The 223,735-nt window shown below is 66.1% G+C and carries 222 protein-coding genes, 2 tRNA genes and 2 pseudogenes (2 of these 226 running past the window's edge); 75 read left to right on the top strand and 151 right to left on the bottom strand.

The features are described from left to right. Positions 1-1,516, top strand: partial view of a bifunctional aminoglycoside phosphotransferase/ATP-binding protein gene (locus DD542_RS06310; RefSeq protein WP_127804499.1) — the 3' portion only. It extends 29 nt beyond the left edge of the window; only the last 1,516 of its 1,545 coding nucleotides appear in the window; the start codon falls outside the window, past its left edge; it ends in the stop codon at positions 1,514-1,516. Positions 1,517-1,556: 40 nt separating this feature from the next. Here the strand turns inward: DD542_RS06310 and DD542_RS06305 are convergent, their stop codons facing one another. Continuing rightward, positions 1,557-2,867 carry a hypothetical protein gene (locus tag DD542_RS06305; protein ID WP_127804497.1) on the bottom strand — a complete coding sequence of 437 codons (1,311 nt, stop codon included), beginning with the start codon at positions 2,865-2,867 and terminating at the stop codon, positions 1,557-1,559. A gap of 211 nt (positions 2,868-3,078) precedes the next feature. On the opposite strand from DD542_RS06305, the gene DD542_RS06300 reads away from it, so the two are divergent. From DD542_RS06300 to DD542_RS06280, 5 genes are all read left to right on the top strand, one after another. Then, positions 3,079-4,260 carry an AI-2E family transporter gene (locus DD542_RS06300; RefSeq protein ID WP_164868357.1) on the top strand — a complete coding sequence of 394 codons (1,182 nt, stop codon included), beginning with the start codon at positions 3,079-3,081 and terminating at the stop codon, positions 4,258-4,260. Between the two features lie 86 nt (positions 4,261-4,346). After that, entirely contained in the window at positions 4,347-4,508 is a 162-nt protein-coding gene (locus DD542_RS06295) for a DUF1328 domain-containing protein (protein ID WP_084397135.1), read from the top strand. A 55-nt stretch (positions 4,509-4,563) separates the two neighbouring features. Then, on the top strand, positions 4,564-4,986 hold the full coding sequence (locus tag DD542_RS06290; protein WP_066153099.1) for a hypothetical protein: 423 nt from the start codon (positions 4,564-4,566) through the stop codon (positions 4,984-4,986). A gap of 38 nt (positions 4,987-5,024) precedes the next feature. Next, on the top strand, positions 5,025-5,390 hold the full coding sequence (locus DD542_RS06285) for a phage holin family protein (RefSeq protein ID WP_127804493.1): 366 nt from the start codon (positions 5,025-5,027) through the stop codon (positions 5,388-5,390). Beyond that, complete coding sequence (locus DD542_RS06280; RefSeq protein ID WP_127804491.1) at positions 5,387-5,995, top strand: hypothetical protein; 609 nt, start codon at positions 5,387-5,389, stop codon at positions 5,993-5,995. The genes DD542_RS06285 and DD542_RS06280 overlap by 4 nt, the downstream gene beginning before the upstream one ends. A 21-nt stretch (positions 5,996-6,016) precedes the next feature. Here the strand turns inward: DD542_RS06280 and DD542_RS06275 are convergent, their stop codons facing one another. Next, positions 6,017-6,649, bottom strand: coding sequence for a response regulator transcription factor (locus DD542_RS06275; RefSeq protein ID WP_127804489.1), 633 nt, complete (start codon positions 6,647-6,649; stop codon positions 6,017-6,019). Between the two features lie 276 nt (positions 6,650-6,925). Here DD542_RS06275 and DD542_RS06270 point away from each other — a divergent pair, with 276 nt between their 5' ends. The 5 genes from DD542_RS06270 (at position 6,926) to DD542_RS06250 (ending at position 10,829) form a co-directional block, all read left to right on the top strand. Beyond that, positions 6,926-7,357 carry a BON domain-containing protein gene (locus DD542_RS06270; RefSeq protein ID WP_127804487.1) on the top strand — a complete coding sequence of 144 codons (432 nt, stop codon included), beginning with the start codon at positions 6,926-6,928 and terminating at the stop codon, positions 7,355-7,357. A gap of 53 nt (positions 7,358-7,410) precedes the next feature. Then, positions 7,411-7,719 (top strand): BON domain-containing protein, encoded by a 309-nt coding sequence (locus tag DD542_RS06265; protein ID WP_066153086.1) that lies wholly within the window; start codon positions 7,411-7,413, stop codon positions 7,717-7,719. A 75-nt stretch (positions 7,720-7,794) separates the two neighbouring features. After that, the gene (locus DD542_RS06260; RefSeq protein ID WP_079366808.1) at positions 7,795-8,172 is read left to right on the top strand and encodes a response regulator; all 378 of its coding nucleotides are present in this window, start codon (positions 7,795-7,797) and stop codon (positions 8,170-8,172) included. 9 nt (positions 8,173-8,181) lie between these two features. Next, entirely contained in the window at positions 8,182-9,564 is a 1,383-nt protein-coding gene (locus tag DD542_RS06255; protein ID WP_127804485.1) for a sensor histidine kinase, read from the top strand. Between the two features lie 110 nt (positions 9,565-9,674). Next, positions 9,675-10,829, top strand: coding sequence for an alpha-hydroxy acid oxidase (locus DD542_RS06250; RefSeq protein WP_127804483.1), 1,155 nt, complete (start codon positions 9,675-9,677; stop codon positions 10,827-10,829). A gap of 1 nt (position 10,830) precedes the next feature. Here the strand turns inward: DD542_RS06250 and DD542_RS06245 are convergent, their stop codons facing one another. Together DD542_RS06245 and DD542_RS06240 are read right to left on the bottom strand one after the other, a co-directional pair. Continuing rightward, the gene (locus tag DD542_RS06245; protein WP_127804481.1) at positions 10,831-11,844 is read right to left on the bottom strand and encodes a BLUF domain-containing protein; all 1,014 of its coding nucleotides are present in this window, start codon (positions 11,842-11,844) and stop codon (positions 10,831-10,833) included. 102 nt (positions 11,845-11,946) lie between these two features. Beyond that, a complete protein-coding gene (locus tag DD542_RS06240) occupies positions 11,947-13,188 on the bottom strand; it encodes a hypothetical protein (RefSeq protein ID WP_164868356.1) in 1,242 nt (413 codons plus the stop codon). A gap of 167 nt (positions 13,189-13,355) precedes the next feature. Here DD542_RS06240 and DD542_RS06235 point away from each other — a divergent pair, with 167 nt between their 5' ends. The 3 genes from DD542_RS06235 (at position 13,356) to DD542_RS06225 (ending at position 16,038) form a co-directional block, all read left to right on the top strand. After that, positions 13,356-13,892, top strand: coding sequence for an anti-sigma factor (locus tag DD542_RS06235; RefSeq protein ID WP_164868355.1), 537 nt, complete (start codon positions 13,356-13,358; stop codon positions 13,890-13,892). Positions 13,893-13,991: 99 nt separating this feature from the next. Then, on the top strand, positions 13,992-15,230 hold the full coding sequence (locus tag DD542_RS06230; RefSeq protein ID WP_127807301.1) for a DNA polymerase IV: 1,239 nt from the start codon (positions 13,992-13,994) through the stop codon (positions 15,228-15,230). After that, on the top strand, positions 15,193-16,038 hold the full coding sequence (locus DD542_RS06225) for an enoyl-CoA hydratase-related protein (protein ID WP_127804475.1): 846 nt from the start codon (positions 15,193-15,195) through the stop codon (positions 16,036-16,038). Before DD542_RS06230 ends, DD542_RS06225 begins: the two co-directional genes overlap by 38 nt. Positions 16,039-16,056: 18 nt before the next feature. Here DD542_RS06225 and DD542_RS06220 read toward each other — a convergent pair whose 3' ends face one another. The 19 genes and pseudogenes from DD542_RS06220 to DD542_RS06135 form a co-directional block, all read right to left on the bottom strand. Next, entirely contained in the window at positions 16,057-16,410 is a 354-nt protein-coding gene (locus tag DD542_RS06220) for a DUF1161 domain-containing protein (RefSeq protein WP_127804473.1), read from the bottom strand. Between the two features lie 11 nt (positions 16,411-16,421). Then, positions 16,422-16,922 (bottom strand): 6,7-dimethyl-8-ribityllumazine synthase, encoded by a 501-nt coding sequence (locus DD542_RS06215; RefSeq protein WP_127804471.1) that lies wholly within the window; start codon positions 16,920-16,922, stop codon positions 16,422-16,424. A gap of 23 nt (positions 16,923-16,945) precedes the next feature. Beyond that, positions 16,946-17,794 carry a DUF429 domain-containing protein gene (locus DD542_RS06210; RefSeq protein WP_127804469.1) on the bottom strand — a complete coding sequence of 283 codons (849 nt, stop codon included), beginning with the start codon at positions 17,792-17,794 and terminating at the stop codon, positions 16,946-16,948. 5 nt (positions 17,795-17,799) lie between these two features. Next, entirely contained in the window at positions 17,800-18,681 is an 882-nt protein-coding gene (locus DD542_RS06205; protein ID WP_079366851.1) for an EamA family transporter, read from the bottom strand. A 62-nt stretch (positions 18,682-18,743) separates the two neighbouring features. Beyond that, positions 18,744-19,169 carry a BLUF domain-containing protein gene (locus DD542_RS06200; protein ID WP_066153054.1) on the bottom strand — a complete coding sequence of 142 codons (426 nt, stop codon included), beginning with the start codon at positions 19,167-19,169 and terminating at the stop codon, positions 18,744-18,746. Positions 19,170-19,179: 10 nt separating this feature from the next. Next, entirely contained in the window at positions 19,180-19,890 is a 711-nt protein-coding gene (gene folE, locus DD542_RS06195; RefSeq protein ID WP_306292805.1) for a GTP cyclohydrolase I, read from the bottom strand. A 70-nt stretch (positions 19,891-19,960) separates the two neighbouring features. Further along, positions 19,961-21,244 (bottom strand): cardiolipin synthase ClsB, encoded by a 1,284-nt coding sequence (gene clsB / locus DD542_RS06190; RefSeq protein ID WP_079366850.1) that lies wholly within the window; start codon positions 21,242-21,244, stop codon positions 19,961-19,963. A gap of 44 nt (positions 21,245-21,288) precedes the next feature. Then, positions 21,289-22,017, bottom strand: a complete 729-nt coding sequence (locus tag DD542_RS06185) for an endonuclease/exonuclease/phosphatase family protein (protein ID WP_079366801.1) — start codon at positions 22,015-22,017, stop codon at positions 21,289-21,291. Positions 22,018-22,068: 51 nt separating this feature from the next. After that, a complete protein-coding gene (locus DD542_RS23540) occupies positions 22,069-22,212 on the bottom strand; it encodes a hypothetical protein (RefSeq protein ID WP_157576127.1) in 144 nt (47 codons plus the stop codon). Between the two features lie 166 nt (positions 22,213-22,378). Continuing rightward, positions 22,379-22,849: a dihydroneopterin triphosphate diphosphatase gene (gene nudB / locus DD542_RS06180; protein WP_079366800.1), complete on the bottom strand. Its 471-nt coding sequence runs from the start codon at positions 22,847-22,849 to the stop codon at positions 22,379-22,381. Positions 22,850-22,916: 67 nt separating this feature from the next. Continuing rightward, entirely contained in the window at positions 22,917-24,719 is a 1,803-nt protein-coding gene (gene aspS / locus DD542_RS06175) for an aspartate--tRNA ligase (protein WP_079366799.1), read from the bottom strand. 48 nt (positions 24,720-24,767) lie between these two features. Next, entirely contained in the window at positions 24,768-25,433 is a 666-nt protein-coding gene (locus DD542_RS06170; RefSeq protein WP_066153040.1) for a DUF502 domain-containing protein, read from the bottom strand. A gap of 22 nt (positions 25,434-25,455) precedes the next feature. After that, positions 25,456-25,761: an FmdB family zinc ribbon protein gene (locus DD542_RS06165; protein ID WP_127804467.1), complete on the bottom strand. Its 306-nt coding sequence runs from the start codon at positions 25,759-25,761 to the stop codon at positions 25,456-25,458. Between the two features lie 159 nt (positions 25,762-25,920). After that, a complete protein-coding gene (ubiB, locus tag DD542_RS06160) occupies positions 25,921-27,486 on the bottom strand; it encodes a ubiquinone biosynthesis regulatory protein kinase UbiB (protein WP_127804465.1) in 1,566 nt (521 codons plus the stop codon). Next, positions 27,483-28,004 (bottom strand): hypothetical protein, encoded by a 522-nt coding sequence (locus tag DD542_RS06155; RefSeq protein WP_127804463.1) that lies wholly within the window; start codon positions 28,002-28,004, stop codon positions 27,483-27,485. The genes ubiB and DD542_RS06155 overlap by 4 nt, the downstream gene beginning before the upstream one ends. Positions 28,005-28,090: 86 nt before the next feature. Further along, a pseudogene (locus DD542_RS06150) lies at positions 28,091-28,573 on the bottom strand (Tim44-like domain-containing protein); the annotation flags it as partial. Positions 28,574-28,732: 159 nt separating this feature from the next. Beyond that, positions 28,733-29,464 (bottom strand): bifunctional demethylmenaquinone methyltransferase/2-methoxy-6-polyprenyl-1,4-benzoquinol methylase UbiE, encoded by a 732-nt coding sequence (ubiE, locus tag DD542_RS06145; RefSeq protein ID WP_066153025.1) that lies wholly within the window; start codon positions 29,462-29,464, stop codon positions 28,733-28,735. Positions 29,465-29,484: 20 nt separating this feature from the next. Then, a complete protein-coding gene (locus DD542_RS06140; RefSeq protein ID WP_066153022.1) occupies positions 29,485-29,898 on the bottom strand; it encodes a DUF971 domain-containing protein in 414 nt (137 codons plus the stop codon). Between the two features lie 17 nt (positions 29,899-29,915). After that, positions 29,916-33,806: an FAD/FMN-binding oxidoreductase gene (locus DD542_RS06135; RefSeq protein ID WP_127804461.1), complete on the bottom strand. Its 3,891-nt coding sequence runs from the start codon at positions 33,804-33,806 to the stop codon at positions 29,916-29,918. A gap of 196 nt (positions 33,807-34,002) precedes the next feature. Here DD542_RS06135 and ugpB point away from each other — a divergent pair, with 196 nt between their 5' ends. The 5 genes from ugpB (at position 34,003) to ugpQ (ending at position 38,912) form a co-directional block, all read left to right on the top strand. Next, positions 34,003-35,313, top strand: a complete 1,311-nt coding sequence (gene ugpB, locus DD542_RS06130) for a sn-glycerol-3-phosphate ABC transporter substrate-binding protein UgpB (protein ID WP_241559773.1) — start codon at positions 34,003-34,005, stop codon at positions 35,311-35,313. A gap of 102 nt (positions 35,314-35,415) precedes the next feature. Then, positions 35,416-36,303 (top strand): sn-glycerol-3-phosphate ABC transporter permease UgpA, encoded by an 888-nt coding sequence (ugpA, locus tag DD542_RS06125; protein ID WP_066153014.1) that lies wholly within the window; start codon positions 35,416-35,418, stop codon positions 36,301-36,303. Between the two features lies 1 nt (position 36,304). Further along, positions 36,305-37,156, top strand: a complete 852-nt coding sequence (gene ugpE, locus DD542_RS06120) for a sn-glycerol-3-phosphate ABC transporter permease UgpE (RefSeq protein ID WP_066153011.1) — start codon at positions 36,305-36,307, stop codon at positions 37,154-37,156. A gap of 8 nt (positions 37,157-37,164) precedes the next feature. Further along, positions 37,165-38,169 (top strand): sn-glycerol-3-phosphate import ATP-binding protein UgpC, encoded by a 1,005-nt coding sequence (locus tag DD542_RS06115; protein ID WP_066153008.1) that lies wholly within the window; start codon positions 37,165-37,167, stop codon positions 38,167-38,169. Continuing rightward, positions 38,166-38,912, top strand: coding sequence for a glycerophosphodiester phosphodiesterase (gene ugpQ / locus DD542_RS06110; RefSeq protein WP_066153005.1), 747 nt, complete (start codon positions 38,166-38,168; stop codon positions 38,910-38,912). The genes DD542_RS06115 and ugpQ overlap by 4 nt, the downstream gene beginning before the upstream one ends. A gap of 15 nt (positions 38,913-38,927) precedes the next feature. On the opposite strand, the gene DD542_RS06105 is transcribed toward ugpQ, so the two are convergent. Then, entirely contained in the window at positions 38,928-39,197 is a 270-nt protein-coding gene (locus DD542_RS06105) for a hypothetical protein (protein WP_066153002.1), read from the bottom strand. A gap of 50 nt (positions 39,198-39,247) precedes the next feature. Between DD542_RS06105 and hemA the strand changes: the two genes are divergently transcribed. From hemA to DD542_RS06080, 5 genes are all read left to right on the top strand, one after another. Continuing rightward, on the top strand, positions 39,248-40,522 hold the full coding sequence (hemA, locus tag DD542_RS06100; protein ID WP_127804457.1) for a glutamyl-tRNA reductase: 1,275 nt from the start codon (positions 39,248-39,250) through the stop codon (positions 40,520-40,522). 86 nt (positions 40,523-40,608) lie between these two features. Next, positions 40,609-41,709, top strand: coding sequence for a peptide chain release factor 1 (gene prfA / locus DD542_RS06095; RefSeq protein ID WP_127804455.1), 1,101 nt, complete (start codon positions 40,609-40,611; stop codon positions 41,707-41,709). Then, complete coding sequence (gene prmC / locus DD542_RS06090; RefSeq protein WP_127804453.1) at positions 41,706-42,548, top strand: peptide chain release factor N(5)-glutamine methyltransferase; 843 nt, start codon at positions 41,706-41,708, stop codon at positions 42,546-42,548. Before prfA ends, prmC begins: the two co-directional genes overlap by 4 nt. Before the next feature lie 56 nt (positions 42,549-42,604). Beyond that, positions 42,605-42,928, top strand: coding sequence for a Grx4 family monothiol glutaredoxin (grxD, locus tag DD542_RS06085; protein ID WP_066152991.1), 324 nt, complete (start codon positions 42,605-42,607; stop codon positions 42,926-42,928). A gap of 157 nt (positions 42,929-43,085) precedes the next feature. Continuing rightward, positions 43,086-44,090, top strand: coding sequence for an AAA family ATPase (locus DD542_RS06080; RefSeq protein WP_066152988.1), 1,005 nt, complete (start codon positions 43,086-43,088; stop codon positions 44,088-44,090). A 12-nt stretch (positions 44,091-44,102) separates the two neighbouring features. Here DD542_RS06080 and DD542_RS06075 read toward each other — a convergent pair whose 3' ends face one another. Together DD542_RS06075 and DD542_RS06070 are read right to left on the bottom strand one after the other, a co-directional pair. Next, complete coding sequence (locus DD542_RS06075) at positions 44,103-44,732, bottom strand: lytic transglycosylase domain-containing protein (protein ID WP_306292804.1); 630 nt, start codon at positions 44,730-44,732, stop codon at positions 44,103-44,105. Positions 44,733-44,805: 73 nt separating this feature from the next. Beyond that, entirely contained in the window at positions 44,806-46,551 is a 1,746-nt protein-coding gene (locus DD542_RS06070) for a proline--tRNA ligase (RefSeq protein WP_079366789.1), read from the bottom strand. A gap of 175 nt (positions 46,552-46,726) precedes the next feature. Here DD542_RS06070 and DD542_RS06065 point away from each other — a divergent pair, with 175 nt between their 5' ends. Further along, positions 46,727-47,365: an RNA pyrophosphohydrolase gene (locus DD542_RS06065; RefSeq protein WP_079366788.1), complete on the top strand. Its 639-nt coding sequence runs from the start codon at positions 46,727-46,729 to the stop codon at positions 47,363-47,365. Between the two features lie 27 nt (positions 47,366-47,392). Here the strand turns inward: DD542_RS06065 and proB are convergent, their stop codons facing one another. The 4 genes from proB to rplU all read right to left on the bottom strand — a co-directional run bounded on the left by proB (position 47,393) and on the right by rplU (position 50,345). Continuing rightward, a complete protein-coding gene (gene proB, locus DD542_RS06060; protein WP_127804451.1) occupies positions 47,393-48,568 on the bottom strand; it encodes a glutamate 5-kinase in 1,176 nt (391 codons plus the stop codon). 18 nt (positions 48,569-48,586) lie between these two features. Next, on the bottom strand, positions 48,587-49,663 hold the full coding sequence (gene cgtA, locus DD542_RS06055) for an Obg family GTPase CgtA (RefSeq protein WP_079366848.1): 1,077 nt from the start codon (positions 49,661-49,663) through the stop codon (positions 48,587-48,589). Between the two features lie 99 nt (positions 49,664-49,762). Further along, positions 49,763-50,020 carry a 50S ribosomal protein L27 gene (gene rpmA / locus DD542_RS06050; protein WP_066152967.1) on the bottom strand — a complete coding sequence of 86 codons (258 nt, stop codon included), beginning with the start codon at positions 50,018-50,020 and terminating at the stop codon, positions 49,763-49,765. A gap of 13 nt (positions 50,021-50,033) precedes the next feature. Next, positions 50,034-50,345, bottom strand: coding sequence for a 50S ribosomal protein L21 (gene rplU, locus DD542_RS06045; RefSeq protein ID WP_066152961.1), 312 nt, complete (start codon positions 50,343-50,345; stop codon positions 50,034-50,036). 282 nt (positions 50,346-50,627) lie between these two features. Here rplU and DD542_RS06040 point away from each other — a divergent pair, with 282 nt between their 5' ends. From DD542_RS06040 to DD542_RS06025, 3 genes and pseudogenes are all read left to right on the top strand, one after another. Further along, positions 50,628-51,557 carry a polyprenyl synthetase family protein gene (locus DD542_RS06040; protein ID WP_079366786.1) on the top strand — a complete coding sequence of 310 codons (930 nt, stop codon included), beginning with the start codon at positions 50,628-50,630 and terminating at the stop codon, positions 51,555-51,557. 47 nt (positions 51,558-51,604) lie between these two features. After that, a tRNA-Pro gene (locus DD542_RS06035) sits at positions 51,605-51,681 on the top strand. Positions 51,682-53,166: 1,485 nt separating this feature from the next. Next, positions 53,167-54,606, top strand: a pseudogene (locus DD542_RS06025) (type III restriction endonuclease subunit R); the annotation flags it as partial. A gap of 642 nt (positions 54,607-55,248) precedes the next feature. On the opposite strand, the gene DD542_RS23700 reads toward DD542_RS06025, so the two are convergent. Next, complete coding sequence (locus DD542_RS23700) at positions 55,249-55,596, bottom strand: hypothetical protein (protein ID WP_206610775.1); 348 nt, start codon at positions 55,594-55,596, stop codon at positions 55,249-55,251. A 290-nt stretch (positions 55,597-55,886) separates the two neighbouring features. On the opposite strand from DD542_RS23700, the gene pilB reads away from it, so the two are divergent. From pilB to DD542_RS05990, 6 genes are read left to right on the top strand one after another with little or no spacing between them, the layout of a single operon-like run. Next, positions 55,887-57,623 (top strand): type IV-A pilus assembly ATPase PilB, encoded by a 1,737-nt coding sequence (gene pilB, locus DD542_RS06015; protein WP_066152957.1) that lies wholly within the window; start codon positions 55,887-55,889, stop codon positions 57,621-57,623. Between the two features lie 30 nt (positions 57,624-57,653). Continuing rightward, positions 57,654-58,871, top strand: coding sequence for a type II secretion system F family protein (locus DD542_RS06010; RefSeq protein ID WP_066152952.1), 1,218 nt, complete (start codon positions 57,654-57,656; stop codon positions 58,869-58,871). A gap of 5 nt (positions 58,872-58,876) precedes the next feature. Then, complete coding sequence (locus DD542_RS06005; protein ID WP_079366785.1) at positions 58,877-59,719, top strand: A24 family peptidase; 843 nt, start codon at positions 58,877-58,879, stop codon at positions 59,717-59,719. Positions 59,720-59,733: 14 nt separating this feature from the next. Next, positions 59,734-60,324, top strand: coding sequence for a dephospho-CoA kinase (gene coaE, locus DD542_RS06000; protein ID WP_079366784.1), 591 nt, complete (start codon positions 59,734-59,736; stop codon positions 60,322-60,324). 40 nt (positions 60,325-60,364) lie between these two features. Beyond that, positions 60,365-61,120 carry a cell division protein ZapD gene (gene zapD / locus DD542_RS05995; RefSeq protein ID WP_066152938.1) on the top strand — a complete coding sequence of 252 codons (756 nt, stop codon included), beginning with the start codon at positions 60,365-60,367 and terminating at the stop codon, positions 61,118-61,120. Between the two features lie 8 nt (positions 61,121-61,128). Next, positions 61,129-61,317: a DNA gyrase inhibitor YacG gene (locus DD542_RS05990; RefSeq protein WP_079366783.1), complete on the top strand. Its 189-nt coding sequence runs from the start codon at positions 61,129-61,131 to the stop codon at positions 61,315-61,317. 6 nt (positions 61,318-61,323) lie between these two features. On the opposite strand, the gene DD542_RS05985 is transcribed toward DD542_RS05990, so the two are convergent. From DD542_RS05985 to DD542_RS05965, 5 genes are all read right to left on the bottom strand, one after another. Beyond that, positions 61,324-61,794 carry an NUDIX domain-containing protein gene (locus DD542_RS05985; RefSeq protein WP_079366782.1) on the bottom strand — a complete coding sequence of 157 codons (471 nt, stop codon included), beginning with the start codon at positions 61,792-61,794 and terminating at the stop codon, positions 61,324-61,326. Continuing rightward, positions 61,791-62,669 (bottom strand): ATP-binding protein, encoded by an 879-nt coding sequence (locus tag DD542_RS05980; protein ID WP_079366781.1) that lies wholly within the window; start codon positions 62,667-62,669, stop codon positions 61,791-61,793. Before DD542_RS05980 ends, DD542_RS05985 begins: the two co-directional genes overlap by 4 nt. A gap of 16 nt (positions 62,670-62,685) precedes the next feature. Further along, entirely contained in the window at positions 62,686-63,933 is a 1,248-nt protein-coding gene (gene argJ / locus DD542_RS05975; protein ID WP_066152924.1) for a bifunctional glutamate N-acetyltransferase/amino-acid acetyltransferase ArgJ, read from the bottom strand. A gap of 26 nt (positions 63,934-63,959) precedes the next feature. Beyond that, the gene (gene secA, locus DD542_RS05970) at positions 63,960-66,704 is read right to left on the bottom strand and encodes a preprotein translocase subunit SecA (protein WP_127804449.1); all 2,745 of its coding nucleotides are present in this window, start codon (positions 66,702-66,704) and stop codon (positions 63,960-63,962) included. Between the two features lie 159 nt (positions 66,705-66,863). Continuing rightward, on the bottom strand, positions 66,864-67,814 hold the full coding sequence (locus tag DD542_RS05965) for a M23 family metallopeptidase (protein ID WP_079366779.1): 951 nt from the start codon (positions 67,812-67,814) through the stop codon (positions 66,864-66,866). A 51-nt stretch (positions 67,815-67,865) separates the two neighbouring features. Here DD542_RS05965 and DD542_RS05960 point away from each other — a divergent pair, with 51 nt between their 5' ends. Then, positions 67,866-68,186, top strand: a complete 321-nt coding sequence (locus DD542_RS05960; protein WP_084397131.1) for a DciA family protein — start codon at positions 67,866-67,868, stop codon at positions 68,184-68,186. A 10-nt stretch (positions 68,187-68,196) separates the two neighbouring features. Here the strand turns inward: DD542_RS05960 and DD542_RS05955 are convergent. From DD542_RS05955 to petA, 6 genes are all read right to left on the bottom strand, one after another. Continuing rightward, positions 68,197-68,272, bottom strand: a tRNA-Thr gene (locus tag DD542_RS05955). 15 nt (positions 68,273-68,287) lie between these two features. After that, a complete protein-coding gene (locus tag DD542_RS05950) occupies positions 68,288-68,803 on the bottom strand; it encodes a ClpXP protease specificity-enhancing factor (protein WP_206610774.1) in 516 nt (171 codons plus the stop codon). Positions 68,804-68,838: 35 nt separating this feature from the next. Next, a complete protein-coding gene (locus DD542_RS05945) occupies positions 68,839-69,450 on the bottom strand; it encodes a glutathione S-transferase N-terminal domain-containing protein (protein WP_066152914.1) in 612 nt (203 codons plus the stop codon). A 117-nt stretch (positions 69,451-69,567) separates the two neighbouring features. Continuing rightward, positions 69,568-70,323: a cytochrome c1 gene (locus DD542_RS05940; RefSeq protein ID WP_066152911.1), complete on the bottom strand. Its 756-nt coding sequence runs from the start codon at positions 70,321-70,323 to the stop codon at positions 69,568-69,570. Between the two features lie 23 nt (positions 70,324-70,346). Further along, the gene (locus tag DD542_RS05935; RefSeq protein WP_127804448.1) at positions 70,347-71,783 is read right to left on the bottom strand and encodes a cytochrome bc complex cytochrome b subunit; all 1,437 of its coding nucleotides are present in this window, start codon (positions 71,781-71,783) and stop codon (positions 70,347-70,349) included. A gap of 39 nt (positions 71,784-71,822) precedes the next feature. Continuing rightward, entirely contained in the window at positions 71,823-72,431 is a 609-nt protein-coding gene (gene petA, locus DD542_RS05930) for a ubiquinol-cytochrome c reductase iron-sulfur subunit (protein WP_066152901.1), read from the bottom strand. A gap of 236 nt (positions 72,432-72,667) precedes the next feature. On the opposite strand from petA, the gene mscL reads away from it, so the two are divergent. Beyond that, entirely contained in the window at positions 72,668-73,081 is a 414-nt protein-coding gene (gene mscL, locus DD542_RS05925) for a large conductance mechanosensitive channel protein MscL (protein ID WP_127804446.1), read from the top strand. A 67-nt stretch (positions 73,082-73,148) separates the two neighbouring features. Here mscL and pdxA read toward each other — a convergent pair whose 3' ends face one another. The 3 genes from pdxA to DD542_RS05910 form a co-directional block, all read right to left on the bottom strand. Continuing rightward, complete coding sequence (pdxA, locus tag DD542_RS05920) at positions 73,149-74,198, bottom strand: 4-hydroxythreonine-4-phosphate dehydrogenase PdxA (RefSeq protein ID WP_277750670.1); 1,050 nt, start codon at positions 74,196-74,198, stop codon at positions 73,149-73,151. A gap of 4 nt (positions 74,199-74,202) precedes the next feature. Continuing rightward, positions 74,203-74,988, bottom strand: coding sequence for a Nif3-like dinuclear metal center hexameric protein (locus tag DD542_RS05915; RefSeq protein ID WP_127804442.1), 786 nt, complete (start codon positions 74,986-74,988; stop codon positions 74,203-74,205). Between the two features lie 98 nt (positions 74,989-75,086). Further along, entirely contained in the window at positions 75,087-75,236 is a 150-nt protein-coding gene (locus tag DD542_RS05910; protein WP_079366775.1) for a DUF3149 domain-containing protein, read from the bottom strand. A gap of 176 nt (positions 75,237-75,412) precedes the next feature. On the opposite strand from DD542_RS05910, the gene DD542_RS05905 reads away from it, so the two are divergent. Further along, a complete protein-coding gene (locus DD542_RS05905; RefSeq protein ID WP_079366774.1) occupies positions 75,413-76,558 on the top strand; it encodes a trypsin-like peptidase domain-containing protein in 1,146 nt (381 codons plus the stop codon). On the opposite strand, the gene tatC is transcribed toward DD542_RS05905, so the two are convergent. The 38 genes from tatC to DD542_RS05715 all read right to left on the bottom strand — a co-directional run bounded on the left by tatC (position 76,559) and on the right by DD542_RS05715 (position 110,849). Beyond that, positions 76,559-77,353, bottom strand: a complete 795-nt coding sequence (tatC, locus tag DD542_RS05900) for a twin-arginine translocase subunit TatC (RefSeq protein ID WP_066152889.1) — start codon at positions 77,351-77,353, stop codon at positions 76,559-76,561. After that, a complete protein-coding gene (tatB, locus tag DD542_RS05895; RefSeq protein ID WP_066152886.1) occupies positions 77,353-77,853 on the bottom strand; it encodes a Sec-independent protein translocase protein TatB in 501 nt (166 codons plus the stop codon). Before tatB ends, tatC begins: the two co-directional genes overlap by 1 nt. A 63-nt stretch (positions 77,854-77,916) precedes the next feature. Continuing rightward, on the bottom strand, positions 77,917-78,150 hold the full coding sequence (gene tatA, locus DD542_RS05890) for a Sec-independent protein translocase subunit TatA (RefSeq protein WP_066152883.1): 234 nt from the start codon (positions 78,148-78,150) through the stop codon (positions 77,917-77,919). Between the two features lie 71 nt (positions 78,151-78,221). Further along, positions 78,222-78,584 carry a histidine triad nucleotide-binding protein gene (locus tag DD542_RS05885; RefSeq protein ID WP_066152878.1) on the bottom strand — a complete coding sequence of 121 codons (363 nt, stop codon included), beginning with the start codon at positions 78,582-78,584 and terminating at the stop codon, positions 78,222-78,224. Between the two features lie 16 nt (positions 78,585-78,600). After that, on the bottom strand, positions 78,601-78,990 hold the full coding sequence (locus tag DD542_RS05880; RefSeq protein WP_066152873.1) for a hypothetical protein: 390 nt from the start codon (positions 78,988-78,990) through the stop codon (positions 78,601-78,603). A gap of 11 nt (positions 78,991-79,001) precedes the next feature. Beyond that, complete coding sequence (locus DD542_RS05875) at positions 79,002-79,373, bottom strand: phosphoribosyl-ATP diphosphatase (protein ID WP_066152870.1); 372 nt, start codon at positions 79,371-79,373, stop codon at positions 79,002-79,004. Between the two features lie 5 nt (positions 79,374-79,378). After that, on the bottom strand, positions 79,379-79,768 hold the full coding sequence (gene hisI, locus DD542_RS05870) for a phosphoribosyl-AMP cyclohydrolase (RefSeq protein ID WP_066152866.1): 390 nt from the start codon (positions 79,766-79,768) through the stop codon (positions 79,379-79,381). Continuing rightward, positions 79,768-80,547, bottom strand: a complete 780-nt coding sequence (gene hisF / locus DD542_RS05865; RefSeq protein ID WP_127804440.1) for an imidazole glycerol phosphate synthase subunit HisF — start codon at positions 80,545-80,547, stop codon at positions 79,768-79,770. The genes hisI and hisF overlap by 1 nt, the downstream gene beginning before the upstream one ends. 6 nt (positions 80,548-80,553) lie before the next feature. Beyond that, positions 80,554-81,294: a 1-(5-phosphoribosyl)-5-[(5-phosphoribosylamino)methylideneamino]imidazole-4-carboxamide isomerase gene (gene hisA, locus DD542_RS05860; RefSeq protein WP_127804438.1), complete on the bottom strand. Its 741-nt coding sequence runs from the start codon at positions 81,292-81,294 to the stop codon at positions 80,554-80,556. A 23-nt stretch (positions 81,295-81,317) separates the two neighbouring features. Then, entirely contained in the window at positions 81,318-81,980 is a 663-nt protein-coding gene (hisH, locus tag DD542_RS05855) for an imidazole glycerol phosphate synthase subunit HisH (RefSeq protein ID WP_066152857.1), read from the bottom strand. 22 nt (positions 81,981-82,002) lie between these two features. After that, on the bottom strand, positions 82,003-82,617 hold the full coding sequence (gene hisB, locus DD542_RS05850; protein WP_066152854.1) for an imidazoleglycerol-phosphate dehydratase HisB: 615 nt from the start codon (positions 82,615-82,617) through the stop codon (positions 82,003-82,005). After that, positions 82,614-83,705, bottom strand: coding sequence for a histidinol-phosphate transaminase (hisC, locus tag DD542_RS05845; protein WP_127804436.1), 1,092 nt, complete (start codon positions 83,703-83,705; stop codon positions 82,614-82,616). Before hisC ends, hisB begins: the two co-directional genes overlap by 4 nt. Before the next feature lie 5 nt (positions 83,706-83,710). Continuing rightward, the gene (hisD, locus tag DD542_RS05840; RefSeq protein WP_127804434.1) at positions 83,711-85,102 is read right to left on the bottom strand and encodes a histidinol dehydrogenase; all 1,392 of its coding nucleotides are present in this window, start codon (positions 85,100-85,102) and stop codon (positions 83,711-83,713) included. Further along, a complete protein-coding gene (gene hisG, locus DD542_RS05835; protein ID WP_066152846.1) occupies positions 85,099-85,752 on the bottom strand; it encodes an ATP phosphoribosyltransferase in 654 nt (217 codons plus the stop codon). The genes hisD and hisG overlap by 4 nt, the downstream gene beginning before the upstream one ends. Further along, entirely contained in the window at positions 85,749-87,017 is a 1,269-nt protein-coding gene (gene murA / locus DD542_RS05830) for a UDP-N-acetylglucosamine 1-carboxyvinyltransferase (RefSeq protein ID WP_127804432.1), read from the bottom strand. The genes hisG and murA overlap by 4 nt, the downstream gene beginning before the upstream one ends. 13 nt (positions 87,018-87,030) lie before the next feature. Further along, on the bottom strand, positions 87,031-87,270 hold the full coding sequence (locus DD542_RS05825; protein WP_066152840.1) for a BolA family protein: 240 nt from the start codon (positions 87,268-87,270) through the stop codon (positions 87,031-87,033). A 12-nt stretch (positions 87,271-87,282) separates the two neighbouring features. Continuing rightward, a complete protein-coding gene (locus DD542_RS05820; RefSeq protein ID WP_066152837.1) occupies positions 87,283-88,038 on the bottom strand; it encodes an ABC transporter permease in 756 nt (251 codons plus the stop codon). After that, positions 88,035-88,964: an ABC transporter ATP-binding protein gene (locus DD542_RS05815; protein WP_127804430.1), complete on the bottom strand. Its 930-nt coding sequence runs from the start codon at positions 88,962-88,964 to the stop codon at positions 88,035-88,037. The genes DD542_RS05820 and DD542_RS05815 overlap by 4 nt, the downstream gene beginning before the upstream one ends. Before the next feature lie 101 nt (positions 88,965-89,065). Next, positions 89,066-89,353, bottom strand: coding sequence for an STAS domain-containing protein (locus tag DD542_RS05810; RefSeq protein WP_241559692.1), 288 nt, complete (start codon positions 89,351-89,353; stop codon positions 89,066-89,068). Positions 89,354-89,359: 6 nt separating this feature from the next. Next, positions 89,360-89,983, bottom strand: coding sequence for an ABC transporter substrate-binding protein (locus DD542_RS05805; RefSeq protein ID WP_066152828.1), 624 nt, complete (start codon positions 89,981-89,983; stop codon positions 89,360-89,362). Positions 89,984-90,117: 134 nt separating this feature from the next. Beyond that, the gene (locus tag DD542_RS05800; RefSeq protein ID WP_066152825.1) at positions 90,118-90,846 is read right to left on the bottom strand and encodes a VacJ family lipoprotein; all 729 of its coding nucleotides are present in this window, start codon (positions 90,844-90,846) and stop codon (positions 90,118-90,120) included. A gap of 31 nt (positions 90,847-90,877) precedes the next feature. After that, positions 90,878-91,357 (bottom strand): outer membrane lipid asymmetry maintenance protein MlaD, encoded by a 480-nt coding sequence (mlaD, locus tag DD542_RS05795; protein ID WP_066152822.1) that lies wholly within the window; start codon positions 91,355-91,357, stop codon positions 90,878-90,880. 13 nt (positions 91,358-91,370) lie between these two features. After that, positions 91,371-92,150, bottom strand: a complete 780-nt coding sequence (gene mlaE / locus DD542_RS05790; protein WP_127804428.1) for a lipid asymmetry maintenance ABC transporter permease subunit MlaE — start codon at positions 92,148-92,150, stop codon at positions 91,371-91,373. Next, on the bottom strand, positions 92,147-92,962 hold the full coding sequence (locus tag DD542_RS05785; RefSeq protein WP_127804426.1) for an ATP-binding cassette domain-containing protein: 816 nt from the start codon (positions 92,960-92,962) through the stop codon (positions 92,147-92,149). Before DD542_RS05785 ends, mlaE begins: the two co-directional genes overlap by 4 nt. Before the next feature lie 76 nt (positions 92,963-93,038). Beyond that, positions 93,039-94,520, bottom strand: coding sequence for a glutamate synthase subunit beta (locus DD542_RS05780; protein ID WP_127804424.1), 1,482 nt, complete (start codon positions 94,518-94,520; stop codon positions 93,039-93,041). A 30-nt stretch (positions 94,521-94,550) separates the two neighbouring features. Further along, a complete protein-coding gene (locus DD542_RS05775; protein WP_066152808.1) occupies positions 94,551-99,326 on the bottom strand; it encodes a glutamate synthase-related protein in 4,776 nt (1,591 codons plus the stop codon). A 196-nt stretch (positions 99,327-99,522) separates the two neighbouring features. Next, positions 99,523-100,215 (bottom strand): transposase, encoded by a 693-nt coding sequence (locus DD542_RS05770; RefSeq protein ID WP_127804422.1) that lies wholly within the window; start codon positions 100,213-100,215, stop codon positions 99,523-99,525. 54 nt (positions 100,216-100,269) lie between these two features. Continuing rightward, positions 100,270-100,917, bottom strand: coding sequence for a hypothetical protein (locus tag DD542_RS05765; RefSeq protein ID WP_127804420.1), 648 nt, complete (start codon positions 100,915-100,917; stop codon positions 100,270-100,272). Between the two features lie 76 nt (positions 100,918-100,993). Next, positions 100,994-102,223 (bottom strand): MFS transporter, encoded by a 1,230-nt coding sequence (locus tag DD542_RS05760; RefSeq protein ID WP_127804418.1) that lies wholly within the window; start codon positions 102,221-102,223, stop codon positions 100,994-100,996. A gap of 6 nt (positions 102,224-102,229) precedes the next feature. Then, positions 102,230-103,396 (bottom strand): deoxyguanosinetriphosphate triphosphohydrolase, encoded by a 1,167-nt coding sequence (locus DD542_RS05755; RefSeq protein ID WP_127807297.1) that lies wholly within the window; start codon positions 103,394-103,396, stop codon positions 102,230-102,232. A 55-nt stretch (positions 103,397-103,451) separates the two neighbouring features. Then, positions 103,452-104,573 carry a 3-dehydroquinate synthase gene (aroB, locus tag DD542_RS05750; RefSeq protein ID WP_127804416.1) on the bottom strand — a complete coding sequence of 374 codons (1,122 nt, stop codon included), beginning with the start codon at positions 104,571-104,573 and terminating at the stop codon, positions 103,452-103,454. A 48-nt stretch (positions 104,574-104,621) separates the two neighbouring features. Then, a complete protein-coding gene (locus DD542_RS05745) occupies positions 104,622-105,167 on the bottom strand; it encodes a shikimate kinase (protein WP_164868354.1) in 546 nt (181 codons plus the stop codon). A gap of 89 nt (positions 105,168-105,256) precedes the next feature. Continuing rightward, entirely contained in the window at positions 105,257-105,676 is a 420-nt protein-coding gene (locus tag DD542_RS05740) for a hypothetical protein (protein ID WP_127804414.1), read from the bottom strand. 24 nt (positions 105,677-105,700) lie between these two features. Continuing rightward, positions 105,701-107,857 (bottom strand): type IV pilus secretin PilQ, encoded by a 2,157-nt coding sequence (locus tag DD542_RS05735; protein WP_127807295.1) that lies wholly within the window; start codon positions 107,855-107,857, stop codon positions 105,701-105,703. Positions 107,858-107,862: 5 nt separating this feature from the next. After that, positions 107,863-108,417, bottom strand: a complete 555-nt coding sequence (locus tag DD542_RS05730; RefSeq protein WP_066152784.1) for a pilus assembly protein PilP — start codon at positions 108,415-108,417, stop codon at positions 107,863-107,865. Continuing rightward, positions 108,414-109,118 carry a type 4a pilus biogenesis protein PilO gene (locus tag DD542_RS05725; RefSeq protein ID WP_066152781.1) on the bottom strand — a complete coding sequence of 235 codons (705 nt, stop codon included), beginning with the start codon at positions 109,116-109,118 and terminating at the stop codon, positions 108,414-108,416. Before DD542_RS05725 ends, DD542_RS05730 begins: the two co-directional genes overlap by 4 nt. A 13-nt stretch (positions 109,119-109,131) precedes the next feature. After that, a complete protein-coding gene (locus tag DD542_RS05720) occupies positions 109,132-109,773 on the bottom strand; it encodes a PilN domain-containing protein (protein WP_079366760.1) in 642 nt (213 codons plus the stop codon). Continuing rightward, entirely contained in the window at positions 109,770-110,849 is a 1,080-nt protein-coding gene (locus DD542_RS05715) for a pilus assembly protein PilM (RefSeq protein ID WP_066152775.1), read from the bottom strand. The genes DD542_RS05720 and DD542_RS05715 overlap by 4 nt, the downstream gene beginning before the upstream one ends. Before the next feature lie 397 nt (positions 110,850-111,246). On the opposite strand from DD542_RS05715, the gene DD542_RS05710 reads away from it, so the two are divergent. Further along, a complete protein-coding gene (locus DD542_RS05710; protein ID WP_241559772.1) occupies positions 111,247-113,541 on the top strand; it encodes a penicillin-binding protein 1A in 2,295 nt (764 codons plus the stop codon). Here the strand turns inward: DD542_RS05710 and cyaY are convergent. Further along, positions 113,531-113,860, bottom strand: a complete 330-nt coding sequence (cyaY, locus tag DD542_RS05705; protein ID WP_127804410.1) for an iron donor protein CyaY — start codon at positions 113,858-113,860, stop codon at positions 113,531-113,533. The genes DD542_RS05710 and cyaY overlap by 11 nt on opposite strands. A gap of 15 nt (positions 113,861-113,875) precedes the next feature. On the opposite strand from cyaY, the gene DD542_RS05700 reads away from it, so the two are divergent. Beyond that, positions 113,876-114,106 carry a lipoprotein gene (locus DD542_RS05700; RefSeq protein WP_084397130.1) on the top strand — a complete coding sequence of 77 codons (231 nt, stop codon included), beginning with the start codon at positions 113,876-113,878 and terminating at the stop codon, positions 114,104-114,106. On the opposite strand, the gene DD542_RS05695 is transcribed toward DD542_RS05700, so the two are convergent. From DD542_RS05695 to DD542_RS05675, 5 genes are all read right to left on the bottom strand, one after another. Then, a complete protein-coding gene (locus DD542_RS05695; protein WP_066152767.1) occupies positions 114,087-114,725 on the bottom strand; it encodes a protein-methionine-sulfoxide reductase heme-binding subunit MsrQ in 639 nt (212 codons plus the stop codon). The genes DD542_RS05700 and DD542_RS05695 overlap by 20 nt on opposite strands. Further along, entirely contained in the window at positions 114,725-115,729 is a 1,005-nt protein-coding gene (msrP, locus tag DD542_RS05690; protein WP_079366756.1) for a protein-methionine-sulfoxide reductase catalytic subunit MsrP, read from the bottom strand. Before msrP ends, DD542_RS05695 begins: the two co-directional genes overlap by 1 nt. Positions 115,730-115,790: 61 nt before the next feature. Next, complete coding sequence (ccsB, locus tag DD542_RS05685) at positions 115,791-117,155, bottom strand: c-type cytochrome biogenesis protein CcsB (protein WP_079366755.1); 1,365 nt, start codon at positions 117,153-117,155, stop codon at positions 115,791-115,793. Further along, entirely contained in the window at positions 117,152-119,293 is a 2,142-nt protein-coding gene (locus tag DD542_RS05680; RefSeq protein WP_127804408.1) for a cytochrome c biogenesis protein ResB, read from the bottom strand. Before DD542_RS05680 ends, ccsB begins: the two co-directional genes overlap by 4 nt. Before the next feature lie 166 nt (positions 119,294-119,459). Further along, positions 119,460-120,074 (bottom strand): c-type cytochrome, encoded by a 615-nt coding sequence (locus tag DD542_RS05675; RefSeq protein ID WP_066152759.1) that lies wholly within the window; start codon positions 120,072-120,074, stop codon positions 119,460-119,462. A gap of 103 nt (positions 120,075-120,177) precedes the next feature. Here DD542_RS05675 and yihA point away from each other — a divergent pair, with 103 nt between their 5' ends. Next, positions 120,178-120,906: a ribosome biogenesis GTP-binding protein YihA/YsxC gene (gene yihA, locus DD542_RS05670; protein WP_127804406.1), complete on the top strand. Its 729-nt coding sequence runs from the start codon at positions 120,178-120,180 to the stop codon at positions 120,904-120,906. Here the strand turns inward: yihA and DD542_RS05665 are convergent. Further along, positions 120,897-121,811, bottom strand: a complete 915-nt coding sequence (locus DD542_RS05665; protein WP_084397128.1) for a lipid A biosynthesis acyltransferase — start codon at positions 121,809-121,811, stop codon at positions 120,897-120,899. The genes yihA and DD542_RS05665 overlap by 10 nt on opposite strands. After that, positions 121,808-122,683, bottom strand: coding sequence for a lysophospholipid acyltransferase family protein (locus tag DD542_RS05660; RefSeq protein ID WP_079366752.1), 876 nt, complete (start codon positions 122,681-122,683; stop codon positions 121,808-121,810). The genes DD542_RS05665 and DD542_RS05660 overlap by 4 nt, the downstream gene beginning before the upstream one ends. A 139-nt stretch (positions 122,684-122,822) precedes the next feature. Between DD542_RS05660 and metK the strand changes: the two genes are divergently transcribed. Then, entirely contained in the window at positions 122,823-124,001 is a 1,179-nt protein-coding gene (gene metK, locus DD542_RS05655) for a methionine adenosyltransferase (RefSeq protein WP_066257905.1), read from the top strand. Between the two features lie 165 nt (positions 124,002-124,166). After that, the gene (locus tag DD542_RS05650; RefSeq protein WP_127804404.1) at positions 124,167-126,245 is read left to right on the top strand and encodes a PAS domain S-box protein; all 2,079 of its coding nucleotides are present in this window, start codon (positions 124,167-124,169) and stop codon (positions 126,243-126,245) included. A gap of 21 nt (positions 126,246-126,266) precedes the next feature. Here DD542_RS05650 and DD542_RS05645 read toward each other — a convergent pair whose 3' ends face one another. The 3 genes from DD542_RS05645 to ccoG all read right to left on the bottom strand — a co-directional run bounded on the left by DD542_RS05645 (position 126,267) and on the right by ccoG (position 131,858). Then, positions 126,267-128,021 carry a 7TM diverse intracellular signaling domain-containing protein gene (locus DD542_RS05645; RefSeq protein WP_164868353.1) on the bottom strand — a complete coding sequence of 585 codons (1,755 nt, stop codon included), beginning with the start codon at positions 128,019-128,021 and terminating at the stop codon, positions 126,267-126,269. A gap of 50 nt (positions 128,022-128,071) precedes the next feature. After that, complete coding sequence (locus DD542_RS05640) at positions 128,072-130,273, bottom strand: carotenoid biosynthesis protein (protein ID WP_127804400.1); 2,202 nt, start codon at positions 130,271-130,273, stop codon at positions 128,072-128,074. Positions 130,274-130,427: 154 nt separating this feature from the next. Continuing rightward, the gene (gene ccoG / locus DD542_RS05635) at positions 130,428-131,858 is read right to left on the bottom strand and encodes a cytochrome c oxidase accessory protein CcoG (RefSeq protein WP_127804398.1); all 1,431 of its coding nucleotides are present in this window, start codon (positions 131,856-131,858) and stop codon (positions 130,428-130,430) included. A 324-nt stretch (positions 131,859-132,182) separates the two neighbouring features. On the opposite strand from ccoG, the gene groES reads away from it, so the two are divergent. After that, on the top strand, positions 132,183-132,473 hold the full coding sequence (gene groES / locus DD542_RS05630; RefSeq protein ID WP_066152738.1) for a co-chaperone GroES: 291 nt from the start codon (positions 132,183-132,185) through the stop codon (positions 132,471-132,473). Between the two features lie 44 nt (positions 132,474-132,517). Then, complete coding sequence (gene groL, locus DD542_RS05625) at positions 132,518-134,161, top strand: chaperonin GroEL (RefSeq protein ID WP_066152735.1); 1,644 nt, start codon at positions 132,518-132,520, stop codon at positions 134,159-134,161. A gap of 103 nt (positions 134,162-134,264) precedes the next feature. On the opposite strand, the gene DD542_RS05620 is transcribed toward groL, so the two are convergent. From DD542_RS05620 to xylF, 8 genes are all read right to left on the bottom strand, one after another. Next, positions 134,265-135,482 (bottom strand): MFS transporter, encoded by a 1,218-nt coding sequence (locus DD542_RS05620; protein ID WP_127804396.1) that lies wholly within the window; start codon positions 135,480-135,482, stop codon positions 134,265-134,267. 48 nt (positions 135,483-135,530) lie between these two features. Beyond that, positions 135,531-136,541: a Gfo/Idh/MocA family oxidoreductase gene (locus tag DD542_RS05615; RefSeq protein ID WP_127804394.1), complete on the bottom strand. Its 1,011-nt coding sequence runs from the start codon at positions 136,539-136,541 to the stop codon at positions 135,531-135,533. A 25-nt stretch (positions 136,542-136,566) separates the two neighbouring features. Next, the gene (xylA, locus tag DD542_RS05610; protein ID WP_127804392.1) at positions 136,567-137,883 is read right to left on the bottom strand and encodes a xylose isomerase; all 1,317 of its coding nucleotides are present in this window, start codon (positions 137,881-137,883) and stop codon (positions 136,567-136,569) included. Positions 137,884-137,923: 40 nt separating this feature from the next. After that, positions 137,924-139,372, bottom strand: a complete 1,449-nt coding sequence (gene xylB / locus DD542_RS05605; protein WP_127804390.1) for a xylulokinase — start codon at positions 139,370-139,372, stop codon at positions 137,924-137,926. Between the two features lie 9 nt (positions 139,373-139,381). After that, complete coding sequence (locus DD542_RS05600) at positions 139,382-140,503, bottom strand: ROK family transcriptional regulator (RefSeq protein WP_127804388.1); 1,122 nt, start codon at positions 140,501-140,503, stop codon at positions 139,382-139,384. Between the two features lie 24 nt (positions 140,504-140,527). Next, entirely contained in the window at positions 140,528-141,292 is a 765-nt protein-coding gene (locus tag DD542_RS05595) for an ATP-binding cassette domain-containing protein (RefSeq protein ID WP_079366745.1), read from the bottom strand. Beyond that, on the bottom strand, positions 141,289-142,422 hold the full coding sequence (locus DD542_RS05590; RefSeq protein WP_079366839.1) for an ABC transporter permease: 1,134 nt from the start codon (positions 142,420-142,422) through the stop codon (positions 141,289-141,291). Before DD542_RS05590 ends, DD542_RS05595 begins: the two co-directional genes overlap by 4 nt. A 153-nt stretch (positions 142,423-142,575) precedes the next feature. Further along, complete coding sequence (xylF, locus tag DD542_RS05585; protein ID WP_127804386.1) at positions 142,576-143,595, bottom strand: D-xylose ABC transporter substrate-binding protein; 1,020 nt, start codon at positions 143,593-143,595, stop codon at positions 142,576-142,578. A gap of 191 nt (positions 143,596-143,786) precedes the next feature. Between xylF and DD542_RS05580 the strand changes: the two genes are divergently transcribed. Then, positions 143,787-144,752: an aldose 1-epimerase gene (locus DD542_RS05580; RefSeq protein ID WP_241559690.1), complete on the top strand. Its 966-nt coding sequence runs from the start codon at positions 143,787-143,789 to the stop codon at positions 144,750-144,752. On the opposite strand, the gene tal is transcribed toward DD542_RS05580, so the two are convergent. After that, positions 144,727-145,668, bottom strand: a complete 942-nt coding sequence (gene tal, locus DD542_RS05575) for a transaldolase (RefSeq protein WP_127804384.1) — start codon at positions 145,666-145,668, stop codon at positions 144,727-144,729. The genes DD542_RS05580 and tal overlap by 26 nt on opposite strands. A 60-nt stretch (positions 145,669-145,728) precedes the next feature. On the opposite strand from tal, the gene DD542_RS05570 reads away from it, so the two are divergent. Then, positions 145,729-146,577: an SIS domain-containing protein gene (locus DD542_RS05570; RefSeq protein WP_066152707.1), complete on the top strand. Its 849-nt coding sequence runs from the start codon at positions 145,729-145,731 to the stop codon at positions 146,575-146,577. Positions 146,578-146,587: 10 nt separating this feature from the next. On the opposite strand, the gene DD542_RS05565 is transcribed toward DD542_RS05570, so the two are convergent. From DD542_RS05565 to DD542_RS05530, 8 genes are all read right to left on the bottom strand, one after another. Next, positions 146,588-147,223, bottom strand: a complete 636-nt coding sequence (locus DD542_RS05565) for a hypothetical protein (protein ID WP_127804382.1) — start codon at positions 147,221-147,223, stop codon at positions 146,588-146,590. Positions 147,224-147,284: 61 nt separating this feature from the next. Beyond that, the gene (locus DD542_RS05560; RefSeq protein ID WP_127804380.1) at positions 147,285-148,301 is read right to left on the bottom strand and encodes a dipeptide ABC transporter ATP-binding protein; all 1,017 of its coding nucleotides are present in this window, start codon (positions 148,299-148,301) and stop codon (positions 147,285-147,287) included. Continuing rightward, positions 148,298-149,275, bottom strand: a complete 978-nt coding sequence (locus tag DD542_RS05555; protein ID WP_127804378.1) for an ABC transporter ATP-binding protein — start codon at positions 149,273-149,275, stop codon at positions 148,298-148,300. The genes DD542_RS05560 and DD542_RS05555 overlap by 4 nt, the downstream gene beginning before the upstream one ends. Next, on the bottom strand, positions 149,272-150,183 hold the full coding sequence (locus DD542_RS05550; RefSeq protein WP_127804376.1) for an ABC transporter permease: 912 nt from the start codon (positions 150,181-150,183) through the stop codon (positions 149,272-149,274). The genes DD542_RS05555 and DD542_RS05550 overlap by 4 nt, the downstream gene beginning before the upstream one ends. Positions 150,184-150,194: 11 nt before the next feature. Next, positions 150,195-151,766 (bottom strand): ABC transporter substrate-binding protein, encoded by a 1,572-nt coding sequence (locus DD542_RS05545; RefSeq protein WP_066152691.1) that lies wholly within the window; start codon positions 151,764-151,766, stop codon positions 150,195-150,197. A 28-nt stretch (positions 151,767-151,794) separates the two neighbouring features. After that, on the bottom strand, positions 151,795-153,021 hold the full coding sequence (locus tag DD542_RS05540) for a M20 aminoacylase family protein (protein ID WP_066152687.1): 1,227 nt from the start codon (positions 153,019-153,021) through the stop codon (positions 151,795-151,797). Then, on the bottom strand, positions 153,021-154,001 hold the full coding sequence (locus DD542_RS05535) for an ABC transporter permease (RefSeq protein ID WP_127804374.1): 981 nt from the start codon (positions 153,999-154,001) through the stop codon (positions 153,021-153,023). Before DD542_RS05535 ends, DD542_RS05540 begins: the two co-directional genes overlap by 1 nt. Before the next feature lie 143 nt (positions 154,002-154,144). Further along, positions 154,145-154,933 (bottom strand): DUF3047 domain-containing protein, encoded by a 789-nt coding sequence (locus tag DD542_RS05530; protein WP_127807292.1) that lies wholly within the window; start codon positions 154,931-154,933, stop codon positions 154,145-154,147. Between the two features lie 203 nt (positions 154,934-155,136). Between DD542_RS05530 and DD542_RS05525 the strand changes: the two genes are divergently transcribed. Next, the gene (locus DD542_RS05525; protein WP_127804372.1) at positions 155,137-155,484 is read left to right on the top strand and encodes a helix-hairpin-helix domain-containing protein; all 348 of its coding nucleotides are present in this window, start codon (positions 155,137-155,139) and stop codon (positions 155,482-155,484) included. An 80-nt stretch (positions 155,485-155,564) separates the two neighbouring features. Here the strand turns inward: DD542_RS05525 and DD542_RS05520 are convergent, their stop codons facing one another. Next, the gene (locus DD542_RS05520) at positions 155,565-156,482 is read right to left on the bottom strand and encodes a porin (protein WP_164868352.1); all 918 of its coding nucleotides are present in this window, start codon (positions 156,480-156,482) and stop codon (positions 155,565-155,567) included. A 282-nt stretch (positions 156,483-156,764) separates the two neighbouring features. Then, complete coding sequence (locus DD542_RS05515) at positions 156,765-157,778, bottom strand: porin (protein ID WP_127804368.1); 1,014 nt, start codon at positions 157,776-157,778, stop codon at positions 156,765-156,767. 242 nt (positions 157,779-158,020) lie between these two features. Here DD542_RS05515 and coq7 point away from each other — a divergent pair, with 242 nt between their 5' ends. Further along, entirely contained in the window at positions 158,021-158,659 is a 639-nt protein-coding gene (gene coq7 / locus DD542_RS05510; protein WP_127804366.1) for a 2-polyprenyl-3-methyl-6-methoxy-1,4-benzoquinone monooxygenase, read from the top strand. 17 nt (positions 158,660-158,676) lie between these two features. Here the strand turns inward: coq7 and DD542_RS05505 are convergent, their stop codons facing one another. Continuing rightward, on the bottom strand, positions 158,677-159,126 hold the full coding sequence (locus tag DD542_RS05505; RefSeq protein ID WP_066152668.1) for an OsmC family protein: 450 nt from the start codon (positions 159,124-159,126) through the stop codon (positions 158,677-158,679). A gap of 228 nt (positions 159,127-159,354) precedes the next feature. Between DD542_RS05505 and ilvA the strand changes: the two genes are divergently transcribed. Together ilvA and DD542_RS05495 are read left to right on the top strand one after the other, a co-directional pair. After that, a complete protein-coding gene (ilvA, locus tag DD542_RS05500; RefSeq protein WP_127804364.1) occupies positions 159,355-160,959 on the top strand; it encodes a threonine ammonia-lyase, biosynthetic in 1,605 nt (534 codons plus the stop codon). Positions 160,960-161,042: 83 nt separating this feature from the next. Further along, positions 161,043-162,053: a nicotinate-nucleotide--dimethylbenzimidazole phosphoribosyltransferase gene (locus tag DD542_RS05495; protein ID WP_164868351.1), complete on the top strand. Its 1,011-nt coding sequence runs from the start codon at positions 161,043-161,045 to the stop codon at positions 162,051-162,053. A gap of 19 nt (positions 162,054-162,072) precedes the next feature. On the opposite strand, the gene DD542_RS05490 is transcribed toward DD542_RS05495, so the two are convergent. From DD542_RS05490 to DD542_RS05480, 3 genes are read right to left on the bottom strand one after another with little or no spacing between them, the layout of a single operon-like run. After that, entirely contained in the window at positions 162,073-162,741 is a 669-nt protein-coding gene (locus DD542_RS05490) for a 3'-5' exonuclease (RefSeq protein ID WP_127804360.1), read from the bottom strand. Next, positions 162,738-164,639, bottom strand: coding sequence for a DUF294 nucleotidyltransferase-like domain-containing protein (locus tag DD542_RS05485; RefSeq protein ID WP_241559689.1), 1,902 nt, complete (start codon positions 164,637-164,639; stop codon positions 162,738-162,740). Before DD542_RS05485 ends, DD542_RS05490 begins: the two co-directional genes overlap by 4 nt. After that, positions 164,636-165,082, bottom strand: a complete 447-nt coding sequence (locus tag DD542_RS05480; RefSeq protein WP_127804358.1) for a general secretion pathway protein C — start codon at positions 165,080-165,082, stop codon at positions 164,636-164,638. The genes DD542_RS05485 and DD542_RS05480 overlap by 4 nt, the downstream gene beginning before the upstream one ends. An 83-nt stretch (positions 165,083-165,165) precedes the next feature. Here DD542_RS05480 and gspG point away from each other — a divergent pair, with 83 nt between their 5' ends. The 14 genes from gspG to DD542_RS05410 all read left to right on the top strand — a co-directional run bounded on the left by gspG (position 165,166) and on the right by DD542_RS05410 (position 179,158). Beyond that, positions 165,166-165,609, top strand: coding sequence for a type II secretion system major pseudopilin GspG (gspG, locus tag DD542_RS05475; RefSeq protein WP_066152656.1), 444 nt, complete (start codon positions 165,166-165,168; stop codon positions 165,607-165,609). Beyond that, a complete protein-coding gene (locus DD542_RS05470) occupies positions 165,606-166,067 on the top strand; it encodes a prepilin-type N-terminal cleavage/methylation domain-containing protein (RefSeq protein WP_241559688.1) in 462 nt (153 codons plus the stop codon). The genes gspG and DD542_RS05470 overlap by 4 nt, the downstream gene beginning before the upstream one ends. Next, a complete protein-coding gene (gene gspI, locus DD542_RS05465; RefSeq protein ID WP_127804356.1) occupies positions 166,064-166,435 on the top strand; it encodes a type II secretion system minor pseudopilin GspI in 372 nt (123 codons plus the stop codon). The genes DD542_RS05470 and gspI overlap by 4 nt, the downstream gene beginning before the upstream one ends. Then, complete coding sequence (locus DD542_RS05460; RefSeq protein ID WP_127804353.1) at positions 166,435-167,136, top strand: prepilin-type N-terminal cleavage/methylation domain-containing protein; 702 nt, start codon at positions 166,435-166,437, stop codon at positions 167,134-167,136. Before gspI ends, DD542_RS05460 begins: the two co-directional genes overlap by 1 nt. An 8-nt stretch (positions 167,137-167,144) precedes the next feature. Continuing rightward, on the top strand, positions 167,145-168,122 hold the full coding sequence (gene gspK, locus DD542_RS05455; protein WP_066153381.1) for a type II secretion system minor pseudopilin GspK: 978 nt from the start codon (positions 167,145-167,147) through the stop codon (positions 168,120-168,122). Positions 168,123-168,207: 85 nt separating this feature from the next. After that, positions 168,208-169,533 carry a type II secretion system protein GspL gene (gspL, locus tag DD542_RS05450; RefSeq protein WP_127804351.1) on the top strand — a complete coding sequence of 442 codons (1,326 nt, stop codon included), beginning with the start codon at positions 168,208-168,210 and terminating at the stop codon, positions 169,531-169,533. Beyond that, positions 169,533-170,072 carry a type II secretion system protein GspM gene (gspM, locus tag DD542_RS05445; protein ID WP_127804349.1) on the top strand — a complete coding sequence of 180 codons (540 nt, stop codon included), beginning with the start codon at positions 169,533-169,535 and terminating at the stop codon, positions 170,070-170,072. Before gspL ends, gspM begins: the two co-directional genes overlap by 1 nt. Beyond that, the gene (gspN, locus tag DD542_RS05440; RefSeq protein WP_127804347.1) at positions 170,069-170,863 is read left to right on the top strand and encodes a type II secretion system protein N; all 795 of its coding nucleotides are present in this window, start codon (positions 170,069-170,071) and stop codon (positions 170,861-170,863) included. Before gspM ends, gspN begins: the two co-directional genes overlap by 4 nt. A 34-nt stretch (positions 170,864-170,897) precedes the next feature. Further along, entirely contained in the window at positions 170,898-173,048 is a 2,151-nt protein-coding gene (gene gspD / locus DD542_RS05435) for a type II secretion system secretin GspD (protein ID WP_127804345.1), read from the top strand. A 10-nt stretch (positions 173,049-173,058) separates the two neighbouring features. Further along, entirely contained in the window at positions 173,059-174,501 is a 1,443-nt protein-coding gene (gene gspE, locus DD542_RS05430; RefSeq protein WP_079366729.1) for a type II secretion system ATPase GspE, read from the top strand. Between the two features lie 8 nt (positions 174,502-174,509). Then, positions 174,510-175,739, top strand: coding sequence for a type II secretion system inner membrane protein GspF (gene gspF / locus DD542_RS05425; protein ID WP_079366728.1), 1,230 nt, complete (start codon positions 174,510-174,512; stop codon positions 175,737-175,739). Positions 175,740-175,741: 2 nt separating this feature from the next. Continuing rightward, positions 175,742-176,638: a 5'-nucleotidase gene (locus tag DD542_RS05420; RefSeq protein WP_127804343.1), complete on the top strand. Its 897-nt coding sequence runs from the start codon at positions 175,742-175,744 to the stop codon at positions 176,636-176,638. 2 nt (positions 176,639-176,640) lie between these two features. Then, the gene (locus DD542_RS05415) at positions 176,641-178,401 is read left to right on the top strand and encodes an ABC transporter ATP-binding protein/permease (RefSeq protein ID WP_127804341.1); all 1,761 of its coding nucleotides are present in this window, start codon (positions 176,641-176,643) and stop codon (positions 178,399-178,401) included. Between the two features lie 91 nt (positions 178,402-178,492). Next, entirely contained in the window at positions 178,493-179,158 is a 666-nt protein-coding gene (locus tag DD542_RS05410) for a class I SAM-dependent methyltransferase (protein ID WP_241559687.1), read from the top strand. 27 nt (positions 179,159-179,185) lie between these two features. On the opposite strand, the gene DD542_RS05405 is transcribed toward DD542_RS05410, so the two are convergent. The 18 genes from DD542_RS05405 to flgB all read right to left on the bottom strand — a co-directional run bounded on the left by DD542_RS05405 (position 179,186) and on the right by flgB (position 195,672). After that, complete coding sequence (locus tag DD542_RS05405; RefSeq protein WP_127804338.1) at positions 179,186-179,584, bottom strand: VOC family protein; 399 nt, start codon at positions 179,582-179,584, stop codon at positions 179,186-179,188. Between the two features lie 26 nt (positions 179,585-179,610). After that, positions 179,611-180,243 (bottom strand): LysE family transporter, encoded by a 633-nt coding sequence (locus tag DD542_RS05400; RefSeq protein WP_127804336.1) that lies wholly within the window; start codon positions 180,241-180,243, stop codon positions 179,611-179,613. A gap of 17 nt (positions 180,244-180,260) precedes the next feature. Next, the gene (locus DD542_RS05395; RefSeq protein WP_164868350.1) at positions 180,261-180,662 is read right to left on the bottom strand and encodes a hypothetical protein; all 402 of its coding nucleotides are present in this window, start codon (positions 180,660-180,662) and stop codon (positions 180,261-180,263) included. Next, positions 180,659-181,213: an isochorismatase family protein gene (locus DD542_RS05390; RefSeq protein WP_127804332.1), complete on the bottom strand. Its 555-nt coding sequence runs from the start codon at positions 181,211-181,213 to the stop codon at positions 180,659-180,661. The genes DD542_RS05395 and DD542_RS05390 overlap by 4 nt, the downstream gene beginning before the upstream one ends. A gap of 65 nt (positions 181,214-181,278) precedes the next feature. Then, positions 181,279-182,799 carry a heme peroxidase family protein gene (locus DD542_RS05385; RefSeq protein ID WP_164868349.1) on the bottom strand — a complete coding sequence of 507 codons (1,521 nt, stop codon included), beginning with the start codon at positions 182,797-182,799 and terminating at the stop codon, positions 181,279-181,281. Between the two features lie 357 nt (positions 182,800-183,156). Next, positions 183,157-183,900 (bottom strand): 7-cyano-7-deazaguanine synthase QueC, encoded by a 744-nt coding sequence (queC, locus tag DD542_RS05380; protein ID WP_127804328.1) that lies wholly within the window; start codon positions 183,898-183,900, stop codon positions 183,157-183,159. 48 nt (positions 183,901-183,948) lie between these two features. Next, entirely contained in the window at positions 183,949-185,202 is a 1,254-nt protein-coding gene (locus DD542_RS05375) for an HDOD domain-containing protein (protein ID WP_127804326.1), read from the bottom strand. A gap of 19 nt (positions 185,203-185,221) precedes the next feature. After that, positions 185,222-186,442: a flagellar hook-associated protein FlgL gene (gene flgL, locus DD542_RS05370; protein WP_079366719.1), complete on the bottom strand. Its 1,221-nt coding sequence runs from the start codon at positions 186,440-186,442 to the stop codon at positions 185,222-185,224. Positions 186,443-186,459: 17 nt separating this feature from the next. After that, a complete protein-coding gene (gene flgK, locus DD542_RS05365) occupies positions 186,460-188,370 on the bottom strand; it encodes a flagellar hook-associated protein FlgK (protein WP_127804324.1) in 1,911 nt (636 codons plus the stop codon). A gap of 16 nt (positions 188,371-188,386) precedes the next feature. After that, positions 188,387-189,418, bottom strand: coding sequence for a flagellar assembly peptidoglycan hydrolase FlgJ (gene flgJ / locus DD542_RS05360; RefSeq protein ID WP_127804322.1), 1,032 nt, complete (start codon positions 189,416-189,418; stop codon positions 188,387-188,389). A 4-nt stretch (positions 189,419-189,422) separates the two neighbouring features. After that, positions 189,423-190,577 (bottom strand): flagellar basal body P-ring protein FlgI, encoded by a 1,155-nt coding sequence (locus DD542_RS05355; protein ID WP_127804320.1) that lies wholly within the window; start codon positions 190,575-190,577, stop codon positions 189,423-189,425. A 20-nt stretch (positions 190,578-190,597) separates the two neighbouring features. Then, positions 190,598-191,215: a flagellar basal body L-ring protein FlgH gene (locus DD542_RS05350; protein ID WP_241559686.1), complete on the bottom strand. Its 618-nt coding sequence runs from the start codon at positions 191,213-191,215 to the stop codon at positions 190,598-190,600. A 134-nt stretch (positions 191,216-191,349) separates the two neighbouring features. Beyond that, on the bottom strand, positions 191,350-192,132 hold the full coding sequence (gene flgG / locus DD542_RS05345) for a flagellar basal-body rod protein FlgG (RefSeq protein ID WP_127804316.1): 783 nt from the start codon (positions 192,130-192,132) through the stop codon (positions 191,350-191,352). A gap of 12 nt (positions 192,133-192,144) precedes the next feature. Further along, positions 192,145-192,885, bottom strand: coding sequence for a flagellar basal-body rod protein FlgF (gene flgF / locus DD542_RS05340; protein WP_127804314.1), 741 nt, complete (start codon positions 192,883-192,885; stop codon positions 192,145-192,147). Between the two features lie 31 nt (positions 192,886-192,916). Next, complete coding sequence (gene flgE, locus DD542_RS05335) at positions 192,917-194,131, bottom strand: flagellar hook protein FlgE (protein WP_066154796.1); 1,215 nt, start codon at positions 194,129-194,131, stop codon at positions 192,917-192,919. A gap of 42 nt (positions 194,132-194,173) precedes the next feature. Continuing rightward, on the bottom strand, positions 194,174-194,839 hold the full coding sequence (locus DD542_RS05330; RefSeq protein WP_241559685.1) for a flagellar hook capping FlgD N-terminal domain-containing protein: 666 nt from the start codon (positions 194,837-194,839) through the stop codon (positions 194,174-194,176). A 16-nt stretch (positions 194,840-194,855) separates the two neighbouring features. After that, a complete protein-coding gene (gene flgC, locus DD542_RS05325) occupies positions 194,856-195,260 on the bottom strand; it encodes a flagellar basal body rod protein FlgC (protein ID WP_066154802.1) in 405 nt (134 codons plus the stop codon). A gap of 10 nt (positions 195,261-195,270) precedes the next feature. Then, positions 195,271-195,672 (bottom strand): flagellar basal body rod protein FlgB, encoded by a 402-nt coding sequence (gene flgB / locus DD542_RS05320; protein ID WP_066154805.1) that lies wholly within the window; start codon positions 195,670-195,672, stop codon positions 195,271-195,273. 162 nt (positions 195,673-195,834) lie between these two features. On the opposite strand from flgB, the gene flgA reads away from it, so the two are divergent. From flgA to DD542_RS05305, 3 genes are all read left to right on the top strand, one after another. Further along, positions 195,835-196,578: a flagellar basal body P-ring formation chaperone FlgA gene (flgA, locus tag DD542_RS05315; protein ID WP_066154809.1), complete on the top strand. Its 744-nt coding sequence runs from the start codon at positions 195,835-195,837 to the stop codon at positions 196,576-196,578. A 124-nt stretch (positions 196,579-196,702) separates the two neighbouring features. Next, on the top strand, positions 196,703-197,047 hold the full coding sequence (gene flgM / locus DD542_RS05310; protein WP_127804310.1) for a flagellar biosynthesis anti-sigma factor FlgM: 345 nt from the start codon (positions 196,703-196,705) through the stop codon (positions 197,045-197,047). 23 nt (positions 197,048-197,070) lie between these two features. Beyond that, complete coding sequence (locus DD542_RS05305) at positions 197,071-197,436, top strand: hypothetical protein (protein WP_066154815.1); 366 nt, start codon at positions 197,071-197,073, stop codon at positions 197,434-197,436. 101 nt (positions 197,437-197,537) lie between these two features. Here the strand turns inward: DD542_RS05305 and DD542_RS05300 are convergent, their stop codons facing one another. From DD542_RS05300 to flhD, 15 genes are all read right to left on the bottom strand, one after another. After that, the gene (locus DD542_RS05300) at positions 197,538-198,395 is read right to left on the bottom strand and encodes an FkbM family methyltransferase (RefSeq protein WP_127804308.1); all 858 of its coding nucleotides are present in this window, start codon (positions 198,393-198,395) and stop codon (positions 197,538-197,540) included. Further along, positions 198,389-199,084 (bottom strand): hypothetical protein, encoded by a 696-nt coding sequence (locus DD542_RS05295; protein WP_127804306.1) that lies wholly within the window; start codon positions 199,082-199,084, stop codon positions 198,389-198,391. The genes DD542_RS05300 and DD542_RS05295 overlap by 7 nt, the downstream gene beginning before the upstream one ends. A 36-nt stretch (positions 199,085-199,120) precedes the next feature. Then, positions 199,121-201,745, bottom strand: a complete 2,625-nt coding sequence (locus DD542_RS05290) for a class I SAM-dependent methyltransferase (RefSeq protein WP_127804304.1) — start codon at positions 201,743-201,745, stop codon at positions 199,121-199,123. A 37-nt stretch (positions 201,746-201,782) separates the two neighbouring features. Continuing rightward, entirely contained in the window at positions 201,783-204,233 is a 2,451-nt protein-coding gene (locus DD542_RS05285) for an HAD family hydrolase (RefSeq protein ID WP_127804302.1), read from the bottom strand. Positions 204,234-204,236: 3 nt separating this feature from the next. Then, positions 204,237-204,953 carry an RNA polymerase sigma factor FliA gene (locus tag DD542_RS05280; RefSeq protein WP_079366706.1) on the bottom strand — a complete coding sequence of 239 codons (717 nt, stop codon included), beginning with the start codon at positions 204,951-204,953 and terminating at the stop codon, positions 204,237-204,239. Between the two features lie 5 nt (positions 204,954-204,958). After that, positions 204,959-205,765 carry a hypothetical protein gene (locus tag DD542_RS05275; RefSeq protein WP_127804300.1) on the bottom strand — a complete coding sequence of 269 codons (807 nt, stop codon included), beginning with the start codon at positions 205,763-205,765 and terminating at the stop codon, positions 204,959-204,961. Beyond that, positions 205,758-207,272 (bottom strand): flagellar biosynthesis protein FlhF, encoded by a 1,515-nt coding sequence (gene flhF / locus DD542_RS05270; protein ID WP_066154832.1) that lies wholly within the window; start codon positions 207,270-207,272, stop codon positions 205,758-205,760. The genes DD542_RS05275 and flhF overlap by 8 nt, the downstream gene beginning before the upstream one ends. Next, a complete protein-coding gene (gene flhA, locus DD542_RS05265) occupies positions 207,269-209,353 on the bottom strand; it encodes a flagellar biosynthesis protein FlhA (RefSeq protein WP_066154835.1) in 2,085 nt (694 codons plus the stop codon). Before flhA ends, flhF begins: the two co-directional genes overlap by 4 nt. Next, on the bottom strand, positions 209,350-210,507 hold the full coding sequence (locus DD542_RS05260; RefSeq protein WP_127804298.1) for an EscU/YscU/HrcU family type III secretion system export apparatus switch protein: 1,158 nt from the start codon (positions 210,505-210,507) through the stop codon (positions 209,350-209,352). Before DD542_RS05260 ends, flhA begins: the two co-directional genes overlap by 4 nt. A 110-nt stretch (positions 210,508-210,617) precedes the next feature. Continuing rightward, positions 210,618-211,232 carry a protein phosphatase CheZ gene (locus DD542_RS05255; protein ID WP_127804296.1) on the bottom strand — a complete coding sequence of 205 codons (615 nt, stop codon included), beginning with the start codon at positions 211,230-211,232 and terminating at the stop codon, positions 210,618-210,620. Positions 211,233-211,249: 17 nt separating this feature from the next. Continuing rightward, the gene (cheY, locus tag DD542_RS05250; RefSeq protein WP_066154845.1) at positions 211,250-211,636 is read right to left on the bottom strand and encodes a chemotaxis response regulator CheY; all 387 of its coding nucleotides are present in this window, start codon (positions 211,634-211,636) and stop codon (positions 211,250-211,252) included. 31 nt (positions 211,637-211,667) lie between these two features. Continuing rightward, entirely contained in the window at positions 211,668-212,750 is a 1,083-nt protein-coding gene (gene motB, locus DD542_RS05245; RefSeq protein ID WP_127804294.1) for a flagellar motor protein MotB, read from the bottom strand. Further along, the gene (gene motA, locus DD542_RS05240; protein ID WP_127804292.1) at positions 212,750-213,610 is read right to left on the bottom strand and encodes a flagellar motor stator protein MotA; all 861 of its coding nucleotides are present in this window, start codon (positions 213,608-213,610) and stop codon (positions 212,750-212,752) included. The genes motB and motA overlap by 1 nt, the downstream gene beginning before the upstream one ends. A 152-nt stretch (positions 213,611-213,762) precedes the next feature. Then, positions 213,763-214,302, bottom strand: coding sequence for a flagellar transcriptional regulator FlhC (flhC, locus tag DD542_RS05235; protein WP_066154851.1), 540 nt, complete (start codon positions 214,300-214,302; stop codon positions 213,763-213,765). A gap of 23 nt (positions 214,303-214,325) precedes the next feature. Then, a complete protein-coding gene (gene flhD / locus DD542_RS05230; protein ID WP_066154856.1) occupies positions 214,326-214,667 on the bottom strand; it encodes a flagellar transcriptional regulator FlhD in 342 nt (113 codons plus the stop codon). Positions 214,668-215,165: 498 nt separating this feature from the next. Here flhD and DD542_RS05225 point away from each other — a divergent pair, with 498 nt between their 5' ends. From DD542_RS05225 to DD542_RS05210, 4 genes are all read left to right on the top strand, one after another. After that, positions 215,166-216,350, top strand: a complete 1,185-nt coding sequence (locus DD542_RS05225) for a flagellin (RefSeq protein ID WP_127804290.1) — start codon at positions 215,166-215,168, stop codon at positions 216,348-216,350. A 146-nt stretch (positions 216,351-216,496) separates the two neighbouring features. Further along, complete coding sequence (fliD, locus tag DD542_RS05220) at positions 216,497-217,879, top strand: flagellar filament capping protein FliD (RefSeq protein WP_127804288.1); 1,383 nt, start codon at positions 216,497-216,499, stop codon at positions 217,877-217,879. Positions 217,880-218,069: 190 nt separating this feature from the next. Next, entirely contained in the window at positions 218,070-218,504 is a 435-nt protein-coding gene (gene fliS / locus DD542_RS05215) for a flagellar export chaperone FliS (protein WP_127804286.1), read from the top strand. A 2-nt stretch (positions 218,505-218,506) separates the two neighbouring features. Further along, entirely contained in the window at positions 218,507-218,800 is a 294-nt protein-coding gene (locus tag DD542_RS05210) for a flagellar protein FliT (RefSeq protein ID WP_066154869.1), read from the top strand. Positions 218,801-218,825: 25 nt separating this feature from the next. On the opposite strand, the gene fliE is transcribed toward DD542_RS05210, so the two are convergent. Further along, entirely contained in the window at positions 218,826-219,149 is a 324-nt protein-coding gene (gene fliE, locus DD542_RS05205; RefSeq protein ID WP_066154872.1) for a flagellar hook-basal body complex protein FliE, read from the bottom strand. A gap of 183 nt (positions 219,150-219,332) precedes the next feature. Here fliE and fliF point away from each other — a divergent pair, with 183 nt between their 5' ends. The 4 genes in view from fliF to fliI are tightly spaced (at most 25 nt apart) and all read left to right on the top strand, a layout consistent with a single transcriptional unit that may run on beyond the window. After that, on the top strand, positions 219,333-221,003 hold the full coding sequence (gene fliF / locus DD542_RS05200) for a flagellar basal-body MS-ring/collar protein FliF (RefSeq protein WP_066155387.1): 1,671 nt from the start codon (positions 219,333-219,335) through the stop codon (positions 221,001-221,003). A gap of 21 nt (positions 221,004-221,024) precedes the next feature. After that, on the top strand, positions 221,025-222,020 hold the full coding sequence (fliG, locus tag DD542_RS05195) for a flagellar motor switch protein FliG (protein WP_079366698.1): 996 nt from the start codon (positions 221,025-221,027) through the stop codon (positions 222,018-222,020). After that, positions 222,004-222,714 (top strand): FliH/SctL family protein, encoded by a 711-nt coding sequence (locus DD542_RS05190; protein WP_066154878.1) that lies wholly within the window; start codon positions 222,004-222,006, stop codon positions 222,712-222,714. The genes fliG and DD542_RS05190 overlap by 17 nt, the downstream gene beginning before the upstream one ends. Positions 222,715-222,739: 25 nt before the next feature. After that, a protein-coding gene (gene fliI / locus DD542_RS05185; RefSeq protein ID WP_241559770.1) for a flagellar protein export ATPase FliI crosses the window boundary here: on the top strand, positions 222,740-223,735 show its 5' portion. Its footprint extends 441 nt past the window's final position; the window shows 996 of its 1,437 coding nt (coding positions 1-996); its start codon is at positions 222,740-222,742; the stop codon falls past the right edge of the window.

Genomic DNA, 223,735 nt, shown 5'->3' with positions numbered 1-223,735 from the left:
AGCGCTGCTGGACCCCGCGCGCTACCCGCACCCGGTCGACCGCGTCGAGCTGGTGCAGACGCACGGCGCCTGGGTGCTGCTGGCGGGCGAGTTCGCCTACAAGGTCAAGAAGCCGGTGCGCTTCGCGTTCATGGACTTCGGCACCCTGGGCGCGCGGCGCCACGCCTGCGAGACCGAGATCCGGGTGAACCGGCGCTTCCAGCAACACGACCGCCCGGCCACCCACCTGTACCTGGGCGTTCTGCCCATCGTCGGCACGCCGGACACCCCGCGCTGGGGCGCGGCGGGCGACGGGCTGCCGACCATTGAATACGCGGTGCAGATGCGGCGCTTCGACGAAGCGGCGCGGCTGGACCATGTGTGCCGGCGTGGCGAACTGACGGCGGAGCATGTGGCGGGGCTGGCGCGGCGCATGGCGGCGTTCCAGGCGCGCGCGGCCGTGGCCGGCAAGACCCAGCCCTGGGGCCACGCGACGGCGGCCATGCGCTGGCCGCGCGACAACTTCTCCACCCTGCGCGCGATGCTGAAAGCCCCGGCCGACGCCGCGCTGGTGCAGGCGCTGAGCGACTGGACGGAGCAGCGCTTCGTGGCCATCGAGCCCCTGCTCTCGCGGCGGCGGCAGAAGGAGCGGGTGCGCGAAGGCCACGGCGACCTGCACCTGGCCAACCTCGTCCTCATCGACGGCGAGGTGCTGCCCTTCGACGCCATCGAGTTCAACGACGAGCTGCGCTGGATCGACGTGGCCAGCGACATGTCCTTCTGCTGGATGGACCTGCTGGACCACGGCCAGCCGGGGCTGGCGAACGTGCTGCTGAGCGAGTGGACCGACGCCAGCGGCGACGTGTCGGCGCACACCGTCTGGGGCTTTTTTGCCAGCTACCGGGCGGGCGTGCGCGCCAAGGTGGCGGCGATCCGCGCGGGGCAGCTGGCCGGCACGCCGGAAGCGGACGAACACCTGGCCGAGGCCCGGCGCTACCTGGCGCTGGCGCAGGACATCGCCCACCCGCCCGCGCCGCAGCTGGTCATCACCCACGGCCTGTCGGGCAGCGGCAAGACCTGGGCTTCGGGCCGCTGGCTGCAGGTCGAGGCGAGTGGCCGCGCGATCCGCCTGCGCTCGGACGTGGAGCGCAAGCGCCTGCACGGCGTGAGCCCGCTGGCGGCCAGCGGCTCGGGCCTGAACACGGGCCTGTACCGTCCGCAGGCGCATGAGGAAACCTACGCCTCGCTGCGCGCGCGCGCGCGCATGCTGCTGCAGGACGGCTGGTCGGTGGTGGTGGACGCGGCCTTTCTGCGCGAAGCCGAGCGGCGCTCGTTCGCCGAGCTGGCCGAGGCCGAGGGCTGCCCCTTCCACATCCTGGCCTGCGAGGCGCCGGCCGACGAGCTGCGGCGGCGCATCAGCGCGCGCCATGCCAGTGGCAAGGACGCCTCGGAGGCGACGCTGGCGGTGCTGGAGCAGCAGTTCGGCTGGCTGGAGCCGCTGACCGAGGCCGAGCGGGTGCTGGCGCTGCCGGCCTGAGGCCGGCAGACGCCGCGCAAGCGCCCGCCTTCGCGAACGCTCAGCGCCCGAAGATGCCGCGCAGGATGCTGCCGGCCGCGCCGGGCAGGCCGCCCGAGGGCTTTTCTTCCGGTGCCGGCGCGCTGTCGCGGCCACTGGCCATGCCCGCCATGTCCATGCCGAGCATCGCCATGGTCTGGCTCTTGGCGCGCACGCGCACCGCCCACTCGGGCTGCCAGTTGTTCGGGGCCTTGGGCGGGCGCACCGGGTGGCTGAAGTGGCTCTCGGGGCCGTAAGCGATCATGCGCAGCATCGCGCCGCCGGCCTCGGCCCGGCCACCGCCGCCCTGCCCACCCGCGAAGATGCCCTGGGGCACGGCGCACTGCGTGGTCTCGGGCGAGAGCAGCACCTTGTCCTTCACCCACTTGGTGGCCGTGGCCTCGGTGAGGTAGTCGAACAGGCCCAGGCCGGCGTCGCCGTTGTCGGCGCTGGACCAGAGCACCATGTCGTCGCCCGCCATGCCCATGGCGTGCAGGTGGTAGGCGGCGGCGCGCGGCACCGGCTGCCAGGACAGGCGGATGCTCTGCGAGAGGTCGCCCTGCTGCTGCAGCTGGATGGCGGGCATCAGGTCCTGCCGCTCGGCCAGGGTGAACTGCATCGAATCGGGCACGCCCTCACCGCGCACCTGGTGCACGCCCTGCAGCGAGGTGTCGGCCTTCGGGTTCACCGTGTTCTTCTCGTTCGGGTAGAGCGCGTGCTGCGCGCCCACGCGGGCGGCGCGCTCGGGCGCCATGCGGCCGGCCAGCGCACCGGCCCAGGCCGCGGGGTTGTTGGAGAGGTTGATGACCTTGGGCTGGCCGGCGCGCACCGCCTCGCCGCAGCCCCAGTAGATCAGGATGCGGCCCTTGATCTCGGGCACCTCGGTCGGGCCGCCCTCGCCCGCCTCCTTGAAGCTGGGGCTGGGTGGCACCAGCGGCAGCGACTCGCCCATGCCCATGGTCAGCGGCACGAAGAGCGCGGCCTCGGTGCCGGGCTTGCGCGGGTTGTACAGCGCCACGTCGATCACGCGGCTGGGCGGGAAGGCGCCTGTGAGCCCCGGCTGGCTGCCCTGCTGGATGAAGCGGCCGCTGGCGTGGCCGTAGACGTGCGAGCCGCCGCCGCCCTTGTTGCCACCGAACAGCCCGCCGATGACGCCACCCACGCCGCCCTGCATGAATTCGGGCATGCCGGTCATGGTGGAGGTGGACAGGTCGATCCAGAGCTGGGTGGGCGCGGTCTGGGCCTGCGCCGCCAGCGGTGTGCACGCCAGCGCGGCGACCGCCGCCAGGGGTTGAAGGGATTGCACGAGCTGCTTCGAAAAACGCTGCACCATGGGGTTCCTCCGTTGCAGGCGACGGCCTGCAAAAACCATGATACGCCGCGCCCCTGGCGCTTCCAAGACGGCGCGCAGCGCCGCGTTCCCCCGGGCAAGGCATGCGGCCGGCGTGTCGGCTCTGTCCGACACGCCGGCGCGGGCGCGGCCGACAGGCCGTCGCGGCCGGCGGCCGGAACATCCGGTCACCTGCGACCTCCGGACCTCCGCCATGAACATCCCCCACACGGTCATTTCCACCACACCCGCCCAGCCGGTGATGCCCGGCGTGCAGCGCTTCGTGCTCTGCGGCGCTGCGCTGGCGCTCGGCATCCTGGGCCTGCACTTCGGCAAGGCGCTGCTGATTCCGCTGGCGCTGGCGGCGCTGCTGGCGTTTGCGCTCGACCCGGCCGTGAACTGGCTGCAGCGCCGGCGGCTGCCGCGGGGTCTGGCCGTGGGACTGGTGATGACATTCGCCATGACCGGACTGCTCGGTGCCGCCGCCGTGGCGACGGTGCAGGTGGGCGAACTCGGGCAGGAGCTGCCCACCCACCGCCAGAACATCCAGAAGAAGCTGCGCGAGCTGCGCCCGGCGCTGACGCCCTCGGGCACCACGCGGGAGGTGACGCGCCTGATGGACATGGTGGCGCGGGAAGTCGAAACCACCACGCGCGCGTTCGAGCCCCCGGGCACCGCGGTCCCCAAGGTGCAGCAGGTGGCGGTGGAAACCCGCAGCGGCAGCGCCCGCACCATCGACCTGGTGATGACGTTGGGCGTGCAGCTGGCCACGGTGGCACTGGTGCTGATCCTGGCGGTGATCATGCTGCTGCAGCGCGCCGAGCTGCGCGACCGCCTGCTGCGGCTGCTGGGCGGGGACACGCCGCGCATGGCCGAGGCGCTGACGGAGTCGGGCCGGCGGGTGAGCCGCTACCTCACCGCGCAGCTGATGGTGAACCTGGGCTACGGCCTGCCGATGGCCCTGGGGCTGTGGTGCATCGGGGTGCCGGGCGCCTGGCTGTGGGGCGGGCTGGCCACGGTGCTGCGCTTCGTGCCCTACCTGGGGCCGGCGCTGGGCGCGGTGTTCCCGCTGGTGCTGGCGTTCGCGGTCGACCCCGGCTGGTCGATGGTGCTGTGGACGCTGGGTCTGATCGCCACGCTGGAGCTGGTCAGCAACAACGTGGTGGAGCCCCTGGCCTACGGCGGCTCCACCGGCGTCTCGCCGCTGGCGGTGCTGCTCTCGGCGGCGTTCTGGGCGCTGCTGTGGGGGCCAGTGGGACTGGTGCTGGCCACGCCGCTGACGGTGTGTCTGGTGGTGATGGGCCGGCACCTCGCGCCCCTGCGCTTCCTGGACGTGCTGTTCAGCAGCGCACCGCCGCGCCAGGCGGTGTCGGCTGCGTCCTACACGCCGCGCTGACCTTGGCCGACACCGGCGGGTGCCACCCGCGCGCACACTGAATCCATCGCAGCCGTTGCGCTGCGGTAACCCACCAGGAGATTGCCATGCTGCATTACGCCGTTGTGTTCTTCGTGATCGCGCTGATCGCCGCCGTGCTGGGCTTTGGAGGCATTGCCGCCAGCGCCGCCGGCATCGCGAAGATTCTGTTCTTCGTGTTCCTGATCATGGCCGCGGCCACCTTCGTCTTCGGACTTTTCAAGCGCTGACGGGTGTTCACACCGCCCGGTTTCATTCCCTTCCTTTCAACCTCAGGAGATTCGCATGAGCACCAAAGTCAAGACCACCATGGACAACGCCCAGGACATGATCGACACCGGCGTGGACACCGCACAGCAGGCCGTGGCCCGCACCGCCGACCGGGCCGATGAGCTGCTGAGCGAGTCGCGCCGCGCCGCGGCCGAGGCGGAAGCCAGCATCCAGGCCGGCCTGCGCCAGGTGCGCGACGCCGTGCCGGTGCACCTGAACCGCGCCGCCCACCGCGCCGAAGACCTGGCCCGTGCGGGCATCGACAAGGCCCGCGCCGCGGGCACGGTCGTGGCCAACAAGGCCCACGAGGTGGGCGAGCGCACCACCGACTACGTGCGCCAGGAGCCGGCCAAGGCCCTGCTGATGGCGGCCGCCGCCGGCGCCGCGGCCACGCTGCTGGTGACCTGGGCCGCCCGCCGCCGCGCGGAGCGCTACTGACCGCCGCCAGGGCCCGCACGGTGATACACCCCGCCTTCATGGCCCTGGCGCGGCAGCCCGGCCTGGTGCTGGAACATGCCGACGCCTACGTGGACCTCGCCTCGGCCGAACTGGACGAGTGGGGCACGCAGTGGAAGCACCGTGCCGGGCTGAACAGCGCCGCCGCCCTGCTGGCGGTGCTGGCCCTGGGGCTCGCGGGTGTGGCGGGGATAGCAGTGGCCGTGGTGCCGCTGGCGTCCATGCCCATGCCCTGGCTGCTGGTGGTCATCCCCGCGGTGCCGCTGCTGCTGGCGGCCCTGCTCGCCTGGCGCGCACACCGCCTGGAAAAGTCGCCACCCTTCGCCGCCCTGCGCCAGCAGATGGCGCAGGACCTGGCGACGCTGCGCATCCTGGACGAAGAATGAGCCCGCAACCTTCTTCGCCCGATCGACCGCCGACAGCCGCCCAGCGCAAGGCGCTGGCGCTCGCGCGCCTGGACGCCTCGCGCACGCTGCTGATCCAGCGGCTCTACCCGGCGCCGTCGGAGCGCAGCGCTCATGCCGCATCCGGTGATGCGGGCGTCGTGGGCCTGGTGGCCTCGCTGATGAATTCACTCATGGCCCGCGCCCAGCGCGACGGCCTGCCCCGGGCCGCGTGGCGCATCGCGCGCGCGCTGGCGCGCCGCTGGTGGATCCGCCAGCCCTGGCACGCGTCGGTGGAGCTGGTGGCGGGCACCCTGGCCGACGAGGTGAAGCCGGTCGTGCGACGGCATCCGTGGGCCAGCCTGGCGGTCGCGGCCGCCGTGGGCGGCGCCTTGATGATGGCCCGGCCCTGGGTGGCGCACACGCTGCGCCGCCAGACCCGCGACCTGCCCCACCGTGTGGGCCGCATGCTGTGGCAGCAGCTGGCGCAGGCGCCGGTGCAGCTGGCCCTGATCGGTGCGCTCACGGCCTGGCTCAAAGGCAGGGGCCAGCCACCGCCCCCTGCACCTACACCAACACCTGCCCCTCCTCCCACCGACGGCCCCTGAGGCCGCCCGGCGCCCGCGGGCTCACTGGATCAGCCCGTTGGTCATCGCGTAGTAGGTGAGTTCGCTGTTGCTGGAGAGCTTGAGCTTTTCCAGCACGCGGGTGCGGTAGGTGCTCACCGTCTTCACGCTCAGGAACATCGCCTCGGCCATGGCGCCGATGGTCTCGCCCTTGGCCAGCCGCAGGAACACCTGCAGCTCGCGCTCGGACAGCAGCTCGTGCGGCGGCCGGTCCAAGCCGCCGGCCACACCTTCGGCCAGAAGCGTGGCCACCGCCTGGCTGATGTACTTGCGCCCCATGGACACGGTGCGGATGGCCAGCACGATCTCGTCCGGCTCGCACTCCTTGTTGAGGTAGCCGCTGGCGCCCAGGCGCAGCAGGTTGGTGGCGTAGTGCGCCTCGGGGAAGCCGCTGAGGATGAGCACCGCCAGGTCGGGGAAGCGGGCCTTGATGGCCTTGAGCGCGTCCACGCCGCTCTGGTCGGGCATGGAGATGTCCAGCAGCAGCACGTCCACCTCGCCCCCCCGGGCCAGCTCCAGGGCTTCGGCGCCGTTGGTGGCTTCCCCCGTGACGCGCAGGTCCACATGGTCGGCCAGGTACTGCCGCAGCCCGGCCCTCACCACCGCGTGGTCGTCGACGATGCCAATCCGGATCATGCGTTCTCCTTGTGTCTGGTTCTCTCGTGCGTGCCGCCCGCAGGCGGCTCAACCAATGTAGCGCGGGGTAGCCGCGCTGTCCGTCAGACAGTTCCTACACCCCTCCGACAGCCGGGCGGGGCGCTGTCCTACAGGGGCACAGGGGCCCGACCGACAGCCCGCGGGCGCTGCGTTTTCTACAGTGACCACACAGCGCGGCGAGTCCTTCGCCCTGGCTGTTCCGGGTCGGTCCACGCACCGGCCCGGCCTTCCGCCAACCCATCCAAGGAGCACGAGATGAAACTTTCCAACCGAGCACAAGTGGTCATTGCCACCACCGCCGTTCTGCTGTCGCTGACCGCCTGCGGACAGAAGGAAGAGGCCACGGTCGGCCAGAAGATCGACGGCGCCATGACCAGCACCGAGCAGGCCGCCTTGCAGGCCCGCCAGGACATGGAGAGCACTGCCGCCGACATCAAGCGCGAAGGTGAGCAGGCCGTCCAGTCCGTGACCACCGCGGCCACGGACATGGCCATCACCACCAAGGTCAAGGCCGCACTGGCCGCCGACGACCAGCTCAGCGCCCTCAAGATCGAGGTCGACACCGTGCAGGGCGTGGTGTCGCTGACCGGCCCGGCGCCCAGCGCCGAAGCCGCCGAACGGGCCACCACACTGGCCAAGGCCGTCGAAGGCGTGACCGAGGTCCAGAACAAGCTGGTGGTGGGCTGACAGGGCCGACCCTGAACCGACCACCGATCCCCCCCCCAACACAGGAGATCCACATGCTCAAGACCATCGCCCTCGCCTCGGCCCTCGCCCTCGGCGCTGTCACCATCACCGGCTGCGCCGTGGCGCGCGACCAGCAGACCGTGGGGTCCTACATCGACGACACCACCATCACCACCCAGGTCAAGGCCCGCTTCGCCGAAGACCCGATCGTCAGCGCCATGTCCATCAAGGTGGAAACGCTCAAGGGTGTGGTGCAGCTCTCGGGCTTTGCCAAGAACAGCGCCGAACGCGATCAGGCCGCCACCATCGCGGCCAACGTGAAAGGCGTCACACGTGTGACCAACGACATCATCGTGAAATAAAGTGTGTCAGACATGTCCTACAGCGGTGGCCACGCACAGTGGCTATCGTTGCAGGACTCTCCAGGCCCGTGTTCCATGCCAACCCTCAGCGCATTCATCGTCGAAGACAACCCCACCATCCTCAGCAACCTGGTCGCCACCCTGGAGGAGCTGACCAGCGTCCGGATCGTGGGGTCTGCGCCTTCCGAGGAGGCCGCGGTGCGCGGGTTGCACGAACATGCCACCGACCTGGATCTGGTGATCGTCGACATCTTCCTGGCCGCCGGCAGCGGCCTGGGCGTGCTGGAAGCGGCGCAGGGCATGCAGATGCGCGCCCAGCGCGTGGTGCTCTCCAACTTCGCGACCCCGGAGGTGCGGCGGCGCTGCCTGGCGCTGGGGGCGGCCGAGGTGTTCGACAAGTCCCGCGACCTCGACGCCCTGATCGACTATTGCGACAAGCTGGCCGAGGCCTGAGACTGCCGCATGCCTCCGCCGCCCAGCCTCACGCCCGACGCCGAACGCGTCCAGCGGTTCCGCCACCGCTTTGAACTGGCCGCCCGCGGCCGCTACACCATGCCCATCGTGATCGCCCTGGGGGTGGTGGGCATGGTGGTCAACGAGAGCGCCTACCAGCACTCCGGGGCCACGCTGGACAACGACATCGCACTCACCGACGCCCGCGTGAAATCGGCCGAGACGTTGCAGCGGCTCACAGAAGTGGGCCTGTACGCCCGCTCCTACATCCTCACCGCCAGCCCCGAGGAGGCCATTCGCTACCGCGCCGCGGTGGAGGAGCTGCAAGCGGTCAAGGACAGCGCCTTCGCCCTGCTCACCCGGGAAGTTCCGGAGGAGACGGTGTCGGTGGAACCGATCGAGCGCCTGATCGACGAACACATCCGCACCACCGAGTCCTGGATCGCCATGGTGGCGCGCGGCGAGCGCGCCCCGGCGATCGCCGCCGCCGCCAGCAGCGCCAGCCTGGAGCGCCGCAACGCCCTGCGCCAGGCCTTTGCCGAGGTGCTGGAACAGACGGCCGCGGTGCAGCAGAAGTCGCGGGTCAACCTCTACGACGCGCTGATGATCAACCGCATGGCCGTGCACCTGCTGGCGCTGGCCACCATGCTCGGCCTGTTCCTGTTCCAGCGCCAGCTGCACCGGGGCGACCAGCAGATGCTCGAGGAAGGACAGCGCCTGGCGGCCCGGGTGAAGGAACGCACCGCCGAGCTGAGCGAGATGGCCACCCACCTGGTCAACGTGCGCGAAGACGAACGCGCCCACATCGCCCGCGAACTGCACGACGAGATGGGCGGGCTGCTGACGTCGATGAAGCTGGACTTCGCCCGGCTGCGCCGCCAGCCCGACCTGCCCGCAAAGGCGGTCGAGCGCATCCTGGCGATCGAGGCCCGCCTGGGCGAGGGCATCGCCCTCAAGCGCCGCATCATCGAAGACCTGCACCCATCCGCGCTGACGCAGCTGGGTCTGGTGCAGGCGCTGGAGATCCTGTGCCGCGAGATGGCCGAGCGGCTGGACAGGCCGGTGCACGCCGAGCTGCAGGACGTGGCCCTGGACAAACCGGCGCAGCTCGCGCTCTACCGCATCGCACAGGAATCGCTGACCAACATCGGCAAGTACGCCGGCTGCACCGAGGCCCGGGTGCGCCTGCAGGCCGAGGGCGCCACGGTGCGCCTGAGCGTTCACGACAACGGCAAGGGTTTCGACCCGCAGCGCGTGCCGCACGGTCGCCACGGTCTGCTGGGCATGCGCGTGCGGGTGGAGTCGCACGGCGGCACGCTGCGGGTGGACAGTGCGCCCGGTGCCGGCACCACCATCGTCGCGACGCTGCCGTCCCGGCCGGTGCCGGCCTGAGCCGGGCCGCCCCCGCAGCAAATTTCAAAGCCGAAAAGCGGTTTTCAATGGGCGCGCGCCACCGCCGCCGCTACGATCCGGTGCATTCAAGCCCACCCCGGAGACAACCCATGCCCGTGATCACCAACATCGAAGACCTGCGCGTCCTGGCCGAGAAGCGCGTGCCGCGCATGTTCTACGACTACGCCGATTCCGGCTCGTGGACCGAGGGCACCTACCGCGCCAACAGCGAGGACTTCCAGAAGATCAAGCTGCGCCAGCGCGTGGCGGTGAACATGGAAAACCGCACCACCGCCACCAAGATGGTGGGGCAGGACGTGAAGATGCCGGTGTGCATCGCGCCCGTGGGCCTGACCGGCATGCAGAGCGCCGACGGCGAGATCAAGGCGGCCAGGGCGGCCGAGCGCTTCGGCATCCCGTTCACGCTCTCGACCATGAGCATCTGCTCGATCGAGGACATCGCGCAGAACACCACGGCGCCGTTCTGGTTCCAGCTCTACATGATGCGCGACCGCGAGGCCATGGCCCGCATGATCGAGCGCGCCCGCGCGGCCCGCTGCAGCGCGCTGGTGCTGACGCTGGACCTGCAGGTGATCGGCCAGCGCCACAAGGACCTGAAGAACGGCCTGACCGCGCCGCCCAGCCCCACCATCGCCAACATCATCAACCTCATGACCAAGCCGCGCTGGTGCCTGGGCATGGCGGGCACCAAGCGCCACAGCTTCGGCAACCTGGTGGGCCACGTGAAGGCGGTGACCAACATGAAGTCGCTGGCCTCCTGGACCAACGAGCAGTTCGACCCCACGCTGTCGTGGGAAGACGTGGCCTGGGTCAAGGCGCAGTGGGGCGGCAAGCTGATCCTCAAGGGCATCATGGACGTGGAGGACGCGAAACTGGCCGTGGCCAGCGGCGCCGACGCCATCGTGGTGAGCAACCACGGCGGCCGCCAGCTCGACGGCGCGCCCAGCAGCATCGAGGCCCTGCCAGCCATCGTGGCCGCGGTGGGGGAGCAGATCGAGGTCTGGATGGACGGCGGCATCCGCAGCGGGCAGGACGTGCTCAAGGCCTGGGCCCTGGGCGCGCGCGGCACCATGATCGGCCGCGCCATGGTCTACGGCCTGGGCGCGATGGGCGAAGAAGGCGTGTTCAAGGCGCTGCAGATCATCCACAAGGAACTGGACATCACCATGGCCTTCTGCGGCCACACCAACATCCAGAACGTGGACACCGGCATCCTGCTGCCGGGCACCTACCCGACCGCCTGAATCAGCTCAGCGCGTCGAGGATTCGTTTGAGGGCCCACCACAGCGTGGCCATGTCGGACGACGGTCCGACCGCGCGGGCCTCGTGCCAGCGCAGGCCACGGGCCTCGGTCGCGCTGCGCAGCGAGTCGCTGAACCAGCTGTCGGCCCCCAGCCCGACGATCACCGGCTGGTGGTGCACGTGCTGGCAGGCCGTCAGCAGCCGGTCCAGCAGGTGTTCGTTGCGTTCGGCGTCGGCATCCAGCAGGATCACCACCGCTGCGTAGTCGGGCAGAAAGGCGTGGGTCATGCCCATCGCCAGGCCCTTGCGGGCATTGACGATCAGCCGCCGGCCGGCCGCGGCCTGCTGCGGCAGGTCGAGGTAGTCGCTTTCCACGTCCAGCGCATCGCGCGCCGCACCAGCAAAGCGCCGGTGCACCACGGCCCGCTGTTCGTGGGCGGACAGCCAGCGCAGCAGATCGAAGGCGTCGGTGCGGGCGGCCGACATCATCATCACCCGCTGGTAGCTGCCGTCGTTCGCAGCGGCCACCTCGACGTGTCCCGGCAGCGGTGAACACAGGCTGCGCCAGACGCTGGCCGGCTCGTAGCCCCTGCCCTTCTGGTGGCGCTCCTGCAACGCCATCACGCGGCGCGCGAACTCGCCGGTGGTCTCGGTGGTTTGGGCGATGGAGCCGATCCAGGGCTTGAACAGGCGCGGCTTGCCCACGCTCTCGTGCACCACCCGCAGGCTGCGATGGCGCGGGTCAAGCGCGACCCGTTCCAGCAGTGCCCTGATGCCGTCGGGCGGCCCCTCGATCCACTCGACGAACCAGCCGCTGCGGTGCATCAGCGCGACACGGAGGTTGTGGGCCTGGTTGTTGACCACCGCGTGGTCGCGGATGCGGCGCATCTCGTCGAGCACAGGCCCATCGACCTGGCAAATGCTGGCATAGATCAGGCGGCCGAGCTCCTGGCGCGACAGTTCGCTGCCGCTGTCGGGCCATAGGGTGTTGTCGGGGTCCTGCAGTACGGAACTCATGCGAAATTGTCCCCCTGCAACGGCCGTGCGAGCATGCACAGGCTGTGCAGGATGTCATGCCTGCAGGGGTTTTGAAGCCACGGCGAGGGGCGCCAGCCGGGTTCAGAGACTGGCCGGCTGGGTCTCGGCCAGCCAGGGCGACAGCGCCACCGGAGCCTGCGGCCGCAGCACCCAGGTGCGCCGCAGCACCCGCTCGGGCTCGTCGTGTGCATGCAGGGCCAGTTGTTCGGCCAGGTTGATGATGCGGACTGCGGCGGATTCGTCGGTGCCGGCCGGCACGTCGACCACACCGATGGCCACTTCCGGCTGGAACGGCAGCGAGAGCGGATCGGGACCGACGCTGACCGACATGCGCAGTTCGCGCAGCACCCGCTCGGTCACCAGCTCGGCGCGCGTCGGGTCCTGAACGGCCGAGAGGGCCAGCACGAAGCAGCGCTGGTGGTACAGGCCCACGACGTTGCGGAACCCCACCAGTTGCCGGATGCGCGCCGACAGCGCCACGAGGATGTCCCCTTCCGGGTTCATGACCGGCGACTCGCGGTAGGCGTACAGGTTGGACACCGACACCGCGGCCACGAGGCAGGAGCGGCCCATGCGCTGGCTGCGCCAGAGCGCATCCTCCACCCGTGCCACCAGATGGGCGCCGACGGGGAGGCTGGCCGAGGCCATCGCCGGCACCTGGCCCGCAGCCTGGCGCCGCAGGTGCCGGAAGTGGCGGCTGCGCTGGCGCACCAGCACGACCACGGTGATGAAGTAGCCGACGGTGGCACAGGCGGTGAGCGTCCAGTAGGCGTTGCCCATGTCCATGCCCAGGCCCTTGGCGTACAGCCCGGCGGTCATCTGGGCCAGGCAGAGACAGGCCAGCACCATCCAGCGCGAGAGCTGGTCGCCCAGTGTCACGCTGCGCACGGCGATCAGAACGCCCATCAGCACCGCCAGACTGTTGACCGCGCCGGTCAGCAGGAGCACGGTGTCGGCCGGCAGGCCGGCGACCACCAGGCCCAGCAGTAGGAAGGTGCCGCCCACCAGAAACGACGCACCCGGTCCCATCACGCGCCGCACCAGCAGGTCTTCGCTGCGCAGGCCCGACCACAGCCCGAGGTAGGTCATCGCCAGCGCGCCGCACAGGGGGCCGATCGTGGCCTTCAGCGGCAGCCAGTTGATCTCGTTCCAGGAGGGCCACAGCGCCTCCGGCAGGCCCGACATCAGGATGCAGGCGCCACCGGTGAGCACCAGGCTCAGCCACGAGCGGGCCGACGACAGGCTGGGGCGGGTGGCCACGTCGAACGTCGCCGCCACGGTCAGGGTCACCAGGACACCCGCCATGGCAGACCAGATCGCCATTTCTAGAACTTGCATGTCTGGCCGTGAGTGAAAAAGGACCTCCGCTTCTGTGGCATCGGATGCCGGCGCCGCAGGCGGTGGACGGCGTTCAGTATGCGGCGCAGTGTACCGCCGCTGGTGTCAGACAGCGCCCCGCCCCCCCCGCCCCTCGCGGGCATACTTCCGGCATGAACGATCCGCACACCGTCCCGACCGACCCCCCCCGCACCCCCACCAGCCGCCGCGTCTCGCCGTGGTGGCGCGCACTGGCCATCGTCCTGCTGCTGGCGCTGATGCTGGGCTGGGCCGCCAGCGCCAGCCTCTACGAACAGCTCAAGGCGCAGATCGGCCACCTGCAGGCCAAGGTGGCCAACGTGCCGCAGATCCGCCACATCGCGGTGCTGCTGGACGACCAGGGGGCTGCGGCCATGCTGGTGACCATGGACCCGCAGGCCGGTGTGCTGCAGCTGCAGCGCCTGAACGAGGTCAAGGAAGGCCGCGAGGACAGCATGCAGCTGTGGGCGGTGAAGGACGGCCAGGCGCCGCGCTCGCTGGGCGTGATCGAGAGCAAGTTCAAGACCCTGCAGCTGCCGGCGCAGGAGGCGGCGCTGGCGGGCGTGGCCGAGCTGGCGATCAGCGTCGAAGACAAGGGCGGTGTGCCGGAAGCCCAGGGCCCGCGCCTGCCCTGGCTGTTCAAGGGCGCCCTGGTGCACAAGGCCATATAAGGGCCGCTCCGGGGCGGGCTCGGCCGGGCGCTGCGGCGCTATGCTCGCGGCACCGTGACCGAGTCCGCGCCCCGACCCCGCCGCATCGCCCACCTCGACATGGACGCGTTCTACGCGTCGGTCGAGCTGCTGCGCTACCCGCAGCTCAAGGGCCTGCCCATGGTCATCGGCGGCGGGCGCCGGCGCGAGGCCGAGATGTTCGAGCGACTGCGCCAGGCCTACCCGGAACGCGAATGGGGACCGGCCACGCTGGACCGCATCCCGGCGGACTTCTTTCCGCGCCTGAAGGACTACGTGGGCCGCGGCGTGGCCACCACCGCCACCTACGCAGCGCGGCAGTTCGGCGTCGGCTCGGCCATGGGGCTGATGAAAGCGGCGAAGCTCTGCCCCGACGCCATCCTGCTGCCGGTGGACTTCGAGGAGGTCAAACGCCTCTCGCGCCTGTTCAAGCAGACCATCCTGGAGATCGCGCCGGTGATGCAGGACCGCGGCGTGGACGAGGTCTACATCGACTTCACCGACGTGCCCGGCGGCCAGCGCGAGGGCGGGCGCGTGCTGGCGCGGCTGATCCAGAAATCCATCTTCCAGGCCACCGGCCTGACCTGCTCCATCGGCGTGGCGCCCAACAAGCTGCTGGCCAAGATGGCGAGCGAGTTCAACAAGCCCAACGGCATCAGCATCGTGCGGCCTGACGACCTGGAAAGCATGATCTGGCCCCTGCCCTGCCGCAAGATCAATGGCGTCGGACCCAAGGCGGACGCGAAGCTGCAAAGCCACGGCATCCACACCATCGGCGAGCTGGCGGCGCGTGACAAGACCTGGCTGGTCGAAACCTTCGGCAAGAGCTATGGCGCCTGGCTGCACGAGTCCGCCTGGGGCCGGGACGACCGGCCGGTGGAGACCGAGAGCGAGCCGGTCAGCATGAGCCGCGAGACCACCTTCGACCGCGACCTGCACGCGGTGCGCGACCGGGCCGAGGCCGGCGCCATCCTCACACAGCTGTGCGAGCAGGTGGCCGCAGACCTGCAGCGCAAGGGCTACACCGGCCGCACCATCGGCATCAAGATCACCTTCGACAACTTCGAGAAGGTCACGCGCGACACCACCATAGCCGTGGCCACCGCCGATGCGGCCGTCATCCGCCGGCACGCGGGCCTGTGCCTCAAGCGGGTGGACCTGTCCCGGCGCTTCCGCCTGCTGGGCGTGCGCGTGGGCAAGCTGGTCAAACCCGGGACAGAAGGTGCCGAGGCGGCGCACTACAGTGGCGCGACCCCTCCCCCCCGACACCCGAAAGCCGACCATGAGCGCACCGACCTGCTTTTCCCTGAACTGGATTGACGGGCACATTGCCCATCTGGTGCTCAGCCGCCCCGAGGCGATGAACACCATGCACCCGACCTTCTGGCGCGAGCTGGACGAGATCGTCACGCAGCTGCACAGAGACGGCACGGCGCGCGCGCTGGTCATCAGCTCCACCGGCAAACATTTCAGTGCCGGCATGGCACTGGAGACCTTCGCCGGTGCCATCCAGATGGACGACCAGAGCCCGGAAGGCCGCGCCGCCATCTTCGACCTGCTGACCGACATGCAGGCCACGTTCACGAAGATTGAGGCGCTGCGCTGCCCGGTGATCTTCGCCATCCAGGGCGGCTGCATCGGCGGCGCGGTGGACATGGTCACCACCGGCTGCATCCGCTACGCCACGCAGGATGCCTTCTTCTGCATCCAGGAAATCAACATCGGCATGGTGGCCGACGTCGGCACGCTGCAGCGGCTGCCGAAGCTGGTGCCCTTCGCCGTGGTCAAGGAGCTCGCCTACACCGGCCGCCGCCTGCCGGCCGCCAAGGCGCTGGCCTACGGCCTGATCAACGAGGTGTTCGACACGCCCGAGGCCCTGCTGGCCGCCGCGCTGCAGTGCGCGAAAGAAATTGCCAGCAAGCCGCCCATCGCCATCTGGGGCACCAAGCAGGCCGTGACCTACGCGCGCGACCACAGCGTGGAGGACAGCCTGCGCCAGATGGGCTGGCTGCAGGGCGCGATCTGGAGCAACGCACACGTGCGCGAGTCGATCGCCGCGATGAAGGACAAGCGCACGGGCTCGTTCACGCCGCTGTCGGCGCTGCAATCCTTCAAGGAACTGGGCTGAGCGCGCGGTGGGCGCCGCTCAGGGCTTGCAGCTGGCGTTGCCGCGCACCACGGTGCCGTCGCGGCACTCGGTGATGATGTCCTCGTCCTCCGTGCGCGAGGCCACGGTGGCGGCCGGCCGGGCCGGGCGTCCCGCTGCCGGTGGCGTGCTGGCTCGCACGTAGACCAGCTTGCGCGCGCCGCGGGCGCAGGTGCCGACCACCTTGCCCGCCACCTCGGCGTCCGCGTCCACCACGATCACCGCAAAGCCGGTGGCACCGGTGCTGGCGATCTGGAACTCGATGTGCTCGCGCAGCGGTTCGCAGATGTCGGCGGCAAAAGCACCGCTGCTCACCAGGCCCAGGGCCAGCGCGGCCCAGCGTGTGGATCTCATCGCACGCCCTCTCAGGACGCCAGCAAGCCGTCGAGCCGCCGCAAACCGGCCACGGTCTGCAGGCAGGCGTCGGCCGCCTCGGTGCCCTTGACCGCAAAGTGGCGCAGGAAGTACTTGCGATGCTCGGCGTGTTCGCGGAAGTGGTGCGGCGTGTGTACGGCCAGGATGGTCGGCACACCGGTGTCCAGCTGCACGTTCATCATGGCCTGGACCACGGTCTGCATCAGCGCGTCGAAACGGTAGATGCCGTCGTCCACCACCAGCGCGCTGCCGACCACGGCGGCGTAGCGGCCCGAACGGGCCAGGCGCTGGGCGTGCAGCGGAATCTCGAACGCACCGGGCACATCGAACAGGTCGATGCGCTCCGGGCCGATGCCGGCTTCGGCCATGCGGGCGAGGAAGGCGTCGCGCGCCTGCTGGACGATGTCGGCGTGCCAGACGGCCTCGACGAAGGCAAAGCGCAGACCGGCAGGCAGACCGGTGGGAAAGGTGGCGGGGGTGGTGGTGCTCATGGATGCCGGTATTGTCCGGGATGTCAGGCCCCGGTGATCCAGCCTTCGAGCGGGTCGAACGGTGGCAGACCGTAACAGGGGTGACCCGAGGTGTGCTGCTGCAGCGCCCAGGCCGCCTGCAGCAGGCAGAGCACCGCGTCGAGGGTGTCGCCGCTGGCGTCGTCGGCTAGGGCGTCGCGCTGGGCGTGGCTGAGCTTGAGGCGCAGGCCGGTGCCGCGCAGCAGCGGCGCGTCGCCCAGCTCCAGCGCGTGGATCAGGGTCTTGCGCGCGATCAGTCGCTCGGGCGTCTGCTTCGCCCGGTCGTCGCTCTTGTACGAGGTGCTGCCGAGCACACTGCGCGCCAGCAGGCCGGGGTAGGCCTCCAGCGCCACGCGCCGCGGGTCACCCTCGTGCAGGCCGGGCAGGCTCGCACCGGCGGCGATCAGGCGCGGCACGCCCGCGTGCAGCATGAAGGCCACCGGCGGGTTGACCCACTTCATGCTCGGGCTCGACCCGGCCGGGCCGTCGGTGGCGCGGTGGGCGAACTTGCCACCGGCGGGGCGCGCATCGCAGAAGGCCGCGAAGGTATCGCGGATCTGTTCGCGCGAGAGCGCCGCATAGTGCGCCATGCAGTCGCACCAGGCGGTGGGCCAGCCCAGGGTTTCGACCAGCTCGCGCGGCAGGCCGAACGGCAGGTCGAAACCGCCGACCCAGCCGCCGCCGGGCGACTCGGCCAGCCGGGCCTGCCAGGCGTCCAGGGTCTCGAAGGTCTCGATGCGCTCCAGCAGCACGCGCCCGCGGTCGCTGCGGCCCACGGCCAGTGTGACCGGCTTGCGCTTCGAGGGCGCGCTGGTGAAGTCGCAGCCCAGCAGGGTGACGGGGTGCCTGTCCATCGCCGTCACCCGAGTCCCAGCGCCGCCACGCCCGCCGCGATGCAGCAGGCCCCCAGGATGCGCAGACCGCGTTCACCCTCACCCAGCAGCTGGCCGCCGATCAGCGCCGCGAACAGCATCGACACCTCGCGTGCGGGGGCCACGTGCGAGAGCGGCGCCTGCTGCATCGCGTAGAGCACCAGCACGTAGGCGATGGGGCTGACCGCCGCGACGGCCAGGGCGTAGCGCCACTGCTTCTGCCACAGCACCCAGGCGGTGGCGCGGTCGCGCAGCACGGCCGGCGCCAGCAAGGCCACGCGGACGAAGTTGCCCATGTAGTCCACCAGGATGGGCGACATCAGCAGCCAGCGCACCGCATAGCCGTCGACCAGGGTGTAGGACGCGATGAAGGCGCCGGTGAGCACGCCGTAGAACATGCCCTTGCGCACCCGCTTGCGCGCCACCGGGTCGTGCGCCGCGCGCCACAGGCCCGGACCGCCCGCGATCAGGAACACGCCCAGCACCACGCCCGCGATGCCCGCCGCGCCCAGGGCCGAGATGCGCTCGCCCAGGAACACGATGGCGACCAGCGACGACAGCAGCGGGCCGCTGCCGCGCGCCAGCGGGTAGACCACCGTAAGGTCGGCCTTGCGGTAGCCGCGCAACAGGATCACGTAATAGAAGACATGCAACACGCCGCTGGCCACCACCAGCGCCCACTCGGTGCGGCCCCAGGTCGGCACCACGTCGCGCCCCAGCCACCAGCCCAGCGGTGCCCAGAGCAGCATCATGATGAAGGCGGTGAAGAAGGCGAAGCGCGCATCGCCCGCGGCCTTCTTGGCCACGATGTTCCAGCCCGCGTGGATCAGGCCGGCGAGCACGATGAGCGCGAAGGCGGTGGGGGTCACTCGAAACCAAAAGAAAGACCGCAGGCCCGTCAGCGGGGCACTGCGGCCTCAGAGGGAAGGGGTCAGGCCCGACCAATGATGCTGGCAGTCGCCATCAGCTCTTCGAGCAAGGCCAGCGACACCTTGCCCGAGACCTGGTACGGGTCGAACTCGGGACGCTCGGAGTATTTGAGAACGATGGAGGTGTTGAGCTTGGCCAGGTTGACCGTGCCCATGGTCCAGCCGCCGAAGCGGCGCTCGCTGATTTCCTCGTAGTGCAGCAGCGCCACGTCGGTGTGGCGCTTGTCGAGCACGATGTGGTTGTAGAGCGTGTTGACCGCGTCGCGCCCGCCCTCGATGGCTTGCAGGAAGATGCCGCCGCCGTAACACAGCACGCCGGTGATGCCGTGGTGGAGGTTGTGGGCGCGGGAGGTTTCGAGGATCGACTCCATGGACTTGGCGCAGTCCTTGTCGATCGCACGGCTGACGTAGAGCAGGCGTACCAGCATGGTGGTTTCCTCAGGATTTGCGGGGAATGAGGGAGAGGAATTCGCGGCGCAGGTTGGGGTCCTTGAGGAACACGCCGCGCATGACCGAGTTGATCATCTTGCTGTCCATGTCCTTCACGCCGCGCCAGGCCATGCAGTAGTGGCTGGCCTCCATGACGATGGCCAGGCCGTCGGGCTGGGTCTTCTCCTGGATCAGGTCGGCCAGCTGCACCACGGCCTCTTCCTGGATCTGCGGACGGCCCATGATCCACTCGGCCAGCCGCGCGTACTTCGAGAGGCCGATCACGTTGGTGTGTTCGTTGGGCATGACGCCGATCCAGATCTTGCCGATGACCGGGCAGAAGTGGTGGCTGCAGGCACTGCGCACCGTGATCGGGCCGACGATCATCAGCTCGTTGAGGTGCTCGGCGTTGGGGAATTCGGTGACGCTCGGACCCTTGACGTAACGACCGTTGAAGACCTCCTTGAGGTACATCTTGGCCACGCGGCGCGCGGTGTCGCCGGTGTTGTGGTCGTTCTCGGTGTCGATCACCATGGCGTCGAGCACACCCTGCATCTTGACCGTCACCTCGTCCAGCAGCTTCTCCAGCTCGCCGGGTTCGATGAATTCGGCGATGTTGTCGTTGGAGTGGAAGCGGTGGCGCGCGGCCTTCAGGCGCTCGCGGATCTTGACCGAGACGGGGGTGCCTTCACCGTCGTCCAGCTGTTCTGAATTGCTCATGGGTGTTCCGGATTTCATCAGCATCGGGCCATGCTAACACCGCACCCCCGGCCCACGGCCCCCAGGGGTTTCAGTACCGGTGGCCGGTCAGGAACAGCAGGGTCCGCATGGCCATGAAGGCGATCCGGTCCAGCAGGCGCTGGTGCCAGGGGCGGCTGTCCAGGGCCCGGGCGTCCAGTTTCTGTCCGGCGTGTTCCAGCAGCATGTCCAGTCGCTGGTGCAGCAGTTCGGCGAACCGCCGGTCGGTGGTCATGACGTTGGCCTCGCGCGCCAGCAGCAGGGACAGCGGGTCCAGATTGGTCGAACCGACCGTGGCCCAGGCGCGGTCCACCACCGCCACCTTGGCGTGCAGGGCGCTGGGCGCGTACTCGCGGATGTCGATGCCGGCGTCCACCAGCCGCTGGTAGACCGGGCGGGCCGCGCGGTACTGGAAGAAGTTCTCGTAGCGGCCCTGCATCATCAGCCGCACCCGCACCCCGCGGGCCGCCGCCATGGTCAGGGCCTTGCGCAGCTTGCGGCCGGGGATGAAATAGGCATTGGCGATCACGATGTCGTGTCGGGCCGTGCCCAGGGCCTTGAGGTAGGCCCTTTCGATGTCGTGCCGGTGGCCCACGTTGTCGCGCAGCAGCAGGGTGGCCCGCGCGTCGTTGACACCCATCGGACCGTCGCTGACCAGCACCGAACTTCCGCTTTCGGCGTCGGTGTTGACCCGCGACCCGAAGCCGGTGTAGAGCTCGACCTTGCGCAGCAAGCGCGTGAAGTCGCCCACCGGCTGGGCTTCCTTGAACGCCTCCCAGGCGGCCCGGAACTCGCGCTCGCGCGCCTTGCGCACGGCCTGCAGCCGCCACCACAGCGTCTCCATGGTGTCCACCATGTCCTCCACCAGCGGCCCGGCCACGCGCAGCGCGAAATCGAGCCGCGGCACCTCCAGCCGGCCCAGCGACACGTCGTCGCGGTCGTCGATGATGTTGATGCCGCCACAGAATCCGACCAGCCCGTCGACCACACACAGCTTGCGGTGCAGGCGCCGCCAGCTGCTGGGAATCAGCAGACCCAGCCCGCCCAGCGGCGCATACACCCGCCAGCGCACGCCGGCCGCGGCAAAGCGGCGCTGCCACTCCTCTGGCACCCTGGGCGTGCCCACGCCATCGACCACCAGGCGCACCAGCACGCCGCGGCGGGCGGCGCGTTCCATCGCCTCGGCCACACTGAGCGCGGAGCCGGCGAATTCGAAGATGTAGGTTTCCAGGTGCACCACGCGCCGGGCAGCGTCCATCGCCTCGACCAGCGCGGGGAACAGCGCGTCGCCACCTTCGAGCAGCAGCAGCTGGTGGCCAGGTCTGGGCGGCGCCAAGGGCCTGTCGTCGGCCAAAGGGGGGTCGACAGGTCCGTCGGCTTTCACAGTTCCAGCTCGGCGATCAGCGGCAGGTGGTCGGACATGCGCGTCCAGGCCCGGCCGTGCGGCACATGCGCGCTCACCGGCCTGAGCCCGCGCATGTAGATGCGGTCCAGGTGCAGCATCGGCAGGCGCGCCGGGTAGGTTGGCAGCCGGATGCCGTCGAAGGTGCGCAGGTCCAGCGCCGCCATCGGCTTGAGCAGCTGGGCGCCCCAGTCGTTGAAGTCGCCAGCCACGATGAGCGGCGCGTCGGCCGGCACCTCATTGGCCACGTAGCGCCCCAGTCGCTGGACCTGGCGCTCGCGGCTGGCGTGGATGAGGCCGAAGTGAACCACCACCACATGCACCTCGCGCCCGTCGATCAGCAGGTGCACGTGCAGCAGGCCGCGCTGCTCGAAGCGGTGGTCGGACACATCCGAATGGCGGGTGTCCAGCACCGGCCAGCGCGACAGCAGCGCGTTGCCGTGTTCGCCGTGGCGCGTCACGGCATTGGTGCGGTAGACCGACTCATAACCCTCGGGCGAGAGGTAGTCGGCCTGCTCCAGGTCGGGCCAGCGGGTGAAGTGCTTTTCCAGCTTGCGGTGGTGGCGCCGCACCTCCTGCAGGCAGACGATGTCGGCGTCGAACTGCTCCACCGCATGCGCCAGGTTGTGGATTTCCAGCCGGCGCACTGGCCCCAGGCCCTGAACGCCCTTGTGGATGTTGTAGGTCGCGACTCGCAGGATGCTCATATACGAATGATCGCACGCCAGCAACCCGCGCAAGCAGCGGAGCTTGGGGGCTTAGAAGCCGCCTTCCCGCACCAGCACAGATGCCACCTTGCGGAACACCCCCGCGGCCAGCGACTCGGCCTCGCCCTCGATGCGCACCCGGAACAGCGCGCCGCGCACCACGTGGCCCCGCCTGCGCCTCTTCGATGCAGGCATCCACCACCCAGCTGCGCCAGCGGCTCGCGCGGCTTGACCCAGACGCCGGGCGCCGCCGACAGGTATTCCTCCAGCCGCAGCAGGTTCAGCGGGGGCGCTGTGACGGCCGTCCCGAAGATTTGGCAAAACAACACTAGATCAGGCCTAGCCGAAGGTTGCAGAAAGCCTATCTTTCTGCTTGAAAGATGCGTGGCAGCTGCAAGATGGCCTCCGCGTTAGAGAACGAAAAGCACCGGTCCGCCGCCTCCAGCCGGGGCAGCCAGACCTGCGCCCGGTGCTCCCGTGGGTTGAGCACCACCGGCCGAGCCTCGGGCACGCACAGGCCGAACACCCGCTCGGTGTTCAGGACCACCCCGGGCGCATACCGGTGGCGCCACTGCGGATAGATCTCGTAGATGTTCTGCAGGCCCCAGTCGCTGAGCCGGTGACCTGGCGCGGACACATCCAGCCCGGTTTCTTCGGCCACCTCGCGCGCGGCCGTGACGTCAAACGGCTCGTCCCACGCATCCTTGGACCCGGTCACCGACTGCCAGAAACCCGGCGACTCGGCCCGCTCGATCAGCAACACCTCCAGCGCCGGGGTGTGGATCACCACCAGCACCGACTCGGGGATTTTGTAGGGGGGAGAGGACGGCACGGTGGTTCGGTAGGCGGCACAAAAAAAGGCGCCCGCAGGCGCCCTTTCATCCTAGCCGAAGCCCTGTTCAGGCCGGCTTGACCGCGTCCGGGTTGCGCAGCCGGATGTGCAGCTCGCGCAGCTGCTTCTCGTCCACCGGGCTGGGCGCCTGGGTCAGCAGACATTGGGCGCGCTGGGTCTTGGGGAAGGCGATCACGTCGCGGATCGACTCGGCGCCGGTCATCAGCGTGACGATGCGGTCCAGGCCGAAGGCCAGGCCGCCGTGCGGGGGGGCGCCGTACTGCAGCGCGTCCAGCAGGAAGCCGAACTTGAGCTGCGCCTCTTCGGGCGTGATCTTCAGCGCGTCGAACACCTTCTGCTGCACATCGGCACGGTGGATGCGGACCGAGCCGCCACCGATTTCCCAGCCGTTGAGCACCATGTCGTAGCCCTTGGCGATGCACTTCTCGGGCGCGGTGACCATCCAGTCCTCGTGGCCGTCTTTGGGTGCCGTGAAGGGGTGGTGCACGGCCGTCCAGCGGTCTTCTTCCTCGTCGTGTTCGAACATCGGGAAGTCCACCACCCACATCGGCGCCCAGCGGTCCTCGAACAGGCCGTTCTTCTTGCCCAGTTCGCTGTGGCCGATCTTCAGGCGCAGCGCGCCGATGGCGTCGTTGACGATCTTGGCCTTGTCAGCGCCGAAGAAGATGATGTCGCCGTCCTGCGCACCAGTGCGCGAGAGGATCTCGGCAATCGCCTTGTCGTGCAGGTTCTTGACGATGGGCGACTGCAGGCCGTCCTTGCCCTTGGCCACTTCGTTGACCTTGATCCAGGCCAGGCCCTTGGCGCCGTAGATCTTGACGAACTCGGTGTAGGCGTCGATCTCGCTGCGGCTCATCTCGGCGCCGCCGCGCACGCACAGGGCGACCACGCGGCCGTTCTTCATGGTGGCGGGCGCGCTGAAGACCTTGAAGTCCACGTCGGCCATCACGTCGGTGAGCTCGGTGAACTCCATCTTCACGCGCAGGTCGGGCTTGTCGGAACCGTAGCGGTGCATGGCTTCGCCGTAGGCCATGACCGGGAACTCGCCCAGGTCCACGTTCAGCACGTTCTGGAACACCGTCTTGATCATGCCCTGGAACATGTCGCGGATGTCCTGCTCGGTCAGGAACGAGGTCTCGATATCGATCTGGGTGAACTCGGGCTGGCGGTCGGCGCGCAGGTCCTCGTCGCGGAAGCACTTGGTGATCTGGTAGTAGCGGTCGAATCCGGCCACCATCAGCAGCTGCTTGAACAGCTGAGGGCTTTGCGGCAGCGCAAAGAAGTGGCCGTCGTGCACGCGACTGGGCACCAGGTAGTCGCGCGCGCCTTCGGGCGTGCTCTTGGTCAGCATCGGGGTTTCGATGTCGATGAAGCCGTTGGCGTCCAGGAACTTGCGCACTTCCATGGCCACGCGGTAACGCAGCATCAGGTTGTTCTGCATGTACGGGCGGCGCAGGTCGAGCACGCGGTGCGTGAGGCGCGTGGTCTCGCTCAGGTTGTCGTCGTCCAGCTGGAACGGCGGCGTGACCGAGGGGTTGAGCACCTTCAGCTCGTGACAGAGCACCTCGATCTGGCCGCTCTTGAGCTTGTCGTTGGTGGTGCCGGCGGGGCGGGCGCGCACCAGACCGGTGACCTGCACGCAGAATTCGTTGCGCACGTCTTCGGCGGTCTTGAACATGTCCGGGCGGTCCGGATCGCAGACCACCTGCACGTAGCCTTCGCGGTCGCGCAGGTCGATGAAGATCACACCGCCATGGTCGCGGCGGCGGTTCACCCAGCCGCAGAGTTGCACGGTTTGCCCCAGCAGGGCTTCGGTCACCAGACCGCAATAGTGGGAACGCATGGCCATATCGGTTCTTCTTTCAGCAGGCGGGCTGCACAGCGGCAGCCCCGGGTATCAGGCGGTCGCGGAAGCGGTCGCCTTGAGGTTGGGGTTCTTGGGTCCACCGGGCACGATCACACCCATGGAGACGATGTAGGTCAGCGCTTCATCCACCGACATCTGCAGCTCCACGCAGTCGCGCGCGCGCACCATGACGAAGTAGCCGCCCGTGGGGTTGGGGGTGGTGGGCACGTAGACGCTGACGAAGTCTTCGTCGGCGGCACTGCCCGGCTTGGTACGCAGCTGCTGCAGCACCTCGCCCTGGGGCGTGCCCGTCAGAAACGCGATGGTCCACATGCCCTCCTGCGGCCACTGCACCAGCAGGGCCTTGCGGAAGGCATTGCCCTTCTCGGAGAACAGGGTGTCGGAGACCTGCTTGACGCCCGAGTAGATGGAGCGCACCACCGGAATGCGGTGCAGCAGGGCGTGCCACCAGTTCACCAACTGGTGGCCGATGATGTTGGACGCCAGGGCGCCGATGGAAAGCACCACCACCAGCGCAAAGATCACGCCCAGGCCGGGCACATGAAAGCCGAACAGCTGGTCCGGCTGCCAGGCACCGGGCAGGATGCGCAAGGTCTGGTCGAGCGTGGACACCACCCAGTCCAGCACCCAGAGGGTGATGATCAGGGGCACCAGGACCAGCAGGCCCGAGAACAGCCACTTGCGCAGGTTGGCCACAGGGAAGGTCTTTCCGTTTCGATCAGTGGCAGGCGCAGGAGCCGCCACAGGGGGTGGCCGGTGCGGCGCTGGCCGTTTCGGCCGGCTTGGACTCGGTCGAGGACGCGGCTGCCGTGCCAGTGGCCGCGGCGGCCGTGCCACCTGAGCCGCCCTTGAAGTCGGTCGCGTACCAGCCCGAACCCTTGAGCTGGAAACCGGCGGCGGTCAGCTGCTTGCTGAATGTGGCGGCGCCGCAGGCCGGGCATTCCGTCAGCGGCGCGTCGGAGATTTTCTGCAGGACGTCCTTGGCATGGCCGCAGGACTCGCACTTGTAGGCATAGATCGGCATGGCGTGAACGGTGGAATGGCCCGGCGACCACAGCCCAAAGGGCCCGAAATGCACCTCGGCGGTGCAAACACGGCGGGGCGCCGGGAAGTTGAACAAAACCCGTCATTATAGGTGGGGCACCCCACCCGCGCCTTCAAGGGCAGCCCGCCGGTCGACCCCTCACCAAAGGCGGATGCGCAGCATCACCTGGGTGACGATCAGCCCCAGCACGAAGCCGATCCCGCCGTAGATGATGTACTGCAGCAGGCGGTTGGTCCGCCGCTGCTCCGCCATGAGTTCGTCCAGTTCGGCCCTCAGCTGGTGCGGCCGGTGCTGCAGGTAGTCCTGCAGCAGGCGCGGCAGCGCCGGCAGCAGCTTGGCGTACTGCGGCGCCTCGGCCTTGAGCTGCTGCAGCAGTTTCTGCGGGCCGACCTGCTCCAGCATCCACTTCTCCAGGAAGGGCTTGGCGGTGTTCCACAGGTCCAGCTCCGGGTCCAGATCGCGGCCCAGACCTTCGATGTTGAGCAGGGTTTTCTGCAGCAGCACCAGCTGGGGCTGGATTTCCACATGGAAGCGGCGCGAGGTCTGGAACAGGCGCATCAGCACCATGCCGAGCGAGATTTCCTTGAGCGGGCGGTCGAAGTACGGTTCGCACACCGCGCGGATGGCCGATTCCAGCTCGTCCACCCGGGTCTCGGGCGGCACCCAGCCGCTTTCGATGTGCAGCTCGGCCACGCGCTTGTAGTCGCGCCGGAAGAAGGCAGTGAAGTTCTGCGCCAGGTATTCCTTGTCGAACTCGGTCAGCGTGCCGACGATGCCGAAATCGAGCGAGATGTAACGACCGAAGGTGGCCGGATCGACACTGACCTGGATGTTGCCCGGGTGCATGTCAGCGTGGAAAAACCCGTCGCGGAACACCTGGGTGAAGAAGATGGTCACACCATCGCGCGCCAGCTTGGGTATGTCCACGCCTTTCTGGCGCAGCTCGTCCACCCGGTTGATGGGCACCCCATGCATGCGCTCCATCACCATCACCTCGGTGTGGCAGTAGTCCCAGAACATCTCCGGAATCAGCACCAGATTGAGGCCCGCCATGTTGCGGCGCAGCTGGGCCGCGTTGGCGGCTTCCCGCAGCAGGTCCAGCTCGTCGTGCAGGTACTTGTCGAACTCTGCGACCACCTCCAGCGGCTTGAGCCGCTTGCCATCGGCCGAGAGCTTTTCGACCCAGCCGGCCATCATGCGCATCAGGCTCAGGTCTTTCTCGATCACCGGCAGCATGTTGGGCCGCAGCACCTTCACCGCCACCTCGCGCCCGCCGTGGCGTCCGTCCCGCAAGATGGCGAAGTGCACCTGGGCGATCGAGGCGCTGGCCACCGGTGTGTGGTCGAAATGGCTGAACACCGCATCCAGCGGCTTGCCAAAGGCGCGTTCGATGGTGGCCACGGCGATGGCACTGTCGAACGGCGGCACCCGGTCCTGCAGTCGGGCCAGTTCGTCGGCGATGTCGGGCGGCAGCAGGTCGCGCCGGGTCGAGAGCACCTGACCAAATTTGACGAAGATGGGACCCAGGCGCTCCAGCGCCTCGCGCAGGCGCTGGCCCCGTGGCGCATCCAGGTTGCGACCGACCGAAACGATGCGCGTCAGCAGCCGGATGCCCGGCCGCTGGAAGCTGGACAACACCAGCTCGTCCAGCCCGTGGCGCAGCACCACCCAGACGATGAACAGTCCGCGGAGCAACCGCGTCATGCCGAGGGTCCGTCGCTGTGACCCGGTTCGGTCGGTGAACGGCGACCGACAAATGCCTTGAGACCGGCCGCAGCCGACTTGGCGCCACCCACCAGGGTGTGCGCAGCAGCGTCACCGACCAGCCGCGACAGGTCTTCCTCGACATCCCAGCGCACGTTGTCCACCAGCCAGGCCACCTCGGCCGCCAGCTGCACATCGCCCTGGATGTCGACATTCGGCCGCTCGCCGCCCAGCACCTGCTGGGCCAGGGCGAAGGGCGAGGTCTGGGTCACGGTCACGTGCAGATCGGGCTGCCGGTCACCGGCCGGCCGCTCCAGCAGGCCGGCGGCGGTGGGAGCGAGCGTGAGGTGGAAGTCGCCCCAGGCCACGCGCACCGGCTTGCCCAACTGGCGGCGCAGACGCTGCTGCGCCTGGGGTTCCTGCATCAGGACGTGGTTGAGGAACAGCACCACCCGGTTCTGGACCTCGTCCACCACCCATTCGGGCGGCCGGACACTGCCCAGCAGGGACTGGAGCATGCCCAAAGGAGAACGGGAACTGGTCGAATGGTTGGGGGATTCACTGTTCATGATCCCCCGATTCTGACGGATAACCGTGCCGCCTTTTACCGCAGCGCCTGCACCCCGGCCACCAGCCAGCCAGCATCCCCGGACTTGGGGCGGGTGATGTTCCAGATCTCCCGGAACGGGTTCGGGCCAGCCGACGGGTCCTCGCGGATCAGACCGGAGAACTCGACGCTCGCCAGGTAGGCTTCGTCCTGCTCCTCCAGACCGAGCAACTGCGCTTCCAGCATGACCACCTCGGTCTTGTTCGGGGCGGCACCGGCGCGCTCGCGCTCGGCCAGCTGGGTCTGGATCTCGGCCAGCATGCCGCCGGTCATCATGGCGCGCAGGCTGGCAATGTCGGAGCGGTCCCAGGCGTCCTGGAGATTCACGAAGTTCGTCTTGGACGCCCGCAGGAAGCTTTCGGCATCAAACCCTCCGGCATTCTGGCCAGCCGGTTCGGGCGGACGCGGAGCATCCGCCAGAGATTCCCAGGGCCGCGCCGACGCGTCGTTGCCCACGTTCTTGGGGCTGTATCCCCGGGGCGCCGACACCGCGCCGTCCGGCCCCACCCCTGCCAGCAGGCCGGGCGCTCCGGTCGTGGACTCGTTGCGGCGCAGCGTCTTGCGCTGCGCACGGCGCCCCCCAAGCAAATCCGACCACCACCGAGCTTCCATGACGCTGTCCTCCTCTTGTCCCCGTCATCAACACTTGATACCGACGTGGAGTGCCACCACCCCCGCGCTGAGGTTGTGCACGTCCACATGACCAAAGCCCACCGACTTCATCAGCTGGCGCAGTTCCTCCTGCCCGGGATGCATGCGGATCGACTCCGCCAGGTACTGGTAGCTGTGGGCATCGCCCGCCACCATCTGACCCAGCTTCGGCAACACGTTGAACGAATACCAGTCATAAGCCTTTTCCAACGGCTTGGCGACGCGGGAAAACTCCAACACCAGCAATCTGCCCCCCGGCTTGAGGACGCGGCGCATCTCCGACAGGGCCTGGTCTTTGTGCGTCATGTTGCGCAAACCGAAGGCGACCGAAACGAAATCGAAGCTGTTGTCGGCAAATGGCAGCTTCTCGGCGTCGCAGACCATGGTCGGCAGCACCAGGCCTTCATCAAGCAGGCGATTGCGGCCTTCGCGCAACATGGCCTCGTTGATGTCGGTGTGCACCACCCGGCCGGTCGGGCCCACGCGCCGGGCAAATGCACGCGAGAGGTCGCCGGTGCCGCCCGCGATGTCCAGCACCTGCTGGCCCGGTTGCGGGTTGGCCACGGTGATGGTGTAGCGCTTCCAGATGCGGTGCAGGCCGGCCGACATGAGGTCGTTCATCACGTCGTACTTGGGCGCGACCGAATCGAACACGCTGCGCACGTGTTTCGCCTTCTCCTGTTCGTCGACGGTCTGGAAGCCGAAATGGGTCGTGGCCATGGAATGGGTCTCCGTCGGGGTCAGTGGCTGCCGCAGGCGTGTCCGCCCTTTTCCGGCATCGGTGCATCGCGGTCCACCCCTGCGGCCTGAAGCCGCTGGTGGTAATCGTTCCAGAGTTGTTCCTGTTGCGATCCCAGGAAATACAGGTAATCCCAGGCGTAGATGCCGGAATCATGGCCATCCGAGAAGGTGGGCTGCACCGCGTAGTTGCCCACCGGCTCCAGCGCCACCAGGGTCACATCGCGCTTGCCGGTCTGCAGCGTTTCCTGTCCAGGCCCGTGGCCCTGCACCTCGGCCGAAGGCGAGTAGACGCGCATCAACTCGAACGGGATGCGGAAGTGCGCACCGTCGGAAAACGCCACCTCCAGCACGCGCGAGGCGCTGTGCACGGTGATGTCCTGCGGCGTCGGGGTGTCCTTGTTGAGTCCAGCCATGGGGGCCTCCAATGTGTTCAGACCAGCACGCGCTCGATACCGCCCTGGTTCGCTTTCTCGACGTATTCGGGCAACCAGTTCTCGCCCAGGATCTGGCGCGCCATTTCGACCACGATGTAGTCGGCCTCCAGCAGGCCGTTCTGCAGGTCGTCGGTGTAGCGGGACAGCCCCTGGAGGCAGCTGGGGCAGGACGTGAGCATCTTGACGTTGGTTTTTTCGCCCACCGTACCCGCCGCGCGCAGAGCCGCTTCACCCTTTCGGATTTCCTCTTCTTTTCGGAAGCGCACCTGGGTCGAGATGTCGGGGCGGCTCACGCCCAGCGTGCCGCTCTCACCGCAGCAGCGCTCGCTCTTGATCACGCCATCGCCCACCAGTGCCTTGACGGTCTTCAGGGAATCCTGGAGCTTCATCGGGTTGTGGCAGGGCTCGTGGTACAGGTAGCCCCCCTGCCCGGCCGGCAAGGTAATGCCCTTCTCCAGCAGGTACTCGTGGATGTCGATGATGCGGCAGCCGGGGAAAATTTCCTCAAACTTGTAGCCCTGCAGCTGGTCGTAGCACGTGCCGCAGGAGACCACCACCGTCTTGATGTCCAGGTAATTCAGCGTGTTGGCCACACGGTGGAACAGCACCCGGTTGTCGGTGATCATCTTCTCGGCCTTGTCGTACTGGCCCGAGCCGCGCTGCGGGTAGCCGCAGCACAGATAACCCGGCGGCAGCACGGTCTGCACGCCCGCATGCCACAGCATGGCCTGGGTCGCCAGACCGACCTGGCTGAACAGGCGTTCCGAACCACAACCCGGAAAGTAAAACACCGCCTCGGTCTCGCTGGTCGTGCCTTGCGGGTTGCGAATGATCGGAACGTAGTCCTTGTCCTCGATGTCCAGCAGCGCGCGCGCCGTCTTCTTGGGCAGGCCACCCGGCATCTTCTTGTTGATGAAGTGGATCACCTGCTCCTTGACCGGCGCTGGCCCCAGACTGGCCGGCGGCGCATTGGTCTGCGCCCGTGCGGCGGGCTTGAGCAGGTTGTTGGCCAGGCGCTGGGCCTTGAAACCCACGTCCACCATGGCCGAGCGCATGAACTTGATGGTCTCGGGGTTGGTGGCGTTGAGGAAGAACATGGCCGCCGCGTTGCCCGGCCTCCAGCTCTTCTGGCCCATCTTGCGCAGCAGGTTGCGCATGTTCATCGACACGTCGCCGAAGTCGATCTTCACCGGACAGGGCGTGTAGCACTTGTGGCACACCGTGCAGTGGTCGGCCACGTCTTCGAACTCTTCCCAGTGCTTGATGCTGATGCCGCGGCGCGTCTGCTCTTCATACAGGAAAGCCTCGATCAGCAGCGAGGTCGCCAGGATCTTGTTGCGCGGGCTGTAGAGCAGGTTGGCGCGCGGCACGTGGGTGGCGCAGACCGGCTTGCACTTGCCGCAGCGCAGGCAGTCCTTGACCGAATCGGCGATCGCGCCGATGTCGCTCTGCTGCATGATCAGCGACTCGTGGCCCATCAGGCCGAACGAGGGTGTGTAGGCATTGGCCAGATCGGCCTGGCGCACGCTGGCATCGCGCGCCACCAGCGCCTGGTGCGCCGGGCCGCGCAGCAGCTTGCCCTTGTTGAAACGCCCCTCGGGGTCGACCTTGGCCTTGTATTCGGCGAACGGGTTCAGCTCGTCGTCGCTGAGGAACTCCAGCTTGGTGATGCCGATACCGTGCTCACCCGAGATCACGCCGTCCAGACTGCGCGCCAGCACCATGATGCGGGCCACCGCCTCGTGCGCGGTCTGCAGCATCTCGTAGTCGTCGCTGTTGACCGGGATGTTGGTGTGCACGTTGCCGTCGCCGGCGTGCATGTGCAGCGCCACCCAGACGCGGCCCTTGAGCACGCGCTTGTGGATCGCATTGCACTCGGCCAGGATGGGGCCGAAGGCCGCACCGCTGAAGATCTGCTGCAGCGGGCTGCGGATCTGGGTCTTCCAGCTCGCGCGCAGGGTATGGTCCTGCAGTTGCGGGAACAGGGTTTCCACGTCGCGCAGCCAGCCGGCCCACAGGGCTCGCACCTCGCGCACCAGCGCCAACGCCTGCTGCACGCGGTCTTCCAGCAGTTCAGCGTTGGGCAGGTCGTTGGCGTCGTCGGTCTTGCCCAACGGCAGGCTGCCCCGGGCAAAGAAGGCCTCCAGCGCATCGCACAGCTTGAGTTTGTTGCGCAGCGACAGCTCGATGTTGATGCGCTCGATACCCAGGGTGTACTCACCCATGCGCGGCAGCGGAATCACCACATCTTCGTTGATCTTGAAGGCGTTGGTGTGTTTGGAGATCGCTGCCGTGCGCTTGCGATCGAGCCAGAATTTCTTGCGCGCCTCGTAGCTGATGGCCACAAAGCCCTCGCCGCTGCGGCCGTTGGCCAGGCGGATCACCTCGCTGGTCGCGCGGGCCACGGCGTCGGCGTCGTCACCGACGATGTCGCCGATCAGCACCATCTTGGGCAGGGTGCCGCGCTTACTCTTGGTGGCGTACCCCACGGCCTTGAGGTAGCGGTCGTCCAGGTGCTCCAGGCCAGCCAGCAGGGTGCCGCTGCGCTTCTGCTCGGCGAACATGAAGTCCTTGATCTCAACGATCGAGGGCACGCCATCCTTGGGGTTGCCAAAGAACTCCAGGCACACAGTGCGTGTGTGCTCGGGCATGCGGTGCACCACCCAGCGGCCACTGGTGATCAGACCGTCGCAACCCTCTTTCTGGATGCCCGGCAGGCCGCTCAGGAACTTGTCGGTCACATCCTTGCCCAGGCCTTCCTTGCGGAAGGTCTTGCCCGGGATGGCCAGCTGCTCGGTGCGCAGGTGGGTCTTGCCGTCGGCGGCGAAGTACTTGAGCTCGAAGGTGGCGACCTCGGCGTCGTGGATCTTGCCCAGGTTGTGGTCGAGGCGAGTCACCTCGAGCCACTCGGCCTGCGGCGTCACCATGCGCCAGCTCACCAGATTGTCCAGTGCCGTGCCCCACAGCACCGCCTTCTTGCCGCCCGCATTCATGGCGATGTTGCCGCCCACGCAGGAGGCCTCGGCCGAGGTCGGGTCCACCGCAAACACATAGCCGGCGCGTTCGGCCGCATCGGCCACACGCTGGGTGACCACACCGGCCTCGGTCCACACCGTGGCCACGGGTTGCACATGACCCGGAATCGAGACATGCTCGACCTCGGTCATGGCTTCGAGCTTCTCGGTGTTGATGACCACGCTCTTCCAGGTCAGCGGGATGGCGCCCCCGGTGTAGCCGGTGCCGCCCCCGCGCGGGATGATGGTCAGGCCCAGCTCGACACAGCCCTTGACCAGGTGCGCCATCTCGGCCTCTGTGTCGGGCGTGAGCACGACGAAGGGGTACTCCACGCGCCAGTCGGTCGCGTCGGTAACGTGCGACACGCGCGAGAGGCCGTCAAACTTGATGTTGTCCTTGGCGGTCAGCTTGCGCAGCACCTTGTTCGTGCGCTGGCGCAGTTCGGCCATCTCTTCAAAAGAGCGGGCAAACGACTCGACTGCGGCCCTGGCTGCGGCCAGCAGCTGACCCACCGACTCGTCGCGCCCCGGGTCGTCCTGCGGCGTGCGGCGCTTCTGCACCTCGCCCAGACGGTGGTGCAGGGCATCAACGAGCGCCGAGCGGCGCTTGGGGTTGTCGAGCAGGTCGTCCTGCAGGTAGGGGTTGCGCTGCACGACCCAGATGTCGCCCAGCACCTCGTACAGCATGCGGGCAGAGCGGCCGGTGCGCCGCTCGCCGCGCAGTTCGTCCAGCAGCGCCCAGGCCCGGGAGCCCAACAACCGCATCACGATTTCACGATCCGAGAACGACGTGTAGTTGTAGGGGATCTCGCGCAAACGGGGTGATTCGTCTGCAGCGGTTTCCAGAAGCGGAAGCGGCGTGGGGGCGTTCATGAGGGAAATGGGCCAGCAAACGGAGCTGAGCCAAGGATGGTACCGCAGCGCAACATGCGCGACACCGTCTCATGGAAAGCCCTTGTTGTCACCTTTCGGAAAGAAAGCTGCAATGCCTTGGTCACATTCGTTGCCTAGGCTGGCTTTTTTTGTGTCATCGAAACCGTTCCCAACCTACAGGAGACCCACCATGCCCATGCGCCAACATCTCTCCACACTCACCGCCGCGCTGCTTGTGTTCGGCTTCAGCAGCAACGCCCAGGCACAGACTGAAATCCAGTGGTGGCATTCGATGACCGGCGGCCTGAACGACTGGGTCACGGACCTGGCCAATGGTTTCAATGCCAGCCAGAAAGACTACAAGGTGATCCCCACCTACAAGGGGACCTACGACGAAACCATGCCGGCCGCCGTGGCCGCCTTCCGGGCCGGCAATGCGCCCCACATCCTGCAGGTCTATGAAGTGGGCACGGCCACGATGATGGCAGCCAAGAGCGCGATCGTGCCCGTGGGCAAGGTGCTGGCCGACGCGGGCTACAAGTTCAACCCCCAGGCCTACATCCCGGCCGTCGTCGGCTACTACACCGCGCCCAACGGCCAAATGCTCAGCTTTCCGCTGAACAGTTCCACGACGGTCTTCAACTACAATAAGGATGCCTTCCGCAAGGCCGGCCTCGACCCGGAGAAGCCGCCTCAGACCTGGCCCGAAGTGGTGCTGGCCGCAGCCAAGCTCAAAGCCGCCGGCGTCAGCTGCCCGTTCACCACCAGCTGGCAGGGCTGGACGCAGCTGGAAAGCTTCTCGACCTGGCACAACACCGAGTTCGCCACCAAGGGCAACGGATTCGGTGGCACCAGCGCACGCCTGAACTTCAACAGTCCGCTGCATGTGCGCCACATCGAGAACCTGGCCAACATGGCCAAACAGGGCCTGTTCGTCTACCGCGGCCGCGGCAATGCGGCGGATGCGCCGTTCTATTCGGGTGAATGCGCGATGGCCACAGCGTCTTCATCGACCTACGCCACCATCAAGAAGAACGCCAAGTTCGATTTCGGCATTGCCCCTCTGCCTTACTACCCGGACGTCGCGGGTGCCCCGCAGAACACCGTGATCGGCGGCGCTTCGCTGTGGGTGATGGCGGGCAAGAAGCCGGACGAGTACAAAGGCGTGGCCGCCTTCTTCAACTACCTGACGAACGCCGAGATCCAGGCCAAGAGCCACCAGCGCACCGGCTATCTGCCCATCACCATGGCCTCCTTCGAAGCCACCGAGAAGTCCGGTTTCTACAAGCAGAACCCCGGAACCGACGTGGCGGTGAACCAGATGATCCGCAAAACCACCGACAAGTCGCGCGGCATCCGACTGGGCAACTTCGTGCAGATCCGCGCGATCGAGGACGAGGAACTCGAGCAGGTGTGGGCGGGCAAGAAGACCGCCAAGGAAGCCCTGGACAGCGCCGTCAAGCGCGGCAACGAACTGCTGGTGCGCTTCGAGGCCGCCAACAAATAAGCGCAAGCTCGGCGAGCCCGCGGACGGCATGGCAGTGCCGCCGCTGGCCGCCGTTGTGCGGCATCGCCTGCCCGATCCAGTCCACCTCGTCCGACAACCCGAATGGCCTCAGAAAAACGCGTCGTTTTCCGCTCCCGCTGGCTGCCGTGGGTACTGCTCGCGCCCCAGGTCTCGGTCATTCTGGTGTTCTTCTTCTGGCCGGCCGGCCAGGCCTTGCTGCAATCGTTCCAGCAATCCGATGCCTTCGGGACTTCGACGGAGTGGGTCGGCCTGCAGAACTTCGCCAACCTGCTCGAGGACGACACCTACCTGGCATCGTTCAAGACCACGGCCATCTTTTCGGTGCTGGTGGCCGGGCTGGGCATCGGCATCTCGCTTGTGCTGGCCGTGTTTGCCGACCGGGTTGTCAAGGCCACGCTGATCTACCGAACCCTGCTGATCTGGCCCTACGCGGTGGCTCCCGCCGTGGCCGGTGTGCTCTGGCTGTTCATGCTCGCACCCTCCATCGGTGTCGTGTCCCACGCGCTGCGCGCCCTCGGCATCGAGTGGAACAGCCTGCTCAACAGCAACCACGCCATGATCCTGATCGTGCTGGCGGCCGTCTGGAAGCAGATCTCCTACAACTTCCTGTTCTTCCTCGCAGGTCTGCAGAGCATTCCCAAATCGCTCATCGAGGCCGCCGCCATCGACGGTGCGCACCCCTGGCGGCGCTTCTGGACCATCCAGTTCCCGCTGCTCTCGCCCACCACCTTCTTCCTGTTCGTGATCAACGTGGTGTATGCCTTCTTCGACACCTTCGCCATCGTGGACGCGGCGACCCAGGGCGGTCCCGGCAAGGACACCGCGATCCTGGTCTACAAGGTGTACTACGACGGCTTCAAGGCCCTGGACCTGGGCGGCTCGGCCGCCCAGTCGGTCGTGCTGATGGCGATCGTGATCGCCCTGACGGTGATCCAGTTCCGCTTCGTCGAAAAGAAAGTGCAGTACTGACATGATCGAACGCCGCCCTGGCCTGACCTTTCTGTCGCACGCCGTTCTGATCCTCGGCATCTCGGTGGTCTGCTTTCCGCTCTACCTCACCTTCGTGGCATCGACCCAGACCGCTCAGGAGATCATCCACGCCCCCATGTCCCTGCTGCCAGGCAGTCACCTGATCGAAAACTACGTTGCGGCGCTGCAAGGGTCGGGCATGGGAGCGGCCTCCAACGCCCCGGTGGGCCGGATGATGATGGTGAGCCTGATCACCGCCCTGGTGATCGCCGTGGGCAAGATCGCGATCTCGCTGCTCTCGGCCTTCGCCATTGTCTACTTCCGGTTCCCGTTCCGCATGCTGTTCTTCTGGTGCATCTTCGTCACCTTGATGCTGCCGGTGGAGGTCCGCATCGGCCCGACTTACGCGGTCGTCGCCAACCTGGGCATGCTCAATTCCTACGCAGGCCTGACCGTGCCGCTGATTGCGTCGGCCACCGCCACCTTCCTGTTCCGCCAGTTCTTTCTGACCGTGCCCGACGAGCTGGTCGAGGCCGCGCGCATAGACGGCGCTGGCCCGATGCGCTTTTTCAAGGACGTGCTGATGCCGCTGTCGGCGACCTCGATCGCGGCCCTGTTCGTCATCCAGTTCATCTACGGCTGGAACCAGTATCTGTGGCCCCTGCTGGTGACAACCGAGGAAAACATGTACCCGGTCGTCATCGGGATCAAACGCATGATCAGCGGTGGGGACGCGGCCACCGACTGGAATATCGTGATGGCCACCGCCGTGCTGGCCATGATTCCGCCGGCACTGGTCGTCATCCTCATGCAGAAATGGTTCGTCAAGGGCCTGGTCGACACCGAAAAATAAGCACCCTCATGGCTTCCCTCTCCTTCCGAAACGTCGTCAAGCAATACCACCAGGGAAAACAGTCGCTGCAGGTGATCCACGGTGTCAACGCCGAGATCACCGACGGTGAATTCATCGTCATCGTCGGCCCCTCGGGCTGCGGCAAGTCCACGCTGCTGCGCATGGTGGCCGGGCTCGAAGAAATCAGCGGTGGCGAGATCCGCATCGGCGAGCGCGTGGTCAACCAGCTCGAACCCGCCGACCGTGACATCGCCATGGTGTTCCAGAACTACGCGCTCTACCCGCACATGAGCGTGTTCGAGAACATGGCCTACGGGTTGAAGATCAAGAAGCTGCCAGCCGCCGAGATCCGCCAGCGCGTGGACAAGGCCGCGGCCATCCTGGAGCTGGGCCACCTGCTGGACCGCAAACCGCGCCAGCTCTCGGGCGGGCAGCGCCAGCGCGTCGCCATGGGCCGCGCCATCGTACGCCAGCCCCAGGTGTTCCTGTTCGACGAACCGCTGTCCAACCTCGACGCCAAGCTGCGCGCCCAGACCCGGCTGGAGATCCAGAAGCTGCACCGCGAGCTGGGCATCACCTCGCTGTTCGTCACCCACGACCAGGTCGAGGCGATGACGCTGGCCCAGCGCATGATCGTGATGAACGCCGGCCGCATGGAGCAGTTCGGCACGCCCGAAGAAGTCTACTCCCGCCCCGCCACCACCTTCGTCGCCAGCTTCATGGGATCGCCCCCAATGAACCTGCTGAACAACGCGCCTGGGGGGCGGCCGGGCTGCACCATGGGCATCCGCCCCGAACACATCGATCTCGCGCAGGAAGGCTGGAGCCTGCAGGTGGAGACGGTGGAATTGCTCGGTGCCGAGCGACTGATCCACGCCCGCCTGGGCGACGAGGCGCTGATCATCCGCACCCACGAGGACCAGGGCGCCCCCGAAGTCGGCAGCACGGTGGTGGCGCGCCCGCGCGAGGACCGGCTGCACTGGTTCGACCAGCAGACTGGAGCACGCCTGTGAAGGACACCCCCACACACTGGCCCTACCCGCGCTGGATCGCCCACCGCGGCGCCGGCAAGCTGGCCCCGGAAAACACCTTGGCCGCGTTCCGCCTGGGCGCGCAGCATGGCTACCGCATGGCCGAGTGCGACGCCAAGCTCAGCGCCGATGGCCAGGTCTTTCTGCTGCACGACGACACGCTGGACCGGACCACCGACGGCCAAGGGATCGCCGGCCACCAGCCCTGGGCGGAACTGAGCCTGCTCGATGCAGGCAGCTGGCACTCGCGCCAGTACGCGGGCGAGCGCCTGCCCACGCTGGAGGGCGTGGCGCGGTTCTGCCGCGCCAATGCCTTCCTGCTCAACATAGAAATCAAGCCCACACCGGGGCTGGAGGAAGAAACCGGGCGGGTCGTCGCGCGGGAAGCAGCCCGTCTATGGGCGGACGCCCCCATCCCGCCGCTGCTGACCTCGTTCCAGCCGCAGGCGCTGGCTGGCGCCGTCGAAAGCGCACCCGAGCTGCCCAGAGGACTGCTGCTGGAGACCCTGTGGGACGGCTGGCTGGAGATGGCGCAGCGGATGGGCTGCGTGGCCGTCGTCTGCGACCAGGTGCTCTGGACTTCCGAGGTGATGGCCACCGTGCACGGCCGCCAGATGCGCGCCCTGGCCTACACGGTGAACGAGCCGCAGGAAGCCGAACGGCTCTGGGGACTGGGCATCGACGGCCTGATCACCGACCGGGTCGACCTGTTCGCGCCCGACTGACCGGGTGGCGCCTGGTCAGCGCCTGCGCAGCCACCAGCCCAGCGAACCCTGGGCCAGCACCAGCGCGGTGTAGCTGAGCATCTTGCCGTCCCTGCCGAAGAGGACCAGCCCGGCCAGCAACACCGCCACCCCCAGCGCGCAGAGCGCCATCAGTTCGTGGCGGGCGCCCCACCGCCCCGCCCGCGCCTTCGGCCAGATCCGGGGCATGCCCCACAGCAACAAGGCCACCCCGATGGCCGGGGCGATGAAGTTGGCAAGGTGCCCGATCAGGGCCAGAAACGACATGGGTGGTGAAATCCGTCCGGGCAGAGGCGGCGAATTTTATAATCGCGGCCATGTCTGTCTGGGCGCTCGGCATCAACCACCACACGGCTCCGCTTGATTTGCGGGGCCGTTTCGCGTTCGCGCTCGACCAGATCCAGCCCACGCTGCACGGCTACCGCAGCAGTCTGGCGCGTCAGCCCGAGGCCACGCTGCTGTCCACCTGCAACCGCACCGAGCTGTACGCCGCGGGCGAACAGTCGGCCGTGGAGCCCACGCTGGAATGGCTCGCACAGACCGGTGGTGTCAGCACCCATGTGCTGAAAGACCACGCCTACATCCTGCGCGAAGGCGAGGCCGCGCGCCACGCCTTCCGCGTCGCCAGCGGCCTGGACAGCATGGTGCTGGGCGAGGCCCAGATCCTGGGACAGATGAAGGACGCGGTGCGTGCCGCCGACGAGGCCGGAGCCCTGGGCACCACGTTGCACCAGCTGTTCCAGCGCTCCTTCGCAGTGGCCAAGCAGGTGCGCACCTCCACCGAGATCGGTGCCCACTCGATCAGCATGACCGCCGCCGCCGTGCGCCTGGCCAGCCAGCTGTTCGAAGACCTGAAGGACATCAAGGTGCTGTTCGTCGGCGCCGGCGAGATGGTCGAACTGGCCGCCACGCACTTCGCGGCCAAGACACCCAAGAGCATGGCCATCGCCAACCGCACGCTCGAACGCGGCGAGACCTTGGCCAGCCGCTTCGGCGCCCAGGTCATGCGCCTGGCCGACATTCCCGAGCGCCTGCACGAGTTCGACGCCGTGGTCAGCTGCACTGCCAGCACCCTGCCCATCATCGGCCTGGGCGCGGTCGAACGCGCGCTGAAGAAGCGCAAGCACCGCCCCATGTTCATGGTCGATCTGGCCGTGCCGCGCGACATCGAGATCGAGGTCAAGGGCCTGTCCGACGTGTACCTCTACACCGTGGACGATCTGGCCAGCGTGGTGCAGACCGGCAAGGAAAACCGCCAGGCGGCCGTGGCCCAAGCCGAGGCCATCATCGACGCAGGCGTGCTCAGCTTCATGCACTGGCTCGACCAGCGCGACCCGGCCAAGGGTGGCGTGGTGCCGCTGATCCAGCAGATCAACGCCCAGGCCGACGCCTGGCGCGCCGCCGAACTGGCCCGTGCGAAGAAGCTGCTGGCCAAGGGCGAGCCGGTCGAGAACGTGCTCGAAGCCCTGTCCAAGGGACTGACGCAGAAGATGCTGCACGGCACCCTGGCCGAGCTGCACGCCGGCGATGCCGAAACCCGCGCCGCCACTGCACAGACCGTCTCGCGCCTGTTCCTGCGCGAAAAGTCCTAGCGACGCCGCCCGGCGCCCTCGGGCGCCCTGCACGGTCCGCCGGCCCCGTGCGCCCCTTGCCGCCGTCGCTTCTTGTCCGCTCCCGCATGAAACCCTTCGTCCGCGACACCCTGCTGCGCCAGAAAGCCCGCCTGCACGAGCTGGACGCCCTGCTCTCCGCTCCCGACGTGGTGAGCGACCTCGAGCGCTTCCGCACCCTCAGCCGCGAACACGCCGACGCCTCCGTCATCGTCGAGGCCTTCGACCGCCACCAGCAGCGCGAGGCCGATCTGGCTGCGGCGCAGGAGATGCTGGCCGACCCCGACATGGCCGAGATGGCACAGGAAGAGATTGAGGCGGCCCAAGCCGACCTCGAACGCCTGGACCAGGAGTTGCAGCACCTGCTGCTGCCCAGGGACCCGGACGATGAACGCCCGGCCTTCGTGGAAATCCGTGCCGGCACCGGCGGCGACGAGTCGGCCCTGTTCGCGGGCGACCTGGCCCGCATGTACACCCGCTACGCCGACAGCCAGGGCTGGACCACCGAGATCGTGAGCGAGTCGCCCAGCGAACTCGGCGGCTACAAGGAGGTGGTGCTGCGCATCGCCGGACGCGGCCCAGGCGCCAGCGTCTACGGCCAGCTGCGCTTCGAGTCCGGCGGCCACCGCGTGCAGCGCGTGCCCGCGACCGAAACCCAGGGCCGTATCCACACCAGCGCCGCCACCGTGGCCGTGATGCCCGAGCCCGACGAGGCCGAGGCCATCAAGCTCAACCCGGCTGATCTGCGCATCGACACCTTCCGCGCCAGCGGTGCGGGCGGTCAGCACATCAACAAGACCGACTCCGCCGTGCGCGTGGTGCACCTGCCCACCGGCATCGTGGCGGAGTGCCAGGACGGCCGCAGCCAGCACAGCAACAAGGCCAAGGCGCTGCAGGTGCTGCAGGCGCGCATCCAGGAAAAGGAACGCAGCGAGCGCGCCGCCAAAGAGGCCGCCACCCGCAAGGGCCTGGTCGGCAGCGGCGACCGCAGCGACCGCATCCGCACCTACAACTTCCCGCAGGGTCGGCTGACCGACCACCGCATCAACCTCACGCTCTACAAGCTGCTGCAGGTGATGGAGGGCGACCTGGGCGACGTGATCCACGCGCTGCAGGTGGCGCGTGGTGCCGAGCTGCTGGCCGACCTGGAACAGCAGAACAGCCGATGAACACGCTGCAAGACGCCCTGCGGCAGGCCGCCACCGCCAGCCTGGACCGGCTGGATGCCCAGATGCTGCTGCTGCACGCCCTGGGCCGTTCGCCGCACGACAGGGCCTGGCTGATCGCGCACGACAGCGACCCGCTGCCACCGGAAGCGGCGGCTCGCTGGCAGGCGCTGCAGCAGCGCCGCCGGGCGGGCGAGCCGGTGGCCTATCTGCTGGGTGAAAAGGAATTTGGCGGACTCACGCTGAAGGTCGATGCTCGCGTGCTGGTGCCGCGCCCGGACACCGAGGTGCTGGTGGACTGGGCCCTGGACGCACTGCCAAAGCCCGGTGGTGCCGAACCTCCCCGCCTGCTGGACCTGGGCACCGGCAGCGGCGCCATCGCGCTGACGGTCGCCGCCCGCCGCCCGGACGCACAGATCAGCGCCACCGACGCCAGCGCCGACGCCCTGGCGGTCGCGCAGGCCAATGCCCAACGGCTGAACCTGCCGGTGCGCTTCGCCCAAGGCGCCTGGCTGGCGGCGGCGCCGGGCGAGCGCTTTGATGTGATCGCCAGCAACCCTCCCTATATCGCCGAAGGCGACCACCACCTGGTCGCCCTCAGCCACGAACCCATCACTGCCCTGACCGCCGGCCCCGACGGACTGGCCGACCTCCGCCAGATCGTGACGCAGGCCCCCGGCGCGCTGCGCCCCGGTGGCTGGCTGCTGCTGGAGCATGGCCACGACCAGGCCACCGCCGTGCGGGAACTGCTGGGCACCCAGGGGTTCAAAGAAGTCTGCAGCCGGACCGATCTGGCGGGCATTGAACGCTGCAGCGGCGGCCGCTGGCCCGGCTTGCGATAATCCACCATCGGCCGGCAGCTTCCGGCGCCCTCAACGAACCGACACAGGACAAGCCCATGAGCGACGTGCAAACCCAGATCGACCAACTGGTCAAATCCAACGACATCGTGCTGTTCATGAAGGGCAGCGCCAGTTTCCCCATGTGCGGCTTCTCCGGCCGCGCGATCCAGATCCTCAAGGCCTGCGGCGTGGACACCAAGGCGCTCAAGACCGTCAACGTGCTGGAAGACGACGGCATCCGCCAGGGCATCAAGGAATACAGCAACTGGCCCACCATCCCCCAGCTCTACGTCAAGGGCGAATTCATCGGTGGCTCGGACATCATGATGGAGATGTACGAGTCGGGCGAACTGCAGAAAACCATCTCCGGCCAGGCCTGACCTGCCAAGCCCCTCGCAAAGCCACCTTCGGGTGGCTTTGTGCTTTGCGGGGTGCGATCCTTCACGGTGAGTGGCAACCACAGGGCTTTTCCGACGTTGAGCAGTGGCACGTCTTGTGCTTGAATGAAGCTGTCCTTCGAACCTCCAGGAGAACCGAATGAGCTCTAGCAGCCTGGTCGCTTCCCCCACCCTCGGACTGCCCATCGCCCGGATGCGCAGCGTGTTCAGTGCCGATGCGGTCGAACGCAAGCTCGAACAGCTTCAGGCGAGCGGCAACGAGCGCGAACACGAAGGCCTGCGCAACACCTACCAGCGCATGCTCGAACGGGGTCCCCAGCGTTTTGCCGTCAAGCCTTCGGGCGTGCCCGACATGGCGCCGCTGTACGACCTGCTGCCCAACTTCACCGAGGTGCTCGACGACGTCAAGCGCCATGTGGCCCTGAGCCAGGACAGCCACGACAGCCTGGAAGTCACCCCCATCCTGCTGCTCGGCCCGCCGGGCGTCGGCAAGACCCACTTCGCCAGGCAGATCGCCGACCTGCTGGGCACCGGCATGAGCCTGGTGCCCATGAGCAGCATGACCGCCGGCTGGCTGCTGTCGGGTTCGTCCTCGCAATGGAAGGGCGCCAAGCCCGGCAAGGTGTTCGAAGCGCTGGTGGATGGCCAATACGCCAACCCGGTGATCGTGGTCGACGAGATCGACAAGGCGGCGGCCGACGCGCAGTACGACCCGCTCGGTGCGCTCTACGGCCTGCTGGAGCACGACACGGCGCAGAACTTCATCGACGAGTTCGCGGAGGTGCCGATCGACGCCAGCCAGGTGATCTGGGTCACCACCGCCAACGACGAGCGCAGCATCCCCGACCCCATCCTCAACCGGATGAACGTGTTTGAGATCCAGCCGCCCTCACCCGATGCGGCTCGCCGCATCGCCGCCCACCTCTACGACAGCATCCGGGGCGAACACGACTGGGGCAAGCGCTTCGACCCGGAGCCGGCCGACGATGTGCTGGACTTGCTCGCCACCCTGGCGCCGCGGGAGATGCGTCGGGCGCTGGTCACGGCCTTTGGCAACGCCCGCCTGGCGGACCGGTTCAGCGTGGAAGCAGGGGACCTGCCCAAGGTGGGCAGCGGCAAGACAAGGATCGGTTTCCTGCAGTGAGCGCTCTGGCCCTCAGGCGGCCGGAGGCACCCAGTTTCGGGCCGCCGCGTACACCGCGTTGGGGTACTCGGCGCGGCCACGGCTGCCGTTGTAGCGCCCCAGCGCCATGAAGGTGTCGCCACGCTCGCGGTCCAGGTAGTGGCGCAGGATCACGCAGCCGAAGCGGATGTTGGTCTGCATGTGAAACAGCTTGCCCGGGTCGCCGTCGCCGATCAGGCGCGACCAGAACGGCATGATCTGCATGTAGCCCCGGGCGCCCACGCGGGAGATGGCAAATTTGCGGAACGCGCTCTCGACCTGGATCAGCCCCATCACCATGGTCGTGTCCAGCCCGGCGCGACGGGTCTCGTACCAGACGGTCTGCAGGAACTCGATGCGGGTCTGGAAATCCGGCTTGCGCTTCTTGAGGCGCTCGCTCATCGCGCCCATCCAGCGCAAATAGGCCAGCCGCTTCTCGGTGTCGGTGAACTCGGGCACCGGCGGCGCGCTGTTGGCGATGGCCGAACTGAGCGCCGTGCGCACCGAATCGGCCAGCGGCTCTTCCACCTGACCGCCCGCGTGCACCAGACCTGCGCCGAGCCATCCGGCCGAGCCCAGTGCTGCCGCACGCAGCAGGCACTGGCGGCGATCCAACGAGGACATGGCTGCGGTCATCGAGCAACCTTCCGTGCTGCGCACTGCAGGGCTGAACGCCTTCGGAGCGGCCGTTCGGCGTTCACGCGCCCAGTCGACCCTTGACGAAGGCCAGGGCTTCGGCGGCCGGCACCTTGGTCGCAGCGGCATCGCGGCGGTGCTGGTACTCGACCATGCCCTCCTTGAGACCCCGATCGCCGATGGTCACGCGGTGCGGCACGCCGATCAGCTCCCAGTCCGCGAACATCGCGCCAGGTCGCTCGCCGCGGTCGTCCAGGATCACGTCCACGCCCGCGGCCAGCAGGCCTGCGTAGAGCTCGTCCGCCGCGGCTTTCACAGCTTCGCTGCGGTCGGCACCGACCGGGCAGACGACCACCGTGAACGGTGCGATGGCGTCGGGCCAGACGATGCCGCGCTCATCGTGGTTCTGCTCGATGGCCGCCGCCGGCAGGCGCGTGATGCCGATGCCGTAGCACCCCATCTCGAAATGCTTGGGCTTGCCATCGGTGTCCAGGAAGGTCGCGTTCATGGCCTTGCTGTACTTGGTGCCCAGATAGAACACGTGGCCCACCTCAATGCCGCGCTCGATCGCCAGCGCCCCCTTGCCGTCAGGCGACGGATCGCCTTCAACGACGTTGCGCAGATCCGCCACCAGGTCGGGCTCGGGCAGATCGCGGCCCCAGTTCACGCCCGTGGTGTGGAAATCCGGCTCGTTGGAACCGCAGATCCAGTCGGCCATCACCGCCACCTCGCGGTCGGCCACGATCTTCAGCGGCTGCTTCAGACCGACCGGCCCCAGGTACCCGGGCTTGCAGCCGAAGTGCGCGTCGATCTCGGGGATGCTTGCGAAGCGGAAGCCCTTGTCCAGACCCGGCACCTTGCTCACCTTGACCTCGTTCATGTCGTGGTCGCCGCGCAGCAGCAGCAGCCAGACCTGGCTCCTGACGATTTCCCCGGCCTCATTGAGCTCGTCGGTCGCCAGCACCAGCGACTTGACCGTGGTGGCCAGCGGCACACCCAGGTACTCGGCCACATCGGCGCAGGTGCTCTTGCCCGGCGTGGGCATCTTCACCATCGGGTTGGCCGGTGCCGGGCGCGGACCCGCGGGCGCCAGCGCCTCGGCCTTCTCCATGTTGGCCGCGTAGTCGCTGGCCGGGCAGTACACGATGGCGTCTTCGCCTGTGGCCGCGATCACCTGGAATTCTTCGCTCAGATCCCCGCCGATGGCACCGCTGTCGGCCGCCACTGCGCGGTACTTCAGGCCGAATCGGTCGAAGATGCGGCGATAGGCCGCCGCCATGACCTGGTAGCTGGCCTTGGCGCCGGCCTCGTCACGATCAAAGGAATAGGCGTCCTTCATGATGAACTCGCGCCCGCGCATCAGGCCAAAACGCGGCCGGCGCTCGTCGCGGAACTTGGTCTGGATCTGGTACAGGTTCTTGGGCAGCTGCTTGTAGCTGCGCAGCTCTTGGCGCGCCACGTCGGTCACCACCTCTTCGCTGGTCGGCTGAATGATGTAGTCGCGCTCATGCCGGTCCTTGATGCGCAGCAGCTCCGGCCCCATCTTCTCGAACCGGCCGGTCTCCTGCCAGAGCTCGGCCGGCTGCACGACCGGCATGGTCATTTCGACCGCGCCGGCGCGGTTCATCTCCTCGCGCACGATGGCTTCCACCTTCTGGATCACGCGCAACCCCATGGGCATGTAGTTGTAGATGCCGGCGCCGAGCTTGCGGATCATGCCGGCACGGGTCATGAGCTGGTGGCTCACCACCTCGGCATCGGCGGGGGCTTCTTTCAGGGTGGTGATGAGGAACTGGGAAGCTTTCATGGGCGAACCACCACAAAGGTGGAAAAGGCATGGGGACAGGTCGGAATGGGGCTGGAGAGCAGCGGCTCCGTCGGTCGGTGTTTACCCGGCGTTGGGCCGATGCCGCATCGCGTTTGGTACGCAATTTGTCATGCGCGATGCATAATCCAGACAGTTCAAAAATTTGGGGTTGATTATGCTTGACAGAGAAGGCTTCAGGCCCAATGTCGGCATCATTCTGCTCAACCAGCGAAACCAGGTGTTCTGGGGCAAGCGCATCCGATCCCACTCTTGGCAGTTTCCACAAGGCGGCATCGACCGGGGTGAAACCCCCGAACAGGCCATGTACCGGGAGCTGCATGAAGAGGTTGGGCTCAAGCCCGAACATGTCTGCATCGTCGCCCGCACGCGGGACTGGTTGCGCTACGAAGTGCCAGACCGGTTCATCCGCAGAGATGCCCGCGGTCACTACAAAGGTCAGAAACAGATCTGGTACCTGTTGCGCCTCGTCGCGCAGGACTGGAACCTGAACCTGCGTGCCACCGACCATCCCGAGTTCGATGCCTGGCGCTGGCACGACTACTGGGTGCCACTCGATGTGGTGGTCGAGTTCAAGCGTGGTGTGTACGAAATGGCGCTGACCGAACTGGCGCGTTACCTGCCCAAAAACGACCACCGCAACCGCTACCTGCGCTCGGGTGGTCGACCGCAACGATCCGGCGCGGAACAGATCCCGCACGCGCTGCCCCGCCTGTGCCCCGGCGGAATGGAACTGCCGCCGGGCGCCAGTTTCGACCCCGACCCCCAGGCCCAGCCTCGTCCCGGCCTGGACTGAACCGACCCCCTGGGCCGAATCCCCTGCTCAGGTGCGCGTGAGCACCAAGTTGTCCCGGTGGATCATCTCGGGCTCGGCGGCGTAGCCCAGCAGGCGTTCAAAATCTGCCGACGATCTGCGGCAGATCAGGCGCGCCTCCGGGCTGGCGTAGTTCGCAAGACCCCGCGCGATCTCCAGCCCGTCCGCCCCCCGCACCGCGATCACGTCGCCGCGCGAGAACTCCCCCTCGACGCCGGTCATGCCGATGGGCAGCAGGCTCTTGCCTTCTCCCACGATCTTTTCGACCGCCCCGGCATCGACCACCACCGCACCCCGCATCTGCAAGTGGTCGGCCATCCACTGCTTGCGCGCCTGCTGCTTCGCGGTCTGGGCCACCAGACAGGTGCCGATGGCCTCACCATCACAAAGGCGCTGCAGCACGCGCGGCTCACGCCCCCACGCGATCACGGTGGACGCACCCGACCCGGCGGCACGTTTGGCCGCCAGGATCTTGGTGATCATGCCGCCTTTGCCAATGCCAGAACCCGCGCCACCGGCCATCGCCTCCAGCTGTGGGTCGCCAGCACGCGCCACATGCACAAAGGTTGCTGAGGGATCACGGCGCGGATCGGCGGTGTACAGCCCTTTCTGGTCCGTCAGGATGATCAATACATCTGCCTCGACCAGATTGGCCACCAGGGCGCCCAACGTGTCGTTGTCACCGAACTTGATCTCGTCGTTGACGACGGTGTCGTTTTCGTTGATCACCGGAACCACGCCGAGCTGCAGCAAGGTCAGCAGCGTGGAACGTGCGTTGAGATAACGCTCGCGGTCGGCCAGATCGGCGTGCGTCAGCAACACCTGCGCACTGCCGACGCCACACTCACGCAGCTTGGTCTCGTACATCTGGACCAGCCCCATTTGCCCGACGGCCGCCGCAGCCTGCAGCTCATTGATTTCTTTCGGACGATTCGCCCAGCCCAAGCGCTTCATGCCCTCGGCCACCGCACCGCTGCTGACCATGATCAGCTCACGCCCATCTTGAACAAGGGCTGCCAGTTGCTGACTCCAGTGGCCGATGGCAGCCTCGTCCAGTCCCCGCCCTTCATTGGTGACCAGACTGGAACCCACTTTGACCACGATGCGCCGCGCGGATCTCACCACCGGTGGAACACCGCTCAGGTCGTTGATCGGAGCGGTCGCGAGGCTTCCCACATCTGCCATGTTCTTAGCGAAGTTTCGTCAATCGGTTTGTTGATCACTGCCTGCGAAGCGCGGGTCCACCACAGCGGGTGCCTGCGCGTCTTCATGAACCTTGGCAATGTGAGCATAGATCTTCTGCACCAGCAGTTCGCAGCCTTCGCGGGTGAGCGCTGAAATCTCGAACACCGGCCCCTTGTGCTTGAGTCTCTTGACGATGTCTTTCACCCGTGATTCCCGCTCTTCGGCCGGGACCATATCCAGCTTGTTGAGAACCAGCCATCTAGGCTTGGCGTACAACGCCGGATCGAACTTCTTGAGCTCGGCCGCAATGGCCTTGGCCTGCTGCACGGGATCCACGGTGTCGTCGAACGGCGCCACGTCCACAAGATGCAGCAACAGCCGGGTGCGCTGCAGGTGACGAAGGAACTGATGCCCCAGACCAGCTCCTTCCGAGGCTCCCTCGATCAGGCCAGGCACATCGGCCACCACAAAGCTCTTCTCCGGCCCCACGCGCACCACACCCAAGTTGGGGTGCAGCGTGGTGAAAGGGTAGTCCGCGATCTTCGGGCGCGCGTTGGAAATGGCCGCAATCAGTGTCGACTTGCCCGCGTTGGGCATGCCCAGCAGACCGACATCCGCCAGAACCTTGAGCTCCAGCTTGAGCGTGCGGCGCTCCCCAGGCCACCCGGGCGTCTTTTGCCGGGGCGCCCGGTTGGTGGAACTCTTGTAATGCATGTTGCCAAAGCCGCCATCACCTCCTTTGGCAATGGTGATCTGCTCGCCCGGCTGGAGCAACTCGAACAGCACTTCACCCGTCTCGGCGTCGGAAATGATAGTTCCCACTGGCATCTTGAGGACGATGTCATCCCCCTTGACGCCAAACATGTCGGACCCCTTGCCGTGCTCGCCTCGCTGTGCCTCAAAACGGCGCGTGTAACGGAAATCCACCAGCGTGTTCAGACTGGCATCTGCAAGAGCGTAGACATGGCCGCCACGGCCGCCGTCCCCACCGTCCGGACCACCGAACTCCTTGTACTTCTCATGCCGGAACGACGCGCAGCCGTTGCCGCCATCGCCTGCAGCAACATCGATCGTGGCTTCGTCCACAAACTTCATGATCAGCGCTTCCGAAAAATCAAACAAAAAAGGCCCGCGAACGGCGGGCCTTTCCACGGGATGCTGCCATCCAGCCAGTGGCCCGAGAGGGCCACCGCATCACACCGGCGTGATGCTCACGGTATGGCGGTTCAGTGCACCCTTGGTGGCGAAGGTCACATGCCCGTCCACAGTCGCAAACAGAGTATGGTCCTTGCCCACACCGACGTTGGTACCGGGATGGAACTTGGTACCGCGCTGGCGCACGATGATGGAACCAGCCGACACCAACTCACCACCGAATGCCTTCACGCCAAGCATCTTTGGCTTGGAATCGCGCCCGTTTCGCGTAGAGCCGCCGCCTTTTTTCTGTGCCATTTCAAACTACTCCTCAGGCAGCGATCGCAGCGATCTGCAGCTCGGTGAAATTTTGACGATGACCCTGGCGCTTCTGGTAGTGCTTACGACGACGCATCTTGAAAATGCGCACTTTGTCGTGCCGACCATGAGCCACCACGGTGGCCTTGACTGTCGCGCCAGAGACCAGGGGAGTGCCAACCTTGAGTTCGCTGCCATTGCCGACAGCAAGAACCTGGTCGATCACGATTTCCTGGCCCACTTCCGCAGCAATCTGTTCTACTTTAATTTTTTCGCCGGCAGCAACGCGATATTGCTTGCCACCGGTTTTTATGACCGCGTACATAGGAACCTCATAAAGTTGTTGCCAGCAGGGATTTGCCTGGCACTCGGCAGACGAACCTCCGCCGAACCGCGAATTATAGCACCCTCGCACCTTCTGACAGGAAGAAGTACGATCCCCTCAAACGAGCACCCTGAAGATCGCAACACGGACACGGCATGCCGATCAGGCACACCTTGCTCGGTTCCTATAATCCGCGCACTTCATTCAGCCGAACCGCGGTAGCCGATCTTGACACCAGCCAGCCCTTCCAACGACTCGCCTCTCGACCTGATACGGCTGGACATGCGGGCCGTTGATCTGGTGATCAATGAACGCCTCACCTCCGAGGTCCCCCTGGTCAAGGAAGTATCCCAGTACATCATCTCTGCGGGCGGCAAGCGGCTGCGCCCCGCCCTGCTTCTGCTCGTCAGCGGGGCATTGGGGAGCGACCATCCACACCGTCACACGCTTGCCGCTGTGGTTGAGTTCATCCACACTGCAACCCTTTTGCATGACGATGTGGTTGACGAGTCCACGCTGCGAAGAGGTCGCGCCACTGCCAATGAACGGTTCGGAAATGCGCCCAGCGTACTTGTGGGAGACTTCTTGTACTCCCGCGCATTCCAGATGATGGTAGACGTGAACAACATGCGGGTCATGCAAGTGCTGTCCGATGCAACCAACGTCATTGCCGAAGGGGAAGTACAGCAACTGGTCAACATGCACGACCCCTCCCTCGACGAGGCAGCCTACCTGCGCGTCATCCGGTCAAAGACCGCGAAGCTGTTTGAAGCAAGCGCCCGACTGGCTCCGATCCTTGCAGGAGCACCTACCGAGGTGGAAAGCGCATGCGCCGTTTACGGCCAGGCACTGGGGACCGCGTTCCAGGTGATCGACGATGTCCTGGATTACGAAGGAGACGCCCAAGAGCTGGGCAAGAACCTGGGCGATGACCTGCGCGAAGGAAAAGTGACGCTGCCCATCATTTGTGCACTCAAAAAGGCGTCGCCCGAACAGCAACAACTCCTGCAAGCCGCCATCATTGAAGGCGACGTGGAGCATATGGACGCCATCCAGAACATCATTCGCGAAACAGGCGCCCTTGAGGCAGCCCGATTGAGCGCCATGAAAGAGGCCCGTCGAGCCATGGAGGCCGCCCGAACGCTTCCTGACAATCCGTACCGCTCGGCTTTGCTACAATTGGCGGCTGACTTGTTGGAGCGACGCTCCTAAAGACAAAAAACAGCGCAGATCGGTTCGCACCAGATCGCGCGCTTCGGCGGGGTGTAGCTTAGCCTGGTAGAGCGCTACGTTCGGGACGTAGAGGCCGGAGGTTCGAATCCTCTCACCCCGACCAGACAAAAAGACCAAAAAGCCCAAGTGAATCAAGCACTTGGGCTTTTTTGCTTTTGGTCGTCATGAATGCCGATTCAGAGTAAATCTTGGCCCTCGATGGCCCAAGAATGGCCCAACAAGTCGATGTGGTTTTGACTGGGTCGCGCGCCGTGGGTTGGCGAGGCCCAGGCTTACCGCTTGACGGTGCTGTGAATTTCCCCATACTGTCATGCATGGGTGGACGCAACAGCGCTCCTGCCTAGCGCCCTACAAGAACGCTGTGTAGCCCAAGGCGCGAGAGGCAGGGAGATCAGGCCAACTGAGAGATAACCTGGTCGAGAGAGCAACTCAACGCTCGGCGTGTACCCGCCAGGGTGTAGATGCAGGTGCGCAAGCGCAACCGACACCTGTCATCAAGCCCAAGTGATCAAGGCCCCGTGAGGTGCGGCGAAGAACGTCAAGTTTCTGAACTTGATGCGCCGCAACCAACAGCACCGGCTCTCGCAAGCGCGCTTGCTTGTGAGACTCCTATGCCGAGATCATCTCCGGTCGCCCGTACTGGCGACTCAACGCGTCCCGCACGGTCAAAAAGCGCACCCAAGCCGGTCGCGCAAGCTGTAGCAGAGGGATTCGCCCCCGTTTGCATCGCTCCTTCGTTGCCGCCCGTGGCCCCGCCTGCCGATCTGCCACGGATTCTGTTCATCGAGCAACTTGCCGCCCTTATTGGCAAGACAGAAACGACCATCAGGACGTGCGCGACCAACGCCAAGTACGCGCACCTGATCCCCCGGCCATTTAAGCTTCCGAATAGCCGCCGTTTGTGCTGGTACGAGCGCGATGTTCTTGAGTGGATCGAGTCCACTCGCCCCGCCGAACCACCACCACCGCGCCGCCCCCGTGGCCGCCCAACGAAAGCCGAGCAGCTGTCGCGGGCTCGATGGGCGCAAAACAACACAGCGCAGCCGTCAGCCAAGGGAGGTGAGCAATGAGCTCCCTTGACGACTCCCCTATCGACGGCGACGCGGCCCTCCGTGCCGAGTATGCCGCTGCGTTGATCGCACGCGGCGTCTCCAGAGAAGATGCTCAGGCGCTTGCGGCTAGAACGCAGTACTTGCCGCAAGCGGCTCGGGCGGCAAAGTCCTCGCCGCGAGCAGATGGCCTTCTGTTACCAGATACGCCACCAAAGGCGCTCAGCGCTCGTGACGCCAAGCTGCTTGCAGCAGGGGCCGCCATCGCGCAAGACCCACCAGATTGGAATGAGTTGATCTTCCATCACTCCATCCTTTGTCAGACCGGCCTGCCGCGTCGGAAAGTGAAGGAGCGGGAGTTTCAGCGTCGTGTCGGTTCGGCATGGCTGCACGTGCAGGCAGGCATCCTCAGCATTGGCGGCGTCCCGGTTCCACAGCCCATCACCCTGCAGCAAAGGCAGTTGGAATTGCTGGGCAGCATCATCGAACCCGTTTCGGATGAGCAGGCACAAAGACACATCGCTGCGTTCGACGAACAAATCGCGTGCGTGCAGGACCGCTTGAACATCGTGGCCCACGACAAGTTCCAAGAGATCATCGACGAGGCGAACCGAGGCGACTCACCGATCCGCCTGAAGCAGGTGATCCTGGAGGCACCAAGCGCTGACGACAAGAAGGTGAGCGTGCAGGTCAGCTCAGGCGCCATGGCCCGCCTGGGTCTTGCGGAGCCCCCGCCCGTGGCCACCAGTGCTGTCAGCACGGGGGCGGCACCGGCCGCCGCGCCTGCGCCCGTGTTCACCACAGAGCGCGAGCGCCAAGCCGCTCGCGTGGTGATGGATGTGATCGGCAAGTACGAGGTGAAGCGTGACCTCGTGCCGACAAGCAATGCGCTGCTCACCCCCGAGGTGCAATCGGCCATCCTGGCTGAAGTGACAGAGCGACTGAAGCCTGCCCAGGGGGAATTGCTGGCTGAAGTGGACGATGCCGCACCGGCTCTTGATTTGTCGGCTGTCGTGTCCAAGACCACGGAGATCGTGGTTCAGCAAACCATCGACATTCCGCGAATAGCAGTGGTGCCTACCGGGGAGGTCACCACCGGCTTCCACCCGTTCAAGCTGGGTTCACTGCCCAACTTTCAGCCGGGGCAACGGGAGATCGTCGGCCAAGAGCTGCGCACGAACCATCAGTTCACCATGAGCCGTGAAGCGGGCATCAGGGAGCAGCGCTTCGAGGACTACATCGTCAAGAAGCTGATCGACTACGACGACATCGACTACTTCACACAGGCCGAGTTGCTCTACGACTTGGCCGGTCAGGCGGTAGCCCACTACCAGGCGCAGAACTACTCGGAAAACGAGCTGCATGAAGTGTTCGACACCTATGGTGCAGAGCTCGCCCGCCTGATCCGGGCCGAAATGATGGCCCACTTCTGGGAAGAGGCCACGGACTACGAGGTGCAGGTCAGCCGAGGTTTCACAGAACTCAAGCCGTGCAACTACACGGCGGTCGCCGGGCAGACGGCACATAACTACCGTGAAACGGTGACCGATCTGAGCAAGATCAAGCAGATGTTGTTCGGCGGTTTCTCGCGCTGCCTCTACCCACTGCAGAAGTTTGACTCGGACACCGAGCGGCGCTTCGCGGTCATCCTGGAACGCGATGCTTTGAAGTGGTTCAAGCCCGCCAAAGGGCAGTTCCAGATTTACTACAAGCTGGGCAGTGAGCAGCCGGAATACATCCCCGACTTCGTGGCGGAGACCGACTCGATGATCCTCATGGTGGAGACCAAGAAGCGGGACGACTTGAGCTCGGACGAGGTGAAGTCAAAGGCCGCCGCCGCTGTTCGCTGGTGCTCGCACGCGTCAGCTCATGCGGCCACGGTCGGCAGCAAGCCGTGGCGCTACCTGCTGGCGCCGCACGATGAAATCAAGGAGTCGGACCGACTGACCGCCTTCCTGCGATTCGAGCAAAAGGCTTGAGGGAGATACAGAACCTACGAGCAGGCGCCGCGAAAAAAGAACCCCTCAGCGGCGCACTCGCTCGAAAGCGAGAACACCGAGAGGGGCCGTGTTGCGTGCGATTGTGAGGCGCCGACAGCGCAGGGTCAACGTAGGCCGTGATGCGGTAGTGCCGTGAATCGGCATCGCAATCGTCCAAGCAATCGCTTTGACGCATCGGGATGACGAAGGGAGAAAAATGACAGAACAAATCAGCAGCCAGGCTCATGCTCACTTCGCGAAACACTTCGAGGTGCCGCGCTGATGCGCTCTTGGGCGCTCCCTTCCCAGAGTCGCCACACTGCAGGGCGACATGACGCCACACTGCGCGGCGGGGTGTCAGCACGCTGCTGGCACATTGGGCGGAGACCTCTTCGCACAGAGTTCACACATGGCACCCACCTGCTTCGCACAAAGCAGGCACCGGTCTTCGCGCAAGGGTTGGCACCGTCTGTCGCACATTCATGTTGGACGCACGGTCGCAGGGCGGCTGTCCCCACCGCATTCGACACATTCTTTGAGTTCGCTTCTTCGAGCTCAAAGAATGTGGCCGCTGGGCGCCAAGCCGACAGGTTTGGTGGGCAGCGGCAGCTGGGGACAGTGCAGGAGAGAGATGCGTCCAGATCAGGTATCAGGTTGAATCCTTGCTGCGGCCATGGGCCGGTGTGCCGCCATGCGCGGCTGTGGGCGACACCAAATGGTCTGGAATCGTGCACCGAGCACGATGCTCGCCATGGCGGGAGGTTGAGCTGACATGACCTCGCGTTGATAGCGCTGAAGGACTGCGGCAAGCGTGGTTTTGTCTGCTTCCCGCCTGTCGATGAAGCCTGTGGTCTCCTGTTCGCTCTCGACCATGCGAACCCACTTCTCCGCGTCCTCCCGGTAGGTGAAGGTGCGCGACTGCTCCGGGAAGCCCTTGCGCCTGACCTTGGCCCGCCACTGGTACTCCCCACGCTTTGTGATCTGCCCCATACGTCTCCCTGATGGCCCAATGGCCCAAGAATGGCCCAAATAATCAGGAAGCACCTTAAACCACCAGTAAAAACGGCACAAGGGCTAAGCGTTCGGGACGTAGAGGCCGGAGGTTCGAATCCTCTCACCCCGACCATCGTTTTTTTGTCTGCCCGCCCCGGTTTCCACCGGCTTCGTGGGCATCAATCGACACCTCCATACAACGTACGGCCTGTGCGCAGGTACGATTTCGACACAGTTTGGGTGAATTGTGTCTTCCAAGTCATTGATTTACGATAGATTACGCGGTTATGGCATCTGTCGAAACAGCCCCTCAAGATACACCGTCCATGGCTCTGCCCGGCTTGGGTAGGGCGCTGGTGAGCGCAGGAAAGCTGGGACAAAAGGCCGCCGAAGACCTGTACAAGAAGGCTCAAAGCGGGCGCACCAGTTTCATCGCAGAACTGACCGGTTCCGGGGCCGTTTCTGCTTCCGATCTCGCTCATACGATGTCCACGGCGTTCGCAGCACCCCTGCTGGATCTTGATGCGATCGACCTACAGAGACTACCCAAAGGCCTGCTCGACCCCAAGATCTGCAGCGACTACCGCATTGTTGTCCTGAGCAAACGCAACAACAGGTTGATGGTCGCTACGGCCGATCCGGCCGATCAACAAGCAGCAGAGAAGATCAAGTTTGCGACCCAACTGGGTGTGGACTGGGTCATCGCCGAGTACGACAAGCTCAGCAAACTCATTGAAGCGCAATCCACCACAGCCAATGAGGCGATGGACCAGATTGTCGGTGGAGAGTTCGAGTTCGACGAATTTGCAGCCGAAGCTGTCACGACGGAAGCCGACAAGACCACATCCTCGGAAGTTGATGACGCGCCAGTGGTCAAGTTCTTGCACAAGATGCTGCTGGACGCATTCAATATGCGGGCGTCTGACCTCCACTTCGAGCCGTACGAGCACAACTACCGGGTGCGTTTTCGCATCGACGGTGAGTTGCGCGAAATCGCCTCACCGCCCGTTGCGATCAAGGACAAGCTCGCTTCCCGTATCAAGGTGATCTCCAGAATGGACATCTCCGAGAAGCGAGTTCCGCAGGATGGCCGCATGAAGCTCAAGGTGGGGCCTGAGCGGGTGATCGACTTCCGTGTCAGCACGTTGCCGACGCTGTTCGGTGAAAAGATCGTGATACGTATTCTCGACCCCAGCAGTGCCAAGGTAGGCATTGATGCCCTTGGGTACGAGCCGGAGGAGAAGGAGCGTCTGCTCAGCGCGATTTCACGCCCATACGGCATGGTGCTCGTCACTGGTCCGACGGGCTCGGGCAAGACAGTTTCGCTTTACACCTGCCTGAATTTGTTGAACAAGCCTGGCATCAATATTTCCACGGCGGAAGACCCGTCGGAAATCAACCTACCAGGAGTCAACCAGGTCAACGTCAATGAAAAGGCGGGGCTGACGTTTGCCGCCGCGCTCAAGGCGTTCCTGCGACAAGATCCGGACGTCATCATGGTCGGCGAAATCCGCGATCTCGAAACGGCGGACATCTCGATCAAGGCTGCCCAGACAGGCCACATGGTCCTGTCGACACTACACACCAACGACGCCCCCACCACCCTCACGCGGATGATGAACATGGGCATTCCCACGTTCAACATTGCTTCCAGCGTGATTCTCATCACCGCCCAGCGACTTGCAAGACGCTTGTGCCCCAATTGCAAGGCGCCGCTGGACGTTCCCCGCAAAGCCTTGCTGGACGCCGGGTACAAGGCGGAAGAACTGGACGGGAGTTGGACTCCGTACAAGCCGGTGGGCTGCTCGTCCTGCAACAATGGCTACAAAGGCCGTGTCGGCATCTATCAGGTGATGCCCATTTCGGAGGAAATCCAGCGAATCATCCTCAAGGGTGGCAGCGCTCTGGACATTGCCCAACAGGCGTCGCGTGAAGGGGTCAGAACCTTGCGTGAGTCCGGGCTCCTCAAGGTCAAGCAGGGTGTGACATCGCTGGACGAAGTGCTCAGCGTCACAAACGAGTAATCGCCATCCGGACCGGGAAACGAGGAACACATGGCTACCGCAGCATCAAAAGGCACCCAGGATTTCGTGTTCGAGTGGGAGGGAAAGGATCGGAACGGAAAGGCGGTTCGGGGCGAGACACGGGCGATTGGAGAAAACCAAGTGCTGGCTGCCATGCGACGCCAAGGCATCGTGGTCACCAAGGTCAAGAAGCGCCGGATGCGTTCGGGCAAGCGAATCAAGCCCAAGGACATCGCCATCTTCACGCGCCAGTTGGCAACCATGATGAAAGCAGGCGTCCCCCTCCTGCAGGCTTTCGACATCGTCGGACGTGGCAACCCCAATCCGAGCCTCTCCAAGCTGCTCAACGACATCCGGTCCGACGTCGAAACCGGTACATCCCTCAGCGCAGCCTTCCGCAAGTATCCTCTGTACTTTGACAGCCTGTACTGCAATCTCGTCGAAGCGGGGGAAGCGGCCGGCATCTTGGAAGAGTTGCTGGACCGCCTGGCGACCTACATGGAGAAAACGGAGGCACTGAAGTCGAAGATCAAGTCGGCCCTCATGTACCCGGTCGCGGTGATCATCGTGGCGTTCGTGGTGGTGGCGGTGATCATGATCTTCGTGATTCCGTCCTTCAAACAGGTGTTCACCTCGTTCGGTGCCGATCTGCCTGGCCCCACACTGTTCGTGATTGCGATGAGCGAGTTCTTCACCGAATACTGGTGGTTGATCTTCGGCGGCATCTTCGGCGTCTCGTACTTCTTCATGCAGGCTTGGAAGCGCAATGAAAAAGTGCAAATGTTCATGGACCGACTACTGTTGAAAATACCCATCTTTGGGGCATTGGTGGAGAAGTCGGTAATCGCACGATGGACCCGCACACTGGCCACCATGTTTGCGGCTGGCGTACCGTTGGTCGAGGCACTGGACTCTGTCGGTGGCGCATCGGGCAACTCGGTTTTCTCCAAAGCCACCGAGCGCATCCAGCAGGAGGTATCGACCGGCACCAGCCTGACCAATGCCATGACCAATGCCAACATCTTCCCTTCCATGGTGCTGCAGATGTGTGCCATCGGTGAAGAATCCGGCTCCATCGACCACATGCTGGGCAAGGCCGCGGACTTCTACGAGGCCGAAGTGGACGACATGGTCGCTGGGCTGTCCAGCCTGATGGAACCCATCATCATCGTGGTGCTCGGTACGGTGATCGGTGGCATTGTGGTGTCGATGTACCTGCCAATCTTCAAGCTGGGCCAGGTCGTTTGATCAGCATGGTCAACCTGCTGGACGCTGCACTTCTGGGCGTTCTGGGGCTGCTGGTCGGCAGCTTCCTCAATGTGGTCATCCACCGACTGCCCAAGATGATGGAGTTGCGGTGGGCCGCCGAATGTGCAGAACTGCAAGGCACAGCAACAGACACTGATGCTGCGGCCCCCTACAACCTCATGGTGCCTCGCTCTGCCTGCCCGCATTGCGGACACCAGATCCGGTGGTTTGAAAATGTTCCGGTGGTCAGCTATCTTGCCCTTGGAGGTAAATGCGCCGGCTGCAATGCGCCCATCAGTCTCCGCTACCCGACAGTGGAGCTCGTTGCGAGCGCTCTGTTCGCCTGGTGCGGCTGGACATGGGGGCTGGGTTGGGAGGCGTTGGTCTGGAGCGGGTTCGCCGCAAGCCTCGTGACACTGACCTGCATCGACTGGGACACCACACTGCTGCCCGACGACATTACCTTGCCGCTGCTTTGGGCTGGCTTGTGCGCTTCAGCGCTTGGCTTCACCGGCGTGTCGCTGGCCGAAGCGCTGTGGGGAGCTGTCGGGGGCTATCTGTCACTTTGGCTGGTGTATTGGGGATTCAAGCTGGCGACGGGCAAGGAAGGCATGGGCTACGGCGATTTCAAGCTCTTCGCCGCGCTGGGAGCATGGTTCGGCTGGCAGGCACTCGTGCCAATCATCCTCATGGCATCGGTCATCGGTGCCATCGTTGGCATTGGCATCAAGATGTTTTCCCAACTGCGCGAAGGAGGCTATGTTCCGTTTGGCCCCTTCCTGGCCCTGGCCGGACTCACTTCGCTGTTCTTCGGGCCCCGCGCCATTCTGGCCGCGATTGGCCTCTGAACTGCCCGCCAGCCATGCGTCGCGTGGGCCTGACAGGAGGCATCGGCAGCGGAAAGAGCACCGTGGCCAAGATCCTGCAAACGTGCGGAGCCACCGTTCTGGACGCTGACCACATTGCGCGCATGTGCACCCAAGCCGGCGGTGCAGCCATAGCGGACATACGGCACCATTTCGGCGAGACGTTCGTCTCCGCCGACGGCGCTATGGACCGCGACAGGATGAGGACACACGTGTTCGCAAACCCGCAAGCCAAACAGCTGCTGGAGTCGATCATCCATCCACGGGTCCATGAGGAGCTGGAGCGGCTGTTGCAAACAAGCCCTGCTGATTGCGTGGTGTTTGATGTGCCCCTGCTCGTCGAATCGGACCGCTGGCGCCCTCAACTGGATACAGTGCTCGTGGTGGACTGTGAGTACGAAACCCAGATCGCCCGGGTCATGGCTCGCAACGGTTGGCCTCGCCAGCAGGTCGAGAGCGTCATCGCCCAGCAAAGCCAGCGCGCCAAACGACTGGCCAGCGCTGACGGCGTGCTCTGGAACGATGGAATCGATCTACCGGCGCTGCAAGCCTTGGTCCTGGGAATGGCTCGCCGGTTGGGACTATGATGAACAAGCCCATGACTGAACCTCTGCGCCCTTTGACGCTGTGATCCTGTACGAATACCCCTTCAACGAGCGCGTCCGGACTTACCTCCGACTGGAGCATCTGTTCACACGGCTGTCCGAGCTTGTGACGCGCTCTGACGCGCTGGATCACCACTTCGCCATTCAGACCATCTTCGAGATCATGGATGTGGCCGCCCGTGCGGACATGAAGTCAGATGTCCTCAAAGACATTGACCGGCACCGCATCCAGCTCAACGGCTACCGCGGCAACCCTGCCATCTCCGAACGGGTGCTTGACGAAGTCATTGGCCAGCTGGACGCCAGTTTTTCGGAACTCAGCGGTGCAACCGGCAAAACCGGCCAGTCCCTGACCGACAACGACTGGCTGATGGCCATTCGGAGCCGCATCGGCATTCCGGGCGGTACCTGCGAGTTTGACTTGCCCGGTTACTTCCACTGGCAGCACCAGTCAGCGTCGCTGCGCCAAGCAGACCTTCAGCGCTGGGTACAGCCCCTGGCACCGCTGGCTGAAGCCATCATGTTGCTGCTGAAGATGATGCGGGACTCCGGGTCCCCTCACAAAGTGGTGGCTCCCGGCGGCCAGTTCCAGCAAAACCTTCCCCAAGGCCGTACCTACCAGTTGCTGCGCCTTGCCATAGATCCGCGCCTTGGGCTGATCCCAGAGATCAGTGGCAACCGCCTGATGCTGTCGGTCCGATTGCTGCGCTTGGGAGTGGATGAACGCCTGCATCCCGCCGGGGAGGATGCGTCATTCGAGCTCACGCTCTGCTCCTGAACGCCTTCATGAGCCAGGTACCCAAACAGGTGACATGCCCGACCTGCGGAAGTGCAAGCTTGTACGCCGCCACCAACCCCTACCGACCTTTCTGCAGCGAACGCTGCAAGCAGATGGATCTGGGCGCCTGGGCGAGCGAACAGTTCAAAGTGCCCGAGCAGGCGTCCGGCCGCGAGCCAGGCTTCGAAGAACACTGAGTCGGTTCAGCAGGCAGACGGGGCAGCCCCCGCTTCTTCTTCGGCCAGCCAGGCGAGCACCGGAACCGTCCCCGGCAGCACAGGCTCGCAGCTCACTGGCAACCGCTCCCAGCGATGGCTCTGACCCTCATGCATGTGCAGGTCCCCGGACCACTCGTAGACCTTGCAGAAGTTCAGGCGGACCAGCGCGTGGGGATAGTCGACCAGTGATCGCCGCCAGGCCATGGCCGGGCCAATGGTGACGCCGATCTCCTCCTGCAGCTCCCGTCGCAAGGCCTGCTCCACGCTTTCACCAACCTCCAGCTTGCCGCCCGGGAACTCCCAATACCCAGCGTAGACCTTGCCAGGTGGTCGGGATGTCAGGAGATAGCGGCCCTCTGCATCGACGAGGATGCCGACCGCAACCTCCGTGACCGGGCGCTGCGCGCCCTCGGTGGTGCCGCCGCCATCGACCACCAGCACCGCGGTCTGCCTCATGGCTGCGAACGATGAGAGCCCGCGTAGTCGCGGGCAAACTGGTAGGCCACGCGTCCGCTGCGCGAACCGCGTTCGAGCGCCCAGACCAGGGCCTGCGGTCGCGCCGCTTCGATCTCGGCTGCAGGCACATCAAACGACGCCAGCCACTGGGCCACGATACTCAAGTACTCGTCCTGGCTGAACGGGTAGAAGCTGACCCATAGCCCGAAGCGCTCAGACAGAGAGATCTTTTCCTCCACCACCTCGCCGGGATGCACCTCGCCATCGGCGGTATGGGTGTACGTGAGGTTCTCCTTCATGTACTCCGGCAGGAGGTGCCGTCGGTTACTGGTCGCGCAGATCAGGACGTTCTGCCCTGCCGCCGACACCGAACCATCGAGGATGGATTTGAGGGCCTTGTACCCCGCCTCGCCGTCCTCGAAACTCAGGTCATCGCAGAAGACCAGGAAGCGCTCGGGTCTGTCGGCCACCACATCCACGATGTCCGGGAGGTCCACCAGATCGGCCTTGTCCACCTCGATCAGCCTCAAACCCTTCGGCGCATACTCGTTCAGGCAAGCCTTGATCAGAGACGATTTGCCGGTACCACGCGCGCCCGTCAACAACACGTTGTTGGCGGGCAAACCTTGCACGAACTGCTCGGTGTTGCGCTGGATCTTTTCCTTCTGCCCGTCGATTTCCTGCAGGTCGGACAGACGCATCTGGGCCACCTGGCGCACCGGCTCGAGGACGCCATGACCGCTGCTGCGTTTGCGGTAGCGAAATGCGATGGAGGCGTTCCAGTCGGGAGCACCCAACGGCTGGGGCAGCACCGACTCGATGCGGGAGATCAGCTGTTCGGCTCTTTGCAGGAGCCGTTCGAATTGCTCGTTCATGCCCAGCGACCTTGGGTCAGGACCGGTAGTCGGCGTTGATGGTCACGTAGTCGTGGCTGAAGTCGCAGGTCCAGACCGTCTCGGTGGCGCTTCCGCGCCCCAGCCCGATGCGCACCAGGATCTCGGCTGCCTTCATGACGCGCTGCCCGTCTTCTTCGCGGTAGTCGGGGTTGCGACCACCCGCCTTGACGACATGCACATCCCCCAGATGCAATTCAATCTTGGACGCATCTAGGTCGGCGATGCCGGCGTAACCGACGGCGGCAAGAATCCGGCCCAGGTTGGGGTCGCTGGCAAAAAAAGCTGTCTTGACCAGCGGCGAGTGGGCCACGGCGTAGGCCGCCTTCAGGCATTCGTCGCTGCTGGCCCCGCCTTCCACCCGCACCGTGATGAACTTGGTGGCGCCTTCGCCGTCGCGCACGATAGCGTGGGCCAGGAACTGGGCCACTTCTGTCATGGCCGCCAGCAGGGCCCGGCCGTCGGCGCTGGCCAGGTCGGTCACGACCGGATTGCCAGCCTTGCCCGTGGCCACCACAACAAAGGAGTCGTTGGTCGATGTGTCACCGTCCACTGTGACGCGGTTGAAGGAACCGTCGGCCAGCCGTTTGGCCAGGGCCGGCATCAAGGCGGGCGCCACCGCCGCATCGGTGGCCACATAACCCAGCATGGTCGCCATGTTCGGGCGGATCATGCCCGCCCCTTTGGCGATGCCACTCACGGTCACGGTCTGGCCCCCCACCGTCGCCTGGCGGCTGATCGCCTTGGGAAGCGTGTCGGTGGTCATGATCCCCTCGGCCGCCTTGAGCCATTGCGCACCTGTGGCACCGGCGGCACTGCCGGCATCTGACAGAGCGGCAGGCAGTCCGACGAGCAGCCGCTCCAGTGGCAGGGGCTCCATGATCACGCCGGTCGAAAAAGGCAGCACCTGCTCGTGCTGCACACCCAGGGCCAGCGCCAGTGCATTCGTGGTCTGACGGGCGTTCTGCAAACCCGGCTCACCCGTACCGGCATTGGCGTTGCCCGTGTTGATCACCATGGCCCGGATACCCAGGCCCGCAGCGAGATGGTCCCGGCACACCTGCACGGGCGCAGCCGCGTAGCGGTTCTGCGTGAACACAGCCCCGACGACACTGCCCTCATCCAGCAGAAAAACGGTCAGGTCCTTGCGGTTCGCTTTGCGAATGCCAGCTTCGGCCACGCCGATGCGAACACCCGCGACGGGCAGCAGGTCCTGGGCTTGGGGGGCAATGTAGTTCACAGCCATGGCATCAGATTCCGGTCAAAAGGGCATCAAGTCAGTGCGCCGTGGCAGTGCTTGTACTTCTTGCCGCTGCCGCAGGGGCAGGGGTCGTTGCGCCCCACACGCGGCACCTCGGCCACCGCAGTCGCGGGGTCGACAACGCTCTCGGCTTCGCCGGTTTCGGTCGGCGCGGTGTAGGTCACGTTGGCAATCTGTTCGGCGCTGGCCTCCATCTGCTCGGTGGCTTCAGAGATCTGCTCGGCCGACTGCACGCGCACGTTCATCAGGATGCGGGTCACGTCGTTCTTCACACTGTCGAGCAACTGGCCAAACAGCTGGAAGGCCTCCCTCTTGTACTCCTGCTTGGGCTGCTTCTGGGCGTAGCCCCGTAGGTGGATGCCCTGCCGCAAGTAGTCGAGTGCGGACAGGTGGTCCCGCCACTGGCTGTCGATGGTCTGCAGGAGCACCATGCGCTCGAACTGGGTGAAATTTTCATCGCCGACCAGTGCCACCTTGTCTTCGAACACTTGCTTGGCAGCCTTCTGAACACGCTCGACGATGTCGTCGACCTCGACCGACTCAGACTCTGACACCCAGCTGGCAACCGGCAGATCCACCGACCACTCTTCGCGCAGCACACGCTCGAGGCCGGGCAGATCCCATTGCTCCTCCACGCTGCCTTCGGGCACGAACTGGTGCACCAGATCCGTCATGCAACCCTCGCGCAATGCGTCGATCTGGGCCCGCAGGCTCTGTGCGTCCAGGATGTCGTTGCGCTGCTGGTAGATCACCTTGCGCTGGTCGTTCGACACATCGTCGTATTCCAGCAACTGCTTGCGGATATCGAAGTTGCGGGCCTCGACCTTGCGCTGGGCACTTTCGATGCTGCGTGTGACGATGCCGGCCTCAATGGCCTCGCCCTCTGGCATCTTCAGCCGGTCCATGATCGCCCGTACCTTCTCGCCTGCAAAGATCCGCATCAGCGAGTCGTCCAGGCTCAGGTAGAAACGGGATGAACCCGGGTCGCCCTGACGGCCCGAGCGGCCCCGCAGCTGGTTGTCGATGCGGCGGCTTTCATGGCGTTCGGTCGCGATGATGCGCAGGCCGCCGAGTGACTTCACCTTCTCGTGGTCCGACTGCCACTGATCACGAAGCGCCTGCACGCGCTGCGCCTTGCTGGCGTCGTCCAGCGACTCGTCGGCCTCAACCGCAGCGACCATCTTTTCCAGGTTGCCACCGAGCACGATGTCGGTGCCGCGGCCAGCCATGTTGGTGGCAATGGTGATGGCGCCAGGGCGCCCCGCCTGGACGATGATGTCCGCTTCTCGGGCGTGCTGCTTGGCGTTGAGCACCTCGTGCGGCAGCTTTTCGGCAGTCAGCAGACCGGAGATGATTTCCGAGTTCTCGATCGAGGACGTGCCCACCAGCACCGGCTGGCCACGCTCGTGGCACTCGCGGATGTCCTGAATCGCCGCAACGTACTTTTCCTTGGTGGTCTTGTACACGCGGTCGAGCTGATCGACGCGCTGGCTGGGGCGGTTCGGCGGGATCACCACGGTCTCCAGACCGTAAATTTCCTGGAATTCGTAGGCCTCCGTGTCGGCGGTACCGGTCATGCCCGACAGCTTGCCGTACAGACGGAAGTAGTTCTGAAAGGTGATCGAAGCCAGCGTCTGGTTCTCGGGCTGGATCGCGACGCCTTCCTTGGCCTCCACCGCCTGGTGCAGGCCGTCGCTCCAGCGGCGACCGGACATCAGCCGGCCGGTGAACTCGTCCACGATGACGATCTCGCCGTTCTGCACCACATAGTGCTGGTCACGGTGGTAGAGGTGATGAGCCTTGAGCGACGTCACCAGGTGGTGCATCAAAGCGATGTTCGCAGGGTCGTACAGCGAAGCGCCCTCTGGCAACAGACCCGCCTGGCTGAGCAGGCGCTCGGCATTTTCGTGCCCCTGTTCGGTCATGTGGATGGAGTGTGCTTTCTCGTCCACCGTGAAGTCGCCCGGCTTGATCACGCCTTCGCCGGTGCGGGGATCGGCCTCGCCTTCCTGGCGGGTCAGGTGCGGCACCAATTGCTTGATGGCGGTATAGACCGGCGTCTGATCCTCGGCCTGGCCACTGATGATCAGCGGCGTACGGGCTTCGTCGATCAGGATCGAGTCCACCTCGTCGACGATCGCAAAATTCAGTCCCCGCTGCACGCGGTCCTTGGCCTCGTGCACCATGTTGTCGCGCAAGTAGTCAAAGCCGTACTCATTGTTGGTGCCGTAGGTGATGTCGGCGCCGTACGCGGCTTGCTTTTCCTCACGCGGTGCCTGGGGCAGGTTGATGCCGACCGACAGCCCGAGAAAGTTGTAAAGCCGCCCCATCCACTGGGCATCGCGGCTCGCCAGGTAATCGTTCACGGTCACGACGTGAACGCCTTTGCCCGACAGCGCATTGAGGTAGACCGGCAGCGTGGCGGTCAGTGTCTTGCCTTCACCGGTTCGCATCTCGGCGATTTTCCCGGAGTGCAGCGCAATACCACCAACCAGTTGCACATCGAAGTGACGCATCTTCATCACGCGCTTGCTTGCCTCGCGCACCACAGCGAATGCCTCGGGAAGGATCGCATCGAGGGTGGCGCCGTCGGCCAGGCGGCGCTTGAACACCTCCGTCTGCGCTGTCAACTCGTCGTCGCTGAGCTTCTCGAATTGAGGCTCCAGACCGTTGATGCGTTCCACCGTTTTGCGGTAGGTCTTGAGCAGACGGTCGTTGCGGCTACCGAACAGTTTGGTGAGGAAATTTGTGGCCATAAGTGCGGACCGGCAGCAGGCATGGAAATGCCAGGCAGGCGAAATGATCGAACAACTCCTGCCAGCCGTATCGGCTTGCACGGGCACGCGGAAGGTGCCGGCAAACGCTGCTGTTTCAAGAGCAAAGCCGCAATTTTACCCGGCGGTTTCGGAGGCTGATCAGGGCCTTCGCGGGTTGCCTGGAACCAGTTGAGCCGCCGCGAGTGTCTCTCCTGCAGCCAGGAACCGGGATGGGTCCTGTGGTACGCCCGACACCCACACCTCGAAGTGCAGATGCGGACCCGTCGATCGCCCCGTGGAGCCCACCGCGGCGATGACCTGACCACGCTTGACGATATCCCCCTTCTTGACGAGCACCCGAGACGCATGGGCGTAGCGGGTGATCAGGTCATTGCCATGATCCACTTCTACCATGTTGCCGTAGGCAGGGTGCATGTCCTGAACCACCACCACGCCTCCTGCGGCAGCCAAGATGGGTGTTCCGGTGTCTGCGGGGAAATCCAGTCCCGTGTGCAGGGCTGAGCGCCCGGTGATGGGGTCAATTCGGAACCCAAATGGCGAGCCAATGCGGCCACCCGCTACCGGCTCTTCGGTAGGGACAAGCGTGCGCTGTATCTTCTGGTCGAACAGTCGCGACTCGATCACCGTCAGCCAATCCACGCCCGCGCCACTGACTCTGTCCAGTTGGTTCATCGCAGACATCAGCTCAGGCAGCGTGATATCCCGCCCGGACACCAGGGCTCCGCCGGATCCCGGTTGTACCTTGAGTTCTTCGGGCTTCAGCCCAGCGAGTCCGGCCACACGCTCCCCCAGCGACTCGATCTGGAGCATGCGTGCCTGCATTTCGCCGAGCTTGCGCGCCATGGCGTCCAGGTTCTCTCGCATGTACAGCTCTTTGGAGTCGACATCTCCCTGAGTCACCAGACGGGCAACCGAGTTGAAGCCGGGCCACTCCTGACGCACCCCATGCAGGAACACCCAGTGGTATGCGGCCACAGAGCCCAGCATGACCAGTATCGACAAGAGAATGCCAGAAAAGGCCAGCTTGAGGCCGCTCAAATGGAGCGCTTGGCTTTTGGCCAGCCAGGCATCCGTGATAATGATGTGCACTGTCAGACCACCTCTTTCAACGGCAGCGAAGTGTTGCCAAACCTGCCAAGCATGAGCACCGCCTACCGGTACAACAGACGCGTGTTCAGCCTCGAACAGGCTGTTGGCGAAGAACCCACATTGGCACTTCTGCAGGAGCGCATTCGCGCGTCCCGGAACTGCTTGGAAGCGGTTACGGCATTGATACCAGCACCGCTGCGTTCACAGGTTCAACCTGGCCCGCTGGCGGACGGTGAGTGGTGTTTGCTGGTCAGCAGCGCCGCCGCATCAACCAAACTTCGCCAACTCCTGCCATCCATGCGGCAGCGTCTGGCCCAAAACGGAATGGAGATTACCTCCATTCGTTTGAAAATCCAAACACCAAGACACTGAAGTCCCCGGATGGTGCCGCTTGTCTGACTCGAACAGACGACCTATCGCTTACAAGGCGAGTGCTCTACCAACTGAGCTAAAGCGGCTTCTGGATGAAAATTCTACTTGACGCGCTTGAGTTGAGGCCGACCACCACTGCGACCCGCTCCATCTGGTGGAAGCTCCGTTCCGCCGTCTTCGGATCCAACAGGCATCGGAACCGACCGGAGTAAAGACACGCGATCAGCCGCCGCCTGCTCACCAGACTCCGGCGTCATCTGCACGGGTTCCTCGGTGGCCGTTTGCAGTTCATCCGGCGGAGGAAAAGCCATGCCCTCCCCGTTCTCTCGCGCGTAAATCGCGATCACATGGGTCGTCGGCACCACCACGTCTCGTGGAACGCCACCAAACCGCGCCTTGAACTCGATGAACTCATTGCCCAGGCGCAAACCATTGGTCGCGTCAAAGCTCACGTTGAGCACGATCTCGCGGTTGCGAACGTACTCCATCGGAACATTCACCGACCCATCCACACGCACGGCGATATGGGGCGAATACCCGTTGTCAGTGCACCACTCGTGCAAGGCACGTATGAGGTAGGGACGGGTCGAGGTTGATTCCATGTCGTCACGAATCATCGCTGAAGGCTCGCCTCAAGCGAGGCAGAACCTCATCACTTGCGCATCACCTTCTCGGACGGCGTCAGTGCCTCGATATAAGCAGGACGGGAAAAAATCCGCTCGGCGTATTTCAGCAGCGGCGCAGCGTTCTTGCTCAGCTCAATGCCATAGAAATCAAGGCGCCAAAGCAAGGGAGCAATTGCCACATCCAGCATGGAGAAGTTGTCTCCCAGCATGAACTTATTCTTGAGGAACACCGGCGCGAGTTGGGTCAAGCGGTCGCGAATGTGGGCACGTGCCTTTTCGAGCGCCTTTTCGTTGCCCTTGCTGCTCCGAGACTCGAGCACGGACACGTGGGTGAACAGCTCCTTTTCGAAGTTCAGGAGGAACAGGCGAACCCGGGCGCGATCCACAGGGTCACCAGGCATCAGTTGGGGATGCGGAAACCGCTCATCGATGTACTCATTGATGATGTTCGACTCATACAGAATCAGGTCCCGCTCCACCAGGATCGGCACCTGACCGTACGGATTCATGACACTGATGTCTTCTGGCTTGTTATAGAGGTCCACGTCGCGGATCTCGAAGTCCATGCCCTTTTCGAACAGGACAAAGCGGCAACGGTGGGAATAGGGGCAGGTGGTGCCCGAGTACAAGACCATCATGTGGGAGTCTCCTAAGACAAAACAGTGGTTTGCTAGCCCGCGAACCCGCGGAACCGCAAACCACTGCAAATTTCATGGGTGACCCCGATACAGCTTCGGGGCCCCTGCATGCTCGATTTACTTGACGTCTTTCCAGAACGAAGCGTTCAGTCGCCAAGCCACGATGGTAAATGCCGCCAGGAAAAGAAGCACCCAGACGCCAATGCGCACCCGGCTGTTCTGTGCCGGCTCAGCCATCCACTGCAGGTAGGCCACCAGGTCACCAACGTTTTGATCGTACTGCTCTTGTGACATGGTGCCGGCCTTGCCGGGCTCCCAACTCTTGAACAGTTCGACTTGCTGACCGTGGCTCTCGTGTTTTTCGAAGACAGGCTTGCGTTCGCCCTGCAGTTCCCACAGCGGGTGTGGCATGCCGATGTTCGGGAACACCAGGTTGTTCCAGCCCGTGGGCTTGGTTTCGTCGCGGTAATAGCTGCGCAGCAGGGTGTAGATGTAGTCGGCACCAGTGCCGGCGCCGCTGGAGCGCGAGCGCGCCACCAGGGTCAGGTCGGGTGGATTGGCGCCGAACCAAGCCTTCGCCTGCTTGGGATCGATGGCCGCCTTCATCGTGTCACCGATCTTGTCGGTCGTGAAGGTCAGATTTTCGGCAATCTGCTTGTCGGTCAGGCCGATATCGCGCAGACGGTTGTAACGCATGAACGAGGCCGAATGGCAGCTCAGGCAGTAGTTGACGAACAGCTTGGCACCGTTTTGCAGCGCCGCCATGTCGTTCGTACGGGCTGGCGCCTTGTCCAGCGGAAAGCCAGAGCCAGCGGCCATGGCGACCCCACTCAGACCGAAGGCCAGCATCAGGCCCAGAAACATCTTTTTCATGTTGGTGATTCTCCGGATCGCACTCAGTGGGGCTTGAAGGTGACGCGGCTGGGCACTTGCTTGAACTCGCCCAGGCGACTCCACCACGGCATCAGAAGGAAGAAGCCGAAGTAGAACAGCGTGCCAACCTGAGAAACACGCTCACCCACGGGGGACGGAGGCTGCACACCCAGATATCCCAGAATGAGGAAGTTGATCACGAAGACGGTGTAGAGCCACTTGTTCCAGCTCGGGCGGTAACGGATCGACTTGACCGGGCTGTTGTCCAGCCACGGCAGGAAGAACAGGATGATCACAGCGCCGCCCATGGTCACGACGCCCCAGAATTTGGCATCGATGGCCAGCATCAGCACCACGGTGACCGCAGCGGCACCCAGCACCACCACCTTGAACATCGCCGCAAGCTTGGACTTGAGCACGGCGAACAGGGCGGCAGCCAGCACGCAGGCGATCAGCGCATACATCATCTCGCTGGTGATGGCGCGCAGCATCGAGTAGAAGGGCGTGAAATACCAGACCGGCGCAATGTGCAGCGGCGTGACCAGCGGGTCCGCGGGGATGAAGTTGTTGAACTCCAGAAAGTAGCCGCCAAACTCCGGCGCGAAGAACACAATGGCCGAGAACACCATCAGGAACATCGACACACCGAAGATGTCGTGCACCGTGTAGTACGGATGGAACGGAACACCATCGGCCGGAGCGGACACCGACCAGCGATTGCCCTTGGGGCCCGCCTTGATTTCCACACCGTCGGGATTGTTGGAACCCACATCGTGGAGCGCCATCAAGTGGGCGACCACAAGGCCCAGCAGCACCAGCGGCACGGCGATCACATGGAAGCTGAAGAAGCGGTTGAGCGTGGCGTCACCGACCACATAGTCTCCACGGATCAGCAGCGCCAGATCGGGGCCCACAAACGGAATGGCAGAGAACAGGTTCACGATCACCTGCGCACCCCAGTAAGACATCTGACCCCACGGCAGCAGGTAGCCCATGAAAGCCTCAGCCATCAGCACCAGGAAGATGCCGCAGCCGAACAGCCACACCAGCTCGCGCGGCTTGCGGTAGGACCCGTAGATCAGGCCTCGGAACATGTGCAGGTACACGACCACAAAGAAGGCGGAAGCCCCCGTGGAGTGCATGTAACGGATCAGCCAGCCCCATGGCACGTCGCGCATGATGTATTCGACCGAGGCGAACGCCACCGGCACACCAGCCGCATTGAGGTTGGCGTCGGGCTTGTAGTGCATCACCAGGAAGATGCCCGTGACGATCTGGATCACCAGCACAAGCATTGCCAGCGAGCCGAAGATGTACCACCAGTTGAAGTTCTTCGGCGCGTAGTACTCGGCCATGTCGCGCTTGTAGATGTAGAAGGCGGACGGAATCCGGTTCTCGAACCAGTTCGTGACCTTCTGGACAACGGGCGCGTCGGGGGAAATTTCTTTGAATTCAGCCATGGATGCCTCTGTGGGGTCGTGTTGCCTGCTGAGCGCAGGTCAGGCCTTTTTCTCTTCGCCGATCAACAGCGTGGTGTCGGACGTGTAGTAGTGCGGAGGCACTTCAAGGTTGTCCGGCGCTGGCTTGTTCTTGAACACGCGGCCAGCAAGGTCGAACGTCGAGCCATGGCAGGCACAGAGGAAACCACCCACCCAGTCATCGGGCAGCGAGGGCTGGGGACCGGGCGTGAACTTGTCGCCAGGCGAACATCCCAGGTGCGTGCAGATACCCACACCGACGAAGACCTCCGGCTTGATTGAACGGTGGCGGTTCTTGGCGTATTCAGGCGTCGGGTAGGCCTTGCGTTCAGAAGTCGGGTCGGCCAGCTGAGGCTCAACCTTCTCGAGAGCCGCCAGCTGCTCGGGGCTGCGACGCATGATCCACACAGGCTTGCCGCGCCATTCGACCACGCGCTTCTCACCTGGCTGCAAGGTGGAGATGTCCACTTCGACCGCAGCACCCGCTGCCTTTGCACGCTCGGACGGCTGAAAACTGCTGACAAAGGGGACGGCGACGGCGGCTGCTCCCACGCCACCCATGGCGGCGGAGGTGATCAGCCAAGTACGGCGGCTGTTGTCCACAGACGCAGCGACGGTTGCTTCACTCATGGGGATCTTTCAAGGAAGTTCAAGACGGGGCCCACTAGGGTCAACCCTGCATTGTACCGGAGCGTTACAAGCCGATTTTTCACTGATCCAGGCACGACAGGCCAACCACCTTGCGGGCAACTAGCCTCATTGGCAGCATCAGAAACAGGTAATACAAATGTGCTCTGTGCGAAAATGTTTTTTCTTGGTCCGAGGGGCCATTGTTTTGTAGAACGACCATTGAAGGAGCTCATCGAATGGCCATGTTGCAAGAGTTCAAAGAATTCGCCCTCAAAGGCAACGTCATGGATCTGGCTGTAGGCGTGATCATTGGCGGCGCCTTCGGAAAGATCGTGGACTCGATCGTGGGCGATCTGATCATGCCCGTTGTCAGCAAGGTTTTCGGAGGCCTTGACTTCTCCAACTACTACATCGCCTTGGCGGGCCAAGCCGCTGGCCTTCCGCTGGCAGAGGCAAAAAAAGCTGGTGCGGTGCTGGCCTATGGCAACTTCATCACCATCGCCCTGAACTTTGTGATTCTGGCGTTCATCATTTTCATGATGGTCAAGCAAATGAACCGCATGCGCAAAGAGGCGCCCCCGGCGCCACCAGCCCCGACACCGGAGGAAGTGGTTCTGCTGAGGGAAATCAGGGACAGCCTGCGCAAGTGAGCCAGCAACCCAAGCCCGGGGCAGCCGACAACCTCGATCCAAGGCATTCGCAGCCGTCAGGACTGGCTCAACGGCTCATCCCGATGGCCGCATCCACCGCTGCCAGCAAGCTTGCAGCGCTCGCCTGTCCTGTCCCGGCCAGATCGAAGGCGGTGCCATGGTCGGGGCTGGTGCGAACCATGGGCAAGCCCAGCGTGGTGTTGACGCCATGCTCTAGGCCGAGAAGCTTGACCGGAATCAGCCCCTGGTCGTGGTACATGGCAACCACCACATCGAACTCACCCTGGCGGGCCCGCATGAACACGGTGTCGGGCGCGTGTGGGCCGCTGACGTTCAATCCATCGGCACGGGCCCGATCCACAACCGGCTGCAGGATCTCGATTTCTTCCCGACCAAACAGACCACCCTCGCCAGCATGAGGATTCAACCCAGCGACGGCGATGCGAACGTCAGGCATGCCGCAGCGGTGATAGTGCGCCGCGGTGATACGGATAGTGTCCATCACGCGTTCGGTGGTGACAGCCTCAAGTGCCTGCCGCAACGACACATGGATGCTCACCAGCACGGTGGCCAGCCCAGGCGCACTGAGCATCATGCGCACCGGCATCTCGCTCACAGGCACACCCAGGTGTTCAGCCGCCAGGGCTTGAAGGAACTCTGTGTGCCCCGGGTGCGGCAACCCCGCGACGGCCAGAGACTCCTTGTGCACAGGTGCAGTGACCAATGCCCTCGCCTGACCTGTCAATACCCACCGTGCGGCAGCAGCAATGCTGTCAGCTGCGGCTCGGCCGGCTTCGGCACTGATTCGGCCCCATGGCACCAATAGGCCCGGCGCACAGGTCTGTATCAATGCGAGCCCTTGGCGAGCTGCATGAGCCCATTCCCCCGGCCCATCGAGCACCACCACGTCAAGCGGAACACCACCGCGCTGCAGCCGGACCACTTCCGCGGCGCGCCGCAGGGTGGCCGCATCACCGGCCACCACCACCTGCTCCTGCAGATCGGGGCGTTCCAGCAAAGCACGGACCACGATCTCGGGTCCGATCCCAGCGGGGTCTCCCATGGTGATCACAAGCGGGCGGTGACGACCGGGACTCTCGAAAACAGGAGTGGTCACAGTGTTACGCGGGGTTGGGAATGTCGATGAACTGATGCTCAATGCCGAGCAGCTCCGCCACGTGACCAGCCACCGCTGGCGCGCCGTAGCGCTCCGACGCGTGGTGACCACAGGCGATATAGGCCACACCAGCCTCCCGCGCGTAGTGCGTCTGGGGCTCGGATATCTCCCCCGTGACAAACACGTCGGCGCCAGCAGCGATGGCCGCCTCGAAATAGCCTTGGGCACCGCCCGTGCAGATCGCCACGCGCTCCACACGGCGCCCCGGATCGCCGACCAGCAGCGCGGCGCGTCCCAAAGAACACTCGATGTCCTTGAGCAGTTCGGCAGCCGGCGCTGGCGGACGCAAACCCAGGAAACCCAGCGACTGGTCGCCAAAGCGCCCTTCCCCTGCATCCAGCACGCGCACACCGATTCGGCGTGCCAGCTGCGCGTTGTTGCCCAGCTCGGCATGTGCATCCAGCGGCAGGTGATACGCCAGCAGGTTGATGTCGTGCGACAGCAGGCGCGCCAGACGCTGCTTCATCCAGCCCGTCACCCGCCCGTCCTGACCACGCCAGAACAGTCCATGGTGCACGAACAGGGCATCTGCACTGGCGTCGATGGCTGCATCGATGAACGCCAGGCTGGCGGTCACCCCGCTGACCAGCTTGCGCACCCGCACCCGGCCCTCCACCTGAAGACCGTTGGGTCCGTAGTCCTTGAAAAGCGCAGGTTGCAGGAGGCGGTCGCAGGCTGCGAGCAGTTCGTCGCGCGAGACGCCTTGACCGGGAGATGTATCGGGTGGCATGGAGGCAGTGATATCAGAACCGGCCGCCAGGGACATCCTGGCGACCGTGTCCTATTCTGTCATCGCCCACCCGGGGACGCTGCCGCGACAGGCGCTGCTCAGCCGCGCTTGCGCTCGGCCCGCTCGGACTCCACCATCTTGCGGTTGAAGAACCGGTAGAACCAGATCGCCATGCCGATCATGAAAGCGATGCCTGCGATACTGAAAAGACCATAGTCGGTGGAAAAAAGATCTGCAATGGCTTTCATCGTGTGCTCCAGTCCTCTGTGACAACAGACGGCCATTGCATCCCCAAGCCACGCCATACGCATTGATCTGCATCAATCGGCTTGAACCGGCGAGCCACGTGGTCATATACGTGACAATGTCAGCAGGGATGCCGCGAAACGCTCCCGAGCGCCCGTTCCTTTTGCACCCGTTCACCATGAAACGCATCTGGCTCCTCTTTGCCCAAACCGTCACTGTTGCGGTGGCTGTCCTTTTTGTCGTGGGCACGCTCAAACCCCACTGGCTGGACCGACGCAATGTGCTGCCTGCGGTGGTGCCGGTGATTGAATCGCCCGGAACTCTCTCTGGCGAACCGTCGCCCAACAGCTTCAGGGAAGCGGCCAAGCGGGCCTCCCCTGCGGTCGTGAGCATCAACACCAGCAAGGCCCCCGATCAGGCGCAGATGGCCGACCCCTGGTTCCGATTCTTCTTTGGAGAGCAGGGACAGGGACAACCTCAGGCCGGACTGGGCTCCGGCGTGATCGTGAGCGAAGCGGGTTACATCCTCACCAACAACCACGTGATCGAAGAAGCAGACCAGATTGAGGTGGTGCTCAACGATGGCCGGCGAAGCACCGCCCAGGTCATCGGCACCGACCCGGAAACCGATCTGGCCATCCTGAAGATCAATCTCGGTGGCCTGCCCGTGATCACCCTGGGCAATTCCGAGGCGCTGTTCATCGGCGACCAGGTGCTGGCCATCGGCAACCCCTTCGGGGTCGGTCAGACCGTGACGAGCGGCATCGTCAGTGCCCTGGGACGCACCCAGCTGGGCATCAACACGTTCGAGAACTTCATCCAGACCGATGCAGCCATCAACCCGGGCAATTCGGGCGGTGCGCTGGTGGATATCCACGGACACCTGATGGGCATCAATACCGCGATCTATTCGCGTTCGGGCGGGTCGATGGGCATCGGTTTTGCCATCCCCACCTCCACCGCGCGCAGCGTGATGGACGCCATCGTGCGCGATGGCAAGGTCACCCGGGGCTGGATCGGTGTGGAGCCGCAGGATTTGACCCCTGAGCTGGCCGAGAGCTTCTCGATCCCCTCGGGCACGGGTGTCATCATCACTGGCGTGCTGCAGAACGGGCCGGCCGCCCAGGCTGGCATCCGTCCTGGCGATGTGGTGACCCAAGTGGGAGACAAACCGGTCAGCAACGTGTCCCAGTTGCTGTCTGCCGTGGCGGCTCTCGCGCCGGGCGAACCCTCCAGCCTGGAGATCGTGAGGAAGGACGGAAAACAGCGCATCCAGATCACGCCGGGCAAGCGCAACCTGCCCAGGCCCCAGCCCAACCGCTGATCAGGACGCCGCGCTGTCCTTCACGGATTCCTCGGGGGCCTTGGTATTGCGCACAAACCACTGCGAGCCCCAGATGCCCAGCTCGTACAGCAGGCACATGGGCACCGCCAGTGCGAGCTGTGAAATCACGTCCGGCGGGGTCACGACGGCGGCGATCACGAACGCCACCACGATGAAGTAACCCCGGAACTCCTTCAGCTGCTTGACGCTGACCATGTTCATCTTCACCAGCAGCACCACCACGATCGGCACCTGGAACGCCAGGCCAAAAGCAAGATAGAGCGACAGGATGGCTTCCACATACGAGGCGATGTCGGGGGTCGCTGCCACGCTTTGAGGGGTGAACTGCTGGATGAAGCCAAACATCTTGTCCAGCACGAAGAACTGGACAAAAGCGATGCCCACGTACGCCAGCAAGCTGCCCAGGATGATCAGCGGAACCGCAAAACGCTTTTCATGGCTGTAAAGCCCCGGCGCCACAAACGCCCAGATCTGGTACATCCACCAGGGCAGCGAGAGCAGCAATGCTCCCATGGCCAACACCTTGAGCGGCACAAAGAACGGCGAAAACACCCCCACGGCGATCAGCTTGGCATCGGGAGGCATGTGCGCCCGGATGGGCACCGCAATCAGATCAATCAGTCCGCTGGGCCCGGGCCAGATGGCCAGCAGCGCCATGCAGACCCCCAGACCAGCGATGCCATAGAGCAGCCGGTCGCGCAGCTCCATGAGGTGCTGGACAAACGGCTGCTCTGAACCGGCGAGCTCGTCGGTGGATTTGTCAGGATCGGACATCAGCGAGAAGCGGAAGAGGGGCGCGGGCGGAATCGGGCCACGCGGGCCGCACCGGACTGGGCACGCGTGCGCACGCCCGTGCGGGCCTTGTACCACTGGGGCATCGCTTTCTGCTTGATGCGCCAGTTCTTCCGGGGGTGTTTGTAAGACGGGAAACCATCGGTCCCGAGCCGAGAAAGCGCCTCCGAGGTGTCGGAGGAAAACGCCGATCCATCCAGACCCGAGGTGGCTTCGGACCACGACTTCTCGAAATCGCTGGCACCGGAGGCGACCGACGACTCCACGTCGCGCGCCGCCGTCTCCACCGACTCTTTCATTTTCTTGAGCTCTTCAAGCTCCATGGAGCGGCTGACCTCAGCCTTCACGTCGGCCACGTAGCGCTGGGCCTTGCCCAACAGGGTCCCGACCGTGCGAGCCACGCGCGGAAGCTTCTCGGGGCCGATGACAACGAGCGCCACAGCGCCAATCAGCGCAAGCTTGGAGATACCGAGATCAATCATGGACCGGTGTGCGGCAGGACGTCATAAGTGGTTGGCGCCGCAGTGAGCATGCGCCACCTTGAGTCAGCTTTTTTGCTTGGCTTCAACGTCGATGGTGGTCTTTTCGCTCCGAGCGTCCTGGCCCACCTGAGCGGCCGGTGTTGCATCGGCGGCCTGGCCACCGTCCTTCATACCGTCCTTGAAACCTTTGACGGCGCCACCGAGGTCGGAGCCGATGTTCTTCAGTTTTTTGGTGCCGAACACCATCACCACGATCAGCAGCACGATCAGCCAATGCCAAATCGAGAATGAGCCCATGAGTATCTCCAAAACGTTGTGTGAAAGCGCGACCGGCGCCAATACTGGGATTCTACGACCGCGGATTTGGTTCAGCCGCGCGCCCAGGGACGAGGACCGCCCATCACGTGCCAGTGCAGGTGCTGAACCTCCTGACCACCTTCGATGCCGGTGTTGCACACCATGCGAAAGCCACCTTCGGGATACGGATTGCAGCCCTGTTCCAGTGCCAGCTTCGGCGCCAGCACCATCAAACGCCCCATCCAGCCCTCGTCGGCGGGCGCCAACTGCGCCATGGAGGCAATGTGCCGCTTGGGAATCAGCAGGAAATGCACCGGCGCCCAGGGATGGATGTCGTGAAACGCGTACAGCTCCTCATCCTCATACACCTTCCGGGACGGGATCTGGCCAGCAACGATCTTGCAGAAAATGCAATTGGGGTCTTGATGACTCATGGAGTTTCGGGCGGTTTCAGGAAGGCATGGCCTGGCTGGCATTCATGCGCACCATGCCCCGGACAATGCGGTAGAGGAACCAGATGGAAATGATGGCCCAGGCGATCATGCCCGGCAGCAACAACAGCAGCCACAGAGGCCAGGTGACGACATACAGGATGCCGGCCCAGATCACGGAGCGGATGCGCCAGGAGAAATGACTGGCCTGCCAGGTGCCTTCGGCGTCGCCCTTTTTCACCAGATCGATGATGAGCGCCACCAGCAGGATGCCGACGCCCACCTGCGCGCCCGGCAACACCGCCGCTACCGCCACGATCAGGTGCAGCAGATAGCTGATCCAGCCGACTGTCTTGAGGGATTCTGCCTTTTCGCTGTCCACCGCCTTGACGTCGATGATGTCGCTCATGTCGGCTCCTTTCAGGATTTGGGTTCCGCCTCGCGCGCCACCGCCTTGCGCAGGGCTTTTTCTTCCAGACCACTCAACCCCTCGCGGCGCGCCAGCTCGGCCACCACGTCGGCCGGTGTCTTGCCGTAGTGGGCCAGCGCGATCATGCTGTGGAACCAGAGATCGGCCACCTCGTTGACCAGCTTCTGCACGTCGCCGCCATGGTCACAGTCCTTGGCGGCCATCACCGCCTCGGTGGCTTCTTCACCGATCTTCTTGAGGAAGGCGTCCGGCCCCTTGTGCAGCAGTCGCGCGACATAGCTCTTCTCGGGATCGCCGCCGTTGGCTGGCTTGCGGCTTTCGATGACCGCGGCCAGGCGCGCGAGCGAATCGGTGTCGGACATGGCACTCACTTGTAAATCGATTCCGGGTCCTTGAGCACCGGATCGACCGGCACCCACTGTCCATTCTGGTGGCTCTGGAAGAAGCAGCTGTGACGCCCGGTATGGCAAGCGATACCGGGCTCGTGGCCCAGTTGCGTCACCTTGAGCAGCACCACGTCGTTGTCGCAGTCCAGCCGGATGTCGTGCACCGTCTGCACGTGGCCGGACTCCTCGCCCTTGAACCAGAGCTTGTTGCGCGAACGGCTGAAATACACCGCACGCCCCAGCTCGGCCGTCTTCCGCAGCGCTTCCCGGTTCATCCAGGCGAACATCAGCACGTCGCCGGTGGCCGCTTCCTGCGCGATCACGGGAACCAAGCCCTGCGCATCCCACTTGATGGCGTCGAGCCAGTCCATCACAACCTCACCGGAATGCCGCGTTCGGCCATCCGCTGCTTGGCCTGGGCCACGGTGTACTCGCCGTAGTGGAAGATGCTGGCAGCCAGCACCGCATCCGCCCCGCCCTGCTGCACACCGTCGGCCAGGTGGTCGAGATTGCCCACGCCGCCGGACGCGATGACGGGCACGCTGACCGCGTCGGCGACAGCGCGCGTGAGCTCCAGGTCGAAGCCGCTTTTGGTACCGTCGCGGTCCATGCTGGTCAGCAGGATCTCGCCGGCGCCGTATTCGGCCATCTGCCGCGCCCAGGCCACCGCATCCAGCCCGGTGTTCTTGCGGCCGCCGTGGCTGTAGACATCCCAGCCTTCGCCGCGCGCAGCGGCGTCGTCCCCGTGGCGGCGCTTGGCGTCGATGGCGACCACGATGCACTGCGAGCCGTATTTGTCGGACGCGTCGCGGATCACCTGCGGATTGGCGATGGCCGCCGAATTGAAGCTGGTTTTGTCAGCACCGGCATTGAGCAGTCGGCGCACGTCTTCGACCGTGCGCACGCCGCCACCAACCGTGAGCGGGATGAATACCTGCGAAGCCACCGCCTCGATGATGTGCAGGATCAGGTCGCGCCCGTCGCTGGTGGCGGTGATGTCCAGGAACGTCAACTCGTCGGCACCCTGCTCGTTGTAGCGGGCTGCGATCTCCACCGGGTCACCGGCGTCGCGCAGTTCCACGAAGTTGACGCCCTTGACCACGCGACCACCGGTCACGTCCAGGCAGGGGATGATGCGTTTAGCCAGCATCGGTCTTCATCCGTTCAACTCGTCGGCCAGCGCCTGCGCCGCCTCGAAGTCCAGGTCACCGCTGTAGATCGAGCGGCCACAGATCACACCTTCGACGCCCTCATCCTCCACCGCGCAGAGCTTGCGGATGTCTTCCAGGTTAGACAGGCCGCCCGAGGCGATCACCGGAATCGACAGCGACTGCGCCAGCTTGACCGTCGCCTCAATGTTGATGCCGCTGAGCATGCCGTCGCGGCCGATGTCGGTGTAGATGATGGATTCGACGCCGTAGTCCTCGAACTTCTTCCCCAGGTCCACCACTTCGTGACCGGTGAGCTTGCTCCAGCCATCCGTGGCCACCTTGCCGTCCTTGGCGTCGAGGCCGACGATGATGTGGCCACCAAACGCGGTGCAGGCGTCCTGCAGAAAGCCGGGGTTCTTGACCGCAGCGGTACCGATGATCACGTAGCGCAGGCCGGCGTCCAGGTAGCGCTCGATGGTGTCCAGGTCGCGGATGCCACCACCAAGCTGCACATCGACTTCAGAGCCGACCTCCTTGAGCACGGCGCGGATGGCCTGTTCGTTCTTGGGCTTGCCCGCAAAGGCGCCATTGAGATCGACCAGGTGGATGCGGCGCGCACCCTTGTCGACCCAGCTGCGGGCCATGGCCGCCGGGTCTTCGCCGAACACCGTGGTCTGGTCCATGTCCCCCTGCTTGAGGCGAACGCACTGGCCGTCTTTCATGTCAATGGCGGGAATCAGCAGCATGATGGTGGATGAAGTGAGGGCACTCAGGGTTTCCAGGACAGGAAGTTCCGGTACAGCGCCAGGCCCTGGTCGGCGCTTTTTTCCGGATGAAACTGGGTTGCAAAAATGTTATCGCGCGCGATCGCCGACGCAAAGCGGCCGCCAAAGTCGGTCTCACCCACCACATGCGCCGGATCGGCAGGACGCGCGAAGTAGCTGTGCACAAAGTAGAAATAGGCGCCATCGGCGATGCCGGACCACATCGGGTGCTCTGGCCGGCCAGCCAGGCGGTGGAACACCTGGTTCCAGCCCATCTGGGGCACCTTGAACCGGCTGCCGTCTTCCTGCAGCCGGTTCTGCAACTGGAACCGGACGACCTCGCCGGGCATGAGGCCCAGCCCATCGGTCGGTCCCTCCTCGCTGCGCTCCAGAAGCATCTGCATGCCCACGCAGACACCAAACAGCGGCTTGTGAGCCGCAGCGTGCAACACGGCCTCTTTCAGACCCGAAGAGGCGAGTTCGTTCATGCAATCGGCCATGTGACCCTGCCCGGGCAGCACCACACGGTCGGCATCGAACACGGCCTGCGCATCGGAGGTGACGATCACGTCCACCCCCGAACCGATGGCGGCGTGCATCACCGCCTGCGAGACGGAACGCAGGTTGCCGCTGCCGTAGTCCACCACGGCGACTGTCTTGGATTTCATCAGGACCCTGAAGAGGAAAGACTCAGAGCGAACCTTTGGTCGAGGGGATCACATCGCCCAGGCGTTCGTCACGCTCCAGCGCCATGCGCAGCGCACGGGCGAAGGCCTTGAACACGGTCTCGGCCTGGTGATGGGCATTTTCGCCGTGCAGGTTGTCGATGTGCAGCGTCACACCGGCATGGTTGACAAAGCCCTGGAAGAACTCGAAGGCCAGTTGGGTGTCGAACGCGCCGACCATGCCGGCCTTGAAGGGCACACGCATATGCAGGCCGGGACGGCCGGAGAAGTCGATCACGACGCGCGAGAGCGCCTCGTCCAGCGGCACGTAGGCGTGGCCGTAGCGGCGGATGCCTTTCTTGTCGCCCACGGCCTTGGCAAAGGCCTGGCCCAGAGTGATGCCCACGTCTTCCACTGTGTGGTGGCCATCGATGTGCAGGTCGCCCTTGGCCTCGATCTCCAGGTCGATCAGCCCGTGGCGGGCGATCTGGTCGAGCATGTGGTCGAAAAAGCCGATGCCGGTGGACAGCTGGGCCTTGCCCGAGCCGTCGAGGTTGATACGCACGCGGATCTGCGTCTCGGACGTGTTGCGCTGGACGTCGGCCACGCGGGGGCTGGCGGCAAAAGAAGGGGTGGTCATAGGCTGGCTTGCAGGGCAGCGATCATCTGCGTGTTCTCGTCGGGGGTGCCGACCGTCAGGCGCAGGCAGTTGCCGAGCAATGAGTGCATTTTAGAAACATTCTTGACCAGCACGCCGCGCGCCTTCAGGCCTTCGAAGGCCTTCTGCGCATCGGGGACCCTCACCAGCACCATGTTGGCCTGGCTCGGGAAGGGCTGCACGCCCGGCATGGCCGCCAGCGCGGCGATCAGGCGCTCGCGCTCGGCGCGGATGGTGGCCGCCTGTTGCGCGAACACGTCGGCATGTTCCAGCGCGAACAGCGCGCATTCGGCATTGAGCACGCTCACGTTGTAGGGTGGGCGCAGCTTGTCGATCTCATGCACCAGCGCCTGCGGGCCGAGCATGTACCCGAGCCGCACGCCCGCCAGGCCGAACTTGGACAGGGTGCGCATGAGCAGCACATTGGCGTTGGCCGCCGGGTGGGCGCGTATCTCGTCCAGCCAGTTGCGGCTTGAAAACGGCTGGTAGGCCTCGTCCATCACCACCAGGCCGCCGAAACTGCCGGCCTCGGCGATCAGGCGCCGGATCACGCCCGCATCCCACAGGTTGGCGGTGGGGTTGTTCGGGTAGGCGATGTAGGTGATGGTGGGCTGGTGCTGGCGCAGCGCGGCCAGCATGGCGTCTTCGTCGAGCTCGAAATCGGCCGTGAGCTGGACGCCGTGGTAGGCCAGACCCTGCAGCTGGGCGCTCATGGCGTACATCACGAAGCCCGGCAGCGGCGCGAGGATGGAGGCACCGGGCACGTCGCAGCCCATGGCCAGCAGCGAGATCAACTCGTCCGAGCCGTTGCCCAGCATCAGGGCGCAGCCCTCAGGCAGATTCACGTAGCGCGCCAGCGCCTGCTTCAAGTCCTCGATGCGCGCGCCAGGGTAGCGGTTGACGGCCACGGCCCCCAGGCGCTCGCCCAGGGCGGCCTGCAGTTCGGGCGGCAGCGCAAACGGGTTTTCCATCGCATCCAGCTTGACCATGCCGGTCGAGTCCTGGATGGCATAGGCGTGCATGGACTGGATGTCCTGCCGGATGTTCTGCAACGGGTTCGGGGTGGTCATCGCGTTCACTTCGTGCCCCGCATCGGTGGCACGGTGGACAGGCGCAGCTCGGCGGCGCGGGCGTGGGCTTGCAGGCCTTCGCCGTAGGCCAGCTCGGCGGCGATGGCACCCAGCGGCTGGGCTCCGGCCTGGCTGACCTCGATCAGGCTGCTGCGCTTCTGGAAGTCGTACACGCCGAGCGGCGACGAGAAGCGGGCCGTGCCGCTGGTGGGCAGCACGTGGTTGGGGCCGGCGCAGTAGTCGCCCAGGCTTTCACTGGTGTAGGCGCCAAGGAAGATGGCCCCCGCGTGCTTGAGCAGCGGCTCCCAGCGGTGCGGGTCGCTGCTGCTCACTTCAAGGTGCTCGGGTGCGATGCGGTTGCTGATGGCGCAGGCCTCCTCCATGTCGCGCGTGAGGATCAGCGCGCCGCGGTCGTTCAGGCTCTTGGCGATGATGGCCGCGCGCGGCATGGTGGGCAACAGGCGGTCGATCTCGCGCTGCACCGCGTCGAGGTAGGCGGCGTCGGGGCACAGCAGGATGCTCTGGGCCAGTTCGTCGTGCTCGGCCTGGCTGAACAGGTCCATCGCCACCCACTCGGCCGGCGTGCTGCCGTCGGCGAGCACCAGGATTTCGCTTGGGCCGGCGATCATGTCGATGCCCACGGCGCCGAACACGCGGCGTTTGGCGCTGGCCACGTAGGCGTTGCCGGGGCCGGTGATCTTGTCGACCTTGGGCACGGTGGCGGTGCCATAGGCCAGCGCGGCCACCGCCTGGGCGCCGCCAATGGTGAAGGCGCGCGTGACGCCGGCCACATAGGCGGCGGCCAGCACCAGCTCGTTGCGCTCGCCACGCGCGGCGGTGGCCGCGCCCGTGCCGCCGGTGGCGACACTGCCGCGCACCGGGGTTGGCACCACCATGATGATTTCGCCCACGCCGGCCACGTGCGCCGGCACCGCGTTCATGATCAGGCTCGACGGGTAGGCCGCCTTGCCGCCGGGCACATAGATGCCCACCCGGTCCAGCGGCGTGACCTTCTGGCCCAGCAGCGTGCCGTCCTCGTCGTGGTAGGTCCAGCTCTCGCCGGAGGCCTTTTTCTGCGCCTCGTGGTAGCTGCGCACGCGACGCGCCGCGCTCTGCAGCGCCTCGCGCTGGGTGGCTGGCAAGCCGTCGAACGCGGCCTTGAAGTCGGCCTGCGTCAGCTCCAGCTCGGCCATCGAGGCGGCCTGCAGGCCGTCGAAGCGCGCCGTGTATTCCAGCACCGCGGCATCACCGCGCTGCTTCACGTCCCCCAGGATGTCCGCCACGCGCTGCTCGATCGCATGGTCCGTGTCCGCCGACCAGTGCAGCCGGGCTGCAAACTGCGCCTCGAAATCGGACGCGGTGGTGTTCAGGCGGGCGGGCTGGGCGGACAGACTCATGATGGAACGGACTGTTTGGAAATGGCTTGTGAGAAAGCGTCAAGGATGGGGCGGATGGCGGCCTGCTTGAGCTTGAGCGCGGCCTGGTTGACCACCAGGCGCGAACTGATGTCCATGATCTGCTCGACCTCGACCAGGTTGTTGGCCTTGAGCGTCTTGCCGGTGGACACCAGGTCGACGATCGCGTCGGCCATGCCGGTCAGCGGCGCCAGTTCCATGCTGCCGTAGAGCTTGATCAGGTCCACGTGCACACCCTTGCTGGCGAAGAACTCGCGCGCGATGGTGGTGTACTTGGTCGCGACCTTCAGGCGCGAGCCCTGGCGCACGGCCGAGGCGTAGTCAAAATCGGCCGGAACCGCCACGCTCATGCGGCACTTGGCGATCTGCAGGTCCAGCGGCTGGTACAGGCCCTGGCCGCCGTGCTCGATCAGGGTGTCCTTGCCCGTCACGCCGAGGTCGGCGCCACCGTATTCCACATAGGTCGGCACGTCGGACGCGCGCACCAGCACCACCCGCACGTCCGGCTGGTTCGTCGGCAGGATCAGCTTGCGGGAGGTTTCCGGGTCTTCCAGCACCTCGATGCCCGCGGCCGCGAGCAGCGGCAGGGTTTCGTCGAAGATGCGGCCTTTGGACAGCGCCAGGGTGATCATTTGATTCTTTCGATATCGGCACCGATGCCACGCAGCTTGGCTTCCATCTGGTCGTAGCCCCGGTCCAGGTGGTAGATGCGGTCGACGATGGTTTCGCCCTCGGCCACCAGGCCGGCGATCACCAGGCTGGCCGAAGCCCGCAGGTCGGTGGCCATGACGGTGGCGCCCTGCAGGCGGTCGATGCCCTCGATCACGGCCACCTTGCCGTCGGTCTGGATCTTGGCGCCCAGACGGACCAGTTCGTTGACGTGCATGAAGCGGTTTTCGAAGATGGTCTCAGTGACCTTGCTGGTGCCGGTTGCGATGCAGTTGAGCGCCATGAATTGCGCCTGCATGTCGGTCGGAAAGCCGGGGTACTCGGTGGTGCGGAAGCTCTGTGCCTTCAGACGTCCCGAGGCGCGCACACGGATGAAGCCCTGACCGACCTCAATTTCAGCGCCCGCGTCGCGCAGCTTGTCGATGACCGCGTCGAGATGGTCGGCACGGCCGTGGCGCAGCACCACATCGCCCCCGGTGGCGGCCACCGCGCACAGGAAGGTGCCGGCCTCGATGCGGTCGGCCACCACCTGGTGGGTGCAGCCGTGCAACCGGTCCACGCCCTGGATGTGGATGCGGCTGGTGCCATGGCCTTCGATCTTCGCGCCCATGGCGATCAGCATTTCGGCCAGATCGGGAATCTCGGGTTCCTGCGCCGCGTTCTCCAGCACCGTTTCACCCTCGGCCAGCGCGGCGGCCATCAGGAAGTTCTCGGTGCCGGTGACGGTCACCATGTCGGTGGCGATGCGTGCGCCCTTGAGGCGGCTGCGACCCTGCGGCAGCTGGGCCACCATGTATCCGTGTTCGACCACGATCTCGGCACCCATGGCCTGCAGGCCCTTGATGTGCTGATCCACCGGGCGCGAGCCGATGGCGCAGCCACCCGGCAGCGACACCTTGGCGCGGCCGAACCGAGCCAGCAGTGGGCCCAGCACCAGCACCGAGGCGCGCATGGTTTTCACCAGCTCATAAGGCGCTTCCGGGTTGAGGCTGTCGGGCGCCACGAAACTCATGCCACCGCGCTCGCCATGCGTTTCGGTCTGCACACCCATGTTGTCGAGCAGCAGGCGCATGGTGGCCACGTCGCGCAGACGCGGCACATTGTTCAGGTACACCGGATCAGCGGTGAGCAAGGAGGCACAGATCTCGGGCAGCGCCGCGTTCTTGGCGCCCGAAATGGTGACCTCGCCGTTGAGGGGACGTCCACCGGTGATTCGCAGTTTGTCCATGGTGTCGGGGCGCTCAGTTCTGGGCCGCCCATTCGGCGGGGGTGAAGGTCTTCAAGGACAGGGCGTGCACCTCGTCCGTCTTGATGCGTTCGCCCAATGTGGCATAGACGCGCTGGTGGCGCGCGATCGGCCGCTTGCCCTCGAACTCGGGCGAGACGATCACGGCTGCCCAGTGGCGGCCATCACCGGTGACTTCGATGTGCTCGCAGGACAGGCCGGCGGCGATGAGTTGTTGCAGCTGTTCAGCAGTCATGGAAGGAATCGCTCAGTGACGGATTTTGTAGCCGGTGCGCAGCAGGTGCAGGGCCAGGGCACTGACGGCCACCAGCGCGCCGCCCACCAGACCCAGACTCATCCAGGGCGACACATCGCTCACCCCGAAGAAGCCATAGCGGAAGCCGTCGATCATGTAGAAGAACGGATTGAGATGGCTCACCGTCTGCCAGAAGTCGGGCAGGGAATGGATGGAATAGAACACGCCCGAGAGAAAGGTCATGGGCATGATGATGAAGTTCTGGAACGCAGCCATCTGGTCGAATTTCTCGGCCCAGAGCCCTGCGATCAGGCCCAGGGCCCCCAGCAAGGCAGCGCCCATGAAGCCGAACACCAGGATCCACAGCGGCGCCACCAGACTGGGCTGGGCATACCACCAGGTCACCGCCATCACACCCGCGCCCACCGCGAGGCCACGCACCACCGATGAGCCGACATAGGCAAAGAACCAGGCGCGGTGGGACAACGGTGTGAGCAGCAAAAACACCAGGTTGCCCATGATCTTGCTCTGGATGAGCGAAGAACTGCTGTTGGCAAACGCGTTCTGCAGCACGCTCATCATCACCAGGCCGGGCAGCAGGAAGGCGGTGTAGTTCACCTCGCCGTAGACCTTGGCGCTGCCTTCGAGCACATGCCCGAAGATCATCATGTACAGGATGGCCGTGATGACCGGCGCCGCCACGGTCTGGAAGCCGACCTTCCAGAAGCGCAGCACCTCCTTGTAGAACAGGGTCTGCCAGCCGTTCATGGGGTGGCCTCCTGTACCTGACCGGAGGCTCGCTCCATCACCTCGATGAACACATCCTCAAGGTCGGCCTTGCGGATTTCCACGTCATCGGCGACCACGCCGGCCTCCCGAGCGCGCGCCAGCCACTGCTCGACCTCGATCGCGTTGTGCGCCGGCAGCTGCACCACCCGACCCGTGACGCGCGCCTGCGCCGCCAGCTCCGGCGGCAGCGCCTGGTCGGTCTTGAACCGCAGCACGTTGGACGAGGCCTGGCGCAGCAGATCGGACGTCTTCTCCAGCGCCACCACCCGGCCCAGCTGCAGCATGGCGATGCGGCCGCACAGGGCCTCCGCCTCTTCCAGATAGTGGGTCGTCAGCAGCACCGTGCTGCCCTGCTTGTTGAGCTGGCTTATGAACTGCCAGAGGGTCTGGCGCAGTTCCACGTCCACACCCGCCGTGGGCTCGTCGAGCACGATCACTGGCGGTTTGTGCACCAGGGCCTGCGCCACAAGCACCCGGCGCTTCATGCCACCCGAGAGCTGGCGCATGTTGGCGCCCGCCTTGTCGGTCAGCCCCAGCCCTTGCAGCAGTTCGTCGATCCAGTCGTCGTTGTGGTGGATGCCGAAGTAGCCGGACTGGAAGCGGAGCGCCTCACGAACGTTGAAGAACGGGTCGAACACCAGCTCCTGGGGCACCACACCGAGCGCCCGCCGCGCGGCCGCGTAGTCGGACTGGACATCGTGCCCCTGCACCAGCACACGACCACCGCTGGCCCGCACCAGTCCGGCCAGCACGCTGATCAGTGTGGTCTTGCCGGCGCCATTGGGACCCAGCAGGCCAAAAAACTCGCCGGGCTGGATGTCAAAGGACACGCCTTTGAGCGCCTGCAGCTCGCCACGGGCCGAAGCGTAGGTCTTGGAAACGTTCTGAAAGGAAACTGCGGGCATTGCGGAAGCGGGCCAGGTCACCGGACGCTGGCAGGACATCTGCTGACCGCGGGTGAGCCGTCGATTTTATGTCGCGGCGCGCAATGTCGCTGGCGAGCGGCTCAAGCGGGCAGCAGCTCGGCCACGCCGTAGAGTGTGACCAGCGCCTGCAGGCGCTGCGGCATGCGGGCCACCTGCAAGGTCTTGCCCTGGGTCAGCAGCGCGTTGCGCAGCTCCAGCAACACCGCCACCGCCGAGGTGTCGAACACCTTCAGCGGGTCGGCGTTCAGCACCACGGTCGGGCCTGCCTGGCGGACCAGCGAGTCCCGGAGCCTTTCCAGCGTCTGGGCGGCACCGGACAGGGTCAGCTGTTCCGGCATGGGGATGGCGGCGGTTTCAGACACGCTCATCTGCCCTCAGCTGGTCTTACCGGCTGCGCTCTTGTTGCGCTGGACCAGGTTGGCAATCAGCCCGTCGATGCCCTTGGTGTTGATCTCCTGGGCAAACTGGGACTTGTAGGTTTCCACCAGCCAGACGCCCAGCACGTTCAGGTCGTAGATCTTCCAGCCGCTGTCCGCCTTTTCGAGGCGGTAATCGAGCTGGATCGGCTCGCCCTTGCCACGCACTTCGCTGCGCACCACAACCTCGGTGTCTTCCGGCTTCGAGCGCATTGGCTTGAAGCTCAGGGTCTGGTCGCGGACTTCGCCGAGGGCACCGGCATAGGTCCGGACCAGCAGGGTCTTGAACTCGTCCTGGAGCTGTTTCTGCTGCTCGGGCGTCGCCTGGCGCCAGGCGCGGCCGACGGCCATGGACGTCATGCGGGAGAAGTTGACGTTCGGCATGATCTTGGCGTCCACCAGTGCAACGATGCGGCTGATGTCCCCCTTCTGGATCGCCGGATCGGCTTTCACAGAGGCGAGCACATCGCTGGAAATGCGCTTGACGAGCGCATCCGGTGCTTCCACCTCTGCCATGGCCAGCGGGCTTGCGAAAACAGCGGCGGCGGTGATGAGGCTGAATATCCAGTGGCGGCGTTGCATGTGCGATGTCCTTTCAGAAGCGGTGTGAGTCCCGGCTCGGCGCCGGATCTTCGGTCCGCATGGGACAGGGACTGTACGGCACCGGTTCCGGGTGAATGTGTCGGAACTGTAATTCAGAGGTATCGGTTTGTGGGTCAGTCGGACCCGTCCTTGAGCCCGATGCCCTTGTCTTTCAGGTCTTCAATCTGGCTTTCCCGGCGCTGCAGATAGAGGTCGCGGGTGAAGCTGTATTTGTCCAGTGCAGCGCCCTCGAGCAGGGTCGTGGCGCGCAGCAGGTTGGCCCTGGTTTCCACCGCTCGCAACACATACAGGGAGTTGCGGGTCGGGATGTCGGAGATGCCTTGCACCAGATCGCCACTGGACTCGATGCTGAAGCCCGCCGCGTCGCGAACGGTGGAGGGACCGAAGATCGGCAGCACGAGGTAAGGCCCCGAGGGCACGCCCCATCGGCCCAGCGTCTGACCGAAGTCCAGGCGAGTGCGCTCGATCCCCATTTCAGAGGCCACATCGAAGAGCCCGGCAACGCCAAAGAAGGTGTTGACGTTGAAGCGGAGGAAGTTCTCGGCGGCCTCACGGGGCCGCAGCTGCAGCGAGGCGTTGATGAACGACCAAACGTCGCGCAGATTCTCAAAGAAGTTGTTGACACCTGTGCGGACCGGGTCGGGCGTGACGTCGCGGTACACGGTGGCGACGGGTTTGAGCACCGCCCCATCCACCGCATCATTGAACGCTGTCACCTGCCGGTTCAGGGGCTCCAGCGGGTCGCGTGGGCTTGCGTTCGGACCGCTGGCACAACCCGTCAGCACGCCGACGAGCAGCAGCGATGCCAGCCAGCGCAAGAGACGACGGCCATCGAATCTCATGTCAATCTCCTGGGCACGCACCATGGCGCACTCACTGCGGTTTTTGTTCACCGCCATCGGCGGCCTTGTTGAACAGGAACTGGCCGATCAGGTTTTCCAGCACCACCGCAGACTGGGTTTGCGTGATCACGTCACCCGCTTGCAGATTCTTCTCGTCTCCGCCGGGTTCGATGCCGATGTACTGGTCACCCAGCAGCCCCGAAGTCAGGATCTTGGCCGACGAATCCTTGGGAAAAGCCACCCCCTTGTTGACTTCCATGGTCACCACCCCGAGGTAGGTCTGGGGATCCAGTGTCACGCTGGTCACCCGCCCGACATGGACGCCCGCCGAGCGCACCGGCGCGCGCGCCTTCAGCCCGCCGATGTTGTCGAAGCGCGCCTGCAGCGTGTAGGTGTCGCCACCGTTGGTGAAGCTGGCCAGGTTGGCCGCCTTGAGTGCGAGGAACAGCAGCGACAGAGCGCCGAGCACGACAAACAGACCAACAAAAATTTCAATGCTTTTCTTGTTCATAGGTTCTCCCGAATCAGGGGGTCGAGAACATCAGGGCGGTCAGGATGAAGTCCATCGCCAACACGCCCAGCGAGGCGGTGACCACCGTTCTTGTGGTGGCATAGGCCACACCCTCCGGGGTGGCTTCAGTTTCATAACCCTGGTAGAGCGCCACGGCGGTGCAGATGACGCCGAACACCGCGCTCTTGACGACGCCGTTGCCGACATCGCGCCAGACGTCGACGCCGTTTTGCTGGATCGACCAGAAATTGCCGGCATCGATGCCGATCAGCAGCACCGCCACCACGTAGGCGCCCAGAATACCGACGGTGGAAAACAGGGCGGCGAGCAAGGGCATGGACAGGATGCCGCCCAGGAAGCGCGGTGCCAGCACGCGCGCTTTGGGGTCGATGGCCATCAGCTCCATCGCGGCGATCTGCTCGCCGGCCTTCATCAGGCCGATCTCGGCCGTCAGCGAAGTGCCGGCCCGCCCGGCAAACAGCAGCGCAGTGACCACCGGGCCGAGTTCTCGGACGAGCGCCAGGTTGACGATCAGGCCAAGCGACTCGGCGGCGCCGTAGGTCGTGAGCGCGTAGTACATCTGCAGCGCCAGCACGAAGCCGACCGACAGGCCCGAGGCCAGGATGATCACCAGCGACCGGTTGCCGATCGCGTGGATCTGCCGGACCACCAGACCGAAACGCCGCAGCGAGGCCGGCACGGCCCGCAGCAGGTCGAGGAAGAACAAGGCGCCATGGCCCCAGCGCCCCAGCAGGCCCAGGACCCACTGCCCAATGATCTGCAACAGGTTCATGCGGCCGCCCTCGGACCAAAGTCTTCGGCCACGGACCGGGCCGGATAGTGGAACTTGACCGGCCCGTCGGGTTCACCACGCACGAACTGGCGAACCTCGGGATCGGTGCTGGACATGAGCTCGGCCGGAGTTCCCTGAGCGACCACACGACCACCGGTTGCCAGCAACACCACGTGGTCGCTGATCGCCATGCACTGCGGGATGTCGTGCGAGATCAGCAGCGAGGTGGCACCGGTCACGTCGGTCAGGGTGCGGATGAGTTTGGCCGCGACGCCCATCGACACCAGATCGAGGCCCGCGAACGGCTCGTCGTACATGATGAGTTCGGGGTCCAGTGCGATGGCCCGCGCCAGCGCGACCCGGCGCGCCATGCCGCCGGAGACTTCGCTGATCTTGAGATGTGCCGCCCCCCGCAGGCCCACCGCATTGAGCTTCATCAGCACGATGTGGCGGATGAGTTCCTCGGGCAGATCGGTCATCTCCCGCAGGGGGAAGGCGACGTTGTCGAACACGTTCAGGTCGGTGAACAGCGCCCCGAACTGGAACAGCATGCCCAGGCGGCGGCGCAGCCGGAACAGTTGCGCCTTGTCGGCAGTGTTCACCTGCTCGCCGTCAAAGACCACGCGCCCGCTGTCGGGAGCGTGCACGCCGCCGATCAGGCGCAGCAGGGTGGTTTTTCCACAACCGGACCCCCCCAGCACAGCCGTGATCTTGCCGCGGGCGAACTTGAGGGAGATGTCGTTGAGGATGATCCTTCGGCTGTCGTAGCCGAAGGTGACATGGTCGATGTCGATAAATGGGGTATCGCTCATGAGGCCAAATGTGTGACCGGGCATTGTCGCATGCGCTTAACAAACGCCCGGCCGGCCATCAGGCAATCCCCCATGCTCATCGAGGCAGGTCGGAATGCCCCATCAGGAACTCGTCCACCGAGCGCGCCGCTTGCCGTCCCTCTCTGATGGCCCACACCACCAGCGACTGGCCGCGGCGCATGTCACCGGCCGCAAACACCTTGGGCACGTTGGTGATGTAACCACCGGTAAAGTCCGTCGATGCTTTGGCATTGCCGCGTGCGTCCTTGTCCACGCCGAAGGCGTCCAGCACGGTGGCGACCGGGTTCACGAAGCCCATGGCCAGCAGCACCAGGTCGGCCTTGTACTCCTTCTCGGTACCCGCGACTTCGACCAGCTTGCCGTCCTTGAACTCCACGTGTACGGTCTTCAGGCCGGTCAGCTTGCCGTTCTTTCCAACGAATTCCTTGGTGGAGATGGCGAACTCGCGCTTGAGGATGCCCTTCTCGGCGCTCTCGTCGTGGCTGGAGCTGGTGCGCAGCTTCAGTGGCCAGTACGGCCACACCAGGGGCTTGTTCTCCTGCTCGGGCGGCTGGGGCATGACCTCGAACTGGGTCACGCTCACGGCGCCATGGCGGGTGCTGGTGCCCACGCAGTCGCTGCCGGTGTCGCCACCGCCGATCACGATGACGTGCTTGCCGTCGGCGCGCAGCTGGTTCTTGAGCTTGTCGCCGGCGTTGACCTTGTTCTGCTGCGGCAGGAACTCCATGGCGAAGTGCACGCCGTCCAGGTCGCGGCCCGGCACCGGCAGGTCGCGGCTCTGCTCGGAACCGCCGGTCAGCAGCACGGCGTCGAACTGCGCCTTGAGGTCTTCGGCGCTGATCACCGTCTTGGCATCGTTGGTGACCTTGAGGTTTTCGGGCACGGTGCCGATCAGCGTGCTGGTCTTGAACACCACGCCTTCGGCTTCCATCTGCGCGACGCGGCGGTCGATGTGCGACTTCTCCATCTTGAAGTCGGGGATGCCGTAGCGCAGCAGGCCGCCGATGCGGCTGTTCTTCTCGAACACCGTCACATCGTGGCCGGCGCGGGCCAGCTGCTGGGCTGCGGCCAGGCCGGCGGGGCCAGAACCGACCACGGCGACCTTCTTGCCGGTCTTGTGCCTGGCCGGTTGCGGTTTCACCCAGCCGTTTTCCCAGGCCTTGTCGATGATCGCGTGTTCGATGGACTTGATGCCCACGGCGTCGCCGTTCACGTTGATGGTGCAGGCCGCCTCGCAAGGCGCGGGGCAGATTCGACCGGTGAACTCGGGGAAGTTGTTGGTGCTGTGCAGCACGGTGATGGCGTTCTGCCAGTCGCCCGAATACACGAGGTCGTTGAAGTCCGGAATGATGTTGTTGACCGGGCAGCCGCTGTTGCAGAACGGCGTGCCGCAGTCCATGCAGCGCGCGCCCTGGATCTTGGCCTGGCTGTCGTCCAGCGCAACCACGAATTCCTTGTAGTGCTTCAGGCGTTCGGCAACGGGCTTGTAGCCCTCTTCCAGACGCTCATATTCCATGAAGCCGGTGACTTTTCCCATGATGTTGGTCCTGCGTGGGGTGGTTGCTTCTTACTTGGCGGGGGCCGTTTGCTTCTTGGCACTGCCCTGGGCCTTGCCAGTGGCGGCCACGGCCGCCTTCTTGGCGTTGATCTCGGCCAGGGCGCGCTTGTATTCGGTCGGGAAGACCTTCACGAACTTGGCGCGGGCTTCGGCCCAGTTGTCCAGCAGCTCGCGGGCACGCTTGCTGCCGGTCCAGCGGTTGTGATCCTGCAGCAGCTTCTTGAGCTGGGCTTCGTCGGTCTGGTCGCGGTGCCAGATCGCCTTGTCCGTAGTGGCTTCCTGTTCGGTGGCGGACAGCACCTTCTCCAGCGCGACCTGGGCGGTGTTGCAGCGCTGGGCGAACAGGCCGTCCTCGTCGTAGACGTAGGCGATGCCGCCGCTCATGCCGGCCGCGAAGTTGCGGCCTGTCTTGCCCAGCACCACCACGGTCCCGCCGGTCATGTACTCGCAACCGTGGTCGCCCGTGCCTTCGACTACCGCCGTGGCGCCCGAGAGGCGCACGGCGAAGCGCTCGCCTGCCACGCCGCTGAAGAAGGCTTCACCGGAGGTGGCGCCGTACATCACCGTGTTGCCGACGATGATGTTGCGGGTGGACTCGCCTCGGAAGTCGATGCTCGGACGCACCACCACACGGCCGCCCGACAGGCCCTTGCCGGTGTAGTCGTTGGCGTCGCCGATCAGGTACAGCGTGATGCCGTTGGTCAGGAACGCGCCGAAGGACTGACCGCCCGTGCCTTCGAGCTGGATGCGGATGGTGTCGTCCGGCAGACCCTCGGGGTGCACCTTGGTGACCGCACCCGAGAGCATGGCGCCCACGGAGCGGTTCACGTTGCGCGCCACCTCGATGAACTGGACCTTCTCGCCCTTCTCGATGGCGGCCTTGCTCTTGGCGATCAGCACGTTGTCGAGCGATTTTTCAAGACCATGGTCCTGCTTCTCGACATGCAGGCGCGGCACATCGGCCGGCACCGCCGGCGTGGCCAGCAGACGGCTGAAGTCCAGGCCGCGGGCCTTCCAGTGCTCGATGCCCTTCTTCATGTCCAGCAGATCGGCGCGGCCGATCAGCTCGTCGAACTTGCGGATGCCCAGCTGCGCCATGATCTGGCGCGCCTCTTCGGCGATGAAGAAGAAGTAGTTGACGACGTGCTCGGGCTTGCCCGAGAACTTCTTGCGCAGCTCCGGGTCCTGCGTGGCCACGCCCACCGGGCAGGTGTTCAGGTGGCACTTGCGCATCATGATGCAGCCCTCGACCACCAGCGGCGCGGTGGCGAAGCCGAACTCGTCGGCGCCCAGCAGCGCGCCGATGACCACGTCGCGGCCGGTCTTCATCTGCCCGTCGGCCTGCACGCGAATGCGGCTGCGCAGGCGGTTGAGCACCAGGGTCTGCTGGGTTTCGGCCAGGCCGATTTCCCAGGGCGAACCGGCGTGCTTGATCGACGACCAGGGCGAGGCGCCCGTGCCACCGTCGTGACCGGCGATCACCACGTGGTCGGCCTTGCACTTGGCCACGCCGGCAGCGATGGTGCCCACACCCACTTCGGACACCAGCTTGACGCTGATGTCGCTGTGCGGCGCCACGTTCTTCAGGTCGTGGATCAGCTGGGCCAGGTCTTCGATCGAGTAGATGTCGTGGTGCGGCGGGGGCGAGATCAGGCCAACACCCGGCACGCTGTGGCGCAGTTTGCCGATGTATTCCGACACCTTGCCGCCGGGCAGCTGGCCACCCTCGCCCGGCTTGGCACCCTGGGCCATCTTGATCTGGATCTGGTCAGCGCTTGCCAGGTACTCGGCCGTGACACCGAAGCGGCCCGAGGCGACCTGCTTGATCTTGGAACGCAGCGAGTCGCCGGCTTCGAGCGGGTAGTCCACCTCGAAGATGTTGCCCAGCAGGTCGGACATGGTCTGACCCTGCTTGATCGGGATGCCCTTGAGCTCGTTGCGGTAGCGCAGCGCGTCCTCGCCGCCTTCGCCGGTGTTGCTCTTGCCACCGATGCGGTTCATGGCCACGGCCAGCGTGGCGTGTGCTTCGGTGGAAATGGAACCCAGCGACATGGCGCCGGTGGCAAAGCGCTTGACGATCTCCTTGGCCGGCTCCACCTCGTCGATGGAGATGGCCTTGGACGGGTCGATCTTGAACTCGAACAGGCCGCGCAGCGTCATGTGGCGCCGGCTCTGGTCGTTGATGATCTGGGCGTATTCCTTGTACGTGTTCCAGTTGTTGGCGCGCGTGCTGTGCTGCAGCTTGGCAATCGCGTCGGGCGTCCACATGTGCTCTTCGCCACGGGCGCGCCAGGCGTACTCACCGCCGGTTTCCAGCATGCTGGCCAGCACCGGGTCGTCACCATACGCCGCCTTGTGCATGCGGATGGCTTCTTCGGCGATCTCGAACACGCCGATGCCTTCCACGCGGCTGGCGGTGCCGGTGAAGTACTTGGACACGGTCTCGCTGTTCAGGCCGATGGCTTCGAACAGCTGGGCGCCGCAGTAGGACATGTAGGTCGACACGCCCATCTTGGACATGATCTTGGACAGACCCTTGCCGATCGCCTTGATGTAGTTGTAGATCGCCTTCTCGGCGCTCAGCTCGCCCGGCAGGTCTGCGGCGATCGCCTGCAGGGTTTCCATGGCCAGGTAGGGGTGCACGGCTTCGGCGCCATAGCCCGCCAGCACGGCGAAGTGGTGCACTTCGCGCGCGGTGCCGGTTTCGACCACCAGACCGGCGGTCGTGCGCAGGCCTTCGCGCACCAGGTGCTGGTGCACGGCCGACAGCGCCAGCAGCGCCGGCACGGCCACCTGGGTGCGGCTCACGCCACGGTCGCTGATGATCAGGATGTTCTTGCCACCCTTGATCGCGTCCACGGCTTCGGCACACAGCGAGGCCAGCTTGGCTTCCACGCCTTCCTTGCCCCAGCTGACCGGGTAGGTGATGTCCAGCGTGGCGCTCTTGAACTTGCCCTGCGTCACCGACTCGATGTTGCGCAGCTTGGCCATGTCGGCAGCGTCCAGCACCGGCTGGCTCACCTCCAGCCGCATCGGCGGGTTGACCTGGTTGATGTCCAGCAGGTTGGGCTTGGGACCGACGAAGGACACCAGCGACATCACGATCGCTTCGCGGATCGGGTCGATGGGCGGGTTCGTCACCTGGGCGAACAGCTGCTTGAAGTAGTTGTACAGCGGCTTGTTCTTGCCAGAGAGCACGGCCAGCGGGCTGTCGTTGCCCATGGAGCCAATGCCCTCTTCGCCGTTGGCGGCCATGGGGCTGAGCAGGAACTTGATGTCTTCCTGCGTGAAGCCAAACGCCTGCTGCTGGTCCAGCAGCTCGGGCGACACGCGCTCAGCGCCCGTGGACTGGGGCTCGGTTTTGGTGATCGGCAGTTCGACGGCGTCTTCGCCGGCCACCGGATGCTCCACATCGTCCAGGCGGATGCGCAGGTTCTCGATCCACTGCTTGTAGGGCTTGCTGTTGGCGAGGTTGGCCTTCAGCTCCTCGTCGTCGATCATGCGGCCCTGCTCCAGGTCGATCAGGAACATCTTGCCGGGCTGCAGGCGCCACTTGCGCACGATCTTGTTTTCCGGGATCGGCAGCACGCCCGACTCGGACCCCATGATCACCAGATCGTCGTCGGTGATGCAGTAACGCGAGGGGCGCAGGCCGTTGCGGTCCAGCGTGGCGCCGATCTGGCGGCCGTCTGTGAACACGATGGAGGCCGGGCCATCCCAGGGCTCCAGCATGGCGGCGTGGTACTCGTAGAACGCGCGGCGGCGCGGGTCCATCATGGTGTGCTGTTCCCAGGGCTCGGGAATCATCATCATCACGGCCTGGCTGATGGGGTAGCCAGCCATGGTCAGCAGTTCGAGGCAGTTGTCGAACGTGGCGGTGTCGGACTGGCTGGCGAAGCTGATCGGGTAGAGCTTCTGCAGGTCGGCGCCCAGCACGGGCGAGGACATCACGCCTTCGCGCGCCTTCATCCAGTTGTAGTTGCCCTTGACGGTGTTGATCTCGCCGTTGTGCGCCACATAGCGGTAGGGGTGCGACAGCGGCCACTCGGGGAAGGTGTTGGTAGAGAAGCGCTGGTGCACAAGACCCAGGGCGGAAACGCAGCGCGGGTCCTGCAGGTCCAGGAAGTAGGTGCCCACCTGGTCGGCCAGCAGCAGGCCCTTGTAGACCACGGTGCGGCTGCTCATGCTGGGCACGTAATACTCTTTGCTGTGCTTGAGCTTGAGCGCCTGGATGTGGGCGCTGGCGGTCTTGCGGATCACGTACAGCTTGCGCTCCAGCGCGTCCTGCACGATCACGTCGTTGCCGCGGCCGATGAAGACCTGCCGCATGATCGGCTCTTTCTCGCGCACCGTCGGGGACATGGGCATGTCCTTGTTGACGGGCACATCGCGCCAACCCAGCAGCACCTGGCCTTCGGCCTTGATGGCGCGCTCCATTTCCTGCTCGCAAGCCAGGCGGCTGGCGTGCTCCTTGGGCAGGAAGATCATGCCGACGCCGTATTCGCCGGCGGGCGGCAGGGTCACACCCTGCTTGGCCATTTCTTCGCGGTACAGCGCATCGGGCAGCTGGATCAGGATGCCAGCGCCGTCGCCCATCAGCTTGTCGGCACCAACGGCGCCGCGGTGGTCGATGTTCTCCAGGATCTTGAGCGCCTGGGTCACGATGTCGTGGCGCTTTTCGCCCTTGATGTGGGCCACGAAACCGACGCCGCAGGCATCGTGCTCGTTGGCCGGGTCGTACAGACCCTGTTGCTGGAACTGCTGTTGTTCGGCTGCCGTGGTCATGGCGCTTCCTTTTCTGGACAAGGGCTTGGCAAAAATGCGCGGGACGCGAAGCTTAATGCACTGCAACATCGGTGCCAAGGAAAATAATTAGGGTCAGATTCTTATAAATTCCAATCAAAGCACTCAAACAATAAATAAGGGTCAGATTAATTTCAGCAAAACAACGCTGATTCCAAAGGATTTTTTCTGAACGCCATCAGGGCGGTGTCTTTTTGGGTCGCCCGGCACGTGCAGGCATCAGCCGACGATCGGTGTCCTTGCTGAGCGAGGCGAGGTAGTCCGGGTCGCCCAGCGCCCAGCCATGCCACAGCGAATTGGCGATAGCGCCCATCTGTTGCGCATTCAGTCCGGCACGCACCAAATCGGCGTATGCGGCTTCGCGCGCAAACGGCGTGTTGCCCAGTGCCCAGTACATCGCATGGGGCGTGATGTGGCGGTCCTGCGCCTGGCCCGCGTGGTGGCGGTGACTGGACCAGAGATAGGACTGCGCATCGGCGCACAGCCCCTCCCGCACCGGGTCCAGATCAATGAAGACCATGCAGGACAGCAGGTGGCGCTCCGCCTGGATCAGTGTGGACCGGTAGCGCCCCTCCCAGAGCGTGCCGCTGCGGCCGTGGCGCCGGTTGAAGCAGCGCACATAGTCCCGGCCCACTCCCTGCATCAGGCGGGGCACGCCGTCGGCGGTCGAGGGCGTGCACAGCAGCTGGAAGTGGTCCGGCATCAGCACATAGGCGTGCACCGCCACCTTCAGCTGTTCGGCCCGAGCCCAGAGCAGGTCCAGCAGGGTGTCGCGGTCGGTGTCGTCCAGCACGATGGCCTGCCGGTTGTTGCCACGGTGCATCACGTGATGGACCTGACCGGGCAGGGTCAGGCGGGCCAGTCGAGCCAAGGCAGTCTCCGTTGAAATCCGTCCCCGATTATGTCCCCGAGGTCCTCAACCGCCTCACAGGAACTGGCTGGGCTCTCCCACAATCAGGCGCGCCAGTTCGTCCAGCCGGGCCGGGTTCACCTGGCCCACCGGCAGTTCGGTCGTCACAACCTCCATGCCGCCGACGCAGGCCAGCCGGAACCTCAGCAGCGCGGCGTCGTGGTCGGCTGTGACCATCACGCTCGCCCGCGCCGCCATGTCGAACTCGAAGACGATGGCCAGAAGGGCATTGGACTCTGGGTGCCGCTGCTCAACGCGCTCATGCACCACATGGCCCGCGGCCAGGCGCTTCTGCACCCGCTCCAGGTCCGGCGGGAAGTTCACACTCACCCGGCCCCGCCGCACCTCGCCCTCGCGGGGGCCCAGCTTCCAGCCCAGCGCCAGGTAGTCGAACACCTCGCGGTCGCGCAGGCGCTTCTTCCGGGCATCGAAACGGAAGTCGTGCTGCCGCATACCGGGCCAGAGGTGCTTGTGGTCGAGCCCCAGCCGCTGCGCCGGCGGCTGGATGACGCTCAACTGGCGGGCGAGTTCGGACAGGTAGTTCCAGACCACCTGACAGGCCGCCTCCGTCGCCGCCGTGCGGGCTTCCAGCCCGTGCTGCTGCTCGCCCTGCTCGGCCTGCCGGGCCTGCGCCTGTCGTTTGAGCTGCTGGAGATAGCTCATGGGATGCGTTCCGTCCTGTTGGTCCTGCCCTGGGCTGCCGTCGCGAGCGCCCTCGTCGGCGGCAGTGTATCGCCCCTCAATTGGCCGGGGTTCCAGGCCGTGCAGTCCACTCCCGCTGCAGCCGCACCGCCAACAGCAGGCCCAGCAGAGAGCACGCCCCCGTCAGCACCCAGGTCCAGTGCCAGCCACCGACACGCGTCACCCACCAGGCCACTGCAGGCGGGCCGATGAACTGCCCCAAAGCGGAGAACTGCTGCATCCAGCCGACGGTAGTGGACACCGTATCCCGGCCCGGGGCCAGCACCACGGCCACGCCAAAGAGCGTGCCCGGGATCAGCCCACCGACCGCCGAAAACAGCAGCACGGCCAGGTACTGCAGCACCGGGTAACCAACAGCACCAAACGCAACCACCGCCCCCGCCGCCATCGCCCCGTACCCCAGCGCCACCAGCACCCCGGGCCGCGCCCCCCTGGCCAGCCACCGCCCGGCGGCCACATTGCCCACCATGTTCACCGCGGCGGCCAGTGCGCTCAGCACCGCCACGTTGGCAGCCCCCAGGCCCGCCTGCACATAGATCGTGGGCAGGAAGCCCACCACCGCCAGCCACTGGCCCGAATACAGAAGAAAGCCCAGCGCCACCAGCCAGGGCCCTGACGCGCGCAAGGTTCGCTTCAATCGCGGCCAGAGGGACGAAGAAGTGGCCGGTCCGGCATCGCCGGCGACTGTTGCCGGCACCCGCAGCGCCAACCAGGCCGCCGCCGCCAGACTGCACAGCGCCAGCAGCCACCAGGTAGTGCGCCAGCCCGACCAGGCCATCAGCGGCAAACCCAGCAACAGCGCCAGGGCGGTGCCCATCGGCATGTAAGTGCCCCACCAGCCCAGCGCACGGGACAGGCGCACCGGGTCGCGCAGGTGCAGCCTCAGCAGCCCTGGCGCCGGCAACACCGTCAGAAGGAATCCGGCGCCTTCCACCACCCGGAACACCAGCAACCGGTTCACGTCGGGCGCCAGTGCGCCCCCTGCACTGCCTGCGGCCAGCACACACAGCCCCACAAGCATCACCCGGCGCGGGCCCAGCCGATCGGCCAGCAGACCGACGAGCAACCCTAGCGAGAGGCCTGCCAGTTGCACCAGCGACAGCAGAAAACCGGCCTGCACCAGGTTCAGCGCCAGCTCGGCCTGGAGGTGCGGGATTGCCACCGGCAACTTGCCCACGTGCAGCGCGGAGCACACGCCCACACCGACCACCACCAGGGCCAGGCCCTGGCCATCGGTGGAGCGCGGGGGGGCTGACGGATGGTTCATGGACACTCAGGGAAACAGCACACGGCCACTGAGACGCTGGTGTTCGCGGATGGCAAAGCGGTCCGTCATGCCGGCGATGTAGTCGGCCACTGCCCGCGCGGGTTGGCGGTCCTTGAGCGGCGAATGCGGCCATTCGTCCAGGCGCTCGAGGTACATCGAAAACAGCTCGGTCACCACCTGGGCCGCCCGCTCCGTGGTGTCCATCACCTGGGGATGGCGGTAGAGGTTGCGCAACAGGAAGTGCTTGAGCTTCTGCGATTCGGCTTTCATCTCGTCGGAGAAACCCACCAGCGGAAGCGCCTGCACGCGCACCTGATCAATGGTCTCCACCCCCGAGGCCGCGATGCGTGCCTGTGTCGTGTCGATCACGTCGTAGACCTGGTCGCTGAGCATCAGGCGGATCGACTCGAACAGCAACCGGCGCCCCCCCAGGTCGGGGTGTGCGTCCAGGGCCTGGCGGCGATAGCGGTCGAACAGGGGCACCTCGGAGATCTGTTCCAGCGTCAGCAGCCCGGAACGCACGCCATCGTCGATGTCGTGGGCGTTGTAGGCGATCTCGTCGGCCAGGTTGCACAGCTGCGCCTCCAGCGACGGGCAGCCGCCCGACACAAACCGCTGGGCCACGCCACCCGGTTCGGCTTTCAGCAGGCGTTCCGCATGCATTCTTGAACAGTGCTTGAGGATGCCCTCCCGGGTCTCGAAGGTCAGGTTCAGGCCATCAAATGCCGGGTAGCGCTCTTCAAGCGCATCGACCACCCGCAGGCTCTGCAGGTTGTGCTCGAAGCCCCAGTCCACCTCGTCGGTCAATGGCTCATTCGGGCGCGCGGCTTTCATCGACGCGTTGAGCGCATCCTGGCCGGCATGGCCGAAGGGCGTGTGGCCCAGATCGTGGGCCAGGGCAACCGCCTCGACCAGGTCTTCGTTCAGACCCAGCGTGCGGGCGATGCTGCGCCCCAACTGCGCCACCTCCAGGGAATGCGTCAGACGGGTGCGGAACAGATCGCCTTCGTGGTTCAGGAAGACCTGCGTCTTGTAGACGAGGCGCCGGAACGCGGTGGAGTGAATGATCCGGTCGCGGTCGCGCTGGAACACTGAGCGTGTGGGCGCCTCTGGCTCGGCAAAACGGCGGCCTCGGCTGCTCGCCGGATCGGCCGCGTAGGACGCCAGCAGCATCCGTCCAGGCATTGGCGGAATGACCATCCGGGGCGTCAGCACGAAGACCAGAACCTCACGCGACGCAGCTTTCGGCAATCACCTCGCCCACCACCGCATCGGCCGCCCCCTGCAGCAGGGCCTTCCCGCCTCCGTCCACCAGCACGAACCGGATCTCGCCCGCCTCGGACTTTTTGTCCAGTCGCATCAAAGAGAGGTAGCGCGCCACGTTGTCACCTTCGTCCAGCACAGGCGCGCGAACCGGCAATCCGGCCGCCTCAACCACCGCCTTGATGCGCTCGACAAACGCGTTGTCGACAAGCCCCATGCGCGCGGACAGCCGGGTGGCCATCACCATGCCACAGCCCACCGCCTCACCATGCAACCAAGCGCCGTACCCCATGCCCGCCTCGATCGCATGGCCGAAGGTATGGCCGAAGTTCAGGATCGCCCTCAAGCCCGATTCGCGTTCGTCCTGGCCCACCACCTCCGCCTTGATCTGGCAACTGCGCTTGACGGCATGCGCCATCGCCTGCGGATCTCGCGCGCGCAGCGACCCCATGTTGCGTTCGATCCAGTCCAGAAACGCCATGTCGGCGATCGGCCCGTACTTAATCACCTCGGCCAACCCCGCGCTGAGCTCGCGCTCCGGCAAGGTATCGAGTGTTGCCAGATCGCACAGCACCCGCTGAGGCTGGTAGAAGGCACCTATCATGTTCTTGCCCAGCGGGTGGTTGATCGCCGTCTTGCCCCCCACTGATGAGTCCACCTGCGCCAACAGCGTGGTGGGCACCTGAACAAAGGGCACGCCTCTCATGAACGCAGCGGCGGCAAAGCCGGTCATGTCACCCACCACCCCCCCCCCGAGAGCAAACAGCACCGTTTTGCGGTCACACGCCGCACCCAGCAGGGCATCGAAGATCCGGTTCAGCGTCTCCCAAGTCTTGAAAGCCTCGCCGTCCGGCAACACCACATGCAACACGGTGCGGTAGTGCGGTGCCAGCGAACTCCGGAGGCGCTCCAGGTAGATGGGCGCAACGGTGTCGTTCGTCACGATCATGGCAACGGATGCCGACGGCAGCCCCGAAAAGGCGTCGGCCTGATCCAGCAAGCCTGCCGCGATGTCGATGCAATAGCTGCGGTCGCCTAGGTCGATGATCACCTGTTCGCCGCCCACTGGGGAAAGATCTCTGCGCATGGCCCGAGTGTAGGGCCAGGAATTACCCGCCCGAAAAGACCGGCGAAGTCAAACCGGGCCGGGCCCACCTCGTGCGACAGCTCCAGGCGCCAACTCCAGTTGCATGACGATCATGTTCACCAGCGTGGCCACCGAAGGCCGGCCCGTGTCGATGACGTAGTGCGCAGCCTCCCGGTACAGGGGGTCGCGCGCTGAATACAGGTCCTTGAGCCGCTGAAGGGGATCGGCCACCTGCAGCAACGGCCGGTTGCGGTCATGGCGCAAACGCCGAAAAACCTCTTCTGGCGAAGACCGAAGGTAAACCACCTGGCAACGATCATGAAGCCGCTGCCGGTTGGCTGGGCGCAACACAGCCCCCCCGCCCGTCGAGAGGACACTTTCTTGCCCTTGGGACAACTCATCGATCACCGACTCTTCGATGTCCCTGAACCTGTCCTCGCCCTCACGTTCAAAAAACTCCCGGATCGAGCACCCCAGGCGATGCTCAATCACGTGATCGGAATCCGCAAAGGAAAGGGCGAGCCGACGTGCCAGCTGCCGGCCGATGGTCGATTTGCCGGAGCCTGGCAAACCGATCAGTGCGATGGAGGACAAATGATCAACTCATTAAGGACATTGGCGCTTGCCGTCACCAAGGACAGCAAGCGCCGCTCGATATTCAGGCAGACCCGCTGCCCAGACGATCACTCGGCTGGAGTGGTTTCCTCTTCAGGCTTCTCTGCCTCTACAGTGAACTCGACTGTCGCGGTCCTAGAGTGGTAATCCAGAACAGTAATCACAAATGGATCGCCACATTGCCCAGTCGGTCGGACCGTGAATTTCGGGTCTTTCCCTGTGGCCTCGGTCTTGTCAACGATCAAGCCTCCAGGGTTTGCATTGACGATGCGAAAAGGCGCCTGCCCACCAATGATCGTGAACACGGTCGGATCCGCATTTGCAGCACCAGCGCAACTACCTGTCGCAGACACCACTGTCAACTTAGCCTCGTCAGGACTGACCGAGAATTCAGTCGAATCCCCTGCAATGTCACCCCCACCTCCGCAAGACGCCAACGCCAACGCCACCACCAGACTTCCCGCAACTTGCGCCGTTTTTTTCAGCATGCGTAACTCCTAATTCCAGTAATTTCAACGACGCGCCATGGCGCCTTCAGTGATCGAACGCGGCGTAATGAAGATCAGCAATTCCTGCTTACGCGACGACTTGTTCTTGTTCTTAAACAGATTGCCGACAATCGGCAGATCCCCAAACAGAGGCACCTTGGCGACGTCTTCCGTTTCCTCTTCCGTAAAAATGCCGCCAATCACCACGGTGCCGCCGTTTTCCACCAGAACCTGCGTCTGCACATGCTTGGTATTGATGGCAATGCCGGCCGCCGTCGTTTCGCCACGGCTGTCTTTGTTGATATCCACATCAAGAATGATGTTGCCTTCCGGGGTGATCTGGGGAGTCACCTCTAGCTTGAGATTGGCCTTGCGGAAAGCCACCGCAGTAGCACCGCTGGATGTGGCGGTCTGGTAGGGGAATTCAGTTCCCTGCTCAATCAGCGCCTTCACCTGATCGGCAGTCACAACACGCGGGCTGGAGACGATCTTTCCTCTGCCATCCGCCTCAAGTGCCGAGATTTCGAGGTTGAGGAAGCGATTGGCAGCCGAACTGAACAGCGACACCGCGAAAGCAGCAGGCAGGAAGCCACCTGCACCCGTCGATGGCAGATTGACAAAGCTTGTATTGACGGTATCCAGGGTATTTTCTGACTCCACAGTAGTGCTGGAAACCGCGTTATAGCTGCCACCAATGGCCACTCTGTTGGGCCCGCTGACAGGGTACCCCGCCTCACCTCCACGGACACCACGCAAGTCGCTGCCCCCCAGCCGCACGCCCAGCGACCGGCCAAAACGGTCGTCGGCTTCCACAATGCGCGCCTCGATCAACACTTGGCGAACAGGGATATCCAGTTTGGCGATCAGTTGCTGAACTTGCTCAAGCTTGGAAGGAATATCCGTCACGAATAACTGATTCGTTCGAGGCTCAGCGATGACACTTCCTCGCGGGGAAAGGATGCGGGCACTGGCTCCACCAGCAGCACCAGCACCGGTGATTTGCCCGGCAATGTCACTGGCTTTGGCGTAATTCATCTGGAAACCCTGCGTGCGCAAAGTTTCCAAACTCTCGACAGATGCTTTGGACTCAAGCTCCTGCTTCTCACGCGCGGCAATTTCATCCTTCGGTGCAATCCAGAGCACGTTCCCGCTCTTGCGCATTCCCAGACCCTTGGCTTGGAGAATGATGTCCAAAGCCTGATCCCAAGGCACATCTTTGAGACGCAAGGTCACGGCACCAGAAACGGAGTCGGACGTCACAACGTTGAAGTTGGTGAAATCGGCGATCACCTGCAACAGAGAACGAACCTCGATGTTTTGGAAGTTCAGAGACAACTTTTCCCCGTTGTAACCCGGCCCCTGAGTCAGCTTGGACGGATCCAGTTTCTGTTCCCGAATTTCCAGCACAAACTGGTTGTCACTCTGATAAGCGGAGTGCTCCCACAGCCCCGTGGGGGTCACCAGCATGCGCACCCTGTCGCCCACCTGGCTCGTCACAACCGACTGAACCGGGGTGCCAAAATCGGTCACATCCAGTTTCCTCCGCAATCCTTCCGGAAGTGTGGTCTTTAGGAAATCGACCACCAGATCTTTGCCCTGTTGCCGGATATCCACGCCGGTTTGATTGTTTGCAAGCTCAACCACCACCCGACCGGAGTTGCCCACTCCACGACGAAAGTCGATGTCCTTGAGCGCCGCGGGATCCACGTTCCCTGACGGGGCAAATGCCGCCGCAGGAGCCGCCTGCGCCACTGAAGTAGGCGAAGCGGACGATGAACCATCCAGAACCAGCAACAATGTCGTACCATCCAGCTTGGCTTGGTATGTCGATGGCTGTTTTAGATTGATGACTACCCTGGTCCGGTCTCCCGCTTGCACAACATTGGCAGAGCGGATGTTACCTTGGCCGATATCCAGTGCACTGCGTCCGATCCCATTGACGACACCTGGGAAATCCAGCGCGATCCGCGCCGGGGACTGAATCGTGAACCCCGAGGGAACCGCGCTCAGCGGTTCAGCGGTTTCAATGCGAATCACTTCAGCGCCCGACTGAACACTGCCTGTCAGCGACTGAATGGAGTTTTGCGCAAAAGCAAAAGTGCAGGCTAGCAAAGAGCCAGCAAACAATGACAAACCACGCAGAACGATCTGACGCCCACCAAGCAACTCTACCTGATGCATTTTTTTCATTTGGTCGATTCCTCTTGTAACTGCAATGCCGCAGGTCGCTCAATCCACTCGCCGGCCGCGTCCTGCACGATTTCGCGCAAAACGATCTGGTTCTCTTCAATCTTCAGGATGCGTCCGTAGTTTTGACCCAGATAACTCCCCGGAGTTACCTGATACAACAGAGCACCGACCTTCAAAAGCCCCACAAGTTGACCGCTTCGATTCAAGCTGCCGACCATCTTCATGGTATCAAGAGGAAACGCCTCAAGCGGCTGCTTCCTCCGGTTGAGTTCCGGCTCAATAAGAGCGGATTGCCCAGAAGGCAATGCCTGCCCGCTTTTCAGGATACTGGCGAGTTTTTCATTGCTGAAAGGCTCAACAAAGCGCTCACCACCATAAGCGTACGGCTCAAATTTGGTCGGCTCGGGAATCGGCTTGACATCTGGCTTTATGGAATTTCGTTCACGCTGCATCCATGCACTCAACTCCTCCTGATCAGAGTCAGCACAGCCCGCAACTCCCAATGTCAACGCCAAAATCAAGCACCCTCCGGCGAAGTATCTGATATTCATTTGGCCGCCCCAGTCGCCTTCTTACCCGCAGGCTTCTTCCCCGGAGTCGCTTTTTGTTGCATAGCGACTTCCTCCGGATCAAGGTACCTGAAAGTCTTGGCTACACAGTCCAGAGTCAAAAAGCCATCCCTGTCTTTCACGGGAACGATCGCCAAGTTGTTCAGTGTCACGATGCGGGACAAATTGGCAATATCCGCGGCAAAGAGTCCGATGTCGTGATAACCACCAGTGACCCTGACAGTGATCGGTAACTCTGCGTAGTACTCCTTGACAGAAACCTGGCCGGGGCGGAACAGCTCAAACTGAAGACTTCGTCCCAAACCCGCCTGGTTGATGTCGGACAGCAGCGCATCCATTTCGGCCTTGCTCGGAAGCTGTTTCTCCAGTTGCGCAACATATTGCTGCACCTGCTCAAGCTGCTTCTTCAATGCATCCAGATTGACTGCCTGTACCAGCTTCTTTCGATAGTCATCACGAAGCGTCTGTTCGCGGGCCTGTTCGGTCAGAAGCTCTTCATCAACCGTCTTGAGCCAAGTAAACCAGAGCGCGACAATGACCGCCACACAAACCACAATGAAGAGCAGATTCCTCGGCAGCGCTGGCCATTGAGACGGATCGTTGGGATCCAAGCCAGAGAACTGAGCACGCAGCTTTTCCTGGACCGATTTGAGGTCAAGCGAGATTTTGGAGGGTTTTGCCATTTTGGAGAACCCTTCAGACTTTGCTCGAGGCAGCAGAACGCGCGGCCGGTTTGGACGGTTTCACCACAGTCGATTCAGCCGCCTTGGAGGTACTGGACGGGCGATTCAGCATGGCGCGGATGGTGAAGTTGGACACCCTGCGCTGCTCTTTGCTGGATACAGAGGCATTGGCTGCAACGATCTCAACAAGCTCCGGCTTGATCAACCATTTGGTCTTGGTTGAAAGACTGCGCAGGAAATCGGATACCCGCTCCTGTGATTGCGCCGTCCCCGTCAGCAATACACTCTGACTCTCTTGCTTCATGCTTCGCAAATAAATGCCATCAGGCAACTCACCGACCAACTCTTCCAGCAGATGGACCGGCATGTTACGGTCCGCTTGAAGATCTTCAACTGCTGTCTGACGGGCGCGAAGCGAGGCGATCTGGGCTTGCAAAGTCGCAATATCCTTGATTTCCGCGTCAAGGCGTGCGGTTTCCTGCTTCAAAAATGAGTTACGAGCCTGCTGATCGGCAATGCGTCCCTGGTACCAAGTGTACACAGCCCCACAAATGATGCCCCCAAGCAGAGCAGACAAGCCCAATTGGGTGAAAAACTGCTCTTTCCGCCGCTTCCGTGTTGCTTCACGGTGCGGTAGCAAGTTGATGAGAATCATTGATGAAACCTCCGCAAGGCCAGACCGGTGGAGGTGAGATAGGAGGGAGCCTCCCTGGCGATCTTTCTTGCTTGGACCGAGGACGCCATTTCCATGCCATCAAACGGATTTATCACCATGCACGCAAAGGAGGTCTGATGGGTAACTGCTTCGGTCAATCCGGGCAGTGCGGCGCTTCCACCAGCGAGCAGGATGTGATCAACCTTGTTGTGCGGCGTGCTGGTAAAGAAAAACTGGAGTGCCCTGCCAACCTCCTGGGCCATGCTCTCAATAAACGGCTCCAAAACGGCAGATCGGTAGTCGTCCGGCAAATCCCCCGAGCGCTTTTTCGCCTCCGCCTCGTCAGCAGAAAACCCGTACTGCCGAACGATCAGCTGCGTCAGCTGTGCACCACCAAATGCCTGGTCCCGCTCGTACAGAACATCATCATTGCGCATCACCTGCATGCTCGTGGTCATCGCTCCCACTTCAAACAACGCCACCAGCGAGTCGACGCCTTGATTGGGAAGTGTCTCGATCACGCGCCCCGCGGCCATTCGAGAGGCAAAGGGTTCCACATCCATGATCACCGGCTTCAGCCCCGCTGCTTCAGCGAGACCTTGGCGATCAGACACCTTTTCCTTGCGAGATGCAGCAATCAGCACCTCGGCATCCCCAACGGAATTGGCACTAGGACCAATCACACAGAAGTCCAAGCTCACTTCGTCAAGTGAAAACGGAATGTACTGGTTGGCTTCGGACTCAACCTGCGCCTCCAGTTCCTTGTCCGACAGGCCTCCAGGAAGAACAATCTTCTTGGTGATGACGGCCGATGCCGGCAAAGCCATGGCGACGTTTTTTGTCTTGCTGCCGCTCTTGCGAACCACCCGACGAACCGCCTCCGCCACCTCGTCAAATTTCTCGATGTTGCCATCGGTGATCCAACCCCGCTCAAGCGGCTCGATGGCACACCGCTCCAGAACCAGATCTCCCGAGCGGTTGCGGCCCAGTTCAACCAGCTTGACGCTCGACGAGCTCACATCAATGCCCAGCAGCGGCGCCGGATCCCGGCTGAAAAACGACCCCAATGAGATCAAGGTGGCCCCCAGAAATGGTGGCGCCAGAGGGCGCCGGACTTAAGAAATCACTTCAATGCTAGCAGCAAGCCCTTTGTGCAGCAAAGAATTTACATGTTTGGCACAAACAGAAACGTTGTCAAAAGCATACGCAAAAAGACAGGGGCAGACCGGGCAACACCCCCCCCAGGACCGCGGCAAGCCCTGACCGCCGACAATATGGGGCCAGTGTTCCGGGTCGTCACTCAGGGGCCTGAGTTTTGATGTCCCACCCCAGCTTTCAACCCCACGCATGGCCCAAGAAACCGACGCATCACGACCAGAACATCCGACCGGTGCGCCCCTCGTGCTTCGATGGATTGGCACGGCGCTGGCCACCCTCGCGGGGCTTGCGGTCGCTTCAACGCTGGCATTGCTGATGGGCGTCGGATTGGCGCTGGCGGTGGCCTATCCCAATCTCCCGGACGTGGCCGACCTGGCCGACTACCGCCCGAAGTTGCCGCTGCGCGTGCTCACCGCCGATGGCCAGCTGATCGGGGAGTTCGGAGAGGAGCGTCGCAATCTGCTGTCCATCAAGGACATTCCGGATGTTATGAAGAACGCGGTGCTGGCCATCGAAGACTCCCGGTTCTTCGAGCACAGCGGGGTTGACTACCGAGGCATGCTCAGGGCAGCTCTTGCCAATCTGGGACAGGCCAAAAGCCAAGGCGCTTCCACCATCACGATGCAGGTGGCCCGCAACGTCTACCTCTCGGCAGAAAAAAGCTACACCCGCAAGATCTACGAGGTGTTGCTGACGTTCAAGTTGGAGCACCTGCTGACCAAGGAGCAGATCCTCGAGATCTACATGAACCAAATTTTCTTGGGCCAGCGCGCTTACGGGTTTTCCACCGCCGCGCAAACCTATTTCGGCAAGCAGCTCAAGGATGTCACCATTGCCGAAGCGGCCATGCTGGCTGGCCTGCCCAAGGCACCATCTGCCTACAACCCGATCAGCAATCCGAAGCGGGCCCGCACCCGGCAGCTCTACATCATTGACCGGATGCTGGAAAACGGCTTCATCACGGCCGACGAGGCGCAGCAGGCCAAGGCTGAGGAGCTCAAGCTTCGCCCGATGCACGTCCAGCTGAAGGTCCATGCCGAATACGTGGCCGAGATGGTCCGCCAGGCCATGGTGCAGCAATACGGGGAAGAGGCCTATACCCGAGGTCTGGTGGTCACCACCAGCCTGAAGGCCAACGAACAGGAGGCGGCCTATCGGGCATTGCGCCAGGGCATCCTGGACTACGAGCGTCGCCAGGCGTACCGGGGCCCAGAACAGTTCATCAACCTTCCCGAAGACAAAGCCGCGCAGGCGGATGCAATCGACGATGCTCTCAACGAGCGCCCTGACAACGATGACCTGCTGTCAGCCGTGGTGCTGTCCGCCAGTCCGCGCAAGGTGGTGGCCATCCGGCAGGACGGTGACCCCTTTGAAATCACGGGAGAGGGTTTGCGCCCCGCCGCGTCGGGCCTGAGCGAGCGCGCCGCGCCGAATATCCGTATCCGACCCGGGGCGGTCATTCGAGTGGTCAAGGGGTCGAACAACTCCTGGCGGATTTCCCAGTTGCCCGAAGTCGAGTCTGCGTTTGTGGCGCTGGACCCTCGCAACGGAGCGATTCGGGCCTTGGTGGGTGGCTTCGATTTCCAGAAAAACAAGTTCAACCACGTGACACAGGCCTGGCGCCAACCGGGCTCCAGCTTCAAGCCATTCGTGTATTCGGCGGCCCTGGAGAAGGGGGTGACGCCAGCGACCGTCGTGAACGACGCACCGCTGTTCTATTCCGCAGCCGAGACCGGCGGCAAGCCCTGGGAACCCAAGAACTACGACGGTCAGTTTGAAGGACCGATGTCGGTCCGGCGTGCGCTGGCACGCTCCAAGAACATGGTGTCCATCCGTGTGCTGCAGCTCGTGGGCACACAAAGCGCCCAGGAATGGGTGACCCGCTTTGGCTTCGAGGCTGACAAGCACCCACCGTATCTCACCATGGCCCTGGGCGCCGGAGCAGTCACCCCTTTGCAGATGGCGGCAGGATACGCCGTGTTCGCCAATGGCGGCTATCGGGTGGCGCCTTCGCTGATCACCAAGGTGGTCGAGCACAAGGGGCGGGTGCTGTACGAAAGCCAGTCCGAGGCACCGGCCGAATCCCAGCGCGCCATCGAGCCGCGCAACGCCTTTGTCATGAGTAATCTGCTGCAGGAGATCACCCGCTCTGGCACGGCAGCGCGTGCTCAGGCGGTGCTCAAGCGCCCCGACCTGTATGGAAAGACCGGCACCACCAACGATTCGATGGATGCCTGGTTCGTCGGCTACCAGCCCACCGTGGTGGCGGCCGCCTGGGTCGGCTACGACACGCCTCGCAACCTTGGCAGCCGCGAAACCGGCGGTGGCCTCAGCCTGCCGATCTGGATTTCCTACATGTCAGAGGCACTCAAGGGTGTGCCGGTGGCTGAGGTAGAAGCCCCGCCCGGGGTGATTCACGTCGGCAACGAGTGGTACTACGAAGAATACGGACCGGGCCGTGGCGTGCGCGGATTGGGGTTGAACGATCCCTGGCCAGGATCGCCATCGGCCGGAGACCCCGCTTCCACCGATCAGGACACCGGAGACACCAGCAGGCCACCCGCAGAAGGGGAGGACCGGCGCAGCATTCTGGATCTGTTCAGGAACTGAAGCTCAGCGGTTGCCCAGCCTGTTCGCTGGCGCAGCGCGACAGGTGGTCGAAGAACTCACCATGCCCCTTGGTATCCACCCACTGGGCACCATCCCACCGGTAGTGGAAGCCACCCGCACGCGCCGCCATCCAGATTTCGTGCAGCGGTTTCTGCAGATTGATGATGATCTGGCTGCGGTTGGAAAACGTCAGCGTGACCATGCCGCCCACCCGCTGGTTGTCCAGATCGGCATCGCTCTCATCGTTGATGCGGTCACAGCCGCGCTCCACAGCCTTGAGGAGCGCTTCGGCCAGGTCCATGTACTCGGAATCGGTCATTACAATGCCACCACTATGTCGAACAAAACCATTGTAGGTGGCCGTATGTTCCGTTGCAGTGCCTGGTCTGCGGTGGCCTTGCTGGTCGCGTCGACAGCAATCACGGGCTGCGGCCAAAAGGGCCCGCTCTACATGCCTGCCCCGAAGGCATCCGCATCGACTCCGGCAAAACCAGCTCCCACGAATCCCGCCAACAATGCGGCCCCGGCCCAACCAGCCGAACCCGCTACCGATCCCGCGCGCTGACCATTCCCACCGCGCCGTTTCGCATGGGGCGCTTGAGCCAGCGCCACAGACGCCATCCCAGCAGGCCGCCAAGAATGGCTGCGTACACCGCGACCTCCGCAAAGTCCTGCTTGCCAGCCCTCATCCAGAAGAAGTGAAGCACCGCCAGTGCGGCAACGGCATAGACCGAGCGGTGCAGGGCTTGCCAGCGGGCAGCACCAAGCCAGCGGATGGCCCGGTTGAACGACGTGGCCGCCAGCACCAGCAACAGCAACCAGCCCAGTGTCCCGACCAGGATGAAGGGTCGCTTGGGCACGTCGGCCACGATGTCCCGCCACACGAAGCCCATGTCGAACCAGGCATAGGCCAGCCAATGCAGGCTGGCGTAGAAGAACACGAACAGACCCAGCATGCGGCGCAACCGTGCCAGCTGTGGCCAGCCCATCCCCACGCGCAGCGGTGTGACCAGCAACACCAGCACCAGCGCGCGCAGGCTCCAGTCGCCCAGCGAACGGATCAGCGCCTCGGCCGGATTGGCACCGAGCCGGTCATTGAAAGCCGCCCACACCAGCCATGCCGCAGGCAACAGCCACAACACAAACACCACCGGCTTGACCGCCGGATGGCCCAGCCAGCGCATCAGTAGAACTTCTTGAGGTCCATGCCCGCGTACATCGAGCCCACCTGCGCTTCATAGCCGTTGAAACGCTCGGTCTTCCGTCGCTTGGCCAGGAGGCCGCCCTCATCGCCGATGCGGCGCTCGGTGGCTTGGCTCCAGCGGGGATGCGGCACGTCGGGGTTCACGTTCGAATAGAAGCCGTACTCCTGCGGCGCGGCAATGTTCCAAGCCGTCTTCGGCTCTTTTTCCACAAACCGGATCTTCACCAGCGACTTGCCGCTCTTGAAACCGTATTTCCACGGCACGACCAGCCGCACGGGCGCTCCGTTCTGGTTCGGCAACACCTCGCCATACATGCCAAAAGCCAGCAGGGTCAGCGGGTGACGGGCCTCGTCCATGCGCAGGCCCTCCACATAGGGCCAGAGCAGCACATTGGAGGTGACACCGGGCATCGTGTTGCGATCGGCCAAGGTCACGAACTCGACGTACTTGGCGCTGCCTTGGGGCTCCACTTGGCGGATCAGCTCGGCCAGCGAAAAGCCCACCCAGGGAATCACCATCGACCAGCCCTCGACGCAGCGCAGACGGTAGACACGCTCCTCCATCGGTGACAGCTTCATCAGATCGTCGATACCGAACGTCCGCGGTTTGTTGACCAGCCCCTCGACCGACACCGTCCAGGGCCGTGGTTTCAGCGTCTTTGCATACGCCGCCGGGTCGGATTTGTCTGTGCCGAACTCGTAAAAATTGTTGTAGGTGCTCGCGTGCTCGTAGCTGGTTAGCTTGTCGGGGGCTTGGGCACCCGCCACCGTGGACCGCACCGACGGCAGAGGCAGCAGCTTGCCGGGCCGAGTCACCGCCGCCTGCGCGAGCGCATCGCGCGATGCCCACGCAGCGAGGGCTGCGCCGCCGGCACCGAGCGCCATGCGCCGCATCCATTCACGGCGCCCAAGGTATGCGTCGCGTGGCGTGATCTCGCTGGAAAGAGGGTGCTGGAAACCGTTGTCGGTGGACCGGATGATCATGGCGTGCTCCTGAGGATGGACATCCGTCGTGGGAGCCGCCAGTTTCTTACAAGTTCGGCAATCAGAGTTCGCCGTAGCTGTGAAGCCCCGACAGGAACATGTTCACACCCAGGAACGCGAACGTCGTCACGGCCAGGCCGACCAGGGCCCACCAGGCCGCGACCGTGCCGCGCAGGCCCTTCATCAGGCGCATGTGCAGCCACGCCGCGTAGTTCAGCCAGACGATCAGGGCCCAGGTTTCCTTGGGGTCCCAGCTCCAATAACCACCCCAGGCCTCGGCGGCCCAGAAGGCGCCAAGCACCGTGGCGATGGTGAAGAAGGCGAAGCCGACTGCGATCGCCTTGTACATCACGTCGTCCAGCACCTCGAAGCTGGGCAGGCGCGCTGCAATGCGACCACGCACCGCCAGAATGCCACCGACGATCAGGGCCGAAATGCCGAAATAGATGAACCAGTAGCTGCCACCCTTCTCGGTCGCCCCCTGGCGGAACACGATGGGTTCAAAACACAGCACCACGCCGAGGATGAACAGCGGTGCCAGCTTGTACCAGCGGGTTTCGCTGGCGCTCTGCTTGATCAGGTAGGCAAAGGCCAGCATGGCCGAAATCGCGAAGGTGCCGTAGCCGATGAAGTTGGCCGGCACATGCAGTTTCATCCACCAGCTCTTGAGCGCCGGAACGAGGGGCTGGATCTGGTGGGCTTCGCGCACCACCGTGTACCAGAGCAGGAAACCGACCGCGGCACTGACCACCAGCATCACGAAGGCGCCCATCGCGCGCGTCTTGTACTGGTCTTCGTAGTACAGATAAAAGGCTGCGGTCATCCAGCAGAACAGCACAAAGACCTCGTAGAGGTTGCTGACCGGGATGTGACCGATGTCCGGGCCAATCTGGTGGCTCTCGAACCAGCGCACCATGGTGCCGACCAGGGCCAGCGTCACCGCCACCCAGGCCAGGCGCGAGCCCAGAGTCTCGAAAGTGCTGCCGTCGCGCGAGAACATGCCCACCCAGTAGAACGCAGTGCTCATGAAGAACAGCATGCTCATCCACAGGATCGCCGACTGGCTGGAGATGAAGTACTTCAGCAGGAACACCGTGTCGGCGCGCGCCAGCACGGCGGCACCTCCCTCGGGCGGCAAGTACAGCCAGATCGCCAGCAAGGACAGGGCCGCAACCACCGCCATCAGCCGGCTCATCGGGCGCCAGAACCAGCCCAGCCAGATCAGCACCGGGGCGGCCCCCACCAGGATCCACTTTTCGTAGATGTCCATCGCGGCGTCGTAGCGCACAAAAGCCCAGGCGGCGCCACCGATCACCAGGGCGGCGAACAGCCAGTCCCACGCCGTGCGGCTCGCCAGAAAACCCGGACCAAGGCCCGTGCCCTGCCGGTTGTTCTTCAGTTCAAAGGTCTGGGTTGCGGTGTTCATGCATTCACCTTCAGCAATTGGGTCTTCAACTGGTCGAACTCCTGGTCCGACTCCATCGTCTTGCGGTTGGACGACAGGGCCATGGACGCCTGGCTGTGGCCATCCGCACGCGGTGCGAGCCAGATCCAGACGCGCCGTTCACGCACATACAGCATCGCAAACACGCCGAGGATCAGCAACACGCAGCCCAGGTAGACGATGGTCTGGCCGGGTGCACGGGCCACCTGGAACACGCTGGCCTGCACATGCTGGAAATCCTTGAGCTGGAAGGTCATCGGCGCCGGGTAGTAGAAGCTGTCGCTCAAGCTCAGCACCGCGCGCGACATGAACTGTTGGGTGGCGTCGTCCCGGGGCAACGGCGCCAGGCCCGCCTTCTCACGGCCCAGCTGGGCCAGCTCGAACAGCGTGCCGTTGAGGATGCGCACCAGCACCTCGCTGGCGCGTTCGCGCTCGGCCTCGGGCACATTGGATTCAAGGAATGCAGAAACCGCCGGGAGGCCGCCACGGATCTCGGCGTCCGTCCCGGGGGGCATGTCCTTGGCAGGCGGCAACTTCTCGGCACCGGAAAACAGGCTGATGGCCCGTTGCGCCGAAGCCTCCAGCGCCTGGCTGAGCTCTGGCTTGTCGGGCTCGACAGCCAGCGCAGCATATCGCTTGACCGCCTGGGCCCGCATCGCCGGATCGGCCAGCGCCGAGCGCAGGCGCACAAAGCCTTCGATGCCGTCCTTGTCATCCACCGGAACGCGCAAATAGCGCATCGGCTCGGACGGGGTTTCGCGGGCGCCCATCAGATAGACCCGGGCGCCGTCCAGCTCCATCGGCAGCATGTAGTTGTGGAACTCGACCGCCTGACCAGCCGCGTCGCGCAGCTTGTAGGTGATGCTGGGACCGACGTTGCGCAGCTTCTTTTCAGTGACCGTCTTGTGGCCCGAACCCAGCCGGCTCTCGATCGACTCGCGCAGATCGACCTTTCGCACATCGGTGGCAGCGCTGTCATCCTGGCTGAAGTTCTCGACGTTGATGACCCGAAGCCCGGTGTATTCCAGGGTCAGTTTGCTGTCGCCATTGGTGAGCGAGGACGAACCGCCGATCACACCCGAAATCTCGAACGGAGCGACCACCGCCCCCATCGGGTAGGCCTGCAGGCTCACCTTCGATCCACCGTCGTCAAAACTGGACTGGTAGATGTTGATGCCGCGGTGACTGGCCGGGTGGTTGACCTCGACACGCGCGGGTTTCTTCTCACCGGTCTCGTGGTCGTGGATCACGATGTCGCTGGCAAACAGCTTGGGCATGCCGGTGTCGTAGTACTCGACGATGAACTTCTTGAGCTCGACCGAGAACGGGAGATCCTGCAGCAGCACACCGTCGGACTGGCTGAGGATGGCGGTGGACGAACTCGTACCTTCGGTCACCAGCAGGTTGCCCCGGAAGGTCGGGTTGGACGGCGAGAGGCGGTGCTGTGCGGGCACGTCGGCGATCATGCCGCCGCCACTGAACGAGCTCTTGCCGTTGAACCACATCTGGGCACGGACGATCAAGTCACCGTCCAGCAGGCCGCCGATGCACACCAGGACAATGGCGCTGTGCGCGGCCAGATAGCCGATCTTGTTGGCCACACCCTTCTTGGCGGCGACCATCCAGCCCTGCCCTTCCGACAGCGCGCGCGACTGCAACTTCACCCGCCACCCGGAAGCCAGCAGCGTCTGACCAACCCGGTGCGCAGCCGCTTCCGGCGGTTCGGCCAGCGTGCTCTCCGCTCGGTGCGGAAAGGACTTCAGGCTCTGCTCGCGGATGTTCTCCTTGAATGCCTTGAAGTCGGCAAAGATCTTGGGAGTGTTGCGAAAGATGCACAGGGAGGTGCTGATCACCAGAAACGCCAGGATCAGCAGGAACCACCAGACGCTGTAGACCGTGAACAGACCGGCCTTGCCAAACACCTCGGCCCAGAACGGACCGAACTGGTTGACATAGTTGTTCAGCGGTTCGTGCTGCTTGACCACGGTGCCAATCACCGAAGCGATGCAGATGACCGTCAGCAGCGAGATCGCGAACCGCATCGACGACAGCAGCTCCACCATGTTGCCAAGCACACGGGAACCGGATCGGAGCTGGAAACCTTGGGTGGAAGCGGTCATGAAGGCGTCGAAAACAGAAACAGGGCGGTTCCGGAACAGCCAGAACACACCCTGTTGTGAGTCGTCAGTGGGCTGGCGGTTCAACCGGCATGCAATCGCACCCGCATTTTCTCGCCAAATATTATTGGTCGCTTATATCACCCCCGAGACCTCGGGGGTGTTCCTGTCAACGCAGGCCGGCGATGTAATCCGACACGGCCTTGATTTCCATGTCGTTCATCTTGGCAGCGACGCCGGTCATCTGGGCGTTGTTGTTGCGGGCACCAGCGCGGAACGCGTTGAGCTGGGTGCGGGTGTACTCGGCGTGCTGACCCGACAGGCGCGGGTACTGAGCGGGGATGCCGGACCCGGTGGGGCCGTGGCAGCCGGCACAGGCGGCGATCTGGCGGTCGGGGATGCCGCCGCGGTAGATGCGTTCACCGGCGCGGACCAGGTCCTTTTCAGTGGCGAACCCGGTAGTCGCCTTCTGGTCGGCCAGCCAGTAGGCGATGTTGCGCATGTCCTCATCGGACAGGGCAGAAGCAAACCCCTTCATTACCGCGTTGTCGCGCTTGCCCGACTTGAACTCCTGCAGCTGCTTGACCAGGTACTCGGGATGCTGGCGGGCGATCTTGGGGTTGGCGGGCGTGGTCGAGTTGCCATCGGCCGCGTGACAGGCGACGCACACCTGGCCGTACAGGGCAGCGCCCTTGGCAAGGTCGGGCTTGGCGGTCTGAGCATGAGCGCTGAACGACAGGACGGCCGCTGCGGCGGCGCAAAGAAGTGATGCAGGCAATTTCATGTCTGGGGCTGTCGTCGCAGGGACGGCGTCGGGTTGATTGGAATTCGCAGGGAAACAGAAGACAACCGGGGGATTTTACAATGGCCCATTGGTAATACCCCTGATGACCCACACCCCCACCACCTCCTCCACCGCCCCGCGCCCCACACGCCCGGACCCCAAGATCGCACACAGCTGGCTGCACACGGCGCGATTCCTGACCACCGCGCCACAGCTGGAGCACCTGCCGGCCCTGGATCTGCCGGAAATCGCCTTCGTCGGCCGCTCCAACGCCGGCAAGTCGACTTCGATCAACACGCTGACCCAGCAGAAGCGCCTGGCCTTCGCATCCAAGACGCCGGGCCGCACGCAGAGCATCAACCTGTTCGCACTGGGCAAGCAGGGCGTCACCGATGCGGTGCTGGCCGATCTTCCGGGCTATGGCTACGCCGCTGTGCCCAAGGAAGCCAAGCTGCGCTGGCAGCGCGTGATGGCCAACTACCTCGTCACGCGGGAAAACCTGCGTGCGGTGGTGCTGCTGTGCGACCCGCGCCTGGGACTGACCGAGCTGGACGAGGCCCTGCTGGAGATCATCCGCCCTCGCGTCGAGGAAGGTCTGAAGTTTCTGGTGTTGCTGACCAAGGCCGACAAGCTCAACCGGGCGGAAGCCAACAAGGCGCTGTCGATCGCGAAGCTGCAGGCTGGCGGCGGCGAGGTCCGGTTGTTCTCGGCACTGAAGAAGCAGGGCCTGGACGAAGTCGCGCTGCTGCTCTGGAACTGGGCCCATGAAGCGCCCGCCGCGCCCCCGGCTGCGGACGAAGGCGCCGATGACTCCGACGACGCTCAGCGATAGAACGAGGCTTCACCCGCCGGTCGGGTCTTGAAGCGCTTGTGCACCCAGTAGTACTGCTCGGGTGTTTCGTCGATCCACTCCTGCAGCAGCCGGTTCATGCGCGCGGTGTCGGCCACCACGTCCTCGGTCGGAAAGTCCTGCCAGGGTGGCAGCACCGTGATGTCGTAGCCCTCCGGCGTCAGGCGGCTCAGGATGGGCAGCACGCGAGCACCGCCCATGCGCGCAAAGCGCGAGAGCGAGGGAATCGTCGCCGCCGTCACCCCATAAAACGGCACAAACACCGAATCGCGAGGCCCGTAGTCCATGTCGGGCAGCAGGTACAGCGGCTCCCCGGCCCGCAGCGCGCTGACCAGGGCCTTGAGACCGGCGCTCTTGGCCACGATGTGCGGCTCGCCGAAGCGGCGCCGGCCTTCGGCCATCCACTGGTCCATCACCGGGTTGCGCTGACGTGCATACAAGCCACAGAAGCGCCGCTCCACATGGGCCGTCAGCCCGATCCAGCCCGCGTCCATGCCGACAAAATGCGGCGCAAACAGCAGCGTCGGGGCGGTGCTCTGCAGCTCGTGCACCGCACCACGCAGGCGCAGGCGGCTGCGGACCTGCTCTGCGCTCCCCTCCCACAGCCAGCCCCTGTCCAACCAGGCCTGGGCAAACAGCACGAAATGCTGGCGCACCATGCGCCGGCGCTGGGCGGCGTCATGTTGCGGGAAACAGAGCGCAAGGTTGATTTCTGCGATGCGGCGGCGACGGCCGACCAGGGCATACAGCAACCAGCCCAGCACCGCACCCAGAGCCCGCAGCCAGGACAGCGGCAGATGCCGGGTGATGCGCAACATGCCCAGCACCGCCAGGCTCAGCAAGGTTTTCAGCAAAGGGCCGCGCGAAGGTGTTGTGGAGGCCGTCATGAGGTGCGCTCTGCCTCCAGCCGTGCCGCATGGCTGACGCCTGACGGCGCCTTGTAGCGTTCGTACGACCACAGGTACTGGGCCGGACACTCCCGCACCAGGGACTCCATGGCGAGATTGATCTGGTGCGCCGCTTCCTGTGGGTCGGACGACAGCTGTCCACCCGCTTCCGGACGGAAGGGCCGCAGGCGCACCCGGTAGCCGCGCCCCCAGGAGAGTCGCTCACCCCAGATGAGCAACACGCGGGCCCCCGCCGTCAGCGCCAGCCGGGCCGAGAGGGTCATGGTGTAGGCGTCACGGCCGAAGAAAGGTGCCCAGACCCCCTGCCCTTCGGGCGGCACCTGGTCGGGCAAGAGCCCCACCCCCTGGCGTTGCTTGAGCGCCTTGATCAGCTGCTTGACCCCCGCGAGCGTGGTCGGAGCGGTCAGCAGGCCGGGCCGGCTGCGCGCCTGCTCCATGATCTCGCGCAGCCAGGGCTGGCGCGCCGGGCGGTACAGCACCGTCACCGGCATGCGGTCGCCAAAATGCTGGGCGAACAACTGCGCGGTGACTTCGAAGCACCCGAGGTGCGGCGTCAGGAACAGGACGCCATTGCCCTCGGCAATGGCCTGCTCGATGAGCTCACGGCCTTCCCACTCCAGATGCACAGGAGCGCCCAGCCACAGGCGCGGCAGCTCGGTGACCATCTTGCCAGCCTCGGCCACCGACGCGAGCGCCACCGAACGGGGAAAACCGGCCTGCTCAGCGTGGGCGAACAAGGTGCGCCGGTAGCGACCCGACAAAGCGAAGCTCAGCCAGCCCAACAGCCAACCGAGGCCATGCAGCAGCGGAAGCGGCAGGCGCGACAGAAACCGGAACAGAAGTGGATACAAAGCTTTAGAACCGGATGGGCGTAAAATCCGCCCATCGCCGAGTTATTGAACTAATTGCGGGGCGATTCACAAATGCCGCTAAAGCGTTCGCCGAACCCAGAAAGACCGGCAACGCCGGTTCAAACACTCTGGAGTTTATATGGCGAACGACTTCCTCTTCACGTCCGAATCCGTCTCCGAAGGCCACCCCGACAAGGTTGCCGACCAGATCTCGGACGCCATCCTCGACGCGATCTTCAAGCAGGACCCGCGCTCGCGCGTGGCCGCCGAGACGCTGTGCAACACGGGCCTCGTGGTGCTGGCCGGTGAAATCACCACCAACGCCCATGTCGACTACATCCAGGTGGCGCGCGACACCATCAAGCGCATCGGCTACGACAACACCGAATACGGCATCGACTACAAGGGCTGCGCGGTCATGGTCTGCTACGACAAGCAGTCCAACGACATCGCCCAGGGTGTGGACCACGCCAGCGACGACCACCTCAACACCGGTGCGGGCGACCAGGGCCTGATGTTCGGCTACGCCTGCGACGAGACGCCCGAGCTGATGCCCGCGCCGATCTACTATGCGCACCGCCTGGTCGAGCGCCAGGCCCAGCTGCGCAAGGACGGCCGCCTGCCCTTCCTGCGTCCGGACGCCAAGAGCCAGGTCACCATGCGCTACGTGGACGGCAAGCCGCACAGCATCGACACCGTGGTGCTGTCCAGCCAGCACGCGCCCGAGTGGAGCCTGGGCGACAAGATGAAGCCCGAGTTCAACGAGGCCATCATCGAAGAGATCATCAAGCCGGTGCTGCCCAAGGAATGGCTGCAGAACACCCGCTACCTGATCAACCCGACCGGCCGCTTCGTCGTCGGCGGCCCGCAGGGGGACTGCGGCCTCACCGGTCGCAAGATCATCGTCGACACCTACGGCGGCGCCTGCCCGCACGGTGGCGGCGCCTTCTCGGGCAAGGACCCGTCCAAGGTCGACCGTTCCGCCGCCTACGCCGCGCGCTATGTGGCCAAGAACGTGGTCGCCGCCGGCCTGGCGCGCCAGTGTCAGGTGCAGGTGGCCTACGCCATTGGTGTGGCCAAGCCGATGAACATCACGGTGTACACCGAAGGCACCGGCAAGATCAGCGACGAGAAGCTCAGCGCCATCGTGGCCGAGGTGTTCGACCTGCGTCCGAAGGGCATCATCCAGATGCTGGACCTGCTGCGCCCGATCTATGAGAAGACCGCTGCCTACGGCCATTTCGGCCGCGAGGAACCGGAGTTCAGCTGGGAACGCACCGACAAGGTGGAGGCGCTGCGCGCTGCCGCCGGTCTGTAAGTCCTTTGCCTTCCTCTGGACAAAAGCCCCGCATCGCGGGGCTTTTTTATGGTTCCAAGCAGCGGGTCACAGGTCCACAATGCCTGAAGTTTTCCGTCCGGCCGCCGATACGGGCTGAACGGCAACCCATGCCTATTGCAACGCCACGACCTGGAGCCTGGAACCATGGAAACCCCTGTCTGCCCGGATCGGACCGACAACGCCAGCCCCGAACTTGAACGCCTGGTGGCTTTGCGCACACAGGAGCTCAAGATCGCCCTGGAGCGCGCCCAGTCACTGTATGACCAGGCCCCCTGCGGCTACTTGTCGCTGGATGCCGACCTGCGTTTCGTCAACCTCAACCGCACCCTGCTGGACTGGCTGGGTTACGAGCGCGAAGAACTGCTCGGCCAGCATCGCGACCTCGCCTCGCTGCTGGAGCCGGAGTGGGTGGCGCTCATGCGTGTCCGCATGCAGAACCTGATCGATACAGGCCGCACCGATCCGCTGGAAATTGAGATTCGCCGCAAGGACGGTTCCCGCTTCCACGCCCTGTGCTCCTCGACCGCGGTGGTCGATGAGCAGGGCCGCTTCCTCTACAGCAACACCACGATCACCGACATCAGCGAGCGCAAGGCCGCCGAGCAGCGGCTGGCGGCGCACGACGCCTTCCTGCGCAGCATCACCGACCGCATCCCGACGCACCTGGCTTACTACGACAAGGACCTGATCTGCCGCTTTGCCAACACCGCCCATGCGGCGCGCAGCGGCCGGCTGGTCGGAGAAATGGTAGGCGCGCACCTCAGCCAGCTGGTGGACCCCGAGCAGTTGCCGGACATCCTGCCGCACGTGGCCGACGCCCTCAACGGCCAGAAGCAGACCTTCGAGTCCGAGCGCACCGAAGCAGACGGATCGCGCAGCTTCTACGAAATCCACTACATCCCCGACTTCCAGCTGGGCACCGTCGAAGGCATCTTCATTGAGCTGCACGACATCACCGATCGCCGCCGCACCGAGGAGTTCGTGCTGGAGGCCAACCGCGACCTCGAAGAGCGCGTGCGCGAACGCACCGCCGAGCTGTTCCAGAGCGAGCAGCGCTACCGCCTGATGGTCGACGCCATCCAGGACCACTGCATCTACTTCGTCGACGAGTCCGGCGCCGTCACCGAATGGACCGAAAGCGCCCAGCGCCTGCACGGCTTCACCCGCACCCAGATGATCGGCAAGCCCTATCTGCGGCTGCTGGCGGTGGACAACGCCGGTGAGGACGAGGTCGACCCGGCGCAGGTGCTGCGCCTGGCCACGGCCCATGGCCAGTGGGAAACCCGCGGCTGGCGCCTGCGCGACGACGGCTCGCGCTTCTGGGCGCACACGGTGCTGACCGCGCTGCGCAACGAGGCCGGCGAGCTGCAGGGGCTGTCCTGCATCACACGCGACATGACCGCCGCCAAGAGCCTGGAGGACGTGATGAACGACCTCAACAAGGAACTGGAAAAGCGCGTGGCCGAACGCACCCAGCAGCTGGTGGCCGCCAACAAGGACCTGGACGTGTTCTCGCACATGGTCTCGCACGACCTGCGCGCGCCGCTGCGCCACATCAGCAGCTTTGTCACCTTGCTGCAGGAGCAGCTGGGCGAGGTCAACGACCCGATCGCACAGCAGTACCTCAACTCGATCAACAAGGCCAGCAAGCGCATGAGCCTCATGATCGAAGGCCTGCTGGAATACGCCCGCCTCGGCCGCGTGGCCATCGAAGCGCAGCCGGTGCCGCTGGCGCCGCTGCTCGAAGGCCTGATCTCGCACTTGAAACAGGAGAGCCAGGGCCGGACCATCGAATGGGTGGTCGAGGACGACCTGCCTGTGGTGCGCGGTGACGCCATGCTGCTGGCCCAGGCCTTCGGCAACCTGCTGAACAACTCGGTCAAGTACACGCGGCCGCGCGAGAAGGCCCACATCGAGATCGGCTGGAAGATCAACCCCGTGGGTGGCCGCACCTTCTACGTGCACGACAACGGCGTCGGCTTCGACCTGGAAAAGGCGCACAACCTGTTCGTGATGTTCCAGCGCCAGCACCACTCGATGGACTTCGAGGGCACGGGCACCGGCCTGGCCCTGTCACAGCGCATCATCGAGCGCCACGGCGGCCGCATCTGGGCCGAAAGCGCGCCCGGCGAGGGCTGCACCTTCTACTTCACGCTGCCGTTCGAGGGGCCCGAGCCGGAGATGGACTTTCCGAAGTCGTCGATGGCCGACCTGACGGTCTGAGCAACCGGCCCGCCGCCGGGCTCAGACCTGCAGCGGCGGCTGAGAGAGGTGCAACACCACCTTGCGCGGATCGTCGGAGAGGCGGTCCAGCGCCCGGTTCAGGCGCGCCAGCAGGCGTTCGTCGCTGAGTGCATCCTCCAGCGAATCCTTGTCGTCCGGCGGGGTGCTGGAGACCAGGCGGAAGCGCAGCGGCAGTTCGACGGGCAGGTTGGGCACCTTCTCCAGCCCCTTGGCCACCACGTGCTGGCCCAGCAGCTTGAGCAGCTCGGGCTTCTGCGGACCTTCGATCAGCATGGCGAAGCGGGTGTCCGAGATGCGGCACACCGTGTCCACGTCGCGCACCACGCCGCTCAGGCGCGACGCCGCCACCACCAGCGCCCGGTCACCGGCCTCGCGCCCTTCGCGCGCCACGATGTCCGCGTGGTTGGACAGCTCCACCAGCATCACGCCGCAGCGATGCCCCGAACGGCGCGCCCGCTTGAGCGCGTCGCGCAGGCGCAGGCACAGCACCGGCGCGATCGTCAGCCCCGTCAGCGGGTCGGTGCTTTCCATCGCCCGCAGCCGCGCCCGGTTCTCGCTGAAGTCCTTGGCCCGCCGGTGCAGGATGTACAGCAGCAGAGGGATCTCGATCGCCGAGCCGATCAGCACCCCGTACTGCGTGGCCAGGCTGTCGGGCAGCACGCCGGCACTGCGCAGCGCCGGGAACGGGTACCCCAGGTGGACCGGCAGGAAGCCCAGGAAGAGCCAGCCGGCGTAGGTTTCGCCCCGGCGCCAGGTCCAGAGGCAGAGCGCAATGCTCAGCACCACCGACAGCAGGCCGTAGAGGTTGAGCAGCTTGAAGGCCAGCGGCGACAGCAGGGCCGCATAGACCAGGGAATAGACCACGCCGAACAGCGACCAGGCCACCACGAAGCGGTCGACACCCCGGGAATGGCGTGGCACCGCACAGGCCTCGCGCACGAACCAGATGCCCGAGCCGGTGAGCCAGAGCATGAAGAACGACGGCGCCAGATCGTTCCACACGGCCCAGTGGGGCCAGAAGAACAGCCCCCCGATACCAGTGAACGAGGCCTGGAAGCCCAGCATGGACGCCACGTAGAAACAGTAGGCGACAAAGGCCCGGTCACCATAGAGCCGGACGTGGACCCAGCCCAGGAACAGCACCAGCAGCCCGAACCCGAGGTAGCCGCCGATGAACAGGAAGGTGGTGTAGCGCTTGGACTGCAGGTTCTCTTCGGTCAGCAGCTGCAGCCGAGGGCTGGTGGGCGCCGGCGCGTTGGCCAGCCGCAGCCACAGTGGTTCGGTGAGCAGGGGATCGACCGAAAACACCGGCGTCTGGTCGGGGTGGCTCCACTGGGCCACCGGCAGGTGGTCGCCCGCACGCTGCTCGGTCCATCCACCGTCCGCCCCGCGGGTGTAGAGGCGGGCATCGTTGGTGAAGGCGGCCGCGGTCAGCATCAGGTACCAGCGCCGCCGGGAGTCCAGCTGGCCAGGCTCGATGCGGACCCACAGCGCCGACGAACCGAGCTCGAAGGACCGGTAGTGGTCCATCGCCTCCCAGGTGCCCGCGGGTTCGGCGGCGACCTGGTCCACCGTGGCGCTGCCGGAGGAGTCGATCCAGAACCGCGTGGACAGTGTGATGTCGCCCTCGCCCGGCACCTTGTCGGCCCGGGCCGTCAGGGGCAGCAGCGCGGCCAGCGCCAGCAGTCCCAGCAACACCATGCGCCAACAGGCATGGAAGCTGGTGCGGAGGCGGGCAGTGGCGCTGGACGGCATGGCCGGATCGTAGCGGCTGCACCGCGCAGCTGTTACAACTTTCACGCCACTCATCCGGCCTTGGCGCCATCTGTCGCGTGAACGCCTCGAAGCGGTCGCCGGTGCCAGTCGCCGGTGGTCGTCAGCCGGTCTTCCAGCCGGTTCACCCAGCTTGGCGCGAGCGGGTCGTGGCTCCAGCCGGCGATCAGCTCGCCCATGGGATTGAGCACCCGGTCCGGCAGCGCCAGGGGCCGGGTCTGGTTCATCAGGAAGCGGGTGAGCAGGTGGTAGCCGACGGCGCGGGTGAACAGCCGGGACAGCGAGAAGCCGGGCACCACCAGGCCGACGACACCGTCTGTCACGCCCACCAGCAGGCGCCCGACCTGGAACACCAGCCGCGTGGCCCATGAGACGTGCTCGTCGATGCCGATGCGGGCCGCCGTCTCGGGCCCGATCAGCCACCGGGTCAGCGGCACCGGCAGGCCGCGCAGCACCGGCACGCGGATCGAATGCGCCATGGCCGCCACGAGCGCCCGGCCCAGCGGCGGCCGCGGGTCGGCCTGGCCGGGCAGCAGCGGGGCCTGGGCCTGCAGCAGGTCGAACAGCGTGGCCGCCTCGTCCATGGTCCAGGCCATGAGCTCGCGGCGCACGCCCAGCACATGGCCCATCACGTTCCAGGCGTGCAGGTAGGCCTCCTCGTCCTCGCGCGGCAGGCCCAGCCCGAGGGTGCGCATGCCCTTGAGGAAGGAGTAGCTGAAGGTCAGCAGGGTGTAGGCCAGTTCGATCTGGTTGCAGGGCAGGCCCTGGGCGTCGACGTCCCAGCCGTGCGCGGCGAGTGCGCGGTGCATGCTGCGGTCGGCGCCCGCCAGCAACTGCGGCAGCACGCGACCTCGCACTTTCTGCGGATCGCCGCGCAGGATCAGATGGCGGATCGTGGCGTGGATCAGCCGCACCTTGAGCACCTGGGCCACGCCCGAGCCTTCGGGGTCGGTCAGACCGCCCTTCATCATCACCGGGAACACCATGGCCGCGGTCTGGCGGATGCGGTGTTCGGTGTGCTGTTCCAGCTGGCCGGCGATGTGCAGCACCTCGGCCAGCTGCGGCATCACGTAGCACTCGGGCAGGCTGGAGCAGAACAGCAGGGTGCAGGACAGCGGGCCGTGCTCCATGAAGATCGCCTCGGTCCGTGCGATCTTGCCCGCGTCGGCCCAGTCGGGCAGCGCCCGGGCCTGGGCCACATAGGCCTCCAGCGCAGCCGCCACCTCGGGGTCGGCCGGGCTGGCCGCCGCCCAGCCCGGCGCCAGCGCCGCGTTGTGGGTCCAGGCCGACATCAGCTGGTTGGCCTGCGCCAGGCGGGTCGCCCCCTCGCCCGTGACCGCGCTGTCGCCCGTGCGCCGGCCGATCAGGGCGGTGATGGTGTCGTCCGCTGTCGGGTCGGCCTGCATCGACTGGGCGGCCAGATCCAGCCCGGCCAGCGGACGCGCATGGGCGGCGCGCTGGTGCGGGTGGGACCACTGGCGCCAGACGGCCCAGGCCACGACCACCGGCAGACCCATCGCAAAGAAGGCGATGGCCCGCACCTCGATGGGGTGGCCCAGCAGCACCTGGAACACCAGCCCGCTGGCGTAGATGAGGATGGGCACCAGCACCGCCAGCGGCAGGCCATCCGCGGGCGGTGGCGAGCGGCGCGGCGCGGCCAGCGCCTGGAAGCTGCCAACGATCAGCAGCGACACCGCCATCCAGCCGGCAAAGCCCTGCAGGGTCTCGCCGAACCAGCCGCCGTCGGTCTTCTGCATGATCCAGGCCTTGAGCACAAACACGAAGTACGGGTCGGCGCCCAGGTCGAAGGCGGTGATCACCATCGCCGCCAGCCAGGCCGTCAGCAGGCCACTGCGGAAACCTGGATTCGCGTGGACCGGCTGGCGCCAGAGCATCAGCGAGGCCATCACGTAGCCGATCAGCGCCAGCGCGAACCACATGAGCGGAATGGCCATCGGCACGTCCCCCAGGCGCGGGCCGAGCACCTCGGTGTAGGTGTAGCGGCCGAAGAACCAGCCGTGCGAGGAGCCCATCTGTTCGGCGAACCAGCCCAGGCCCAGGGCCAGCAGCATCAGGGCGCGCGTCCGCCGGTAGCCCAGCAGCCGGGTGGCCGACCAGGCGCAGACCCAGAACATCACGGCGCACGAAACCACCAGAGCCAGGGTGAGGCCGGGGTAGTGCCAGGCGGTCCAGATCAGCAGCAGCGCCGTGCCAGCCGCCGCCGCCTGGAACACGGCGCGGTCAAGAACAGATGGGGCGGAGGAAGTGAGGGCAAAAGAAGGGGCCACAGCCAACGGCTTTCATTGCTTGGTCAACCCCCTTGGGCCGGCATTGTGACCGCAAGCACGGCGCGATACCCGCGCGGGTTTCCCACGCGCGCAGGCCGCGTCAGCGCGGTACGAGGAAGGTGGTCTTCTCGTCCAGCCGGATCGCCTCGTCGGTGCTCGACTGCAGCCGGAACACGATGGGGTGCGAGCCGCTCGCGGCGCCCGGGGGCACCTGCACCCGCACGGCCAGCGTGCGCACCTCGGTCGGCAGCACGTCCACCACCGGTTCCGAGGCCAGCGCGATGCCCTCCATGCCCTCCACCGCCAGCCGGATCAGCTGCCGGTCCTCGGTGGCGTTCATGATCTGCAGGCGGTAGACGTTCTCGATCCGCCCCTGGTCGACCATGCGGGCGAGCGCGCCGCGGTCGCGGATCACGTCCACCTTCATCGGCACGCGCAGGTACAGGCTCACGCCCACCGCCACCGCGATCGCCCCCAGGATGGCCGAATACACCAGCACGCGCGGGCGCAGCGCGCGGCGGATCGTCTGTGCCTTGTCCCAGCCGCCGGTCATGGCGTTCTGGGTCGAGTACTTGACCAGACCGCGCGCGTAGCCGAACTTGTCCATCACCTCATCGCACACGTCGGCGCAGGCGCCGCAGCCGATGCACTCGTACTGCAGGCCCTTGCGGATGTCGATGCCGGTGGGGCAGACCTGCACGCACAGCGTGCAGTCCACACACGAACCCAGGCCCTTCTCCTTCGGATCGACTTTCTTGCCGCGCGAGCCGCGCGGTTCGCCGCGGGCGGCGTCGTAGGTCACGATCAAGGTGTCCTTGTCGAACATCGCGCTCTGGAAGCGGGCATAGGGGCACATGTACTTGCAGACCTGCTCGCGCATGAAGCCTGCGTTGCCGTAGGTGGCGAAGCCGTAGAAGAAGATCCAGAAGGTCTGCCAGGCACCCATGCTGCCCGCCAGCACCTCGGCGGTCTGGGCACGGATCGGCGTGAAGTAGCCCACGAAAGTGAAGCCGGTCCACAGCGCAAACAGCACCCAGGCCAGGTGCTTGGCACCGCGGCGGGCGAACTTGGCGCCGCTCATGGGCGCGTCGTCCAGCCGGATGCGGGCCGCGCGGTCGCCCTCGATCCGCTTCTCGATCCACATGAAGATCTCGGTGTAGACCGTTTGCGGGCAGGCGTAGCCGCACCACAGGCGCCCGGCCACCGCGGTGAACAGGAACAGCGACAGCGCCGACATCACCAGCAGGCCGGTGAGGTAGATGAAGTCCTGCGGGTACAGCACCAGACCACCCAGGTAGAAGCGGCGCGAGAGCAGGTCGAACAGCACCGCCTGGCGCCCGTTCCAGTTGAACCAGGGCAGCGCATAGAACAGGATCTGGGTGAACCAGACCGCGGCCCAGCGCAGGTGGGTGAAGGTGCCGCTGACCGAACGTGTCTGGATCTTCCGGCGCGACTCGTACAGGGAGATTTCAACGGCGTCCGGCTCGGGACTGGCCGCCGGTGCGGCGGTGGCTGCAGTGGTGGTGGACATGGTGAGGGTGGGGGAAAGTCTGCCGATGTCTGCCACTTTCCAAGAACCGTGCCAGACGAAAAATTCTTTGAATTCAGGCACTTGCCATCGGCCAAGTCTCTGCGAAACACTGCCAATCCGCCAATGGCTGCCAATATGGCAGATCATCTGGCAGCCTGGAATTTCCGGGGACGCACTTGAAATGGGCAGGACCGGCCCTTATGATTAGCACTCGCTGGAGTTGAGTGCTAACACCCGACTCCCAGTCGATCCGCGGGGCCCAGCCCCATGGCCAGTGGCCCCGCCCATCTGACCCCCAACATTTGATCCATTTCAGGAGATGCAATGAACCTTCGTCCTCTCGCCGATCGCGTGATCGTCAAGCGCATTGACAGCGAAACCAAGACCGCCTCCGGCATCGTCATCCCCGACGCCGCCGCCGAGAAGCCCGACCAGGGCGAAGTCCTGGCCGTCGGTCCCGGCAAGAAAAACGACAAGGGCGAACTGTCCGCCATGAACGTCAAGGTCGGTGACCGCGTTCTGTTCGGCAAGTACAGCGGCCAGACCGTCAAGGTCGATGGCAACGAACTGCTGGTCATGAAGGAAGACGACCTGTTCGCGGTCGTCGAGAAGTAATTCTTCCCTCATCCATCCCCATTTACTGAATCGGAGAAATCAACATGGCAGCAAAAGACGTCATTTTCGGCGGCGAAGCCCGCGCCCGCATGGTTGAAGGCGTGAACGTCCTGGCCAACGCGGTCAAGACCACCCTGGGCCCCAAGGGCCGCAACGTGGTGCTCGAGCGCTCCTTCGGCGCCCCCACCGTGACCAAGGACGGTGTGTCCGTGGCCAAGGAAATCGAACTCAAGGACAAGCTCCAGAACATGGGCGCCCAGATGGTCAAGGAAGTTGCTTCCAAGACTTCGGACAACGCCGGTGACGGCACCACCACCGCCACCGTGCTGGCCCAGGCCATCGTGCGCGAAGGCATGAAGTACGTGGCCGCCGGCATGAACCCGATGGACCTGAAGCGCGGTATCGACCGTGCCGTCGAGTCCCTGATCGCCGAGCTGAAGAAGGCCTCCAAGCCCACCACCACCAGCAAGGAAATCGCCCAGGTCGGCTCCATCTCCGCCAACAGCGACACCTCCATCGGCGAGATCATCGCCAACGCGATGGACAAGGTCGGCAAGGAAGGCGTGATCACCGTGGAAGACGGCAAGTCGCTGCAAAACGAACTCGACGTGGTCGAGGGCATGCAGTTCGACCGCGGCTACCTGTCGCCCTACTTCATCAACAACCCCGAGAAGCAGGCCGCCCTGCTGGACAACCCGTTTGTCCTGCTGTTCGACAAGAAGATCAGCAACATCCGTGACCTGCTGCCCACGCTGGAAGCCGTGGCCAAGGCCGGCCGTCCGCTGCTGATCATTGCCGAAGACGTCGAAGGCGAAGCCCTGGCGACGCTGGTGGTCAACACCATCCGCGGCATCCTGAAGGTTGTCGCCGTCAAGGCCCCTGGCTTCGGCGACCGCCGCAAGGCCATGCTGGAAGACATCGCCATCCTGACCGGCGGCAAGGTCATCGCCGAAGAAGTCGGCCTGACCCTCGAGAAGGTGACGCTGGCCGACCTGGGCCAGGCCAAGCGCATCGAAGTGGGCAAGGAAAACACCACCATCATCGACGGCGCCGGCGCTGCCGCTGACATCGAAGCCCGCGTGAAGCAAATCCGCGTGCAGATCGAAGAAGCCACCAGCGACTACGACCGCGAGAAGCTGCAAGAGCGCGTGGCCAAGCTGGCCGGCGGCGTGGCCGTCATCAAGGTCGGTGCCGCCACCGAAGTCGAGATGAAGGAAAAGAAGGCCCGCGTGGAAGACGCCCTGCACGCCACCCGCGCTGCCGTGGAAGAAGGCATCGTCGCCGGTGGTGGCGTGGCCCTGCTGCGCGCCAAGCAAGCCGCTGGCGCCATCAAGGGTGACAACGCCGACCAGGACGCCGGCATCAAGCTGGTCCTCAAGGCCATCGAAGCCCCGCTGCGCGAAATCGTGGCCAACGCCGGTGGCGAGCCCTCCGTCGTGATCAACAAGGTGCTGGAAGGCAAGGGCAACTTCGGTTTCAACGCCGCCAACGACACCTACGGCGACATGATCGAAATGGGTATCCTGGACCCGACCAAGGTGACCCGCACCGCGCTGCAGAACGCCGCCTCCGTGGCGTCCCTGATGCTGACGACCGAGTGCATGGTCGCCGAGTCCCCCAAGGACGACGCACCCGCCATGCCCGGTGGCGGCATGGGCGACATGGGCGGCATGGGCATGGGCATGTAATGCACTGACCCGGCCCGGGGGCTTCGGCCCCCTGCCCAACAAAAGCCCCGCAAGGCGACTTGCGGGGCTTTTTTGTTGGGCCCCGCCGTGGGGTCGGCAGCGTTCAGGCCACCCGCTGCGGACCGGCCAGCGCATCGCGCATCGCCAGTGGCCGGAACAGGCGCCACCACGCCAGGCTGATGCCGATGGTGCCCAGCCCGCCCAGCACCACCGAGCCCACCGGACCGAAGGCGGCGGCCGTCACACCCGATTCGAACTCGCCGAGCTGGTTGCTGGCGCCGATGAAGAGCGTGTTGACCGCCGCCACGCGGCCCCGCATCGGGTCGGGCGTTTCCAGCTGCACCAGGGTCTGGCGGATGACCACGCTGACCATGTCGGCCGCGCCGGACACCGCCAGCGCCAGCAGCGACAGCCAGAACGAGGTGGACAGACCAAACACCACCATGCACAGGCCGAACACGGCCACCGACACCAGCAGCTTGTGCCCGACGCGCCGCTCCAGCGCGACGTGCGAGAGCACCAGACCGGCCGCCAGCGCGCCCACCGCCGGCGCCGAGCGCAGCAGGCCCAGGCCTTCGGGGCCGACGTGCAGGAGCTCCTTGGCGAAGATCGGCAGCAGCGCAGTGGCCCCGCCCAGCAGCACCGCGAACAGGTCCAGCGACACCGCCCCGAGCAGCACCGGGTGGCCCCATACGTAGCGCACCCCGGCCAGCAGCGTCTGCGCGCTGACGGGTTCGCGCGACACCGGCTGGCGCTCGTAGCGCACCCACAGACAGGCCAGCGCCGCGCCGAGGAACAGCACGGTGCAGACGATGTAGACCGCGTTCAGGTTCACCGCAAAGATCAGCCCGCCCAGGGCCGGCCCGCCGATGACGGCCGCCTGGGTGCCAGTGGAGGTGACCGCCGTGGCGCGGGCCAGCAGCGGCGCCGGCACCAGGGACGGCAGCAGCGCCTGCTGGGCCGACATCTGGAACGGGCGGATGGCCCCGAGCAGGGCCGAGAGCGCCAGCAGCCCTTCGCGCGAGACCGCATGCGCCAGCGTGCCCGCCACCAGCAGCAGCGCCACCACGGCCTGAGCGGACAGGCACAGCGCCACGATGCGGGCGCGGTGGTGGCGGTCGGCGGCATGGCCGGCGGGCAGCGTCATGGCCAGCGCGGGAGCGAACTGGAACAGCCCCACCAGCCCGAGGTCCCAGGCACTGGCGGTCAGCTCGTACATGTGCCAGCCGATGGTCAGCATCAGCATCTGGGTGCCGGCCACCGCCGCCACACGGGCACACCAGAAGCGGACGAAGGACGGATGGGACAGCAGGTCGGACATGGGGCGCAGGCTAGCACGCGCCCCGGGGCGGCACCGGGGGCCGCAGGCTCAGTCGCGGACCACCGGCTCCCAGCGCCCGCTGCGCTCGGATTGCCACAGCGCGTCGATCACCCGGGCCTGGGCGACCGCGTCACCAAGCCCGGACGCGTCGGGCGCTGTGCCGCAGCGCACCCGGCGTGAAAACGCCTCCACCTCCAGCCGGTACTGCTCGGCCGCCGGCAGGGTCTCGACCGCGACCCCGCTGCCGTCCAGCGCACCGCCCTCGTCCAGCGCCAGCGTCATCTGGCCGCCGCGCGCGGCGTTGAAGGGGATGAAGAGTTCGATGCGACCCGTGGAGCCGACCACCTGCACGCGCTGGAAGGGCACGCTCTGGGTCGACACGGTGAAGCTGACCTGCCGCCCGGCGCCGAAGTCCAGCAGGGCGCTGGTGAGACGGTCGACGCCCATCGCCGGGTCGCGGTCGACCAGCGAGACCGCGCGCAGCGGCTCGGCCTCGAACAGGTAGCGACCGGCCAGCACCGCGTAGCAGCCGATGTCGTACAGCGCGCCACCACCGATGGCCGCCTGGTTGCGGATGTTGGCACCGTCGTCGTTGAAGTAGGAGAAGAACACCTGCACCGCGCGCGGTGTGCCGATGCGACCGGCGCGCACCAGTTCGCGGGCGCGCTGCCACTGCGGGTGGTGGCGCACCATGAAGGCTTCTTCGATGTGCACGCGGGTGGCCGCGGCCTGCACGGTCAGCGCCTGGTCGGCGCTGAGGGCGAACGGTTTCTCGCACAGCACGTGCTTGCCGGCCGCGGCCGCCTGCAGGGTCAGCGGCACGTGCAGGTGGTTGGGCAGCGGGTTGTAGATGGCCTCGATGGCCGGGTCGGCCAGCAGCTCCTCGTAGCTGCCGCAGGCCTGCGGGATGCCCAGCCGCTGCGCCGCAGCCTGCGCGGACGGCAGGCTGCGCGAAGCGATCGCGCGCAGCTCGACCATCGGGCTGGCGAGCATCTCGGGGATCACCTTCTCGGTGCCGATCTTCGCCGTGCTCAGCACGCCCCACACCACTGGTTTCATACCCGCTCCCGGTTCGGTTCGATGCTCAGATGTAGCGGTTGAGCAGGTTCTCCAGCAGCTCCTGCCGCCCGGAGACCGGTCGCGTGTCCTGGTTGCGCTCCAGCGCCCGGGCGGCCACCTGGTCCAGCCCCAGGCGGCCCGCCATCAGGTCCTGGCCGAAGGGGGTGTTCCAGCCGGCGTAGCGGGCCTCGACATGGCGGGCGAGCTGGCCGTCGAGAACCATCTGCTCGGCGATCAGCAGCGCGCGCGCCGATACGTCCATGCCGCCGATGTGGCCGTGGAACATGTCCTCGGCGTCGATGGACTGGCGGCGCACCTTGGCGTCGAAGTTCAGGCCCCCAGTGGTGAAGCCGCCGGCCTGCAGGATCAGGTAGAGCGCCAGCGCGGTCTCGGGGATGTTGTTGGGGAACTGGTCGGTGTCCCAGCCGCACTGCATGTCGCCGCGGTTCATGTCGATGGAGCCGAAGATGCCCAGATCAATGGCGGTGGCGATCTCGTGCTCGAAGCTGTGGCCCGAGAGCGTGGCGTGGTTGGCCTCGATGTTGACCTTGATCTCCTTCTCCAGCCCGTGGCGCTGCAGGAAGCCGTAGACCGTGGCGGTGTCGAAGTCGTACTGGTGCTTGGACGGCTCGCGCGGCTTGGGCTCGATCAGGATCGTGCCCTTGAAGCCGATCTTGTGCTTGTAGTCCACCACCATGTTCAGGAAGCGGCCCATCTGGTCCAGCTCCTGGCCGACGCGGGTGTTCAGCAGGGTCTCGTAGCCTTCGCGGCCGCCCCAGAGCACGTAGTTCTCGCCGCCGAGTTTCAGCGTGGCGTCCATCGCCTCCTTCACCTGCAACGCGGCCAGCGCGAAGATCTCGGGGTCGGGGTTGGTGGACGCACCCGACATGAAGCGCCGGTGGCTGAACAGGTTGGCCGTGCCCCAGAGCAGCTTCATGCCGGTCTGCGCCTGCTTGGCCTGCAGCACGTCCACCATCTCGTGCAGGTGGTTCACGCTCTCGCGCGGCGTCGCCCCTTCGGGCGCCACGTCGCGGTCGTGGAAGCAGTAGTAGGGCGCACCCAGGCGCGAGAAGAAATCGAACGCGGCGTCGGCCTTCATGCGCGCCGCGGCCATCGGGTCGGCCACGCGCTGCCAGGGGCGCTCAAACGTGCCGTCGTAGCCGAAGGGGTCGAAGCCGTTCCAGCAGAAGCTGTGCCAGTAGCAGACGGCAAAACGCAGGTGGTCCTCCATGCGCTTGCCCAGCACCAGGCGGTCCTTGTCGTACCACTTGAAGGCCAGCGGGTTGGTCGATTGCGGGCCTTCGTAGGCGATGGCGGGAATGTCGGAGAAGTAGGTGCTCATGGGTGTCTCGGTCTCGGGTGAAGTCGTCCGTTGGAAGTCATCAGGGCCTGCGGTACAGGCTGCGGAAAAGCTCGTGGCGCGGCGCCAGCAGCGCGCGCTCGGCGGGGTCGGGCCGGTAGACGGTGTCGACCGGCGGCGGCAGGCAGACCGTGGCCATCGGCGCGCCCACGCTGAGCGCGCCCAGGCGGGCGGCCCCCAGCGCACCGCCGACGGCCGAGCCGCCGTGGGTGACGATCTCGACGTCCAGCGCGCTGGCCAGCATCTGGGCCCAGAAGCCGCTGCGCGCGCCACCGCCGACCAGCGACAGGCGCGAGACGGTGCTGCCGGCGGCGTGCAGCGCGGCCAGACCGTCCAGCAGGCCAAAGCTCACGCCCTCCATCACCGCGTAGCCCAGGCGCGCGGCGTCGGTGTCGAAGTCCAGGCCGTGGAAGCTGCCACGCACTTTCGCGTCGTTGTGCGGCGTGCGCTCGCCGCTCAGGTAGGGCAGGAACAGCGGGGACGCGGCGCGGTCGCTGGCGCTCAGCCCCGCGGCGCGCGTGGCCACCTCGCCCGCGTTGGCGGCGCCCAGCAGGTGGGACACCCACTGCAGCGCGCTGGCAGCCGAGAGCATCACGCTCATCTGGTGCCAGCGGCCCGGCACCGCGTGGCAGAAGGCGTGCGTGGCGCTGGCCGCGTTGGGCTGGTAGTCGGGCGTCACCACGAACAGCACGCCGCTGGTGCCCAGCGAGAGAAAGCCCTGGCCTGCCTCGACCGCGCCCATGCCCACGGCGCTGGCCGCGTTGTCGCCCGCGCCGCCGGCCACCACCGTGTCCGGCCGCAGGCCCAGCGCTCGCGCCACGTCGGCTTTGAGCCGGCCGCTGGCCTCGCTGCCCTCGACCAGGCGCGGCATGTGGGCGCGTGTCAGACCGGTCAGGGCCAGCAGTTCCTCGGACCAGTCGCGGCGCCGCACGTCCAGCCAGAGCGTGCCGCTGGCGTCCGACAGGTCGCTCACGTGCTCGCCGGTCAGCATCAGGCGCACATGGTCCTTGGGCAGCAGCACCTTGCTCACTTGCCGGAACAGCTCGGGTTCGTGGCGCGCCACCCAGCGCAGCTTGGGCGCGGTGAAGCCGGGCATGGCCAGGCTGCCGCCCAGGTCGCTGAGCGCCGGCAGCTCGGCCATCATCTCGGCGCACTCGGTCGCGCTGCGGGTGTCGTTCCAGAGGATGGCCGGGCGCAGCACGCGGTCCTGCGCGCCCAGCAGCACCGCGCCGTGCATCTGGCCGGACAGGCCGATGGCCTCGGTCGCGGCGTATTCGGCCGGGTGCGCAGCCCGCAGCGCGGCCAGCGCGGCCTGGGTGGCGGTCCACCAGTCGGCCGGGTCCTGTTCGCTGTGGCCGGGATGCGGCCGCGAGACGCTGAGCGCGGCGCCGGCCGAGCCGATGACGCGCTGGTCGGGGCCCAGCAGCAGGGCCTTCACCTCGGAGGTGCCGATGTCGATGCCGATGTACATGAGGTTGTGTCAGTGAACGAGGGAGGGGGCGTGCATGGGTCGCAGTTCGTGGTGCAGCACCAGCGCCGCGGCGCCGACGGCCGAGGCCAGCAGGCCGTAGCGCGCCGGCCGCACCGGCGGAGGCGCCACGCCCGCGCTGGTGGCGTAGGCGTCGAGCGTGTCGCGCGCGGTGCGCACGATGTCCGGGTGCCGTTCGCAGGACGGTCCGCCGACCACCAGGGCCCCCGGGTTGAAGGTGGTCCAGAGGTTCTGCAGCACCACGCCCAGGAACACGCCGCCACGCGCCGGGTCGGGCAGCTGGCCCAGGGCCCGCGCGCCGAAGAAGGTTTCGGCGCAGCCCCGGCGGCCGCAGGAACAGGCCGGGCCGTCGATCTGCAGGATGCTGTGGCCGATTTCGCCGGCCATGCCCTGCAGGCCGGTGAACAGGCGGTCGTTGAGCACGATGCCGGCGCCCACGCCGACGCCGCAGGTGACGAAGATCAGCGAGTCCTTCGCGTCACCGTCGGTGAACTCGTATTCGCTGAGCGCGGCGGTGTCGGCCTCGTTCTGCACATGCACCGCCACCGGCGGGCAGCCCGCCTCGGCCAGGGCGCGCGTGATCAGCGGCAGGAAGGACACGTTGCGCCAGCCCAGGTTGGGCGCGAAGCGCACGGTGCCGCTGGCTTCGTCGAAGGCGCCGGGCAGGCCGATGCCCACGCCCGAGACCAGCACCGGCCGCGCCGCCAGCGCGGCGTGCGCGCGCACCACCAGCTGCGCCACCTGGCGGCACACCGCCGCCGGCTCGTGCTCGGCCAGCGCTTCTTCGACGGACCACAGCACCTCGCCGGTGAGCGACACGCCCACCACGCGCAGCGACTCGACCGCGATTTCCACACCGATCATGGCGCGGCGGCTGCCGTCCAGCTGCAGCGGTGTCGACGGCCGGCCCAGGCCATGCGCGGCGGCCGGGCCGGTCTCGGTGACCCAGCCCTCGTCGATCAGCTCGCGCACCAGCAGGCTGACCGTCGACTTGGTCAGGCCGCTCTCCTGCGCGAGCTGGGCGCGTGAAAGGCCGCTGCGCCGCCGCAGCAGCCTCAGCAGCACGCTGCGGTTGATGCGTTTGACAAGTTGCTGGTCGCCGGTGGTTTTCATTCGGTGTGCGGGAGCGCGCAGGCCTCAGAGGCTGTGGGTCTGCGCCTTTCCTTCAGGTTGTTTGCCCGCGATGATCATGCCCAACACCTCGTCCTCATTGACGTCGGCGGTGCGGTAGGCACCCACCAGGCGGCCGTTCTTCATCACCGCCAGCCGGTCGCTGAGGCCGAACACGTCGGGCATGTCGTGGGTGATCAGGAAGATGCCCACGCCCTCGGCCTTGAGCTGGCGCACCAGGTTGCCGACCATCGCGGTCTCCTCCGGCCCGAGCGCCGCGGTGGGCTCGTCCATGATCAGGATGCGGGCGTTGAAGTAGATCGCGCGCGAGATCGCCACCACCTGGCGCTGCCCGCCCGAGAGGCGGCGCACCGGCGTGCGCACGTTCTTGAAGTTCTTGTTGAGGCGGTGGAACACCTTGCGCGCCTCGGCGTCCATGCGGTGGTCGTCCAGGGTGTTCCAGCGCGTGAGCAGCTCGCGGCCGAGGAACAGGTTGGCCACGGCGTCGAGGTTGTCGGCCAGGGCCAGGGTCTGGTAGATCGACTCGATGCCGCAGCGCTGCGCGTCGACCGGTGTGCGGATGTGGGCCTTCTCGCCGTTGATCCGCACTTCGCCGCTGTCGATCGGGTAGGCCCCGGCCAGCATCTTCATCAGCGTGGACTTGCCGGCGCCGTTGTGACCGAGCAGGGCCACGACCTCGCCCGGGTAGAGGTTCAGGCTCACATCGTCGACCGCGCGCACGCCGCCAAACGACTTGCCGATCTGGCGCATTTCAACCAGTGGCGCGTTCATGACAGGTCTCCGGTGAGGCGGCGGTAGACCACGTCGAACACCACGGCGGCGATCAGCACCTGGCCGATGATCACGTAGCGAAGGCCGATGGAGATGTCCAGCAGCAGCAGGCCGCTGTCGATGCTCTGCATGATCAGCGCGCCCAGCACCGAGCCTAGGATGGAACCGCTGCCGCCGGCCAGCGCCGTGCCGCCGATGACCGCCGCGGCGATCACGTACAGCTCCATGCCGGTGCCCAGCGAGTTGGTGCCGGCGTTCAGCCGCGCGATGGAGACCATGGCGGCGATGGTGATCAGCACACCCAGCAGGGCGAACACCATCAGCGTGACGCGGCGCACCGGGATGCCCACCAGCGCCGCCGCCTCGGGGTTGCCGCCCATGGCGAACACGTAGCGGCCGAAGCGCGTGCGGTGCACGATGAAGGACAGCACCAGCGCCACGCTGCCCCAGATCAGCACCGGGATCGGCACACCCTGCGGCGCGTCCTTGGTCGGGATCTGGTAGGCGTTCATGGTGGCCACGAAGCCGACCACGATCAGCGCCGGCACCGCCGCCACCAGGGCGTCCAGCCACAGCGGCGGATTGGGCACGTCGTAGGCGGCCTTGGCGCGGCGGCGCAGCGCCGTCTGCAGGACCAGCGCCGCCACCAGCACGGCCGCCAGCACCCAGCTGGCCTGCACGCCGATGGCGCCGTCAAAGCCGCCACCCAGGCGCTGGAAGAAGAGGTCGTTGACCGGCTGCGTCTTGCCATCGGCCACCAGGAAGGCCGCGCCGCGGAAGGACATCAGCCCGCCCAGCGTGACCACGAAGGACGGCACGCCCAGCATGGCCGTCAGCGCGCCCTGGTAGAGCGACACCGCAATCGCCACCGCCAGCCCGGCCAGCGAGGCCTCGACCCAGTGCCAGCCGGCGGTGTACATCAGCGTCGCGATCAGCACGCCGACAAAGCCCATCACCGAACCCACCGAGAGATCGATGTGGCGCGCCACGATCACCAGCACCACAACCGTGGCGACGATGCCGACCACCGCCGTCTGCTGGGCGATGTTGTAGAGGTTCTCGGGCGAGAGGAACAGGCCGCCCGAGAGGATGTTGAACACGATGGCGGTGGCCACCAGGACCGCCCCCATCAGCACCAGCCGCCAGTCGATGGCCAGTTGCCTGAGGACATTGGGAACAGGACTCACAGACGCACTCCGCCGAAAAAAAGGACCGCGGGCTGAACCCAGCCCGCGGTCCGAGGGCCTCCATCCATCAGGAGAAACGCAAATTCAAATGCCGGGTCATTTGCAGGCGGCCGGACCCTTGGCCATGTCCACGCCCTTGCACAGGTCTTCCTTCTTGATCCAGCCGGCCTTGACCACCAGGTCCAGATTCTTGGCCGTGATCGGCACCGGCTTGAGGAACTGCGCCTGCAGCGACACCTTCTTCTCGCCACCGGCCCAGGCCGCGGCGCCCGCGACCTTCTGGCCCTTGGCCAGGGAGACGGCGGCGGTGGCGGCGTCGCGGCCGAGGTCGCGTGCGTCCTTCCACACCGACACCGTCTGCGAGCCCATGGCCACGCGGTTGAGCGCGGCATGGTCGCCGTCCTGCCCCGACACCGGAATGCCCTTGATGCCCTTGGCGGTCAGCGCCGCGACCACACCGCCGGCGGTGCCGTCGTTGGAGGCCACCACGGCGTCGATCTTGCCGCCGGTCTTGGTGATGATCTGCTCCATGTTCTTCTGCGCCACTTCGGGCTTCCAGCCTTCGGTGTACTCCTCGCCGACGATCTTGATGTCGCCCTTCTTGATCGCCGCCTCCAGCACCTCCTGCTGGCCGCCGCGCAGGAAGTTGGCGTTCGGGTCGGTGGGCGAGCCCTTGATCATCACGTAGTTGCCCTTGGGCTGGGCCTCGAAGACCGCGCGCGCCTGCATGCGGCCGACCTCGACGTTGTCGAAGGTGATGTAGAACACACCGGGCGCTTCGATCAGGCGGTCGTAGGCCACCACCGGGATCTTCTGCTGCGCCGCCTTGTTGACCGCGGGCAGGATGGCGTCCTTGTCCATGGCCAGCACGATCAGCACCTTGGCACCCTTGGCGATCAGGGAATCCACGTCGGACAGCTGTTTCTCGGGGGAGCCGCCGGCATCGGCGCTGATGTAGCTGGCGCCCAGCTTGGCCAGCTGGTCCTTGATCGCCTTCTCGTCGGTCTTCCAGCGCTCTTCCTGGAAGTTGGACCAGCTCACACCCACCACCTGGGCGAACGCACCGGCGCTGGCCAGACCGAGCGCCAAAGCGGTCAACGTTGTCTTCAGTTTCATCCTTGTCTCCAGTGAACGGCCTGCTTTCGGGCCGCGGTTATTGAACGGATTGCTTGGACACATCGTGCGCTGGCCCCCTCGCCGGCAGCCATTTAGTACGAACGACAAACTAATTATTTGCCACCCCGCGTGTTGGCTCCTATTGGGACAAACCCGACATAGTTTGATGATTGAACTTAATAAGATGAACCATGACCTTCCCAATGACAGCAAGCGCGGGGCGCATTCACTGGCTCGACGACGGCCGCCAGCGCCTGGGCCTGGTGCCCGGCTTCGGCGGCTGCGCCGCCGCGTGGTTCCTGCACCCGCAGGCCGATCCGGACCCGCGCCACCCGGACGTGCCGTTCCATCTCTGGCGCCCCTGGTTTGGCGACCCCGACCCGTTCAGCGTGGCCTCGCTGCCCCTGGTGCCCTGGTCCAACCGCATCAGCGGCGGCGGTTTCGAGCAGGACGGCGTGTTCCACCCGCTGGCGCCCAACCGCGCCGGAGAAGCCTGCCCCATCCACGGCGAGGGCTGGCTGCAGGCCTGGGACGTCGTCACCCACGACGAGCGGCAGATCGAGCTGCGGCTGGACTCGCGCCACTTCATGGGCAGCCCCTACGACTACATCGCCACGCAGCGCTATCAGCTGCTGCCCGACGGCATCGAACAGACCCTGTCGGTGACCCACCGGGGCGTTGCGCCACTGCCCTACGGCCTCGGGCAGCACCCCTGGCTGCTGCGCACGCCGGGCACCCGGGTGCAGGCCCGGGTGGGTGGTGTCTGGCTCAGCCACCCCGACCGCCTGCCCCGGGCGCACACGCCCGTTCCGCCAGACTGGGACCTGAGCGCCGGCATCGATGCCCACGGGTCGCTGATCGACAACGCCTTCACCGGCTGGGACGGCCTGGCCCGCATCGAATGGCCGGAAAGCGGCTGGGCCCTGACCGTGGAAGACACCGCCGCGACCGGCGACGGCTGCCTGCTGCTGTTCCGGCCCGACGCCGGGCCGAGCTTCTGCGTGGAACCGGTCAGCCACCCGGTCGACGCGGTGCACCTGCCGGGCCGGCCCGGGCTGCAGCAGCTCGGGCCGGGTGGGTCGATGACCCAGTGCCTGCGGTGGCGTTTCCACCGGATCGGCGGGCCTGCGCTCAGCGCATCATCGCTTCGAGCTTGATGGTGTCGGCCACGAAGGCGCGGATGCCTTCGGCCAGCTTCTCGGTGGCCATCGCGTCTTCATTCAGCGCAAAACGGAAGGCCGCCTCGTCGTACTGCACGAACGGGATGTCCATGGCCTGGGCGGCCTCGGCGTCCAGGGCCCGGGCCAGCGGTTCCTCGCTGGCCTGCAGCTGGGCCAGCAGATCGGGGCTGATGGTCAGCAGGTCGCAGCCGGCCAGCGCGGTGATCTGGCCCACGTTGCGGAAGCTCGCGCCCATCACCTCGGTGGCGATGCCGTGCTTCTTGTAGAAGTTGTAGATCGCGCGCACCGACTGCACGCCCGGGTCGTTGGCGCCGGCCATCGCGGCCTCGTCCCACTTCGCGCCGGCCTGCTTCTTGTACCAGTCGTAGATGCGGCCGACGAACGGGGAGATCAGCTGCACCTTGGCCTGGCCACAGGCCACCGCCTGGCAGAAGGAGAACAGCAGCGTCAGGTTGGTGTGGATACCGTCGCGCTCCAGCCGCGCCGCGGCCTGGATGCCCTCCCAGGTCGAGGCGATCTTGATCAGGATGCGGTCCACGTGCACGCCCTCGCCCTGGTAGAGGTCGATGATGCGGCGCGCGCGCGTCACGGTGGCCTCGGTGTCGAAGCTCAGTCGGGCGTCCACTTCAGTGGACACGCGGCCCGGCACATGCTTGAGGATCTCGATGCCGAAGCGCACCAGCAGGCGGTTCATCACCTCGTCCGTTCCATGCTGCCCGTACTTCGCCACGGTTTCCTGCAGCAGGTGCGCGTACTCGGGTTTCTGCACGGCCTTGAGGATCAGCGACGGGTTGGTCGTCGCGTCGCGCGGTGAATAGGCGGCGATCTGATTGAAGTCACCGGTGTCGGCGACCACGGTGGTGAGCTGCTTGAGGGCATCGAGCTGGTTCATCGGTCTCTCTCAGGGTTGTCGAGGTTTCACAGAAAGATGTAACTGGGTTACCATTTTCGCATGCTTGACCGAATCAGAGCCTCCATGCCCTCACTGGCGCCCGCGGAACAGCGCGTGGGCAAACTCGTGCTGCTCGACCCGCGCAGCTTCGCCAGCCTGCCCGTGTCCGAACTGGCCGACCGCGCCCATGTGAGCAAGCCGACTGTGGTGCGCTTCTGCCGCAGCATGGGCTACGACGGCCTGTCCGACTTCAAGCTGAAGCTGGCCGGCACCGTGAGCGAAGGCGTGCCCTTCATTCATCGCAGCGTCGACGTGGACGACAAGGTCAGCGACGTGCTGGTCAAGGTGATCGACAACACGGTCGCGGCCTTCCTCAAGTACCGCAACGACGCCTCGACGCACTCGATCGAGAAGGCGGTCGACGCGCTGCTGACCACCTACAAGAACAAGGGCCGCATCGAGTTCTACGGCGCGGGCAATTCCGGCATCGTGGCGCAGGACGCGCAGCACAAGTTCTTCCGCCTGGGCATCAACGCCATCGCCTACAGCGACGGCCACATGCAGGTGATGAGCGCCTCGCTGCTGGGCCCGGGCGACTGCCTGGTGATCGTCTCCAACTCGGGGCGCACGCGCGACCTGATGGACGCGGCCGACATTGCGCGCAAGCACGGCGCCACGGTCATCACCGTCACAGCCAGCGGCTCACCCCTGGCCACCGCCGGCCACATCCACCTGGCCGCCGACCACCCCGAGGGCTATGACCGCTACAGCCCCATGACCTCGCGCCTGATGCACCTGATGGTGATCGACGTGGTCGCCACCTGCCTGGCTCTGCGCATCGGCGGCAACAAGCTGCAGCCGCTGCTCAAGGAAATGAAGAACAACCTGCGCAGCAAGCGCTACGCCTGAGCCCAGCCCGTCAGGGTGCCGGCTTGTGCGACTTCAGCTCCGTCAAGGTGCTGGTGTTCAGGCTGCTGTTGCGGTAGTCCTTGTAGTCGGACTTGACCGCGCGCCCAATGGAAGGTGCGAACCAGATGGTCTGGGACACGCGGATTGCACCTTGCCAGCTGACTCCATTGATCCAGCCGTTCGACTCGTTGCGGAAGGCATCGAACTCTCCACCGGGCGTCGCGACTTTCTCCTGCGCCACCACCTTGACTTCCACTTCGGAGCGGGAGCGGCTTCCTGCCAGTCCCACCGCCTCAGAGCGAGTCTTCCAGGAATCGCCCACCTTCAAGGGAAACCGGTAGATTTCGATGGCCGGCTCGAATCTGGTTCCGGAAGCGCCTGAGACCAGCGGATTCAGATCAAGGTTGGTCACACCTTCGAGCTCCGGAGGATTGCGGTCCGGACGAACGTGCTTCGTCTTGATCTGCCCTCCCTCCACCGAAGTGACCGTGACCGTCTCTTCCGACTGCTTGTTGTCGCTGCGGTTGTTGACCACGTAAACCGAGACATCGCCCACTTTGACCGAGGGCCTGGCGTTGCCGTCCGACTGCGCCAGAACCACCACGGGCCAGGCCAGGAATCCAAACAGAAGATGTCTCAGCAGCATGGGACCTCCTGATCAAGAACGCGTGGCCCACTGTAGGACAAAGCCCCCGGCGGCTCAAGCCCTAGCCGGAAATCCGCCCCTCTTCCACCGCGTGGCAGGCCACACGGGCACCACCGAAGTCCAGCAGCACCGGCCGCTCGACCCGGCAGCGCTCGTTCGCATGCGGACAGCGCGGGTTGAACGCGCAACCGGCCGGCGGGTCCAGCGGATTCGGCACCTCGCCCTGCACCGGCGTGCGCGCCCGGCCGGTGTCGTGGATCTTCGGGATCGCGTCCAGCAGCATGCGCGTGTACGGATGCCGCGGGCTGTCGAACAGCGTGTGCTTGTCGGCCAGTTCCACCAGCCGCCCGAGGTACATCACCCCCACCTGGTCGCTCACATGCCGCACCACCGCCAGGTTGTGGCTGATGAACAGGTAGGTCAGGCCCTGCTGCCGCTGCAGGTCCTTCATGATGTTGAGCACCTGCGCCTGCACGCTCACGTCCAGCGCCGAGGTCGGCTCGTCGCAGACCAGGAACTCCGGGTGCGTGGCCAGCGCTCGCGCGATGGAAATGCGCTGGCGCTGGCCACCCGAGAACTGGTGCGGGAACTTGGCCGCGTCCAGCGGCGAAAGGCCCACCGACTGCAGCAGCTCGCCCACCCGCTCGCGCAATTCGCCGCCCCCCGAGAGCAGACCATGCTCAACCAGCGGTTCGGCCACGATGTCCTGCACCCGCCAGCGCGGGTTCAGGCTGGCATACGGGTCCTGGAAGATCATCTGGATGCGGCGGCGCAGCTGGCGCCCCTGCGGCGTCCTGAACGCCGCGTGCGCGTCCTGTCCGTCGAACTGGAAGCCCCCGCGCGTCGGCGCGTACAGGCCCACCAGCAGGCGGGCGACGGTGCTCTTGCCGCAGCCTGATTCGCCCACCAGCGCCAGCGTCTGGCCGCGCTGGATGTCGAAGCTCACCCCGTCCACCGCGCGCAGCAGCTGGCGCGGGCGCCGCTCCAGCACGCGGTTGAGCCAGGGTGCCGAGACATCGAAGGTCTTGGCCAGGTCGAAGGCGCGCACCAGGGCTTGTGCAGAGGTGGTGTCGCTCACGACGCGCCTCCCGTCGTGCCGGCGTGCAGCCAGCAGGCAGCCCGCGTCGTCCCGGCCGGCATCAGGTCGGGCCGCTGCGCGTGGCAGCGGTCGAACGCGCGGTCGCAGCGCGGGTGGAAAGCACAGCCGGCCGGAATGGCGTTGAGCCGCGGCATGGCGCCGTCGATCTGGTGCAGGCGCTCGCGGTCCTGGGTCATGTCGGGAATGCAGGCCATCAGGCCCGCGGTGTAGGGGTGCGACGGCCGGTGGATCACGTCGTGCACCGGCCCGATCTCGGCCACGCGACCCGCGTACATCACGGCCACACGGTCGCAGGTTTCGGCGATCACGCCCATGTCGTGCGTGATCAGCATCACCGCGGCGCCGCGCTCGCTGCAGATGCGCTTGAGCAGGGTGATGATCTGCGCCTGGATCGACACGTCCAGCGCGGTCGTCGGTTCGTCGGCGACGATGAGCTTGGGCTCGGCTGCCAGCGCGAGCGCAATCACCACCCGCTGGCGCATGCCGCCGGAAAACTGGTGTGGGTGGTGGTCGATGCGCTGCTCGGCCGCCGGGATGCCCGTGTCGCGCAGCAGCTGGATCGCCCGCTCGCGCGCCTCGGCCTGGCCCACGGGCAGGTGGGTGCGGATGGTTTCGGTCAGCTGACGGCCCACGGTGTACAGCGGATTCAGCGAGGTCAGCGGGTCCTGGAAAATGGCCCCGATCTGCCGCCCGCGCACCTTGCGCAGTTCGGCGAAGGGCAGGTCGTCGATGCGTCGGCCCTCCAGCAGGATCTCGCCGCCCGCGATGCGCCCCGGCGGCTCCAGCAGGCCGATGATGGACGCGCCCGTGAGCGACTTGCCCGCGCCCGATTCGCCCACCACGCCCAGGATCTCGCCCGGCGCGATGTCGAAGGAAATGTCGTCCAGCGCCCGCAGCGTGCCGCGGCGGTGCGGGAACTCGACGACCAGGTTCTTGACTTGCAGCAGGCTCATCGCAGTTTGGGATTGAGGGCGTCGCGCAGCCAGTCGCCCAGCAGGTTCACCGAGAGCGCGATCAGCACCAGCATGGCGCCGGGGAACACGGTGATCCACCACTCGCCCGAGAACAGGTAGTCGTTGCCGACGCGGATCAGCGTGCCCAGAGAGGGCGCGGTGATGGGTGCGCCGACACCGAGGAAGGACAGCGTGGCCTCGATGATGATGGCGGTAGCCACCTGGATGGTCGCCAGCACCAGCACCGGCCCCATCACATTGGGCAGTACGTGCCGGCGCATGATGCGCAGCGGCGGCACGCCGGTCACGCGGGCGGCCTGCACATACTCCTTGTTGCGCTCCACCAGCGTGGAGCCGCGCACCGTGCGTGCGTACTGCACCCAGCCCGTCAGCGTGATGGCCAGCACCAGCACACCGAACGCGAGCTCGTCCTGCGAGTTGGGAAACAGCGCCCGGCCCACCCCCGCGATCAGCAGCGCCACCAGGATCGGTGGGAAGGACAGCATCACGTCGCACAGGCGCATCAGGAAGGCGTCCACCCAGCCGCCGAGGAAGCCGGCCAGCAGCCCCAGCACCACCCCGATCAGCACCGACAGCATGACCGAGGTCAGTCCCACCGCCAGCGAGATGCGCGCGCCGTACATCAGCGCGGACAGGATGTCGCGCCCCTGGTCCTCCGTGCCCAGCAGGAAGGCGGGATTTCCGCCCTCCATCCAGGCCGGCGGCAGGCGCGCGTTGCTCAGCTCCAGCGTCGCCAGGTCGAACGGGTTGTGCGGCGCCACCCAGGGGGCGAACGCCGCACAGAACACGCAGGCGAAGGCGATCAGCGCCGCCACCATGGCGGTGGGCGACGAGCGGAAACTGTGGCCGACGTCGCCGTCGAGCCAGCGTCGAAGGGCGGCGATCAAGGCTCAGCCGATCACTTCACCGACATGAAGCGAAACGGCATGAAGTTGTCCGCCAGCTGGACCAGCTGCACGTTGCTGGCCACGCCCCAGGCCAGGGCCTGCTGGTGCAGCGGCAGATGGCCGACATCGTCGGCGTGCAGCTTGAAGGCCTCCTTGATCATCGCGTCGCGCTTGGGCTTGTCGGTCTCCGACTGGATCTTCAACGTCAGCTCGTCCACCTTCGGGTTGCAGTAGGAGCCAAGGTTGAACTGGCCACTGCCCTTGTCGTCGACGCAGCGCATCAGCGCGTTCAGCGCGTTGTGCGAGTCGTAGGTGCCCGGCGTCCAGCCCAGCAGATAGAAGCTGGTGTCGCGCTTGAGGATCTTGGGGAAGTAGGTGCCCTTGGTCTCGGCCTGCAGGTTCACCTTCACGCCGATCTTCGCGAGGTTCGCGGCCACCGCCTGGCAGATGTCGCCGTCGTTCACATAGCGGTCGTTCGGGCAGTTCATGCCCACCTCGAAGCCGTTGGGGTAGCCGGCGTCGGCCAGCAGCTTCCTGGCGGCGTCGGGGTCGTAGGGCAGGCGGGTGTTCATCGCGGCGTCAAAGCCGTTGATGCCGGGGCCGACCATCAGCGCCGTGGGCTTGGAGGCGCCCCGCATCACCACGCGCTGGATGGTGTTGATGTCGATGGCCTGGTAGAAAGCCTGGCGCACGCGCTTGTCCTTGAACGGGTTCTTACCCTTCACGCTGGAGTACAGCAGCTCGTCGCGCTTCTGGTCCATGCCGAGGAAGATGGTGCGCAGCTCAGGCCCCTGCAGCACCTTGGACTTGCCGCTGGCGTTGATGCGCGCCACGTCCTGCAGCGGCACCGGCTCGATCACGTCCACCTGCCCGGACAGCAGGGCGGCCACGCGGGTGGCGTCGTTGCCGATCGGCGTGTACTCCACGTTCACCACGTTGCCTTCGATCTTGCCCCAGTAGCTGCCGTTGCGGACGAAGCTGGTCTTGACGTTGGGCTGGCGCTCGCGCAGGCGGTACGGGCCGGTGCCGTTGGAGCGGAAGGAGGCCGCGTTCTCGATGCCCTTGCGGCGGTCCACCGGCCGGGTGGCCTGGTTCTCCTCGGCCCACGGCTTGCTCATGATGTAGACCAGCGCCAGCAGGTCGGGCAGGATGGGGAAAGGCGTCTTCGTCTCGATCTCGATCGCGGAATCGCCCACCTTGCGCACTTGCTTGAAGTCGTTGGTGTAGCTCTGCATGTCCGAGCCTTCGCCCGCTGCGCGGGCAAAGGAGAACAGCACATCGTCGGCCGTGAACGGCTTGCCGTCGTGGAACTTGACGCCCTTGCGCAGTTCGAAGCGCCACACGGTTGGCGAGGTCTGCTTCCAGCTGGTGGCCAGCGCCGGCACCAGCCTGAGGTCCTTGTCGCGGGCCACGAGCCCTTCGTAGACATTGCCTGTGACGCTCAGTTGCAGGGACTCGTTGAGCGAGTGCGGGTCCATCGACAAGGCGTCGCCCTGGTTGCCAATGCGCACCGTCTGCGCCACCGCCGTGCCCGCGATGGCGGCCAGAGCGATGGAGGTGATCAGCGAATGCTTGAAGTTCATGGTTTCTCCTGGTCGGTTGGATGAAAGCTCAGGGGGACTCTTCGGACAGGGGCATGCCCTGTTCAATCAGGCTGGCGTGCAGGGCCGCACCCAGCGGCAGCACCTCGTCGTTGAAATCGTAGCGGCTGTTGTGCAGGAAGCAGCTGCCCTCCCCGCCCTGCCCCAGCCGCAGGTAGGCGCCCGGTTTGACCTGCAGCATGAAGGAGAAGTCCTCGGCGCCCATGCTGGGGTCCATTTCCGCGTCCACGTGCTCATCACCCACCAGATCGCGCGCCACGCGGGTGGCGAACCGGGCCTCGTCGGGCGTATTGATGGTGGCGGGATAGATGCGCTCGTAGCGGACATGCGCCGAAGCGCCCAGACCCAGCGCCACCCCGGAACACACCTCGTTCAGCCGCCGCTCGACCAGCGACTGGATCTCGGGGCTGAAGGTGCGGACCGTGCCGACCATCGTCGCCTTTCCCGGCACCACGCTGAAGGCCCCGGGATCTCCTGCCTGCATGGAGCACAGGCTGATGACCGCGTTGTCGATGGCCCTCACGTTGCGCGAGACGATGCTCTGCACGGCCGTGATGATGTGGGCCGACACCAGCACCGGGTCCACCGTGAGGTAGGGGTGCGCACCGTGTCCGCCCTTGCCGGTGACTTCGATGGTGATGCGGTCGGCCGCGGCCATCATCGGCCCTGGGTTCACGCCCACAGTGCCGGGCCGCATCTGCGGCCAGTTGTGCATGGCATAGACCGACTGCACCGGGAAGCGCTCGAACAGTCCGTCTTCGATCATGGCCTTTGCGCCAGCGAAGCCTTCTTCGCCCGGTTGGAAGATCAGGACCGCCGTGCCGTTGAAGCGCCGGGTCTCGGCCAGGTAGCGCGCTGCACCGATCAGCATGGCGGTGTGCCCGTCGTGCCCGCAGCCGTGCATCAAGCCTGCCCGGGTCGACTTCCAGGCGAAATCGTTGAGTTCGGTCATCGGCAACGCGTCCATGTCGGCGCGCAATCCGATCATCCGACCGCTGTCCCGACGGCTTCCGTGGATCAGCGCCACCACGCCGGTCTTGCCGATCTGTGTGTGGATCTCGTCCACGCCGCAGATCTTGAGGGACTCGACCACCCGCCGGGCGGTGTAGTGCTCCTCGAAACCGAGTTCCGGGTGGGCGTGCAGCTCGCGGCGCAGCGCCGTCAGTTCAGGGTGCAGGGCAGCGATGTGGGCGAACGCGCGGCCATGGGCACGGATGCGGGAGGTGTGGGGGATCATCAGTGGGCTCCGGCCCTTTCAATGCGCAAACGGGGATCAACAGCGAAATAGAGCAGATCCACCACCAGATTGATCACGACAAAGATCAATGCGATCAGACAGAGATAGGCCGCCATTACGGGGACGTCGGCGAAGGTCACGGCCTGGATGAACAGCAACCCCATGCCCGGCCACTGAAACACCGTTTCGGTGATGATGGCAAAGGCAATCAGCCCCCCGAGCTGCAGGCCGGTGATGGTCATCACGGGCACCAGCGTGTTCTTCAACGCGTGGCCGAAGTGCACCGCCCGGTTGGTCAGTCCGCGGGCACGGGCGAACTTGATGTAGTCGGTGCGCAGCACCTCCAGCATCTCCGCCCGGACCAGCCGCATGATCAGCGTGAGCTGGAAGATCGCCAGGGTCAGTGCCGGCAGGACGATGTGGTGCCATCCTTTGGCGGTGAGCAGCCCGCTGCTCCACCACCCCAGCTGCACCACGTCACCGCGACCGAAGCTCGGGAACCAGCCCAGGTTCACAGCAAACACCAGGATCAGCAGGATGCCGATCAGGAATGTCGGCAGGGACACCCCGAGCAGCGAGACGGTCATGAACATCTGACTGATGAACGTGCCCCGCTTCAGGGCTGCATACACACCCATCGGAATGCCCAGCAACAGCGAGAGCAAGGCAGCCACCAGCGCCAGTTCCACGGTAGCGGGCAGGCGCTCGGCGATCAGACGCGAGACCTTGGCCCCCTGGCGCAGGCTGATCCCGAACTCGCCCTGCACCGCATTGACCAGAAAGTGCCAGAACTGCACCACCACGGGCTGGTCCAGCCCGAGATCGGCGCGGAGGTTTCTGATCTGCTCCGGCGTGGCGTCCTGGCCCAGCAGAAACACCACCGGATCACCCACGTACTGGAACAGCATGAAGGCGATGAACGCCACGCTGACCATGACGAGCACCGCCTGGGCCATGCGTCGTAGAACAAATGCAAGCATGAATGACGATCTGAGACGCTTGGCTGGGACATTGGCCGCACCCACAAAGGGCAGCCGCAGAACGCACGGAGACTTTGCAACAACTGTTCCAGCCACCCAAGCGTGCTAACCCTATGGGGCGCCCGAGAAGGATGCCACAAGACTCAGCGAGCGGTGAGGGTCATGCGGCCATACCAGGCACGCAAGCTGGACTGGGTGTTGTCGGTGTCGGTCATGATGGCAACCGCCCGCAAAGGTCCAGGCTCCTCTCCAAAGGCCCGGAAAAAATCTGCTCGGATGTTTCTTTGATAGTCCCGCCAGTGGCCCACCTGCTGCGCACCGCTCTCCACCACCACCTTGCGGATACGGTCAGTTCGTGCGTTGACGATGACCGTCTCTGGGGCATCGTGGTTCGCCCAGACGTACATCAGCGTGGCATAGGGCAACTCTTCCCCCGTGAGCAGACGACTCATTTCGGACATGCGATGGTTGCGCCCTGTCCACTTGCTGCGGTCGCCGTCGAACGACAGCAGAATCCGGACAGGCGCATCGTCCTTGCCCGCCTCGCCCAGGCGCGCCTTGTCGGGGAGACCATCGACCTTCCATGAAAACGCAATCCGGTCGACCTCGGGCAACGCTTTGTCGAAGCGCTTGCGCAGAATGCTGACAGAACCGTCGGCACTCACCGACAGCGCTGCGCTCCCTGCTTGCCCGGCCACCTCAAAAGCGGCAAAACGCTTCCCCGGTAACAGAAAGGGCTGCCAGGCATCTCCACCGGGCGGGGTTTTCAGCAGCTCATCGACAGTGGCCCGCCACTCGGCCTGCTGATGCAATCCCACATCAGGCTTTAACCCACCGGTAGAAGCTTCGCCCGTCTCTTCGAGCTGTGGCGCCTTCGCAGCGCAGGCAGCAAGCACCAAGGCAGTCGCGGCCGGCAATGCCCTGATCAGCATGTTTTTCACTAAGCCGCCCATCCATACCCCGCAGACGTTGATTCTTGCGACAAAAAGTAGCTAGTTTGCAGTCTATCGTTTCTGACCTGCGCGTACCCCTCTCTGGGGAAGTCAAAAACTAGGTCATTCGATATATTTTTTGCCGTGGGTATGCCAACGCACCCACGTCAAACGCTGTTACTTTCACTTTTCAGGAGGAATTTATGTTCAAGAAGCTGTTGTCTCTGTTCATCGCGGCGTTCGCAGCCACGTCGTTTGCGGCCGTGGATGTCAACACCGCCAATCCGGCCGATCTGGACAGCATCAAGGGCATCGGCCCCGGCACATCCACCAAGATTCTGGAAGTTCGCAAGAACGGCAAATTCAAGGACTGGTCCGACTTGATCGAACGCATGCCCGGCATCGGGGAAAAGCGCGCGGCCAAGCTCTCTGCCGAAGGGCTGACGGTGAACGGTGAGGCGTTCAAACCCACCGCCGCAGCCGGCAAGAAGGTGGCGGACAAGACGGAAAAGGCGACACCGGCTGGCGCACCCACAGCGACCAAGCAGTAGTCGCGCGGCGCAAAAAAAGCCGCCCGAAGGGCGGCTTTTCTATGGGAGAGAAACCCGAAGGTTTCTCGACGCGTAGCCAATCAGAACTTGTGGTTCACGCCAAAAGCGAAGATGTCTTGGTCGGGACCGTTGGCCTTGCGATCTTCTGCGCGGAAGCCGGTGTACAGCATGGTGCGCTTGGACAGGCTGTAGGCCGCGGCCACGCCGAAGGCGCTGTCGCTTTCCGAATCGCCCTTGGTCTTGGAGCTGGCATAGCCCACCGACAGCGTCAGCGCGCTGCCCAGGGGAATGTCGGCACCAATCTGATAGGAGTTGATCTTCGCACCGCCATCGGACTTGGTGGTGTAGTAGCTGGCCAGCAGCTTGGCGGCGCCCAGGTCGTACGAGCCGTTGAGCATGGTGCCCTTCTGGAAACCGGCGTTCTCGTAGCCGACTGCAGCGGCAATCGGGCCATTGGCGTACTGCAGGTTCATGGACGTGGTCTTGTCGTCACCAGCGGCAACGTTGCCATTCAGCTGGGTGCTGATGGCGGCGCTGAAACCAGCGATCGAGGGCGTCGCGTAGTAGATCTGCGCATCGGCTGCAGAGGTGTAGCCGTTTTGCCACACGGCATTGGCAGCCAGGGCAGAGTCGAAACCGCTGTTGGCGGCGCCGAACACGTCGTCCAGGGCGGTCCAGCTGCGGCCCAGCTTCACGGTGCCGAAGCCACCGCTCAGGCCCACGTTGGCTTGGCGCTTGAAAGTCTTGTCTTGCGTGGCACCGTTGACCAGATCAATCGCTTCTTCAAATTGGAAGTTGGCGTTCAGACCGCCACCCAGATCTTCCGAACCCTTGAAGCCGAGACGGCTGGTGTTGACACCGCCGCTGGCGGCCTGGGCAGACGAACCCTTGATCTTGCCGACCCAAATATCGGCGATGCCATAAACGGACACGCTGGATTGAGCCATCGCGGCGCCAGAGGCGGCAACAACGGCCAAAGCAATCAGAGACTTCTTCATGAGATGGTTTCCTTGTATGAAAAATCCAGTCCCGCACATCGAAACCGGCTGTGAATCAGAGTCACATTCCTATGCTAAACCTGGCCACTGAAGTCTCAAGGGTTTTCCCTCAAAAAACCCTTGGTGCCAATGACTCTGTGGGGTTTTAGACACAGCCCGCCAAGCAATCCGAAACAAGCGGTGAGCCCTGCATCATCTCCTGCTCTCAGGTCGAAAAAAAAGCCCCCGTCGACGCGCGACGAGGGCTTTGCTGTTTCATCAACGGCCGAAGCCGTTTGATGATCAGAAGTTGTGGCGGATGCCCAGAGCGTAGCCGGTGGCCTTTTCCTTCAGGACCTTGCCTTCGCCGTCGGTCAGAGCCACACCGTACAGGAAGGTGCGCTTGCTCAGGGGGTACTTGGCTTCCAGGACCCAGTCGGTGTCCTTGAACTCGGTGTCGCGGGCGACGTCAAGCGTCAGGACCACAGGACCCAGGTTGGCGGAAGCACCGATGGTGACGCCTTTGGCGAGGGTCGCGCCAGTGGCTTCACGCTCGTTGGTCTGGTAGCTGGCTGCCAGAGCGAAGGCGCCGAAGTTGTACTTGCCGCCCAGGGCCATACCTTGGGTGCCACCCTTCTGGGTATTGTAAGCAAACGAGGCGGTGATCGGGCCGTTGGCGTAGGTGGCCGACAGGTCGTACTTCGCTTCAGAACCGGTGTTGCCCTTCAGAACGGTGGAAGCACCGAACTTGAAGCCGCTGAAGCTGGGAGAGAAGTACATGATGGCGGCGTCGTTGCGCGAGCCGGCGCCAGCAAAGCCGAACTGGTTGGCGACCACCGAGTAGTTGGCGGTGTCGGTCAGTTCCCAGGCGGCGACGCTGTAGAACGAGGTGGTCAGGCTGCGGCCCAGGCGGATTTCGCCGAAGCCACCCATCAGCGACAGGTTGGCGGCGCGCTGGAAGGTGTTGCCATCGGTGGCGCCGCTGGTGGCGTTGATGCCTTGCTCGAAGTTGAAGCCGGCCTTCATTCCGCCGCCCAGGTCTTCCACGCCACGAACGCCCAGACGGCTGGAGCCGTTGTTCAGGGCGCTGTTCGCGAAGGCCTGGAACTTGTCGGAGCTGACACCCAGTGCATACGTGGCGGGCTTGGCTGCGGTGGTCTCGGTGGCGGCCACAGCGGGGGTCTTGACGACAGCATCAGAAACCTTGCCGACGGACAGATCAGCCACACCGTACAGGGTCACGGAGGACTGAGCAAAAGCAGCACCGGTGGCAGCCAGGGCAGCCAGGGCAGCCAGAGCAATCAGGGTCTTTTTCATTGAGGATATCTCCAAGGTTGATGAATGGGCCGGTGGTCTGAGCCCCCGAGCCAACCTCCGTTACTGGAAGTGTCTCCATTGCACCAGAAGGGCTCTGGGGGTGCAAAGCTTTCAGCGGTGTTTGTCGTTCACGGACCACAAGGGAAAGCCCTTCCCCGGGTGATTACCTAGAACAATAGTAATCACCGCCTTTAGTGCATCGAGCGACAATCAATTTGCCATCTTTCTTGACTGCCAAATCCATGGACTCTCTACTGGTTGCTGCCGACACTGCTTTGCGAACCCTTTTTGCCAGGCCGCGCTCGACTCGACCTTGCAACACTGTGGCTGAATCTACGAACACCCACCTGAGTGCGGAGGACAAGGCGACATCTGGTGCGCTGATGCGCGTGAATCACGTCGGCGAGGTCTGCGCCCAAGCGCTTTACACCGCTCAGGCCTTGGCTGCGCGCAGCAGCACCCATCCGCAACGAGAACGGCTGGCGCAACAACTGGAAGCAGCAGGACGGGAGGAGACCGACCACCTGGCCTGGACCCGGGACCGACTGGATGAACTGGGCGCCCACCCATCTATCCTCAACCCTCTGTGGTATGCAGGAGCTTTCGGAATCGGTCTGCTCGCTGGACGGATGGGGCCCGGCGTCAGCCTTGGGTTTGTGGTCGAAACCGAGCGGCAGGTCGAGGATCACCTGGCCTCTCACATGGACCGGCTGCCCATCTCGGACCACCCATCAAGAGCCATCGTGGCCCAGATGCAGGCCGATGAAGCCAGGCATGCCCAGGAAGCACAGCATGCCGGCGCCGTGGAACTTCCCTTGCCTGTCAAGCTGCTCATGAAGACTGCAGCGAAGGTGATGACCACCGTGGCTCACCGGTTCTGAGCCTAAAGAGAGGGTACTCAGGCTTCCAGCAGATCGAAGCTGGTGCTGATCTCCGCTGTCTTGCCCAACATGATGCTGGCAGAGCAATACTTCTCGTGGCTCATCGCGATGGCACGTTCCACGGCAGCAGGAGGAATCGCCCGACCGGTCACAGTGAAATGCATGTGGATTCGCGTGAACACCTTCGGATCGGTCGGCGCGCGCTCGGACGTGAGCTTCACACTGCAGCCCCGCACATCATGGCGGCCGCGCTTGAGAATCAGGACCACATCGTAGGCCGTGCACCCACCTGTACCGGCCAGCACGGTTTCCATGGGCCTGGGCGCCAGATTCGCGCCCCCGTTTTCCGGCTTGGCCGCATCCGGGGCGCCGTCCATGGCCAAAATGTGACCACTGCCTGTTTCAGCGACAAATCCCATGTGGGAGCGGGTACCGGCGGCGCCGGTCCAGGTCACGGTGCATTCCATATCTGTGTCGGTTGTGAAAAATCTGACAGTTCGAGAGTCAGCTCCCTAAAAGGTAGCAAAAACACTTTCAACCGTGTTGCGCCGCAGCATTTCTCGATACAATGGCGGCATTGTATTGAAGGTTGTCTCCTCTGCCCTCTACGGGTGGATTCAAACCCGGACCGGTTCCACCAGTCCGGGTTTTTTTTCGCGACCTCGGCTCGCTATCATCGTTGGACAGGACAAACAATGACCACACGATCCAACAGAAAGAGGGCCGCGGCACCGGCGCCTCGCACCAGCGCCCCGCTCAGTCCGTCGGACTACCTCACCAGAATCCTGAATGCGCGCGTCTACGACGTCGCAGTGGAGTCTGCACTGGAACCGGCCCGCAACCTCAGTCGCCGCCTTCACAACAAGGTACTCCTCAAGCGCGAGGACCAACAGCCTGTATTCAGTTTCAAGCTGAGAGGCGCCTACAACAAGATGGCGCATCTGACCCCCGACCAACTTCGCAAGGGCGTGATCTGCGCTTCGGCCGGCAACCACGCGCAAGGCGTTGCCCTGGGCGCCCACAAGCTGGGCACTCGAGCCGTGATCGTCATGCCCACCACCACACCCCAGGTGAAGGTGGATGCAGTCCGCTCCTTTGGCGGAGAGGTGGTGCTCCACGGCGACAGCTATTCCGATGCCTACGGACATGCGGTTCACATCCAAAAGAAGGAAGGGCTTACGTTCGTTCACCCTTTTGACGATCCGGACGTGATCGCGGGACAGGGCACGATTGCCATGGAGATCCTGCGCCAGTTGCAAAGCCTCGGATCGGACCATCTGGACGCGGTGTTCGTTGCCATTGGCGGAGGAGGTCTGATCTCCGGCGTGGCCAACTACATCAAGGCCGTGCGCCCCGAGATCAAGGTGATCGGCGTTCAGACGGTCGACTCGGACGCCATGCTGAAGTCCGTCCAGGCGGGAGAGCGGGTCACCCTGGGAGACGTCGGTCTCTTTGCAGACGGCACCGCGGTCAAGCTGGTGGGGGAAGAAACCTTCCGGATTGCCAGCGGTCTTGTGGACGAGTTCGTGGTGGTGGACACCGACGCGGTCTGCGCGGCCATCAAGGACGTCTTCGTGGACACCCGCAGCATCGTCGAGCCGTCGGGCGCCATGGCCGTGGCGGCCATGAAGCAGTACGTGGCGAAGCACAAGACCAAGGGCGAGACCTACGCCGCCATCCTGTGCGGTGCCAACATGAACTTCGACCGCCTGCGTTTTGTCGCCGAGCGGGCGGAAGTCGGCGAAGAGCGCGAGGCGCTGTTCGCAGTCACCATTCCTGAAGAGCGAGGCAGCTTCAAGCGCTTCCTCGAGTCGTTCGACTCACTGCCCGGAGGCCCGCGCAACATCACCGAGTTCAACTACCGCATTGGTGACGCGAAGGTTGCCCATGTGTTTGTTGGTCTCACCACGCAGGGGCCTGGCGAGTCGACCAAGATCGCCAGCAACTTCCGCAAACGGGGTTTCGAGTCGCTGGACCTCACGCACGACGACCTGGCCAAGGAACACATCCGGCACATGGTGGGCGGCCACTCGCCACTGGCCCAGGATGAACGCCTTCTGCGCTTTGTGTTTCCGGAGCGACCCGGCGCGCTGCTGAAGTTCCTGAGTCTGATGCGTCCTGGCTGGAACATCAGTCTGTTCCACTATCGCAACCAGGGTGCCGACTATGGCCGGATCCTGGTCGGGCTGCAGGTGCCGCCCAAGGACGACAGGGCGTTTGCCAAGTTCCTGGGCACCCTGGGCTACCCCTGCGTGGAAGAAACCCACAATCCGGTGTACCGACTGTTTCTCAAAAGCTGAGCAAGCCCATGAACCAACGGCCCGGAGCTCTTGCTGACCTGTCAATGGACAGGGATGACCGGGCATTGCCACCATGGCCTGAGGTGTCACCGACGGAGAACGCCCAACTCGGCCTGATGGTGCAGAACCGTCTGCGGGGCATCCATGGGGAGGAGCCGACTCTCGGGCGTCTTGAGGGACTGGCCATGCAGTTGGCCCGCATCCAGCACCCCTCAGGGCACGGATTGGAGGAGCTTCGGTTCGCGTCTCCCCAACTGGTGGTGTTTGCTTCCGACCACGGCCTCGCGGACGAAGGAGTGTCCAAATCGCCGCAGGACCTGACCCACCAAAGCGCCTGCGAGCTGCTCGCGGGCAAGAGCCCTGCCAGTGCGCTGGCCGGGCTGCATGGCTTCGATGTGACCCTCGTGGACGCCGGTGTCGCCCACCATATTCAGCTGCCCGAGGGCACCGAGACCGCCGCCACCCTCCTTCGGCGCAAGATAGGCTACGGCACACGCAACGCGGCGCTGGCGCCGGCCATGTCGCAGGCACAGGCGCGCTCTGCCATCCAGGCAGGCATGGATGTGGTGCGGCACCTGCCCGGCAATGTGGTGGCGCTGGGCAGCATCGGCGTTGCGGGTGAGGCCTCGGCGGCCTTGCTGTTGTCCCGCCTGTGCGGGGTTCCGCTGTCCGATGCCTGTGGCAAGGATCAGGAAGCAGACGAGGTGTTCGGGCAGCGCAAGCTGGAGCGGCTGTTCGCTGCCGCCAGCAGGCACCGCCGCGCCACCTCGGCGCAGGCGGCTCTGGCCGCCATGGGAGGTTTCGAGATTGCCATGCTGTGCGGCGCGATGATCCAGGCCGCCAGCGAGCGACGGGTGGTGCTGGTCGACGGCTTCGTGGCCGGAACAGCCGCGCTGGTGGCCCGCGCCCTGGTCCCGGCAGTGGCCGACTATCTGGTGTATGCCCACCGCGCGGCCGAGCCAGGGCACCGGCTCCTGCTGATCCACCTCCAGGCCAACCCACTGCTGGACATGGAGCTTCGCAGCGCAGAAGGCATCGGAGCCCTGCTGGCCTGGCCGCTGCTGCAAGCGGCACAGCAACTGCTACAGCGTTGACCCGCGGCCCAGTCCGCCCTCAGCGCCCGGCTAGCCAGCGCCGGCGTCCAGCCAGTCGCACGGCATCGCGCCAGCGGCCACCCTCCGGCGCGATGCGAGGCCACAACCGTAGCAACAGCTCGGCCGTGGCCAGCGTGTCGGCGGACGCTTGGTGCCGGGCCGGGCACAGGATGCCGAAATGCGCCATCCAGTCGTCCAGCGACCGGGCCCGCACCTCCTCATGGGTCACGGCACAGAGATGGGCCAGGTCCAGCCAAGGGTTGACCAGCCGGCGTCCCAGGTGCCGCCGGCAATGCCGGTCGATCAGGGTTTCGTCGAAGGCGCTGTGAAAGGCCAGCAGCGGCGCCTCGCCAATGAAGTCCACAAAGGCCTGCAGCGCCGTCGCAGGCTCCACGCCGTCCCGCTGACGCTGCTCACCGATGCCGTGCAGGAGGATGTTGTCGCGATCAGACACCGCCTCCTGACGCAGCACCACCTCGAAGCTGTCGCCCAGCACAATCTCCGGCCGCGATGCCGGCGCAGGACCAACCCTGAGACCGATGGCTGCAATGGCCAGGAGCCGGTCATTCTTTGCGTCCAGTCCACTGGTCTCAACGTCGACGACCACCCAGCGTTCGGCGTCGGAAGAAGCTACCGGGTCCTGGAGCCCCCACCATGACCGCACCGACGCCAGCAGCGTTGCAATCATCGCTGGTAGTCGAGCTGCACACGCTGCTGCAGGCTGCGCACCACCCGCAGCGTCTCCCGCAGGATGCGGCGGTCGATGTCGTTGAGTGCGCCCACCGCGATGCGGTTGGGGTTGTCGCCCACCGAGGCGCCATCGAGCTGGGCACGCAGACGGAGCATCTGCAGAAACTCGAACCCGGCCACCCAGGCCTGGTGTTCGCGGGCCGGGACGCCGAGCTTCGGACCCGCGGTTTCGAACCGCTCCCGGGTCGAGGTGGCTGCGATGCCGTTGGCCAGCGCGTACAGCCGGGCCACATCGACGAGGATGGCCGTACCCTGCAGTTTGAGATCCAGCGTGTCGAGACCATCCACCGGCGTGGTGTCGATCTGGCCGCGCCAGTTCAACGGCGGTGCCTGCGCCAGGCCATTGACTGCCAGCTGGCGGACAAACCGCGGGTTGGCCGACGCGCGCTGGGTCACGAAACCGCGCAGACTGGCGGCCATACCGGCCTGCCCGGTCAGGGCGCGAAAGTCGAAGTAGATGCTGGCATTGAGCAGATCCTTGGGTGCGCCCTGCTCGATCCACTGCACGAAACGCTGCTGCCACTGGGACAGCGTCAGGCAGCAATCGGGGTTGCCCGCCATAATGTTGCCCCTGCACAGCGGATAGCCACAGGCGTCCAGGGCGTGGTTTATGTCCTGTGCCATGTGCAGCAAGGCGTCCCGCTCGCCGGGGTTCACGTCGTCGGCGAGTATCAGCGCATTGTCCTGGTCGGTGGCGATGGTCTGCTCGCCCCGCCCCTCGGAGCCCAGGGCGATCCAGCAGAAGCGCTGCAGGTCAAGACCGTGTTCGCCGGCCTTCAACGCCACCAGCCGGGTCGTCAGCAGGTCGTTGAGGTGGCTGATCAGCTGTGTCAGCTGCAGCGCCTGCACACCCTGACCGAGCAAGTGGCGCGCAAACTCGCGGATGTCATGGGCCGCGGCCTGCAGGTCGGGAATGCCTGTCGCATGGCGAATGCGCTCGCTAACCTGGTTGAGGCTCATGCGCTGAAGGGCATAGAGGTCGCGCTCGGACACGATGCCCACCAGCCGCCCCTGCTGCGTCACGGGCACGTGGCGAATGCCCTTGGCCGACATCAGCAGCGCCGCTTCCTGGGCGCTGCGGTCGGACTCCAGCGTGTGCACCGGACCCACCATGACCGCCGACATCGGCACGTCCAGAGACACACCGGCCAGCGCGACGCGGTCCAGCACGTCGTAGCGGGTGAGGATGCCGACCGGGCGCTGCCCTTCGTCCACCACCAGCATCGACCCGATGCGCAACCGGTGCATGTCCTCCAGCGCCTGGCGCAGCGGCGTGCCGGGCGCGCAGCTGACCGGCGCGTGGCGGCACAGACGCTCCAGCGGTGTTTCCATCGACTGCTCGGCCAGAGCCCGCGATGCGTAGGCCGCCTGCAGCGCCGCGCGTGAAAGCTCCAGGAACCGCAGCACACGCCGGTTCAGGAAGTCCCCGAACACCGGACTGAGCTGCGCCAGCGCCTGCATCCGCTCGGCTGGCAGGCGCAGCACGAAGGTGTCTTCGGTGGCCAGGTAGGCGGTGCTGGTGGCGCGCTGGGCGAGCACCGCACTGATCGGGAACAGGTCACCGGCCTCGTACTCGAACGCCCCGCCTGCGACATCAGAAAGCCCCCGCTTGCCCACCACCGCGCCGCGACGGATGAAAAACAGTTCGCTGGCGGGCCCATCCTCTGGCCGAGCCAGTGCCTCGCCGGGAGCGAAGTACGCCTGCCGCGACGCCTCCACGAAGGCCCGGACGTGGCCCGCATCCATCTCGTCAAATGGGGGAAACCGGCCCAGCTCCGCCGCCAGCTGGTCCAGCAGCGAGGCGGACGGGCTGGGGGCAGAAGGTGCCAGGCTCACCGAGACTCCACGGGCTCCGGGAGATTGAGCTCCAGTGCTGATGGGTCTCCAGCGGTGGTGCCCAGGCGGGCCACTTTGGGCCCGACCGAGAGCAGTCGCAATTCGCCGTCGACCACACCACCCACCACCACGGGGCGCGGCGGCTGTCCATCGACGGCGATCAGCGCAGCACCGCTCTGGCCTGGCTGGCTTGCCAGCCCCAGAAGCCTGAAACGGGACGACAGAGGAGCCGTCGCCGGAGCGGTCGCCTGCGCCTCGGGCACGGCACCGAGCACGCGGGCGACGCCCGCTGCGTCCGACTGGATCGGCGGGGTTCCAAGGGCACCCACCGGAACCAGTGGTTCCCGGCCCCACAGCTGCAACATCCAGTAACCCGAAAGCAGCGCCACCACCAGCCAGAGCAGGCCGGCCGCGAGGCTTGCAAGGGAAGGTGTCTTGAGCATGAACACATTATCATCCACCTTCTCTGGCGCACCGCGCCGCGTGCTTCCGGGAGCCTGTCTTGAAATTCGCATCTGTCACTTCGATGTCCACCCCTGGTCCCTCGTCTGCGCACGGTCGGCGTCAGCGCGGTTTCACGCTGATCGAGCTGATGGTGGTGCTGGTCATCATTGGTGTGCTGGCGGCCCTCATCGTGCCCAACGTGCTGAACCGCGCCGACGATGCGCGCGTAACCGCCGCCAGGACGGACGTCAACAACCTCATGCAGGCGCTCAAGCTGTACAAGCTGGACAACCAGCGCTTTCCCACCGGCGCGCAAGGCCTGACCGCACTGGTGGCCCGGCCCACCGCTGCACCGGTGCCGCCCAACTGGCGCCCCTACCTCGACAAGCTGCCGGCCGACCCCTGGAACCAGCCCTACCAGTACGTGAACCCCGGTGTGCACGGCGAGGTGGACGTGCTGTCGCTGGGAGCCGATGGTCAACCCGGCGGAGAGGGCAAGGACGCCGACATCGGCAGCTGGCAGTGAACACCCGCACACGCGGCTTCACACTGCTGGAGCTGCTGGTGGTGGTGTCCATCATCGCGCTGGCCACCGCTGGCGTGAGTCTTTCCTTGCGGGACAGCGATTCCACGGCGCTGGAGAACGAGTCCCTCCGGCTGGCCGCACTGCTCGAGTCGGCGCGGGCGCAGTCGCGCGCCAGCGGCGTGCCGGTGCGCTGGAAACCCAATGGAGAGGGTTTCGAGTTCCAGGGCATCACCTCGCGCTCCAAGTCGGCGGACTCACTGACCAGACCCCGCAGCTGGCTTCACCCGGAAACACGGGTGCGCGTGGTCCAGCCGCCAGGCACCTCGGAGCTGCTGCTTGGGCCGGAACCGCTGATCGCGGCCCAGCGCATCGAACTGGCCCGAGGCGAGCAGCGCCTGGTGCTGGGCACAGACGGCCTCGCCCCCTTTGCCGTGATCGCAGAACCGGCCACGCCATGAACCGGCACAGCCGCGGCTTCACGCTGATCGAGATCCTCGTGGCCCTGGCCGTGGTGGCAGTGGCGCTGGCCGCCGGTTCCCAGGCCACCTCGGCACTCACACGAGCCGCCGCGCGCCAGAGCGACCAGTGGCTGGCGCAGCTGTGCGCCGAAAACGAACTGATCCGGTTGCGCCTGCTGCGACAGTTGCCGGGCACCGGTGAGAGCACCAGCGAGTGCCAGCAGGCGGGCCGCACACTCAAAGTGAGGCTGTCGGTGCAACCCACCCCCAACCCGAACTTCCAGCGCGTCGACGCGATCGTGGAGGGCGCGGTCGATGGCAACGAAGTCCGGCTGCTGAGCCTGTCGACCGTGATGGGACGGTACTGATGCGCACGGGTGACCCGACCCCACTGCGACGCGAACGGGGCTTCACCCTGGTCGAACTGCTGGTGGCGCTGGCGGTGATGTCCATGCTGGCCATGCTGAGCTGGCGTTCCATCGATGCCATGCAGCGGACCCAGACCCTGACCCAGGAGCGGGCCGACGAGCTGCTGCGGTTGCAGGCGGCGCTGGGACAGTGGGCCGCCGACCTGGACGCGCTGGTGGACACCAAGGAGCTCAGCCCGCTGGCGTTCGACGGCCGGGTGTTGCGCCTGACCCGGCGGGATGCCGCGGAAAGCGCGCTGCGCAGCGACGGCATCCGAGTGGTGGCCTGGACACGCATGCAGTCCGGCAGTGCGGGCGCCCAGTGGATGCGCTGGCAGTCCGGCCCGATCAAGCGCCGGGACGAACTGGCCGATGCCTGGGCCAGGGCCGCGGCATGGATCGAATCGCCCGCGGAGATCGACGGCCGAGACACCCAGGTCGCGCTGGCGGCGATCGACCAGTGGCAGCTGTTCTATCACCGTGGTGAAACCTGGGGGAACCCGCAATCCTCCGTCGGAAACGAAAACGCAGGCGTCACCCTGGGGGGCGGCGACGCGATCCCCAACGGCGTGCGTCTGGTGCTGAACCTGTCGGCGGGAAGAGGCCTCTCCGGAACGCTGACCAGCGACTGGGTGCGCCCGTCCCTGCTGGCCGCACGCTGATGAAGAAGATGCGCGCTTCATCCAAAGAACGTGGTGCCGCCCTGCTGCTGGCCATGCTCACGGTGACCCTGGTGGCGACCCTGGCCTCCGCGGCCCTCTGGCAGCAGTGGCGGTCCTCCGAAGTCGAGGCCGCCGAGCGGCAGCGCCTTCAGGCTGGCTGGATCCTGGTGGGCGCCCTGGACTGGGCGCGGCTCATCCTGCGCGAAGACGGGCGCAGCAACCGCACCAGCGGGGCCGCCGACCACCTGGGCGAGCCGTGGGCGACGCCTCTGGAAGAAGCCCGGTTGTCCTCCTTCCTGGCCGCCGACAAGAACAACAGCGCGGACGACCTGATGCCCGCGTTTCTGTCCGGCGAAATCAAGGACGCCCAGTCCCGGCTGAACTTCGGCAACCTCGTCAGGGTCAGCCAGACGGGTTCTCAATCGAAGGTCGAGCTGTCGTCCGCCGACCTTGCCATGTTCGAGCGGCTGTTCGCCCTGCTGAACCTGCCCAAGCCCGAACTGGAAGCGGCGTCTGCCAACCTGCTCAAAACCACCGAACGGGCCCTCAACGACCCGGAACCGTCCACCTCGCCGCTGACGCCCCAGCGCTTCGCCCAGCTGGCCTGGCTGGGCCTGAGTCCGAGCACCCTGCAGGCCCTGCGGCCCCATGTGACGGTCCTGCCCGAACGCACCCTGCTCAACCTGAACACCGTCACACCCGAGGTGCTCAGCGCCAGCGTGCCGGGCCTGGACCTGGCGCTGGCCCAGCAGGTGGTGGCTGCGCGGGACACCATGCCTTTCACCAAACTGGAGGATGCCATCCAGCGCATCCCTGGCGCCAGCCAGCAATCGGTCAGCAGCCAGCGCCATGATGTGCGCAGCCGGTTTTTTGAGGTGTACATCCGTCTTCGACTGGACGACACCGTGATCGAAGAACGCTCGCTGGTCCAGCGCGATGGCTTGAGAACCCGCGTGCACTGGCGCGAACGGGTGGCGCCATCATGAACATCAGCTTCATCCGCTGGCCCCGCCTCGTCCCTAAAATAGCCCTCCGCCCGGTACCCACGGGGCATTGCAGCCCCTCTATCACGTGCTGATCCTCACTCCGACCAACTTCAGCGCCGCCATGCCCACATCGACCTCGGTGCTGGACTGGGTGCTTTCTTCCAACGGACGGGTCGCGTCGGACCACGGGGGCTGCGCACTGTCGTTGCTGCCCGCCGACGACGATGTCGTGCTGGTGTTGCCGCCCCGCCTCGTGTCCTGGCACCGGGTGGCGCTGCCCAAGGTGGCGAGCGCCCGCGTAAGAGCTGCCCTGGACGGGATGCTGGAAGACCGGCTGCTGGATGATCCGGCGGAGCTTCACCTGGCCCTCGAACCGGGCAGCCGTCCAGGACAGACGCTCTGGGTGGCCGCCTGCAACAAGGCCTGGCTCCAGGCCTGGCTCCAGACCCTCGAGGCCGCCGGACGGCCCGCCACCCGCATCGTGCCGGCCCTCTGGCCCACGTCGGCGGTCGGTTCGGAACACGGCGAAACCGTGCACTGGGCGCACGACGAAGGCAACCGCGTCTGGCTGTCCACCGCCAGCCCGCTGGGGGTGCGCAGCATTCCCCTGCGCGAAAACGGTTCAAGCACCTACGGCGCCTCCAGCAGGTTCGGCGCCGACAGCTCCTTTGGTCCGGCCAGCACCTTCGGCGACTCCAGCTTCGGCAGTCTCGGATCGTCAACCGGCCGAGGCCCCGAGTACACCCTGACCGTAGCGTCCGACCCGGCCACCACGAGCTGGTTCGCGGACCCGTCGATCACCGGTCTGGCCGAACAGGTGTGCAACCAGCGCTTCGACCTCATGCCGACAGCCGACTGGCTGCTGCGCTGCGCGCAGTCCGACTGGAACCTCGCCCAGTTCGATCTCCGGCTGTCCAGCGGAGCGCGGCGCACGCAGCGCATGCGGCAGGGATGGCGCCACTTTGCCAGCGCCGCACCATGGAAGCCGGCGCGCTGGGCCCTGGTGGCGCTTGTGCTGACCGTCCTTGGCGGCGTGAACGCGATGGCCTGGAAAGAACGTTCGGCCCTCCAGGCCAAGCAACAGGCCATCCGGCAGACCCTGCAGAGCACCTTCCCCGAGGTCGGTCTCGTGCTGGACGCCCCGGTGCAGATGCAGCGCGAACTCACCCGGCTGCAGCAGGCCAGCGGCACCCTGTCGGCACAGGATCTCGAAGGCATGCTCGCCTTCATTGCGGCGACCGAGCCTGGCGCGTCTCTCAGCAGCATCGACTTCCTGAGCGGCGAAGCAAGACTGGGCATCGGGGGGCTGCCCGACGACCGCCTGTTGGCACTGCAACAGGCCATGGCCTCGCGGGGCTGGCAGGTCAGCTCGGATTCGGGCATGTTGAATGTCCAGGCAAAGGCCCCCTGATGTCTGCCAAACGATCTATCCCAGTTTCTTCGGCCTTCGCCCGGGTGGGCCAGCGCCTCGGTTCCTCCTTGCAAGGCCTGCCCGCCCGCCAGCAGAAGGCCCTGCGCCTTGCGGCCTGGGTGGTGGGTGTGGCCCTCTTGTGGTGGGTGGCACTGGCGCCGGCCGTGTCCACCCTGCGGCAGGCGCGCACACAGCACATCGAGCTGGACAAGTCCTTGGGGCGCATGCAGGAGATGGCGGCCAGCGCCGAAATCATCCGCACCCAGAATGCTGCCCCCGTGCCCGCACCCGAAGTGGCCAGGCAGGCGCTGGAGCAGGCCACCAGCGGACTGGGCGCCGGCGCGCAGCTCGCGCAGCAGGGCGACCGCGTCACCGTCACCCTGCGGGAGATTCCGGCTGCGACCCTGGCGCAGTGGCTGCAGCAGGTGCGCGTGAACGCCCGCGTTGTGCCGGTGCAAGTGCAGCTCCAGCGCAGCGGCAACAACCCCTCATGGACAGGACAGGTGGTGCTGGCCGGTCCGGGACTGGCGGGCCAATGACGGAACACCGCAAACCCGCACGCTGGGCCTGGCTGGGGGCCATCCTCGGCACGCTGCTCGCCCTGATCGCGTTTGCGCCCGCGTTGTGGGTGGGTGCCCTGCTCTCGCACTACACCAGCGGCAAGGTGCAATTGCTCAACACCGGGGGCACGGTTTGGAGCGGACATGGCGATGTGCTTCTGAGCGGCGGCGAGGGCAGCCGTGGTCAGACGGCGCTGCCACAGGGACTTCGCTGGAAGCTGCGTCCCGGCTGGTCCCAGGGCCCGGTGCTGCGCATGAGCCTGTCCTCGCCCTGCTGCACCGAACAACCGATGTCCATTGCCTTGCGCCCCGGCTTCGGCGGTGCACAGGTGCGTGTCGACGCCTTCAGCAGCCGCTGGCCGGCCGCCATGCTGGTCGGCCTGGGCACGCCGTGGAACACCCTGCGCATGGACGGGCAACTGCTGGTGCAGTCGCCCGGTTTCTCCCTGGCCCTGAATGGCGGGCGTCCCCGCCTGGACGGGCAGCTGGTGGTGGAGGCCCACGACCTCGCCACGCGCGTGTCCACCCTGCGCCCTCTGGGCAGCTACCGGGTCGAGTTCCGCTCGGCGGGGGATGGCGACAACGCCGCACTGAAGCTGGCCACGCTCAAAGGCGGCCTGCTGCTCGATGGCGATGGTCAGTGGTCGGGCGGGCGCCTGCGTTTCCGGGGTGTGGCATCGGCTGCGCCCGGCCAGGAGTCGGCCCTGGCCAACCTCCTGAGCATCATTGGCCGCCGCGATGGCGCCCGTACCCTGTTGACGTTTGGTTAACAGCCAGAGCGAGACTTCGCGATAGGATCAACAGATGAAATCGACCCATTCCCCTGCCGTGCTGGCACTGGCGCTCGCCGTGCTGACCGGCACCCTGGGTGCCCCGACCGCATGGGCCCAGTCCAAGAACGCTGCCGAGCCGGTCGTGCTCAACTTCGTCGGCGCCGAGATTGAAGCCGTGGCCCGCACCATGGCCACCATCACCGGCCGCAATGTGGTGGTGGACCCGCGGGTCAAGGGCACCGTCAACCTGTCGACCGACAGGCCGGTGGCCCCCATCGTGGCTCTCAACCAGTTTGCCGCCGCACTGCGCCTGCAGGGCTTCTCGCTGATCGAAACCGGCGGCCTGTACAAGATCGTGCCCGAGGCCGACGCCAAGCTCCAGAGCAACACCGTCAGTGCCGGCCCGGTCAGCCAGCTGCCCGCCAGCAACCAGATCGTCACCCAGATCTTCCGGCTCAACCACGAATCCGCCAACAATCTGGTGCCCGTGCTGCGCCCGCTGATCGGGCCCAACAACACCATCAACGTCAACCCGGGCAACAACTCGCTGGTCATCACCGACTACGCCGACAACCTGCAGCGCATCGGTCGCATCATCGCGTCGCTGGACGTCTCCGGCGCCACCGATGTGGAAGTGATCCCGCTGCAGCACGCCGTGGCCGCCGACCTGGCCCCCATGGTGCTCAAGCTGATCGAGCCGGGCAGCACGGGCGTGGCCGCCGCCGGACAGGCGGGGGACACCTCGTACAAGACCACCCTGATCGCCGAACCCCGCAGCAACAGCCTCGTGTTGCGGGCCGCAAATCCCGCGCGCCTGGCCCTGGCCCGATCCCTGGTGGCCCAGCTGGACCGCCCGAGCAGCGTCGATGCGGCCGGCAACATCCATGTGGTCTACCTGAAGAACGCCGATGCGGTCAACCTCGCGGCCACGCTGCGGGCCGCCATGGCCGGCGAAGGCAGCGGCGGAGCGGCCGGGGCGACCGGCGTCACGACGGTGCGCAGCAGCACCGGCGGCATGTCCCAGACGCCCAGCACCGCCGCCAACCCCGCCACCACGCCGGTGACGGCGAGCGCCGGCCCGTCCACCGGCGGCCAGATCCAGGCCGACCCGGCGACCAACGCCCTGATCATCACTGCGCCCGAGCCGCAGTACCGCCAATTGCGCGCCGTGATCGACCAGCTGGATTCGCGCCGTGCGCAGGTCTATGTGGAGAGCCTGATCGCCGAAGTCAATGCCGACAAGGCCGCCGAGTTCGGCATCCAGTGGCAGGGCCCACTGGGCAACCTCGGCGAGAACACCGTGGGGCTGCTGGGCACCAACTTCGGCACCGGTGGCAACAACATCCTGACCAACCTGCTGCCCATCGCCCAGGCCGACACCGCCAAGATCCAGGCGCCCGGCACGGGCCTGAACTTCGGTATGGCCTCGCGCCGCAACGGCATCTACCTGCTGGGCTTCCTGGCGCGCTTCCTGCAGCAGAACGGCGACGGCAACATCCTGTCCACGCCCAACCTGCTGACGCTGGACAACGAGGAAGCCAAGATCGTGATCGGCCAGAACGTGCCGTTCGTGACCGGGCAATTCACCAACACCGGCGCCGGCAACGGCAACAACGGCTCGGTCAACCCGTTCCAGACCATCGAGCGCAAGGACGTGGGCCTGACGCTGCGCGTCAAGCCGCAGATCAGCGAGAACGGCACCATCAAAATGACCATCTTCCAGGAGGTCAGCAGCGTGCAGGCGTCGTCGGTCAACTCGACCACCGGCCTCATCACCAACAAGCGCACCATCGAATCGACCGTGCTGGTCGATGACGGCGGCATCGTGGTGCTGGGCGGCCTGCTGCAGGACGAATACTCCGGCAACCAGGAGAAGGTGCCCGGCCTGGGCGACATCCCGCTGTTTGGCAACCTCTTCAAGAGCGAGAGCCGCAACCGCAAGAAAACCAACCTGATGGTGTTCCTGCGGCCGGTGGTGTTGCGCGACGCCCGCTCCACCAACAGCTTCTCGCTCGACCGCTACGAGCTGATGCGGTCGGCGCAGAAGGACGCGCAGCCTTCCTCCAGCGCTGTGGTCCCCGTGAATGTGGGTCCGGTCATGCCGCCGCAGCGTGCCCCCGAAAGCACGCCCCCGGCCGCGCCTGCAGCCACTCCGGCATCGCCGGCTGCGCCGTCGAACTGACGGAACCCCGATGAAACACCCGCTGCCCTACGCCTTCGCGCGCGAAAACCTCTGGCTGCTGGAAGAGGAGGACGGGCGGCTGACCCTGCGGGGCAGCTCCAGCGCCGCCGAAGATGAAGATGCGCAGACGCGCCGGCTGTCGGCGCTGTCGGAAATCCTCCGCTGCCACGATGTGGAGGAACTGCAGTGGGAGCCGGGCGAGTTGCTGGCCCAGCGCATCAGCGCGGCCTACGCGCAGGGCGAGTCCAGCGCCGCGGCGGTGGTCAGCGAGGTGCAGAGCGACGCCGACCTCAGCCGCATGATGCAGGAGCTGCCGGCCATCGAAGACCTGCTGGAAACCGCCGACGACGCGCCCATCATCCGCATGCTCAACGCCCTGCTCACGCAGGCCGCGCGCGACGGGGCCAGCGACATCCACATCGAACCCTTCGAGCGCCATTCAAGCGTGCGCTTCCGCGTCGACGGCACGCTGCGCGAGGTGGTGCAGCCCAACCGGGCGCTGCACGCCGCACTGATCTCGCGCCTGAAGATCATGGCCGAGCTGGACATCTCCGAGAAGCGCCTGCCGCAGGACGGCCGCATCTCGCTGCGCATCGGCACCCGCGCGGTGGATGTGCGCGTCTCCACCCTGCCCAGCGCCCACGGCGAGCGCGCGGTGCTGCGCCTGCTGGACAAGAGCGAGAGCCGCCTCAACCTGGAAGCGGTCGGCATGCAGGGCGATGTGCTGGAGCGCTTCGAGAAGCTGATCCACCAACCGCACGGCATCATCCTCGTGACAGGGCCGACCGGCTCGGGCAAGACCACCACGCTGTACGCCTCGCTGCAGCGGCTGGACGCGACGCAGCAGAACATCATGACGGTCGAGGACCCGATCGAGTACGAGCTGCCCGGCATCGGCCAGACCCAGGTCAACGCCAAGATCGACCTCGACTTCGCACGCGCCCTGCGCGCCATCCTGCGCCAGGACCCGGACGTGGTCATGATCGGCGAGATCCGCGACTTCGAGACCGCGCAGATCGCGATCCAGGCCTCGCTCACCGGTCACCTGGTGCTGGCCACGCTGCACACCAACGATTCGGTCAGCGCCGTGACGCGCCTGATCGACATGGGCGTCGAGCCCTTCCTGCTGAGCAGCTCGCTGCTCGGGGTGCTCGCGCAGCGCCTGGTGCGCAAGCTCTGCCCGAAGTGCAAGCGCCAGGACGCCAACGGTCGCTGGCACCCGGTCGGCTGCGCGCACTGCAACCAGTCCGGCTACAAGGGCCGCACCGGCATCTACGAGCTGCTCGTGACCGGCGACAAGATCCGCTCGCTCATCCACAACCGCGCGGCTGAAAGCAAGATCTTTGTGGCCGCCGAAGCCGCCGGCCTGCGCACCATGCGCGCCGACGGTCAGCGGCTGATCGACGAAGGCATCACTTCGGAAGCCGAAGTCCTGAGCGTGACGAGAGACTGAGCGTTCTCATGCCCGCCTATTCCTTCGAAGCGCTGAACGCGCAGGGCGCGACGCAGAAAGGCCTGATCGACGCCGACACCGCCAAGGCGGCGCGCAGCATGCTGCGGGGCCGGGGCCTGGTGCCGCTGGCGGTCGAGCCGGCGGTGTCATCCAACAGTGGTGGCCGTGGCAGCGGCCTGAACATGACGCTATGGGGCGGCCGTGTCTTCAACGCCACCACACTGGCGGTCTGGACCCGGCAGCTCGCCGGCCTGGTGTCCTCGGGCCTGCCACTGGAACGTGCGCTCTCGGCCCTGGCCGAGGAAGCCGAAAAAGACGAGCAGCGCCGCCTGGTCGCCAGCCTGCGGGCCGAGGTCAACGCCGGGGCGTCGTTCGCCACCGCGCTTGGCCAGCACCCGCGCGAGTTCTCGCCCATCTACACCGGCGTCATCGCGGCCGGCGAGCAGAGCGGGCAGCTGGGCACGGTGCTGGAAAGCCTGGCCGACGACCTCGAAACCCGCGAGGCCCTCAAGAACAAGCTGATCGGCGCCTCGCTCTACCCCGCCATCGTCACCGTGGTGGCGATCGTGATCGTGGTGTTCCTGGTCAGCTACGTGGTGCCGCAGGTGGCGGGCGTGTTCGCGGGCAGCAAGCGCGCCCTGCCCTTCCTGACCGTGGTGATGCTGGCCATCAGCGACTTCGTGCGCAACTACGGCTGGCTCATGCTCGGCCTGCTGGTGCTGGCCGGTGTGGGGCTGGTCCTGGCCCGGCGCAACGACGCGCTGCGATTGCGCATGGACGCGGCCTGGCTGCGCCTGCCCCTGGTGGGGCGCCTGGCGCGCGGCTACAACGCGGCCCGCTTCGCCGCCACGCTGGCCATGCTGGCCGCGGCGGGGGTGCCGATCCTGCGGGCGCTGCAGACCGCGGCCGAAACCCTGTCCAACCGCTCGATGCGCGCCGACGCGCTGGACGCTCTGGTGCTGGTGCGCGAAGGTGCGCCGCTGGCGTCCGCGCTGGCCAGCAAGAAGCGCTTTCCGCCGCTGGTGGCCATGTTCGCGCGGCTGGGCGAGCAGACCGGCCAGCTGCCGGTGATGCTGCAGCGCGCCGCCGTCCAGCTCGGCGCCGAGGTGCAGCGCCGCGCCATGCACCTGGCGACCATCCTGGAGCCGCTGCTGATCGTGGCCATGGGTGTGGTCGTGATGCTGATCGTGCTGGCGGTGCTGATGCCCATCATCCAGCTCAACCAACTCGTCAAGTAAACATGCCGGTCACCCTGGACGGACAGCTCGTCGTCGCCATTTCCTCGCGCGCCCTGTTCGACTTCGAGGAAGAGAACCGCGTTTTCGAAACCGGTGACGACCGGGCCTACATGAAGCTGCAGCTGGACCGGCTGGAGCAGCCCGCCCAGCCGGGCGTGGCCTTCTCGCTGGTGAAGAAGCTGCTGGCCTTCAACGACCCGCAGGCCCAGCGGGTCGAGGTGGTGATCCTCTCGCGCAACGACCCGGTCTCGGGCATGCGGGTGTTCCGCTCGGCCCAGCACTACGGCCTGCCGATCCAGCGCGGCAGCTTCACGCGCGGCCAGCCGCCCTGGCGCTACCTGCGGCCGCTGCGCGCCAACCTGTTCCTCTCGACCCACCTGGCCGATGTGCGCGCCGCGCTCGACGCCGGCGTGCCGGCCGCGCAGGTCTACCCGCAGTCGGTGCGCGCCAGCGACGCCCACCCGAACGAGGTGCGCATCGCCTTCGACGGCGACGCGGTGCTGTTCTCCGACGAGGCCGAGCGCGTGTTCCAGGCACAAGGCCTCAACGCCTTCCAGCAGCACGAGCGCGACAAGGCCGCACAGCCGCTGGCCGGCGGACCGTTCAAGCCCCTGCTCGAAGCCCTGCACCGACTGCAGGCCGAAGGCACGAACGCCATGCGCATCCGCACCGCGCTGGTCACGGCGCGCTCGGCGCCGGCCCACGAACGTGCCATCCGCACCCTGATGGACTGGGGCATCGACGTGGACGAGGCCATGTTCCTCGGCGGCCTGCCCAAAGGGCCGTTTCTGCGCGAGTTCGAACCCGACTTCTTCTTCGACGACCAGACCGGCCACATCGAATCGGCCTCGCTCCATGTGCCGGCCGGGCATGTGGCCAGTGGCATTTCGAACAACTGACCATGAACAAGTTTCAGAGCTTTCGCGCCTTCGCGCGCAAGGTGCTCGCACTCGCCGTACCCTACTTCAACTCGGAAGAGAAGTGGAAGGCGCGTGGCCTGCTGGCAGCGATCATCGTGCTGAACCTGGCGGCCGTGTACATGCTGGTGCTGCTCAACGAGTGGAACCGCGTCTTCTACGACGCGCTGCAGAACAAGGACCAGGTCACCTTCTGGCGCGAGCTGGGCCGCTTCACCTACCTGGCCTTCGGCTTCATCATCATCGCGGTCTACCGCTTCTACCTGCGCCAGGTGCTGGAGATGCGCTGGCGCAACTGGATGACCAAGCACTACCTCGACCGCTGGCTGTCCAACAAGGCGTTCTACCAGCTCGAACTGCACCGCTTCGCCAAGGACACCGACGCGCCGCCCGACAACCCGGACCAGCGCATCGCCGAGGACCTGAACCTGTTCACCAGTTCGACGCTGGGCCTGTCCATGGGCCTGCTGAGTTCGGTGATCACGCTCGTGAGCTTCGTCGGCATCCTCTGGACGCTCTCGGGCAGCTTCTCGTTCGACTTCAACGGTGGTTCGTACACCATCCCCGGCTTCATGGTCTGGATGGCGGTGCTGTACTGCGTGGTCGGCAGCGTGCTGGCGCACTACATCGGCCGGCCGCAGATCAAGCTCAACTTCCAGCAGCAGCGGGTGGAGGCCGACTTCCGGGTGCACCTGGTGCGCGTGCGCGAGTACAGCGAGTCGATCGCGCTGGACCGCGGCGAGCCGGTGGAGCGCGGGTACCTGGGCGACCGCTTCGGTGCGGTGCTGGACAACTACTGGAAGCTCATCAAGGCGCAGAAGCGCCTGATCTGGTTCACCAACGGCTTCGGCCAGGCCGCCGTGGTGTTTCCCTTCATCGTGGCGGCGCCCCGCTTTTTCAGCGGGGTGATCCAACTGGGCGAGCTGATGCAGATTTCCTCGGCTTTCGGCCGGGTGCAGGACTCGCTGTCCTGGTTCGTCGACAACTACGATGCCCTGGCCGCCTGGCGCGCCACCACCGACCGGATCACCAGCTTCGAGGAGAGCTTCCAGGCCCTGCAGGCGGCGCCCCTGCAGTCGGTGCCGGCCACCGAGGCCGACACGCTGCAGATCGACGCACTCGACCTGGCGCTGCCGGGCGGTGTCGCGCTGATGTCGGCCGGCGGGCTGAGCCTGAAGGCCGGAGACAGTCTGCTGGTCAAGGGCCCTTCGGGCAGCGGCAAGTCGACCCTGTTCCGGGCCCTGGCCGGCATCTGGCCCTGGGCGAAGGGCAAGCTGCAAAAGCCGGCTGACTTCGAACAGCGAGTGATGTTCCTGCCGCAGCGGCCCTACTTCCCCGTGGGCAGCCTGCGCAAGGCGCTGGCCTACCCCGAACCGGCCGACCGCTACGGCGACGAGCAGCTGCGGCAGGCGCTGCACGACGCCCTGCTGCCGCACCTGGCCGACCGGCTGGACGAAGAGGACAGCTGGGGCCAGAAGCTCTCGGGTGGCGAGCAGCAGCGGCTGGCCGTCGCGCGCGCCCTGCTCAAGCAGCCGCGCTGGCTGTTCGTGGACGAAGCAACCAGCGCGCTGGACGAGACGGCCGAACACCAGGTGTACGAACGGCTGCAGGCGCTGGTCCGGGCCCAGAACGGTGCCCTGGTGTCCATCGCCCACCGGCCCACGGTCGCGGCCTTCCATGCCCGGCGCTGGGAACTGGAACCCGGCACCGCGGAGGGGGCCCGCTTCGTCCTGGCAGCGCGCTGAGCGACGCCTGGTAACACTCTCGGCCCGCCATGGCCTTGCGCAGCCGGTTGCGCCGCCGTAGGCTGGGTGTTTTCTGTGGTGGAGACACGCCGTGGGCACACACCCGCCGTCGGCGGCCAGGCGCCTGTCGGCGGCCCGTCGCCAGGCCCTGCAGCAGTACAGGGCCCGGGCCGACCGGTACGACAGCGAACTGGAACCGTTCGAACCCCTGCGCCGGGAGGCGATACAGCGCCTGGACCTGCGGCCCGGCGAGACCGTGCTCGACGTGGGCTGCGGCACCGGCCTGAGCTTCGGGCCGCTGCTTGACCGCCTGGGTCCCCGCGGCCACATCGTCGGCATCGAACAATGCCCCGAAATGATGGCCCAGGCACGCCTGCGCTTCCCCGACCGGCGCGCGCACCAGCTGCGGCTGGTGCAGGCACCGGTGGAAGAGGCGCAGTGGCCGGGCCTGGCCCACGCCGCCCTGTTCCACTTCACGCACGACATCCTGCGCAGCCCGCGCGCACTCGACAACGTGCTGGCGCACCTCGCGCCCGGCGCGCGCGTGGTCGCCACCGGACTTCAGTGGGCCGCGCCCTGGGTCTGGCCGGTCAACCTCTTCGTGCTCGGTGCGGCGCTGTATTCGGTCAGTTCCCTCGACGGCCTGGCGCAGCCCTGGAGCGAACTGGCACCAAGGCTCGAAGGCTTTGAGGTGCACCCCACCTGGATGGGCGGCATCTTCATGGCCACCGGGGTCTGGCCGGGCCGGGCGCCCTGAACCCGGGGCGCTGGGCCAGAGGCGGGCTCAGGGCACCTCCGCTGCGTGGCAGGCCACGCAGAGCTTGTTGCCCTCGGTGTCACGGAAGTAGGCGCCGTAGTAGTTCGCGTGGTACTCGGGCCGCAGGCCCGGCGGCCCTTCGCAGCGACCGCCATGGGCCAGTGCGACTGCGTGGGCGCGGTCGACCGTGGCGCGGCTGCTGGCCATGAAAGCCGTCATCGCCCCGTTGCCCGGCGTGTGCGGCTGGCCATCGAAGGGGGTACCGATGAGCAGCAACGGGCGCGGGTCGGGCGACGACTGCCAGCCGGCCCAGGGGCGCCCGGGTTCGCAGAAGCGCTCCTGCACACCCAGCACCGGCATCAAGGCGCGGTAGAACGCCAGGGCCCGCGGGAAGTCCGACACGCCGATGAAGATGTGGGAAAACATGCGATGCGCCCTCCTTGGAACCGGCCTCAGACCCGTGTCCGCAGTTCCTGCATCGTCGTCACGAGCAGGCGCAGCCCGAAAGCGCCGACCAGGCCGGCCGCCCCGCGGTTGAACAGCGTGCGCCCGCGCTGGTAGGCGGACTGGACGCGGCCGTGCGAGAACGCGAGCGCGAGAAACACGTGCCAGACCACCGCGTTGAACCAGCACAGCAGCACCGCGCCGGCCAGCACCGCAGGCCCCGGCGAGGGCGGCAGCGCGGTGGCGAACACGCTGCCGAAGAACAGCGCCGTCTTGGGGTTGAAGACATTGGTGATGAAGCCCATGCGGAACGCTGCCGCGCGGCTGGTCGTCACCGCCTTCACCTCGGTGGCGACCGCCGCTGGCGACTGCCACAGCTTCCACGCGACGTAGCACAGGTAGGCACCACCGGCGATCTGGAACGCCTGGCGCAGCGCCGGGTGGGCGGAAAACGCCGCCCCCATGCCCAGGATCGCCAGCAAGGCCCAGAGAAAGGTCACGGTGGTGATGCCCGCCGCCGCCGACAGCGACACGCTGCGCGGACTGCCCGCCGCCAGCTGCAGGATCAGAACGAAGTTCACGCCCGGCGTGACCAGGGCAACCCAGTGCAGCACGGCGATGGTGAGGAAGGTGGTGAGCATGATGGGAATGTCCGAATTCAGTGGCCAGGAACCCAACCAGGAAGCAGACCCGCCTGGTTTTCAGCCGCCTCGCGAAACGACACCCACGGACACGAGGCGGCGAACGCCAGCAACACCTGAACCGCCTCTTCCGTCTGGCCTGCGAGCATCAGATCGTCGGCCCGGATGATCGCCGACATGGTGGCCCGGTTCCAGTCGCTCTCGTTGGCGCGCAGGTCGAGTACCGTTTCGGCAAACTGCGCGGGCGTCCTGATTCCGGGCAGTTCGGCACCGTCCAGACAGAGCGCCACATGGGCCTGAAGCCGGGCCAGGTTTTCTGGCGAGAAGCGGACAGCGATCTGGTCTGACTCGAGTTCGGCCAGCTGGTGAAACCAGTCGATCGACGCCATGCGAAGGGCATCGCGGTCCTCAGTGCTCACCACACCAGCTCCGCTGCCGCCACCACCCGGTTCCTGCGCCCTGGGTACGACAGCCAGGGCAGCACCGCGTTGAACTCGCGCACGATGGCATCGGCTTCGACCACGGTGCCCTCGCCGGTGTCGAGGCGTTTGGCGATATGGCCGTCGCCGATCAGCGTGAGGTCGTAGCCGCGTTCCAGTGCGGCGTAGGCGGTGGCGCGGATGCACCAGCCGGTGACGGCCCCGCACAGCACGATGTGAGCGACCCCGCGCGCCGCCAGTTCGGCCTCCAGCGTGGTCTGTTCGAACGAGGAGTTGTGCTGCTTGTAGACGCGGATGTCGTCCACCTGCGGCGCCAGCGCCGGCACCCACTGCCATTCGGCGCTGCCCCGGGGCAACTCCTCGTCGTCGTGCTGCACCCAGATGATGGGCACACCCGCATCGCGGGCCTTGCGCACCGCGAGCGTGATGTGGTCGAGCTGTCGGGATATGTCGCCCGCGGCGGCGACGACGCCAACCTGCACGTCGACGATGAGCAATGCGGACCGGTTGCCCGTTCGAATGGTGGCCATGCGCTGGATCTCCCCAAAGTGGGCCACAGTCTAAAGGCGGCACCGGCCCGCGGACCGTCCGCGCCTCACCCCAGCGGGTTGATCACCCCGGCGGCCGGTATGTTGCCCTGCCCCTTCATGCTCTCGACGAACTTGAACAGGTCGGTCATGGTGAAGTGGGTTCCCGCCTTCGGCAGGTCGCGTGGTGTGCCGGCGTTGAGCACGCTTTCCGGATCGTCCTTGATCAGGCCCACGATCACTTCGGCCACGATGGCACCGCCGATCGGCCCCAGGTGCTGACCGCCTTCCAGCACCTCGGCCTCCTTGAGGATGTAGAACCACAGCGGCGTCTGGTGGGTCAGGTGGTGCTTCTTGACCACGGCCCCGGCGGTGCCGGATTGCAGCTGCGCCGCCGTCAGCTGCGCGATGCCCATGCGCGCGGCCACCGCCTGGCCTGGCGGCAGCTTGTAGTGTTTCGCGCCGCGCAGCAGGTTCAGCTGCGCCAGGAACGGCGAGTCGGGGGCGTTGCCGATGCGCAGCCGGTCGGTGAGCGCGGCGTCGATGGCGAAGGCCCGCTGCGCCGTGGCGCCCAGGCCGTCGAACATCTGCCGCCAGTCGAGCAGCCAGTTGGTGGGGTAGCGCGTGCCGCCGAGAAAACCCCCGTCGCCGGTGAAGGTGAAGGCCAGCCGGAAGTCTGCGAGCTGGGGCCCCGCGGCGAAGTTGAACACCTTGTTGAAGTGGTAGGCCGGGCGGACCATGCTGTGGCCGAAACGGTAGGCCGCGCCTGAGAACTCCAGCGGCATGTAGGGCGAGCTGGCGAGATAGCCCGGGCCGATCAGGTAGTACTTGAGCTCCTTGAGCGCGTTCTTCACCGCCTTGGCGCCCGCCACCGCCGGCAGGTACTCGTGCAGCACGATCTGCTGGTAGTGGTGGGTCACCACCTTGCGCACATCGGCGAACGAGAGTTCGGGAAAGCGCAGGCTGACCGCGTTGTGGAAGTGCAGCATGGTGCGGTGCAGCTGCGCCACGATGAGGTTCTCGTCGTTGCGCTTGTCGCCCAGCACCGCCGTGCGCTCGGGCAGGCCGTCGGCCACCCGCGGCAGGTCATAGAGCGCACCGTCCAGCGCCTGCACCTGCGCGTCGCCCCCTCCTGGCGCGGCCGCGGGCACGCTCTGCGCCGGCCCCACCAGCATCTGTGCCGAGGCGGTGGTGGTGTTGCGCTGGTACAGATAGGGCTGGTCGCGCGGGCCGGAGCCGTACACGCTGTCCAGGTCGAGCGCGGGGGTGCGGAAGTTGACCAGGTCGTCTACGTCCACCGCGTTCTCGCCCAGACTGGTGGGGTCGAAGGTCATGTCGTGGTCGACGAACTGGCCGAAGTAGGTGAAGCCGGCGGGAATGACGCCGTCCTTGCGTTCGGCCACGTGCATGGCCTCGCCCAGTTCGCGCAGGATGACCTCGTCCCGGGCGAGATCGCCGGTGGTCCAGGGCACGGCGGCGAGTTCGGGGAAGAGCAGGCCGAAGCGGCCCGGCTTCTGGAGGTTGCTGCGGGTGGGGTTGGCGTTGTCGGTGCTGTACCCGTGGCTGCGGGCGTGGGGTTTCTGATCCATCGTGACACTCCTGAAAGGCGCGGACATGGTCCGCTCAGACATGGATGACAGATTCACGTGGGCGAAGGCTGCTCCCCAGAGCTTGTACTTCTGCAGCGCTGCTCTCGATGATCCGCCGCGGTGCCGGACGGGCGCCATCGTGCGGCGCGGTTCCAGCGGCGGCGATGCTATGCCCGCCCCCCCGCGGACGAATCCACCACCCGAGGGATCACCAGGAACGGGTTGTTTCAGGCGCGTAACAGCGTGACATGGCCTTGTGCCGCGACGCCCGCGCATCGGCGGTCAGCACCGTCTGGGTGCCGATACAAACACACACAAAAAAGCCGGCTCGCGGGGCTGCGGCGCCGGCCATGGCCATCACACCGCGCGGTACCTCGCCCATCCCCGCGCCCGCAGCTCGCAGGCCGGGCATTGGCCGCAGCCGTAGCCCCAGTCGTGCCGGTGTTCGCGGTCGCCGAGGTAGCAGGTGTGGGTGTGCTCGACGATCAGGTCGACCAGCGCGTTGCCGCCGTCGGCCACGCCCGTGCCATCGCCCAGATCGTGCGCGAGCTGCCAGGTCTGGGCCTTGTCGATCCACATCAGCGGCGTGTCGATGAGGAAGCGGTGGTCCATGCCCAGGGACAGCGCCACCTGCAGCGCCTTCATGGTGTCGTCGCGGCAGTCGGGGTAGCCGCTGTAGTCGGTCTCGCACACGCCGGTCACGATGACCTGGATGTCGCGCCGGTAGGCCAGCGCCGCGGCCAGGGTGAGGAAGAGCAGGTTGCGGCCCGGCACGAAGGTGTTGGGCAGGCCGCTGGCCTCCATCCTGAAGGCCATGTCGCGGGTGAGCGAGGTCTCGCTGACCTTGCCCAGCACGGCCAGGTCCAGCAGGTGGTCTTCGCCCAGGCGCCCGGCCCAGGCGGGGAACTGTTCACGGATGTTCTGCAGCACCACGGTGCGCGCCTGCAGTTCCACGCTGTGGCGCTGGCCGTAGTCGAATCCCAGGGTTTCGACGCGCGGGTAGCGCGCGAGCGCATGGGCCAGGCAGGTGGTGGAGTCCTGTCCGCCGGAGAACAGGACGAGGGCGCTGGTGTGGTGGGCGGTGCGGGTCTGCGCGTTCATGCGCCGATGGTAGCGACCCGTGCCGCGGCGGAGCGTGGGGGTCGTCCGCTAACCCCTCAGGGGTGCCTTGGGTTCGGGCGCCAGCCCGTGGTCGCGGCTGGTGGCCAGCATGCGCAGCAGCCCGCGGTTGGCGTGTTCAAGCGAGACCTCGTGGCGCTCGCAGATGCCCGGCAGCCGGTCGATGCGGTCGGCGTCGCCCTGCGCACGCGCGATGTCCAGCAGCGGGTAGTACGGCCCGGTGCGGCTGAGCAGGGCGTCGGACACGCGCGGCGACAGCGGCAGATGCCCGATCAGCTGGGCCAGCGGCTCGCGCAGCAGCCGGTCGAGCTGGCCGAAGATGGCGGTGGTGTAGACCTCGGCGCGCAGCGCCTCGTCGGACCCGGGGTCGAGCAGGTGCTGGGCCAGCCGCGCCTGCATCACGTGGCCGTAGCGCACCGGGTGCAGGGCCATGTCTTCGTCGGCACCGGCCTGCTGCTCGATCAGCCAGCGGTCCAGCGCCGAGAAGCCCAGCATCATGATGGCGTGGCGCAGCGCGCCGATCTCGTGCCGGCCGCCGTACAGCGCCGAGTTGACGCGCAGCAGCAGGCGGTAGGCCAGCACCGGGTCCTGGCGGATGTAGCGCTCCACCCGTTCGATGGAGGCGTCCTTTTCGAGCGCCTGGCGGATCAGGGCGATGGCCACCGGGTCGCAGCCGGGCGCGCGGTGGCGAGTGGTGTGCAGCACGTCGTCGTCGGGCCAGCCCAGCACGCCCCAGGCGCCCGCCTCGTCGAGGCAGTGGTCGGCCAGCGCCCGGTTGCAGACGTTGCGGTAGATCTGTCCTGGCCGGATCGGGCTGGGCCGGGGGGGCACGGGCACGGCCTCGGTGGGCCGGCTCTGCAGGGCCTCCAGGGCGTCGGTCGCGTCCAGGTGCAGCAGGCTGCGCACGTCCAGCGGCACGTCGTATTCGTGGCGCACCTCGGCGAAGTCCGCGCGCCGGATGAGCTGGTGGCCATGGTGCACGGCCTGCGACAGCAGGGCCAGGCTTTCCGGACGGCCGAACAGCGCCGCCGGCACTTCGAGGCAGGTGTTGGGCACCGGCGCGCAGCGCAGGGCCTGGTGCATTAGCGAGGGCGATTCCAGCGCGAGGATGAGCATGGGCGCTGCCACCGGCCAGTCGTCGCCCAGCACCTGCATCAGGTGGGCGGCGTCGACCGAGGCGGGGTCGGTCGGCAGCACCGTCAGGCGCACCGCCGCGAGCAGCCGGTGCCGGTTCCAGACCGGCTGGTAGGCCATCGCGACGCTGTCAAGGACGGTGTGGCTCATGCGGCGTGTCCGGTGTCGGCTACAGGTACTGGAACAGCGAGAGCTTCTGGATCGAGGCGTAGGACTGGAGCGCCGCCTGGGCCCCCACTTCCATGGTCTTGAATTCCGAATAGGCCTTGACCAGGTCGATGTCGACCAGCCGAGAGTTCTCGATGGTGTGGTCGGCCTCCCGGTCGCCCAGCAGGTTGTCCATCGATTCGGCGCGGTTGAGCCACTCACCGGCCTGCGCGCGGGCCATCAGCATGCGCTCGTGTCCGGCGTCGAGTTCGCCCAGGGCGCGGCCAAGGTTGTGGGTGCGCAGGGCGGCGTCGCCGCTGCCGCCGTTGTCCAGGCGCAGGGTGTCGATGGCGTCCTGCATCACGCGGAACATGTCGGTCGGCGCGTTGGACGGCGTGATGTCCAGCTGGTCGCCGGCCCGCGGCTCGCCGTTGAGCCGGAAGGACATGCCGTCGAATTCGATTTGCGATCCGCTGCTGTAGGGCAGACCGGTCTGGCCGGGCACGGGTGTGCCGGTGGTCACGTCGACCACGCTGTACTGCATGGCGCCGGCGGTGCCGCTGAAGTCGATGCGGTAGTCGTGGCCGGTGAGCGCCGAGGGATCGCTCACCTGGCCGGTGTCGGCGCGCAGGCTGCCGGTGTTGCCGGCGGCCAGGTCGATGGAAAAGGTGCCGTTGCCGGCCGGAATGCGCATCCAGATGGCCTCGCCGTCCATGGCGTTGGGCAGCTGGTTGTCCCCGGCGGCCTTCTGGCCACGCTGGCCGTCGAAGCGCACCTCGTTGCTGCCGCTGCCGAACTCCTGCACGAAGGGCGTGGGCGAGCCACCGAGCCCGCCGAAAAGGCTCTGCCCGCTGCTGTTCTGGCGGTTCACCACCGCGAACAGCTGATCGCGCAGTCCCTCGATTTCCTTGGCCAGCGCCTGGCGCTCGGTGGGTCCGTAGCCGGCGTTGCCGCCCGCGATGACCAGCTCCCGCACGCGCTGCACCAGGTCGCCGGCTTCGCCCAGCGCGCTCTCGGCCTGCTGGATGCTGGTGCGCGAGGACTCCAGCGCGCGCTGGTCGGTCTGCACGCGCGAGAGCCGGGTCTGCACCGCTTCGGACAGGGCGGCGGCCACCGGGTCGTCGCTGGCGCGCAGCACCTGCTTGCCGCTGGCGATGCGCTCCTGCTGTGCGGCCATCTCCGCCTGGCGCTTGGTGAGCTGGGCGATGGTGGTGTCGTAGGTGTGGGCGGTGGCGACTCTCATGTCGGGGCTCCGGTGGATCAGCGCATGGTCTGTAGCAGCGTGTCGAACGTGCCCTGGGCGATCTGCATGAACTTGGCGGCGGCCTGGTAGGCCTGCTGGTACTGCAGCAGGCGCGCGGCCTCCTCGTCCAGGTTGACGCCCGAGACCGCGGCGCGCGCGGCTTCGTTGCTGGCGGCCACCTGGCCGGAGTAGCTGGCGGCGAACTGCGCACCCCGCACCCGCGTGCCGATGTCGGAGAGCACCGCGCTGTAGCCGTTGGAGAGCGAGACGCCGTCGAAGGTGGCGAGGTCGCGCAGCGCGAGCATGCCGCCGGCGTTGCCGCCGTTCTGCCCGTAGTTGGTGGTGGGCGCGGCGGTGATGGCGAAGCTGTCGCCGGCGGACGGGTTGCCGCGCAGCGTGAGGCTCCAGCCGTTGAACTGCAGCGGCTGCCCGGGCGTGTAGTTGTAGCTCGGCGGCGGGCCCGCGTTGTCCGGCGGCGGGTTGCCCGGGCCCAGGCCGGTGGCGGTGAAGCTGCCGTCGGCCAGGAAGGTCAGGGTCACCGGGTCGGTAAGGTTGGCCGAGGGCTCCACGGGATACAGGCTGACGATGCCCATGCCGCTGGTGTTGCCGCTGCCGGGCGTGACCATCACCGGGCTGGCCGCGGCCAGGCGGTCGGCCGCACTCACGGCCATCTGCATGTTGCGGGCGACCGCCGCGAAGGGCCTGACCAGGAAGCCGTCGCCTGTGGCGGCGGCGCCGCTGTCGATCTGGAAGCTCAGGCCGTCGAGCTCGGCGGGCAGGCCGGCGAAGGAACTGATCTGGCCGTCGGAGAGACGCACGATGTCGACGCCGGTGGCCGTGAAGTTGACCTGGTAGTCCGAGGGCTTGAGGGCCGTGGGGTCGCTGACCTCGGCGTGCATCGCCGCGTTGCCCGTGTTGGTGGGCACGGGCAGGCCGGCCACATCGGCCGGGGGCACGAAGAAGGGCTCACCGGTACCGCCTTGCAGGTTCACGCCGAGCGCGTGCTGGGTGTTCACCGTCGTGGCCAGCGCCAGCGCCATGCGCCCGATCTGGTTGGTGACGTCCTTCAGGTCTTCGTCGATGAACTGCACGACGCCGCCCAGCTTGCCGCCCAGTGCGCTGCCGCTGAGCTCCATCGTGGAGCTGCCCTGCTGGAACTGGATGCGCTGCTGCGAACCGTCGATGCTGTCGGGCACCACGGCCAGGCGGGCAGCGCCGCTGCCCAGCACCAGCGGCTGGCTGCCGGCGACGAACACGTTGATGCGGCCGTCGTCGGCGTTCACGGTGCTCACCTGCACCAGCTTGCTGAGCTCGCCGATGAGCTGGTCGCGCTGGTCCAGCAGGTCGTTGGGTTCGCCGGCGTTGCCCTGGTTCTCCAGGATCGTCTGGTTGATCTTGGCAATGTCCGCGGCCAGCCGGTTGATGTTGTTCACCGTGTCGCCCACCTGCTGGCGGGCGCTGGTGGTGAGGATGTCCAGCTGGCCGGCGGTGTCGCGCAGGCGCGAAGCGATCTCCTCGCCACGCCCGATCACCACCGAGCGCGCGGCCATGTTGGTGGGCGACGAGGCCACGTCGGACCAGGCGTTGAGCAGGTCGTTCATCGCCGCGCCCAGGCCGCTCTCACCGGTCGGGAAGATGTTTTCCAGCTGCGACAGCCGCGCCATGCGTTCGCTGTCGGCGGACGCCACCGAGCTGGAGAGCTGGGCCTCGCGCGTGAGGTAGGCGTCGTGCATGCGCGCCACGGTGCCCAGCTCGACGCCCTTGCCGAGGTAGAAGCCGCCCATCGACTGGTAGCCTGCGCTGCGCATCTCCACCGTCTGGCGCGAATAGCCGGCGGTGTTGACGTTGGCAATGTTGTGCCCGATGACCTGCAGGGCCGACAGGTTGGCATTGAGGGCCTGGCTGCCGATGTTGAGTGCGGATGACATGGTGGTGTTCCTGCGCTCAGTTCTGCGCCGAGATCTGGGCGCGTTGCAGGCTGAGCGTCATGTTGATCGCCCGGCTGAGCTTGGCCGCGTATTGCGGATCGGTGGCGTAGCCGGCGCGCTGCAGGCTGCTGGCGAAGCCGTTCACCGAGCCGATCTGGTCCATGGCCTTGTCGTAGCGCGGGCTGCGCGTGATCAGGCGTGCGTAGTCGCGGAAAGAGTCGGCGTAGGAGTCGTAGGCGCGAAAGCGTGCCGTGGTCTTGCGCGGCACGCCGTCGACGTATTCGGTGGTCGTCACCTCGGCCACCTTGCCCTTCCACGAGGACGTGGCCTTGATGCCGAACAGGTTGTGGGAAGGCGTGCCGTCGCGCATGCGGATCTCGCTCTTGCCCCAGCCGGTCTCGTGGCCGGCCTGGCCGATCATGTAGCCGGCCGGAATGCCCGATTCGCGCGCCACGGTGGCGGCGGCCTGGTGGTGCTGCTGCACGAAGGCGGCGTGGCGCTGGCTGGGCGAGAGGGCGCGCCGTGCGGCGGCCGAGGTCTGGTCGGTGGCGGCGGCGGCCTGGGCGCCGGTCGCGGGGGCGGCCGGTGCGTACTTGAGCAGGTTGCGCAGGTCCGAGCGATTGAGTGGCTTGAACTCCGGCGCGCTGCCGGCACCGGTCGTGCTGGCCGACGGCGCGCCGGCCGGGGCCTCGCCCGACGCGTCGGTGGTGGCGCCGGCCTTGGCCTGCGCCGCGTTCATCTGGCGGCTTAGCTGGCGCTCGATGGATTCGCTCAGGCCCCCGGGCAGGCCCGAGAGCTGCACCGCCAGCTGCTGGTCGAGCAGGTCGGTGCCCAGGTCGCTGCCCTCGCCTTCGAGCAGGCCGGACTTCTGGGTCGCGTCGCGCATGCTCTTGATGAGCTCGCGCATGAACAGGGACTCGAACTGTTTCGCCGCTTCCTTGAGCGCGCCCTTGCCACCGTCGCCCTCGCGCGCCGCACCGTATTTCAGTGCGTTGAGCGCGCCCGGGTCGGCGGCCAGGCCTTGGGTGGTGGGCTGCAGCGAGGCCATGGCGTCAGATCACTTCGAGTTCGGCGTTCATGGCGCCAGCGGCCTTGATCGCCTGCAGGATCGCGAGCAGGTCCTGCGGCGTGGCGCCCAGGCCGTTGAGCATGCGCACCAGGTCGGCCAGCTGCGGCGCGGCGTCCATCTTGATGAGCGCGCCGCTGTCCTGGCTGATGCGGATGTCGGTCTTCTCGGCCACCACGGTCTGTCCCGGCGACAGCGGGTTGGGCTGGCTCACCACCGGCGTCGCGCTGATGCTGACCGAGAGGTTGCCGTGCGCCACCGCAACGGGGCCGAGCGTGACGGCCTGGTTCATGACGATGGAGCCGGTGCGGGTGTTGATGATCACCTTGGCCACCGGCACCGTGGCCTCCAGCGGGATCTCCTCGATCTCGGCCATGAAGCTCACGCGCGCGTCGGGGTTGGCCGGCGCGCGCAGGCGCACCAGGCGGCCGTCCAGCGCGCTGGCCACACCGGCGCCCATGCGCTCGTTGATCGCCTGCGCCACGCGGCGCGCGGTCTGGAAGTCGGCCGAGTTCAGGCCCAGGTCGATGGTGTCGCCAAAGGCGAAGGACGTGGGCACGGCGCGTTCGACCTGCGCCCCGGCCGGGATGCGGCCGGCGCTCAGGTGGTTGATCTGCACCTTGCTGCCACCGCCCGAGGCGCCGGCGCCACCGACCAGCAGGTTGCCCTGGGCCAGCGCATAGATCTCGCCGTCCGCACCCTTGAGCGGCGTGGTGATGAGGGTGCCGCCGCGCAGCGACTTGGCGTTGCCCATGGACGAGACGGTCACGTCGATCATCTGCCCCGGCTGGGCAAACGGCGGCAGCTGCGCGGTCACCATCACCGCCGCCACGTTCTTCATCTGCACCTTGGCGTCGGCCGGCAGGGTCAGGCCCAGCTGCTGCAGGTAGTTGTTCATGCCCTGCGAGGTGTAGGGCATCTGGGTGGTCTGGTCGCCCGTGCCGTCCAGGCCCACCACCAGACCGAAGCCGGTGAGCTGGTTGGTGCGCACGCCCTGCACCGCCGCGATCTCCTTGATGCGCATGGCGTTGGCCGGCAGCGGCCAGCCCGCGCCGACCAGCAGGCCGATGGCCAGCGCGGACCAGGCCAGCAGGCGGCGCAGGCCGGCGTCGAGGGAAAGGGTGCGGTGCTGCGGGTTCATGAGGGCAATGCTAGGCAGGCTCAGAACGGGAAAACATTCAAAAAGAACCGTCCCAACCAGCCTATTGAGAGCGCTTCGTCCACGGCGCCTCGTCCTCGCGACTCGATGCGCGCATTGGCGACCTGGGTCGAGGCGATGGTGTTGCCCGGGCGGATGTGGCGCGGATCGATGGTGCCGGAGAACTTGAGCACGTCGACGTTGCTGTTGATGCCGATCTGCTTCTCGCCGGCCACCAGCAGGTGGCCGTTGGGCAGCACCTCCTGCACGGTGACGGTGATGACGCCCGAGAAGTCGTTCTTGTTGGCGTTGTCGCCCTGGCCGGCGAACTCGTTGCCCGACTCGCCGCCGAGGTTGAAGTTGCGGTCGCGCGAGAGTTCCTTGGCGACGATGCCGGGGATGGCGGAGATCGAGCCCGAGGCGCTGCCGGTGCGGTTGATGTTGGCCGAGGACGACTGGCTGGCGTTGACCTTCTCGGTGATCTGGATGGTCAGCGTGTCGCCGGGCAGCCGCGCGCGCGGGTCCTCGAACGCGGGCCGGTAGCGCGCCGCCGAGAACAGGCTGCCGCCGGTCTGAGCCGGCGCAGTGGTCTGCACATAGTTGATGGGCCGCACCGGCACCACGTCGACCGGCTTGGTCATGCAGCCAGACAAGACAGAGGACAACAGGAGTGCCATCCAGCACACACCGTGGAACCGGCTTTGCCGGGCCACTGGTGGGGTCCCCCTGGAGGGGGAAGACGCGAAGCGGCGCAGGGGGTTTTTCATGATCTGGCTCACAGCTGACCCAGGCGCTGCAACATCTGGTCGGACGTCTGGATCGCCTTGGAATTCATCTCGTAGGCGCGCTGGGTCTGGATCATGGTCACCAGCTCCTGCACCACGTTGACGTTGGAAGTCTCGACATAGCCCTGCATCAGCGTGCCCATGCCGGCGGTGCCGGGCGCGCCGGTCACCGGGTTGCCCGAGGCCACGGTCTCGGTGTAGAGGTTCTGGCCCCGGGGCTCCAGGCCGGCCGGGTTGATGAAGGTGGCCAGCTCGATATTGCCCAGCTGCTGCGGCTGGGCGTTGCCCGGCACCTTGGCGGTGACCACGCCGTCGCTGCCGATGGTCACGCTCTGCGCTTCGGCCGGCACCGTGATGTCGCCCGCGATCGCCAGGCCGCTGGAGGTCACCAGCCGGCCCTGCGAATCCACCTGCAGGCTGCCGTCGCGGGTGTAGCCGGTGGTGCCGTCGGGCAGCGCCACCTGCAGGAAGCCCTGGCCATTGACGGCGATGTCCAGCTGGTTGCCCGACTGCTGCAGGCTGCCCTGGCTGAACTGGCGCGAGGTGGCCACGGTGCGCACGCCCAGGCCGATCTGCAGGCCGGTGGGCAGGTTGTTCTGCTCGGTGTCGGCCGCGCCGACCTGGCGCAGGTTCTGGTACATCAGGTCCTCGAACACGGCGCTGGCGCGCTTGAAGCCGTTCGTGGACACGTTGGCCATGTTGTTCGAGATCACGTCCAGCTGCGTCTGCTGGGCCTGCATGCCGGTCTTGGAAATCCAGAGGGAATTGATCATGGTGTGCTCCTATCAGCCATTCATGTTGAGCAGCCGCGACGCGGTCTGGTCGTTCTTTTCACCGTTCTGCAGCATGCGCATCTGCGTCTCGAACTGGCGCGAGACCGCGATCATTCCGACCATGGCCTCGATGGGGTTCACGTTGCTGCCTTCCAGCGCCCCGCCCTGCACGCGGGCGTTGGCATCGGCGTCCAGCGCCTCGCCCACCACCGGACGGAACAGGCCGTCCTCGCTGCGCTTGAGGCGGTTCTCGTCGTTGGGGGTGACCAGCTTGAGCTTGGCCACGCGCTGCGGCGCCTGGTCGCCGACGCGCGCGGTCAGCGTGCCGTCGGCACCGAAGGTGAGCTGGGCGTTGGCCGGCACGCTGATGGGCGAGCCGCCGTCGTCGAGCACCGGCAGGCCGTGGGCGTTGACCAGGGCGCCGTCGGCACTGACTTCAAACGCACCACCGCGGGTGTAGGCCTCGGTGCCGTCCAGGCCCTGCACCGCGAACCAGGCGTTGCCGCGCGCGGCCACGTCCAGGCTGCGGCCGGTCGGGTTGATCGGACCGGACACTTCGGAGTGGCCGGCGCTGGCTTCGAGTGCGAACACGCGCGAACTGGCGCCGTCGCCACGCACCGGTACCGCGCGGAAGGTCGCCAGCTCGGCGCGGAAGCCCGGCGTGGACGCATTGGCCAGGTTGTTCGCCAGCAGCTGCTGCCGGTGGGCGGCGGCGTTGGCGCCGGTCATGGCGGTGTAGATCATGCGGTCCATGCAGGGCTCCTAGAGAGGTCGTGGCCGACGATCAGCGCATGTTCAGCAGGGTCGACAGGACCTGGTCCTGCGTCTTGATGGTCTGCGCGTTGGCCTGGTAGGCGCGCTGCGCGGTCATCATGTTCACCAGCTCGGCCGTGAGGTCGACGTTGGAGTCTTCCACCGCGCCGGAGCGCAGCAGACCCATGTTGCCTTCGCCCGGTGCGCCGCGCACCGGCTCGCCCGAGGCGAAGGTCTGCGTCCAGTTACCGCCGCCGTTGGGCTGCAGGCCCTGCACATTGCGGAAGTTGACCAGCGCGATCTGGCCGGCCGCCTGCGACTGGCCGTTGGAGTACTTGGCCATGATCACGCCGTCGTCGCTGATGTTCAGGCTGGTGAGTTCACCGGGGCGGTAGCCGTCCTGTGTGAGGTTGTTGACCGCGAAGTCGACACCGAACTGGGTGGTGTCGCCGAAGTCGAGGTCGACCATGAAGGTCTGCGCCGGGTCGTTGGGCGAAGCCAGCTGCAGCTGCGGAATCACCGTGGCCGGGTCCAGGCTGCCGTCGGGCAGGAAGTTCAGCGCAAACGGCACCGAGGCCGCCGGGTCGGCCCCGTTGACGCCGGTGTAGACGTTCCACTGGTTGTTGGCCGTCTTTTCAAACACCAGGCTGACCGGAATCTCCAGGCCCTGCTGGTCGTAGGCAATGATGGAGGTGCCATAGGTGCCGAACGGCGTGGGGGGCACGGCGGCCGCGGCGATGGGCGCGCGCGCATCCAGGTTCACCTCGGCCCCCATCGCCGTGGTCGCTCTCGCCGGGATCGGGCCACCCGTGGGCAGCGTCAGCGGCACCGACTCGAAACCCTGGCGCACGCCGGCGGCATCGGTGGGATAACCCATGAGCTGGCCACCGAGGTTGTTCACGATCTCGCCGTCGCGGTTGAGCTTGAACATGCCGGCGCGCGAGTAGGCCAGCGAGCCGTCGGGCATGGTGAGCTCGAAGAAGCCGTTGCCGTTGATGGCCACGTCCAGGGAGTTGCCGGTGACGGAGATGTTGCCCTGCGTGAACTGCTGCGCCACGGCGGACACCTGCACGCCGATGCCGGCGTTGGTGCTGCCGGCGGCGTTGATGGAGCTGGCATAGATCTCGCCGAATTCGGCGCGGGAGGCCTTCATGCCGACGGTGTTGGCGTTGGCGATGTTGTGGCCGATCACGTCCAGGTTGCGGCTGGCGGAATTCAGGCCGGAGAGTCCTTGCTGGAATGCCATGGTGGTGTCCTTCGGGGGGTGGGAATCGGATGCGGGTGTGGCTTACATGAAGCCGCGCACCTGGTCGTACGCCAGGGTGCGGCCGTTGCTCAGCTGGATGCTCATGGCGCCGTTGGACAGGCCCACGGAGGCGATGCGCACGCGCTGCAGTTCGGTGTCGGTGACGGGGGTGCTGCCGTTGCTGGCGCGCACGGAGAACTTGGCCACCTGGTTCGGGTCGATCGCGCCGGCGGGCCATTCGAAGCCGTGCTGACCGGCCTCGCGCGCGCCCAGGTCGAGGGTCTGCAGGGTCTCGCCGTTCTTGCCGATGATGTCGACCTTGACGCTGGTGGCGGCGCCGTCGAGCGTGAAGGCACCCTTGCCGGTGCCGCCGTCGAAGGCCAGGGCGTCGCCCTCGACCAGCGCGTCCTTGCCGATCAGCGTGGTGCCCTGCATCGCCTGCGACGAGGCCATCTGGTCGGCCATGCCCTTGAGCGTCTGGTTGAGCTGCTGGATGCCGCTGACCGTGTTGATCTGCGCCATCTGCGTGGTCATCTGGGCGTTGTCCATCGGGTTCAGCGGGTCCTGGTTGTTGATCTGCGCGACCAGCAACTTGAGGAAACGGTCCTGCATGGCCTGCGGATCGTTGGTGGTGTTGCCACCGGCGCCGGTGCTGCTGCCCACGGTGGTGCCGAGGTTGGAGAGGTCCAGGGGAGACATCAGGCTCATGGTGGGTGCTCTCTGTTTACTGGCCCATCTGCAGCGTCTTGAGCAGCAGCGACTTGGCCGTGTTCATGACCTCGACGTTGTTCTGGTAGGCGCGCGAGGCCGAAATCATGTTGACCATCTCCTCCACCGGGTTGACGTTGGAGTGGGTGACGTAGCCCTCGGCGTCGGCGCTGGGGTGGTGCGGGTTGTGAACGCGGCGGCCCGGGGCCTCGCTCTCGGTGATGTTCTGCACCTTGACGCCGGCGGTGGCCTGGTCGCCCATGGGCACGGTCTGGAACACCACCTGGCGCGCCTTGTAGCTCTGGCCGTCGGGGCCGGCCACGGCGTCGGCGTTGGCCAGGTTGCTGGCCACCACGTTGAGGCGCTGGGCCTGCGAGCTGATCGCACTGCCGGAGACGCCGAAGATCGAGAACATGGACATGAGGCTCTCCTTACTGGCCGGTGATGGCGGACAGCATGGTCTTCACGTTGGAGTTGATGAAGCGCAGCGTCGACTCGTAGCGGATGGTGTTGTCGACGAAGTTGGCGCGCTCGCGGTCGAGGTCGACCGAGTTGCCGTCCTGGCTGGGCTGGGTCTGCACGGCGTAGCCCATCTTGGGGTCGCCCGGCTGCGGGCCCGACAGGCGCATGTGGCCGGCCGCGGTCTGGGCCAGGCCCTGGCGGTTCGTGCCACCGCTGGCGTCCTTGAGCGCGGCGGCGAAATCGAAGTCGCGCGCGACGTAGCCCGGGGTGTCGGCGTTGGCGATGTTGCTGGCGATCACCTGCTGGCGGTGCGAACGCAGCATCAGCGACTGGCCATAGGCGTCGAGCCGGGCGGTCATCTGTTCGAGCATGTCGTTCTCCTGCAGGGTGGACGGAAGGCGGCGCCACGGGAAAAGGCACCGGGTTGCGGACAAGTGTGCGAAAACTTGAGGGGCGGCAGCGCCGAAAGAAAGCGCAGGTTTGACCCGCATTTCGATCCTTTGCGAGCCCTGCCCCCGACCTACAGTGGCCCTATGCGAAATTGCCTTCACTCCCTTTCACGCGCCCTGGGCTGGCTGCTGGCCGGTCTGATGGTCACCGGCCTGGCGCGCGCGCAGGTGGTGGCCTCGCAGAGCGAATTTGCGCAGTTCGAACAGATGGCACGCGACTGGGTGCAGCCCGCGCTGGCCTCGGTCACCGGGCCGGACGGCGGCGGCGCGCTGCGCCCCGAGATCCTGTTCGGCTCGCTGGACTCGCGCCTGAAGCTCACGCCCTGCACCCACATCGAGCCCTACCTGCCGCCCGGCACCCGCCTGTGGGGCCGCAGCCGGATCGGCCTGCGCTGCCTGGACGGCCCGGTGCGCTGGAACGTCTTCTTGCCGGTCACCGTCAAGGCCTGGGGCCCGGGCTGGGTGCTCAAGCGCCCGGTGCCGGCCGGCACGGTGCTGGTTCAGGACGACGCGGAGATGGCCGATATGGACTGGGCGGAGCAGCCCTACGCGGTGCTGGCCAACCCGGAGCGCTGGGTCGGCCAGCAGGCGGCCTACGCGTTGCAGCCTGGCCAGGCCATCCGCCAGAATATGGTGCGGCCGGTGCCCGCCTTCGGGCCGGGCGCCCAGGTGCGGGTCAGCAGCGTCGGTCCCGGCTTCCAGGTCGTCGTCAGTGGCGAGGCCCTGACCGCAGGCATTCCGGGTCAGAGCGTGCGGGTGCGGCTGAACGGTGGCCGCATCGTGACGGGTACCGTGCGCGACGGCCAGACGGTCGACGTGCGTTTGTGAAACCTTTTTTATCCAGATTCGGCGGGACTTTTGTGATGCATTCCACAAAAAAGGGCTCAAGTCCCCCCGCTTTTGAGCCGATAGTCATTCCACAACGCCCCAAATGCGGGGCCTGGAGAGTGAAATGAAAGTCGAATCTTCTGCACCGGACTCCTATATCGGCTCCGTGGCAGGCGGCCCCCAGAAGGCCGCCGAGAAGCCGAACGCAGGCGCCGAAGCCGCTGCGGCCGGCGGCCTGGCAGCCGCGACCGCCCAGTCCCAGGCCGGCGTGACCGTGACCCTGTCGTCGTCCGCCTCGCAGGCCCTGTCCAGCGGCGGCAACGACGTGTTCAACGCCGAGAAGGTGGAGGCCATGAAACAGGCCATCGCCGACGGCAGTTTCAAGGTCAACGCCGAGGCCATCGCCGACAAGATGTTGTCCAACGCCGCCGAAATGCTCAGCGCCAACACCGGCGCACAGCGCGGCTGATCTTTCTCCCCCAGGAGCAAGCCATGACCCAGCGCACCTCGCCCCACCCCTGGATTGCCGCCCTGCAGGTCGGCCTGGACGGGCTGGAAAAGGCGCTGCTGCAAGGCGATGCCCCGGCCGTCGAACGCGCCAGCCAGCACGTGCAGGATGTGCTGAAAAAGGCCCCGCGCACCGCCGATTTCGGCGTGCCCGGCAGCCGCCTGCGCGACGACATGCAGCAGGCCGCCCACCGCTTCGGTCTGCTGCGCCAGGCCGTGCTGCGCGCCCAGGCCCAGAGCCAGCGCGCGGTGCAGAGCCTGCTGCCCCAGCAGGCCACCGGCACCTACGGCCGCCTCGCCGGCCAGAACCCGTCCACCGGTGGCGCAGGCCACGGCTACCTGTCGGCCTGAGCGCAGACCCCGTTTCCTTTCACGCTCCCCAACAAAAAACCGGCCGAGGCCGGTTTTTTTGTTGGGCATGCCGCGCCAGGCTGCGCGGCAGGGCGCCCAGCTCAGGGCAGGCGCAGGAGCGTGGCCGTCACGTCCTTGTGGTCCATGCCGTATGCGCAGCCGTGCGCACGCAGCCAGTCCAGCGCCTCGGTCACCTCCGACTCCTGCAGGTTGTAGTACTCGAAATTGATGACCCTGGGTTGCAGCCGTCCGATGGGGAAGCTCTGCAAAATGACCCAGTCGTGCCCTTCGGTGTCGATCTGCAGCAGGTCGATCCCGGTGATCCGGTGCTCTGTCAGGACGCATTCAAAGGTGGTGCACTGCACCGTCTCGCGCACGGTGCGGGCCTCGACAACGGCACGCGTGGCCTCATCGATTTTCTTGCCCCCCAGCGCGTTGCGGTCGTTGTAGAACGACGAGATGCCCAGCGCCCAGTCGGGCAGCTGGCCGCCGTCCACCACCGACTGCGGGATGCGGTACATCTGCCGCGAACCTTCCTGGGTGTCGATGGCCGCCTGCACCAGGGTCAGACCTTCACACCCCTGGTAGTTGCGCCGCAGGTTCTCGAACATGTCGGGCAGTGGCTCGAACAGAACACCTTGCCAGCCCTGGGCCCGGATGCGCTTGTGCAGCGGATCGAACTTCACGCCGTCCATCGCGCCCACCTGCAGGAAAAACACCCGTTCCCCGGCCTGGCTGCGCAGCGCGTGCAGGTAGTCCATCAGTGCTCCCAGGTCGGTGTTGACGCCGGGCCAGACATCGACTGCGCGCCCGGTGGACGAGGTGCCGGGCTGCACCGCCACGTCGTAGCCGTGGCACCACGCACCGTCGCGGCGGCGATTGCGCACCAGTTCGTCCGGCACGACGGGCTTGGGCCGTTTGCTCACCACGGTGCGCGAGGCCTGGTAGTGGGTTACCACGGCGCGGCGCGATGAGCCTCGACCGCGGGGTTGTCGAAGATGTGGGTGTAGGGCTCGGGCAGCCAGCCGGTCACCAGGCGGCCATCGCGCACGCAGTCGGCCCAGGCCTGGTCCAGCAGCATCTGGTCCCAGATCAGCGGGCGCAGCCGCGACAACTCGATCCAGCGTTCCAACAGGTGCACCGAGCGTTCGTTGTACGCAAAGTAGACCGTGCCGCTGGCGCACTCCCAGCCGTCGTACTTGTGGATGGCGAAGTCAAAGGCCTCAGGCACCGCAGGCCGCGCGTTCAGCCGCGCATCGGCATCGACCCAGAGCACCGGCCGTTGCAGTTCCTGCAGGCACTGCAGAATGAAGCTGGGCTTGAGGCTGCAGTTGGCCTCCCAGGAGCCCGCGCTCTCAATGCCGACCACGCAGTACGGCACGCCGTCCAGGCGTTCGATGGATTCGACCAGCCCGCGCGCCTGCTCTTCGTAGGGAGTGTTCCGGGTGTAGAAGCTCACCACCACAGGGGTGTCGTGGCGCGCCAAGACCGGTGCCACGGAGGGCACGCCGACCCAGACGTGCTCGCCGTCCACGTCGATGTTGCACAGAGACTCGAAGCCCTGTCGCGGGTCGGCGCTGCTGCGGTCGAGCCCGGCCACCACACAGAGTTCCGTGTGGCGCTGCACCAGCGCACCGGATTCGGGCATCAGGTCCAGCGTCGCGGGCAGACCCAGACGCGCGAGTCAGTCCTGCACCACCTGCGCCGCCGTGTCGGACAGCGGCGTCTGCGGCACCCCGTGCTCCATGGGCGGCTCTTCGGCGGCCGGAGAGCGCCCCCAGAGCTGAAGGAACTGTTCGACCCGCGCCGGAAAGTCGCTGTCCACAGGACGCCGCAGCCGCGCCAGGTGCGCCGCCCACTCCGAAGCCCCGGCCGAGACCGCACCAGGCTCGATGTCGATTAGCAGCTGTTCGAAAAGAAAGGCCACGTTGGCGCGCAAGCGTTCGAAGCGAGCCGGCCAGGCGGGCGCATCCAGCAGCGCATCCAGGAAGGTATCGGCGCTCTCGAAGTCCCCCATGAAGGGCGGCACGCCATCATGGTGGAGCGCGCTGCGCGAGAGCAGGCCCAGGGGTTTGCCGAGGAACACGGCGTCGAACTGCAGGGTGGCCAGGGTGAACAGGCAGACGTCGGCAGCGTCCAGCAGGCTGCTGACGTTTTCGCGCACCGCCACCACGCGGGGATCGGCCGGCAGGACCAGGCAGCGGCCCGCAGCGGCATTGAACGGATGCTCCTGCACCAGCACCCGGTAGCCGCGCGCCAGGAGGGCCTGGCTGACCGCGTCAAACCGCTGCTGCAGCAGCGGTGCCGAGAGGTCGTGCAGTTCGCGCACCGTGGCCGTGGCCATGCTGTTCATGCCCGGTTCGCCGTGGGTGAACAGCACCGCCACCGGGGCATCGTCCGCGATGCCCAGTTGCGCACGCAGGGCCGCCCGCCCCAGGCGCTCGACCGCTGTGTACCGGCCCAGGCTGGTAGCCTGGCTGGCGCGCTGCGCCAGCGTCTGCAAAACCTCGGCCGACGGCTGGTAGCGCGCACGCGCACGGGCGCCGGACAGGCTGGTTTCCAGCTCACCCAACAGGTGGGCGCCCCCCAGATCGAACATCAGGGTGTTGCGCACCCAGCCGCGCTCGCCACACCAGTAGGGCAGTTCGGCGTCCAGCGCGCAGGTGCGCAGCACCCGTGTCAGGGGGTTGAGCGGCTGCCAGCCCAGCACCGCTGCGGGCCGCAGGGTCTGCAGCAGGTCGCGCATGAAGGCGTGGGCCAGGCGCAGGTTGTCCTGCGCCTCGTCGTGGTCGCAGCCGTACCAGCCCTCTGCGTCGTCGATGGCCTGTTCGCTCACCGCCACACCAGCCGACGGCACGGCCACGAAATGCCGCACGAAACCGGTCAGCTCGAACGGCATCTCGACCACGTGCAACGACGGGTCGCTAACGGGTGCAGTGCTCAGCAGCATGAGCACATGCCCCCGCTGAGCCAGTTCGGCCGACAGTGCCGACCAGAAGGCCTCGACGCGCGGGTCCACCCCGGCTGGCACGCAGTGCATGGCCAGCACCAGGCCACCGGCCAGGTGCTCGGGTCCGGCCGTGTGTGCCCAGGGTGGTTGCAGCTGCTCGTACGCTGGCGCAGCGTGGTCGATGCGGGCCCGGCGGGACGGCTTCGAGCCGGACATGACCCACCACTCGCTGTCAGGCGCCATCGCGGTGTCCACCGGCAGTTCGCGCAGCGTGCGCGGCAGCGGTGCCCAGCGGTTGCCGGTGGCGCGGCGCTTGCAGCCGCTGGCGATCTGCTGGTGCAGGCGCTCGCGCACGAAGTGGCGCGAGAACTGCTGGCGCAGCGAGTCCAGCGTGTAGACGTGCAGGTGGTGCGGGTTCGGGTCCTTGCCGGTTTCGTCGGACCAGTCGTTGGGCACGCTGGCGATGATCCGTCCCCCCGGGCGCAGCAGGCGCGAGAACTCGGCCAGCAGACCGGTGGGATTCTCGATGTGCTCCAGGGTCTCGAAGGAGATGACCAGGTCGAAGGACTCGTCGGGCAGCGCGGCGAGGTCGTCGGGCAGCCAGCCGTGGCGGAACGCCAGCCGATCATCGGCAGCACCGAAGTTCTGCTGCGCATAGGACACCGCGTATTCACTGCCGTCGACACCCAGCACACTGGCGCAGCGCGTGGCCTGCGCCAGCACGTAGCTGCCATAGCCCAGACCACAGGCGGCGTCGAGCACCTGGTCGCCGGGGCGCACCAGTTCGGCCGCCAGGTGGTAGCGGATGACGTGGCCGTCGGAGCGCTCACCCACTTCCCGCAGCATGTCCATGTGCAGGTCGCGCTCGCCCTTAAGGGAGGACAGCGGGTAGGCGCGCAGCGCCTCGGCGGGCAGCTTCTCCAGCGGCACGATCAGCGGCCCGCCATCGTGCTGCAGCGCCTCGTAGTCGAGCATGAGGTAGTAACCCGCGTGCTTGCGCAGGCCGGCGGCAAACGCAAGCTGCTCCAGGGCCCGGCGCAGGCTGGCGCCCGGACCCGGCAGGTCCAGCACCACCAGCACCAGGGCATTCGCCCCGGACGCCTGGAAGTCAGCCAGCACCTGGCCCCAGCGAGGGCCATCGAAACGCGCGGCGCGCACCACCACGACGCCGGTGGTCACCGAAGGGTCCAGTCCCCACCAGGCCTGCTCCCCCGGCTCCACCGCCCGCCAGCGGTCAGGCAGATCCACCAGTCCCACAGCGAAGCGGTCGGCAGGCTCGGCGATCACGGCGACCTGGCCACGCACGGCGCGGCGCAAACGGTTGATCAGGGCGTTGGCGGGCATGCGTTCCGTGTCCATCGGCGGCATCCGGGAAATGGTTGAAGGTGGGAGCGGCTCAGGCGACAGGCGCCGGCGTGGGCACAACCACCGGGACAGAAGGAGTCGGTGCGGCCGCCGTGGCGTGTGACACACGCTCGACCAGCGGACGGAACACCACGCGCACCATGGCGCGGCCGTGATCGGCGGGCGCGCAGGCCGGCAGGAACAACATGGCCGACTCGTCGCAGCGCATCAGGCCACCGTTCTGGAGGTGCACGCCGTCCAGCAGCACGTCGCGGCCGATTTCCAGCGGCTGCGCCTCGCTCGCATCGGCCAGGGCCACCTTGGACACCGATTCGATCTGCAGCCACTCGAAACACTGGCCCCAGAGCACGCTCATGTCGAACGAGGCGCTCATGGGCAGGTGCAGGCTGTAAAAGCCATCGTGCGTGGCCACGGCCTGGGCCGTGCCCGCCGAGTGGCCGGTGGCATTGGCCACCAGGGCCGGCATCTCGACACGGCGCAGGCTGGCGTCGCTGGGGCGCAGGCCATAGCCAAAACGCTGCAGCGACATCAGGGTGATGGACAGCGAGATGTCCATGTGCCGCAGCTCCATCGGGTAGCTGATGCGCATGCGGGTGAAGTCGCGGTTCGTGAGGGCAAAGCCCTCGCGCCGGAACTCGTCCAGGCCGGCCTGGAGGTCGGCGGTCGCCAGCACCAGGTCGGTGCCGAGGTTGAAATCGAACTCGAAGGTCGAGAGGCATGCGATCTCCTGCGCATCGGGCAGGTAGATCAGGCGCCCCAGTTCGGCGGCGACCTGCTGGCCCAGCGCCAGGCGGTCGGTCTCCGGGCGGCAGCGTTCGGGCAGGGCCGCGTGTTCGCGCACAAAGCGCAGGCAGGCCGCCTGCAGCCGCTCGACCACCACCGACTGCTGCGCTTTGGCACCCGCCGATCCGAACACCGGGTCGCCGGCGTCGGTGTAGTCCTCCGTCGAGGGCTCGGCCATGGTGCACATCATTTCGAACAGGCCGATGTAGGCTGTCAGCGCGAGCACCAGGCGCTCGTCGGCCCAGTCCGGCCCCACCAGGCCCTCGCGGTCGGTCTGCTCCGGCAGCGCACGGCTGGCAATGAGGTACAGGCCATGCAGGGTCACCCCGAGTTCGTCGCGGAACACCTGGCGCAGGCGGGTCTGCACCGTGCCGCTGTAGCCGAGGTCGACCAGCACCAGGGTCTCGCCGCGCTGCACGCCGGTGACCTGCTGCACGTGGGCGAACAGGCGCTGGCGGAACGCGGCCGAACGTTCGACGATGCGGGCCACCGTGGCCTCGCGCAACACCCGCCGCGAGAAAGCCTCCACCGGCCGGGCCTGGCGGCGGCAATCTTCCAGGATGGCCTGTGCCTCGTCGACCGGGAACAGCATCTGCTTGAGCAGCGCCGACATGCTCTTGTCGGAGAGGGACGCACCGAGCAACTGGGCCACATCCTCGCGCCCGCGCAGGCAGGCCGCGTTGGCGGTGAAGCGCGAGAGGCGCAGCTGCGGCCAGGGGTCGCCGCCGGTGAGGGCCTGCATGGCGCGCGCGGGAAGGTGACCGTCGCGCAGCAGGAAGGCGGCGCGCACCGGCGCACCGCGTTCGCTCGACAGGGACGACAGGCGGTCCTGCACGTAGCGCGCAAAGGCGTACATCACCGGACCCAGCGTGGCGTAGCCGATGCGGTCGCGAACGTCGGCGGCCAGGAACTCGTGTCGCGCGGCCAGCTGGGCGTGGTAGCTGCTGGGCATGCCGCAGCGGCCGTGGATCTCGGGCATCAGCTGCAAGGCCGCGGCCTCGCGCTGGCCGAGCATGTCCTTGACCACGTCGCTGTGCTGCTTCAGGTGCACGCCCACCATGCCCACGCGCTGCGGCGCCTCGGCGTCGGCGTGCACGTTGTCCCCGAGGTGCCAGACCTGCTGGGGCTTGAGCTTCTCGCGCTCAAGCACGACACGGAACATGCCGTTGACCTTGGAAGTCCCGGCCTCGCAGGAACAATGAACCTGGGCGATCAAGCGATGTTCTTCGCCCATCAGGGACGACAGCAGCTCGCGCAACTGGCTGCGGGAGTAATAGGTGTCGGACACCACAATCACGCGCAGGCCGCGGGCGTGCGCGGCGCGGATCAGGGACAGCGTGGGTTCGAAGATGAAGCCATGCTGCTTCTCGGCCTCCAGCTCCAGCGCGCACCAGGTCGCGCGAGCGCTGCTGTCCAGCGACGGCAGAAGCTCGCGGTAGATCTCGTCGATCGTCACTTCACTGGAATTCGACAACAGACGCTTGCGTCGACGGGCGGCGTCCTCGGCCTTGGCCCGCAGCGCGGCGGTAATGCCATGCGCCTTCCACTGGGGCGTCTCCTGCAGGGCAAAGAAGACGTCGGTGGGACGGGCCACCTTGCGCCAGACGATGGTGTCGAAGCAGTCCAGCGAGAGGACGCGCACGCCCCTGGGGATGCGATCCGGCAGAGTCGCCAGCTGGGCGGCGGTCACCTCGATCATGGCTCAGTGCTCGCGCAGCTTGGTGCGCAGGCGGGCGATGGACTGGCTGTGCAGCTGGCAGATGCGCGACTCGGTGACCCCCAGCACGGCCGCGATCTCCTTGAGGTTCATGTCGTGCTCGTAGTACATGGACATGATGTGCTGCTCGCGTTCGGGCAGGTTCTTGATCGCCTCCACCAGGGCCATGCGCATGCGCTGGTCCTGCAGCAGGCTCGACGGGTCGGCCTCGTCGTCGCCCATGTGGCGGTCCAGGAAGCCTTCTTCGTCGTCGTCGCGGCCGCTGATGTCTTCCAGGTAGACCAGCTGGGTGCCGCGCACCTTGGCCAGCATGTGCTGGTAGTCGGCCAGGCTCATGCCCAGCTCCGCGGCGATCTCGCTCTCCATCGGCGCGCGGTGCAGCTTCTGCTGCAGGCGGTGCACGGCGTGCTCGATGTCCTTCTGGCTCTTGCGCGAGCCGCGGCTCATCCAGTCGCCCTCGCGCAGCTCGTCGAGCATGGCGCCGCGGATGCGCTGGCTGGCAAAGGTCTCGAACTGCACGCCCTGCGAGGGCTCGAAGCGCGCGATGGCTTCGGTCAGACCGATCATGCCGACCTGGATCAGGTCGTCGACCTCCACGCTCGGCGGCAGCTTGGCGATCATGTGATGGGCCAGGCGGCGCACCAGCGGGCTGTACTTGCGCAACTGGTCGTCCCGGTTGAGGGTGCCTTTGGCGGTGTACATGTCGTTCAACTCCAGAGTGAGGGCATCGCGCCCACAGGGGACGGCCCGGTGGCGGCAAACCGGTTGTCGCGCAGACCGTGGAAGGTGTCCAGCCGCTGGGGCCGGGTCAGGGCGTGTTCCTGCGCGCAGGCGGCCCACACGGGCTCGCTCCAGCGCTCCAGGTCCAGGCCGAGGTGCCGGTCCGCGCAGTCGCAGACCGTGGCCAGCACGGTGTCCAGCGGCTGGCCGGGGTCGGGGTCGGCGCTGGCCATGGGCGCGAGCACCGGGCGGGCGCCGGCCATGTGCAGCAGCTTGACCGCGCCGTAAGCGTCGATGGCCGCCTGCGGGTGGGGCAGCACCGGCACCACCACGCGCGCCTGCAGCTCGCTGCACAGCGGCGAGAGCTCATGGGCGGGCGCGAAGAACAGCAGCAGGGTGCCGCTGGTGAAGGGGGCCAGCAGGCGCGAAAGCGCCACGGTGCCGCCAGCGGTCAGCGCGGTGCGCTGCAGCGCCCGCAGGCCCTGGGCGGCGGGCATCACCAGCCACTCATGGCCGTCGGCCGCATGGCCCAGCCCGGAGATCGCGGGGTCGTTCAGCGCGTGCAGCAGGCCCGGGTGGCTGCCGTCGCCGCTGCGGCGCTGGGCGGTTTCGGTGGCGGTGCCGTCCAGGATCACCGGCAGGCGGCCCTGTGCCTTGAGCTGCGCCGAGAGGTGGCACAGCAGTTCGTAGGCGAGGGCGGGCTGGGCCGGGCTGGCCACCGCCAGCAGGGCCGGGCCCTGGCGCAGCGTGTGGGCGCGCAGGCCGGCCGCCTGGTCGAGGCCGGCTTCAAACATGGCCAGCCCCCAGCTGGATGCCGCGCGAGGAGGCCTGGGAGAAGTAGAAGCCCATGTCGGTGGCGACCGGGTCGTAGGCCGATTTGCCCTCGGTGCCCATGGCCACCCGCACCAGGGTGGCGGCGTCGGGGTTCTGCCAGTCCTCGGGCACGCGCTGACCGTTGGCCACGCCGCGCAGCACCACCTGGTGGCGGACCAGGGCGTCGATGGCCGGGCCGAGCTTGACAGCCTCGTCGACCTTGGAGAGCACCACGCCGTGCAGACCGCTGGACTTGAACGAGGTCAGCACATCGTCCAGCGTGTCGCCGTGGGAGCCGGCGTTGAGCACCAGCACCTTCTTGACCGAGGGCATGTCCAGCACGTCCAGCATTTCCTGGATGCGCTGGTCGCGCTGGCCCAGGCCGGCGGTGTCGATGATGACCATGCGCTTGTTCGACAGCAGGTCCAGCAGGTCCTTGAGCGCGGCGCGGTCGTGCGCCAGGTGGGCGACGACGCCCAGCATGCGGCCGTAGGCGCGAAGTTGCTCGTAGCCCGAGACGCGGTAGGTGTCCAGGGTGATCAGGCCGACGCTGGCGGCGCCGTGCTGGCGCACGCACTGGGCGGCGAGCTTGGCGGCGGTGGTGGTCTTGCCGACGCCGGTGGCGCCGATCAGGGCGACCACGCCGCCCTCGTCGCACAGGCCGCTGCCCGGTGTGGCGGTGCGCAGGTTGCGAGTCAGGGTGTCCATCACCCAGCGCACGGCCTGGCTGGCACCGGTGTCGGCCGGCATGCGTTCGAGCACGGCGCGGGCGATCGCGGGCGAGTAGCCGGCGCGGATGAGCTTGAGCATCATCGTGGACTGGATCGGGTTCTGCTTGGACGAACCGAGCCAGGCCAGGGTGTTGAAGCGCTCCTCGATCATGTCCTTGAGCGCCGACAGCTCCACTGCCATGCGGCCTTCGCTGGCCGACGCGGCGCGCTGCTGCAGGTCCTCGCTGTCGGACCAGGCCGGGGCCGGTGCGGCGGGACGGGTGCGGATCGGGGCCGGCTCGGGCGTGGCCATCGGGGCCTGCGGCATGGCCAGGCGGACCGGCGCGGGGCGCTCGGCCGGGGCCTGCACGCGGGCGGCGGGGGCGCGGGGCGCGGCGCTCTCGCGGGCGGCCGGTGCGCTGTCCCCGGCACCCTCGCCGTCCATGGCGGCGCGGCGCTTGCGCAGCATGCGCTCGCGCACGTACTCCTGGAACGAGAGCGTGCTCATGGCCATCTGCTCGGTGTCTTCCTGCACCGAGTCGCGGAAGGCAGGCGGATCGGCGCGGCGGGTGCGGATGGCCGGCATGCGCTCCTCGGCGCGGCTGGCCAGCGAACCGGGCTGGGCCACGGGCGCCAGGCTTTCTTCGGCGGCGGCCATCACTTCAAACCCCCCGTCGGTGGCGCGGCTGGAGAGGATGACGGCGCTGTCGCCAAAGGCCTGGCGGGCCTTGGCCATGGCTTCGCGCGAGGTCGGGGCGGTGAATCGCTGGATGTTCATGCTGCAAGCTCCCCAAGAATCGGGCCGATACGGATAAGGTGGGTTTCAGGAATCTCGCTGTGGGCGAGCACCTGCAGGCGCGGCGCGGCGCGGCGCAGCAGGCGGGCCATCGCGGTGCGGATGGCGTCGGGCACCAGCAGGCAGGCGGGCACGCCCCGCTCTTCCTGCCGGTTGGCGATTTCGGCGGCGGACTTGCTCAGCGTCTCGGCCACACCGGGGTCCAGCGCGCCGGCGCCGTTGCCGGTCAGGGCCTGCATCAGCAGGCGCTCCAGGCCGGGTTCGATCGCGATGACCTCAAGTTCCTTGACCGAACCGCCGTAAATCTGCTGGACGATGGCCGGCGACAGCGCGGTGCGCACACGGCGGGCCAGCTCGACGGGGTCGGAGGTGCTGCCGGCGTGTTCGGCCAGGGATTCGATGATGGTGCGGATGTCGCGCACGTGCACCGACTCTTCCAGCAGCAGCTGCAGCACTTTCTGGAAGGTGGCGACGGGAACCATTTTTGGCACGACCTCTTCGATCAGTTTCGGGGCCAGGCGGGTCACGTGTTCGACCAGGTCCTGGGTCTCCGTCCGGCTCAGCAACTTGGCGGCCTGGACTTGCATCAAGTGTGAAAGATGGGTCGCCAGCACGGTCTCGGAATCAACCACCGTAAAACCGGCCATTTGCGCGTTCTCTTTCTGCTTCTCGTCGATCCAATGCGCGGGCAGGCCAAAAGCGGGGTCCTTGGTGGGGGTGCCGATCAGCGGCGTGCCCACGCCACCCGGGTCGATGGCCAGGAACATGCCGGGGAAGACCTCGCCCTCGCCCACCACCACGCCGCGCAGGGTGATGCGGTAGCCGCTGGGGCGCAGTTCGAGGTTGTCGCGCACGTGCACGGCCGGCGGCAGGAAGCCCACCTCCTGCGCGAACTTCTTGCGCACGCCCTTGATGCGGGTGAGCAGGTCGCCCTGGCGGTTCTTGTCGACCATGGCGATCAGGCGGTAGCCCAGCTCCAGGCCCAGCAGGTCGACCGGCTGCAGGTCGTCCCAGGTGGCTTCGCCGTCGCTGGGCGGTGCGGCCGGCTGCTCGGTGGGCTTGGGCCGGCGCTCTTCCTGCAGCCGCCACCAGGCCAGGCCGCCGATGGCCGCGGCGAAGGCCAGGAACACGAGGTGCGGCATGCCGGGAACGACGCCCAGCAGGAACAGCACGCCCGCGGTGATGCCCAGCACGCGCGAGGACATGAACATCTGCTCGACCATCTGCACGCCCAGGTCCTGTTCCTTGCCCACGCGCGAGACCACCATGGCGGCGGCCACCGAGATCAGCAGGCCAGGAATTTGCGCCACCAGCGCATCGCCGACGGCCAGCAGGATGTAGCTGTCGGCCGCCTCGCCGGCCGACAGGCCGTGCTGGACCATGCCGATGATCAGGCCGCCGATGATGTTGATGAACAGGATCAGGATGCCGGCGATGGCGTCGCCGCGCACGAACTTGGAGGCACCGTCCATGGAACCGAAGAACTCGGCCTCCTCGCCCACCTCGGCGCGGCGGCGCTTGGCCTCCTGCTCGTTGATCAGGCCGGCGCCCAGGTCGGCGTCGATGGCCATCTGCTTGCCGGGCATGGCGTCCAGGGTGAAGCGGGCCGAGACCTCGGCGATGCGCTCCGAGCCCTTGGTGATCACCACGAAGTTGATCACCACCAGGATGGCGAACACGATGAAACCGACCGCGAAGTTGCCGCCGATCAGGAAGTGGCCGAAGGCTTCGATCACCGCGCCGGCGGCGCCGGGGCCGGTGTGGCCCTCCATCAGCACCACGCGGGTGGAAGCGACGTTCAGCGACAGGCGCAGCAGCGTGGTCAGCAGCAGCACGGTGGGGAAGACCGAGAAGTCCAGCGGCGCGCGCATGTAGGCCGCCACCATCATCACCACCAGCGCGATCGCGATGTTCAGCGTGAAGAAGGTGTCCAGCACCCAGGGGGCCAGGGGCAGCACCATCATGGCCAGCACCAGCACCACCAGCATCGGGGCGGCCAGGCCCTGGGCCAGCGCAGCGTGGCGACCGAACCACTGTTGCAGGAATTTCATTTGGGCGTTCATTCAGCGGCTCCCCGGGTCGGCGGTTGCTTCCAGTGCGGATCGAGTTCGGGTGGCACCTGCGGATCGGGCGCGGCGCCGGGCATGGCGCCACGCCCGGCGAGCGCGGCCTTGAGCTGGTAGACGTAGGCCAGCACCTGGGCCACCGCGGTGTAGAGGGCGGAAGGGATTTCCTGGTCGAGTTCGGCGTGGGCGTAGAGCGCGCGCGCCAGCATGGGCGACTGCAGCACCGGCACCTTGTGATCCTTGGCCACATCGCGGATGCGCAGGGCCAGCAGGTCGGCGCCCTTGGCGATCACGCGCGGCGCGCTCATGGTGGCGTCGTCGTACTGGATCGCCACCGCATAGTGGGTCGGGTTCATCACCACCAGGTCGGCCTTGGGCACGGCGCCGATGCTCATGCGGTGCGCCAGCTCGCGCTGGCGGCGGCGGCGCTGGCCCTTGACATGCGGATCGCCTTCGTTCTGCTTGTGTTCCTGCTTGACCTCTTCGCGCGACATGCGCAGCCGCTGGGCGTGCAGGAACTTCTGCATAGGAAAGTCGATGAGCGCGAACAGCGTCACCACCCCCAGCAGAATGCCCACGCCGGTGCGCATCCACTGCGCCAGCTGGCCCAGGCCGCCCTCCAGCGGCTGCAGCAGCAGGCTGGCGAAGCCTGCGATGTGCGAAGAGAGGAACTTCCAGCCGACGAAGCCGACGATGACGGTCATCACCGCCAGCTTGGCGGTCTCGAACAGCTGCTGCTTGGAGAACAGGCGCCCCAGCCCGGCGAGGGGGCTGAGCCGGGTCAGGTCCGGGGCCATGGTGTGGGTGGTCAGCGTCCAGCTGCCCGAGGCGAAGGCAGCGAACACCGCCAGCGCCAGGGTGGCCACGCCCAGCGGCAGGAACACCACCAGACCCAGGCCCAGGCTGTCGTGCAGGCGCTCGACCAGCAGCTGGGGCTGCAGCAGGGCACCGTGGTCAAAGCGCAGCTGCGAGGCCAGCGCCGCCTGCAGACGGGAAAAACCCATCGGCAGCAGCAGCATCAGCAGCACAGCGCCCCCGCCCAGCACCGCGAGGTTGGACAGCTCCTTCGAACGCGGCAGCTGGCCCTCCTCGCGCGCCTTTTTCAGGCGATGCGCGGTGGCCGGCAGGTTCTTGTCTTGGGAGGAGGACATCGGTCTGACTCAGGAAAACTTGAGTCAGATTGTGGAAGTCGGCCCCCGAAATGAATGCGTGAAAAGGCGGTGAAGCACCGCCCTATTCCCCCAGCGCGAAAACTGAAAACTCAGAATCCGAGGGAAGCGAGCAGATCGTCGACGTCCTTCTGGTCGGCCACCACGTCGGTGCGGCCTTCGGGGTCGACCACCGGCCCCTGCAGGGCGCTCATGTCGTAGGCCTTGTCCTGGCCCGGGGCGCCAGCGGGCGCCGACTGCAGCAGCAGGGCCAGCAGCTGTTCCTCGATGGTGGCGGCCAGCTGCACCACCCGGTTGATCACCTGGCCGGTGAGGTCGTGGAAGTCCTGCGCCATCATGATCTCGGTCAGGCGCGCGTCGCTCTTCTCGCTGAGCTCGACCACGTCCCTGGACCAGCTCAGCAGCTCGGGCATGGCCCGGGCCAGACCCGGCACCGCGGAAATGGTGGAGGTCAGCTGGCGCCCGCGTTCGGCGATGGCCTCCTGCTCGGACTTGGCGCCGTCCACGTGGTTGAGCACCTTCTCGGCCGCCTCGCCGGTGAGGCGGGCGATGTAGGAGAGCCGGCTCTGGGCGTCGGGCAGCTGGTCGACCGTGCCCTTGAGCTTGTCGGCATACCCCAGTTCCTTCAGGGCGTCGTGCAGCTGGCGCGTGATGGAGCCCAGTTGCTGGAACATTTCCGGATTGCCCGGGCTGTTGCTGGTGGACATGGGAACTCCCGCTGGGCTCAGAGGCCGAGTTTCTTGAAGATGTTGGCGAGCTTGTCTTCCAGCGTGGCCTTGGTGAACGGCTTGACGATGTAGCCCGCCGCACCGCCCTGTGCGGCCATCACGATGTCTTCCTTGCGCGCCTCGGCCGTCACCATCAGGACCGGCAGGTGCTTGAGCGCCTCGTCCTTCTTGATCTCGGCCAGCAGCTGGAAGCCGTTCATGTTGGGCATGTTGATGTCGCTGACGACAAAGTTGAAGGACCCGTTCCTCAGCTTGTTGAGCGCGATCACCCCGTCTTCCGCCTCGTCGGCGTCGGCGTGACCGATCTCCTTGAGCAGGTTGCGCACGATGCGGCGCATGGTGGAGAAGTCGTCAACGATCAGGAATTTCATCGGGGTGGACATGGTGGGGTCTCCTGTCAGGAAACAGTGGCGGTTAGCGGGGCTTGACTGGCCCAGCCTCTTCCCGGGGTTTCGGCACTTCTGCCAGTTTCTGAAGATCGGGCAGCCCCAGCGGCAGTTGGCGCACCGGCGCGACGAGCGGTTCGGCCTGGGGAACGGCCGTTTCTGCACCGGCCGGTGGCGCCGGCACGGCCCCTGCGGCAGGCCCGGCGGGCGCCTCGGTGACGGGCGGGCGCAGCGCGGTGCCGTCGCCGATGGGCGCCATGCGCTCCTCGGCCTCGCGGGTCATGACCAGGATGCTGATGCGCCGGTTCATCGGCGCATCGGGCTGGTTGACGTCCAGCAGCCGGCTGGAGGCCAGGCCCTCGACACGGGCGAGCTTGTTGTCGGGCAGGCCGCCGGCCACCAGCTCGCGGCGCGAGGCGTTGGCGCGGTCGGCCGACAGTTCCCAGTTGCTGTAGCCGCGGTCGCCGCTGCCGTAGGGCGTGGCGTCGGTGTGGCCCGAGAGGGCGAGCCGGTTGTCGATGTCGCCGATGGCCCCGCCGATCTCGCGCAGGATCTGGCGCATATAGGGTTTGACCATGGCGCTGCCGACGTCGAACATGGGGCGGTTCTGGTCGTCGACGATCTGGATCTGCAGCCCGTCGGCGGTCTTCTCCATGCGGATCTGCGACTTGAACTCGGACAGCGCCGGGTTGCTCTCGACCAGCTCGTTGAGCTTGGTCTGCAGGGCGTCGAGGCGCAGGGCGTCCCTGCGGGCGAGCTCGGCCCGCGCCATCTGCGCGCCCATGAGCTTGGCCGCGCGTTCGGCATCGCCGGTGTCGACCTGGCCTTGCCGGCGCGAGAGGTCCTGGCCGCCGCCGGGCAGCACGGAATCGCTGTTGCCGGTGCCGCTGCCGCCCAACAGCGTGACCTTGACGGGGTTGGAGAAATAGTCGGCGATGCCCTTGAGGTCGCCGGACGAGGTGGACCCCAGCAGCCACATGAGCAGGAAGAAGGCCATCATGGCCGTCACGAAGTCGGCGTAGGCGATCTTCCACGCCCCACCATGGGCCGCATGACCGCCCTTCTTGACGCGCTTGACGATGATGGGCTGAAGCTTCTTGCCGTCGGCCATCACTTCTTCCCTTTGACGTGGTTCTCGAGCTCAGAGAACGAAGGGCGCACATCGGAGAACAGCACCTTGCGGCCGAACTCGATCGCCGTCGAGGGCGCATAGCCCTGCATCGAGGCCAGCAGCGTGGTCTTGACGCAGGCGAATTCCTTGGAGGCCTCTTCGGTCTTCTGCTCCAGCAGGCCGCCCAGCGGTTCGAACACACCGTAGGCCAGCAGGATGCCCAGGAAGGTGCCGACCAGGGCCGAGCCGATCATGCCGCCCAGCACCGCCGGCGGCTGGCCCACCGAACCCATGGTGTTCACCACACCCAGCACCGCGGCCACGATGCCGAAGGCCGGCAGCGCACCGGCCAGGCGGGCGATGGCCGCCACCGGGGCGTGCGCCTCCTGGTGGTGGGTCTCGATCTCGGCGTCCATCAGCGACTCGATCTCGTGGGCGTTCAGGTTGCCCGAGACCATCATGCGCAGGTAGTCGGTGATGAACTCGACCAGGTGGTGGTCGGCCGAGATCACGGGGTACTTCTTGAACAGCGGCGACTGCTCGGGGTTGTCCACGTCCTGCTCGATGGCCATCAGGCCTTCCTTGCGCGCCTTCTGCAGGATGTCGAACTGCAGCGCCAGCAGCTCCATGTAGCGCGCCTTGGTGAAACGGCTGCCCTTGAAGCACTGGCCGAAGCCCTTGAGCGTGGCCTTGACCACCTTCATCTGGTTGTTGATGAGGAAGGCGCCGATGGCGGCGCCGAAGATGGTGATCAGCTCGAACGGCAGCGCCGTGAGCACGACGCCGATGTTGCCCCCGTGCATGATGAACACGCCGAAGATGCAGACCATCGAGATCACGAAGCCGATGATGACGAACATGGACCGAACCCTGAGTTGAAGCGGAACCTGGAGCAGACGGCCCCAACGACTGTCTTTCCTATCGGTCCAACTCTAGGGGCGATTGAGGTCCGCCAGAAACGCAAAAAGGACCCGCAGACGGGTCCTTTTCAGGGTTTGAACGGAGAGCCCGTTCAGTGCAGGCGCAAGCCGCCCGAGGCGCTGCCCTTGCCGGCGCGGGCCGGCGGCTCGCACAGTCCGCAGACAAAGCTCTTGGCGTTCTCGTAGGGTTCGGTCACGAAGTGGCCGCCGCAGCAGGAGCACTTGGTCAGGGTCAGCATGCCGCTGTCGACGAACTTCACCAGACGCCAGGCGCGGGTGACGGACAGCAGGGGCTCGATGGCGCTGGCCTGCATCTGTTCGCTGTAGAGGCGGAAGGCCTTGATCACGGTGTCGATCTCCTCCAGCTCGCTGGTCTTGGAGAGGTACTCGTGGATGTTCAGGAACAGCGAGGCGTGGATGTTGGGCTGCCAGGTCAGGAACCAGTCGGTCGAGAAGGGCAGCTGGCCCTTGGACGGGCTCTTGCCGGCCACTTCCTTGTACAGGCGCAGCAGGCGCTCGTACGACAGGCTGGTTTCGTACTCCAGCACCTGCAGGCGGGCACCGAGCTGGATCAGGGCCACGGCACGGGCGATGTCGCGCGACTCGTTGAGGATGCTTTTTGCGGTGGCCATGGTGCGTGCTCCGTCCGGTGGGATCAGTGGGCCGACGTGGCCATCGACTCGGCGAACTTGCCGGCCATCAGGATCGAGGCGTGCAGCTGGGTCGTGGTGGCGTTGTCGACCTTCTTCACGTTGTGGCTGGTCAGCAGGTTCCACACCAGGTCATCGTCCACGCGGAAGCGGCACAGCAGCATGTTGGTGGAGGCGATCTTGAGCAGCTGGGCGGTCGAGAGCATGCCCAGCAGGTCGGCGGCCTCTTCGGTCAGACCCAGGCGGAACAGCGCTTCGGCGCGGTCCTTGCGGATCAGGTTCTGGGCCAGCATCAGGTAGGTCAGATTGGCTTCGCGGATTTCGGCCAAGAGTTGTTCGCTGTCCATGTGTTTCTCCTAGAGATCGGTCGGCGGTGCTGGCGGGCTGCTACATCTGCTGACTTGATGTGAGTAATTGTGTCTGCCGGTAAAAAAACTTGAATCAGGAAACCGCTGTTCGCACTGTCGGCGCACACCCGACACCGTGTCGGATTTTTTCCTACAACCCAAGTACTCATTTTGGTGTCGGGCGAGCACCCGCCTGCGCACACCCCTGCGGCCGGGGCAGCGGCACTAAGGCCGGAACAGGGACGTGCATCCCTTGCTTATTTCACCGATCCGGTATAGGGCAGGGCTAAAGAATATGTCAGGGCCACCGAAAAGCATCTCAACGAACTTCTAAAAAGGTTCGTCGTCCGGCAAGCAGAAGCGGCGAGACGGTCAGAGGTCCCAGGACCCAACCGGCACGTGCAGCAGCCAGCTCCGGTCATGGCGGCCAGCCTTCTGGCTGGCGTTGAGATTGGCAGCAATGCCGGATTACTTTGTTCAATTTTTTAGGAGTTAGTTATGACCACCATCAACACCAACATTCAGTCGATGAATGCCCAGCGCAACCTGAGCACCTCGGCCAACTCGCTGTCCACCTCCATGCAGCGCCTGTCTTCCGGCCTCCGCGTCAACAGCGCCAAGGACGATGCCGCCGGCCTCGCCATTTCGGAGCGCATGAATGCCCAGGTCAAGGGCCTGAACGTGGCCGCCCGCAACGCCAACGACGGCATCTCCCTGGCCCAGACCGCTGAGGGCTCACTGGGCAAAGTCGGCGACATGCTGCAACGCATGCGCGAACTGGCCGTGCAGTCGGCCAACGCCACCAACAGCGACTCCGACCGCACGGCGCTGCAATCTGAAGTGTCCCAGCTGAAAGAAGAAATTCAGCGCGTCGCCGACACGACCAGCTTCAACGGCAAGAAGCTGCTCAACGGCAGCTTCACCAACCAGACTTTCCAGGTCGGTGCCAATGCCGGCGAAACCATCAACGTGAGTGCCATCGCCAACGCGAACCTCACCGCGCTGGGCGATGCGGCCACCGGGGCGACTTCAGCCACGGGCGCAGCGGCCGCCGCGACGGCCTTCGCGAGCCCCGTCACGGCGGGCTCGATCACCATCACCGGCAAGAGCGGTGTTGCGGTCGATATCGGCACGATTGCCGCTTCGGGCAGCGCGTCCAACCGCATCGACCAGGTGGTCAGCGCCATCAACGCCAAGTCCAACGAAACGGGTGTCAACGCCGCTTACAACAGCACCACCGATGCCATCGAGTTCACCTCCACCGAACAGGGCACCTGGGACGGTACTTTCACAATCGGCGGCACCGACGACGGCACGCTGACCGGCATCGACGGCGCCACCGGCCTTACCTCCGTGGCGGGCAACACGGGAGCACTGAACACGCTGGACATTTCGTCCACAGCGGGTGCCGCGGCAGCGCTGACGCAAATCGACAGCGCGCTGAACACGATCAACAGCTCGCGTGCCGACCTGGGCGCGCTGCAGAGCCGCTTCGAAAACGCGGTGTCCAACATCCAGATCCAGGGCGAGAACATCTCTGCCGCTCGCGGTCGCATCGTGGACGCCGATTTCGCCAAGGAAACGGCGAACCTGTCGCGCGCCCAGATCCTGCAACAGGCTGGCACCGCCATGGTGGCCCAGGCCAACCAGCTGCCCCAGGGCGTTCTGTCCCTGCTGCGCTGAACACGCAGCTTCCGCAAACGCCCCGCTGCCCAGCGGGGCGCCCCGGGCGGCGGTGGCGGATTTCTGCCCCGCCGCTTCGGGCCTTGCGGGATGCACAGACCGCATGCCATCCGCGTGCGGTGCGTTCATCCTGAAGGGGAAAAGCCATGTCCACCATCTCGTCCCCTGGCCTCGCCAGCGGCATCGACATCAAATCCATCGTGTCGCAGCTGGTGGCGTTGGAGCGCGCACCGCTGCAACCGCTGCAGAGCCAGGCCACGGTCTTCCAGAGCAGGCTCTCGATCTACGGCAGCATCAAGTCGATGGTGTCCGGCCTGGGCGACGCGGCGGCAAAACTCTCCACTGCCAGCGGCTGGAACGGCGTGAAAGCCACCTCGTCTAACAGCGCCGCAGTGGGCGTGTCGGCCGCTGCTGGCGCCAGCGCCACCAGCCTGAGCCTTGAAGTGCAGCAGCTGGCCAAGGCGCAGTCGGCAGTGTCGCCACAACCCGCCTATGCCCGGGACAGCGCCCTGGGCGCCGGCACGCTCACCATTCAGGTGGGCACGGGCGACCCGGTCGAGGTGGTGATTGCCGATGGCGACGACAGCCTGGCGGCCATTGCCCGCCAGATCAACGAAGCGAAGACCGGCGTGAGCGCCACGGTGTTGCGGGACGCGAGCGGGGAACGCTTGCTGATGCGCTCCACCGCCACCGGCGAGGCCAACACCTTCACCGTGGGCGTGACCGGCGGCAACGCCGGAGGGCTGGAGCGCCTGGCCTTCGGTCCTGGCGTCACCGGTGGCATGGCCCAGACCCAGGCCGCGCAAAACGCGCTGGCCACGATCAACAACGTGAACGTGACATCGGCGAGCAACACGCTCGACGACACGGTGCCCGGCCTCACGCTCACCCTGACGCAGGAAACGACGGCGCCGGTGGAGATCGGGGTGAGTGCCGACCAGGAGGGCATGAAGAAGAACGTGCAGGCTTTCGTGGATGCGTACAACGCGCTCAACAACATGCTGACCACCGCCACCAAATACAACGCGGAAACCAAGACGGCAGGCTCCCTTCAGGGCGACAGCACCGCCGTGGGGTTGCAGAACGCGCTGCGCGGCATGATGCGCTCGGTGACCGCCAGCAGCCCGTTCTCGCGCTTGATCGACGTCGGCATCGAAGCCAAGCAGGGTGGCAACCTGGAAATCAAGGCCGACAAGCTCAGCGCGGCGTTGGGCAACCTGGACGGCATGAAGGCGCTGTTCACCAGCGACAGCAGCGACCCCACCGCCAAGGGCTTCGGCCTGAAGATCAAGGCCTTTGCCGACGGGCTGGTCAACGCGGGCGGCACGCTGAGCACCAAGACCGAATCCCTGCAGAGCGCGATCAAGCGCAACACCCAGGAGCAGGAAAAGGTGGTCGACCGGGCAGCGCGCGCCGAGACACGGTTTCTGGCCCAGTACAACGCCATGGATGCGGCAGTCGGCAGGCTCAGTGGCCTGAATGCGTTTGTGGCGCAGCAGATCACTCTCTGGAACAAGAACAGCGGCTGAGAACGCGGTCGTCCGAATGGACAACGATGGTGCGCAGGCGCTGTTCTGACCCGGTTCTTGTTTGCTCACTGCCTGCCTGAACGTGGACCCGAAGATGATGAGCTTTCCACTGCAATTCCCGGTACCGGCGCCTACAGTCCCTCAGCAGACTGCCGATACAGAAAGGTATCAGCCACAAGGAATCGCCGCCATGTTTACCTCTGTCAACTCCCGCGCCGCCTCTGCCTACAAACGCGTTGCCGCTGACACCGGCGTGCAGGCGGCCGACCCGCACCAGCTGGTCGGTCTGCTGTTTGAAGCGCTCATGCAGTCGATTCACCGCGCACGGGGTGCCATGGCACAGGGCGAGGTGGCGGCCAAAGGCGCGGCCATCGGCAAGGCCGTGTGCATCCTGGAAGAAGGCCTCAAGGCCGGCCTGAACATGGCCCAGGGTGGCGAGCTGGCGCAGAACCTGCGCAGCATCTACGACTACAGCATCCTGCGCCTGACCCAGGCCAACCTGCGCAACGACCCCGCGGCGCTGGAAGAAGTGAGCAAGCTCATCGAGCCCGTGGCGCAGTCGTGGAAACTCATCGGGGGCCCCGGCCCCGCCTACCTGCAGCCCGTTGCGGGCCGTGGAGCCTGATCATGGAGCACAGCTTGCTGGACTACTACAAAGCCATCGAATCCGCCAGCCAGCGCATGCTGGAGGCCGCCCGGGTGGAAGACTGGGACCAGATCGTGCATCTGGAGGGCACCTGCGCGGTGCTGATCGCCCAGCTGCGCCACAAGTCGCGCAACCTGAGGCTGGCACCCGACGAGCGCAAGGAAAAGGCCCGGATCATGCAGCGCATCCTGCGCGCCGACGCCGAGATCCGCTGCCTGGCCGAACCCTGGCTGGGCGACCTCGAACAGCTGATGGATGCGAAACAGGTGCACTGAACAAAGCCCGCCACGCGGGCTTTGTTCAAACCGACATATTCATGATGTCGGTGTAGGCCTGGACCATGCGGTTTCTGACGTGCATGGTGGCCTGAAAGCCGATCTGGGCTTTCTGCATCGCGAGCATGGTCTCTTCCAGGCTCACGTTGGGGTTGCCCTTCTGCACTTCGTTCTGCAGCTGGGAAGCCTCGTTCTGGGCCTTGCTCACCGATTGAAGGGCGGTCTTGAAGTTGTCGGCAAAGCCGCTGCCGACACCGCCCACGCCGGCAGGCGCGCCGCCGCGCGCAGCCGCAGGGCGGCCGATGCCGTTGACGGCCTGGCTGTTCAGGGCATTGATTCGCAGGTCCATGGCGGTGTCCTTTCACTCTGACGGGTGCAGGACTGGATGCTAGTGAGCGGGCCCCTTCCGCGCGCCGGGAATAGGGGGTCAAAGGCAGCCTTTTTCATGGCTATGCCGGGGTGAGCGGGACCGGATACTCGGTCGCAACAGGGGAGATTCCCCCATTTGCCGACCCACTTCGAAGCCCCCGCCATGAGCACTGCCGTCGCCGAAATGGACCTTGCGCCAGAGAACCGCAACGCGCTGAGCGCCGGACTCTCACGTCTGGACCGCGCGCAGAAGATCAAGATGGGCCTGGGCGCCTTCGGCCTGCTGGCGATCGCCCTCGCGCTGTTCTTCATGGGCCGCCAGCCCGACTGGAAGGTGCTCTACAACAACCTGGGTGACAAGGACGGCGGGGCCATCATCGCGCAGCTGACGACGATGAACGTGCCCTACAAGTACACCGAGGGTGGCGGCGCCATCATGGTGCCGGCCGACAAGGTGCACGACACCCGCCTGCGCCTGGCCTCGCAGGGCCTTCCCAAGGGCACGGTCAGCGGTTTCGAGCTGATGGAGGCCAACCGCTTCGGCATGACGCAGTTCCAGGAGCGCCTGACCTTCCAGCGCGGCCTGGAAGGTGAACTCACCCGCTCGATCCAGTCGCTTTCCTCGGTGCAGGCCGCGCGCGTGCACCTGGCCCTGCCGAACCAGAACGGCTTTTTCCGCGAGCAGCAGAAGCCCAGCGCCTCGGTGCTGCTGACCCTGCACCCCGGCCGCACCCTGGACAAGGCGCAGATCGCCGGGATCGTGCATCTGGTCGCCTCCAGCGTGCCCGAGATGAACCCCAAGGCCGTCAGCGTCGTGGACGACGCCGGGACCCTGCTCTCGGCCACGCCCGACGGCATGGCCCAGGGCGCCGACACCCAGAAGCTGCAGTACACCCAGCAGGTTGAACAGCTCTACACCCGCCGCATCCTGGACATGATCGAGCCTCTGGTGGGCGCCGGCAACGTCAGGGCCCAGGTCAGCGCCGACATCGATTTCTCGCTGGCCGAGTCCACCTCCGAGCAGCACCGGCCCAACCAGGGCGGCGAGCCCGGCGCGGTGCGCAGCCAGCAGATCGTCGAGGACGGCACCCCCGCCCAGGCCCAGCCCGCGGGCGTGCCCGGCGCCACCACCAACCAGCCGCCGGCCACCGGCACCGCCCCCATCAACGGCGCCGCCGCGCCGCTGGGTGTGGCCAGCAACGCCGACAAGGCCGGCACACAGCGCCGCGAATCGGTCATCAACTACGAGATCGACAAGACCGTGCGCACCGTGCGCGAGGCCAGCGGTACCGTCAAGCGCCTGACCGCCGCCGTGGTGGTGAACCACCGCAGCGTCACCGACAAGACGGGCAAGCTCATCACCACCGCCATCCCGCCCGAGCAGCTGGAGCAGATGACCGCCCTGGTGCGCGAGACCATCGGCTTCAAGCAGGAACGGGGCGACTCGGTCAACGTGGTCAACGCCGTGTTCAACGTTCCCCAGCCGGTCGAGGACGTGGCGGTGGCCTGGTGGAAGCAGCCCGAGAACATGGAACTGGCCCGCAGCCTGGCCTGGCCCGTTGGCGCCCTGGGCGTGGCGCTGCTGATCCTCATGGGCATGGTGCGCCCGGGCATGAAGATGATGCGCGCCCCGGCGGCACCACGCATCGAGGACAAGGCCAAGGCCAAGGCGCCCCAGCTCGACGCGGTGCTCGACGAGACGCCCGAGCGCCCGGGCCTGCCCATGCCGGTCGAGAACCAGCGCCTGGTTGACGCGAAGCGGCTGGCGCTGGAGAACCCGATGGCGGTGGCGAACATCGTCAAGAGCTGGGTCAACGGCGAAGCGCCGGCGTAAGCCGGCCAAGGAAAGACGATCATGGAAGAACAGGGAATCCAGGACGCCGCGATCTTCCTCATGACACTGGGCGAGGAAGAAGCCGCAGAGGTGTTCAAGCACCTGAGCCCCAAGGAAGTGCAGAAGCTGGGCGAGGCCATCGCCAAGACCCGCGCCGTGTCCCACGAGCGGGTCGACCAGGTGATGCAGAAGTTCACTTCCGTGGCCTCCTCGCAGAGCCTGCTGGTGTCCGACACCGACAACTACGTGCGCGCGGTGCTGCGGCGTGCCCTGGGCGATGACAAGGCCTCGCTGCTGATCGACCGCATCCTGCAGGGCGGCGATGTCTCCGGCATCGAGAGCCTGAAGTGGATGGACCCGCTGTCCATCGCCGAGCTGCTGCGCAACGAGCATCCTCAGATCGTCGCGGCCATCCTGGTGCACCTCGAAGCGGACCAGACCGCCGACGTGCTGAAGAACTTCACCGAGCGCACCCGCAACGAGGTGATGCTGCGCATCGCCACGCTCGAGGGCATCCAGCCCACCGCGCTCAAGGACCTCAACGAGGTGCTCTACAAGGTGCTGGCCGGCGGCGACAAGATCCGCAAGACCTCGATGGGCGGCATCAAGACCGCGGCCGAGATCATCAACATGATGGGCAACCAGATCGAGACCTCGGTCATCGAGGCGATCCGCAACTTCGACGCCGACCTGGCGCAGAAGATCATGGACAAGATGTTCACCTTCGAGGACCTGATCAAGCTCGACGGCAAGTCGATCCAGCTGGTGCTCAAGGAGGTGGCCTCCGAGTCGCTGGTGATCGCGCTCAAGGGCGCGTCTTCGGAACTGCGCGAACTGGTCTTCGCCAACATGTCCTCGCGCGCCGCCGAGGGCCTGCGCGACGACCTCGAATCGCGCGGACCGGTCCGGCTGTCCGAGGTGGAGAACCAGCAGAAAGACATCCTGAAGATAGTCCGGCGCCTGTCCGAAGAGGGCCAGATCGCGATCGGCGGAGGCGACGATGAAGGCTTCGTCTAAGCCCAGCACGCACACCCGCTTCATCCCGCGGGAAGAAATCGACGGCGTGTCGGCCTGGCACTTTTCGTCGATGGACGGCAGCGACACGCTCCCGGTCGCGGCGGCGGTGGAGGCCGAGCCCGAACCCGACAAGGCCTTGGAGGAAGCGCTGCAAGAGGCCCGCCAGCAGGCCTACGCCGACGGCTTCGCCCACGGGCACGACACCGGCAGCAAGGAGGTGCGCGACGCGCTCGAAGCCGCCATGCGCCGCACCATCGAGGAAACCGGGGTGCGCATGGGCCAGATGCTGCACGGCATGGCCGAACAGCTGATCGCGGCCGAGCAGAAGATCGGCCGCCAGATCCTGGACCTGGCCTGCGACATCGCGCGCCAGGTGGTGCGGCAGGAGCTGCAGAGCAACACCGTCCACCTGCGCGCCGTGATCGGCGAGGCGCTGGAGCAGATCGTCGAGGACGGCCTGCCCGCCACCGTGCGCATGCACCCCGACGACCTCGCACTGATGCGCGGCGCGCTGATGGAGACCCTGGGCGAGAACGCCCCCGACTTCGTGGCGGACGTCACCATCACCCCGGGAGGCTGCCTGCTGCAGACCCCCGGCGCAACGGTCGACGCCACCATCGAAAAGCGCTGGACACGGGCCCTGGGCAACCTCGGCATGGACGCGCCCTGGAACCCGGAGGCGGGCGATGTCTGAACCCGACGGCCGCTGGGCCCAGTACATGGACGACCTGCGCATCGGCGCCAACGTGCACACGCCGCTGGAGACGCGCGGCACGCTCACCCGCCTGGCCGGCCTGGTGCTCGAAGCCGTGGGCCTGCGCGTGCCGGTCGGTTCGCAGTGCCTGATCGCCAACGGCAAGCGCGAGCCGGTGCTGGCCGAGGTGGTGGGCTTTGCCGGCAACCGCGCCTTCCTGATGCCCGCGGGCGACACCCGCGGCCTGGCCAGCGGCGCCAGCGTGACGCCGCTGGCGCCCTACCGCCCGGTGCCGCGCATGGGCCAGGTCAACAAGCCGCCATCGGCCGGCGACCGCGGTCTGCTGCGCCTGCCGCTGGGCCGGGGTCTGCTGGGCCGCGTGGTCGACTCGCACGGCCACCCCATGGACCACATGGGGCCGATCACCGAGGTCGACATCGAGCCCATGAACCAGGCGCCGCTGAACGCGATGGACCGCGACCCGGTGCGCGAACCGCTGGACACCGGCGTGCGCGCCATCAACGCCCTGCTCACGGTCGGCCGCGGCCAGCGCCTGGGCCTGTTCGCCGGCTCCGGCGTCGGCAAGTCGGTGCTGCTGGGCATGATGGCCCGCTACACCAAGGCCGACGTGATCGTGGTCGGCCTGATCGGCGAACGCGGCCGCGAAGTCAAGGAGTTCATCGAGGACATCCTGGGCGAGGACGGCCGCAAGCGCTCCGTCGTGGTGGCCGCGCCGGCCGACGCGCCGCCGCTGGTGCGCATGCAGGGTGCGGCCTACGCCACCGCCATTGCCGAACGCTTCCGCGACGACGGCCTGCACGTGCTGCTGCTGATGGATTCGCTCACCCGCTACGCCATGGCCCAGCGCGAGATTGCGCTGGCCATCGGCGAGCCGCCGGCCACCAAGGGCTACCCGCCGTCGTGTTTTGCCAAGCTGCCGCAGCTGGTGGAGCGCAGCGGCAACGGCCTCAACGGCCGCGGCTCGATCACCGCCTTCTACACCGTGCTCTCCGAAGGCGAC

The sequence above is a fragment of the Hydrogenophaga sp. NH-16 genome, assembly GCF_004006415.1.
GTDB classification, from domain to species: Bacteria; Pseudomonadota; Gammaproteobacteria; order Burkholderiales; family Burkholderiaceae_C; genus Hydrogenophaga; species Hydrogenophaga pseudoflava.
Note: the sequence above shows the minus strand (reverse complement) of the source record. Positions and strands in the feature narration are given on the sequence as shown.

What these genes read in the sequence shown, in the direction of transcription:
- DD542_RS06305 (WP_127804497.1), bottom strand. Translation starts at nt 2,867, where the DNA reads ATGGTGCAGCGTTTTTCGAAGCAGCTCGTGCAATCCCTTCAACCCCTG.
- DD542_RS06300 (WP_164868357.1), top strand. Translation starts at nt 3,079, where the DNA reads ATGAACATCCCCCACACGGTCATTTCCACCACACCCGCCCAGCCGGTG.
- DD542_RS06295 (WP_084397135.1), top strand. Translation starts at nt 4,347, where the DNA reads ATGCTGCATTACGCCGTTGTGTTCTTCGTGATCGCGCTGATCGCCGCC.
- DD542_RS06290 (WP_066153099.1), top strand. Translation starts at nt 4,564, where the DNA reads ATGAGCACCAAAGTCAAGACCACCATGGACAACGCCCAGGACATGATC.
- DD542_RS06285 (WP_127804493.1), top strand. Translation starts at nt 5,025, where the DNA reads ATGGCCCTGGCGCGGCAGCCCGGCCTGGTGCTGGAACATGCCGACGCC.
- DD542_RS06280 (WP_127804491.1), top strand. Translation starts at nt 5,387, where the DNA reads ATGAGCCCGCAACCTTCTTCGCCCGATCGACCGCCGACAGCCGCCCAG.
- DD542_RS06275 (WP_127804489.1), bottom strand. Translation starts at nt 6,649, where the DNA reads ATGATCCGGATTGGCATCGTCGACGACCACGCGGTGGTGAGGGCCGGG.
- DD542_RS06270 (WP_127804487.1), top strand. Translation starts at nt 6,926, where the DNA reads ATGAAACTTTCCAACCGAGCACAAGTGGTCATTGCCACCACCGCCGTT.
- DD542_RS06265 (WP_066153086.1), top strand. Translation starts at nt 7,411, where the DNA reads ATGCTCAAGACCATCGCCCTCGCCTCGGCCCTCGCCCTCGGCGCTGTC.
- DD542_RS06260 (WP_079366808.1), top strand. Translation starts at nt 7,795, where the DNA reads ATGCCAACCCTCAGCGCATTCATCGTCGAAGACAACCCCACCATCCTC.
- DD542_RS06255 (WP_127804485.1), top strand. Translation starts at nt 8,182, where the DNA reads ATGCCTCCGCCGCCCAGCCTCACGCCCGACGCCGAACGCGTCCAGCGG.
- DD542_RS06250 (WP_127804483.1), top strand. Translation starts at nt 9,675, where the DNA reads ATGCCCGTGATCACCAACATCGAAGACCTGCGCGTCCTGGCCGAGAAG.
- DD542_RS06245 (WP_127804481.1), bottom strand. Translation starts at nt 11,844, where the DNA reads ATGAGTTCCGTACTGCAGGACCCCGACAACACCCTATGGCCCGACAGC.
- DD542_RS06240 (WP_164868356.1), bottom strand. Translation starts at nt 13,188, where the DNA reads ATGGCGATCTGGTCTGCCATGGCGGGTGTCCTGGTGACCCTGACCGTG.
- DD542_RS06235 (WP_164868355.1), top strand. Translation starts at nt 13,356, where the DNA reads ATGAACGATCCGCACACCGTCCCGACCGACCCCCCCCGCACCCCCACC.
- DD542_RS06230 (WP_127807301.1), top strand. Translation starts at nt 13,992, where the DNA reads ATGGACGCGTTCTACGCGTCGGTCGAGCTGCTGCGCTACCCGCAGCTC.
- DD542_RS06225 (WP_127804475.1), top strand. Translation starts at nt 15,193, where the DNA reads ATGAGCGCACCGACCTGCTTTTCCCTGAACTGGATTGACGGGCACATT.
- DD542_RS06220 (WP_127804473.1), bottom strand. Translation starts at nt 16,410, where the DNA reads ATGAGATCCACACGCTGGGCCGCGCTGGCCCTGGGCCTGGTGAGCAGC.
- DD542_RS06215 (WP_127804471.1), bottom strand. Translation starts at nt 16,922, where the DNA reads ATGAGCACCACCACCCCCGCCACCTTTCCCACCGGTCTGCCTGCCGGT.
- DD542_RS06210 (WP_127804469.1), bottom strand. Translation starts at nt 17,794, where the DNA reads ATGGACAGGCACCCCGTCACCCTGCTGGGCTGCGACTTCACCAGCGCG.
- DD542_RS06200 (WP_066153054.1), bottom strand. Translation starts at nt 19,169, where the DNA reads ATGCTGGTACGCCTGCTCTACGTCAGCCGTGCGATCGACAAGGACTGC.
- folE (WP_306292805.1), bottom strand. Translation starts at nt 19,890, where the DNA reads ATGAGCAATTCAGAACAGCTGGACGACGGTGAAGGCACCCCCGTCTCG.
- DD542_RS06185 (WP_079366801.1), bottom strand. Translation starts at nt 22,017, where the DNA reads ATGAGCATCCTGCGAGTCGCGACCTACAACATCCACAAGGGCGTTCAG.
- DD542_RS23540 (WP_157576127.1), bottom strand. Translation starts at nt 22,212, where the DNA reads ATGCCTGCATCGAAGAGGCGCAGGCGGGGCCACGTGGTGCGCGGCGCG.
- aspS (WP_079366799.1), bottom strand. Translation starts at nt 24,719, where the DNA reads ATGGCCATGCGTTCCCACTATTGCGGTCTGGTGACCGAAGCCCTGCTG.
- DD542_RS06165 (WP_127804467.1), bottom strand. Translation starts at nt 25,761, where the DNA reads ATGCCGATCTATGCCTACAAGTGCGAGTCCTGCGGCCATGCCAAGGAC.
- ubiB (WP_127804465.1), bottom strand. Translation starts at nt 27,486, where the DNA reads ATGACGCGGTTGCTCCGCGGACTGTTCATCGTCTGGGTGGTGCTGCGC.
- DD542_RS06155 (WP_127804463.1), bottom strand. Translation starts at nt 28,004, where the DNA reads ATGCTCCAGTCCCTGCTGGGCAGTGTCCGGCCGCCCGAATGGGTGGTG.
- ubiE (WP_066153025.1), bottom strand. Translation starts at nt 29,464, where the DNA reads ATGGCCACGACCCATTTCGGCTTCCAGACCGTCGACGAACAGGAGAAG.
- DD542_RS06140 (WP_066153022.1), bottom strand. Translation starts at nt 29,898, where the DNA reads ATGGCTGGACTCAACAAGGACACCCCGACGCCGCAGGACATCACCGTG.
- DD542_RS06135 (WP_127804461.1), bottom strand. Translation starts at nt 33,806, where the DNA reads ATGAACGCCCCCACGCCGCTTCCGCTTCTGGAAACCGCTGCAGACGAA.
- ugpB (WP_241559773.1), top strand. Translation starts at nt 34,003, where the DNA reads ATGCGCCAACATCTCTCCACACTCACCGCCGCGCTGCTTGTGTTCGGC.
- ugpA (WP_066153014.1), top strand. Translation starts at nt 35,416, where the DNA reads ATGGCCTCAGAAAAACGCGTCGTTTTCCGCTCCCGCTGGCTGCCGTGG.
- ugpE (WP_066153011.1), top strand. Translation starts at nt 36,305, where the DNA reads ATGATCGAACGCCGCCCTGGCCTGACCTTTCTGTCGCACGCCGTTCTG.
- DD542_RS06115 (WP_066153008.1), top strand. Translation starts at nt 37,165, where the DNA reads ATGGCTTCCCTCTCCTTCCGAAACGTCGTCAAGCAATACCACCAGGGA.
- DD542_RS06105 (WP_066153002.1), bottom strand. Translation starts at nt 39,197, where the DNA reads ATGTCGTTTCTGGCCCTGATCGGGCACCTTGCCAACTTCATCGCCCCG.
- hemA (WP_127804457.1), top strand. Translation starts at nt 39,248, where the DNA reads ATGTCTGTCTGGGCGCTCGGCATCAACCACCACACGGCTCCGCTTGAT.
- prfA (WP_127804455.1), top strand. Translation starts at nt 40,609, where the DNA reads ATGAAACCCTTCGTCCGCGACACCCTGCTGCGCCAGAAAGCCCGCCTG.
- prmC (WP_127804453.1), top strand. Translation starts at nt 41,706, where the DNA reads ATGAACACGCTGCAAGACGCCCTGCGGCAGGCCGCCACCGCCAGCCTG.
- grxD (WP_066152991.1), top strand. Translation starts at nt 42,605, where the DNA reads ATGAGCGACGTGCAAACCCAGATCGACCAACTGGTCAAATCCAACGAC.
- DD542_RS06080 (WP_066152988.1), top strand. Translation starts at nt 43,086, where the DNA reads ATGAGCTCTAGCAGCCTGGTCGCTTCCCCCACCCTCGGACTGCCCATC.
- DD542_RS06075 (WP_306292804.1), bottom strand. Translation starts at nt 44,732, where the DNA reads ATGTCCTCGTTGGATCGCCGCCAGTGCCTGCTGCGTGCGGCAGCACTG.
- DD542_RS06070 (WP_079366789.1), bottom strand. Translation starts at nt 46,551, where the DNA reads ATGAAAGCTTCCCAGTTCCTCATCACCACCCTGAAAGAAGCCCCCGCC.
- DD542_RS06065 (WP_079366788.1), top strand. Translation starts at nt 46,727, where the DNA reads ATGCTTGACAGAGAAGGCTTCAGGCCCAATGTCGGCATCATTCTGCTC.
- proB (WP_127804451.1), bottom strand. Translation starts at nt 48,568, where the DNA reads ATGGCAGATGTGGGAAGCCTCGCGACCGCTCCGATCAACGACCTGAGC.
- cgtA (WP_079366848.1), bottom strand. Translation starts at nt 49,663, where the DNA reads ATGAAGTTTGTGGACGAAGCCACGATCGATGTTGCTGCAGGCGATGGC.
- rpmA (WP_066152967.1), bottom strand. Translation starts at nt 50,020, where the DNA reads ATGGCACAGAAAAAAGGCGGCGGCTCTACGCGAAACGGGCGCGATTCC.
- rplU (WP_066152961.1), bottom strand. Translation starts at nt 50,345, where the DNA reads ATGTACGCGGTCATAAAAACCGGTGGCAAGCAATATCGCGTTGCTGCC.
- DD542_RS06040 (WP_079366786.1), top strand. Translation starts at nt 50,628, where the DNA reads ATGCGGGCCGTTGATCTGGTGATCAATGAACGCCTCACCTCCGAGGTC.
- DD542_RS23700 (WP_206610775.1), bottom strand. Translation starts at nt 55,596, where the DNA reads ATGGGGCAGATCACAAAGCGTGGGGAGTACCAGTGGCGGGCCAAGGTC.
- pilB (WP_066152957.1), top strand. Translation starts at nt 55,887, where the DNA reads ATGGCATCTGTCGAAACAGCCCCTCAAGATACACCGTCCATGGCTCTG.
- DD542_RS06010 (WP_066152952.1), top strand. Translation starts at nt 57,654, where the DNA reads ATGGCTACCGCAGCATCAAAAGGCACCCAGGATTTCGTGTTCGAGTGG.
- DD542_RS06005 (WP_079366785.1), top strand. Translation starts at nt 58,877, where the DNA reads ATGGTCAACCTGCTGGACGCTGCACTTCTGGGCGTTCTGGGGCTGCTG.
- coaE (WP_079366784.1), top strand. Translation starts at nt 59,734, where the DNA reads ATGCGTCGCGTGGGCCTGACAGGAGGCATCGGCAGCGGAAAGAGCACC.
- DD542_RS05990 (WP_079366783.1), top strand. Translation starts at nt 61,129, where the DNA reads ATGAGCCAGGTACCCAAACAGGTGACATGCCCGACCTGCGGAAGTGCA.
- DD542_RS05985 (WP_079366782.1), bottom strand. Translation starts at nt 61,794, where the DNA reads ATGAGGCAGACCGCGGTGCTGGTGGTCGATGGCGGCGGCACCACCGAG.
- DD542_RS05980 (WP_079366781.1), bottom strand. Translation starts at nt 62,669, where the DNA reads ATGAACGAGCAATTCGAACGGCTCCTGCAAAGAGCCGAACAGCTGATC.
- argJ (WP_066152924.1), bottom strand. Translation starts at nt 63,933, where the DNA reads ATGGCTGTGAACTACATTGCCCCCCAAGCCCAGGACCTGCTGCCCGTC.
- secA (WP_127804449.1), bottom strand. Translation starts at nt 66,704, where the DNA reads ATGGCCACAAATTTCCTCACCAAACTGTTCGGTAGCCGCAACGACCGT.
- DD542_RS05960 (WP_084397131.1), top strand. Translation starts at nt 67,866, where the DNA reads ATGAGCACCGCCTACCGGTACAACAGACGCGTGTTCAGCCTCGAACAG.
- DD542_RS05950 (WP_206610774.1), bottom strand. Translation starts at nt 68,803, where the DNA reads ATGATTCGTGACGACATGGAATCAACCTCGACCCGTCCCTACCTCATA.
- DD542_RS05945 (WP_066152914.1), bottom strand. Translation starts at nt 69,450, where the DNA reads ATGATGGTCTTGTACTCGGGCACCACCTGCCCCTATTCCCACCGTTGC.
- DD542_RS05940 (WP_066152911.1), bottom strand. Translation starts at nt 70,323, where the DNA reads ATGAAAAAGATGTTTCTGGGCCTGATGCTGGCCTTCGGTCTGAGTGGG.
- DD542_RS05935 (WP_127804448.1), bottom strand. Translation starts at nt 71,783, where the DNA reads ATGGCTGAATTCAAAGAAATTTCCCCCGACGCGCCCGTTGTCCAGAAG.
- petA (WP_066152901.1), bottom strand. Translation starts at nt 72,431, where the DNA reads ATGAGTGAAGCAACCGTCGCTGCGTCTGTGGACAACAGCCGCCGTACT.
- mscL (WP_127804446.1), top strand. Translation starts at nt 72,668, where the DNA reads ATGGCCATGTTGCAAGAGTTCAAAGAATTCGCCCTCAAAGGCAACGTC.
- DD542_RS05915 (WP_127804442.1), bottom strand. Translation starts at nt 74,988, where the DNA reads ATGCCACCCGATACATCTCCCGGTCAAGGCGTCTCGCGCGACGAACTG.
- DD542_RS05910 (WP_079366775.1), bottom strand. Translation starts at nt 75,236, where the DNA reads ATGAAAGCCATTGCAGATCTTTTTTCCACCGACTATGGTCTTTTCAGT.
- DD542_RS05905 (WP_079366774.1), top strand. Translation starts at nt 75,413, where the DNA reads ATGAAACGCATCTGGCTCCTCTTTGCCCAAACCGTCACTGTTGCGGTG.
- tatC (WP_066152889.1), bottom strand. Translation starts at nt 77,353, where the DNA reads ATGTCCGATCCTGACAAATCCACCGACGAGCTCGCCGGTTCAGAGCAG.
- tatB (WP_066152886.1), bottom strand. Translation starts at nt 77,853, where the DNA reads ATGATTGATCTCGGTATCTCCAAGCTTGCGCTGATTGGCGCTGTGGCG.
- tatA (WP_066152883.1), bottom strand. Translation starts at nt 78,150, where the DNA reads ATGGGCTCATTCTCGATTTGGCATTGGCTGATCGTGCTGCTGATCGTG.
- DD542_RS05885 (WP_066152878.1), bottom strand. Translation starts at nt 78,584, where the DNA reads ATGAGTCATCAAGACCCCAATTGCATTTTCTGCAAGATCGTTGCTGGC.
- DD542_RS05880 (WP_066152873.1), bottom strand. Translation starts at nt 78,990, where the DNA reads ATGAGCGACATCATCGACGTCAAGGCGGTGGACAGCGAAAAGGCAGAA.
- DD542_RS05875 (WP_066152870.1), bottom strand. Translation starts at nt 79,373, where the DNA reads ATGTCCGACACCGATTCGCTCGCGCGCCTGGCCGCGGTCATCGAAAGC.
- hisI (WP_066152866.1), bottom strand. Translation starts at nt 79,768, where the DNA reads ATGGACTGGCTCGACGCCATCAAGTGGGATGCGCAGGGCTTGGTTCCC.
- hisF (WP_127804440.1), bottom strand. Translation starts at nt 80,547, where the DNA reads ATGCTGGCTAAACGCATCATCCCCTGCCTGGACGTGACCGGTGGTCGC.
- hisA (WP_127804438.1), bottom strand. Translation starts at nt 81,294, where the DNA reads ATGCTGCTGATTCCCGCCATTGACATGAAAGACGGCCAGTGCGTTCGC.
- hisH (WP_066152857.1), bottom strand. Translation starts at nt 81,980, where the DNA reads ATGAAATCCAAGACAGTCGCCGTGGTGGACTACGGCAGCGGCAACCTG.
- hisB (WP_066152854.1), bottom strand. Translation starts at nt 82,617, where the DNA reads ATGACCACCCCTTCTTTTGCCGCCAGCCCCCGCGTGGCCGACGTCCAG.
- hisC (WP_127804436.1), bottom strand. Translation starts at nt 83,705, where the DNA reads ATGACCACCCCGAACCCGTTGCAGAACATCCGGCAGGACATCCAGTCC.
- hisD (WP_127804434.1), bottom strand. Translation starts at nt 85,102, where the DNA reads ATGAGTCTGTCCGCCCAGCCCGCCCGCCTGAACACCACCGCGTCCGAT.
- hisG (WP_066152846.1), bottom strand. Translation starts at nt 85,752, where the DNA reads ATGATCACCCTGGCGCTGTCCAAAGGCCGCATCTTCGACGAAACCCTG.
- murA (WP_127804432.1), bottom strand. Translation starts at nt 87,017, where the DNA reads ATGGACAAACTGCGAATCACCGGTGGACGTCCCCTCAACGGCGAGGTC.
- DD542_RS05825 (WP_066152840.1), bottom strand. Translation starts at nt 87,270, where the DNA reads ATGACTGCTGAACAGCTGCAACAACTCATCGCCGCCGGCCTGTCCTGC.
- DD542_RS05820 (WP_066152837.1), bottom strand. Translation starts at nt 88,038, where the DNA reads ATGAACGGCTGGCAGACCCTGTTCTACAAGGAGGTGCTGCGCTTCTGG.
- DD542_RS05815 (WP_127804430.1), bottom strand. Translation starts at nt 88,964, where the DNA reads ATGCCCGCAGTTTCCTTTCAGAACGTTTCCAAGACCTACGCTTCGGCC.
- DD542_RS05810 (WP_241559692.1), bottom strand. Translation starts at nt 89,353, where the DNA reads ATGAGCGTGTCTGAAACCGCCGCCATCCCCATGCCGGAACAGCTGACC.
- DD542_RS05805 (WP_066152828.1), bottom strand. Translation starts at nt 89,983, where the DNA reads ATGCAACGCCGCCACTGGATATTCAGCCTCATCACCGCCGCCGCTGTT.
- DD542_RS05800 (WP_066152825.1), bottom strand. Translation starts at nt 90,846, where the DNA reads ATGAGATTCGATGGCCGTCGTCTCTTGCGCTGGCTGGCATCGCTGCTG.
- mlaD (WP_066152822.1), bottom strand. Translation starts at nt 91,357, where the DNA reads ATGAACAAGAAAAGCATTGAAATTTTTGTTGGTCTGTTTGTCGTGCTC.
- mlaE (WP_127804428.1), bottom strand. Translation starts at nt 92,150, where the DNA reads ATGAACCTGTTGCAGATCATTGGGCAGTGGGTCCTGGGCCTGCTGGGG.
- DD542_RS05785 (WP_127804426.1), bottom strand. Translation starts at nt 92,962, where the DNA reads ATGAGCGATACCCCATTTATCGACATCGACCATGTCACCTTCGGCTAC.
- DD542_RS05780 (WP_127804424.1), bottom strand. Translation starts at nt 94,520, where the DNA reads ATGGGAAAAGTCACCGGCTTCATGGAATATGAGCGTCTGGAAGAGGGC.
- DD542_RS05775 (WP_066152808.1), bottom strand. Translation starts at nt 99,326, where the DNA reads ATGACCACGGCAGCCGAACAACAGCAGTTCCAGCAACAGGGTCTGTAC.
- DD542_RS05765 (WP_127804420.1), bottom strand. Translation starts at nt 100,917, where the DNA reads ATGAGCTATCTCCAGCAGCTCAAACGACAGGCGCAGGCCCGGCAGGCC.
- DD542_RS05760 (WP_127804418.1), bottom strand. Translation starts at nt 102,223, where the DNA reads ATGAACCATCCGTCAGCCCCCCCGCGCTCCACCGATGGCCAGGGCCTG.
- DD542_RS05755 (WP_127807297.1), bottom strand. Translation starts at nt 103,396, where the DNA reads ATGCTGCTGGCGTCCTACGCGGCCGATCCGGCGAGCAGCCGAGGCCGC.
- aroB (WP_127804416.1), bottom strand. Translation starts at nt 104,573, where the DNA reads ATGCGCAGAGATCTTTCCCCAGTGGGCGGCGAACAGGTGATCATCGAC.
- DD542_RS05740 (WP_127804414.1), bottom strand. Translation starts at nt 105,676, where the DNA reads ATGCTGAAAAAAACGGCGCAAGTTGCGGGAAGTCTGGTGGTGGCGTTG.
- DD542_RS05735 (WP_127807295.1), bottom strand. Translation starts at nt 107,857, where the DNA reads ATGCATCAGGTAGAGTTGCTTGGTGGGCGTCAGATCGTTCTGCGTGGT.
- DD542_RS05730 (WP_066152784.1), bottom strand. Translation starts at nt 108,417, where the DNA reads ATGAATATCAGATACTTCGCCGGAGGGTGCTTGATTTTGGCGTTGACA.
- DD542_RS05725 (WP_066152781.1), bottom strand. Translation starts at nt 109,118, where the DNA reads ATGGCAAAACCCTCCAAAATCTCGCTTGACCTCAAATCGGTCCAGGAA.
- DD542_RS05720 (WP_079366760.1), bottom strand. Translation starts at nt 109,773, where the DNA reads ATGATTCTCATCAACTTGCTACCGCACCGTGAAGCAACACGGAAGCGG.
- DD542_RS05710 (WP_241559772.1), top strand. Translation starts at nt 111,247, where the DNA reads ATGGGCGTCGGATTGGCGCTGGCGGTGGCCTATCCCAATCTCCCGGAC.
- cyaY (WP_127804410.1), bottom strand. Translation starts at nt 113,860, where the DNA reads ATGACCGATTCCGAGTACATGGACCTGGCCGAAGCGCTCCTCAAGGCT.
- DD542_RS05700 (WP_084397130.1), top strand. Translation starts at nt 113,876, where the DNA reads ATGTCGAACAAAACCATTGTAGGTGGCCGTATGTTCCGTTGCAGTGCC.
- DD542_RS05695 (WP_066152767.1), bottom strand. Translation starts at nt 114,725, where the DNA reads ATGCGCTGGCTGGGCCATCCGGCGGTCAAGCCGGTGGTGTTTGTGTTG.
- msrP (WP_079366756.1), bottom strand. Translation starts at nt 115,729, where the DNA reads ATGATCATCCGGTCCACCGACAACGGTTTCCAGCACCCTCTTTCCAGC.
- ccsB (WP_079366755.1), bottom strand. Translation starts at nt 117,155, where the DNA reads ATGAACACCGCAACCCAGACCTTTGAACTGAAGAACAACCGGCAGGGC.
- DD542_RS05680 (WP_127804408.1), bottom strand. Translation starts at nt 119,293, where the DNA reads ATGACCGCTTCCACCCAAGGTTTCCAGCTCCGATCCGGTTCCCGTGTG.
- DD542_RS05675 (WP_066152759.1), bottom strand. Translation starts at nt 120,074, where the DNA reads ATGAAATTGCCTGCATCACTTCTTTGCGCCGCCGCAGCGGCCGTCCTG.
- yihA (WP_127804406.1), top strand. Translation starts at nt 120,178, where the DNA reads ATGACCCACACCCCCACCACCTCCTCCACCGCCCCGCGCCCCACACGC.
- DD542_RS05665 (WP_084397128.1), bottom strand. Translation starts at nt 121,811, where the DNA reads ATGACGGCCTCCACAACACCTTCGCGCGGCCCTTTGCTGAAAACCTTG.
- metK (WP_066257905.1), top strand. Translation starts at nt 122,823, where the DNA reads ATGGCGAACGACTTCCTCTTCACGTCCGAATCCGTCTCCGAAGGCCAC.
- DD542_RS05650 (WP_127804404.1), top strand. Translation starts at nt 124,167, where the DNA reads ATGGAAACCCCTGTCTGCCCGGATCGGACCGACAACGCCAGCCCCGAA.
- DD542_RS05645 (WP_164868353.1), bottom strand. Translation starts at nt 128,021, where the DNA reads ATGCCGTCCAGCGCCACTGCCCGCCTCCGCACCAGCTTCCATGCCTGT.
- ccoG (WP_127804398.1), bottom strand. Translation starts at nt 131,858, where the DNA reads ATGTCCACCACCACTGCAGCCACCGCCGCACCGGCGGCCAGTCCCGAG.
- groES (WP_066152738.1), top strand. Translation starts at nt 132,183, where the DNA reads ATGAACCTTCGTCCTCTCGCCGATCGCGTGATCGTCAAGCGCATTGAC.
- groL (WP_066152735.1), top strand. Translation starts at nt 132,518, where the DNA reads ATGGCAGCAAAAGACGTCATTTTCGGCGGCGAAGCCCGCGCCCGCATG.
- DD542_RS05620 (WP_127804396.1), bottom strand. Translation starts at nt 135,482, where the DNA reads ATGTCCGACCTGCTGTCCCATCCGTCCTTCGTCCGCTTCTGGTGTGCC.
- DD542_RS05615 (WP_127804394.1), bottom strand. Translation starts at nt 136,541, where the DNA reads ATGAAACCAGTGGTGTGGGGCGTGCTGAGCACGGCGAAGATCGGCACC.
- xylA (WP_127804392.1), bottom strand. Translation starts at nt 137,883, where the DNA reads ATGAGCACCTACTTCTCCGACATTCCCGCCATCGCCTACGAAGGCCCG.
- xylB (WP_127804390.1), bottom strand. Translation starts at nt 139,372, where the DNA reads ATGTACATCGGCATCGACATCGGCACCTCCGAGGTGAAGGCCCTGCTG.
- DD542_RS05600 (WP_127804388.1), bottom strand. Translation starts at nt 140,503, where the DNA reads ATGAAAACCACCGGCGACCAGCAACTTGTCAAACGCATCAACCGCAGC.
- DD542_RS05595 (WP_079366745.1), bottom strand. Translation starts at nt 141,292, where the DNA reads ATGAACGCGCCACTGGTTGAAATGCGCCAGATCGGCAAGTCGTTTGGC.
- DD542_RS05590 (WP_079366839.1), bottom strand. Translation starts at nt 142,422, where the DNA reads ATGGGGGCGGTCCTGGTGGCCACCGCCATCGTGTTCAACATCCTCTCG.
- xylF (WP_127804386.1), bottom strand. Translation starts at nt 143,595, where the DNA reads ATGAAACTGAAGACAACGTTGACCGCTTTGGCGCTCGGTCTGGCCAGC.
- DD542_RS05580 (WP_241559690.1), top strand. Translation starts at nt 143,787, where the DNA reads ATGACCTTCCCAATGACAGCAAGCGCGGGGCGCATTCACTGGCTCGAC.
- tal (WP_127804384.1), bottom strand. Translation starts at nt 145,668, where the DNA reads ATGAACCAGCTCGATGCCCTCAAGCAGCTCACCACCGTGGTCGCCGAC.
- DD542_RS05570 (WP_066152707.1), top strand. Translation starts at nt 145,729, where the DNA reads ATGCTTGACCGAATCAGAGCCTCCATGCCCTCACTGGCGCCCGCGGAA.
- DD542_RS05565 (WP_127804382.1), bottom strand. Translation starts at nt 147,223, where the DNA reads ATGCTGCTGAGACATCTTCTGTTTGGATTCCTGGCCTGGCCCGTGGTG.
- DD542_RS05555 (WP_127804378.1), bottom strand. Translation starts at nt 149,275, where the DNA reads ATGAGCCTGCTGCAAGTCAAGAACCTGGTCGTCGAGTTCCCGCACCGC.
- DD542_RS05545 (WP_066152691.1), bottom strand. Translation starts at nt 151,766, where the DNA reads ATGAACTTCAAGCATTCGCTGATCACCTCCATCGCTCTGGCCGCCATC.
- DD542_RS05540 (WP_066152687.1), bottom strand. Translation starts at nt 153,021, where the DNA reads ATGATCCCCCACACCTCCCGCATCCGTGCCCATGGCCGCGCGTTCGCC.
- DD542_RS05535 (WP_127804374.1), bottom strand. Translation starts at nt 154,001, where the DNA reads ATGCTTGCATTTGTTCTACGACGCATGGCCCAGGCGGTGCTCGTCATG.
- DD542_RS05530 (WP_127807292.1), bottom strand. Translation starts at nt 154,933, where the DNA reads ATGCTGATCAGGGCATTGCCGGCCGCGACTGCCTTGGTGCTTGCTGCC.
- DD542_RS05525 (WP_127804372.1), top strand. Translation starts at nt 155,137, where the DNA reads ATGTTCAAGAAGCTGTTGTCTCTGTTCATCGCGGCGTTCGCAGCCACG.
- DD542_RS05520 (WP_164868352.1), bottom strand. Translation starts at nt 156,482, where the DNA reads ATGAAGAAGTCTCTGATTGCTTTGGCCGTTGTTGCCGCCTCTGGCGCC.
- DD542_RS05515 (WP_127804368.1), bottom strand. Translation starts at nt 157,778, where the DNA reads ATGAAAAAGACCCTGATTGCTCTGGCTGCCCTGGCTGCCCTGGCTGCC.
- coq7 (WP_127804366.1), top strand. Translation starts at nt 158,021, where the DNA reads ATGGACTCTCTACTGGTTGCTGCCGACACTGCTTTGCGAACCCTTTTT.
- DD542_RS05505 (WP_066152668.1), bottom strand. Translation starts at nt 159,126, where the DNA reads ATGGAATGCACCGTGACCTGGACCGGCGCCGCCGGTACCCGCTCCCAC.
- ilvA (WP_127804364.1), top strand. Translation starts at nt 159,355, where the DNA reads ATGACCACACGATCCAACAGAAAGAGGGCCGCGGCACCGGCGCCTCGC.
- DD542_RS05490 (WP_127804360.1), bottom strand. Translation starts at nt 162,741, where the DNA reads ATGATTGCAACGCTGCTGGCGTCGGTGCGGTCATGGTGGGGGCTCCAG.
- DD542_RS05480 (WP_127804358.1), bottom strand. Translation starts at nt 165,082, where the DNA reads ATGCTCAAGACACCTTCCCTTGCAAGCCTCGCGGCCGGCCTGCTCTGG.
- gspG (WP_066152656.1), top strand. Translation starts at nt 165,166, where the DNA reads ATGTCCACCCCTGGTCCCTCGTCTGCGCACGGTCGGCGTCAGCGCGGT.
- gspI (WP_127804356.1), top strand. Translation starts at nt 166,064, where the DNA reads ATGAACCGGCACAGCCGCGGCTTCACGCTGATCGAGATCCTCGTGGCC.
- DD542_RS05460 (WP_127804353.1), top strand. Translation starts at nt 166,435, where the DNA reads ATGCGCACGGGTGACCCGACCCCACTGCGACGCGAACGGGGCTTCACC.
- gspK (WP_066153381.1), top strand. Translation starts at nt 167,145, where the DNA reads ATGCGCGCTTCATCCAAAGAACGTGGTGCCGCCCTGCTGCTGGCCATG.
- gspM (WP_127804349.1), top strand. Translation starts at nt 169,533, where the DNA reads ATGTCTGCCAAACGATCTATCCCAGTTTCTTCGGCCTTCGCCCGGGTG.
- gspN (WP_127804347.1), top strand. Translation starts at nt 170,069, where the DNA reads ATGACGGAACACCGCAAACCCGCACGCTGGGCCTGGCTGGGGGCCATC.
- gspD (WP_127804345.1), top strand. Translation starts at nt 170,898, where the DNA reads ATGAAATCGACCCATTCCCCTGCCGTGCTGGCACTGGCGCTCGCCGTG.
- gspE (WP_079366729.1), top strand. Translation starts at nt 173,059, where the DNA reads ATGAAACACCCGCTGCCCTACGCCTTCGCGCGCGAAAACCTCTGGCTG.
- gspF (WP_079366728.1), top strand. Translation starts at nt 174,510, where the DNA reads ATGCCCGCCTATTCCTTCGAAGCGCTGAACGCGCAGGGCGCGACGCAG.
- DD542_RS05420 (WP_127804343.1), top strand. Translation starts at nt 175,742, where the DNA reads ATGCCGGTCACCCTGGACGGACAGCTCGTCGTCGCCATTTCCTCGCGC.
- DD542_RS05415 (WP_127804341.1), top strand. Translation starts at nt 176,641, where the DNA reads ATGAACAAGTTTCAGAGCTTTCGCGCCTTCGCGCGCAAGGTGCTCGCA.
- DD542_RS05405 (WP_127804338.1), bottom strand. Translation starts at nt 179,584, where the DNA reads ATGTTTTCCCACATCTTCATCGGCGTGTCGGACTTCCCGCGGGCCCTG.
- DD542_RS05400 (WP_127804336.1), bottom strand. Translation starts at nt 180,243, where the DNA reads ATGCTCACCACCTTCCTCACCATCGCCGTGCTGCACTGGGTTGCCCTG.
- DD542_RS05390 (WP_127804332.1), bottom strand. Translation starts at nt 181,213, where the DNA reads ATGGCCACCATTCGAACGGGCAACCGGTCCGCATTGCTCATCGTCGAC.
- DD542_RS05385 (WP_164868349.1), bottom strand. Translation starts at nt 182,799, where the DNA reads ATGGATCAGAAACCCCACGCCCGCAGCCACGGGTACAGCACCGACAAC.
- queC (WP_127804328.1), bottom strand. Translation starts at nt 183,900, where the DNA reads ATGAACGCGCAGACCCGCACCGCCCACCACACCAGCGCCCTCGTCCTG.
- DD542_RS05375 (WP_127804326.1), bottom strand. Translation starts at nt 185,202, where the DNA reads ATGAGCCACACCGTCCTTGACAGCGTCGCGATGGCCTACCAGCCGGTC.
- flgL (WP_079366719.1), bottom strand. Translation starts at nt 186,442, where the DNA reads ATGAGAGTCGCCACCGCCCACACCTACGACACCACCATCGCCCAGCTC.
- flgK (WP_127804324.1), bottom strand. Translation starts at nt 188,370, where the DNA reads ATGTCATCCGCACTCAACATCGGCAGCCAGGCCCTCAATGCCAACCTG.
- flgJ (WP_127804322.1), bottom strand. Translation starts at nt 189,418, where the DNA reads ATGGCCTCGCTGCAGCCCACCACCCAAGGCCTGGCCGCCGACCCGGGC.
- DD542_RS05355 (WP_127804320.1), bottom strand. Translation starts at nt 190,577, where the DNA reads ATGAACCCGCAGCACCGCACCCTTTCCCTCGACGCCGGCCTGCGCCGC.
- DD542_RS05350 (WP_241559686.1), bottom strand. Translation starts at nt 191,215, where the DNA reads ATGACCAAGCCGGTCGACGTGGTGCCGGTGCGGCCCATCAACTATGTG.
- flgG (WP_127804316.1), bottom strand. Translation starts at nt 192,132, where the DNA reads ATGATCAATTCCCTCTGGATTTCCAAGACCGGCATGCAGGCCCAGCAG.
- flgF (WP_127804314.1), bottom strand. Translation starts at nt 192,885, where the DNA reads ATGGACCGCATGATCTACACCGCCATGACCGGCGCCAACGCCGCCGCC.
- flgE (WP_066154796.1), bottom strand. Translation starts at nt 194,131, where the DNA reads ATGGCATTCCAGCAAGGACTCTCCGGCCTGAATTCCGCCAGCCGCAAC.
- DD542_RS05330 (WP_241559685.1), bottom strand. Translation starts at nt 194,839, where the DNA reads ATGAGCCTGATGTCTCCCCTGGACCTCTCCAACCTCGGCACCACCGTG.
- flgC (WP_066154802.1), bottom strand. Translation starts at nt 195,260, where the DNA reads ATGTCCATGTTCTCGATCTTCGGCGTCTCCGGCAGTGCGATCAGCTCG.
- flgB (WP_066154805.1), bottom strand. Translation starts at nt 195,672, where the DNA reads ATGCTCGAACAGATGACCGCCCGGCTCGACGCCTATGGCCAGTCGCTG.
- flgA (WP_066154809.1), top strand. Translation starts at nt 195,835, where the DNA reads ATGCGAAATTGCCTTCACTCCCTTTCACGCGCCCTGGGCTGGCTGCTG.
- flgM (WP_127804310.1), top strand. Translation starts at nt 196,703, where the DNA reads ATGAAAGTCGAATCTTCTGCACCGGACTCCTATATCGGCTCCGTGGCA.
- DD542_RS05305 (WP_066154815.1), top strand. Translation starts at nt 197,071, where the DNA reads ATGACCCAGCGCACCTCGCCCCACCCCTGGATTGCCGCCCTGCAGGTC.
- DD542_RS05295 (WP_127804306.1), bottom strand. Translation starts at nt 199,084, where the DNA reads ATGCCCGAATCCGGTGCGCTGGTGCAGCGCCACACGGAACTCTGTGTG.
- DD542_RS05290 (WP_127804304.1), bottom strand. Translation starts at nt 201,745, where the DNA reads ATGGACACGGAACGCATGCCCGCCAACGCCCTGATCAACCGTTTGCGC.
- DD542_RS05285 (WP_127804302.1), bottom strand. Translation starts at nt 204,233, where the DNA reads ATGATCGAGGTGACCGCCGCCCAGCTGGCGACTCTGCCGGATCGCATC.
- DD542_RS05280 (WP_079366706.1), bottom strand. Translation starts at nt 204,953, where the DNA reads ATGTACACCGCCAAAGGCACCCTCAACCGGGACGACCAGTTGCGCAAG.
- DD542_RS05275 (WP_127804300.1), bottom strand. Translation starts at nt 205,765, where the DNA reads ATGTTTGAAGCCGGCCTCGACCAGGCGGCCGGCCTGCGCGCCCACACG.
- flhF (WP_066154832.1), bottom strand. Translation starts at nt 207,272, where the DNA reads ATGAACATCCAGCGATTCACCGCCCCGACCTCGCGCGAAGCCATGGCC.
- flhA (WP_066154835.1), bottom strand. Translation starts at nt 209,353, where the DNA reads ATGAACGCCCAAATGAAATTCCTGCAACAGTGGTTCGGTCGCCACGCT.
- DD542_RS05260 (WP_127804298.1), bottom strand. Translation starts at nt 210,507, where the DNA reads ATGTCCTCCTCCCAAGACAAGAACCTGCCGGCCACCGCGCATCGCCTG.
- DD542_RS05255 (WP_127804296.1), bottom strand. Translation starts at nt 211,232, where the DNA reads ATGTCCACCAGCAACAGCCCGGGCAATCCGGAAATGTTCCAGCAACTG.
- cheY (WP_066154845.1), bottom strand. Translation starts at nt 211,636, where the DNA reads ATGTCCACCCCGATGAAATTCCTGATCGTTGACGACTTCTCCACCATG.
- motB (WP_127804294.1), bottom strand. Translation starts at nt 212,750, where the DNA reads ATGGCCGACGGCAAGAAGCTTCAGCCCATCATCGTCAAGCGCGTCAAG.
- motA (WP_127804292.1), bottom strand. Translation starts at nt 213,610, where the DNA reads ATGTTCGTCATCATCGGCTTCGTGATCTCGATGGTCTGCATCTTCGGC.
- flhC (WP_066154851.1), bottom strand. Translation starts at nt 214,302, where the DNA reads ATGGCCACCGCAAAAAGCATCCTCAACGAGTCGCGCGACATCGCCCGT.
- flhD (WP_066154856.1), bottom strand. Translation starts at nt 214,667, where the DNA reads ATGGACAGCGAACAACTCTTGGCCGAAATCCGCGAAGCCAATCTGACC.
- DD542_RS05225 (WP_127804290.1), top strand. Translation starts at nt 215,166, where the DNA reads ATGACCACCATCAACACCAACATTCAGTCGATGAATGCCCAGCGCAAC.
- fliD (WP_127804288.1), top strand. Translation starts at nt 216,497, where the DNA reads ATGTCCACCATCTCGTCCCCTGGCCTCGCCAGCGGCATCGACATCAAA.
- fliS (WP_127804286.1), top strand. Translation starts at nt 218,070, where the DNA reads ATGTTTACCTCTGTCAACTCCCGCGCCGCCTCTGCCTACAAACGCGTT.
- DD542_RS05210 (WP_066154869.1), top strand. Translation starts at nt 218,507, where the DNA reads ATGGAGCACAGCTTGCTGGACTACTACAAAGCCATCGAATCCGCCAGC.
- fliE (WP_066154872.1), bottom strand. Translation starts at nt 219,149, where the DNA reads ATGGACCTGCGAATCAATGCCCTGAACAGCCAGGCCGTCAACGGCATC.
- fliF (WP_066155387.1), top strand. Translation starts at nt 219,333, where the DNA reads ATGAGCACTGCCGTCGCCGAAATGGACCTTGCGCCAGAGAACCGCAAC.
- fliG (WP_079366698.1), top strand. Translation starts at nt 221,025, where the DNA reads ATGGAAGAACAGGGAATCCAGGACGCCGCGATCTTCCTCATGACACTG.
- DD542_RS05190 (WP_066154878.1), top strand. Translation starts at nt 222,004, where the DNA reads ATGAAGGCTTCGTCTAAGCCCAGCACGCACACCCGCTTCATCCCGCGG.